Raw genomic sequence first — 230686 nt, 5'->3', positions numbered from 1 at the left:
ATTGAGCGCATCGTAGTCGAAGAAGTTTTCCGGATCGAAAGGCACAATCAGCGGCGCGAAGATCGCCAGCAACACCAGGAACAACACGAAGCCGCCGGCATACATCGCCAGGTGCTGCTTCTTGAACTTGCGCCAGAACTCGCGCCACGGCGTGCGGATCTTCTGGCCGGAGGCAGCGGCTACCGCCGACGGATCGGGCGGCGGCAGCGGCGTGCCGGTCTCGGAAATGGGAGCATTGGACAGAGACACGGCTTACCTCACTTGAAACGGATGCTGGGGTTGATCACGGCATACAGCACGTCCACCACCAGGTTGATGAAAATGAATTCGAGCGAGAACAGCAGGATCTCGGCCTGGATCACCGGGTAGTCGCGCATCTCGACGGCATCCACCAGCAGGCGTCCCATGCCCGGCCAGTTGAACACCACCTCGACCAGGATCGAACCGCCCAGCAGGAAGCCGAACTGCAGGCCCATCATCGTGACCACCGGGATCAGCGCATTGCGCAGGCAGTGCTTGATGACCACCACCCGCTCGGACAAACCCTTGGCGCGGGCGGTGCGCACGAAATCTTCCTGCAAGATCTCGATGAAGGAGGAGCGCGTAAAGCGCGCCATCACCGCCGCCACCGCTGCCCCCAGGGTGATCGAAGGCAGGATGTAATGGCGCCAGGTGTCGTCGCCCACCGTCGGCAGCCAGCCCAGTTGAACCGAAAAAATCTGCATCAGCAGGATTCCCAGCGAAAAAGCCGGGAAGGAAATGCCGGATACGGCCAGCGTCATCCCCACCCGGTCGGGCCACCGGTTGCGCCACACCGCCGAAGAAATGCCGATAACCAGGCCGAACAGCACCGCCCAGACCATGGCAACCAGCGTCAGCCACAAGGTCGGCCAGAAGCGCGCGCCGATCTCTTCGGAGACCGGACGCTTGGTGCGGATCGATTTGCCAAAGTCGCCCTGGGCGGCGTTGACGAAGAAATTGATGAATTGCTCAGGCAGCGGCTTGTCCAGGCCGAGGTCGGCGCGCACCAGCGCCACCGTTTGCTCGTCAGCCTCAGGGCCGGCCGCCAGCCGTGCCGGGTCGCCCGGCAGCAAGTGAATGAACAGAAATACCAATACCGCCACCAGCAGCAGCGTGGGTATGAGGCCTAAGAGGCGCTTGATGACATAGGAAAACATGATGCTCTCGCCGGTGGATCGAAACCTTGGATGTTGCTTGCGGGGGCGGCACATGGCCGCCCCCGCACGTCTCACACAACTAGCGCATTACTTGGTCAGCTCGATGTTTTCGAACTCGTAAGCCTGGTCAGGCATGACATACATGCCCTTCAGGTTCTTGCTGCGCGCGTACAGCAGCTTTTCCGTCGCCAGGAAAATCCACGGCGCATCGCTCCAGATCTGCTTCTGTACGTCCTGGTACAGCGCGCTCTTTTCTGCGCGGTCGGTCACGGTGAGTGCCTTGGCGATGCCGGTATCCACCATGTCATTCTTGTAGTAGGCGGCGTTGTACAGGCGCGGCGGGAAGGATTCGGAAGCCAGCAGCGGACGCAGCCCCCAATCGGCCTCGCCGGTGGAAGACGACCAGCCCATGTAATACAGGCGCACCGGCGCGGTGTCCGGGTTCTGCGCGCTTTCCACGCGTTCGACGCGCTGGCCGGCTTCCAGGGCCTGGATCTTGAGCTTCACGCCTACCTGCGCCAGCTGTTGCTGTACGAACTGGATGACCTTGAGCGAGGTGGTGTTGGTGAAGGCCGACCACAATTCTGACTCGAAACCGTTGGGATAGCCGGCTTCGGCCAGCAAGGCCTTGGCCTTTTTCACGTCATACGGCCACGGCCCGGTCTTGAAAGAATAGTCCACGCCCTGCGGCAGCACGCCTTCCATCGGGGTTGCATAGCCGCCGAACGCTACCTTGACCAAGGCCTGCTTGTTGATTGCGTAGTTCAGCGCCTCGCGCACCTTGGGATTGTCGAAGGGCTTCTGCCTGGTGTTGATCGTGATGTAGCGCTGGACGATGGAAGGGCTGGAGAGGATATCCAGCGAACCATTTTTCTTGAGCAGGTCGGCTTGTTCATACGGCACCGGATAGGTAAATTGCGCCTCGCCGGTCTGCATCATGGCCGCGCGCGAATTATTGTCGACTACCGGTTTCCACAGGATCTCGTCGACCTTGGGATAACCCGGCTTCCAATAACCATCGAACTTGACTACCTTCACATAGTCGGTCTGCTTCCACTCGACAAACTTGAACGGACCGGTGCCGACCGGATGGAAAGCGATGTCCTTGTTGCCATATTGCTTCAGCGCAGCCGGAGAAATCATGACCGCCGACGGGTGCGCCAGCACGTTGATGAAGGCCGAGAACGGTTCCTTCAGCACAATCTTCACGGTGTAGTCGTTCAGCACTTCGGTCTTGGCGATGCGGTTGAACAGGTTGTAGCGCTTGAGTTTGTTGTCCGGGTTGGTCACGCGGTCAAATGCGATCTTGACGGCGTCGGCCTTGAAGGGCGTGCCATCATGGAACTTCACGCCTTGCTTGAGGCGGATGGTGTACTCCAGGCCATCCTTGCTGACCAGATAGCCTTCGGCCAGCACGTTGATCAACTTCATGTCCTTGTCGAAACCGAACAGCCCCTGGTAGAAGGACTTGGCCACTGCCAGCGACACTGTATCGTTGGCGTCGTACGGATCCATGGTGGTGAAGGTGGTATACAGCGCCATCGTTACGGTCTTGGCGGCGAACGCATGGGCGGCGGCGAACTGCAGGCTAGCGCCCAATGTGCCGACCACCAGCCATTTGGCGACGGACATGCCCTTCTTTGCGGTTGTAGTCATTTTTTCTCTCCTGATCGGTAACTGCGTGGATTGACTGCGTGATTAAAACTGCATTGACAACACAAAAAGCAATGAAACCAACCGGCCTTGTGCCCGGCTTCATCGGCAAATTCAGAAAGCGCCGGAAATCCTGTGCATCGCGACGAAATGGCCCGGCGCCACTTCCTTCAGCGGCAACACCTTCGGCTCGTCGCCCACCAGCCGGATCGGGCTGGGGATTTCGTCCGTCATCAGCTTCTTGCCCGGCTGGCGCAGGGTCGGGTCGGCCACCGGCACCGCCGCCATCAGCTTGCGGGTATACGGATGCTGCGGGTTCTCGAAGATGTCGCGGCGCGGGCCGATCTCGACGATCTGCCCCAGGTACATCACCGCCACGCGATGGCTGATACGCTCCACCACGGCCATGTCGTGCGAGATGAAGATGAACGAAATGCCCAGCTCGGCCTGCAGGTCTAGCATCAGGTTGACGATCTGTGCCTGGATCGACACGTCCAGCGCCGACACCGACTCGTCGGCGATCACGATCTTGGGGTTCAGCGCCAGGGCGCGCGCGATGCAGATGCGCTGGCGCTGGCCGCCGGAGAATTCGTGCGGATAGCGCTGGCCGTGTTCCGGCGTCAGGCCCACGCGGGTGAGCAAGGCATCGACACGCTCACGCGCCCCCTCTTTCATGCCATGCACCAGCAGCGGCTCCATGATGGAGTAGCCGACCGTCACGCGCGGGTCGAGCGAGGCGAACGGGTCCTGGAAGATGAACTGGATATCGCGGCGCAGGTGGCGCAGTTCCGAGCGCGGCAATTGCGCCAGGTCGCGCCCGCCGAATTCGACGCGGCCGCCGGCGATGTCGACCAGCCGCAGCAGCGAACGCCCGGTAGTCGACTTGCCGCAACCCGATTCGCCGACGATGGCCAGCGTTTCGCCCGCATACAAGTCGAAATTGACCTTTTCCACTGCATGCACACGCTGCCTGACGCGGCCGAAGATGCCGCTCTTGACGTCGAAACGGGTAGTCAGGTCGCGCACCTTCAAGATGGGCTGGCGCTGCCCGGCGATCTCTTGCTGGCCTTGCAGTTCGGTGGCGACGGCTTCCGGTTGCACCTCCGCGCCGGCGGCGATGCCGAAGCGGCGCGGACGGTCGGTGCCGCGCATGGAACCGAGCCGGGGCACGGCCGCCAGCAAGGCTTGGGTATAAGGGTGGCTGGGCGCGGCGAAGATGCTTTTCACATCGTTTTCCTCGACCTTCTCGCCGCGGCACATCACCACCACGCGATCGGCCACTTCGGCCACCACGCCCATGTCGTGGGTGATGAAGATCACTCCCATCTGCATTTCTTCCTGCAGCGAACGGATCAGTTGCAGGATCTGCGCCTGGATGGTCACGTCCAGCGCGGTGGTCGGCTCATCGGCGATCAGCAGCGACGGCTTGCACGACAAGGCCATGGCGATCATCACGCGCTGGCGCATGCCGCCCGAAAGCTGGTGCGGATGGCGGCCCAGCACGCGTTTGGCTTCCGGGATGCGCACAATCTCCAGCATGCGCAGCGCCTCGGCCCGCGCTGCCGCATGGTCTTTCCCCTGGTGCAGGCGGATCGATTCGGCGATCTGTTCGCCAACAGTGAATACCGGGTTGAGCGACGTCATCGGCTCCTGGAAGATCATCGCGATCTCGGCGCCGCGAATGCTGCGCATGGTGGCGTTGTCGGCACTGGCAAGGTCGAGCGACTGGCCGTTGCGGCGCAGGAACTTCATGCCGCCCTGGATGATCTTGCCGCCGCCATGTTCGATCAGGCGCATGATCGCCAGCGACGACACCGACTTGCCGGAACCCGATTCGCCGACAATGGCCAAGGTCTCGCCGCGGCCGACATGGAATGAAAGGCCGCGTACCGCGTCCACCGTCCGCTCGGAGGTGGAAAAACGTACGCTCAGGTTGCTGACATCGAGCACGTGTTGTGGCTGTTGCATTTCTCGTTTCTCCGGCTCAGCCTGCTTGGTGTTCAACCTGCTCAGGCTGATATATCGCTGTCACCGGCGCAAGTTCCCCACGCCCATAAGCACGATACATGCCCTCGGTATTGAAGGGCAACGCCAGGTTGCCCTGCGCGTCCAGCGCGATCAAACCGCCGCGCCCGCCAATCATCGGCAGCAATTGGAACACCACTTTGTCAGCGGCCTGTTGCAATGTGTCGCCGGCATAAGCCATGCGCGCGGCCACGTCGTAACAGGCTGCAGTGCGCATGAAGGCCTCGCCGGTGCCGGTGGCCGACACTGCCGCGGTCGAATTGGATGCATAGCAGCCGGCGCCGATCAGCGGCGAGTCGCCCACGCGGCCGGGCTGCTTGTTGGTAATGCCGCCGGTCGAGGTAGCGGCGGCCAGGTTGCCGAACTTGTCCAGCGCCACGGCGCCCACGGTGCCGAACTTGTTGTCGGGGTCGATCGGCGCTTTTTCTTCACTGTCGCCATCGCCATGTTTCCGGGCGAAAGCGAAAGAAGCCGCGTCATGGTCGAGCATGGCTTTGGTCTGCCCACGCACGCGCTGCCACTGCTGATGGCGGGCATCGGTATGGAAATAGCCGGGCTCGACAATCTCCACGCCATGCCTGGCCGCAAAGGATTCCGCTCCCTGGCCGACCAGCAGCACATGCTCGCTCTTTTCCATCACGGCGCGCGCGGCCAGCACCGGATTGCGGATAGTGGTGACACAGGCCACCGCACCGGCAGCCAGGTCGATGCCGCTCATCACGCTGGCGTCCAGCTCATGCTTGCCCTCGCTGGTATACACCGCGCCATGCCCGGCGTTGAACAGCGGGCAATCCTCCAGCAGGCGCACCGCCTCGGTGACCGCTTCCAGCGCAGAACCACCGGCGTTGAGCACGGCCTGGCCGGCGGCAATGATGCCGGCCAGCGCCTGGTGGTAGCCTGCTTCTTCTTCCGCGCTGAGCGAATGGCGGGAAATCGTGCCCGCGCCGCCGTGGATGGCGATGACCGGAGTGTTCATGCTTTCGTCTTTCCTTTGGATTTGGCGGCGGTTCTGCCTGCCGGCCTGGCGGGCTTGCCCACTGGAGTCGTCCCCGGGCGCTGCTGTTGCGGCAGGTACAGCCACGGCAGCACGAATTCAGCCATCTGCGATGCCGCCTGTACCGAGCGGCTGGCGCGATGCGCGACCGCATCGCACAGTGCCTGGATCAGGATCAGCGCCGCCGCATCGGAAGTCGGGGAAAGTTTGCGGTCGGTCTGCGCGAAAATCGTCACATCGGCCAGCGGCGCCAGCGGCGAACCCGGCACGTCGGTAATGGCGAGGACTTTCGCGCCCTTCTCCACCGCGCGCTGGGTCAGCCAGACGGTATCGGCGGCATAGCGCGGAAACACCATCGGGATCACCAGGTCGCGGCTGTCGAGCTTGAAGAACTGGCGGCCGGCCTGCGACGGCCCGCCGGCCAGCGCCACCGACGACACGGTGCGCACATAGGGCTCCAGCGCATGCGCCATCAGCCCGGCCAGGTAGGCGGAAGCGCCGAACCCGGTGATGAAGATGCGCTCGGCGGCCAGGATCATGTCCACCGCCTGCTCGCACTGCTCGGGCGAGAGCATGCGGCGGGTCGCCTCGATGTTATGGATGTCGTTCTCGAACGCGGCGGCCATGATCTCGGCGCTGGTGGCCGAACGCTGCACTTCGTTGCGCAGCTTTTCCACCGGCGCCAGCGTGGTCGCGAAATCGGACACCAGCGCGGCGCGGAACGAGGCGTAGCCGTCGAAGCCCAGTGCATGGGAGAAACGATTGGCGGTGGCGACCGAGATACCGGCCGCTTCCGACAATTCGTCAATGGTCATGGTGGCGGCGCGGAAGGGATTGCCCAGCACGTAGTCGGCCGTCTTGCGATGCGACTTGGACAATTGCGGATACAGCTTGCCCACGATCTGCGCCACGGCGCCCGCGCCTTGCAGCATGATATTTTTCGGCTGTTGCGTCACAGTCCGCCTGTCCCATGAGAATGTTTTTATCGATGCCTTGCGGTGCCTGCCGGCCACTTGCTTACAGACAGATGGCCATCTCCGGCGCGCAAGAAAAATGTAAATATATTTTCATTTTATTTGCGAGTAAAGAAAAAATACTTTCAAAAACCAAATATCCATATTTGCACCAGGAATACACGCGAAAGCCTTCGAGATGCACTGTTATAGATGCTTTTTTTATCGCATCGCACCAAAACGAGAATCTCCCGAAGCCGGCGACAGTGGATAAAATACGCTCCTTTGCAGGTACATGGGGGCAAAACGATTTAGCCTTCCCCGCATCCTCCTCCCAGTCACCCAGCCAACTCCTGCGCCATGAATATCCGCTTCCTAGAAACCTTCGTCTGGCTGGCCAAGCTGCGCAATTTCCGGCTTACCGCCGAACGCCTGCACACCACGCAAGCCGCCGTCTCCAGCCGTATCGCATCGCTCGAACAGGACTTCGGCGTACGCCTGTTCGACCGCAGCGCGCGCGAGGTGGCGCTGACCGCCGACGGCAGCAAGGCGCTGGTGTATGCCGAACGCATGGTCAAGCTCATGCGCGAGATGAAGGACGACATGTCCGACAAGCAGGTCTACGCCGGCGTAATCCGTATCGGCGTCATCGAATCCATCGTCCATAGCTGGTTTCCCGATTTCCTCGGCCGCCTGCACAAGACGTTCCCGCGCCTGCAGATCGAAATCGCCAGCGACACCACCATCCACCTGCACGAGCAGTTCAGCAAGGGCAACCTCGACCTGGTGCTGCAGGCCGAACCGGTGATCGGCCCGCAGGTCAGCAACATCGCGCTGTGCGAGTTTCCGATGCGCTGGGTCGGCAGTCCCAAGCTCGACATCGGCAGCGAGACATTGACGCTGTCCGACCTGGCAGCCTTCCCGGTGGTCAGCTTCGCGCGCAACTCCGGCCCGCATGCGGTGATCGAGCGCATGTTTTCCAGCAGCGAACGCGGCAACCTGCATATCAACTGCATCGCCTCGGTCGCCACCATGATCCGGCTGGTGACCGACGGCTTCGGCATCGCGGCGGTGCCGCCGGCCATCATCCAGCGCGAACTCAATGAAGAGATATTGCACCTGCTACGGGTCGATACCGAGTTCCCGGCACTGGCCCTGATCGCCTGCTTCCGCTCAGACCATGAGAATCCGCTGACCGAGACCGTGGCCCGCATCGCACAAGAAACGGCTTCCGACTTCGCACTCAATTGGGGACACGAGATCGCCCGCCTGCCCTCGCCGCCGGCTGCCGGCAAACCCACCGGCGCCGACGGCAGCACTGCCTGACCCGGCTGAAAGCGCCGCCGGTCCGTCTGCGGAAATGATTTACGCGGCACGCTCCGGGGCTTTGCCGCACAGCACCATCATGGCGCATCGCGTGGCCCACTTTTGCTCATAAGATTTTTCAATCACTCCTGTTCAGATTTTCTTGTTGGACAGCGTCTGCATCGACTCCCCATACTGAATTAAGACCGGCACCCTGCCATGCCTCATCGCATGCGCTAGGCAACAACAACAGCAGCGCCGGGCAGCCAGCAATAGTCCAGACAGTTTTATCCAGACACTTACGCGGCCGCCGCAAGCCGGCCGGGGCTCAACACTTAGGGAGGTAGTTCATGTCTTATTCCACATCCGCCGCGCTCGATCCGGGCGCCCAGGCCGGCGGCAACGTATCGGCGATGGATGCCACCTATCGCAAGATCGCCTGGCGCCTGATCCCGTTTTTGGTCTTCCTGTTCGTGCTGGCCTGGATCGACCGCGTCAACGTCGGCTTCGCCAAGCTGTCGATGCTGCAGGACCTGCAATTCTCCGAAGCCGTCTACGGCCTGGGCGCGGGCATCTTCTTCATCGGCTACTTCCTGTTCGAAGTGCCCAGCAACCTGCTGCTGGAAAAGATCGGCGCGCGCAAGACGCTGGCGCGCATCACCATCCTGTGGGGCCTGGCCTCGATGGCGATGGCCTATGTCACCACCCCGGCCAGCTTCTACATCCTGCGCTTCCTGCTGGGCGTGTTCGAAGCAGGCTTCTTCCCCGGCGTGGTGCTGTACCTGACCTACTGGTTCCCGGCCCAGCGCCGCGCCCGCGTCAACGGCCTGTTCATGACCTCGTTCGCCATCGCCGGCGCCGTCGGCGGCCCGATCGCCGGCCTGATCATGAGCGGCATGGAAGGCGTCGGCCACCTGGCCAACTGGCAGTGGCTGTTCATCATCGAAGGCATTCCCTCGCTGCTGGCAGGCTTCGCGGTACTGGCCTGGCTGCCGGAAAAGCCGGCCAACGCCAAGTGGCTGACGGATGCCGAGAAGACCGCCGTAACGCAAACCCTGGCCGCTGAAAACAGCGCCCCCGGCAAGCACTTCTCGTTCAAGGATGCCTGTGCCAACTACCGCGTATGGATCTGCGCCGCCGTGTACTTCTGCGTGGTCAGCGGCAACGCCACCATCGCCTTCTGGGCGCCGTCGATCATCAAGGAGATCGGCATCAAGGGCAACCTGCAGATCGGCCTGATCTCGGCCATCCCGTTCATCGCCGGCACGCTGGCCATGGTGTGGAACGGCATCCACTCCGACAAGACCGGCGAGCGCCGCATGCATAGCGCCATCGCCACGCTGATCGCCTGTATCGGCCTTATCGCCACCGGCCTGACACTGGGCAACGCCACCATCGCCCTGTGCTCGCTGACGGTCGCCGCGATCGGCATCCTGGCCGCGTTCCCGGTGTTCTGGTCGATCCCCGGAGCGTTTCTGGCCGGCACCGCAGCCGCCGGCGGCATCGCGCTGATCAACTCGATCGGCAACCTGGCCGGCTTCGTCGCGCCGTACATGATCGGCGCGCTCAAGACCAGCACCGGCTCCTTGTCCTCCGGACTGTACTTCGTGGCCGCGCTCGAATTCCTCGCCAGCTTCCTGGTGGTGGTGTTCGTCAAGAAGCACTAAGCCGCATTCCGCTTTTCCCCCCGCCGGAGCCGAACGGTTCCGGCGTTTGATTCACGCAATCGTTTTTGAAGTGACCGCCATGAAGCTCTCTTTCTCCCTCCCCGACAACAGCGCCGTGAGCGCCGACATCCACACCCTGGTCATCGCCGGCTGGGCCGGCCGCGACATGGCCGCCATCGAACACCACATCGAAGAACTGGAAGCCCTTGGCATCTCGCGCCCCAGCGCGGTGCCGCTGTTCTACCGCGTCTCGGCCAACCAGCTGACGCAAGCCAAAGACGTGCAGGTGCTGGGCGCCGAATCGTCCGGCGAAATCGAAACCTTCGTCTTCAACGCCGGCGGCGAGCTGTATGTCTCGATCGCCTCCGACCACACCGACCGCAAGCTGGAAGCGCACAGCGTGGCCTTCTCCAAGCAGGCCTGCGTCAAGCCGGTCGGCACCGGCGCCTGGAAGCTGGCCGACGTGGCCGAGTACTGGGATGAGCTGGTGATCCGCTCCTGGATCGAAGAAAACGGTTCCACCGTGCTGTATCAGGAAGGGCCGTTGTCCTCGCTGCGCACGCCGGCCGACCTGATCGCCCGCTTCACCGACGGCAGCGCCGTGCTGCCCGAAGGCTGCGGCATGACCTGCGGCACGGTCGGCGCCATCGGCGGCATCCGCCCGGCGGCTTCCTTCACCATGGAATTGTTCGATCCGCGCCGTGGCCGCTCGCTGCGCCACAGCTATGTGGCGGAGTCACTGGCTGAAGTGGCCTGATTCATCTCCATGTCGTTCCTGCTTTCGCAGGGACGACAGTCCGATTGGTGCGCTACACTCTTCCCCTCCATCGACTGCACGACAATGCCGACCATGTTCCCCAAACTCTCCCAACTCGCCGCCGACCTCGATGCTGGCCGCACCACTTCCGTTGAACTGACCGAACAGGCGCTGGCAAAAATCGCCGACGCCAACGGCGAAGGCGCACGCGTGTTCACCAGCGTCTACGCCGACCAGGCGCGCGCCGCCGCAAAGGCGTCCGACACCCTGCGCGCAGCCGGCCTCGCCCGCTCGCCCATCGATGGCCTGCCGGTCTCGGTCAAGGACCTGTTCGACGTGGCCGGCGAAACCACGCTGGCCGGTTCGGTGGTGCTGCGCGGCAAACCGGCTGCCGCCGCCAACTCGGTGGTGGTGCAGAACCTGATCAACGCCGGCGCCATCGTGATCGGCAAGACCAACATGACCGAGTTCGCCTATTCCGGCCTCGGCATCAACCCGCACTACGGCACCCCGAAGAATGCCTGGCAGCGTGATGTGGATGGTGGCCGCATCCCGGGCGGCTCATCCTCGGGCGCCGCGATCTCGGTCACCGATGGCATGGCGTTTGCCGCCATCGGTTCGGACACCGGCGGCTCGGTGCGTATCCCCTCGGCCCTCAACGGCCTGACCGGCTTCAAGCCGACAGCGTCGCGCGTATCGATGAAGGGCGTGCTGCCGCTGTCGGAATACCTGGATTCGATCGGCCCGCTGGCCGCCTCGGTCGAGTGCTGCGCCATCATGGACGCGGTGCTGTCCGGCGAAGACTACGCCGCGCCCATCCCCCATCCGCTGCGCGGCCTGCGCCTCCTGGCGCCGACCAATGTGGTGCTGGATGGCATGGATGATCAGGTTGCCGCCGCTTACAAGGCAGCATTGTCGAAGCTATCCGCCGCCGGCGCCGTCATCGTCGAGCAGCCGGTGCCGGCCTTAGGCGAACTGGCCGCGATCAACGCCAAGGGCGGCTTCACCGCTGCCGAAGCCTATGCCTGGCACCGCGACCTGATCGCCGAAAACAAGGCAGGCTACGACCAGCGCGTAGTCTCGCGCATCCTGCGCGGCAAGGACATGGGCGCGGCCGACCTGCTGGACGTGATCCACGCCCGCCGCCGCTGGATCGCCAACACCGAAGCGCAACTGGATGGGTTCGATGCGCTGGTAATGCCGACCGTACCGGTAGTGGCGCCGAAGATCGCCGACCTGCAAGCCAGCGACGATGCCTACTACGCCGCCAACGGCCTGATCCTGCGCAACCCGACGCTGATCAACTTCCTCGACGGCTGCGCCATCTCCCTGCCTTGCCAGCCACCGGGCAATGCGCCGGTCGGCCTGTCGCTGGCGATGCCCGGCGGACATGACCGCCGCTTGCTGTCGATTGCACTTGCCGTCGAAGGCTTGCTGGCGGCCTGACACTGAGTTTTACCTCCCCTTGCGCCGCCGTCATCGGACGGCGGCGCCCCTCTCCCGCAACCGCACGCCGGCTGCCCAAAACACTGCTTTCCCACAAGCAATTTTCTGCTTTGCGCAATTTTCATTAGAATGCGCAGTTGGCACCGCATGTCGCAGCCCCTCAGGGTCGGCATTTGCTGTCATTTTGGCTACACATTGATTTGCGGCCGCTCCCCGACCAGACCCAATCTCACCTGCATGGCAACCAAGAAAACATCCCCGTCCGATTACAGTGAATCATCGATCCGCGTCCTCAAGGGCCTGGAGCCGGTCAAGCAGCGCCCGGGCATGTACACCCGCACCGAGAATCCGCTGCACATCATCCAGGAGGTCATCGACAACGCTTCCGACGAAGCGCTGGGTGGCTACGGCAAGAGCATCATCGTCATCCTGAACGCCGACGGCAGCGTCTCCGTCGAGGACGACGGCCGCGGTATCCCGGTCGGCCTGCACCCGGAAGAAAAAGTGCCCACCGTCGAGATCGTGTTCACCCGCCTGCACGCCGGCGGCAAGTTCGACAAGGGATCGGGCGGCGCCTACGCGTTCTCGGGCGGCTTGCACGGCGTGGGCGTGTCGGTCACCAACGCACTGTCCACGCGCCTGGAAATCACCGTCTGGCGCAAGGATGAGCAAGGCAATGGCGTACACACGCTGACCTTCTCCGGCGGCGACGTGATCGAGAAACTCAAGTCGCGCCCGGCAGGCCGCGACGACAAGAAATCCGGCACCCGCGTTACCGTCTGGCCGGACACCAAATACTTCGACTCGCCCACCATCCCGCTGGGCGAGCTGCAGCGCCTGCTGCGCTCCAAGGCGGTGCTGCTGCCGGGTGTGAAAGTCACGCTGGTCAACGCCAAGAGCGGCGATACGCAGACCTGGCAATACGACCAGGGCCTGCGCGGCTACCTGATGGAGCAACTGGCCCAGTCCAGCAACAGCGAACCGCTGATCCCGCTGTTTGAAGGCGAACAGTACGCAGGCAAGGATGCCGAAGGCTTCGCCGAGGGCGAAGGCGCGGCCTGGGTGGTGGCCTGGACCGAAGAAGGCGCCGTGGTGCGCGAGTCCTACGTCAACCTGATTCCCACCTCCAACGGCGGCACCCACGAATCCGGCCTGCGCGAAGGCTTGTTCTCGGCGGTCAAGAGCTTCGCCGAGATGCATTCGCTGCTGCCCAAGGGCGTCAAGCTGCTGGCCGAGGACGTGTTCGCGCGCGTGTCCTTCGTGCTGTCGGCCAAGGTGCTCGACCCGCAATTCCAGGGCCAGATCAAGGAGCGCCTGAACTCGCGCGACGCCGTGCGCCTGGTGGCCGGCTATTCGCGCCCGGCGCTGGAACTGTGGCTGAACCATCACGTCGACTACGGCAAGAAACTGGCCGAGCTGGTGATCAAGCAGGCGCAAAGCCGCCTGCGCTCGGCCCAGAAGGTCGAGAAGAAGAAGTCGTCCGGCGTGGCCGTCTTGCCGGGCAAGCTGACCGACTGCGAATCCTCCGACGTGTCGCGCAATGAACTGTTCCTGGTCGAGGGCGACTCCGCCGGCGGCTCGGCCAAGATGGGCCGCGACAAGGAATTCCAGGCCATCCTGCCGCTGCGCGGCAAGGTCCTGAACGCTTGGGAAACCGAACGCGACCGCCTGTTCGCCAACAACGAAATCCACGACATCGCAGTGGCCATCGGCGTCGACCCGCACGGCATCAACGACACGCCCGATTTGTCCGGCCTGCGCTACGGCAAGATCTGCATCCTGTCGGACGCGGACGTGGACGGCTCGCACATCCAGGTACTGCTGCTGACGCTGTTCTTCAAGCACTTCCCCAAGCTGATCGAAAACGGCAACATCTGCGTGGCGCGCCCGCCGCTGTACCGCGTGGACGCCCCCGCGCGCGGCAAGAAGCCGGTGCAGAAACTGTACGCGCTGGACGACGGCGAGCTGGAAGCCATCGAAGACAAGCTGCGCAAGGATGGCCTGAAAGAAGGCGCCTGGGGCATCTCGCGCTTCAAGGGCCTGGGCGAGATGAACGCCGAACAGTTGTGGGAAACCACGATGAACCCCGACACCCGCCGCCTGCTGCCGATCGGCTTCGGCGAACCCGGCGTGCAGAGTACCGAAGAGCGCTTCACCATGCTGATGGGCAAAGGCGAAGCCGCCTCCCGCCGCGCCTGGATCGAAGAACACGGCAACGAGGCCGAAGCCGATATCTGACCGCACAGCCGCTCCATTGATAGAACGAACACGCCACGAATTCAAGCTCCATGACCGAACAAGCCAATCTGTTTGACCAAACCCCGCCTCCGCCGGACGGCGACTCGCTGACGCTGTCGACCTTCGCCGAGCGCGCCTACCTCGACTATGCGATCTCGGTAGTCAAGGGCCGCGCCCTACCCGATGTCGCCGACGGCCAGAAGCCGGTGCAACGCCGCATCCTGTACGCGATGAGCGAACTCGGGCTGAACTCCGCCGCCAAGCCGCGCAAGTCTGCTGCGGTGGTGGGTGACGTGCTGGGCAAGCTGCACCCGCACGGCGACCAATCCGTGTACGACGCGCTGGTGCGCATGGCGCAGGACTTCTCGCTGCGCTACCCGCTCATCGACGGCCAGGGCAACTTCGGCTCGCGCGACGGCGACGGCGCTGCGGCGATGCGTTACACCGAAGCGCGCCTGACGCCCATCAGCAAACTGCTGCTCGACGAGATCGACATGGGCACGGTGGAATTCCAGCCCAACTACGACGGCTCCACCGAAGAGCCCAAGTTGCTGCCGGCGCGCCTGCCCTTCCTGCTGTTGAATGGCGCCTCCGGCATCGCGGTCGGCATGGCCACCGAAATCCCCTCGCACAATCTGACCGAAGTGGCCAGGGCCGCCGTGGCAATGATCCGCAACCCCAAGATCAGCCACGCCGAACTGATAGAACTGATTCCCGGCCCCGACTTTCCGGGCGGCGGCCAGATCATCACACCGCAATCCACCATCGCCGAGATGTACCAGAGCGGCCGCGGCAGCCTCAAGGTGCGCGCGCGCTGGAAGATCGAAGACCTGGCGCGCGGCCAGTGGCAGGCGGTGATCACCGAACTGCCGCCGGGCGTCTCCTCCCAGCGGGTGCTGGAAGAGATTGAAGAACTGACCAACCCCAAGGTCAAGCTGGGCAAGAAAACGCTCACGCCGGAACAGCAGTCGCAGAAGGCCGCCATCCTCGGCCTGCTCGACGCCGTACGCGATGAATCCGGCCGCGAAGCCCCGGTGCGCCTGGTATTCGAACCCAAGTCCAAGAACCAGGACCAGACCGAGTTCATGAACACGCTGCTGGCCCAGACCTCGCTGGAAACCAGCGCGTCGCTCAACCTGGTGATGATCGGCGGCGACGGCCGCCCACGCCAGAAGGGCCTGGCCGACATCCTTGGCGAATGGATCAGCTTCCGCTTCGAGACCGTCACCCGCCGCACGCAATTCCGCATGCAAAAGGTGAACGACCGCATCCACATCCTGGAAGGCCGGGAAGCGGTGCTGTTGAACATCGACAAGGTCATCAAGATCATCCGCGAATCGGATGAACCGAAGCCGGCACTGATCGCCGCCTTCAAGCTCTCCGACCGCCAGGCCGAAGACATCCTGGAAATCCGCCTGCGCCAATTGGCGCGCCTGGAAGCCATCAAGATCCAGCAGGAGCTGGCCGAGCTGCGCGGCGAAAAGAGCACGCTGCAAGACCTGCTCGACAACCCGGCCTCGATGAAGAAGCTGGTGATCAAGGAAATCGAAGGCGACGCCAAGCAATACGGCGACGCCCGCCGCACCATCATCGAAGAAGCCGAACGCGCCACCTTCGAACAGAAGGTGATCGACGAGCCGGTCACGGTGATCATCTCGCAAAAGGGCTGGGTGCGCGCGCGCACCGGCCACGGCCACGACGCCGCGCAGTTCACCTTCAAGGCCGGCGACGGTCTGTACGGCGCCTTCGAATGCCGCACGGTCGACAACCTGCTGGCCTTCGGCTCAAACGGCCGGGTCTACACAATCGCAGTGAATGGCCTGCCCAACGCGCGCGGCGACGGCGTGCCCGTTACCACGCTGGTCGAGCTGGCCAGCGGCAGCAACATCCTGCACTACTACGCCGGCCCGGCCGATGCCACGCTGCTGCTGGCCTCCGACGCAGGCGCAGGCTTTGTCGCCAAGGCCTCCGACATGTTCGGCCGCGTCAAGGGCGGCAAGGCCTTCTTCACGCTGGACGAAGGCGCCCTGCCCCTGGCCCCGCGCACGGTAGCAGCCGACGCCGGCGCCGTGGCCTGCCTCTCCGGCAACGGCCGCCTGCTGGTGTTCGGCCTGGATGAGCTGAAGACCCTCTCCTCCGGCGGACGCGGCGTGAACCTGATGGAACTGGAGAAGAACGAAAAGCTCCTGGGTGCGCAGGCGATCAGCCAGAAGGGTGTCGTCGTCTACGGTATCGGCCGTGGCGGCAAGGCGCAGGAAGTGTCGTTGTCGGCGGCCGCGCTGGGTGTGCATATTGGCAAGCGGGCGCGTAAGGGGAAGGCGCTGGAGTCTAAATTGAAGCCGGCGGGGTTGCGCGCCGAGGGTTGAATTCTGACGATGTTTGGAGAAACGCCCCCTGATTGGATAGTCAGGGGGCGTTTTTTATTGTCGGACCGACGCCCTCTAATTCGAGGTATCGCTGTCGCTGAAATCCGCATTCACTTAAGACTGGGCAAGTTTATATATGTTGTCCAAATAATCGTATGCCTGCCTCAAAACGTCATCGAACTCTCCCTGTCGTAACATCACTACTGGTTCGATATCGCCTGCTCCCAACCGTCGACAAATTAACTTAGCATCAAACTCACCCTCAACTAGAAATATCTTCCAGTCGTCAAAAACATCAACAGGGATACGGATATCAAACCTCGCAGGCTGAAAGTCCTCAGGGAGATATTGATATATGGTCTCATCCTCGTCATCAAGTGCATTACAAATAAGAGAGAAAGTTTTCTCGTTCGAAAACTCCAAGAGTTTAGGGCAAATGCGATGACTACCATCTGCAACAATGGTAGTCATCATGAAAAGAACATCTCGTAACGAAGTCCCTTCATCAAAGTTACCAACCTCAACCCCGTTAACCCAATAACATATTTTCCCAAATAACCAATCTCCTCCGGAAACTCTGTCCAGAACGATTTCTATAGAAAATCTATCGGTAATTCCAAATCTCATAATTATTTCCCCAGCAACTTCAAAACACTATTTGGTACCTGAGATGAAGATACGGTCCCGCTAAAATGCACGGTACCTGCATTGTCTGAAAAATACCGATAGTATCCCCCTTGTCCTTGTGCATACCATGTTCCAAGCCCGCCTCGAATCGCAGAATTTTCATACGCAGACTGCGCGTCAATAGGTTCAGGCGTTTTCCTAGGATTAAATAATGGACTTGATATGTCATGTGCGGGATTTTTTTGATAAGGTGGCTTAATACGATTCTCAACGCTCTCTGGACTATAAGGGCTATCAGGTAATGCTGGGCTAGCTGGAGAGCCCCCGTTTTGGCGTTCATCACTAGTACCACCACTAGTCGAAGCATAAACATTAGTTGGTATCGGAATCGATGGCGTTAAAACACATACCCCAGCTGGTGAACATACCAGAACAGGAGGTGTAATGACGGCTCCCGCCGTACCAGACGGCCCACCAAAATCAGTCGGGTCACCAAGAGAAAGATCCGGTGGCAATGCATTCGGCCCGTTCTTGGCGAGCAAAATTGCCAGATTCGCTGCATCTTTCCCCTTCTGCACAATCGAATTAGCAATCCATTTCCCAAAATCCTTTGCCACATCGCTGTTCGTATAACTGAACAAATCTTTTTGCTGCGCGATGATGTCTCGTTCCGCCGCCAATCCCGGTGAATTTCCGCAATCTGCCATCGCTTTGTAGTAATTGAAGGCTGCACTGTCGGTCGCATATTCCCTCCAACACATAACGGCCGCACATGCCGCTGCTGTCAACCTCTCCTCTGCTTTAATATCACCATTGGCTAGTTTCTTGATGCGGTCAGTTTCAGTATGCGTTAACTGTCGATTATTTAAATCGACGTTAAATCCACTGGCAGCACCTTCAGCTCCTCCAACGATTGCACCAATCCCTGCTACAGCGGCAAGTGACACGGCACTTTCGACAACCGATGGCAATCCCATTTTCTTAATCTCATCGGCCAGAGTCGGCATCAATTGAGCGCTAGCTGCCGCGCCCAATGCTCCACCAAGACCACCGCCCAGCGCCCCCGCTGCAGCGTGAGCAGCTACTCGGTACGCACCGCCCTCAGCCCAATTAGCAGCCTCGGCATACAGCTCGTCCGCCTTTTCTTGATTGCCATTGAGTGCGGCGGCATTTGCCTCTTTTTTCAGGCTTTCTTCTCTTTTTCCAGCATAGTCACCAATCGCCTTGGCCGCCTGCTGCCCAAACGCCTGCGTGATCTTGGCCTGCGCCTCCACATCCTGACGCAGTTCCTCACCGTTCCAGTTCTTGTTCAGACTGTTGCTGCTGTCCTTACCGGTACGTACGCCCTGATCCAACGACGCAATAGTCTGCTCCGCACTCTGGCCTGTCTTCTCTTGCTGTCCCTGCGCATCCGTGATCGTCACCGCGCCGCCCGAGATACCACTTCTGGTCGTGCTGCTATCGCTACCCGAAGTACCGCCAATGCCGATGCCGCCGCCCGGTTTTCCTTGCGATGGATCTGCCCAATTACCACCACCTGCGCTGACACTCTGGCTTTCCGCCTTGTACTGGCTACGATTCTCGATCTCGCTTACCGTCAGCGTGCCGGTGGTCAAGCTGTTCTTGCCCTCTTCCACGGCCTTATCCGTACTAGCGATCTTGCCGCCTTTGAGATCGGTATTGCCTTTGACGTTGATCTGGAACCCACCGTCGCCCGCGTTGATGCCTGCCTGCTCTCCCACACTGGCGTAATCGGCGTCGACCTTGCTCTGGCTGGCACTGATGCTGCCTGAGAAACCCAGGCCCACCGTCATGCTGCCGCCCAAACTCTGATCCTTGCTCTTGAAGGTACTGGTGTCTTGCACGCTGGCGATGTTCAAGTCACGGCCGACGTTGGCTACAACCTGATTGCCGGCGATTGTCGCGCCAATCAGATTGGTATCTTGCCCTGAATCGAGACTGACCTGGTTGCCGGCTTTCAGATGCGTAAGAGTATTAACGACATCTTTGCCATCACTACTGCCACGACTTCCCGCAGCGTTGGCAGTAAAGCCGAAAGCAGGACTACCCGCGCCAAACTGCACCGCCAGCCCAACGCCATAAGAAGAGGAGGAGCGATTGCTATGCTGCTCGTCGACATTCTGTGCGGCCAGCAGATTGATGTCGTTGTCGGCCTTGAGCGCAAGATTGCCACCTGCCGTTACATCGCTGCCCTGAATCGTAATGTTGCTGTTGGCGCCATCGCCAGTGGCCCGGATACTGGTGTTGCCGCCCGAGGCTACGGTGGAGCCTTTTTGCATCACGCTGTTCTGCTCGGTGGTCGTACTGTTCTCGCTCCCGCCTACAGTAATGCTCAGACCAAAACCGGCAGACTTTGGATCGGCCGCGGCGGATTGCGCTGCCTGCCCGGCGCTGTACAGCGACATGCCTGCCGTTGCTGCCGCCAGCGCCTGCATGCGCCCGTCCTTGGTCTTGCCCGCCGCCTCTCCCATCTGCTGTACGGTTTGTAATGCGGAAATGATGGGACTAGTCACCGCCACTGTCAGGCCGCTTTGCTTGTACTTGTCCTCGGTGACGGTCTTGCTGGCTTCAGCCGCTGCGCCGATGTCCACTGCCTTGGCCGCAATATCGATATTTCCTTTAGCTGCGATCACATCGCTGCCGACCTAGGTGTAGCGGTTGTCGGCGGCAATGCTGACGTTGCCGTCGGTGCTTCCGACTGTCGATCCAGAAGCGGTCTCGCGCTGGCTGTTGGCGTCATGGCTCTGTTCGCGCGTACCGATGGACACGCCAGCGCCGGCGCCCATCACGCCGCTGGTGGTTTCATTGCGGTAGTTGTGCTGGGTGCCGCTATCGATGGCGACAACGATGTTGACGTTGTTGCCGGCCGCCAGCGCCGTTCCCTGGGTCGACACTACGTTGCTGCCGATAACGTTGATGTCGCTACCAGCCTGTACCACCACCATATTTCCAGAGAAGGTGCTGCCGATCTGGTTGCTGTAGCTGCCGGCATTGTCCGTCTGCGTGGTGGAGCCGGAGAGGGTGCCGGAATATCTGCATCCCCTGGCCGGGGACCTGCACGTTGGCGGCACGCAGGTAGACCTGCGGAACCAGTACTTGGTGCGCCCCGCCCCCCCAGTCGTCGTTGATCCTCCGGGCCTCCCCTCTCAGCGCCAGGCGCTGCGCATCGGCCAGATATTTCATCTGAGAAGTACGAGTATTGTCGTTGTCATCTGGTACAGCGTGTAAACCCTTCTCGGAGTGCTGCGCCAAGCTCTTCATCGGCTGCCGACTTGGGAACATATAAAGAAAATGGTCCTTCATCCCTCTTCACTGTCCACCCATCCAGCGATTTTTTATGAGTCGGTTGAATTTCGATCTGGTGCTCGAAAAGACTCACACTACAAAAATCCATCTTCTCGTATAGAGCACGCTTGGTTTTGTAGCCATAAGTTTTCATAGCTTCCACATCCCGTTTTTTTTCAAGTTCTTGAACAATTCCAGAATGGAAAATCTTCTGAAACTCCTCGGCACTAACTAGCCGACTTTCTGAAAGAGCATTGCGCAAGGCATTACCTAATGCCTCGTTATCCACGAATGGGGCAAGAAAGCAAGGTGATACGCTTGGCTCGGCATAGCCGAGCATTCCACGAGACATCGTGGTGAATCTGTAAAAATCCCCATTAAAACCTACATTAGCCGAAGCACTCGGTTTTTCCATTGTCATCTCACCTTTGTCACAATGATGGTTATTCCCTTACTAGCGGCATATTGCATTGACTGGGCAATAGCTGTCATCTGTTCCGCTGACGTTCCGTAAGGAATTGCAAGCTGCATCTGTTTCGCGCTGATATCTGAAGCAAGAAGCTCAAATGCTCCTTTTCCATCTTTTTCAAAGTTCACCATATTATCGACATACTTATTCAAGGTACTGGTAATGCTGGCAGGCTGTTCAGCATAAGTTTTTGCCATTGTATTCAACGTCTTGTCGCTCACCGCCATCCCATCGGGCGTCAGATGATCAAACGTCGAGAAGTTGCTCTTGATCGTGTTCAGATCGAGCGTCCCTGCCGGAAGCTTAGATTGTACATAAGCCTCAAACGGCTTGCCCTGCTTGACAATGCTGGCACCAAACTCCATCCCTGTTTCTGCCAAGGTAGCTATGCCGCCCAGACCTCGGCCTTGCGTCTTCATCAGATCGGCAGCCAGCTTCAGGACTTCGGCACCTGCCGCGCTCAAGCGAATGCCGGCGCTCGCCAGTTGGACGGTACCTTTTGCAATGCCTCCCGCGCCTGTCACAACACTACCAACCTGCCACAACAAACTACCCATATCCTTGCCCAACTGCTCTGCATTGGCATCGCCGCCTTCATTGATGGCGAGGTTCATGCGATCGATCTTGGCATCCAGCTCCTTGAACACGGCGTCACCAAGCTGCTGTCGCGCCTCAGGGCTGCTGATCAGTTGCTTCAATCCATTCAGGCCATCGATCGGATGCGCCAGGAACTCAGCAATGCCCTTGACGTCGTTCCAACCGGATTCCGCCAAGCCCTTGCCGATCCCCGTCGAAGTCAACACATCCTGCTTGGTCGAGATATAGGCCCATTTGCTCGCAACCCTCAGCTGTTCCAGCGTCGACTTGGCCGCGGACAACTCCTTCTTCATCTGCACGATCTGTTGTGTGGCCAGCCAGTTATTGTCCACGGCGGCCACCGCACTATTCGTGGCGCTGATCGCATCGGCCCCGCTCATAACTGCAATTCCCGTCACCAGGCTAGTGATGAGATTGCGCTTACCTTCGCGCTGCGAAGCGGTCTCATCGGGACTCGTGTCGCTGAACAAACCGGTCAGTAGACTACTGGCTGCCGCACCGAGGGCCCCGGACGAACAACCCTGGCTGCTAGCTGCCGCCCCCGCACAGGCCATGATCGCATGCAGCGCGGCGTGGACAGGACTGCCTTCGACCAGCGTACCGTCGGCCACTAGTTTGCCGATATAGGTCGCCCCCTGTTGCTGCACGTAGTTGACGACCATGTTCTGCGCGAACTGCGCGGTGCTGCCTGTCACATTACCGCCGATGCCGGCCATCAAGGCCGTGGTAATCTGGCGATACGTACCGCCTGCCCCCCAGTCGTCGTTGATCGTCCTGGCTTCCTCTCTCAACGTCACGGCTTGGTCTCGGAGCGCGAGCCTCTGCTCATCAGTCAAGCCATTGCCCGGATCAGCAGCTTGAGCGTCAGCCTCCTTGGCTTGCGCGTTCTTCTGATCGGCTTCCTTGGCGCGATTCGCCAAAAACGTCCCCGTTTCCCGCTGTAGCGCACCGACGATCTCGAAACCGGCCTTGATCTCTTGCTCATTGAAGATTGGTTTCAATGCATTACTGCGATCCTGATCGCTGGATACATCGCGATTGATACTCGCCACCGTCTGTTCTGCATCCTTGCCAGTCAGTGCCTGTTGCTTGGCGCTGTCCGTGATAGAGATCGCCCCTCCGCTGATACCGCTGCCGGTAACGCTGCTGGCGCTATCGGACGCGCTCATCACAATAGGCGGCGTGGCACTGACACCGTTGTAGCTTAAAAGACTACTGCCCGGAACCTTATCTCCACCCGTAGTGGTTTGACCTTGCTGATTTACGCCTACTCCACCTGTCCCTGTGTTGCCACCCTTGCCGAACGGCGTCATTCCTCCATCCCCAATGCTATATCCCACACCGATTCCCATACTGCTGGCCTTGTAGTCCGCCTTGTTCTGGATTTCGCTTTGAGTAAGCGTTGCGGTCTTCAAGCTATTCAGATTGTCTTGTACGGCCTTATCCGTACTGGCGATCACGGCTCCCCTCAGATCGGTATTGCCCGCCACCATGACTTGGAAACCTCCATCACCGGCCTTGATAGCTGATTGCTCCACGACACTGGCAAAGTCGCTGTTCATCTTCTGTTGGCTGGCATTGATACCGCCAGAGAAGCCCCCAAGACCTATCGTCATACTGCCGCCAATCGATTGATCTTTGCTTTGGTATGTGCTTGTATCTTGCAAACTTTCGATGTTCAAATCGCCACCGATGTTGGCAATGACTTGCTTGCCGCTCGCAATCGCGCCTTTGATGTTGGTGTCGCCCCCGGAAGTCAACACGAGTGTGTTGCCGGCTGACACGTGAGTATTCGTCCAGGTCACATCGCTACCATCCGCATTGCCGCGCGCAGCGCTGGCATTCGCTGTAATACCAAAGGCCGCTCCATTGGATCCGACATTGATTGCGATGCCTACACCTGCACTTTGGCTACTGCTATCACGTTGCAGCTGATTAGTGTTCTTGGCAGCTTGCAGGTTGATATAGCCATCAGCTTGCAACATGACATCATTGCCGGCTTTGATCTGGCTACCTTGTACAGTCAGTGTCGATTCCTTTCCCGCACCCGTCGCCCGAATGTTGATGTCTCCCCCTGCAGCCACATTGGATCCAGCTGCAGTTACTGCATCCTGCGTCGTCTTGCTCTGGCTCTTGGAACTATTCAACGTAATGGAAATCCCGACCCCGCCCGCTGCTTTCGGATCCGCCGCAACAGCATCCGCCGCATTCTTTCCGGCTAGCGCCGTCACGGCGCCGGCCAGGACTTTCATCCGTGAATCCGAAGTACTTTCCGCAGCCTGCCCCATTTGCTGTGCCGTTTGCAAAGCGGCGATAACAGGAGTGGTGATTGCGACAGTCACGCCTGACTGTTTGAACTTAGTCTCTTGCGTGCTGTGGCGGATCTCTTGTGCCTCCTGAATATCGACCTTCTTGGCCTGTATTTCGATATTTCCCTGCGGGGCCAGTACATTGCTACCTGTCTGCTGATAGTGATTGCCCGCGCTCATGATGACATTGCCACTAATGGCACCCACCGTTGAGGCTGTCGCGCTGGTGCTCACATCTTGGTTGTCTTGACTCTGCATCCTGCTACCCACCGTCACACCCAACCCTCCCCCGCTGAAGATGCCCGAGGTCGTCTCCTTGCGGTAATGCGACTCGCTGCTGGTGTCAGTAGCGGCGACGATGTTGATGTCGTTGCCTGCAGTAATCTGCGTGCCCTGGGTAGACACCACATCGCTGCCGATGATGTTGGCGTCGCGTCCTGCCGCCAACACTGTGGTATTGCCGGAGAAGGTGCTGCCGATCTGGTTGCTATAGCTGCTGGCGTCGTCCGTCTGGATGGTGGAGCCGGAAAGAATTCCGCTGGAGCTGTGCTGGTGCTGGTCGCGCGCGCTGGCCGATTCGTTGGCGGTGCTGATATTGATGTCGCGACCGGCAATAGCGGCCAGGGCCGCTTCAGCCACTACCTGCGTACCTTGGGCATTCAGGTCGCGTCCGGCGCTGATGGTGACGTTGTTGCCAGTGATCTGCGTGGCCACATCCTGGCTGGCGCTCAGGGTGGCCCGATTGACTCCGGCCTCGCTCGTGCCGTGGGCGCCGTTGGATTGGTCGACCAGATTCGGGCCGGTCAGAGCACCGACCCAATTCGAAGCACCGCTGTCGCTGGCCCAGTTGATCTCCTGGCGGTAGTACTGGTTGACCGTGCCGAGATTGACGTCGCGCCCGGCGGACAACGCCGCATCGCCGGTGGCGCCGATCACGGCGGCATTGGCGACAAGATCGCGCCCAGCCGAGATTGTCAGGTTCTGACCAGTAACACTGGCCAACTGGCTGATGTTGGCGCCGGTCGTGACGGCATTGGCGGTTTCGACGCGTGTGCTGTTGATGTTGATGTCGCCATTGGCGGCCAATACCACGCGATCGCTGCCGTCAATGGCGCCACCCAGGTTGTTGATATCGCTCGCTGCCGACAACACCACATTCGTCCCCGAAATACGCCCGCCCAGATTCTGGATATTGTCGGCCGCCAGCGAGACGGTCTGGCGCGCCGCAATGGTGCCGCCACTGTTGACGATGTCCTGTGCAGTCTGGAAGGCCACATCGTTACCGGCGATCAACGTCCCTTGGCCGGTGACCTGGACATTGGAAGCACGCAGGTAAACCTGCGGCACCAGCACTTCCTGCGTGCTGCCGTCGGCCAGCGTCACGGTCTGCTTGACCATCCAGACGATGTCGGAGGTGAGCTGCGCAATCTGGGCGTCGGTCAGCGCCACGCCGATGGTGTAGTTGAAGGCCTGGGCCTGCTGCACACCGGCGTTCATCAGTGCCATGTACTGCGATTCATTGCTGGCGTAGCCGGCAAGGTAGCGCTGGCCGATGGCTTGCTGGATCTGCTGCTGCACCAGTTGCTGCTCATAAAAGCCATCGCCGAGTTTCTTGATGGTACTGTCCGGCGTGCTTTGCAGCTGGTTGAGCATGAAGTCGGACGACAGCCAGCTACGGTAATTGGTGAATTGCGGATCGGTCTCGACCAGATAGCGGTTGCCCGGTGCGGTGTCGATGCGGTAGAGCACGTTGTTGGGCAACGCCAGGTTCAAGTTGGCGGTGCGGATACTCATCGCCGAAGCGGCCTGGCCCGATGCGCCGGAGACGGCGGCGGCGACTGCCTTGACGGTGTTGTTGCGGTTGGGCCCGGCTCCGCTGGTAGGCGTGATGTCTAACTGGAAGTTCGTGACGATGGTCTGGGACTGGTACGGCGCATCGTCGTAACGGCGGTCATCCGCGCTGAAGGTGTGGCTCTTGATGTAGGTATAGCTGGCCGACCCGGTCGAGGTCACGCTCTGCACGCCCAGCGGGCCGGTGTTGTTGATGGCGGTGCCGTTGACGCTGTTGCCGGCCACCGTGCCGCCGGCGATGATCTGGCTGGCATAGTTGTGCACTGCGCCGGCTGCCAGCGTCATGTTGCCGCCGGAGGTAATCATGCCTGGGTCGCTCTTGGTGACGACCGTGCGTGTTATCTGTTCGGTGCCGTCGTAGATGGTCCATTCACGGGCTGAGCGACTGCGCACGTTGCTATTGAATGCATTAATTCTGTCGTTTAGAACCTGCAGGGCGGCAATATACGCATCATATTTGGGTTTCCAAACGTTATATGCAGATTGCCATGCTGCATATTCCACAGGATCAGGCGGGATGGTGTTGCAGGATTCCCAGCACATTTGAGTTGGCTGCGGAGGCCCGCCAGGTCCAGCTCCCGGATCCGCCGGCGGCGTCACGCCCATTACCGACCAGATACGATCAGCGCTGCCGTAGTTGATGATGGCCGGATGATCGACGATTACCGATTCACCACCGTTGCTACCCTCCTGCCACCCGGGGACATAGGCCGGTGCGATGGCATCGTCACCGTATTTCCAGCCGCGCGAGTAGTCGAATGGTGGGCCATAACGCTCAACGGGGTAGGCGTCCGACGGCAAGACCAATCGGAAGTTGTCTTCATCGCCCATGTCGCGCCAGTCATACGGGCCGACTACCTGGCCGGAACCGATATTCACCAGCCGCGCCGAATTGCCGTCGATCAGGTTGGAAGACCCGTTCAGCCGATACGTGATGATGCGGTTACCCGGCCCGACCCGGTCGGTCGTTTCCAGATGCGCATTGGTGTTGTTGATGGTATTGGCCGCAATCGTCAGATTGCCATCGGCATTGATGGTGGCGCTGCTGTTGTTGATCTCACGCGCCATGCCGGTGGCCTTCTTCGACGTGTCAAGCGCACCGCCGATCACCATATCCCCAACCGAATAAATCAGCGCATGTTCACTGTTGTTGATGACTCCTGCGCCGATGTCGAGCCGGTTGCGGGCGGCGATCACCGCAGCAGTGGTCACGCCGCCGACCGTTTCGGCCATGTTGTTGAGTACGTCTGCGCCGATGGCCACGTTGTCGCCATAGATGCGGCCGGTGCCGATATTGTTGACGGTGCTGCTTTCGATGACGGTAGTAGCTCCATCAATCAGGCCGCGATTGGTAAAGGTGTGGACGTCGGTCGCTTTCAGGTTCAGCGTGCTGGCAACCAGGGAGCCGGTCGCCTGGTTGTCGATGGTGGCCGCAGTCAGTGTCAGCTTGCCGCCGGCTGCGACCGCCCCTGCATTTGCGAAGGTACCTGCGGTGGAGACGATGGCGTTTCCGGTAGCCGCGATCTGCCCTGTGTTGGTGACCGAATCCTTGAGATCGATAGCAAGATCTTTCTGGCTCAAGACTTTGCCGTTGCCAGCCAGCGAACGCGCTATGACGGTCACCTGGTTCCCGGCAACGATGGTGCCGTTGGTGTTTTCCACCGCCAAGGTGCGTACCGACTGGCCATCAACCACAGATACCGTACCGGATGACGACATCAGGCCTGATGTGTTGTCGATACTGCCGTTCGCATTCAGATCAAGCGAGAGGTCGGTGCGCATGGCGCCTTGGCGATTGGATACGTCCCGCGCCGTGATGGCGATGGAGGTCCCCTCCATGCCCAGGTCCTGCCCCGATGTGCTGTCGTTGCGCAGCGTGGCGGCCTGCACCGTCACCGTTCCGTCCGAGCGCATCAGGCCGCCGCTATTGTCTGCAACGCCGTCAGCGGCATTGACATTCAGGCCGTTCTTGGCCTGCAGCTTGCCGCCTGCATTGGTGAGGCTGGAAGTGATGACGCTGGCGGTACCGGTGGTACCGATATTGCCCGCCGCATTGTCGATTGCGCCAGCAGTCAGTGCGAGATCGCCGGCGGCGCTCAGATAACCGTTTTGATTGACCAACGCCCCCGCCGTCAGCGCCAGCGTCCCTTGCGAAACGATCCCCTGCGAAGCGCCGGAGTTGGTATTGGTGACGGTCTGTCCGTTGGCGTCGATCTTGATGCCATCCAGCGCCTGCAACAGGCCGCGTTCGTTATCCAGGCTGCCGCCGGCAATCGACAAGCGGTTCTGGGCCACGATGCTGCCCTGGACATTCTTGATGGATTGCGCGCGGGTGTCGATGGCAATGTCGGCGGCGGCAACCGAGCCCCCGGTGTTGTCGAATCCAGAAGCCGTGAGCGACACTGCCTGGGCCGATTCGATGCGTCCGCGATTGAGCGCCAGGCCATCGGCCGTGATGGCGACTGAACCTTGGGCCGAATTCAGGTTTCCGTGGTTCGCCAGCGAACCGGCATTGAGCGTCACCTCACCGCTGGCGGCAAGGATGCCGGTGTTGGTGACGGCGCCGCTGGCCCGCACGGTGAGCGCCTGCATGGCCGTCAAGGCGCCGCTGTTTTCCAGGCGGCCGTCGGCGGTGACGATAGCTTCGCCCGCCGCCGCGCCGATTGTTCCGGCGTTGCGCACACCCACGCCTTGCTCGGTGGACGCCAGGTAGATGTGGCGCGCATACATGCCGCCCAGTTGCGCCACATCGATGGCGACGCCCGGCGCCACATCGGCAGGCGCCACACCTGTTACAGCCCGGCTGTTGTCAGCGCTCACGGTATTGAGGCCGGTCGTCACTTTCAGGTCTTGTCCCCATACGCCGGCATTGATGCGTACCGCGCGCGCGATGATCTCGGTATAGTCGCTGGCGCTGGCATCCAGCCCCGCGCCGTCTACCGTCACCATGCCGCCGGCTACACGATAAGCCTCCAGACTGCCGCCAGAGATCATTGGCGTGCCCGTGGTCAGCGTGGCGCGGCTGGCATTGATGAAACCGCAGCCGGAACAGGTGATGCCAGCAGGGTTGGCGATTACCACCTGGGCACGGTCGCCGGCTACCTCCACATATCCGCGCAGGTAACTGGGATTGGCCGAATTGACCTGGTTGACGATTACGCGAGCCGTACCCGTGGCCAACCAGGGATTGCCCTGCACATAGCCGCCCAGTTGGGTCTGCACGGCGCCGCGGGAATTATTGAGAATGGCCCCGTTGGCGTTCACATCGAACTGGCGATAGGAGTTGACCGACACGCCGGCCGTACTGGGCGTCTGGATGTTGACCACCGGTACGCCATTGCCGCTGGAGAGCACGGTCGGCTGCTGGTTGCGCGGTGCGTTGCGGTCGCTGTAGATCTGGGCATGCGCCACCGTGCCCAGCGACATGGCCAGTGCCACGGCAAGCAGCGAAAAGCGCAGCGCCTGCGGCAATATGGATTCAGTGCCTGCATTGCCCGCAGGACTGGTAGATGACGTGCCGCTGATGATGGATGCGTTTTCTGCAACGGCCATGAACTGGCCCCGACGCCGGTTAAAGACGACCTTGTAGCGCTGACTGTTCAAACTGATACCCCTTGGATTCTTCTTTTTTGATCTCGGAGCCGTCCTCCTCAGCCCCACGCTGAGTCATGACGCGATTGCTGTATCGCAACAAACGGCTTTTCAAGGGATGAGATGTTAATTTACGTTAAGATTAATGTGTATACTTTCTTGAGGAATGAGAATTTTTTATTGCTAAAAAGTAAAATTAAAGAATGTATTTCGCAACATTGTTTGTCTTAAGCAATCTTTTTTCAGCTACGTCACTGTATTTTTCTTACATAAAAATTAAAAAATGTTTTCCCGCTTTCCCCTCAAGCACCTTGCGCTTTTAGTCTCACTGATCTTGCATGCCACATCAGCCCTCGCGCAAACCGCCGCCAATCAAGAGCAATTGCAACGCGAACGTGAGCGCGTGCTGCGGCAGCAACAGGAAACACGTCCTGATGTAAAACCCATTACCCCGCCTGAAGCGGTAAGCACAACGCCTGTGTTCCCGGAACATGAGCAGCCATGCCAGCAGGTATCGTCAGTCACGCTGGATGGCGCCGACGCCAGCCGATTCGAATTTGCGCTCGAAAGCGTGGCCGGTCCGGACGGTGCATCCGGCCGCTGCCTCGGCAGCAAGGGCGTCAATACCGTGCTGGCGCGCGTACAAAACGCGGTGATCGCCCGCGGCTACACCACTACGCGCATTGTTGCGATGCCACAGGATTTGCGTAGCGGGCAGCTTGTGCTGAGCGTCATTCCAGGAAAGGTACATGCGATACGGTTCGCATCCGATGCCGATCCACGCGGTACCGCACGCAATGCCTTGCCCGTCCAGGTCGGCGACATCCTTAACCTGCGCGATATAGAACAAGGCCTGGAGAATTTCAAACGCGTGCCGACCGCTCAGGCCGACATCCAGATCACACCGTCCGAAGGCAAGGATGCGCAGCCTGGAGACAGCGACCTGGTGATCCAGTACCAGCAAGCCTTCCCCTTCCGGCTTTCCGCCTCGCTGGACGATGGCGGCTCGCGTGCGACGGGCAAATACCAGGCGGGGCTGACGCTGGCTTATGACAACTGGTGGACGCTCAACGATTTGTTCTACGTGAGCGTCAATCGCAGCCTGGGGCATTATGGAGAGGAAGGCAGCAATGGATACACATTGCATTACTCGCTGCCATTCGGTTACTGGCTTTTTTCGGCGACCATGTCGGGCAGCAAATATCACCAGACCGTAGCCGGCGCATTTGAGAATTTCATTTACAGCGGCCGTTCCGAAACCAGCGAATTGAAACTCTCCCGCCTGATCTACCGCGATGGCGTGCGCAAAACCACGTCCTACCTGAAAGGCCTGCTGCGCACTTCCTACAATGCCATCGACGATACCGAGATCGGCCCGCAGCAACGCCGCACCACTTCCTGGGAAGCCGGCATCAATCATCGTGAATTCATTGGCGACGCCACGGCCGATGCAACCCTTGCCTATCGGCGCTCCCTCGACCGGCAAGGTGCAGAACCCATCAGCGAATTCGACCTGCCGCAGATCGGCACCCGCTATGGATTATTCCTTGCCGATGCTTCGCTGAATGTACCGTTCGGACTAGGTGAGGCAGCCTTGCGCTACTCGGGTACGGCACGCGCCCAATGGAACCGGGGAGCGCTGCCGCCGCAAGACCAGTTCTCCATCGGCGGACGGTATACGGTACGGGGCTTCGATGGCGACCTGACCTTGCAGGCTGAGCGCGGCTGGTTCCTGCGCAATGAAATCGCCCTGGGCCTGGGACAAAGCGGCCAAGAGTTATACCTTGGCGTGGATACCGGCGCAGTCTCAGGGCCTTCCGCACAATTCCTGACCGGGCAGCGCCTGACCGGCTCGGCGATTGGACTGCGCGGAGCCGCCTACAAGCTGTCGTACGATATTTTTCTTGCCACGCCATTGGTCAGGCCGAAAGGATTCACCACTGCCAACGTAACCGGGGGCTTCAGCCTGCTGTGGACGTTCTGATTGCACGGTAATGCGGGACACCCCGCTTGTCGCTCTGCGCCGATACCGCTTATCGGCCATCGGATCTTGACCATGCCGAAAAAAAGAAAGCCCGCGCAAGCGGGCTTTCCATTACTGCGGTTACTTCTCTGCTGCAACTTCTACTTCTACAGCCACTTCTACTGCACCACTACTTCTGAAGCACTAGTACTGTTACTGCAGTGCTGCGACAACAACTGATGCATCAGCTCAGGCGGCAGCGCGCTCCAGGCGCTGGACGTTGTCTTCGGTGGCGCCGATCTCGATCTTGCGCGGCTTCAGCGCTTCCGGGATCTCGCGCACCAGTTCGATGTTGAGCAGGCCGTTTTCCAGGCTGGCGCCGACTACCTTGATGTGGTTGGCCAGTTGGAAGCGCTGCTCGAAATCGCGGGCGGCGATGCCGCGATGGAGGAAGTTCACTTGCTGGTCTTCCTTCTGCTTGCGGCCCACGATTTTCAGGGTTTCATTTTCGGTTTCGATCTCGATTTCGCTGCGGGCAAAGCCGGCGACAGCCATCGTGATCCGGTATTTGTCTTCGGCCACCAGCTCGATGTTGTACGGCGGGTAACTGGGCTGATCGGCGCGCTGGGCGTTGTCGAACATCTGGGCCAGGCGATCGAAGCCGATTGCGGTACGGTACAGGGGGGAGAAGTCAAAAGTACGCATAAAACTATCCTTTCAAAGTAAGCGATGTTTTCGTTGCAGACCTCACGCTTGAGCATCTGCTGGTACCGATCTAGGGACGCGCTTTTTGCTTTTCAAGGAATTTTTTGCCAATATTTTTATCGCCTCAGGCCCTTGAAAACGCCGCTCCCAGCACCAGTTCCATCCGTTCCCGTTCGGCGGCGACAATATCCGGCCCCTGGGCCAGGCCTTCCATGCTGTAGAAACGCAAGTCGTGCAAGCCAATGGTGGCGAGTACCGCTTTCAGATAAGGCGTGAGGAAATCCGCCTGGCGCGCCGTTGGTCCGGAAAACCGGCCGCCGGAGGCAATGCCGACATACACCGGCTTGTCGCGCAGCAAGCCGGCCTTGCCGTCGGGCGTAATGGCGAAAGTGCGGCGCACGCGCACCACGTGGTCGATCCACGCTTTCAAGGTGGAGGGCACGGTGTAGTTATGCATGGGCGTACCGATCACTACACTGTCGGCAGCCTCCAGCTCCCGGATCAGCTGCTCCGATATCCCCAGCGCGCCACCGGCAACGCCTTCATCTGCGCGGCCAGTGGGCGAACCAAGCGCTTCGGCGTAGGCATCGTCGACGTGGGCGATAGGATCTGCGTACAGGTCGCGCACGGTAACAGCTGCATGGCCGGCACGCTGCGCCAGGCGACCGACAATCTGCTGCGACAGCCACCAGCTATTGGACTCATCCCTCTTCGGGCTGGCCGAGATATGCAGTATCTTCATGCCGCGCCTCCGATGGCCTTGCCGAAACGCATGGATCCCGTCAGCAGTCCCTGGCGAAAATAGAAGCGTTGCGCCAGCGCGTTGGCCATGCCGGTATCCAGTACCAGACGCACACAGCCGGCCTCCGCCGCGACTGCATCCAGCGCCTTGAGCAAGCGTTCTCCCCAGTGCTTGCCGCGCGCGTGCTCGGCACTCACCAGGTCGTCGACATAGAGGAACTTGCCGTACACCAGGTTTTCCTGGAAACGGTATCCCGCCAGTGCCACGACCTTGCCGTCTTCCCAGGCGGCCAATATCCGATAGCTCTCGTCGGCGGCGCGGCCTGTGCGTTCCATGAATTCGTCTTCGCTGTTGAGATGCGGGCGCAGCTCGCGCATGACGGCATAGCAGGCGCGCCGCTCATCGCCGGTATCCGCATGGCGCAACGCGGGATCGGCGATGCGCCATTGTTTCTTCGTCAGTTCCAGCAGGCGGTTGCTCATGGTTCCTCTCTGTGATTTCTGTGTATGGATGGATGCGTGCATTTGCAATGGCGCCATCTTAATTTTCAGATGGCATAATCGGCAGAGCCAAGAAATAACATTTCAACTGGGCCATGAAATCCACCTCGACGCATGACTTCCTCCAGCTCAACCCGGCTGCCGGCGAACCCTATTACCGCCAGATCTACACGCGCCTGCGCTCGGCCGTGGCTGACGGCCTGCTGAAACCGGGCGCCCGCATCCCTTCGGCACGGGCGCTGGCAGCCGAGCTGGGACTGGCGCGCGGCACGGTGGAAAGCGCCTATTCGCTGCTGGCGGCGGAAGGCTACATCGAGGCGCGCGGCCAGGCCGGCACCGTAGTGGCAACCGGACTGAAGGCGATATCGGTGACCGCCGGCGAAGCGCCTGCCCTTCCCGCCTCCGCCGTCCCTTATGACTTCGCGCCATCCGCGCACGGCACCTCTCCAACGCCGGTGCTGCGTCCCTTCCAGATGGGCGTGCCGGCGCTGGATGCCTTCCCGCGCAAAATCTGGGCGCGCCTGGCGGCGCGCGCGGTGCGTTCCACCCAGCCGGCCGACATGCTGTATCCGCCGCCAGCCGGCCTGGACGCGCTGCGGGTGGAGATCGCACGCTACCTGCAACTGTCGCGCGGCATTGCGTGCGCGCCGGCTCAGGTCTTCGTCACCGCCGGCTACCGCGATTCGCTCGACCTCGCCGCGCGCGCCCTGCTCCAGCCCGGCGACAAAGTATGGGTGGAAGACCCCGGCTATCCACCCGCCGGCGCCTTGTTGCGCGAAGCCGGCATGACGCTGGTGGGCGTGCCGGTCGACCATGAAGGATTGCAAGTAAACGCCGGAGTGCAATTGGCGCCGCGTGCGCGGGCCGCTGTCGTGACGCCGGCCCATCACAGCCCACTATGCGTGACGCTGTCGCTGCAGCGGCGCATCGAACTGCTGGGCTGGGCTTCGCGCCACAAGGCCTGGATCGTGGAGGATGATTACGATGGCGAATACCGCTACGTCAGCCGGCCGCTGCCGGCCTTGAAGAGCCTGGACCGCGACGACCGCGTGCTGTATGCCGGCACCTTCAGCAAGGTGCTGTTTCCGTCGATACGGCTGGCTTACCTGGTGGTGCCGGTGTCGCAGGTGACGCGCTTCGAACAGACCGCGCGCTGCTTCTCCGGCGGCAGCCCGGCGCTGACGCAAGGCATCGTCGCCGCTTTCATGGCCGAGGGGCATTTCGCCCGCCACATCCAGCGCATGCGGCGCCTCTACAGCGAGCGGCGCGAACTGGCGGCAGCCGGAATGGATGCGGTGCTGGGCAAGTACATGCAGGTCGAGGCCCAGCCCGGCGGCATGCACCTGCTGCTGCGCCTGCGCGGCCGCCGCTCCGACCGTGCCCTGGCCGAACGCATGCGCTCAGACGGCATGTTCAGCCGCGCGCTGTCTGAATGTGTACTGGAGGCCCGACCGGGACTGCCGCCGATGCTGATGCTGAGCTTCACCAATATCGAATCGCACCGGCAAGCGCAGAACCTGGCCAGGCGCATTCTTGCATTGCTCTAACAAGCCATCATGGCCTATATGGAATAGTCATTCTTGGCACTTCCCGACTAGGCCATGCGCCAGCATCATGGCAGTTCATCATCACCCCAAGGAAAAGGCCCCGCCATGAGCAAACGCATCGACATGTACAAGAATGCCACCGAACCCTATAACCACTTGCTGGCCGTCAACAACTACCTGAAGCATTGCAGCCTGCCGGCCGAACTGGTCGAACTGGTGTTCCTGCGCGTGTCGCTGATCAACGGCTGCGCCTATTGCATCGACAAGCATTCGCGCGACCTGCTCAATAGCGGCATGGCAGTCGACAAACTGGTGCTGGTGCCGGTCTGGCATGAAGCCGGCCAGTTGTTCTCGCAGCGCGAACAGGCAGCGCTGGCCTGGGCCGAAGTAGTCACCCGCATCAGCGAAACCGCCGCGCCGGACGCGGACTACCAGGCTGCCGCCGCGCATTTCAACGAGAAAGAGTTCTCCGAACTGACCATCGCCATCGCGCTGATGAATGCGATGAACCGCATGGCCATTTCCGGCCGCATGGCGCCGCAAGCGGCCAAGGCCTGAGGCATACTCAGGCCGCTTTCAATGCGGCCACCAGGGTGCGCAGCGCCTCGCGCGTGCGCGCCTGCTTCAGCCGCGAATGCAGCATCACCTGCGCCAGCGGCAGCGGCGGCAAGCCCAACTGGGCGCCGACATCGATAGCGCCGGCCGGCGCCGTGCGGTACAGCAGTGCCGACACCGCCAGCCCGGCGGTGACCGCGGCCCCCACTGCCTGAATGCCGCCGCCCACGAACACTTCCACCCACGGGATACCTGCGTCGTCCAGCCGGGAAATCGAAAGCTCGCGGATGCGGCATGACGACGAGAACGTGGCCACCCGCAAGGTATCGCCCGACCAGCAATTGCTCTGCGGGGCGGCGAACCAGCCCAGGCGCTCTTCCATCAGCAGTTCCCCGCCCACGTCCTGCGGCTCGCGCCGCACGATGGCCGCGTCCAGTTCGCCGCGCTCGTATTGCTGCATGACGTCGCGCGAGGACGCGATCCTGGCCTCGATCACCACGCCCGGGTCGTAGCCGTTGACCTGGGCCAGTACCTTGGCGAAGCCGCTGCCGGTCACGTGGTCGCTGATGCCCACCGAAAAGCGCGCCGCGCCCTGCGCCAGCTTGCCCAGCGCGCGCTCATGCGCTGCCAGCAGTTCGCGCGCGGCCGGCAGGAACTCCTGGCCGTCGATCGACAGCCGCACCAGGCGCGGAGTGCGCTCCATCAAGCGGCGCGCCAGCCGTTGTTCCAGCTTCTTGAGTTTGAGGCTGATGGCCGACTGCGTGCTGTCCAGCGCCTCCGCAGCGCGCGTAAAGCTTTGCAGGTCAGCCACCAGGACGAAGGCCTGTACGGCGTCGAGGTCTAGTGGGCGTTCCATGGGCTCTTTCCTTTCAATGATTTAAAATTCGAATCATTGAAATACTCAATCAGTTATTTTATCAATGACAAACGGAGCGTAGCATGCTTCTCATCGGCCTGCAGACGGCATCCATGTCCGCCAGCCGCCACTTGCCATCCTGTCATCTGAACATCCGAGGAGATCATCATGCCCCTGGTCCGAGTATCCCTGCTGCGCGGCAAGCCGCGCGCCTACCGCGCCGCCATCCTGGAAAACATCTACCAGGCGCTGCGCGAAACCTTCAACGTGCCGGAAGAAGACCGCTTCATGGTGCTGACCGAGCACGATCCAGAAGAATTGGTATTCAGCCGCAATTACATGGGCATAGACCGTTCGGACGGTTTCGTGCTGATCCAGCTGACGGTCAGCAATACCCGCACGCAGGAACAGAAAAACGCGCTGTTCGCGCGCATCGCGGAAAGGCTGGGGAAAGATCCCGGAGTACGGCCTGAGGACGTGATGATCAGCCTGGTCGAAGGCGACAAGGGCAACTGGTCCTTCGGCCACGGCCTGGCGCAGTATGTGATGTGAGCCGCCGGCCGCGTCCGGGTGGGGCCGAACTGATAGGATGTCGACCATTGATATCGATCGCGCCGGCCCACCCGCGCTTTTTTCATGCCGCCAATTTCGCTGCAACAAGACCGTTCCTCCAAACCGGCGCGCTGGCCGCGCCTGGCCATCATCGCAGCCCTGGCACTGGCAACCGCGCTCGCCGGCTGTTCCTCCTCCAGCAAGTATTACGACCCCAACAAATCCAACCGCACCGAAACCGGTTTTCGCAACAACTATCCGGAACCTCCGCGTGCCTCGTTCTGGAAGTGGCAATGGGAACGCCTCACCGAAGGCGTGCCCAAGCCGCCGGCCAACGATTACAAGTTCCCGCTGGCCAAACCGGACCTGGCCTGGCTCAAGGCCAACCGCAAGGCCCCCAGCGTGACCTGGATCGGCCACGCGACGGCGCTGCTGCAGATCGGCGGCAAGAACGTGCTGACCGACCCGATGTTTTCCGAGCGCGCCTCGCCCTTCTCTTTCATCGGCCCCAAGCGCAAGGTGCCGCTGCCGGTGCAGATCGCCGAGTTGCCGCATATTGACGTAGTGGTGATCTCGCACAACCACTATGACCATCTCGACCGCGCCAGCGTCGAGCAATTGAACCTGCAACCGGGCGGCCCGCCGCTGTTCCTGGTGCCGCTGGGCGTGCGTGAATGGATGAACGGCATCGGCATCACCAATGTGCGCGAGATGGATTGGTGGGACCGGTTATCACTGGGCAGCCTGGACATCTATTTCGTCCCGGCCGCGCACTGGTCGGCGCGCGGCCTGTTCGACCGTTCGGAAACGCTATGGGGCGGCTGGGTGTTCCAGAACCTGAAGGTGCCGGCCACCAGCGACGCGCCGGCGGCCGAACAAAGCGAGCCGTATTCGATGTACTTCGCCGGCGACACCGGCTACTCCAAGGATTTCCGCGACATCGGCGAACGCTTCGGCCGCTTCGACCTGGCGCTCATTCCCATCGGCGCCTACGCGCCGCGCTGGTTCATGCAGAACCAGCACGTCGATCCGGCGCAGGCGGTGCTGATCCATGAGGATGTGCGCGCCAAGCGCTCCATCGGCATTCATTGGGGGACGTTCGAGCTGGCCGACGAGCCGCTGGATGAACCGCCGCAGAAGTTGGCGGAGGCGTTGAAGGAAGCGCATCTCCCGGCGGACCAGTTCATCACGCTCAAGCATGGGGAAACGCTGAAGCTGGAGCCTTGACGAAAAAAAACCGCGTCGAACGACGCGGTTTTTCCGAATGCGGCAAGCACATTCAATCGACGATGAACAGCTTGGCGCCAACCTCAGTAGACGACCGGTGCGGCTCGGCATTGTCCGCCACCTGGTAGCTCATGCCGGGCTTGAGAACGAAAGTGCGGCCATCCTCCAGCTCGGTATGCAATTCACCCTCCAGGCACAGCAACACGTGGCCCTTGACGCACCAGTGATCAGCCAGGTAGCCGGGCGTGTACTCCACCATGCGTACCCGGATGTCACCGAACTTGCAGGTGCGCCAGAATGCCTTGCCAGTGACGCCGGGATGCTCGGTGGCGTCGATCTTGCTCCAGTCGGTGGTGCCGAAAGGCAGGTTCTCGATCTTCATCGATGTGCCGCTTACAGCTTGGAGGCGATCAGCTTGCCCAGGCGTTCCACGCCGGCGCGGATCTGCTCCGGCGGCACGGTGACGAAGGACAGGCGCATGGTGTTCTTCTCCGGGGTGTTGGCGAAGAACGGTGCGCCAGGCACGAAGGCGACCTTCTCTTGCTCGACTGCTTCGTTGAGCAACGCGCCGGTGTCGATGTGCTTGGGCAGCGTGACCCAGACGAACATGCCGCCTTCCGGCTGGCTCCACGAGCAACCGGCCGGGAAGTACTGCTGCAGTGCGTCCAGCATGGCCTGGCACTGGTCGCCGTAGAGCTTGCGGATGGTCGGCACGTGCTGGTCCAGGAAGCCGTCCTTGATCGCCTCGTACACCACCATCTGGGTCAGTTGCGCGGTGTGCAGGTCAGTGGCTTGCTTGGCCTGTTCCATCTTCAGGATCAGCGGACGCGGGGCGACCACATAACCCAGGCGGATGCCGGGGGTCAGCACCTTGGAGAAGGAACCCATGTAGATCACGCCCGACGGGTTCATCGACAGCATCTTGGGCAGCGGCGCATTGCGGTAGCTCAGGGCGCCGTACGGATCATCCTCGATCAGCGGCAGGCCCAGGCGTGCACAGGTCTCGACCAGCTTGATGCGGCGCTCGGTCGGCAGCGTGCGGCCGGTGGGGTTCTGGAAGTTGGGCAGTGAATACAGCATGCGGGCGCCGCCGGCGATCGCTTCGATGGATTCGGGCTTGAGGCCGTTCTCATCGCTGGGGACCGATTCGAACTTGGCGCCATACAGCGCAAAGGCTTGCAGCGCGCCCAGGTAGCTGGGGGTCTCGACCAGCACCTTGCTGCCTTCGTCGACCAGCACCTTGCCCAGCAAGTCCAGGCCCTGCTGCGAGCCGGACACCATCAGCACCTGCTCCGGCAGGATCTGGGCGCCATCGGAAGACAGCGAGCCGGCGATCCATTCGCGCAGCGGCAGGTAGCCGTCGGTGGGGCCGTATTGCAGGGCCATCTTGCCCTGTTGCGTCAGCACGCGGTCGAACGCGGCCTTCATGTGCTCTACCGGGAAAGTCAGCGGCGACGGCAAGCCGCCGGCGAAGGAGGTGATGTCCGGACGCATCGTCACCTTCAGGATTTCGCGGATGGCCGAGCTTTGCATCTTGGTAGCGCGGTCGGAAAACTGCCATTGCAGCGGAGCGGGATTTTCGAGTTTCATGATGTTTCTGCTGTGATGTGATGGCGACCGGCCGCAACAAAAAATGATGGGCCGATAGAGGGCCCGGCTGCGGCAAAAAAGTCCCGGTCGCTTGTTCTGTCTAGGGTTCCACGAGGTGGGTCAACGGCCTGTCCGGATTCTCATGCCCGGAGCAAGTTGCTGCATGAACGATCGTTGCACGCCGGATCAGGCGATCTCGGCGATCATTTCGATCTCGACGCAGGCGCCCATGGGCAGTTGTGCCACGCCGAAGGCGGAACGGGCATGCTTGCCGGTTTCGCCGAAGACCTCGCCGATCAGTTCGGAGGCGCCGTTGGTCACCAGGTGGTGTTCGATGAATTCGCCGGTCGAATTGACCAGGCTCATCAGTTTGACAATGCGCTTGACCCGGGTGAGGTCGCCGCCGCAAGCCGCCTGCAGGGTGGCGATCAGATCGATCGCCACTGCGCGTGCCGCCTGTTTCGCATCTTCGGTGCCGATATCGCGTCCCAGCTGTCCGACCCACACCTTGCCGTCCTTCTTGGCCAGGTGGCCCGAGAGGAAAACGGTATTGCCGGTTTGCGCATACATCACATAAGCCGCCGCCGGGGTCGCCACGGCGGGCAGTTCGATGTTCAATGCTTTCAGCTTTTCATAAACGGACATGCGGCACTCCTTGTTTTGCATCGCATCATGCCTGCCGGTAGGCGGCACGCGCTCTGCACGTTAAGAAAAAATAAGACGACGATTATCTCAAATATCCGGGGTTTTAGCCCGACAATTGCGCGCCACGGCGACTCGCAATGCACATTCCGGGTGTTCGGCCAAGGCCGCGCTATCGCTTAACCGCCATGCGCCGCCCGACGGCCACTACGGCAATCACGGCCAGCGCGAACAGCATATTGCTCGCATCCAGCGCCTCTCCGGCGATGGCGGCGGCGCCCAGCAAGGTCATGACGGGTTGCAACAATTGCACTTGCCCGACGCGGGCGATACCGCCCAAGGCCAGGCCCTTGTACCAGAAGAAAAATCCGATGAACATCGAGAACAGCGAGACATAGGCGAACGCAACCCACGACGCCGGCGACGCCGCCACGCCGTATTTCCATCCTAGCCACAGCGAGACCGGTGTCATCACCGGCAGCGAGATCACCAGCGCCCAGGCAATTACCTGCTGCCCGCCCATTGTTTGGGAAAGGCGTCCGCCTTCGGCATAGCCCATGGCCGCCGTCACCACCGCCGCGAACAACGCGAAATCGGCCAGGTGGAAACTGCCCCCGCCCGCCCGCAGCGCGAAGGCGATAACGATGCCCGAACCGGCCAGCGCCGCCAGCCAGAAACCGGCCGAGGGACGCTCGCCGAAACGCAGCGCACCGAACAAGGCGGTAGCCAGCGGCAGCAGCCCCACCACCACGGCGCCATGCGAAGCCGGCACATAGCGCATCGCTATCGAAGAAAACAACGGGAAGCCCACCACCACACCCAGCGCCGTGATGATCAGCCCGCGCACCTGCTGCGCATTCGGGCGCGGCGCCTTCATCCATGCCAGCAGCGCCAGCGAGCACAGTCCCGCCACCACCGCGCGCCCAAAAGCGATGAAGGCCGGATTGAGTTCAGCCACCGCGATGCGCGTAAACGGCAGCGTAAGGCTGAAAATAGCCACGCCGATCAGCCCCAGCCACATGCCCCTGGATTCGTTTCCTGTTGCCAATGGCGCCGCCGGCTTCGCGCCGCCGCCACGGTTACTCTGCGCTTGCATGTATTTGCCTCTTCTCCAATGGGTGTGCCGTCAGAACCAGATCGCCAGCGCCGAATACAGCGTCAGCAGCACCATCGTCGCCGCGAACACGGTGCGCCACAGCGGCTGGTCGAGATAGCGCCGCAGCACCGCACCCGCACCGGCCCATACCGAAACGCACGGCAGGTTGATGGCGCAAAAGATGAAGCAGTAAAGCAGGATCGCCAGCCACACGGGACGGTTATGCAACATCGGCATGAAGGCCGATGCGCCGGTAATGGCCATCACCCAGGCCTTCGGATTGGCGAACTGGAACGCGGCCGCGCCCCAGAACGACATCGGCCGAGCCGCCGCGCCCGCACCGCCGGCCACATGCATGTCGCGCAACTGCCAGGCGAGGTACAGCAGGTAGGCCGAGCCCAGCAGCTTGAGAATGAAGGTCAATCCCGGCACGGCGATGACCAGGGCGCCTATACCGAATGCGCATAAAGCCAGCAGCACGCCGAAACCGAACGTGATGCCGAGCATGTGCGGCACCGAACGCTGGAAACCGAACCAGATGCCCGACGACGTCAGCATGATGTTGTTGGGTCCCGGCGTGATCGACGAGACGAAAGCGAACGACATCAGCGGCAGGAACATGTCCATGTCAGCGCCCTTCCCCATTGCCCAGCAAGGTCGAAGCGTTTTGCCTGAACTTGCCGCCCAGGGCCGCCGCCAGTCCGCGCGCGCCGGCACAGCACAGGTGCAGCCAGGCGCGCACGGTTTGCATCATCACCGGCTCGATACGCAGGCTGGACAAATGGTCGGCCTCGATCACCACCAGCGCGCCCGGCAGCAGCACCATGCTGTCGCCGGACTCCAGCCAGAAATCGTCGGCGCGGCCTTCCTGCGTCACCCACACGCGGCCGTGGCGAACCTCCAGCGTGCACACCTGCCCCACGCGTGTGGCGCGCACCTGGCGGCGCTGCAAAAACAATTGGAAGGGAGTGCGATTGGTGTACGGATTCATGCCGTTCTCCTCTGCTGCAATGGCAGCACCTGCGCCATCGCATCCATATCGGATGCGCTTTCCCGCATCAGCACACGGGCGAACACGTCGTGGTCGACATTGCCGCCCGACAGCGTCACGCCGACCTTGCGCCCCTGCAGCCGCGTACGGATCTGCAGCGCGGCCGCCAGCGCACAGGCGCCGGCGCCTTCGGCCACGTTGTGGGTGGCGATGAAGAACATCTTCATGGCATCCATCACTTCGTCGTCGGTGACGGCAATCACTTCATCGACTTCAGCCCGCAGCACCGCCAGCGAAGCCTCGTCGGGCACGCGGCAGGCGACGCCGTCGGCGATCCGGGTCGACACCGGCGACTCGATCTTTTGGCCCTGTTCGAACGACAGCTTGTACGCCAGCGCATGCGCCGACACCACGCCGATCACACGCGTCTTCAACCCCAGCGCATTGCGCGCGGCCACCGCGCCGCACATGCCCGAGCCCTGGCCGACCGGCACCAGCACCACATCCAGATCCGGCTGGGCGGCCATCAGCTCCATCCAGTAGGTCGATACGCCGGCCACCAGGTCGCGGTGGAACGACGGGATCATGTGCAATTGCTGCTCCCGCGCCAGTTGCTGGGCATGTTCGCGGCTTTCCTGGAACTCGCTGCCGTACTCGACCAGCGAGACGCCCAAGGCGCGCATGGCCGCATTCTTTTCGCGGCTGTTGCCCTGCGGGACGACAATGGTGGCCTGCAGGCCGAAACGGCCCGCCGCCAACCCGACCGACTGCCCATGGTTGCCACGTGTGGCGGAAATCACGCCGCGCACTTGCGGCTGCTCGCGCGCCAGCTTGTCGAGATAGACCATGCCGCCGCGCACCTTGAAGGCGCCGGTCGGCGCATGGTTCTCATGCTTGACCCACACCTGGGCGCCCAGCGCCTGGTTCAGCAGCGGCCACGACAATTGCGGCGTCGGCGCCATCGCGCCATAGACGACCTTGGCGGCCTGCTCGATATCGGCGCGGCTGGGCAGCAGTTCGTTGGCGGCGTAGGTCATGGCGTGTCTCCTTGGGAATGGCGTATTGCATGGTTGGACAAGGCTGCCATGTTGCTTTCGATCAGCCTTGCATTGCAAGCCATCGTAATCGACAATACCGGTACAGTACCTATACACTTAGGTAAATAACCCTGAACATTGTCACGGCAAAATGACCAATACAGTGAAACGCTCCAGCTTGCTCCCCCCGCCGTCCCCGGCCGCCAATGCCGTCAGCAATGAAGGCGCGCTCGCCCCTGGCTGGCCCCTGCTGTCGCGTGAAAGCGGAGACTCGCTGGTGGAGCAGATCGTGCGCGGCATCCGCTCGCGCATCGACGACAAGCTGTTGCGCACCGGCGCCCGCATGCCCTCGATCCGCCAGTTCGCCGAAACCCATGAGGTCTCGCGCTTTACCGTCGTGGAGGCCTACGACCGGCTGGTGGCGCAGGGCTTCCTGGAGTCGCGCCGCGGCTCTGGGTTCTACGTGCGGGAGCGCTCGCCGGTCGGCCCGATGGGCGGCAATTTCAGCGCCGCTGCGCCACGCGCAGCAGCGGTTCAGGAAGATGCGGAAGGCGCGCTGGATGTGGTTTGGCTGGTGCGCAACATGTTCCGCCAGATGCCGCCGCAAAAGATGCCCGGCGGCGGCCTGCTGCCGGCGGACTGGCTGGATGGCGAACTGATCGCCAACGCCCTGCGCGCCATCAGCCGAGAGAACCAGTCGCTGCTGCTGGGCTACGGCACGCCGCAAGGATTCCTGCCGCTGCGCCAGCAACTGCAATTGAAACTGGCGGAACATGAAATCGCCGCCGCCCCCGAGCAAATCGTGATGACCGCCGGCGTGACACAGGCGCTGGATACCGTCGCGCGCCATTTCCTGCGCCCGGGCGATGTGATCTTTGTCGACGATCCGGCCTGGTTCCTGATGTTCGGCTCGTTCGCCGCGCTCGGCGCCAAAGTGGTCGGCATCCCGCGCCTGGCCGATGGGCCTGACATCGCCAAGCTGTCCGAGCTGGCGGCGCTGCATAAGCCCAAGCTGTACGTGATCAATTCGGTGCTGCACAACCCCACTTCGACCTCGATGTCGGCTGCCAAGGCCTTCCAGGTCTTGCGCATCGCCGAGGAGCACGACTTCACCATCATTGAAGACGACATCTACTGCGACATGCACCCCGGCTCGGCGGTCCAGCCGGCCACGCGCATCGCCGCGCTGGACCAGTTGCACCGGGTGATCTACCTGGGAGGATTTTCAAAGACGCTGTCGGCCAACCTGCGGGTCGGCTTTATCGCTACGTCAACCGAACTGGCGCGGCACCTGGCCGACCGCAAGATGCTGTCGACCCTGACCACCAGCGAGATCGGCGAGCGCGTGGCCTACAAGATCCTGTCCGAGGGGCATTACCGCAAGCATGCCGAACGCCTGCGCGCGCGCCTGAACAGCACCCGCGACAAGGTCGTGCGCCAGCTGGAAAAGCTGGGAATGGATGTAGGCGAACCGCCGCCTTGCGGCATGTTCCTCTGGGTGGAAACGCACTGCGACACCAACGTGCTGACCGAGAAGGCAATGGAACAAGGCTTTCTGCTGGCGCCGGGCAGCCTGTTCTCTCCCAGCCAGCTGCCGTCCACGCGCATGCGCATCAATGTCGCCAGCATGGCCGATCCCGGGATCTGGCGCTTCCTGGAGGAGCACATGCGCAAGCGCGGCTGACGCCGCCGGCCGCTATCCTGCATGCAAAAAAACGGGACACATCGTGTCCCGTTTTGCATGCTGTCAGCCGTCCGGTCAGGCCAGCACCACGTGGATGCGGGCAACCTCCGTGGAATGGTTGGCGTCGTTGTAGAACACATAATCGCCGTTACCGAAGATCAGGTAATACTGGGGTGTCGCCGTATTGATCTGGATACTTTCAGTGGCAGTCATCTTGATCGTCAGGATGTTGTTCACGCCCATGTGCTGCACATCGTCGTAAGACACCAGCAAATTGGCGTTGGTGCTGGTGGACACATCCAGCGTGTTGATGTTGGATGTGCGATGCGAAAACGTGCTCAGATCCAGCTTGCTGCCCAGGCCTTCGAAGTGCAGCGTGGTGCTGATGCCATGCCCTTCGGCCAGGGCCAGGTTGGACACCCCCGAGGTGCCATTGGCGCTGACATTGAAGATGTTGGCACCGCTGCCTCCGACCAGGTAATTGCTGCCCCCGGCCTGGGCATTGAAGGTGTCGGTCTGGTTGGTGGTCGCGGCAGTGTTGCCGTCGCCGTAGAAATAATTGGTGGTATTGCTGCCCGTGGCCGTCAGGATGTTGCTGCCGTTATCCCCGGTCAAGGTATTGGTCACGCCGGCGGCGCCGCTGCCGACCAGGTTGGCGATGCCGTAGTACTGGTCGCCGTTGGAATCGATGCCGCCGCTGCCCATGTGGCTGACCAGGTTGGCGATGATATTGCCGCCGCCCGATTTGGCGTAGCTCACCGTATCGTTGCCGCCGCCGCCGGTAAAGATGTTGGCGTCGCTATTGGCATAGAACAGGTCATTGCTGGCGGAACCGACGACGTTCTGGATCCTGGTGTAGGTGTCGCCGTTCGCCAGCGACTGGTGGCTGCTATCCATGTCGCCGCCGACGTTGTTGACCAGGTCCACCACCACGCCGTAGGTCGAATGGGAATAGTTGACGGTATTGTTGCCGCCGCCGCCATCGAAATTATTGCTATCCGCACTGGCGTAGAAGACGTCATTGCCGGAACCGCCGATGACGTTCTCGATACTCAGGTAAGTATCGCCCGCGGCCCAGCCGCCGCTGCCCTTGCCGGTATAAAGATCGACGGTCACCCCCACGGTATCGAAGGCATAGCTCACCGTATCGGAACCCAGCCCGCCTTCGATCTTGTTGGCGGCACTGCTGGCAATGAAGAGGTCGTTGCCGTTGCTGCCGATGGCATTGACGATATTGTTCAGCATATCGCCCTCGGCGTCGCCGCCATGGCCGACCTTGTTGATGAAATCGATGGTAACGGGCGAAGACGACGTGGCATAGCTGGCGTAGGTATTGGCCACGTTGCTGCCGGCGGCGAACAGGTTGTCGGCGCCTGCGCCCCCGGTCACTTCAGAGCGGCTGGCGGTGGCCGAGCCGATCAAGGTGTCATTGCCGCTGGAGCCGATCACGTTGGCGATGTTGATGTACTTGTCGCCGGCGGCATAGCCGTTCAGGCCGGTCGCATAGGTTTGGCCGGACAGGTCCACGGTCACCGCCACGTCGGATTTCGCGTAGCTGACGGTATCGAGGCCACCGCCGCCGCCATCGAAAATATTGACCTTGCTGTTGGCGATGAAAATGTCCGAGAAACTGCTGCCGACCAGATTGTCGATGTTGCTCAGGGTGTCGCCAGCGGCATCGCCGACGCCGCTGCCGCCGCCGTTGCTGTTGGTGCTGCCAGCGCCGGTAACCAGGTCGATCACCACGCCCTGCGATGAGCCGGCATAACTGGCCCAGGTATAGGCACTGTTGGCAGCGACACCGGTCAGGGTATCGCCGCCGGCGCCGCCGGTGAGCACCGACTTCACACCGACAACGCCGTAGCCGGTCAGGATGTCCGCCGCGCTGGTGCCGATCACGTTCTGGATATTGGCATAGGTGTCTCCCGCGGCGCTTCCGCCCCCGACCGCACCTGCGGTGGAAAGGTCAACCGTCACCGAACCGGTAGTGCTGGCATAACTGACGGTGTTGGAACCGGCTCCGCCATCGAAGGCATTCGCAGCACTGCTTGCGAAGAACAAGTCGTCGCCGGCGCCGCCGATGGCGTTCTGGATATTGACGTAGGTATCGCCGGCGGCGTCGCCCTGGGTGCCCTTCCCGGTGGCGAGGTTGACTGTCACGGCGGCAGTCGAGTTCTCGTAGCTCACCGTGTTGATGCCGCCCCCGCCATCGAACTTGTTGACCACGCCATTGCCGACGAAGATATCGTTGCCGCCGCCGCCGGTGGCGTTCTGTATATTCAGGTAAGTATCGGCTTCGGCGTCGCCCCCGGTCCCTTTCCCGGTCGCCAGGTTGATCTTCACGCCAGCCGTGGAGTTCTGGTAGCTGACGGTATTGTTGCCGGCGCCGCCATCGATGACGTTGATGTCCGCGCTGGCAACGATCAAATCGTCGCCGGCGCCGCCGATGACATTCTGGATGCGCACGTAAGTATCGCCCGCGGCATCTCCCACGGTGCCTTTTCCGGTCGCCAGGTTGACCGTGACGGCGCCGGTCGAATTCTCATAGCTGACGGTATTGGTGCCGCCCCCTCCATCGAATGCATTGCTGGCGCTGTTGCCGACAAAGATGTCGTCCCCGGCGCCGCCGATCGCGTTCTGGATGTTCGTATAGGTATCGCCCTGTGCATCACCCAGCGTGCCCTTCCCGGTTGCCAGGTTGACCTTGACGCCGGCCGCCGAGTTCTCGTAGCTGACGGTATTGTTGCCGGCCCCGCCATCAAACTTGTTGGCTACGTTGCTCGCCACGAATATGTCGTCGCCGGCGCCGCCGGTGACATTCTGGATATTGATATAGGTGTCGCCCGCCGCATCGCCCAGCGTGCCCACCCGGTTGCCCAGGTCCACCCGCACTGCGCCGGTGGAACTTTCATAGCTCACGGTATTGTTGCTGCCGCCGCCGCCGTTGATGATGTTGATGTCGCCGTTGCCGACCAGGATATCGTCGCCGGCGCCGCCGATCACGTTCTGGATGCGCACATACGTGTCGCCGGCGGCGTCGCCCAGCGTGCCTTGGCCGGTTGCCAGGTTGACCTTGACGGCGGCGGCCGAGTTCTCGTAGCTGACCGTATTGCTGCCGGCGCCGCCATCAAACTTGTTGGCCACATTGTTCGCCACGAATATGTCGTCGCCGGCGCCGCCGGTGACATTCTGGATATTGATATAGGTGTCGCCCGCCGCATCGCCCAGCGTACCCACCCGGTTGCCCAGGTCCACCCGCACTGCGCCGGTAGAACTTTCATAGCTCACGGTATTGTTGCCGCCGCCGCCGCCGTTGATGATGTTGATGTCGCCGTTGCCGACCAGGATATCGTCGCCGGCGCCGCCGATCACGTTCTGGATATTGACGTAGGTGTCGCCCAAGGCATCGCCCAGCAAGCCCTTGCCGGTCGCCAGGTTGACCTTCACCGAGCCGGCCGAATTGGCGTAGCTGACCGTGTTGTTGCCCAGGCCGCCGTCGATGGCATTGATGGCGGCGCTGGCGATAATGGTGTCGTTGCCGGCGCCGCCGATGGCGTTCTGGATATTGTAGTAACGGTCGCCCTGGGCATCGCCGCCGCTGCCGGCTCCGGTTGCGAGATTGATCGTCACGTCGCCGGTCGAGTGCTCATAGCTGACCGTGTTGTTGCCGCTCCCGCCGTCGAAGCTGTTGGCCACCCCATTGCCGACGAAGATATCGTCGCCCGAACCCCCGGTGGCATTCTGGATGTTCGTATAGGTGTCGCCTTGGGCATCGTTGTTGAAACCCTTGCCCAGGAACAGGTCCACCTTCACGCCCGCCGTGGAGTTCTCGTAGCTGACGGTATTGTTGCCGGCCCCGCCATCGATGGCGTTGACGGCCGCACTGGCGACGATGGTGTCGTCGGCGCTGCCGCCGATGGCGTTCTGGATGTTGACGTAGGTGTCGCCCTCGGCATCGCCCTGGCTGCCTTGCCCGGTCGCCAGGTTGATCTTCACCGAGCTGCTGGAATGCTCATAGCTGACCGTGTTGCTGCCGGCGCCGCCATCAAACCTGTTGGCCACATTGCTCGCCACGAATATGTCGTCCCCGGCGCCGCCGATGGCATTCTGGATACGCACATAGGTATCGCCGGCGGCATCGCCCAGGCTGCCTCGGCCGGTTGCCAGGTCGATCTTGACCGCACCGGTCGATTGCTCGTAGCTGACCGTGTTGTTGCCCAGGCCGCCGTCGATGGCGTTGACCTGGGAGGTGGCCACGATCAGGTCGTCATACACGCTGCCCACCACGTTCTGGATGTTGGTGAAGGTGTCGCCGGTGGCGTAGTTCTGGGCCAGCGTATTGTCGCGCGAGTTGGTCAGGTCGATTACCACGCCGCCGGTGGCGTGCGAGTAGTTGACCGTGTTGCCGCTGGTGCTGTTGCCGTCGAAATGGTTGGCGTCGGCGCTGGCGTAGAAGGTATTGCCGCCCGCGCTGCTGCCGATCACGTTCTGGATATGGATCAGGGTGTCGCCCTGGGCGTTGCCGCCGCTGCCGGTGCCGTTGTAAAGATCGACCGTCACCGAGCCTCCGGCCGAATAATCGACCGTGTCGGAACCGGCCAGGCCGCCATCGAAGATATCCGCGCCGGTGCCGCCGATGAAGGTATCCGAATATGAGCTGCCGACGATTTTCTGGATGTTGGTCAACTGGTTGACCGGCTCGAAGGACCGCGTGACCGTATTGGTCAGCATATTGGTCGTGATCGCCGAGGACGAACCGCTGTAGTCGACCGTATTGAGGGTACCGCCGCCGCCATCGAAGTTCTTGCTATCCAGGCCGACCACGAAGACGTCGTTGCCGTTGCCGCCGATTACATTCTGGATGCGGGTATAGGTGTCGCCTGCGGCGTCGCCGTTGGAACCGCGCCCGGTGACCAGGTTGACCACCACGCCGGCGCTGGAACCGGCATAGCTGACCGTGTCGTTGCCGCCGGCGCCGCCGTCGAAATTGTTGATGTCGGCATTGCCGATGAAGACATCGTCGTAGGCGCTGCCGATGAAATTCTGGATGCCGGTGTAGATATCGCCGGCCGCATAGCCGTTCTGGCCCACCCCGAGCTTGAGGTTGACGGTCACGCCGGTGGTCGAGGCGGCATACGAGACCGTGTCCGAACCGCCATTGCCGGTGAAATGGTTGGCTGCGGCATTGGCGATGAACGTGTCGTTGCCGGTGCTGCCGATGACGTTCTGGATATTCGTATAGGTATCGCCCTCGGCGTCGCCGCCGGTCCCCTTGTTGTTGACCAGGTCGACCGTCACGCCGCTGGCCGAATGCTCATACGAGACCGTATTCGAACCGCCGCTGCCGCCGTCGAACTTGTTGGCCTGGCTGTTGGCCACAAAGATATCGTCATGCGAACTGCCGACCAGATTCTGGATGTTGGTCAGGCGGTCGCCCTCCGCATCGCCGCCGGTACCTATGCCGGTGGTCAGGTCCACTTTCACGCCGGTAGAGGAACCGGCATAGCTGGCGGTATTGTTGCCGGTGGCGCTGCCCACGATGATATCGGCGCCGCCGTTGCCCTGGAAAAAGCTGCTGCTGCCGGCGCCGCCGTAAAGGGTGTCATTACCGGCGCCGCCATACAGCGCATCGTTGGCGTTGCTGCCGTAGATCGTCACGCCGCCATCGCCGGCATGCACTTCGTGCGGCACGCCTTGCGCCGGCAGAATCAGCACGTTGTTGCCCGTGGTCGGATCGAGATAGGTCAAATCGGCCGACGAGGTCGCGTCCTTGATCGCCACATAGCGGTTCTCGGTCAGGGTCAGGACTCCATCCGATGTTGCCAGTGTGGTGACAAAGGAGAGCTGGAAACTCTCATGCACCGCAGGCGTATTGGGGTCCGCGACAACCGTGCCGTACTGGAACTGCAGATTGAATACCTTTTGGCTCGGGTCGACCGAAATCTGATAGACCCCGCCGCCCAGGTTGGTGCCGTTGAGGATGGTGACATCGGCCGGTACGCCGGAAACCGTCAGCTTGGTAACAGTGACATCGCCGCTGACCGTGACATTGAACACCTTGACGAAGGTGTTGCTGTTATTGCCCGAGGCATAGATGGTGTGCACGTCATTGCCGGCGGTGATCACCTGTGGCGCAAACTGCACCGCGTTGGACCCGTCGGTGGCCGACAATGGCGTGCCGCCGCTGCCGTACAGGACATCGCCGACCTGGACCTGGGTCGTCAGGTTGACCAGGTTGACCGACAGCGACGGTGCATTGGGGCCGGTTACGTGGGTTGACGGGACAGTGCCCGGACGCTCCGGCGGCAACTGCGTTTCGGACGGCTTTGATGCGGCATCGTTGCTGCTCTGGCTAGCGACCAGGGCGGCAGCCACGTTCGTGCTGGAGGCATCGCCGGCGGTCGGCTGGGTCGGCACGGACAAGTTCTGCGCGCCATTGGTCACCGAATGCGAATTGTCCGAAATGATCTTTGCCAACTGGCTGACCGGATCGGAGACTGCCGCCGAGCTGCGGTCGGTGGCCACGTGGGTCTGCCCCGGGCCGATGGCATCAGTGGTGGCGGTATGGTCGGCCGATGCGATCGGGTCGGAATTGAGTACGCGAGACTGGTCGTTGGGCTGCAGCGGGATCTTGCCCACGGTATCGAGCAGGCGGCCGGTATCGGCGCTGGTGTCGGAAAACCGGACCTTGGACTTGTCGTCCATCGCCTCCATGGCGCCGCCGGCCAGCACGACCTTGGAGCCGTCGGCCATGTGCAGCACCATGTCGACGTCGACCACCTGCACCTTCTGCACCGCGCCGCGCGGCGTATTGATCTGAAAACTGCCGGTCTGGTCGGGCATCACCACCCGGACCGGGCCGGTGATTTTTTCCGCGGAGTTCGCTGCTGATGAGTTTGCGGTTGCCATAGTTCCTCGCTGTCGAAGATCGTGATCGGTTGTCGTTACATCAAATCAATCCGGAACTGCCGTACTGAAATGCCTCTGCCCTCACTGCAACACCTGTGCGGTCGGCCCGTCGGCGACGATACGCCCGCCATCGATGACGATGATGCGGTCCATGCGGCGCAGCAGCGCCGGGCTATGGGTCGCCACCAGCAGCGTGCGCTGGGCCGAGAAAGCCATCAGCCGCTCGATGATGCGGGCCTCGGTGGCCTGGTCGATGCCGGTGGTGGGCTCGTCGAGCAACAGGATGCGCGGGTTGGTCGCCACCGTGCGCGCCAGCGCCACCATCTGGCGCTGGCCGCCGGAAAGGTTGCCGGGCGCCTTGAGCATCTGGTCCAGCCGCAGCTCGCCGCGCGCGATCAATTCATCCAGTCCGGACACGCCCAGCGCGGCCTCATAGAGGCTGCCGAGCACGCGGTCGCCGACGAAGATGTTGGCCGCCAGCGTGCCGTCGAAGACGAACGGCTCCTGCGGCTTGAATCCCAGATTGCGCATGCGCACTTGCGGGGCGTAGGCGGTCACGGCCACGCCGTCGATCAGCACATGCCCTGCTTCTGCGTGGTGCAATCCGGCCAGCGCGCGCAGCAGGGTCGACTTGCCCGAGCCGGAACGGCCGACGATGCCGACTTTCTCGCCCGGCTGTACCGTCAACGCGACCTGCATCAAGGCCGGCTTTTCCTTCTTGTCCAGATGCAGGGTCAGGTTGCCGACCTGGATCAGGCCGCGCATTTCCTGGCGCAGCACATCGGCACCGCCCTGTTCTTGCGTTTCGTCGAACAAGGCGTCGAACTCGGCGCGCGCGCGGCGGAACATTTCGATGCGTCCCAGGAAGGTCGACAGCGACGACAGCACCGAGGTGGAACGGCTGATCAGCAACGATGCCGCGATCAGGGCGCCCACGGTCAGGGCGTTGTCTTCCACCAGGTAAACGCCGACCACCAGCGTGGCCACCGACATCGCGGTATAGCCCACGGTCGCCACCGCGTAGCCGGTGTTCATCCAGAAACGGCTCTTGGCCTGCGCCACGGCATTGTCGGCAGCGTCGGCCAGGAAGGCGTTGACCAGCCGGTCCTGCAACTGCGAAGTCTTCAGCGTATCCATGCCATAGACCAGGCTGGCCATCTTGTCGATCTTGCCGATGCCGGCTTTCATGGCGGCGACCGCATAGTCGTTGGCCGGTACCTTGAACAACAATTGCCCTCCCACCAGCATGGCGCCGCCGACCAGCATCACCCACACCAGATGGCCGCCAACCAAGCCGATCGCCACCAGGTACAACAGCAGGAACGGCAAGTCCACCAGCAACAGCATGTAGTTCGACGACAGCAGGTCGCGGGCGCCGGACAAGTCGCGGTAGCGCGCCAGCACCACGCCCACCGGCGCCGACACCTTGGCGCTGAGCAGGCGGCGCGCCGACACTTCGTCGAATTCGGCATCGAGGCGCCCCGCCAGTTGCTCGGTGTAATACACCCGGATGATGCGCAGCACCAGTTCCAGCGCGATGAACAGCAGCATGCCCAGGGTCAGCGCCCAGAGCGTTTCCGGGATGTGGTTGCCGATCACCTTGTCGTAGACCAGCCGCGAATACAGCGGCATCAGGAGACCCAGCACGTTGACCAGGATCCCGGCCACGATGATTTCGACGAAGCGGCTGCCATAGGCCCGCAGCAGCGACAGGTAAGCCGGGTCCTTGCGCAAGTCCTGCAACAGGGCTTGCGGCTGGTCGACGTGAATCTGGTCGCTTTCGTTCATTGCCTTCGTCTCCTTGATGCCCACTCAGGCGGACCGGGCGGTCAGGATGCCCGGTTGTTGGCCGCGGACATCTCGCGGATGGCTTCGCGCAACTCCAGGCGCAGGTCCTTGACCATGGTCTGGCGGCCCGAGCGCATTTCGTCGATCACGGTCTGCCAGTTGATGTTCTGGCGCATCAGGGCCTCGGTGATCGAGGTCAGCGATTGCGGAATGTTGCCCAGGTTCTTGACGCGGTCGTTCTGCATCGCCATGTGCTTGGCCAGGTCGATCTGCAACTGGCGCGCCGACAGCGCGTCGCGCGCCATGTTGCTGGAGTTCTCGCCGATGGTGGTGCCCAGTTCGCCCAGGCGCGACGCCACGGTGGAGTGGATTTCGGCCTGGTACTGGATGGCGCCCATCTCGTCGGCCAAGCGGATCGAAATCTGGTTCAGCAGGGCCGGCAACTGCGCGATGTTCTGCGCACTCTTTTCGTTCATGCTGGAAATTTCGCTTTGCTGCGTCTGCAGCGAAGTCAGCGCGGTCGACAGCGCGATCTGGCCGGACTGGATGGTGGAGACGATCTGCGGCAGCACTTCGAAGGTGCGGTTGGCGATATCGCCGTTGACCGAGAGGCGTTCTTCCAGCGACGACAAGCTGTCCGTGAGGTCGCGCGCCGAAGTCACCTTCTGGTTGATGATCTGGCCGACGTTGCGGATTTCTTCCAGCGTCTGCTGCCCCACTTCGTGCATGCGCGGGCCGAAGGCCACCAGTTGGCGCAGGCTGCGCGATTCTTCCATGCTGTCGTTGAACAGCTGGACGATATTGTTGAGGCGCTCGTTCAAGCCTTCCAGCTTGATGCCTGCCTGCAGCGAGGCTTCCGAACTGTTGCGCGCGGCCATGATCGATTCGCGCTGCAGCACCATCAGGTCTTGCAGGAACTCCGCCAGGAAGGTTTCGGACACGCCCTGGCGTTGTGTTGCCGCAGGCCCGGACATGTCATGGATCACGTGCTGCACCATATCGGTGATGCATTCGCGCGCGCGCGCCACCAGCTTCTTGCCGGCGCCGCGCAGCGGAGTCAGCGTCAGGCCCAGCGCCAGCGAACCGATCAGGCCGAACATCGAGGCCGAGAACGCGGTGCCCATGGAAGCCAGCGGCTTCTGCAGGTCGGCCACCAGATGCATGAAAGAGGCATCCATGTCGCCGCCGGCCGATGCCTTGCCGAAACCGTCGATCAGCGCCGCGGTACCGACCAGGGTTTCAAGCAAACCGATAAAGGTACCCAGGAGGCCCAGCGCGATCATGAAGCCGGTCAGGAACTGCGGGAATTCGGTTTTCGCCTCCAGGTGCGCGCGCAGGTCGTGCAGCGAACGTTCGATGGTTTCCTGCTCGATACGCGAAGTCAGGCGGCCCTTGGTATTGGCCACGCTGATCAGCACCTGGCCGATCTCGGTGCCGGCGAATTCAGGCGCCTTGACCAGTTCATCCATCGACTCGCCGGCCTTGGTGCGCTCATAAAAGCGCATCAGCTTGTCGTACTCCCAGTTGACGCGCCACAGGTTATACAAAATCAGGCCCACGCCGAACACGGCCACCGAGATGATGAACAGGTTCAGGAACGGGTTGATCTGGACCGCATGGATGACAAAAGCCCGAAACAGGAAAGCGCCGAGCAGCAACAGCAACGTCGGGATGGCGGCGAGTGCATAGAAATGGCGTAGGTTTTTCATACGTACGAGGTTCCAGGGAAATGAACGCGATGGAGGCTGGCGACACAAACAATGCAAGAAGCGAAAACGCGCACCGCCCGGACAGTCCGGGCGGCAGTAAAAACGGCAGGGAGGAAACGGTTCATCGCGGCTCCCTCAACGCGGTCTGCGAGAAGCGCGACAACGGCGACATCAGGTACTGCCAGACCGTGCGGCGGCCGACGATCATGTCGGCGGTGGCGGTCATGCCGGGCATCAGCGACAGCTTGCGCTGCAGCTCGTCGGCGCCGCGCGCCACTTCGATCTTGACGCGGTAGTAGCGCTCGCCCTTCTCTTCCGGCACGGTGTCGGCGCTCACTTCGGTGACCACGCCGTCCATGGCGCCGTAGACGCCGTAGTCATACGCCGAGACCTTCACGCGGGCACGCGCACCGACCATCAGTTGGGCGCGGTCGGATGGCGAAATCCTGGCTTCGATCACCAGCTTGTCGTCGCTCGGGGTCATTTCGACGATGGCGTCGCCCGGCTTGACCACGCCGCCGATGGTGTTGATCAGCACGCGGTTGACCACGCCATCCATCGGCGCCTTCACTTCGGAACGCGAGACGCGGTCGTTGCGCGACTTGATTTCTTCCTGCAGGCGCGCCAGTTCGGTTTCGGCCGCGGTCATGTCGGTGCGGGCATCGGAACGGAAACGCGAGGAGGCCTCACCCATCTTGGCCTGCGATTCGGCAATCGCCGCGTTCAGGCGCGGGATCATGGCATTGGTGGCGGCCAGCTTGCTTTGCGCATCCTGCACGCGCGCGGCGGACTGGATGTCTTCCAGTTGCGAGGCGGCGTTACGCTCCAGCATGTTGTGGACCAGCTTGTACTGGCGCTGCGCCAGGTCGAGCTCGCTGGCCAGGCTCTTCTGGCGGCTGACGGCTTCGCCCAGCTCCCCCTGGCGCTGCGCCGACTGTTCGCGCAATACCGACAGTTCTTGCGCCAGCTTGGCGGTACGCGCGGCGAAAGCAGCCTGCTCGCTCTGCACGGCGGGATCGTCGCGCGCCAGGTCGGCCGGCATCTGCAGCGAGGAGGCGCCGCTGGCTTCCGAGTTGAGGCGGGCGATCCTGGCGCGCAAGCCGAGGATTTTCACGCGGCCTTCGCCCAGGTCGGCATTGGCGCGCACGTCGGCAATCGAGATCAGGGTCTGCCCCTTCTTCACCGCCGCGCCTTCGCGCACCAGGATGGAAGAGACGATGCCGCCTTCCAGATGCTGGATCACCTGGTTGTGTTCGGAGGCCACGATGCGGCCGGTGCCGCGCACCACCATATCGATCGGCGCGAATATCGACCACACCAGCAACAGCAGCAGCAGCGCTGCGCAAGCCAGCACCGCCAGGCGCGGACGCGGCATGGCGCCCAATTGGCCCAGGCGGCGGTCCAGGCGCGGTGCAATGCGGCGCATGAAGCCCTTGCCGCGGGAGGCGATCCCAAGGCCTGTGCCGGGCTTGAAGGAGCCGATCATTTTGTGCCCGCCAGATACTGGACGACGACCCGCGAAGCATTCTCGACGGCGTTCTCGGCGGTCGCCACGCGGCTCACCACGCGTTCCTTGTCCACGCCCGAATCGATGAGGTAGTTGCGCACCGCCACGGTGCGGTAATAGGCACGGCGGCGGCTGTCGCTATAGCCGGCCGAGCTGATCACGCCGGTCACGACGATCTTGCCCTGGTTGGATTTGGCCCGGCGCACCCAGTCGGCCAGGTTCTTGTCCAGGGCCTTGGTGCCGTCCTCGGTCAGTTGGGTCGAGTCGGAATCGAAATGGAGCACCACCGCCTTTTCATTGGCATCGGTACGCACGCCCGGAGCAATCTCGTTCTTGAGCGGTTCGGTCTTGACCTGGATCGCATTGGGGCTGGACGGCGCCGCGGCACTGCGCATGCTGCCCGTATCCGACTGCAGCGGCGGCGCGGCCAATTTGGCTTTCAAGGTTGCCACTTCACGCTTGAGCTGTTCGATTTCCTGCGCACGATCCTTGTCGGCGCGTACCTGCGAGGCATTGGAATCGTTCGCTTCCGGCGTTTCGACCTTGTCGGCCTTGCTGCGCACGGTGCCCTGCACCTCCTGGCTCTGGCTTTGCGCGACCAGCTTGCTGACCTTCATCTGGGCCAGCTTCTGCGAGTAATAGAACAAGGTGACGACAAACACCACGACCACGAAAATCATGACCAGCACGACGTTGGACAACGCATCCACGAAGCCCGGCCAGAAATTCTGTTCCTTTCCCCCCTCCATGCTTCCCCCCGGAATGCTATTTGACTGCCTGCGCCGGCGCGGCCCTTGGCGGCGACGCCCGGCCGGTGTTGCGCAAGATCTGGTAACTGATATCGGCCTGCTGGAACAGCAGCGTCGCAAAATCCATGCGTGCCTGATACGCCTGCTGGTAAGCGTCGAGCACATCCAGCAATTGCTTGCTGCCGGTGGAGAGCTGCTCCAGGAACACATCGGCGACGTTGGCGGTGGTCAGGTAAGCCTGGCGCGAAATCTCCATGCGCTTTCTCACCGCGCCCAGCGTGCGGTAGTTGATCTCGACCTGTTCGCGCAGCTTGCGCTCCAGGTCCAGCACGGTATTGCTCTTTTCCACATACTTGGCGCCGATCTGCTTCTGGTAATACATGTCGCTGCCGCCGTTGAGCAGGTTCATCGTCATCACCAGCATCAGGCGGCGGTCGGTCGCCAGTTGCAGGCCGCCATCGGTGGTGTCGATGGCGCCGCCTGCGCCGCGCGTCTTTTGCTGCGTCCATTCGACGGCGAAGGTCGGCGAAAACTTGGAGCGGGCCGACTTCAGTTCTTCGCTGGCGGCATCGACATCGCGCCGCGCCGCGCGTACGCCGGGGTTGGTTTCGTAGATGTCCTTCAGGGCCAGCCTGGAGCTGTCGGGGACCGGCGGCATCATGCGGTCGGGGACTTCGACCTGCTCGATCTTGCGGCCGGTGATCTGGTTGAGCGTGACCATCGCACTTTCCAGCGCGCCTTCCGCCTCGGCCACGGCGGCTTGCGCCGTCAGCGAACGGCCGCGTACGCGTTCAAAGTCGATGCGGCTGGCGCCGCCGCCTTCAAGGCGCTTGCGCATGTAATCCAGCAAGGCGTTCATGCGCTGCGAATAGCTGCGTGCGAACGAGAGCGATGCGTAGGCGCGTATGACGTCGTAGTAGGCCTTGATGGCGTTGTAATAGAGGGTCTCGCGCGCATCGTCGCGGCGCAGGTCGGCTGCCTGCGAGAGTGCGCGGGATTTCTGGAAATCGAAGTAAGAGCCCGGTGCGAACACCGGCTGGCGACCGATCAGGGTGACATCCCAGCGCTTGTGGTCGGACGCGCGCAGGATCTGGCCGGTATTGGGATCGATCACCGAGGATGGCGACGAATATTCCTTGCCCTTCTGCGCCCGCAGGTCCAGGGTCGGCCCCATCTGGCCGGCGGCGGCATTGGCGGCGTAGGAGGCCTGGTCGGCCTGGGCGGCAGTGGCGGCGTAGCTGTAACTGTTATTGAGCGCCAGGTCGAGCACCTGGTGCAAGGTCAGATTGGGCACCGTCTCGCCCTCGGCGGCGATGGGCACCTCTGGCAGGGCAATGGCGTTGCCGGTAAATCCTGAATCGGCCTGGCGCAGCAGTATCAGGATCTCGTCGTCGGGGCTGGGCGCAACTTGGGCATCCAGCGGCAATAGCGCCGGCAGCCGGGCATCGGCAGCGGCCGGGCCGGCAGGATCGGCGCCAAGGCGGATCTGCGGCGGCGCTTCCAGCTTTTCAGGTACGGCCTGTACCGGCGTAACGAGGCGAGCAGGTGGCTCCGACATGGGAGCCATGCTTTGTGCGGCACAAATGGAATGCTGTGCAATCAGGCCAACTAAGACACCGAATGAAAAACGCTTGCTTTTGAAAACTATCATCAACGCGACAAACCGGTATCCCGACCGGCCCCCCTGCCCCATCACTGCAAATAAGAAAAATCGGCAGCCATTGGCGCCGATCCAGATTTACATGCCCCAACCTTCCCTTCTTGTTTCTTATTCTTAGCTGGTCAAAAAATACTGATTGTATGTCAACAAAAATTTCATCCTTGACATTGGCTGACCAGCGAAATACTGATATCCGCGCCAACAAAACTTTCTTTTTTGACAAAACTTATTTTAACATCCGCCCATTGCAGGAGAATTACAGTAAATCTTTAAAAAATCACTTAACTTCCATTGACTTGATTGATTTCAATGGCTGTTGATTATCTTTAGCCCGATGTCATTCCGCTATCAGGGGATTCCGCAGAATTGAAGAAAACTCAAAAAACTCACGGAAAATGCGGTTGAAAAACCACACATCTCTCCCTATATCTGGCTCAATCACGATTGTCTTTTTCTATCCACTCGATTTGTTTTAATTAATCACAAGGAATAAACATGGCATCCGAAAAACAGACCATGGGCTTTCAGGCTGAAGTCAAACAGTTGCTTCAGCTGATGATCCACTCGCTGTACTCCAACAAAGAAATTTTCCTGCGCGAGCTGATCTCCAACGCTTCCGACGCCGCCGACAAGCTGCGCTTCGAAGCCATCAACAACGACACCCTCTTTGAAAACGATCCCGAACTGAAGATCACGGTCGGCTTCGACAAGGCCGCACGCACCATCACGATCTCCGACAACGGCATCGGCATGAACCGTGACGAGGCGATCTCGCACCTGGGCACCATTGCCAAGTCCGGCACCAAGGAATTCTTCTCCCGGCTCTCCGGCGACCAGCAGAAGGACGCAGCCCTGATCGGCCAGTTCGGCGTCGGCTTCTACTCCGGCTTCATCATCGCCGACCGCATCACGGTCGAGACGCGCCGTGCCGGCACGCCGGCCGATGAAGGCGTGCGCTGGGAATCCGAAGGCGCCGGTGACTTCTCGGTAGAAGCAATAAACAAGCCTGACCGCGGCACCGACATCATCCTGCACTTGCGTGAAGGCGAAGACGAGTTCCTTTCTGCATGGCAATTGAAGTCCATCATCCGCAAGTACTCCGACCATATCTCGCTGCCCATCCTGATGAACAAGGAAGAATGGGACGAGGAAAAGAAGGAAACCGTCCAGAAGGACGAACTGGAAACCGTCAACCAGGCCAGCGCCCTGTGGACCCGCAGCAAGTCCGACATCACGCCCGAGCAGTACGAAGAGTTCTACAAGCACATCTCGCACGACTTCGGCGCCCCGCTGGCCTACACCCACAATCGCGTGGAAGGCCGCAGCGAATATACCCAGTTGCTGTACATCCCGGCCCGCGCGCCCTTCGACATGTGGGATCGCAACAAGCGCGGCGGCATCAAGCTGTACGTCAAGCGCGTGTTCATCATGGACGACGCCGAGCAGCTGATGCCGGTCTACCTGCGCTTCGTCAAGGGCGTGATCGATTCGGCCGACCTTCCCCTCAACGTTTCGCGCGAGATCCTGCAAGAGTCGCGCGACGTGCGCGCCATCCGCGAAGGTTCGACCAAGCGCGTGCTGAGCCTGCTGGAAGAATTGGCCAACAGCGACGAGCAGGCGCAGAAGGATAAGTACGCAGGCTTCTGGACCGAGTTCGGCCAGGCGCTCAAGGAAGGTATCGGCGAGGATGCCGCCAACAAGGAGCGCATCGCAAAGCTGCTGCGTTTCGCCTCTACCCACCATGAGGGCGATGCCCAGAGCACTTCGTTGGCCGACTACGTCAGCCGCATGAAGGAAGGCCAGGACAAGATCTACTACGTCACCGCCGAGAACCACCAGTCCGCCAGGAACAGCCCGCACCTGGAAATCTTCCGCAAGAAGGGGGTGGAAGTGCTGCTGCTGACCGACCGCGTGGACGAATGGATGCTGTCCTTCCTGACGGAGTTCGAGGGCCGTGAACTGGCCTCGGTAGCCAAGGGCGGCCTCGACCTCGGCAAGCTGGAAAACGAAGCGGAAAAGAAACAGCACGAAGAAACTGAAACCGAGTTCAAGGATCTGGTCGAGAAAATGAAGGTTTCGCTGGCCGACAAGGCCAAGGACGTGCGCGTGAGCTTGCGCCTGACCGATTCGCCGACCTGCCTGGTGGCCGACGAGAACGAACTTTCCGGCAACCTGATGCGTATGCTCAAGGCGGCCGGCCAAAATGCGCCGGAGTCCAAGCCGACCCTGGAAATCAACCCGGACCACCCGCTGGTGCAGCGCCTGAAGTATGAAGAGGCCAAGTTCGACGACTGGTCGCATATCCTGTTCGACCAGGCCTTGTTGGCCGAAGGCGGCGCGCTGGGCGACCCGGCCGGGTTCGTCAAGCGGCTGAACGATATGCTGCTGGGGATGGCCTCAAAGTAACTCCCTCCAACATCCATCAGTACCGAAACGGCGGCCCTTGGGCCGCCGTTTTTTCATCCTCGACGCTTTTTCCCGCACAAATTCCAGCTTTCGCCGGCATTGGATACATCGATGGCAGGACGTCATTCGCTTTTCATTTCTCACCTGCGCCCCAGCATCTAAAGGCAAGAAGCTCATCCTTCCTTGCCATCTTACTTGTAAATTGTTGTAAATATAAAAGTCTCACTTAATGAGAAAAAATTATAAAAGAACAACTACATATTGTTGTTTAATCAATAAGTTTCGAAAAAAGAATAACGCTGCGTCGAAAAAAATAAAGAGGGATATGCGACGAGAAACGCCATCCGCAGTCGCCAAACTGCAAGTGCAAGTCATACATCGCTTCGAAGAGCTGGCCGCATTGTCCGACGAATGGGATACGTTGGAACGAAAGCTGTATTTGCGCACGCCATTCACTTCGTCAGCCTGGAATATCTTGTGGTGGAACCATCATCGGCAAGCCAAGATGATGATCCAGGACGAGTTGTATTCCTTCGCCTTGCGTAACGCCCAGGGCGAGCTGATTGCAATCGCCCCGATGATGGTCAGCATGCGGCCGGGCATCAAGGCATTTGGCATCCGGGTGCTGCAGTTCTTTGGCGCCGATCCCAACGTCACCGAAATCCGCGGCCTCATCTGCGATCCGAACTACCGCGAACTGGCCGTGGCCACCCTGAAAAACCACCTGCACACCTGCAAGCGCAAATGGGACTGGATCGAATGGCAGGGATTGTCGCTGCCGCAGGCGCTCATCCTGGCAACGCCTTCGGCCGAACAACCGATGCCGCGCGTGGTCTGCTACCTGGCGCTGCCGCCGACCTGGGAAGAACTCAAGACCAGCCTGTCGCGCAACATGAAGGAAGCGATCCGCAAGTGCTTCAATTCGCTCAAGCGCGATGAGCACCACCATGAGGTGCATGTCGTCAGCAAGCCCGAGGAGGTGCCCGATGCCATGCAAACCCTCTTCAACCTGCATACGCTGCGCTCGGAAGCCGACCACACGGTCGAACATGCCAACGTATTCCAGCGCGAGAAAAGCCGCCGCTTCCTGACGGCGTTCGTCCACAAGATGGCGGAGCAGGACCGCCTGCGCCTGTTCCAGGTCAAGATCAAAGGCCAGGTGGTCGCCACCCGCATCGGCTTTGTCTGCGACCGCCACCTGTACCTGTATTACTCCGGCTATGACATCGAATGGGGCAAATACAGCATCATGACCACCGTCGTGGTGCATGCGGTGCAATGGGCGATTGCGAACGGCTTCGAATACCTCAACCTCTCGACCGGGCGCGACTATTCCAAAATGCGCTGGCAGCCGACCGAATACCTGCTGCACAACGCCATCCAGATCTCGCCCCGGCTGCGCTCCGCGCACCTGTTCCACGGCTACACCCGGATTCGCACGGGCGCCTTGTCGCGCTTTCTGTCGCGCCGCCGATAACGCAGCGCGCGCGATCCCTGCCATCGCCTGCCGCGTCAGAAATGACCGGCCGCATTGTCGTGCCCAAAATACGGGTATCGCTGCCCGAAACATCCGACCTATCCGCTTCCCTCCCCCGTAGCGTGAGCTACGCGCGGCCTTCTGGTTGCCTCGGCAACGCATGCGCTATACAGTAGGACGGCATTTCCCTTTTTCCTTTCACCTGGAGCCTCGCAATGCAAAAACCCTTCGCTTTGTCGCTTTTCCTGGCCGTCGGTTTGATTTGTGCCGGCCATGTATCGGCGCAAGCCTTGACCGGCTGTGCCGCCAAAAAGGCCGATGTGCAGGCCCAGCTCGAACAGGCGCGTGCGCATGGCAACAAGGCGCAGGAAGCAAAACTGAAGATCGCCCAGAAGCAGCTGGAAACGAACTGCACCGACGAAGGCTTGCGCCGCGAACGCGAAGCCGACGTGAAGAAGAAGGAAGAAAAAGTCGCTGCCCGCCAGGCCGACCTGGACAAGGCCAACGCCAAGGGCAAACCAAAGAAAATCGCCCAGCAGGAAAAGAAGCTGCACGATGCCGAGGCGGAACTGAAAGACGCGCGCGACAAACTCGCTCAATAAAACCGAAAACAGCTGAACTACGCGTAGCCGCGCACGCCATCGCCACATGGCGGCGCGCCTTGCGCCTGGCAACTGCACATGGAATTCAACTTCATCAATCCGCGCAAGAACGCCCTGGTCTATCTGGTCAAGATCCTATCGGGCTGCCTGATCCTGTGGTACGGATTACGCGCACTCGGTATCCAGGAACCCTACTGGGCGATGATTTCGCTGATCATCGTCACCGAGCCCGATATGACGGTGGCCAAGGCCAACTTCCGTGCACGGCTGATCAACACCATTTCCGGCTGCGTGGTCTCCTGCATCTCGCTCATCATTTTCGGCCCGACCTTCCTGGCCATGCTGGTGGCGCTGACGGCCGCCGTGGTGGTGGCGATGCTGCTGCAAAACTATCCCAGCAACTGGCGCCTGGGGCCGGCAACGGTGGTGATCCTGCTGTCGGCCGCCTTCTCCGGCAGCGGCTTGCACCAGGAACTGCACCTGGCCTTCATGCGCGTGGGGGAAGTGATCGTCGGCAGCACGATGGCGCTGCTGCAAACCGTACTGTATATCTGGCTGGTCAAGCGCCGGCAACCACATGACGAGCAACAGCCCACAGCCTGATGCTGCACTGCTGCGGGGTGCGCGGGTGCTGCTGCGCCCCTGGCGCACTGCCGACCGCGAGCCCTTTGCCGCCATCAATGCCGATCCGTTGGTCATGAAGCACTTCCCCACCCCACTCTCGCGGTATGACAGCGATGCGCTGGCCGACCGCATCCAAACGCATTTCGACCAATACGGCTTCGGGCCGTGGGTGCTGGACATTCCTGGCGTCAGCGAATGCGCGGGCTTTGTCGGCCTGCTCAACGTTTCTTTTGATGCCCACTTCACGCCGGCAGTGGAGATAGGCTGGCGCCTGGCATCGTCGGCGTGGGGGCAAGGCTACGCCACCGAAGCGGCTGCCTGCGCCTTGCGTTACGGTTTCCATGCGCTGGCGCTGCCGGAAATCGTCTCGTTTACCGCCCCCGCCAATCTCAACTCCCTGGCAGTCATGCGAAGGCTGGGCATGCAGTGCGACATCCGCGAAGACTTCCTGCATCCGCGCCTGCCCGCGGGACATCCGCTGTGCTTGCATCACCTGTACCGAATCCGACGCGAGCAATGGATCGAACGCGAAAAGCGTTGACGCGATCGGCGGGCAATACCGGGAAATGGACGAAAGGACGAAAAAAAGCAGGACCGAAGTCCTGCTTTCAGGCAGAGCGGGTAAAGCTCAGTGCATCAATGCGTTACGCGGGTAGTGCGGCCGTTGGACAGCAAGCGCACGCGTTCGCCAACACGGAAAGCCTCGTCCGCATCCTGGGTGATGGCGCGCAGTTCGCCGTTATCCAGGCGCACGGTGATTTCCAGGCCGGCCTGATTGGCCATGCGCGATTCGATCTGGTTACCGGCGATGCCGCCGGCCAGGGCGCCGATAATGCCAGCTGCCAGCGCGCCGTTGCCGCCGCCGATGTTGGAACCGGCCGCGATGCCGCCCAGTGCGCCGCCAGCAAGGGTGCCCACGCCGGAAGCGCCCTTGTCGATGGTCACGTTGCGGATCGACTCCACCACGCCCATGCGAACGGTTTGTTCACCCTGCGCCTGGCGAGTGTTATAGACACTGGCCGAATTCGGCGTGTAGGCACAGCCTGCCGCCAGCGAGCTCAGTGCAACGATTAAAAGCAATTTCTTCATACAGACACTCCGACTGAAAATTCGCCCGGTCATCGGGCCGTTTTTTGTTTGCTGATTGAGGGTAGACATGCTTGCGCCATTTCCCGTAGGGCAAACAACTCTTGACATATTAATACAAACCAACTGTTGACCGGACTTCCAGCGCTTCGTTCCTGCCTGTTTTCTTCATCATTTCTTGCATTTCGCCCGGATTTCGACAAAATGCCGCGCTCCGCCATACAAATCGATGCCAACGGGCCTAGTACCGGATATTCCAGCGCCGGTACAGCACCCCCAGCACAAACAGCGGCCCGATCAGCAGGAAACGGAGATCCTCGAAAAAGGAAGGCTTCTTGCCCTCGATCTTATGGCCGATGAACTGCCCTATCCACGCGATCACGAAGACCGCCACCGACAGCGGCAACACCGCGCCCGCCGGCAAACGGGCCAGGATCACCAGCATCACGGCCGTCATGGCCAGCATGCCGGCGGCAAGCGGCGGCGACAAACTGAGGTAATACGCCAGCGCAGCGGCCGCCACCACCAGCGACACGGCTGGCGATACCGTCCAGCACAGGCCCAGCAGCGACAGCACGATGGCCGGAACGCAAACGCAGTGGATCTGCTCGTTGACCGGATGCCGATGGCTCTCGGCATAACGCGACAGCAACTGGTCGATACGGCGCTGGGTAACGATACTCATGCCTGCCTCCGGCGAGGTAGATGCTGCAGATGCAGCGGGGATCAACGCCCTCCGGACACGTCGATAAAAGTGCCGGTGGCATAGGACGATTCATCCGACAGCAGCCACAGGATGGCGTTGGCGACCTCTTCGGCGGTGCCGCCGCGTTTCATCGGCACGGCATCCTTCAAGCGATCGACGCGGCCGGCTTCCCCGCCGCTGGCGTGGATATCAGTATAGATCAGGCCCGGGCGCACGGCGTTGACGCGAATACCCTCGGCCGCCACTTCCTTGGCCAGGCCGATGGTGAAGGCGTCGATCGCGCCCTTGGAAGCGGCGTAATCGACATATTCGCCCGGCCCGCCCAACTTGGCCGCCATCGACGACAGGTTGACGATGGCGCCGCCGCGGCCGCCATGCCTGGTCGACATGCGCTTGACCGCCTCGCGTGCACACAAGAGGCTGCCGGTGATGTTGGCGATCAGTACACGGTTGATGCGCTCGGCGCTCATGCCGTCCAGGCGCGACTGGTGGTCCAGGATGCCGGCATTGTTGACCAGCGCGGTCACCGGCCCCAGTTCCTTGTCCACGGTGGCGAACAGGCGCAGGATGTCTTCCTCCTTGGCGACATCACCCGCTACCGTGATGGCACGGCCGCCAGCCTTGCGGATCTCGTCGGCCACGGCCTCGGCCGCATCGCGGTTGGACACATAGTTGACGCAGACCGCATACCCTTGCCGCGCCGCCAATTTGGCCGTAGCCGCGCCGATACCGCGGCTGCCGCCGGTCACTACGATGACTTTCCCTGCCATGTCTTCCTCCGTGAATGTGTGCTTGAAGTTGGGGCAATTGCGCCTGCGGCAATTACGCTAAGATCGCTGTTTTGCCGCGTCATTGTGCCTCGCCCTGCCGCCTGTGGCGCACCGTCAAATTATTTTCATCTCCAGCCAAAGAAACCATGCCGACCGGGAACCCTGGGCGCCAAACGCTCGAATTCACTGCTGCCGATCCGCTGCTGGCCAGCTTTCCGCCGGTAGTGGCGCGCGATACCCGCACACTGATCCTGGGCAGCCTGCCTGGCGCTGCCTCGCTGGCTGTCAGCCAGTACTACGGCCATCCGCGCAACGGGTTCTGGCGCTTGCTCTCGGCAATCACCGGAGACGACCTGGTGGCGATGCCCTATCAGGATCGCCTGCAGGCGCTGCTGGCACATCGCATCGGATTGTGGGACGTGGTCGGCACCGCCAATCGCCGCGGCAGCCTGGACAGCAATATGCGCAACATCGTGCATAACGATCTGGTGGACTTGCTCAAGCAATTGCCGACGCTGGAAACCATCGCCTTCAACGGCGGCACGGCCGAACGCATCGGCAGGAAAGCATTGGGAGAAATGGCTACAGGCTACCGGATACTAGCGCTGCCTTCGAGCAGCCCGGCCTTTACCCTGCCTTATGCAGACAAGCTGGAACAATGGATGGAACTGGAAGCGGAAAAGAAATGAGGCACCGGAGCCTACATGCAGGTATGCAGGCAAGACATTCAGCGCATTACGTCTTGCGGAAAAATACATAGTCGAAGAACTCGCCTGAAAAGCCGCCGTTGAAAATAAGGTACTGCACCGCCTTGCCGAAGAAGACGATGGCGGCAAAAACGATGGCCAGCTTGATGCAGAAAATGAAATGTTTGAGCATGGCCGAAGTGTATATGAGCGGCTGCTCGCCGGATCAACATTTCCATGGACGCAACCACCGGCCTGCCGAATCGAAATGAAAAATGCCGCCCGGGTTTCAACCGGACGGCATTTTTCATTCACCTCGTTCAAATCTTCGTCGGAATTCCGGGCAACGTTCCCAAGAACTCAGAATGCAGGGACCAGCGATCCCTTGAATTCGCTTTCGATGAATTTACGCACATCTTCCGACTGGTAGGCCTGCACCAGCTTCTTCACCCAGGGCTTGTCCTTGTCTTCGGCACGGGTGGCGATGACGTTGGCATAACGGCCGCGCGGGTCTTCCACGGCGATAGTGTCCTTCTGCAGCGACAGGCCGGCCTTGAAGGCGTAGTCGTTGTTGATCGAGGCCGCGGCCAGGTCGTCCAGCGAACGCGGCAATTGCGCGGCATCGAGTTCGACCAGCTTGAGCTTCTTCGGATTGTCCACCACGTCCAGCGGGGTGGCGTTGACGCCGTTTTCACCCGCGCCGGGCTTGAGCTTGATCAGGCCCGCCTTTTGCAACAGCAGCAGTGCGCGGTTGCCGTTGGAGGGGTCGTTCTGGATGCCGATGGTGGCGCCGTTGGGCAATTGGTCGATCGACTTGTATTTTTTGGAGTAAATGCCCAACGGCGCGGTGAGGGTCAGCCCCACCGGCACGATCTTGTAGCCGCGCGCCTTGATCTGGCTTTCCAGATAAGGCACGTGCTGGAAGGCATTGGCATCCAGGTCGCCGGCGGCCAGCGCCGCGTTGGGCTGCAGGTAGTCGCTGAAGACCACGAGCTGGATCTCCAGCCCTTCACACGCGGCGACTTTCTTGACCACCTCGAAGGTGCTCTCAGCATTGCCCACCGAGATGCCGACCTTGATCTTCGTTTTGTCCTGCGCCGATGCCGCGTGCGGCGCCAACGCCAGGGTCAGCGCCGCCAGCGCGCCTGCCAGTTTTGCCATTGAAGCGAATTGCATGATGTCCCCGATAAGAATAAGGACAGCATCGTCACATACGCTCTGCATGGAAAGAAGGAATGAATCCGCATGTCGATATGCAGGAAGCGCAGCAAAACTCCGTCGCGGATGCCCGGCAAGGTATCATTTCGCATCTCAGGCGGCTGCGCTGCCTTCACCCGATTCCATACCATGCTGATCAGAAGAAAATCCATCGAAGCCCAGGCCAACACCAAGGCCGGCCCCAACCGCCGCCGCCTCGGCGCCGACGCCGTCAAACCCCGCAAGCCCAAGTTCGCGCCGGTGACGCTGTCCGAACTGGATGGCGTGCGCTACCTGCACTTCGGCACCGAATGGGTACAAGGCGCCATGCGCATCCGCAAGCCGGACTGGATCGAGCTGGAATATGCCCAGCAGATGATGGCCTGGATGCTGTTCAACCCGTCGCCGCGACATATCGTGCAGCTGGGGCTGGGCACGGGCGCGCTGACCAAGTTCGCCTACCGTGAATTCCCGCAGGCACAGGTAACTGCGGTGGAACTGAACCCGGCGGTGGTCGCCATCTGCCACAGCATGTTCAAGCTGCCCGAACCCGACGAGCGCCTGATGCTCATCGAAAGCGATGCCATGGACTTCATCGTCCATGCGGCCGGACACGGCATCATCGATGCCTTGCAGGTCGACCTCTACGATGCCACCGCTCGCGGCCCGGTACTCGACACGCCGGAGTTCTACCAGGCCTGCTACGACAGCCTGGCGCCCGGCGGCATCATGACGGTGAACCTGTTCGGCGACCATCCCAGCTACGCCAAGAACCTGAGGGCGATGGAATTCGCTTTCGATACGGTGGTTTCGCTGCCGGAAGTCCATGACGGCAACGTCGTCGCAATCGCCTTCAAGGGACAACGGCAGTTCGATTTTCCTGGCCTGTATGAACGCGCCGCGCAGATCGAGTCGCAGACGAAGCTGCCGGCGAAATCCTGGGTCAACGGAATCAAGAGCGGGATCTGAGGAGCGATTGGACGGCACCTGCACGCAAAGCCTGGGCGAAGATCGGCTGAGCACATTGCATACGCAACAATCGCCCAAAATATTTTCAGATTTCTTGAAAAAGTCTTGCGTAGCACTGAAAGCCCACCTATAACGCGTCCTTTCTTGCAGCACAGAGCCACAACGTGCAACACGGGAGTTAGCTCAGTTGATAGAGCAGCGGGCTCTTAATCGTAGAGTTCATCGACAAAACGCCCTGCATCAAGCCCCCTCTCAGCAGTACATTCCCCTCAGAAAAAGTCAGCGCCATCAACGCTCTCTGCGTCATTGACTTTGCAATCTTGCAGTCAATATGGAACAAAAATATTCTACCCATCCACTTATGGGCTCTTTCAATATTTTCTTCATGGAGCCAAGCATGTCCAATCTACTCGCAATTCCTTTCTCATCATCGCCGCTGGAGTGGGAGATAACCAAGCGGAGCCGTGGCCAAGACATGCAAAGTGTACCCGCCGACAAGCTATTGAATGATGCGATGAGTGCCGATGCAAGCCCTGATGGAAAAAGAATAGCCGGGACGGAACTGCAACGCCGTCTGGACAGTGGCGAGATCGGGCAGAACCTGTCGGCGGCCGATAAAGAAGAGGTACAGAAGCTGCTTGACAGCATGAAAAACGGCGAACTCTCGCCGGATGGCGCACAACGCCTGAAACAACTGCTGCAACCGAGCCCGCTGTCATCGGGTAACGATAACGATATTCGCTGATAGCAGACACCCACATCAACGTTTGAAGCGAGCCAGCCTGCTCAACGCAGGCTGGCTGCATTCTTAATAAGTCATCTTTTCTCTTAATCGAAGAGTTCGCCGATACAGCGCCTCTCAAAAATCCCCTCCCCCCTCAAATTACACTTCGTATGGAATTCGCTTTCGATACAGTGGTTTCGTTACCGGAAGTCCATGACGGCAACGTCGTCGCGATCGCCTTCAAGGGACAACGGCAGTTCGACTTTCCTGCCCTGTATGAACGCGCCGCGCAGATCGCGTCGCAGACGAAGCTGCCGACGAAATCCTGGGTCAACGGAATCAAGAGCGGGATCTGAGGAACGATTGGACGGCACCTGCACGCAAAGCCTGCGCCAAGATCGGCTGGACACATTGCACATGCAACAATCGCCCAAAATTATTTTCAGATTTGTTGAAAAAGGCTTGCGTAGCACTGAAAGCCCACCTATAATGCGTCCTTTCTTGCAGCACAGAGCAACAACGTGCAGCACGGGGCGTTAGCTCAGTTGGTAGAGCAGCGGACTCTTAATCCGTAGGTCCACAGTTCGAATCTGTGACGCCCCACCAGAATTTCAAAGCCTTTCAAAGCATGCCTTTGGAAGGCTTTTCTGTTTTGGCCACTCCACCTCCCCTTTCGCGCGCCGACCATGAAACTCAGTGCTGACGATTTTGCCCTGGTGATCCAATCCACCCCGCTGGTATCGATCGACTTGCTGGTTTGCAATGCGCGCAACGAGATCCTGCTCGGCTATCGGCGCAACCAGCCTGCCAGTGATTGCTGGTTCGTTCCCGGCGGGCGTATCCGCAAGAACGAAATGCTCAAGGATGCCGTGCGGCGCGTCGCGCAGGTGGAACTCGGTGTGGAGCCGGCAAGCTGGGAATTATTGGGTGCATTCGACCATATCTATGCCGACAATGCACTGGGCCGCGAAGGTTTCGGCACGCATTACGTGGCACTGGGATGCCGTTGCAGCCTGCCGCCCGGAAGCGACATCGTCCCCGACGCGCAGCATTCAGAACTGCGCTGGTGGGCGCTGGATGAACTGATGCAAAGTCCGCTGGTGCATATCAACACCAAGCGTTATTTCGAAGACGCGCCGGCCAACAAATTGTAAGCCCCCTTAGCGGCCAGAAAAATCCGAAATGGCCAGCGCGGCCTTGATTGCCAGCATCACATCCCTCCATTGCCCGGCCTGCTGCTGCCGGAACAGCTTCGCAGTTGGATACCACGGCGAATCGTGGCGATTCAGGAACCAGCGCCAGTCAGGCGCGAACGGCAGTGCGATCCAGACTGGCAGGCCCAGTGCGCCGGCCAGGTGGGCAGCGGCGGTGTCTACCGTGATCAGCAGATCCATGCAGGACAACACGGCAGCGGTTTCATTGAAATTGCCTATCCCTTGCCCCAGCCAGTGCCAGCCTGCTTGCGTGCGCAGCCAGGCAGCGTCTGCTTCGCGCAGATCGGGCTGGACGGCGAAGAAATCGATATCCGCGCGTGCCTGCGCCAGTGGCGCGAACTGTTGCAGCGGGATGGAGCGGCGATAGTCGTTGGTATTGCCCGGGTTGCCTGAGCAGACGATGCCTACGCGGACACGTCCCGACGTGCGCGGCGCCAGTGCGTCGATGCGCGCCATCCATGCCTGCTTGCGTACGTCGTCTGCATACAGGTAGGGAATGGCGGCGGGAATCTCTCTGTATTGCGTATTGCATACCAGAGGCAGGCTCATCATCGGCAATTGGCAATCCACCGCCGGCACGGGTTCACCGATCGCAATCATTTCCAATGGCGAGGAAGACGGCAAGCTCGCCAGCAGCGGCAACTGGTTGGCGGGCACTTCGAGTACGACTTGCGCGCCGGCATCGGCGATCAGTTGCGCATAGCGGATGAATTGGATGATGTCGCCGTAGCCCTGCTCCGCCCATAGCAGGATGCGTTTGCCACGCAGCGGTGTGGCGCCATTCCATGCGGGAATCGCTTCGTGGCGGTAGGGGTCCGCGCTGCGCCCTTCCCAGCGCCATTCGTAGAGCGGCAAGGCCTCCTGGAAGCGGCCCAGCACCAGCAGCGAAAGCGCCAGGTTGAGCTTGGCCTCGGGATCGTCCTGTTTCAGCTTGAGCGCACGCTGGTAGCTGTCGATGGCGTCGTCGTATTGCCGCAGCCGCGCAAGGCTGGTGCCGCGGCTGACATGGGCATCGACGTAATCGGGATCGAGGATGAGCGCCTGGTCGTAAAACTTGAGGGCCGTTTCGAAGTCGCCCAGTGCGTGCTCCGCCGCACCGGCATCGTGCCAATAGACGGCGCGCTGGTCGTTCAGCCGCAGCGCCTGCTGCAAGCTGGCGCGTGCAGATTCCCAATCTTTGACACGCTCGTGCAGCATGGCCTTGCGGTGCCAGGTATCGGGGACATCGGCTTGCAGTTGCAAGGCGTCATCCAATAACGCAATGGCTTGCGTATCGTTCTTGCCCGAGGGCGACATCGCTTGCAGCGCGGCGGATGCGGCGACAAAGAGTTCGGGCATCCGGTGGCCCGCTTCTATCAGCGCGCGATACAACAGGAAGGCATCTTCCACCCGGCCCAGCTCGTAGAAGGCGCGCCCCAGCTTGTAGCGGATGGGCAATGCCTCTTGCGCGCTTTCCGGCAGAAGGCGCAGGGCGCGTTGCAACACGATGGTCGCTTCCTCGAAGTGCGTTTGCGCCATCGCCACGCTGCCCAGCAGATGCAGCGCCTGTACATTGGCCGGCTCGCTCTCCAGCAGGTCAAACAGTATCTGCTCGGCGGCAGCGTAATGTTCTTGTTCGAAGAGCTGGAAGGCTTGTCTCAGTGTTTCGGTCGGGTTCATGACGGGGCGGGCTATGCGGACCGCCGTATTGTCTCATCCTTCCCCCCGGACATGAACGGCGTCAGCGTTTGAGCACCAGAACCGGATCGGCCCGGTAGATGGCCGGATACATCTTCTGCAGGTTGGCGATCTTGGGCAGGTCGTTATAGGCGATATAGGGCTGGTTGGGATGCAGGGTGGCGTAGTCCTGGTGGTAATCCTCGGCCGGGTAGAAACCCTGCAGCGCCGTCACCTGCGTCACGATGGGCGAGGAAAACACCTTGGCAGCGTTGATCTGGGCGATATAGGCCTCGGCCGCCTGCTTCTGTTGCTCGCTGGCGGTGAAGATGGCCGAACGGTATTGCGTACCCTGGTCCGGCCCCTGCCGGTTCAGCTGGGTCGGATCGTGCGCCACCGAGAAATAGATCTGCAGGATCTGGCCGAAGGAGATCTTGCGCGGGTCGTAGGTCACTTGCACCGATTCGGCATGGCCGGTGCTGCCGCTGCTGACCATCTCGTAGGTCGCCGCCGCGCGCTTGCCGCCGGCATAGCCGGACACCGCGCGCAGCACGCCCTGGGTATGCTGGAACACGCCCTGCACGCCCCAGAAGCAGCCGCCGGCCAGTACGACTGTTTCGCTTTGCGCAGTCGAGGAAAGCTGCGCCTTACCCGCTGCAGCGGGCACGGCAACGGCAGGTTCGGCGGCATTGACGCGCGCCAGGGATGCCAGCGCCAGGCACAGCGCGGCGGCCACCGAGACGATGGCGACGGGTTTCAGGATGGACATGGTTTTCTCCGGAACGGAAGTGACGACAACATCAAATCAAAACGAACTGCTTGTCAGGAGCGTGTAGCAGAAGCCGGCTCCTGTGTCGCCGGGGCCTTCTCCCGCCCTTTCTTCGCCTGGCGCCACAGCAGGCGCAGCGCCAGCATCGTGCCCACCAGTACGGCGAACAGCAGCGGCTGCGCGATCAGGTTCTTGCCGGCCTTGTCCCACCAATAATGCAGCACGCCCAGCGGCACGATGAGATAGATCAGGCGATGCAGGACCTGCCAGCGCTTGCCCCCCAAGCGGCGCACCATGCCGTTGGTGCTGGTGACGGCTAGCGGTATCGACAGCAGCAGCGCGGTCACGCCGACCGTGATGAAAGGCCGCTTGACGATGTCCTTCCAGATCTCGCCCAGGTCGAAGAAATGGTCGAACCAGACGAACGTGGTGAAGTGCAGGCTCAGGTAAAGAAAGGCCATCAGTCCCAGCATGCGGCGCATCTTCACCAGCCAGTTCATGCCGGTGATCTTGCGCAGCGGCGTCACCGCCAGCGTGATGCAAAAGAAATAGAGCGTCCAGTCGCCGGTGCTGTGGGTGATGAATTCCAGCGGATTGGCGCCCAGCCCGCTGCCGGAGTCGACTACGCCCAACACCACCAACCGCGCCAGCGGCACGAAGGCCAGCGTCAGGAAAAGCCACCACAGCACGTTGACCGTGCGCGGCGTGAGGTTGCGGAGGGTGGCGGGAGCGAGCTGCATGGAGACTGTTCCGCTCAAAAGTACTTGCGCAAATCCATGCCCGAGTACAAGCCGGCCACGTCGTTGTAGCCGTTGAACATCAGCGTCTTGCGCTTTGGCGTGAAGAAACCGTCTTCGCCGATGCGGCGCTCGGTGGCCTGCGACCAGCGCGGGTGGTCCACGTTCGGGTTGACGTTGGAATAGAAGCCGTATTCCTGCGGCGCATACATATCCCACGCTGTCTTCGGCTCATCCTTGACGAAGCGGATCTTGACGATGGACTTGGCCGACTTGAAGCCATACTTCCACGGCACGATGATGCGCACCGGCGCACCGTTCTGGTTGGGCAGCACTTCGCCGTACATGCCGAAGGTCAGCAGCGCCAGCGGATGGTTGGCCTCGTCCATGCGCAGGCCTTCGCGGTAGGGCCAGTTGAGGATGGGGTCATAGATGCCGGGCATCTGCTTCTTGTCGGCCAGGGTGACGAACTCCACATATTTGGCGTTGCCGGTGGGTTCGGCCTTCTTGATCAGCGCCGACAGCGAATAGCCGATCCAGGGGATCACCATCGACCAGCCCTCGACACAGCGCAGGCGGTAGACCCGCTCTTCCAGCGGCGCCAGTTTCATCAGCGCCTCCAGGTCCAGCGTAAAGGGCTTCTTGACCTCGCCTTCGATATCCACCGTCCACGGGCTGGTCTTCAGGGTGCCGGCGTTCTTGGCCGGGTCGGCCTTGTCGGTGCCGAATTCGTAGAAGTTGTTGTAGGTGGTGGCGTCCTTGTAGGCGGTCTGCTTGTCCATTACCGCGTAGGCGTTATTGAGCTTGGCCGGCAGCTTCCGCCCCTGCTGTGCGAATGCTTCCGGGAAAGCGCCCCAGCCGCCGGCCAGTGCCATACCACCAGCAGCGGCCGCGGCCTTGGCCATGAAGCTGCGGCGCGAGAGATAGATCTCCTTGGGCGTGATTTCCGAGGCGGTGGGTATCTCGATCTGGTCGGGGCGGATCTTGATCAGCATGGGGCTCTCGCTAAAAAATGGGTTGGCGCCGGGCAATGCGGCAATCGGGCAATGCTTTGCTACGTGTGGCCATGCTAAGTGCGATGCGGTGACATCCGGGTGGCAATTTGATGACAATTTTGTCATGAAGAAAATCCACGCCGTTTCATCAAATGCGCTCTAAAATCTGCTGCATTTTCCCGCATCTGACAAGCTTTCGCGCATGGCCATCCTTGTAATCGAAGACGACCCCAAAACCGGCGACTACCTCAGGAAGGGCCTGCGCGAGTCCGGCTATGCGGTCGACCTCGCCCGCAACGGCACCGACGGCCTGCACATGGCGCTGGAGCAGGACTACGACCTGGTGGTGCTGGACGTGATGCTGCCCGGCATCGACGGCTGGCAGATAATGAGCGCCCTGCGCGCCAAGCGCGACCTGCCGGTGCTGTTCCTGACCGCCAAGGACCATGTCGACGACCGCATCCGCGGCCTGCAACTGGGCGCCGACGACTACCTGGTCAAACCCTTTTCCTTCACTGAACTGGTGCTGCGCATCCGTACTTTACTGCGGCGCGGCGTAGTGCGCGAGGCCGAGGTTGTCGAGATCGCCGATCTGCAGCTGGACCACGTGCGCCACAAGGTCACGCGCCAGGGCGTCAACATCGCGCTGACCAACAAGGAATTCATGCTGCTGCATTTGCTGGTGAAACGCCAGGGCGAAGCTCTGTCGCGCAGCGTGATCGCTTCGCAGATCTGGGACATGAACTTCGATAGCGATACTAACGTGGTCGACGTCGCCATCAAGCGCCTGCGCGCCAAGATCGACGCCCCTTTCGAGAAAAAGTTGATCCACACCGTGCGCAGCGTAGGCTACATGTTCTCGGAAAACCCATGAACGGCCCTGCCTCCACCATGCGCGGCTGGACGCTGACGCTGCGCGTATCGGCCCTGTTCGCGCTGATCGCTTGCCTGGTGGTGACCGGGCTCGGCTGGTACCTGTACGGTTCGGTGCGCGAGGCATTGGAACTGCGCGCCGACCAGGCGCTGACCGGCCGCGTCGAGCACTTCCGCAACCTGATGCACGACCTCTACAACGTCGAGCAAATGGAGCAGCGCCCGGCCCTGTTCGAAAGCATGATGGGCAACGAGCAGGACGTGCGCATCTTCCGCCGCCGCGGCGAAGCGCCTTTCATCCAGAGCAATCCCGATCACCTGGTGCCGCCGGAGATGGAACCTATCCCGGTAGGCACGCCGCTCTCGGCCGCCGACCTGTTCACCACCGTCCGCGCCGATGGCGTGCGCATCCGCTGGGTGTCGGCGCTGGCCGAAGTCGGCAACGGGCAAGGCCATGCCGATACGGTCGAAATCGTCGCCGCGTATGTCATGGTGCAGGAAGCGGACATGCTGCGCAGCTACCGCTGGCGCATCGCCGGCGCCGCCGCCGGCGCGGTGCTGCTGACCGCCCTGCTCGGCTTCCTGCTGCTGCGCCGCGGCTTGCGTCCGCTGCTGGAGATGAGCCGCCGCGCCGCGCAGATCACGCCCGATCGTCTGTCGATGCGGCTGGAGCAAGATGGCATGCCGCAAGAACTGCGGCGCGTGGCGGTATCGTTCAATGCCATGCTGGATCGGCTGGAGGCCGGCTACGAACACCTGTCGCAATTCTCCGGCGACCTGGCGCATGAGATCCGCACACCGATCAATGTGCTGATGGGCCAGAGCCAGGTAGCGCTAGGCCAGCGCCGCACACCGGAAGAGTATGAGCAGTTGCTGGAATCGAATGTGGAAGAATTGCAGCGCATCTCACGCATCGTCGAGAACATCATGTTCCTGGCGCAAGCCGATCACGCCACGCTGGCAGTCGATTGCGCCGCACTGGACCTGCACGAAGAGCTGGGCAAGATCGCCGATTACTTCGAAGGCATTGCCGACGAACGCGGCATGCGCTTCGCGCTGGAGGTGGGTGGAAGCTGCCACGCCAACCTGGTGATGTGGCGGCGCGCAGTCAGCAACCTGGTAATCAATGCGGTGCGTTATGGCAAGGCCGACAGCACGGTGCGCATCATCGCGCGCAGCGACGGAAACGGCAGCAGCATCATCGTCGAAAACCGCAGCGACGATGCCACGCCACACACCATGGCGCGCATGTTCGACCGTTTCTACCGCGGAGACCGCTCACGCAGTGCCTATACCGAATCCAACGGGCTGGGACTGGCAATCGTGAAAGCCATCATGGCGCTGCATCGGGGCACGGCGACGGTGGAATGCCCGCAGCCGGGGTGGATACGCTTCACGCTGCACTTCCCGCCAGCATAAGAACCGCCCGAACCGGTTACGTCTTTTCCCCGATATTGACCTGCACCACCGTCTGCGGCGCCTGCGATGCATTCTGCCGCTCTTGCGCTTCAGCCGCGAGCTGGGCTTCGCGCGCTTCGGCGGCGCGGCGCGCTTTCTGCGCCGCCGAGGCACGGGTAAAGATGATCTTCAGCGCCGCCATCGCCGGCACCGAAAGGAAGATACCGACCACGCCACCCAGCTGGTCGCCCGCCAGCAAACCCAGGATCACCATCAGCGGGCTGACCTCCACGCCTTCGCTCATCAGGTAAGGATTAAGCACGTAGTCCTGGAACAGCCGATATCCGATGATGAAGCCGAACAGCCACAGCAGATGGTCATACCCGCTGAAGCCGGCCACCACCAGCGCCGCCACGCTGGCTGCCAGCGGCCCGGCAAAGGGAATGAATTCCAGCACCGCCGCCAGGCCCGCCAGCAGCATCGAATACGGCACGCCCATGACCGAGAAGGCGATGCTGTAAGCCACCAGCGTGGCAATGGAGAGGAACAGCAAGGCGCGCACATAGCGCGAGAGCAGCACGTCGAGGTCCTTGATGATGTTGTCCCACAGGCGACGGTTGGCGCTGTTCATCCACGACAGCATCTCATCACGCATGGCCGGTGCTTCCTTGATCAGCAGGAAACTGATGATCGGCACCAGTACCAGATAGATCAGGTTGCTGGCGGCATGCATCACGCCCACGCCGAACTGCTTGGCCAGGGGCATGGCCTGGTCGGTGCCGGCGGCAAGCTGGTCGCGCACGAAACCCAGGATGCGCCCGCGCAACGGTTCGGCAAAGCCAGGCAACGGCAGGCGCGAGACCATGTCGTTGGAGCGCAGCAGCGCCGGTAGTTGCTCGCTCAGGTGCAATGCTTCTTCCTGGATGCGGGATCCGAACACGGCGGCCACCGCCGCCACGATGGCGATCACCAGCACGAACACGGCGGCGATCGATACCGTGCGCGGCACACGGCGCGGACGTACGCGCTCGACCTGCTCCACCAGCGGATAGACCAGATAACTGAAGAAGACCGCGAACACCAGCACCAGCAGCGTGGAAGAGATGGTGTAGGTAATGTAGAGCAGTAGTGCCACCAAAAACACGGTCCAGGCGATCCTGGCGATACGGAAGTCGAAACCCAGCATAAATTTTCCTTGGACAGATACGCCTGCTTTTTCCAATGACGCGCACGGGACAAAGCGCCACGACGGGCCACAGCGCTGATGAGCTGGTTTATGGAGCTTATTTGATCGGCATCAAACCCGGCATCAGTCGACACCTTCTGCCGGTGTAGGAAAGCGCGAAAATGCTGCCATGCAACGCGAATCGGGCGGCCTGCGGATACCGGGAAATCCGCAAGCATGCCTCGCACGGCAGAAAACATGGCAAGACACGCAGCACCTTTGCCTGTGTGGCGCAACGACATCGCTTCCGGCCAGACGGTCACGGCATGCCAGTTCGCGCCCAAGGACAGTCATTTACAAACCGTATAACTGTTATCAGAAAAATCATAGCCAAGTGTTATTGAGCTGGCGCAACAATTGTTTTAAATTTCAGTAATTACTGAAAATTCAAAATAATTGGAAGACTAACGAGCCATGGAAACCAATACCCTTACTCCCCTGATGCAACGCTTCATCATGCACTTCGGTGAAATGGGCAGCCGCTGGGGCATCAACCGCACGGTGGGCCAGATCTATGCGCTGCTCTACATCAGCGGGCGCGCCCTCAACGCCGACGAGATCGCCGATTACCTCAGCTTCTCGCGCTCCAACGTCAGCATGGGCTTGAAGGAATTGCAATCCTGGCGACTGGTGAAGTTGCTGCACCGCCCTAACGATCGCCGCGAGTATTTCGAGCCGCCGGGAGATATTTGGGATATTTTTAAGGCCTTGCTGGAAGAACGCCGCCGCCGCGAGATCGAGCCCACCCTGTCGATGTTGCGCGACGCGCTGCTGGAGCCGCCTGCCAGCGCCGACGACAAAGCCGCGCAAAAACGCATGCGCGAGATGTATGATCTGATCGAGCTGTCCAGCTCCTGGTTCGACGACGTGCAGCGCCTGCAGCCCGAGACCCTGGTATCGCTGATGAAGATGGGCTCCAAGGTCAAGAAGCTGCTGGATGTACGCGACAAGTTCCGCTTCGGTAGCAAGGACGGCGCAGCCGACGGGCGCGCCGCCTCGCAGGAAAAAAACGATAAGACCGACAAGATCGACAGGGAGTAGCCATGCGCCAGCCTGTTCCATCCGTCTCCAACCAGCAGCGCCCGCCGGGCCTGCGCCGCCTTCGAATTCCACGCCTGACCCAGCTGCCGCTGGGGGTGGAGATCACGCTGCTGCTCATCGTCAAGATCGCGCTGATCACCATCCTGGCCAAGACCTTCTTCGCCCATCCCGAAGCCAAGCACATGCGCATGCCCACCGCCAGCGTCGAGGCGCGCATGCTGTCGCCGGCCGCGCCGAACGTCCAGATTCCCGCAACACCCTCTGCAACGCCCAAAACCTCCGAGGTAAAAAATGGTTCCGATTGATGAAGTCGTTTCGCTGTCGCGGCTGCAGTTTGCCGTGACCGCGCTGTATCACTTTCTGTTCGTCCCGCTGACGCTGGGCCTGTCCTGGATCCTGGTGATCATGGAGTCGGTCTATGTCATGACCGGCAGCCCGATCTATAAGGACATGACCCGTTTCTGGGGCAAGCTGTTCGGGATCAACTTCGCCATGGGCGTGGCCACCGGCATTACGCTTGAGTTCCAGTTCGGCACCAACTGGTCCTACTACTCGCACTATGTCGGCGACATCTTCGGCACGCCGCTGGCCATCGAGGGCCTGGCCGCGTTCTTCCTGGAATCAACCTTCGTCGGCCTGTTCTTCTTCGGCTGGGACAAGCTCTCGCGCAAGCAGCACTTGCTGGTGACCTTCCTGGTGGCGCTGGGTTCGAGCCTGTCGGCGCTGTGGATCCTGATCGCCAACGGCTGGATGAACAATCCGGTCGGCGCCGAATTCAACTTCGAGACCATGCGCATGGAACTGGTCAGCATGACCGAGGTGATCTTCAACCCGGTGGCGCAGGTCAAGTTCGTGCACACCGTGGCCGCCGGCTACGTGACGGCTTCGATGTTCGTGCTGGGCGTGTCGGCCTGGTACCTGCTCAAGGCGCGCGATACCGCCTTCGCGCTGCGCTCGTTCGCGGTGGCGGCCGGTTTCGGCCTGGCGTCCACGCTCTCGGTGATCGTGCTGGGCGACGAATCCGGCTATACCGCTGGCGAAGTCAACAAGGTCAAGCTGGCGGCCATCGAAGCGGAATGGGACACCCACCCCGCGCCAGCCGGCCTGACGCTGTTCGGCCTGCCCAACGACAAGGAACAACGCACCGATTACGCGGTGAAGATCCCTTATGTACTGGGCCTGATCGCTACCCGCTCGACCGACCAGCCGGTAGCCGGCATCAAGGACCTGAAGAAGGAACACGAGGCGCGTGTCCGCAACGGCATGCTGGCCTATGCTGCGCTGACGCGCCTGAAATCCGGCGACAAGTCGGACGCCGCGCGCGCCGCCTTCGATGAGCACAAGAAGGATCTCGGCTACGGCCTGCTGCTCAAGAAGTACACCAACAATGTGGTCGACGCCACACCCGAGCAGATCGCCATGGCCGTGGACGACACCATCCCCAAGGTGGCGCCGCTGTTCTGGTCCTTCCGCGGCATGGTGGCGATCGGCTTCCTGATGCTGTTCATCTTCGCCTCCTCGGTCTGGTTCCTGGCCAAGAAGCAACTGGCGCCGCAACGCTGGCTGCTGAAGCTGGCAGTGTTCGCCATCCCGCTGCCCTGGATCGCCGCCGAGCTGGGCTGGATCGTGGCAGAATACGGCCGCCAGCCGTGGACCATCGCCGGCATCCTGCCTACGCACCTGTCGGCGTCCTCGCTGCAGCCGAGCAGCCTGTACTTCAGCCTGGCGGGCTTCATCCTGTTCTACACCTTCCTGCTGGTGGTGGAAATGATCCTGATGGTGAAGTACGCGCGCATGGGGCCGAGCAGCCTGCACACCGGCAAATACTTCTGGGAGACCAAGGGCCGCAACGACGATGACGGCGCCGTACTGCCGCCGCCGATCAACCCCAGTGCCAATTCCGGCAGTGCCGCCTGACGCATCCGATCAAGAAATGAGGAAAGCAAGATGATCTTCGATTACGAAACACTCAAGCTGATCTGGTGGGCCTTCGTCGGCGTGCTGCTCATCGGCTTCGCGCTGACCGACGGCTTCGACTTCGGGGTGGGCATGATGCTGCCCTTCGCCGGCAAGACCGATGCCGAACGGCGCGTGCTGATCAACTCGATCGGCCCCACCTGGGAAGGCAACCAGACCTGGTTCATCACCGCCGGCGGCGCCACCTTCGCAGCCTGGCCGCTGGTCTACGCGACTGCCTTCTCGGGCTTCTACATCGCGCTGATGGTGCTGCTGTTCTCGCTGTTCTTCCGCCCGGTCGGCTTCGACTACCGCAGCAAGGTGGCCGACCCGCGCTGGCGCAACGCCTGGGACTGGGGCTTGTTCGTCGGCGGCTTCGTGCCTCCGCTGATCTGCGGCGTGGCGTTCGGCAACCTGCTGCTGGGCGTGCCCTTCCACTACGACGACACCATGCGGGTGGAATACACCGGCAGCTTCTTCGCCCTGCTCAACCCGTTCGGCTTGCTGGCCGGCCTGCTGTCGGTTGCCATGCTGCTGATGCATGGCGCCACCTTCGCCTTCGTCAAGACCGATGCCGCCGTCGGCGAGCGCGCGCGCAAGACCGCCATCGTGGCCGCCGTCGCCACCGTGCTGCTGTTCATCGCCGGCGGCTTCTGGGTGGCGCAGTTGCCGGGCTACCGCATCACCTCCATGCCGGACGCCAACAGCGCCTTCACGCCGCTGGCCAAGACGGTGGAAATCACCGCCGGCGCCTGGTTCGACAACTACGCGCGCTGGCCGCTGACCAAGCTGTTCCCGGCACTGGGCGTGGCCGGCGCGGTATTGGCCGCACTGTTGGCGCTGGTGCGCCGCCCACGCCTGGCCTTCATCGCCAGCGGCCTGTCGGTGGCCGGCATCATCCTGACCGCCGGCATCTCGCTGTTCCCGTTCGTGATGCCGTCCTCGCTGGATCCCAAGAGCAGCCTGACCATGTGGGACGCGGTCGCCAGCCACAAGAGCCTGGGCCTGATGTTCTGGATGGTGGTGATCTTCCTGCCGATCATCGTCATCTACACCGGCTGGGTGTACCGCGTGGTCAAGGGCAAGGTCACGCTCAAGGACATCCACGACAACGAACACACGGCGTACTGAACGCGCCGCAACCTGGAACAAGGAGAACACTATGTGGTATTTCGCCTGGATACTTGGCATCGGCCTGGCGCTGGCCTTCGGCATCATCAACGTGATGTGGCTGGAAGCGAACTATGCCTTCGGCCGCCGCAAGGCTGAAGAGACGCACGAGCGCTTCGCCAGCGCCGCCGATAGCGAGCGGCGCGACAAGGAGTAAGGCCAGCGCCAGGCCGGACGGCCTTTTCCGTCGCAACCCTTCGTCAGGAGGCAAGATGAACTCAGCACCTACAAGCAAGGCCGATGAAATCGTCCCTGAAGCGCGCCACTGGCAACTGCTGCCCGGGGCCGACTTCGCCGACAGCTATCGCATTCCCCTGGCCGCCTCACTGGCACAGAAACAGGTAGCCGACATCGCCGCGCGCATGATGGCCGGCAGGCCGGCCTGGGTCGCGGCGCTTTTGGACCTGCGCAACCGCCTGGTGGCTCCGTTCGGGCTCAAGGGCGCCAAACTGGCCGTCGGCGAAGTGCAGCCGGATGGCCGCATGCCGGGATTCCCGGTGCTGGACGGCGATGCGTCGCACCTGCTGCTGGGCCTGGACGACCGCCACCTGGATTTCCGCCTGTGCATAGAAAAATCGCCATCCGGCCATGCGGACGAGGCGCCGCAATGGCTGACCGCGACCACGGTGGTGCGCACCAAGGGCTTGCCCGGCAAAGCCTATCTGGCCGTCATCATGCCTTTCCACCGGCGCATCGTGCGTACGCTGCTGGAAAAGATGCCGGGATAAGGTGCGCCCATTCCGGGCAGTTCCCGGCGCCATGCAAAAAGCCCCGCGAATGACTTCGCGGGGCTTTTTGTTACGTGCTGCGGCTGGAGCAACCGGTACTCAGACCAGGTTCAGCGTCACGTTGATGTTGCCGCGGGTAGCGTTCGAGTACGGGCAAACTTGGTGAGCCTTCTCAACCAGGTCTTGCGCCACGGCGCGGTCGATGCCCGGCAGCGAGATGTTCAGTTCGGCTTCGATGCCGAAACCGGCCGGGATCTGGCCGATGCCGACCTTGCCGGTGATGCTGGCGTCGGCAGGAATGGCGACCTTCGCCTGGCCGGCAACGAACTTCAGTGCGCCCAGGAAGCAAGCCGAGTAGCCGGCTGCGAACAGTTGCTCGGGGTTAGTGCCGGGACCGCCGGCGCCGCCCAGTTCCTTGGGGGTCGACAGCTTGACGTCCAGCACGCCGTCGGAGGACTTGGCGGAACCTTCACGGCCACCGGTTGCGGTTGCGGTTGCGGTGTACAGGGCTTTTTCGATCTTGGAGGACATTTTCTTTCCTTTCAGTTTTTCAGGTTAAAACCAACAATTGGAGATAAGGGGTGGCGAAAGATTCGCCGGGTTACCGCTGCTTCAAGTCTTGCTCTTGCTGCTTCAACAAATCGGACAGGATACAGGCCCACAAACGAATAAATTATTTACAATATAATTGTGAGCAACTTAATTTGCACAACAAAAAAGACACTGCCGCACTTTCCCGTGCCGATGCTCACTCTTCTGCATCCAGCAAATTCTTGCGCACATCCTTGAGTTCGCCAACCAGCTTCTTCACTTCATCCAGCGGCGGCAGCATGCAGCTCATCCGAATCGGCACCGCCTTGGCCTTCTCACGCAATGCACGGCCGGCATCGCTCAAGCTCACTACGACGCGGCGCTCGTCGCCGGCGTCGCGGGCCCGGTGCAGCAGGCCCATGGTTTCCATACGCTTCAACAGCGGGGTCAGCGTGCCGGAATCGAGATACAGGCGGCTGCCCAATTCGGAGACGGTGATCTGATCCTTCTCCCACAGTACCATCATCACCAGATACTGCGGATATGTGATGTCCAGCGTGCCGAGGAGTTTCTTGTATGCCTTGGTCATCGCCAGGGACGCCGAATACATGGCGAAACACAGCTGGTTGTCGAGAAGCAAGGCTTCGTCGATCAGCGCGTCCGGCAGCTTCGGTGTGTTTGCGTTGTCCATGTAGCGCATATTAAACAGCTCAAAATTAAATTGCAAGCAATTTAAATAAAAATTTTTAAAGTTGTTGCTCGGCTCCGCTTTGGCACACAGCGGCGCGCACCGCGCAACTTGGGTATCATTCGCGCTTTCCGGCACTTCTCTGCCCTTCCCTGCCATGCATCAAGACATTTCTGTTCCCGCCAACCCGCTCAAGACCCTTGACCTGTTCTGCCGGGTGGTCGACAACTACGGCGACATTGGCATTTGCTGGCGCCTGGCCCGCCAGCTCGTGCGCGAGCATGGCATCGCGGTCCGGCTGTGGGTGGATGACCTGGCCAGTTTCAAACGCATCTGGCCGGAAGTCGACCCCACGGCTGAAGTGCAGCAACTGGCCGGCGTCACCGTGCAGCACTGGCGCGACCAGGACGGCGCGTTTACGGCCGCCGACATCCCCGACATCGTGATCGAGTTCTTTGGCTGCGAGATCCCGCCGGCCTATGTCGAAGCGATGGCGCAGCGCGCCGTCAAGCCGGTCTGGTTCAACCTGGAAGGCTTGTCGGCCGAGCAGTGGGTGGAAGGCTGCCATACCTTGCCCTCGCCGCACCGCTCGCTGAAGCTGACCAAGTATTTCTTCTTCCCCGGATTCAATGAACGCACCGGCGGCCTGAGCTTTGAGGCCGATCTGGAAGCTCGGCGGGAAACCTTCCTGCGAGAAAACCGGGCCACCGCCTTCCTTTCCGGCTTGGGCGTGACGCCGCAAGAGCAAGAAAACCTGAAGGTGTCATTGTTCTGCTACGACGACGCCCCGTTACCGGCATTGTTCGACGCTTGGCAACACGCGCCGCGCGCCATCACCTGCCTGGTGCCGGAAGGCGTGGCGCGCGGCGCCGTCGAGGCTTTTCTCGGCACGCCGGTGCAACCTGGCGCGGCCGCCACCCGCGGCGCCCTCACCGTACGCGTGCTGCCATTCCTGCCACAGACGGACTACGACAAGCTGTTGTGGAGCTGCGACTTCAACTTCGTCCGCGGCGAGGACTCCTTCGTGCGCGCGCAATGGGCCGGCAAGCCCTTCATCTGGAATATCTACAGGCAAGACAAGAACCTGCACCACACCAAACTCAACGCTTTCCTGAAGATCTACGAACCGGCCACGCCCGCCCTGTCCGACGCCGCGCGCGCCTGGAACGGCGCCAATCACACCGAAGTTGACTGGCAAACAAGCTGGCAAGCCTTGCAAAACGAGTTGCCGGCCCTCACTACAGCGGCCGAAGACTGGCTGCGCAAGTTGTTGGCAAATGGCGACTTCCTCGCCAATTTGCTCAAGTTTGCCGCCAGGCTGGTGTCCTGAGCGGTAGAAGCCTCCAGAAAATAGGTTAAAATGCTGGGCTAACTTTTTAACGCTGTTTGGAATTCAATCGTACGTGGGCTTGCGGTGCAGTTTGTGCCAGTGGGCTACTGACAGTTTGAAGAAACCTACTTTTCACGACACTCCGCTATGAAATTTGCAAAAGAAATCCGCGTCGGCAACATCATCATGGTCGACAGCAAGCCCATGATCGTCCTGCGCTCCGACGTCAACGGCTCTTCCCGTACCGGCTTCACCTACAAGTGGAAGATGAAGAACCTGCTGACCAACAGCCCGCAGGAAAGCGTGTTCCGCGGCGACGACAAGTTCGACGTCGTGGTGCTGGACAAGAAGCCGGTCACCTACTCGTACTTCGCCGACCCGCTGTTCGTCTTCATGGACGAAGAGTACAACCAGTACGAAATCGAAGGCGAGAACATGGGCGACGCCATCGGCTACCTGAAGGACGGCATGCAGTGCGAAGCCGTGTTCTACGACGGCAAGGCGATCTCGGTTGAAATGCCGACCACCATCGTGCGCAAGGTTGCCTACTCGGAGCCGGCGGTCAAGGGCAACACGTCGGGCAACGTCCTGAAGGAAGCCAAGATCGAAAATGCGATCGAAGCCAACCAGATCGTCGTGATGGTCCCGCTGTTCGTCAGCCAGGACGACGACATCGAAATCGACACCCGTACCAACGAGTACAAGAAGGTTGTCCGCGGTTAATCCTCCGCCGATGCCATAAAAAACGCTGCCTTGCGCAGCGTTTTTTTTCGTCCCTACCTCGCCAAACGGCGAACTCCGCCTACTCCTGCGGCTTAACCTGCGCCAGATGGCGCGCCGCCTTGCCGCCTTCGCTGGCCCAGAATTCGCTGTCGGCTGCCTGGATACGGCGCGCCGAATTTTCCATATGCTGCAAGGCCGCCGCACGCGCCGCCGCGGCATCGCCATCGGCGATTGCCTGGGCAATGGCCGCGTGTTCGTTGCGCACCTGCTCGCTGAAATCGCTGCTGCGCGCCTCATTCATGCGCGCCACCCGGATGGCGGCATGCAGGAACTGGCTGAGGAATTGCACCAGCGAGGTATAGAGCGGATTGTGGGCGGCGTTGGAGATCGCGGCATGGAAGGCGAAGTCCTCCGGCACGCCATCCCTGCCCTCTTGTGCAGCCTTGTCGATGTCTTTCAATGCCTGCAGGATCGCCAGGTTTTGCTCACGCGTGCGGCGTTGCGCCGCCAGCGCCGCCATCTCGCCTTCCACTCCGCGCCGCAGCTCGATCACCCGCAGCACTGCCCGGATCGAATCGCGCACGTCCTCCACCTGCATGTCCAGCCGGAACGGCGTGGCCGGGTTGGCGCCCAGCACCACCGTACCGCTGCCCCGGCGCGCCCCCACCAGGCCTTCCGACTTCAGGCGCGAGATCGCCTCGCGGATCACCGTGCGGCTGACCGCAAAGCGCTCGGTCAGCTCCATCTCCGAAGGCAACCGCGCGTCGGGCGCGAATTCGCCTTCGCGGATCTGCTGCGCCAGCACGCTGGTGACATGGTCGGCCAGGGTCGCCTTGCCCCGCCCTGCAGCAGTTGCAGCCGGGCGGTCGGGAGGGGCCGGAACGGGAGGATTGGCAGTCGTCTTGGCGTCGGTGTTTATCATGGCGCCGCCATGATACCGCTTTTGGACGGCCTGTCCTGATGTGGAAATCCGCAGTCTTCCTGGCTTGATTTCAAAAATTGTATGACAACTTTCTGCTATAATCGCTGCCGCAAGTCCGCCGGCAGGCCATGCGAAGCCGCCGCGGCGCTGCACAGGTTTTCGCCACAGACCATCCCTATCAGATATCGAGGAGAACACATGCATATCGTCATCACCGGCGGCGCCGGCTTTTTGGGCAGCCGCCTGGCGCGCCAGCTCCTGCAACGCGGCACACTGACCGGCCGCGACGGCAAGCCGCAGGAAATCAAGCGCATCACCCTGCTCGACGTGGTGCCGGCACAAGGCTTCACCGACCCGCGCATTGAAGCCGTGACCGGCGACATCGCCGACGCTTCCGTGATCGAGCGCGTGATCACTGCCGATACGCAATCGATCTTCCACCTGGCCGCCATCGTCAGCGGCCACGCCGAAGCCGACTTCGAACTGGGCATGAAGATCAACTTCGACGCCACCCGCGTCATCCTGGAACGCGCCCGCGCGCTGGGCACCAAGCCGCGCGTGGTGTTCACCAGCTCGGTCGCCGTGTTCGGCGGCGAACTGCCGGCCGTGGTGCCGGACAACACCCTGCTGATGCCGCAAAGCTCCTACGGCGCGCAAAAAGTGATGGGCGAACTGCTGGTCAACGACTACAGCCGCAAAGGCTTCATCGACGGCCGCGCACTGCGCATGCCGACCATCTCGGTGCGCCCCGGCGCGCCCAACAAGGCGGCCTCCAGCTTCGCCTCGGGCATCATCCGCGAACCGCTCAACGGCCAAGCTACGGTATGCCCGGTCACGCCCGACACCCGCATGTGGCTGATGTCGCCGCGCCAAGCCATCGCCAACCTGATCCACGGCCATGAGATCAACGGCGCCGACCTCGGCCTGGCCCGCTTCCTTTCCATCGACGGCCTGTGCGTGACCGTCAAGGAAATGGTCGACGCGCTGGAACAGGTCGCCGGCCGCGAAGTCGTCAAGCTGATCGAATGGAAGGAAGACGAAGCCATCAAGCGCATCGTGAACTCCTGGCCGGGCGCCTTCGAAGCCAAGCGCGCCAAGGCGCTGGGCTTTACCGCCGATGCCAATTTCGCCGACATCATCAAGGCGCACATTGAAGATGAAGTGAAGAAGTAATCCGGTTGACCTTATCGGTCTTCAGGCAACGGCGCTCCGAGGAGCGCCGTTGTGCTTTTGGCCGCATGCCCGGCAAAAGGTGCGGCCACGGCGCATAATGAAGCACCCATCATCGCAAGACGCCAGGAGACCGCCATGGATAAAGCCACTCTCGCCGCCTATGACGGCAATGCCGCCGGCTTCGCGCAGGACTGGCACGAACAGCCTGCACCGGACGACCTGCACTCTATCGTGCGCCAATATTTCGTCCCCGGTGCCTGTGCCGACATCGGCTGCGGCAGCGGCCGCGAGGTCGGCTGGCTGGATGCCAACGGTTTTACCTCACATGGCTACGACGCCTCCGAAGGCTTGCTGGCGGAGGCCCGCCGGCGCTATCCGCAATCCCGCTTCACGCATGCGGCCCTGCCCGAGCTTGCCGGGATCGCCGATGCCAGCTTCGACAACGTGCTGTGCGAAACGGTGATCATGCACCTGCCCGCAGAAGACATCGCGCCATCGGTATCGCGCCTGCAATCCATCCTCAAACCTGGTGGCGTACTCTATCTCAGCTGGCGCGTCACCAACGACGGCGACCAGCGCGACAAGCACGAACGGCTGTACGCCTCCTTCGATACCGGCCTGGTGCGCGGCGCATTGCAGGGTTGCGCGCTGCTGCTGGATGAGGAAGTGGTCAGCGCTTCCTCGGGCAAGGTAATTCACCGCCTGGTTGCGAAGAAGGCGGCCTGACGTCCGCCGTCGCCGGCAAAAAAAAAAGCGCGGCCGTAGCCGCGCTGAAAATAACGCCTCGGAGATCAAACAGACTTCGTGTACATCCTTACTTCACCTTCCCCAACAAGTTGTAGATACTGGAAAAATCCAGCTTGCCCGCACCGTTCTTGCTATGGATGTCGTACAGGTTGCGCGCTGCCGCGCCCAGCGGAATTGCGCTGCCGGTCGCCAATGCGTTTTCCTCCGCCAGGCCCAGGTCCTTCAACATCAGGTCGACGCCGAAACCACCGGCATAATCCTTCGAGGCCGGCGCAGTGTCCATGACGCCCGGGCACGGGTTGTAGACTTCCAGCGTCCAGTTGCGGCCCGAGCTCTTGGACATGATCTCGGACAGCACCTTGGGATCCATGCCGTTGGCCACGCCCAGGCGGATCGCCTCGGAGGTGCCGATCATCAGAATCCCCAGCAGCATGTTGTTGCACACCTTGACGGTCTGGCCGCTGCCGCTCTCGCCTGCGTGGTAGATCGCCTTGCCCATTTTCTGCAGGTAAGGCTGCGCCGCTTCGAAAGCCTTCTTGCCGCCCCCGACCATGAAGGTCAGCGTGCCGGCAGCGGCGCCGTTGGTGCCGCCCGATACCGGCGCATCCAGCATCTCGAAGCCGCGGGCGGCGGCCGCTGCCGCCACCTTGCGCGCCGCTTCCGGCGCGATGGTGGAGCAGTCGATCAGCAAGGCGCCTGGGCGGGCAGCGGCCAGCAAGCCCTTGTCGCCCAGATACAGCGACTCCACGTGCTTGCTGGCTGGCAGCATGGTGATGACCACATCGGCCTTGGCCACCGCCGCCATGGAATCGGCTTCGGTCTTGCCGCCGGCTTCCACCAGCTTGTCGACGCTGGCCTTGACCAGGTCGTGGCCGCTGACCGAGAAGCCGGCCTTGACCAGGTTCTGCGCCATCGGCAAGCCCATGTTGCCCAGGCCGATGAATACGATGTTGGCGCTCATGGCTGCCTCCTTACTTCAGCGAGATGGTGGTGTTGACCTGGCCGGCTGCCTCGTCCGGCGCATACCAGCGCGAGGTGACGGTCTTGGTCTGGGTCCAGAAAGTCACGGCCTGCTTGCCGTTGGGGCCGAGGTCGCCCAGCTTGGAAGCGCGCGAACCGGTGAAGCTGAAGTAGGCCACCGGCACGGGAATAGGCACGTTGATGCCGACCTGGCCGACGTCGATCTCGTTCTGGAACTTGCGCGCGGCATAGCCCGAGCTGGTGAAGATCGAGGTGCCGTTGCCGTTGGGGTTGGCGTTGATGAAAGCGATCGCCTCGTCCAGCGTGTCGACTTCGACAATGCACATTGCCGGGCCGAAGATTTCCTGGGTGTAGATGTCCATGCCGGGCTTGACGCCGGTAAACACGGTGGGGCCGACGAAGTTGCCGTTCTCGCTGCCGGCCACCTTGAAGTTGCGGCCGTCCAGCAGCAGCTTGGCGCCCTGCTCCACGCCGCGGCCGATCAGGCGCTCGACGCGCTCCTTGGCAGCCTTGGAAACCAGCGGGCCGACATCGGCCTTGCGGTCGCTGCCCGGGCCGACCTTCATGGCCTTGGAGCGCTCGACGATCTCGGGGATCCATTCGCGGCTCTTGCCCACCAGCACCACCACCGAATTGGCCATGCAGCGCTGGCCGGCGGCGCCGAAGGCCGCACCCAGCAGGTTGTTGATGGCATGGTCCTTGGGGGCATCGGGCAGCACGATGCAGTGGTTCTTGGCGCCCATCATGCACTGCGCGCGCTTGCCGGCTTCGCTGGAGCGGCGATAGATATGGGTGCCGACATGGGTCGAACCGATGAAGGAGACCGCCTTGATGTCGGGATGGTCGCAGATCATGTTGGCCACATCCGGGCCGCCATGCACCACGTTCAACACGCCCGGCGGCAGGCCGGCCTGGTTGGCCAGCTCGACCAGGAACAGCGAAGAGGTCGGGTCCTGTTCGGAGGGCTTGAGCACGAAGGTGTTGCCGCAGGCGACTGCGATGGGGAACATGAAGCAAGGCAGCATCACCGGAAAGTTGAACGCGGTGATGCCCGCGCCCACGCCCAGCGGCTGGTAGAGGGTGTAGACGTCGACGCCGCCGGCCACGTTCTCGGCCATCTCGCCCAACTGCAGCGAGGTGATCGAGCAGGCGTGTTCCACCACTTCCAGGCCGCGCATGACTTCGCCTTCGGCATCCGGCAGGGTCTTGCCGTGCTCGCGGGTGATCAGTTCGGCCAGCGGGGCAATGTTTTCGCGCAGCAGTTGCTGGAACTTGAGCATGATGCGCATGCGCTGCGCCAGCGAGGTGTTGCGCCAAGTCTTGAAGGCTTCCTTGGCGTTGGCAACGGCGCGGTCGACTTCTTCCTTGGTGGCGAACGGCACGCGCGCCACCACTTCCTGCGTCGCAGGGTTGAGCACGTCGCGCCACTCCTTGGAAGTCGACTGCACCTTCTCGCCGTTGAGATAAAGGGGAACGTTGGGGATGTTGGCTTGGCTCATGATGCGGTTTCCATTAGTAAGGCTGAGAAGAAAAGCCGGGGCGGCGTGGAGATGAAGGGCCGCACAGCCCCGGAATAAACGTAAGGCTTATTGCTTGACCAGCGGGCAGGCGGCGTCCATCGGGCGGAACGCCTGCTGGGCCGGGATCACCGACAGCAGTTTCAGGTAATCCCACGGCGCCTTGGATTCAGCCGGCGATTTCACCTGGTACAGGTACATATCGTGGATCACACGGCCGTCGGGACGGATCGAGGCATTGCGCATGACCACGTCGGAGATCGGGATCTCGCGCATCTTTTGCGACACCACTTTCCAGTCGGAAGTCTTGGCGGCGGCGCGCGCCTTCAGGAAGTGATAGACGCTGGAATACACGCCGGCCTGCACCATGGTCGGCTTGTTGTTCTTGAACTGGGTTTCGAAGCGCTTGGAGAACGCGCGCGTCTGCTCGTCGTAATCCCAGTAGAAACCATCGGTATAAACCAGGCCCTGCGCCGCATCCAGGCCCAGCGCGTGGACATCGGACAGGAACACCAGCAATGCCACCAGGCGCTGGTCCTTGCCGCCCACCGAGAAAGAGCGCGCCTGCTTGATGGCGTTGACCACGTCGGTGCCGCCGTCGGCCAGGCCGATGACCTGCGCCTTGGAAGCCTGCGCCTGCAACAGGAAGGAAGAGAAATCAGAAGCATTGAGCGGATGGCGCACCGAACCCACCACGGTGCCGCCATTGGCCTTGACCACGTCGGAGGCGTCCTTCTCCAGCGAATGGCCGAAGGCGTAGTCCACCGTGACGAAGTACCAGGACTTGTTGCCCAGCTTGGTCAGCGCAGCCGCTGCGCCGGCCGCTTGCGAGTAGGTGTCGAACATCCAGTGGAAACCGTTGGTCGCGCATTCCGCTGTGGTCAGGGCGCCGGTGGCCGGGCCGCTGTACATGGCGATGCCGCCCTTTTCCTTGATCAGCTTCTGCACCGCCAGCGCCACCGAGGAGTTGGTCAGGTCGGCGATGGCCTCGACCTTGTCGCGGTCCAGCCATTCGCGGGCGCGGGTCACGCCCACGTCCGGCTTGTTCTGGTTGTCGGCCGACAGGATGTCGATCTTCATGCCCTTGCATTCGGCCTTGAGGCAGTCTTCCACCGCCATCTTGGCGGCTACCACCGAGCCCTGGCCGCCCATGGCGGAATACGGGCCGGACATGTCGGTCAGGATGCCGATCTTGACGGTGTTGGCGTCTTGCGCCGCGGCCGGGACAGACATGCCGAACAGGGAAATCGCACAGGTAACTGCTGCAGCCATGACAGAACGGCCGAATACGCTCTTACGCATTTTGTCTCCTTGATGTTGTCGTTTTTATCGGCTGCGCCTGGCGTTGCATGGACGCCAGGTCGTGCCGCATTCCTCCTTGCCGATGGAAAGCCTGCTTCCTCATCAGCAAGCCTTATTTTGCATGTGCGTTAATATCGATACAATAAACATAAATCCAAAATGCTTTTGCATCAGCGCACAACAGCAATAGCGAAACAATTATCAGGAGACCACATGCTGGACTGGGACAACCTCAGGATCTTCCTCGAACTCACGCGCAGCCAGGGGCTGGTGGATGCCGCCAAGAAGCTGGGCATCGACCACTCGACCGTGTCGCGCCGCATGAAGCGCTTCGAGGAACAGGTCGGCAGCCAACTGTTCGACCGCAACAACCACGGCTACAAACTGACTGCCGAAGGCTATCGGCTGGTGGAATATGCCGAAAAGATAGAAAGCACCGTCTATGCCGCCGCCGAAGAGCTGGGCGGGCACAACAGCAAGCTCTCCGGCCAGGTGCGGCTGGGCGCCACCGAAGGCTTCGGCACCTTTGTGCTGGCACCGCATATCGCCCACTTCTGCGCGCGCAACCCGCACATCACGGTGGACATGCTGCCGATGCCGCGCTTCGTCAACCTGTCCAAGCATGAGGCGGACATCAGCGTCTCCATCGAGCGCCCGCTGTCCGGTAATTACGTGGTCACAAAACTGTCGGACTATGTGCTGAAGCTCTACGCCACCCGCGATTACCTGCAGCGGCATGCGCCGATCGCCAGCGTCGCCGACCTGGAACGGCACAACTTCATCGGTTACATTGATGATCTGGTGTTCAGCGAGGAATTGCGCTACAAGGACACGGTCGCCCCCGACTCCTTCCGCGCCTTCCGCAGCACCAGCGTGGTGGCGCAATACACCGCCGCCTGCAGCGGCAACGCGCTGGCCATCCTGCCCTGCTTCCTGGCCCAGCAGTCGGAACAGCTGGTGCCGGTGCTGGAGCACGAGATTGCCATCACCCGCACCTTCTGGCTGGTCGCCTCCAGCGAACAGCGGCATGTGGCCCGCGTCTCGGCCTTATGGCGCTACCTGCGCGAATGCGTGGAGATGAACCGCGATTATTTGATGGGCGACTCGCGTCAGATGCAGTGGTTATCCTGACGGCAGCGCCCCTAATTGGTTTTCACACCGGACTGAGAGCCGGCCCTTACCCTCCTAGGAGATGAAAATGGCAGCGAAGAAAATCCTGTTGTTGACCGGCGATTTTGCCGAGGACTACGAGACCATGGTGCCTTTCCAGGCACTGCAGATGGTCGGCCACACCGTGCATGCGGTATGCCCCGGCAAGAAGGCCGGCGACAAGGTCAAGACCGCCATCCACGATTTCGAAGGCGACCAGACCTATAGCGAAAAACCGGGCCACAACTTTGCCCTCAACGCCAGCTTCGACGAAGTCAGCGCGGCCGGCTACGACGCCCTGGTGGTGGCCGGCGGCCGCGCGCCGGAATACCTGCGGCTGAACCCGAAGGTGATCGAACTGGTGCAAGCATTTGCCAAGGCCGACAAACCCATCGCCGCCGTCTGCCACGGCCCGCAGGTGCTGGCCGCAGCGGGCGTGCTGGAAGGCAAGAAGGTGTCGGCCTACCCGGCTTGCGCGCCGGAAGTGAAGCTGGCCGGCGGCCAGTACGCCGATATCGCGGTGGATGCCGCAGTGACCGATGGCAACCTGGTGACCGCCCCTGCCTGGCCGGCACACCCGGCATGGCTGGCGCAGTTCCTTAAGGTGCTGGGTACCAGGATCGAACTCTGATCCAGCCGTCCCTGACCTGAAAAGCGCATCCAGCCGGATGCGCTTTTTGTTTGCACGTGCTGCCTTGAAGGCAATTTCCCCGCTCCCGCCTTAGAATCCTGTGACCGGGCGCAAAAAACATCGCGCCGGCCACAATATTCCCGCCGCCGATCCGTCTTCCCGGCATGCAGTCGATTTCCAACCACCAAGCGATGAACGACAAAGACAGCGAGATCACCGCCACCGTACTGCGCGAGCGCACGCGGCTGGGCGGGTTCATCCGCCGTCGGGTCGCCGACGCCGGCGAAGCCGAGGACATCCTCCAGGATGTGTTCCACGAGTTCGTCCAGGCCTATCGTTTGCCCGAACCGATCGAGCAGGTCAGCGCATGGCTGTTCCGGGTGGCGCGCAACCGCATCATCGACCGCTTCCGCAAGAAGAAGGAAGAGCCGCTGGCCGATCCCGGCGACGCGGAGGATTTCGATGCCGCTGAAAGCGTGTGGCGGCTGGACCTGGCCTTGCCGGCCACCAGCGATGGCCCGGAAGCGGCGTATGCCCGCTCGGTGCTGCTGGACACCCTGCAACAGGCGCTCGACGAGCTGCCCGAAAAACAACGCGAGGTGTTCGTCGCGCATGAACTCGACGGCATCAGCTTCAAGGAAATGGCGGCCGAAAGCGGCGCCAGCCTCAACACTTTGCTGGCGCGCAAGCGCTATGCGGTCTTGCATCTGCGCAAGCGGCTGCAGGCGATTTATGACGAATTGGAGATGTGATGGATCAAATCAGACCCCCGCGCCGTTTCAGGATGGGTTGGCTGTTCAAGCTTTGCGGCCTGGCGCTATGCGTTGTCGTATTGGGCGGCGCCGTGATGCTGCTGTGGAACCTTGTGGTGCCGCCCATCTTCCCCGGCGCCGCCGAAATCGGCTTCTGGCGCGCACTGGGCTTGCTGGTGTTATGCCGCATCCTGTTCGGCGGTTTTCGCGGCCGCCACGGCTGGCATGAAAAGAAACGCCGCATGCGCGCACGCTGGCAGGCCATGACGCCGGAAGAACGCGAACGGCTGGAGTCGCGCTTCTGCATGTTCGGCCGCAACCGCAAGGGCGAATGAGCATGGGCGCCGCATTCCCGATGCAGGCGGCCAATTGCAAGCAGCCGCCTGGCATCATCGTGCCGCAAGTCAACCTGAAGCGTTGCGAAGGCCGTGCCGACTGCGTGCCGGTATGCCCGGAGAACGTGTTCGAGGTACGCCGCATCGATGACCAGGATTTCAGCGCACTCGGCTTCCTCAATCGCATGAAGCTGCGCGTACACGGCATGCAAGTGGCCTACACGCCCAATGCCGACGCCTGCCGCGCCTGCGGTTTGTGCGTCAAGGCTTGCCCGGAACATGCCATCACGCTGATACGGCGCTAGGCGGCATCCAAAGACGGCCGCAATGGCCAACCCCAGTTCTTCTCCCTCATCCAGACAGGAGGAACCATGCTTGAGCTTCAACCTGCGCGCCGTCCGCGCATTGTCGTCGCCGGCGCCAACAGCCCGACCGGCCGCCTGCTGCTTTTGCTGCTGCGCGACTCGGGCGTCCACGCTACCGCGCTGGTGCGCACGCCGGCCACGCTGGTAGCCGATGAGGTCATTTCCAACTGGACCGGCAATCCGCGCAGCGCCGACGCCATCGCCAATGCCGATGCGGTGGTGCTGCTCACCGGGGTAGTTGGGGCCGACGATTGGAGCGCTTATGAAAGCGGCATGGTAGGCACCGCACGACGGATCGCACAAGCGGTCGGCGCGCGCGGCACCCGGGTAGTGTATTTTTCGTCGCTGCTGGCCGATGCCGCATCCGACAACTGGTACCTCAAGGCCAAAGGCATGGCCGAACAGGTACTCCGGCAATTATCCGGCAGCGTGATCTTCCGTTTGGGTCCGGTGGTGCGCGGCAGCCCGCAGCCGCTGCCCTTCGAACAGGCCTTGCTGCAACAGGCGCCCGATGCGCCGGTAGTGCTGTACGGTGACGAGGGACGCACCAGCCGACCGATCAACCTGGGCGATGTCGCCACGGTAGCCGAATCGGCGGCGCTGGGCGTGGGAAGGCCTGGCATCTATGAATTGGGTGGCCCGGAAGAACACAGCCTGGCGCAATTGGTGAAGCTGGCCAACGGCGCCGAAGTGACCATCCGTACGGCGTCGTTACAGGCACTGGCCAGCCCCACCTTGCAACGCACCGTGCGCGACCTGCTGGCACGCATCTCCGCGCCGCGCGACGCGCAGGCGATGACTGCCACTGCTGCCGAGTTCGGCCTGCGGCTCACGCCGCTGTCGCTGGCCTGGCCGCTGGATGCGGTCGAAGCCTAGGGCCTGTTTTTCTCAGTTCTTGACGATCCACGCCGGACTGCTCTTTTCAAGGAAAGCCCGCAAGCCTTCCTTTCCTTCGTCGGAAGCCCGCAAGTCGGCAATCACGCCGGCGGTGTATTGCGCCAGCTCAGGCGAGACTTTCAGCGGATTGGCCACCTGCACCAGCTGCTTGGCCGCACGCATGGCTTGCGGGCCGTTGCCCAGCAACACATCGAGGGTGTGGTCGACCTTGGCATCGAGCTCCGCGGCCAGCACAACCTCATGCACCAGTCCGATGGCAGCCGCGCGGATGGCCGAGAAGCGTTCGCCCGAAACAAAGTAGCGGCGCGCCTGCGACACGCCCATCTTGGCGACCACATACGGGCTGATGGCCGCCGGTGCGAGTCCGAGCTTGACTTCGGACAGCGCGAAGAAGGCCGCCTCGGATGCGATCGCAATATCGCAGCACGACACCAGGCCCACGCCCCCGCCCATCACCGCACCTTGCACCTTGGCCACCGTGGGCGCGGGAAAGCTGTTGAGCGTTTCCATCAGCAGCGCCAGGTTGCGCGCGTCGCGCAGGTTGTCCTCGCGCGAGGCGTCGGCCATGCGCCGCATCCATGCCAGGTCGGCGCCGGCGGAAAAAGACTTGCCGGTCGAGGCCAGCAACAGTACCCGCGTGCGCGCATCTTCCTTCGCTTGCGTGATCAAGGCGATCAGGTGTGCGATCAGCTTGTCGTCGAAGGCGTTATGCACATCGGGACGGTTCAATGTGATGGTGGCGATGCCGCGCCCATCGATGTCGAGATTTGCTGCCGCTGTCATGTGCGCTCCTGGTTTGTCTCTTGATGTGCCGCCTTGCCGGCGGTCGTCCCGGGCACGCATCCTGGGACCTGTTCAGGATCTCAGGGCGGCCGCTGGGCTGCCGTGCAGGATAGCGCAAAAACAATCAAGCCCGCGATGGCGGGCTCGGCTCTGTCGCTTGAATGTCGATGATGGGCATGCGCGCGGACATGGCGCCTGCGGAAGACATGCCAGAAACAAAAAAGCCCGCTGATGCGGGCTTTTTGTATATTCCTGGCGTCCCCAGGGGGATTCGAACCCCCGTACTCACCGTGAAAGGGTGATGTCCTAGGCCTCTAGACGATGGGGACACGTATCTTGCTTTTATACCTGCGTTGCCTGCTGGGTCACAACGCCGATATTGAAATCTGGCGTCCCCAGGGGGATTCGAACCCCCGTACTCACCGTGAAAGGGTGATGTCCTAGGCCTCTAGACGATGGGGACATACAGGTACTGCTTTTTTCTTCAATCAAGCTTCGCTTGAAATCACCGCCAAACTACTGCGGGTCGCTGGTGGAGGTAAGCGGGATCGAACCGCTGACCTCTTGCATGCCATGCAAGCGCTCTCCCAGCTGAGCTATACCCCCTTGCGAAGAAGCGAGATTATGCAATACCTACTTTCAAAAGACAACACCTTTTTTGAAAAACCCTCATTTATTTTTTAAAGAGTATTTTTCAGGCGCGCCAACACCACATCGCGGCCAAACAATTGCAGCACGGCGTCGATCGCAGGCGTCTGTAATTGCCCTGCCACGATCAGGCGCAGCGGCATGGCCAGCTGCGGCATCTTCAGTTTGTGCGCGGCCAGCACTTCCTTGATCATCGGCGCGATCGCTTCCTTGGTCCATTCGACGGTGGCGCAACGCTGCGCGAATTCGGCCAGCGCCGGCTTGATGGCTTCGGTGATGTGCTGCTCGACCAGCGCCGCTTCCGGCGCCGGCTGGCGGTAGAACATCAGGGCCGCGGCCGCAATCTCGTTGATGGTGTTGGCACGGTCCTTCAACAATCCAATCACCGCATCCAGATCGGGCGCGCCCTCGAAGGAAGCCCCGTCCTTTTCCAGCAGCGGACGCACCAGCGTCGCCAGGCGCGCGTTGTCGGCCAGCTTGATGTAGTGGTTGTTGAGCCAGTTCAGTTTTTCGGGATTGAACTGCGCCGGCGCCTTGGTCAAGTGATCCAGGTCGAACCATTCGCAGAACTGCTGCATCGAGAAGATCTCGTCGTCGCCGTGGCTCCAGCCCAGGCGGGCGAGATAGTTCAGCATCGCTTCCGGCAGGTAGCCTTGCGCCGGATAGTCCATCACGCTCACCGCACCGTGGCGCTTGGACAGCTTCTCGCCATCGGCCCCAAGGATCATCGGCACGTGGCCGTATTCAGGCAGCGTGCCGCCCAGCGCCTTGAGGATGTTGATCTGGCGCGGCGTGTTGTTGACGTGGTCGTCGCCGCGAATGACGTGGGTGATCTTCATGTCCCAGTCGTCCACCACCACGCAGAAGTTATAGGTCGGCGTGCCGTCCGGGCGGGCGATGACCAGGTCGTCCATTTCGCGATTGGAAATCGTGATCGGTCCCTTGACCACGTCGTTCCAGGTGACCTCGCCATCGAGCGGATTCTTGAAGCGCACCACCGGCTTGCGGCCTTCAGGAATGGCCGGCAGGGTCTTGCCCGGCTCCGGACGCCAGGTACCGTCGTAGCGCGGCTTGTCGCCGGCAGCGCGCTGGCGCTCGCGCATGGCTTCGACTTCTTCCGGCGAGCAATAGCAGTAGTAAGCAGTGCCCTGCTCCAGCATCTGCGCCACTACCTCGCGGTAGCGGTCCATGCGCTTCATCTGGTAGAACGGGCCTTCGTCATGCTCCAGGCCGAGCCATTGCATGCCTTCGATGATGGCTTGCACCGCTTCCGGGGTCGAACGCTCCAGGTCGGTGTCTTCGATGCGCAGCACGAAAGTGCCGCCGAAACGGCGGGCATAGGCCCACGAGAACAGCGCGGTGCGGGCGCCGCCCAGGTGCAGGTAGCCGGTGGGACTGGGAGCGAAGCGAGTACGGACAGTGGTTGCGGTCATGGTCGGGGCAGGTAAAAACCAAAACGGCCTTGGCACGCCAAAGCCGTCGAACGGTGAAGGGTCGTCAATCGGAAAACCGGTATTTTACTGCCTTTGAGGGCCGCCACGCCATGCCGGCGCGGCGCCCGGATGCATCGGAACCTGTCTACGCTCACTTCACAGTGATATTGATGGTCTTGGCCATGGCCGGCCCATAGGACTGGTGCGCGCCATTGGCGAACTGGGCGGTCAGCTTGTACTGACCGGGCGGCAGCGTCACTTCGGCCTCGGTCTGTCCCTTGCCGTAGTGCAAATGGGTAGCATCCATGGGGATGACCTCGCCTTCCTTGATCGGCCCCATGTTGATCAGCAAATGATGGTGGCCGGTGCCTTCGATGATTTCAGTGGCGGGATGCACGGTCATTCCGGTGACGCCAAACTTCACCTTGAACGGACTGGAAACGGTGGCGCCATCCTTGGGCTCAAGGATGGAAACCGATTTGTCGGCGGCATACGCTGCCGACGACACCAGGCCGGCCATCAGCAGCGACGCCGCGAACACGCTGTTGAGCAGGCGCGGATAGCGATGGGTAATCATGGGCAATCTCCTTTTATTTAAATGGATGGAACAACGTTCCCCTGCTCATGACCCACATCGTCATCAGTCGTTCTGGATCACGATGCTGGGGAATTTACTGGTCATGTCACGGGCCTTCTCGGCCACTTTGACCGCGACACGGCGCGCAATGTTCTTGTAAATTTCCGCCACCTTGCCATCCGGGTCGGCCACCACGGTGGGGGTGCCGGAATCGGTCTGCTGGCGGATCTCCATGGTCAGCGGCAAGGCGCCCAGGAAATCCACGCCGAAGTCGGCGCACATCCTCTCGCCACCGCCCACGCCGAAGATCGGCTCGGCATGGCCGCAGTTGGAGCACACGTGCATGCTCATGTTCTCGACGATGCCCAGGATCGGGATGCCGACCTTCTCGAACATGCGCAAGCCCTTGCGCGCGTCCAGCAGCGCGATGTCCTGCGGCGTGGTGACGATCACCGCGCCGGTCACCGGCACCTTCTGCGACAGGGTCAGCTGCACGTCGCCGGTGCCGGGCGGCATGTCGACCACGAGGTAGTCCAGGTCGCGCCAGTTGGTCTGGTCCAGCAACTGCTGCAGGGCCTGGGTGACGATGGGGCCGCGCCAGACCATCGGCTCGTCGGGGTCGATCATGAAACCGATCGAGGAAACCTGCAGGCCGTGGTTCTCCAGCGGCTCCATGGTCTTGCCGTCCTTGGTTTCCGGCTGGCCGGAAATGCCCATCATCATCGGCTGCGAAGGGCCGTAGATATCGGCATCCAGGATGCCGACCTGCGCGCCCTCGGCCGCCAGCGCCAGCGCCAGGTTGACCGCGGTGGTGGATTTGCCCACGCCGCCCTTGCCGGAGGCCACGGCGATGATGTTCTTGACGTTGCTCTTCAACTTGATGCCGCGCTGCACCGCATGCGCGACGATCTTGAAATACACGTTGGCCTCGACGCCGGCGACACCCGGCAGCTTGCCCAGCGCATCGGCCACCAGCCGGCGGATCGGTTCGACCTGGCTCCTGGCCGGATAGCCCAGCTCCACGTCCAGCAGCACGCGGCCACCCTCGACGCGGATGTTCTTGGCTTCCTTGCCGCTGATGAGATCGCGGCCGGTATTGGGATCGATCACCTGCAACAGGGCCGCCTTGACTTCTTCCACGGTGATGCTCATTGACTCTCCTTCATGAATGCCGCAAGTCTAAACCAATCGGCCTTTGGCCGCCTCGCGCCCGGCCCTGGAAACCGGCAATTCCCATTTCCAAAGGAGCAACTTCTGCGCTCATTGCGCCGTGGCTGATAGAATGATCGTTTTTCCCTTTCACCTCCGCACAGCCAGCATTGCCAATGAGCACTTCAGCACCCCGCCAACTCTTCGTCACGACCGCACTCCCCTACGCCAACGGCGCGTTCCACATCGGCCACATCATGGAGTACATCCAGGCCGACATCTGGGTCCGGTTCCAGCGAATGCAGGGCAATGAAGTCCATTTCGTCGGCGCCGACGACGCGCACGGGGCGCCGATCATGATCGCGGCCGAAAAGGCCGGCGTGACGCCGCAGCAGTTCGTGGCCAACATCGCTGCCGGACGCAAGCAATACCTGGACGGCTTCCACATCGCCTTCGACAACTGGAGCTCTACCGACAGCCCCGAGAACCACGAACTGTCGCAAGAGATCTACCGCGCCCTGCGCGACGAAGCCAAGCTGATCTCGACCAAGACCATCGACCAGTTCTTCGACCCGGTCAAGAACATGTTCCTGCCGGACCGCTACATCAAGGGCGAGTGCCCCAAGTGCGGCACCAAGGACCAGTACGGCGACTCCTGCGAGAACTGCAGCGCGGTCTATTCGCCGACCGACCTGAAGAATCCGTACTCGACCCTGTCGGGCGCGACGCCGGTGATGAAGTCGTCCGAGCACTTCTTCTTCAAGCTGTCGGACCCAAAGTGCGTGGCCTTCCTGCGCGAATGGGCGCTGGACAACAATCGCCTGCAGCCGGAAGTGGCCAACAAGTGCCGCGAATGGCTGGACGGCGAAGGCGGCCTGGGCGACTGGGACATTTCCCGCGACGCCCCCTACTTCGGCATCGAGATCCCGGACGCGCCGGGCAAGTACTTCTACGTCTGGCTGGACGCGCCGATCGGCTACCTGGCCTCGCTGAAGAACTACTTCAGCAAGACCGGCCGCGACTTCGACGCCTTCATGGCCGATGACAAGACCGAGCAGTTCCACTTCATCGGCAAGGACATCACCTACTTCCACACGCTGTTCTGGCCCGCCATGCTCAAGTTCGCCGGCCGCAAGACGCCGACCAACGTGTTCGCCCACGGCTTCATCACCGTCTCCGGCGAAAAGATGTCGAAGTCGCGCGGCACCGGCATCTCGCCGCTGCGCTACCTCGATATCGGCATGAACCCGGAATGGCTGCGCTATTACATCGCCGCCAAGCTCAACGCCAAGGTGGAAGACGTCGACTTCAACCCGGACGACTTCGTCGCCCGCGTCAATGCCGACCTGATCGGCAAGTACGTCAACATCGCCAGCCGCGCGGCCGGCTTCATCGCCAAGCGCTTCGACGGCCGTGTCTCCACCCAGTGGGCGACCGGCGACGACGCTTTCCTCGCCAAGCTACGCGGCGTGGCCGGCGACATCCGCTCGCTGTACGAGCAGCGCGAATACGGCAAGGCCCTGCGCCTGGTGATGGAACAAGCCGACGCCATCAACGCCTACGTCGACGCCAACAAGCCGTGGGAACTGGCCAAGGACACCGCCCGCGACGCGCAACTGCACGAAGTCTGCAGCCGCCTGCTGGAAGCCTTCCGCATCCTGACCGTCTATCTGAAACCGGTGCTGCCGCAACTGGCTGCGCAAGTGGAATCCTTCCTCAACGTGCAGCCCTTCCAGTGGAGCGACGTCAGTGCGCCGCTGGCCGACGGCCACGTGATCAACGCCTACGCGCACCTGATGCAACGCGTCGACCCGAAGATGCTGGATGCGTTGTTCGACGCCCCTGAACCTGCTGCCGCCGCACCTGCTGCAGCAGAGAGCGGCATCGAAGAGCTGGCGCCGGAAATCTCCATCGACGACTTCGCCAAGGTCGACCTGCGCATCGCCAAGATCGTCAACTGCGAAGCAGTGGAAGGCTCGACCAAGCTGCTGCGCCTGACGCTGGACGCCGGCGAAGGCAAAACCCGCAACGTGTTCTCCGGCATCGCCTCGGCCTACAAGCCGGAAGAGCTGGTCGGCAAGCTGACCGTGATGGTGGCCAACCTGGCGCCGCGCAAGATGAAGTTCGGCATCTCCGAAGGCATGGTGCTGGCGGCGTCGGCCAAGGATGAGAAGGCCAATCCGGGCATCTATGTACTCACCCCGTGGCCCGGCGCGGAACCGGGCATGCGCGTGCGCTGATCGGCAAGTGCCTGCAATACGGGAAGACCAGACGACGCCATGGAACTGCTGATACGCGAAGCCACCTCTGAAGATGCCCTGCTGATTGCGGAACTGACCCGCACCAGCTGGGCCAACAAGGTGGCTCCGAATTCGTCCGGCCACCGCGAGGAGCCGGACCACGTCATCGAAGACCTGCAGCATGGCGGCGCCTTCATCCTGCTACGCGGGGAAATTCCCGCCGGCTCGGTGCGCTGGCTGCCGCTGGATACCGAACGGGATGTCTGGGAAATCCGCCGCATGGGCATCTCGCCCGCCTTCCGCGGCGAACGCCTCTCGCAGCACCTGATGGAAGCGCTAATCCACCGCGCCCAGGCCGCCGATGTGCGCGAGCTGCGGCTGGCCGTGCGTACCGACCAGGCGCAACTGGTCGACCTGTATGCCGCCTTCGGCTTCGAAATCGCCCCCGAACTCGAATACACCCGCGCCAACCCGAACGAAGCGCCGCCTATCGTGATGCGCCGGGTAATGCGGTACTGAGCCGGACGGCTCTCCCTCGATCAAAAGCGACGCCTGGCGTCGCTTTTTTTCTGGCGCAATGCATGCAGCCCGGCGCATGGCAGCAGGCGTCAAGCCCCACCCTGTGCGGGATGAATCCTGCCGCTTCCCTCCCTCAAAAATCCTCAGAACATTCGTTCATCAAGCCGTAACAAAAGCTCATTACTATCCCCAACTGCTGCAGAGCCACATCGATAAGCCTTTACTTATCGCATCAATTTCATTATTGTTACAAACGTTCAATATTAATGATCATTCGTTCAAGCGAGAAAAATGGCTAACGGGGAACGCCAGGAAACAGCGTACATGGCCGTGCGCGTAGCGCGCCTGTATTACTTCCAGAACATGACCACTGCCGCGATCGCCGAGGAAATCGGCACTTCGCGCGCTACGGTGTCGCGCCTGCTGTCCTATGCACTGGACCGCGGCCTGGTGGAAATCCGCGTGCACGATCCGCAGGAAGTCTCCGGCAACCTCGAAACCGCCATCGCCGAACGCTACCAGTTGCGCTCGATCCAGGTGGTGCCGGTCTCGGCCGCCGCCACCGAGAAGGAAACCCTGCAGCGCGTGGCCGGACATGCCGCCGCCTATGTCAGTTCGCTGGTGGCGCCGTCCACCGTGATCGGCCTGGCCTGGGGCACCACCGTGGCCGAAATCGCCGACAGGCTGCTGCCCAAGCACGTCCATGATGTCGACGTGGTGCAGTTGAACGGCTCCGGCACCGGCCTCAATTTCGTCAATACCATCGGCGAATCCATCGTCTCGCGCTTCGCGCAGAACTACGGCGCGCGCGCCCACCATTTCCCGGTGCCGGCCTTTTTCGACTACGCCGACACCCGCACCGCGCTGTGGCGCGAAAGAAGCATCAAATCCATCCGCGCGCTGCAGGACAGCGCTTCCATCCTGCTGTTCTCCATCGGCGCCGAAGCCACCGGCAGCCACGTCCATACCGGCGGCTATTTATCCGACGAAGAGCGCAAGCTGATCCGGGAAGAAGGCCTGGTAGGCGATATCGCCACCGTGTTCTTCCGCGAAGACGGCAGCTGGCGCGACGTCGCACTCAACGCGCGCAGCAGCGGCCCCGACATGGATTGCTTCCAGCGCGCCGCGCATTCGATCTGCGTGGTGTCGGGCCGCGGCAAGATCCCGGGCCTGCGCGCAGCGCTGCAAGGCGGCTTCATCAATGAACTGGTGATCGACGAGCCGAGCGCACGCCTGCTGGTGGAACAGATCCGCGCAGCCGACGGCAAGGAAAGCACGACATGAATACCAACCACCTTTACGACATCCTGGTGATCGGCGGCGGCATCAATGGCGCCGGCGTGGCGCGCGATGCCGCCGGACGCGGCCTGTCGGTGGCCTTGTGCGAACAGGCCGACTTCGCCGGCGCGACCTCCTCGGCCAGCACCAAGCTGATCCATGGCGGCCTGCGCTATCTCGAATACTACGAATTCCGGCTGGTGGCCGAAGCGCTGTCCGAACGCGAACACCTGCTCGACATCGCCCCGCACATCGCCTGGCCGCTGCGCTTCGTCATGCCGCACGTGGCCGGCCTGCGCCCGCGCTGGATGATCCGCCTGGGCCTCTGGCTGTACGACCACATCGGCGGCCGCATCAGCCTGCCCAAATCGAGGGGCGTGCATCTGAACCGCATGGTGCATCCCAGCGGCCTGAAAAAGAGCATCACGCGCGGCTTCGCCTATTCCGATGCCTGGGTCGACGATGCCCGGCTGGTCATCTTCAACCTGCTCTCCGCACAGGAGTACGGCGCCGAAATCATGGCGCGCACCCGCCTGGTCGATGCGCAGCGCAGCGAATCCCAGGACGGCGGCGACAACCGCTGGGTCTGCACGCTGGAAAACACCCGCACCGGCGAACGCAGCACCGTGCAGGCGCGCGCCATCGTCAATACGGCCGGTCCCTGGGTGGCCAAAATGGATCATCTGCTCAATGCAAGCCCCGGCGACCAGGCCAAGCACGCCGCCGTCAAGCTGGTGCGCGGCAGCCATATCGTGGTGCCGCGCCTGTTCGACGGTGAACACGCCTACATCCTGCAGAACGATGACAAGCGCATCGTCTTCATGATTCCTTATGAAGAACGCTACACCCTGATCGGCACCACCGACGTCCCGCAAGAAAACATGGACCACGGCGCGCAGATCAGCGCCGAGGAAGAGGCCTACCTGCTGCGCGCGGTCAACCAATACCTGGCACACCCGATCAACGAACGGGACATCGCCTGGCGCTACGCCGGCGTGCGTCCGCTGTTCGACGACGAATCCGACAATCCGTCGGCCGTCACCCGCGACTACACGCTGGTGCTGCAGTCCGAACGCGAACTGCCCTGCGTCTCGGTCTACGGCGGCAAGATCACTACCTACCGCCGCCTGGCCGAGTCGGTCATGGACAAGCTGGCGCCCTGGATGGAAAGCCGCGCGCACCGCGCCTCCTGGACCGCGACCGAGGCCCTGCCCGGCGCCAAGTTCAAGCGCGCCGACCGGGCCGACGAAGTGGCACGGTTGCAAAAGAAGTATGCGCAGCTCGATGCCGCCTATCTGGCGCGCCTGTTTTCCCGCCACGGCTTGAAGAGCCACAGCATCCTGCGGGAAGCACAAACCTCCGCCGAACTGGGACGCGATTTCGGCGGCGGACTGCGGCAGCGCGAAGTGGAATACCTGGCCGTGCATGAATGGGCCTGCGAAGCCGACGATGTGTTGTGGCGCCGCACCAAGTGCGGCCTGCACATGACCGAACAGCAGCGGCAGGAGTTCAAGGCCTGGTTTACCGAATTCAGCGTCAACCGCTTTTGCCCGAGCCGCATGCAGGCCAAGAACGATTGAGCAGGATTTCACGCCGCGCGTGAAAACGATTACAGCCGTTCAGCGCAGTCCTGCTGCAATGAACGGATCAGCACCAAGAGACACCGACCGAATAGCAAGGGGAACGCGGGATGGCAGCAATTTCGTTGCAAGGCATTACCAAGAGCTGGGGCGAAGCCCAGGCCGTCAAGGGCATCGACTTCGAAGTGAAGTCGGGCGATTTCACCGTCTTGCTGGGGCCGTCCGGCTGCGGCAAGTCGACCACCCTGCGCCTGATCGCCGGGCTGGACATTCCCACTACCGGCACCATCCGCATCGGCGAGCGCGACGTCACCAACCTGCCGCCGGCGCAGCGCAAGATCGCCATGGTGTTCCAGTCATACGCGCTGTTCCCGCATCTGAACGTGCGCGACAACATCCTGTTCGGCGTGCGCGTGCGCAAGGAACCCAAGCAGGATTTTGAACCGCGCCTCAAACGCGTGGCCGACATCCTCGGCCTGTCGCACCTGCTGGATCGCCGCCCGGGCCAATTGTCCGGCGGCCAGCAGCAGCGCGTGGCGCTGGGCCGGGCGATCATCGCCGACGCACCGGTGTGCCTGATGGACGAGCCGCTGTCCAACCTCGACGCCCAGCTGCGGCAAGAGATGCGGCGCGAGATCCGCGCCCTGCAGCAGCAACTCAACATGACCATGATCTACGTCACCCACGACCAGACCGAGGCGATGAGCATGGCCGACCAGGTAATCCTGCTGCGCGACGGCAAGATCGAACAGAACGCGCCGCCGGCCGAACTGTACGCACAGCCGGCCACGGTCTTTGCAGCACGCTTCATCGGCACGCCGCCGATGAACATCCTGCCGCTGGTGCAGAGTGCTGGCGGCCTGGTCATCGAAGGCAGCGATGGCCCGGCGGTGACGACCGGCAGCGGCGGCGAACAATGGCAACTGGGCCTGCGCCCGGAGCACATCACCCTGAATGAGGCGGGCGTGGCGGCGGTAGTAGAGACGGTCGAATATTTCGGCGCCGACACCATCATCGGCGCCAAGGTCGGCGACGCGGCATTGCTGGTGCGCGTACCCGGCCAGTTGTCGCTGCGCGCAGGCGACCGCGTCCGGCTCAACTGGGACGCAAAGGATCAGTATTTCTTCGACAGGCAGACCGGGATGCGACGTCATCCCAACTAAACCGGCCCATGCCGGCAGAGTGAGACCCAACAATAGCAACCGCCAAGTTGCAACCAACTTTTCAACCTTATGGGAGAGACGCAATCATGCGTAGAGCAATTCTGAAATCCGTGGCCGCCCTGGCCGTCAGCGCCGTTTTCGGCGCCAGCGCCTTCGCCGCCAACCCGGTCGAAATCAGCTTCTACTACCCGGTCGCCGTCGGCGGCGCCGTTACCAAGACCATCGACAGCATGGTGGCCGACTTCGAAAAGGCCAACCCGGACATCAAGGTCAAGGCAGTCTATGCCGGCACCTACCAGGAAAGCATCGTCAAGGCGCTGACCGCATTCAAGAGCGGCACTCCGCCGACGCTGGCGGTGCTGCTGTCCACCGACCTGTTCACCCTGATCGATGAAAACGCCATCGTACCCATCGATGGCCTGGCCAACGACAAGCCCTGGATTGACGGCTTCTACAAGGGCTTCATGGAGAACAGCCAGACCGGCGGCAAGACCTGGGGCGTGCCGTTCCAGCGTTCGACCATCGTCATGTACTACAACAAGAACCTGTTCAAGGAAGCCGGCCTGAACCCGGACAAGGCGCCCGCCACCTGGACCGACATGGTTGAAGCCGCCAAGAAGCTGACCAAGCGCGACGCATCGGGCAACGTCAGCCAGTGGGGCGTGAAGATCCCCTCGACCGGCTTCGGCTACTGGATGTTCCAGGCCATGACCGCGTCCAACGACACCATCCTGATGAACAGTGCCGGCACCAAGACCTACTTCGACAAGCCGGGCGCGGTTCAGGCGCTGCAGCATTGGGTCGACCTGGCCGCCAAGGACAAGGTAATGCCATCCGGCACGATCGAGTGGGGCACCACGCCCAAGGACTTCCTGGAGCAGAAGGCCGCCATGGTGTGGACCACCACCGGCAACCTGACCAACATCCGCAGCAACGCGAGCTTCCCGTTCGGCGTGGCCATGCTGCCGGGTAACAAGCATCCGGGCAGCCCGACCGGCGGCGGTAACTTCTACGTCTTCAACAAGACCTCGCCGGAGCAGCAAAAGGCGGCGATGAAGTTCATCCGCTTCGCCACCGAACCGGCGCGCGCGGCGCAATGGTCGATCGCCACCGGCTACGTGGCCCCGCGCCAGGATGCTTGGGATACGCCAGAAATGAAGAAGTACCTGCAGGAAGTACCAGCCGCCGATGTGGCGCGCGAGCAGATGAAGTACGGCGTGGCCGAGCTGTCGACGCATGACAACCAGCGTGTGACCAAGGCGCTGAACGACAACCTGCAAGCCGCCCTGTCCGGTACCAAGACGCCGGAAGCGGCGTTGAAGGACGCCCAGCGCGAATCGGACCGCATCCTGCGTTCCTACGGCCGTTAAGCCTGTGCGGCACCCGCTGTAAAACCGGCCCGCCGCAGCCCCTCGTCCTTGCGGCCGGGGCTGCCTCGCGGGCCGGGGTTTCAAACTTGAATTTTTCGGCGCACGCTGCTGCGCCCTTGCCGTCCGGACAAGGCATAAAGGTCACCGATGAACCGTACCCATTCTTCCGTCACACCCTGGCTGCTGCTGTTGCCGGCCATGGTGCTGCTGGTCGCCTTCACCCACTACCCGGCCGTAGCCACCATCTGGCACAGCTTCTTCTCCACGCCCAAGGGTGCCAACCCGTCGGTGTTCGTCGGCCTGGAGAACTATGCGCTGATGGCCGACGACCCGGTATTCTGGCGCGCCTTCTTCAACAACCTGTGGTTCGCGCTGGGCACCATCCCGGTCTCGATCGCGCTGGCCATCATGATGGCGCTGTGGGTCAACGACCGCCTGTTCGGCCGCAGCCTGCTGCGCCTGGCCTATTTCACGCCGACCGTGCTGCCGATGATCGCGGTAGCCAATATCTGGCTGTTCTTCTACACGCCGCAATACGGCCTGCTGGAACAGATCACCGCCGCGCTCGGCCTGCCCTCGCATAACTGGCTGGGCAATCCGGACACCGTGCTGGGCGCGATGATGGTGGTGGCGATCTGGAAGGAAGCCGGCTTCTTCATGATCTTCTACCTGGCCGCGCTGCAGCAGATTTCACCGGTACTGGCCGAGGCCGCCGGCCTGGAAGGCGCAACGCGCTGGCAGTACTTCTGGAAGGTGCAGTTCCCGCTCCTGATGCCGACTACGCTGTTCGTGCTGATCAATGCGCTGATCAACTCCTTCCGCCTGGTCGACCATATCGTGGTGATGACCAAGGGCGGGCCGGACAACGCCAGCTCGCTCCTGCTGTACTACATCTATGAAGTCGGCTTCGCCTTCTGGGACTCGTCCTATGCCGCCGCGCTGACCGTGGTGCTGCTGGCCATGCTGGGCATCATTGCCTTCATTAAATTCCGTATCCTCGACCGCAGGACCCATTACCAATGATCTCGCAGACTTCCAATCCCTTTGGCGAGCGCAACCAGGCGCTGGAAACGATTTCGGCCTGGGTGCTGGGCTTCCTGTGGTTGCTGCCGCTGCTGTATGCGGTGTGGACCGCCTTCCATCCGTCCGAATTCGCCACGCGCTTTTCGCTCTCGGCCCCGCTGACGCTGCAGAACTTCGCCAATGCCTGGGATGCCGCGCCTTTCCCGCGCTACTTCCTGAACACCTTCCTGCTGGTGACCATGATCCTGGCGGCGCAGATGCTGCTGGCCACGCTGGCGGCCTATGCCTTCGCCCGCTTCGAGTTCCGCGGCAGCAATGTGATGTTCATGCTGGTGCTGATGCAACTGATGGTGATGCCCGACATCCTGATCGTCGAGAACTACAACACCATGAACCTGCTCGGCCTGCGCGACACCATCCTGTCGATCGGCCTGCCCTACTTCGCCTCGGCCTTCGGCATCTTCCTCCTGCGCCAGACCTTCAAGACCGTGCCGCGCGAGCTGGACGAGGCCGCCACGGTGGAAGGCGCCTCGGCGCTGCAGGTGCTGATGCAGGTCTACGTGCCGCTGGCCAAGCCGATCTACATCGCCTTCGGGCTGGTCTCGATCAGCACCCACTGGAACAACTTCCTGTGGCCGCTGATCGTCACCAACTCGGTCGAGTCGCGCCCGCTCACCGTTGGCCTGCAGGTGTTCTCCTCTACCGACCAGGGCGTGGACTGGTCCATCATCACCGCCGCCACCCTGATGACCTCGGCGCCGCTGCTGCTGGCTTTCCTGCTGTTCCAGCGCCAGTTTGTACAGTCCTTCATGCGCGCCGGCATCCGCTGAAACAATTATCTAAACAATGACGGGCCCGCAGAGGCCCGCTTCGCAAGACCATAAAACGGCATCACCTACATCGCGCGACATCGCAACATCGCAGTCGGCAACAGAGCAAGGAAGACAAATGAAACTCATCAGCTGGAACATCCAGTGGGCCCGCGGCATTGACGGCCACGTGGATCCGGCCCGCATCGTGCGCGACGCACGCGCCATGGGCGACTTCGACGTGCTGTGCCTGCAGGAAGTGGGCGCCAATTATCCGGCGCCGGGCCTGGCCGGCAGCGCCGGCGAAAATCAGTTCGAGCAGTTCGCGCAATTGCTGCCCGGCTTCACGCCGGTACCCATCGCCGGCGTCGACGTGATCGCCGCCGACGGCGGGCGCCGCTGCTTCGGCAACATGGTGCTGTCGCGCTATCCGGTGCAGCGCGTGTTGCGCCACCAGTTGCCGTGGCCGGTCGACCCGAACGTGATCAGCATGCCGCGTACGCTGCTGGAAGTGACGCTGGACACGCCGCTGGGCCCGGTGCGGGTGATGAATACCCACCTCGAATATTATTCCGCGCTGCAGCGCCGTGCGCAGGTGGAGGCCATCCGCCGCTGCCACGAAGAGACCTGCGGCCGGGCCGCCGGCGAGATGGCGGTGGACCGCCGCGGCTCGCCCTATCACGTCTTCCCGCACGCCACCAAGACCATCCTTACCGGCGATTTCAACTTCCGCCCGGAAGATCCGATGCATGCGCGCCTGCAGGAGCCGTTCGCCGGCCGCGACGGCAATGCGTCGCAACATGTGCCGCGCCTGGTGGACGCCTGGCAGCACCTGCACGGGAACCAAGCGCATCCGATCAATGTCGGTCAATATGACCGAGACCAATGGCCCGAAGCGTTCACCTGCGACTTCATCTTCGCCAGCGAAGACCTGCTGCCGCATCTACGCGCCTTTGAAGTCGACGGCCATACGCAGTCCTCCGACCATCAGCCGCAATTGCTGGAGTTGCGATGAGACCTCTGGAGCAAATGCCGCATGCGCGGGTCGCCACCGTGTTCACCGATATCGACGATACGCTGACCACCGGCGGAAAACTGAGCGCCCTGGCGTATGAAGCCCTGGAAGAATTGCAGCGGGCGGGACTGCGGGTGATCCCCGTGACCGGTCGTCCGGCCGGATGGTGCGACCAGATCGCACGCCTGTGGCCGGTGGACGGTATCATTGGGGAAAACGGGGCTCTTTATATGTGGCACGACGCGCACACGGGCAAGCTGCGCACACGCCATCTTCTTGATGAAGAAAGCCGCGCCGGCAATGCCGAGCGCCTGGCGGCGGTATGCGAACGCATCCTGCATGAAGTGCCCGGATGCGCGGTCGCTTCCGACCAGTTCTGCCGCCAGTACGATCTGGCGATCGATTTCTGCGAGGACGTGCCGCCGCTGCCGCGCGATGCAATCGACCGCATCGTGCAAATCATGGAGGAATCGGGTATGACCGCGAAAATCAGTTCCATCCACGTCAATGGCTGGTTCGGCGATTACGACAAACTGAGCATGGCGCGACTGATGATGCGCGAACGCTATGGCGTCGATCTGGCCGACAAGGCAGAACGCAACCGCTGCGTGTTCGCCGGCGATTCGCCCAACGATGCGCCGATGTTCGCCTATTTCCCGCTGTCGGTGGGCGTGGCCAACGTGCTCGAATTCACCGACCGCCTGGCGCATGCGCCGCATTTCATTACCCGCGAGCCCTGCGGCGCGGGTTTCGCAGAGCTGACCCGGCATCTGCTGGCGCACTCATGATTACCCTGCTGCACCTGATGTCCGCGCTGGCCCTGCTGGTGTGGGGCACGCACATCGTGCGCACGGATGTCCTGCGGGTCTATGGGGCGCAGTTGCGCCGCATCCTCTCGACCAGCATCACCCGCCGCTGGATGGCCTTCACCGCCGGCGTGGGCGTGACCAGCCTGGTCCAGAGCAGCAACGCCACCGCCGTCATCGTGTGCTCCTTCGTGGCCCAGGGCCTGGTCGGCCTGACGCCGGCGCTGGCCATCATGCTGGGCGCGGATGTCGGCACCGCGCTGATGACGGGCGTGCTCAGTTTCGACCTGTCGTGGGTATCGCCGCTGCTGATCTTCGGCGGCGTAGTGGTCTACCTGTCGCGCCGCCACACCTCCGTGGGCCGCCTGGGACGCGCGGTGATCGGCCTCGGCCTGATCCTGCTGGCATTGGAACTGATCGGATCGGCCACCCAGCCGATGATGCACACGGCCGGCATCAAGGTGCTGTTCTCTTCGCTGACCGGGGATGTACTGCTCGATGCACTGATCGGCGCGCTGTTCGCCATGCTGACCTATTCCAGCCTGGCGGCGGTGCTGCTGTCGGCCACGCTGGCCACGTCCGGCATCATCTCGCTGAAGGTGGCGCTGTGCCTGGTGATCGGCGCCAACCTGGGCAGCGGCGTCACCGCCCTGCTCTCGGCGGCCAGCCAGAATGTAGCCGGGCGCCGCGTGGCGCTGGGCAGCATGCTGTTCCGCCTGTCGGGCGCCATCGTGGTGCTGCCCTTCATCAACCAGCTTGAGCTGGTGATCGCGCAGTTCAGCAATGACCTGCGCTTCGGCGTAGTGGCATTCCATGTGATATACAACAGTGTGCGCTGCGGCCTGCTATTGCCGCTGGTGGAACCCATGGCGCGCCTGTGCATACGCCTGCTGCCCGAGAATCCGCTGGATGACGATGCCATCCACTCGCGCCACCTCGACCCGGCCGCCATCGATACGCCCACCCTGGCGCTGGCCAATGCCTCGCGCGAGGTGCTGCGCATCGGGGATTTGATCGAAAGAATGCTGCACTGCCTTTTGCCGGTCATTCGTGAAAACGATACCATCCGCGCCCAGCAGATCCGCCGCATCGATGATGACGTGGACAAGCTCTATACCGAAGTGAAAATGTATATGGCGCGCGTCTCGCGCGAGGAGCTGTCGGCCCGCGAAGTGCGGCGCTGGACCGATGTCATCACCCTCACCATCAACCTGGAACAGGCCGGCGACATCATCGTGCGCATCGTCAAGGGCCTGGAAAACAAGAAGATCGCGCCGCAGCGCACCTTCTCCGAAGCCGGCATGCAAGAACTCTGCGAGTTGCACGCGCGCCTGCTGGCCAGCCTGCAACTGGGGCTGTCGGTGTTCCTCGAAGGCGACCTGCGCAGCGCCCAGAAACTGCTGGCCGAGAAAGAATCCTTCCGCGACCTCGAGCGCGCCTACGCCAAGAGCCACCTGATCCGCCTGGCCGGCCAGACCCAGCAAAGCATCGAAACCAGCTCGCTGCACCTGGACCTGATCAGCGATATGAAACGCATGCACTCGCTGTTCTGCTCGACGGCCTATTCGGTACTGGACGAGGCTGGACTGCTACGCCACAGCCGCATGGAAAACAGCCATGAAGATGAAGAACGGCTTCGCATGATGGAAAGGCCGGAAGGCGATTATTCGCATCCGCCCTGACGGCGACGGACGAATCCAGCACGCAAAAGACAAGGCCGGCATTGGATGCCGGCCTTTTTTATGCCTTGCATGCTCAATGGCCGGATATCTCGGAGAAGGAAGTGCGCACCACCTGCTTCGTGCCGATATCGAAATGCACGTTGAAAAGGCGGTCCTCATGCACATAGCGGTACTTCCAGTCCCACACTTCTTCGTTCTTGCGGACGAACTGCACCACGCTGCGCGGCCGGCCCAGCATGCGCCGCACCTCATCGGCCGACATGCCGGGGCGGATGGTGTCGAAGTTCTCTTGAGTCAGGACTTGCCTGTAGTCAATCAACGTGCCGGAGGCGCCAATGGCGAACATCCAGGTACGGATACCTTCCGGCCCCTTGGGATACTCCAGGGTGCGGGCGCCGTTGCCGTCCTCCCAGACGGTGTCGGGCTGGCCCATCACGCCGCGCACGTCGGCCTCGGTGGAAACGCCCTTTTGCAGCTTGTCCAAGCCGAACTCCTCGATCGGATTGCCGTTGCTGTCGCAACCGAACATTGCTACAGCGGCAACAAGAGCACCCGCGGTAGCGGCGCAACGGCGGGCAAATTGGAAAAATCGCTTATTCATCCTTTTGATTATCCCTGATAAAGACAGGGTAAAATAACCCTCTTTGCATCAACCTGGCCGAAATTACTATGTTCTCCAAGAAAACCGCCTACGTATCGGAAATCACCCAGTTCATCGAGGAACTGAAGACCAAGAATCCGGCACTGGAAGAACAGCAACGCGCCGGCCGCGCCCTGCTGTGGGACAAAGAGCCCGTCGACCTGGACAAGACTGCCCGCGACAAGGCTTCGCGCGTTGCGCAACAGCCTTACGTCTACCAGTCGCACTAATTAAGGCGGCATGACGGCAAACGCAGGCGGCGGCGATCCGTCCGGCAGCGCCGGCGAGCAACAGCGCAACGCCGACGCCCTGGAAATCACCCCCGCAGGACAACCGGACACCACGCCCGATGTGATCGACGGCGTGGCATTGGCGCGCCTGTACGGCGAGCCGCTGTTCCAGCTGCCCAACGACCTGTACATCCCGCCGGACGCGCTGGAGGTCTTCCTCGATGCGTTCCAGGGTCCGCTGGATCTGCTGCTCTATCTGATCCGCAAGCAAAACTTCAACATCCTGGACATCCCGATGGCCCAGGTCACCCGCCAGTACCTGGAATACGTCGAGCAAATCCGCAAGCAGAACCTGGAACTGGCGGCCGAATACCTGCTGATGGCGGCCATGCTCATCGAGATCAAATCGCGCATGCTGCTGCCGGCCAAAAAGGCCGACACCGGCGAGGAACCGGAAGATCCGCGTGCCGAGCTGGTGCGGCGCCTGCTGGAATACGAACAGATCAAGCTGGCCGCGCAGGAGCTGGATGCGCTGCCGCAGGTCGGCCGCGATTACGTGCGCACCCAGGTCTACATCGAGCAGACCGTGGTCACGCGCTGGCCGGACGTCGACATGAACGACCTCAAGGCAGCCTGGGCCGATGTGATCAAGCGCGCCAAGCTGACCGCGCACCACCATATCAGCCGCGAAGAACTGTCGGTGCGCGAGCACATGACCGGCATCCTGCGCCGGCTGCAATCGGCGCGGTTCGTCGAATTCTCCGACCTGTTCGAACCATCGCGCGGCGTGCCGGTGGTGGTGGTGAACTTCATCGCCTTGCTGGAGCTGGCCAAGGAGACGCTGATCGAAATCACCCAGGCCGAAGCCTTCGCCCCCATCTATGTCAGACTCTCGTACTCGCCGAGTTGAGCGCGACGAGTACGATCCCCCTCGCTGATACCGGCGGCGCACTGCGCCACCTTCCAACCCGAGAACCCGCATGAAAATCATTTCCTCCATCGAAGAACTCCGCGACCACCTGCGCGGCCAGTTGCGCACCGCCTTCGTCGCCACCATGGGCAACCTGCACGAAGGGCACCTTTCGCTGATGCGCCTGGCGCGTACCCACGGCGACCCGGTAGTGGCCTCGATCTTCGTCAACCGCCTGCAGTTCGGCCCCAACGAGGATTTCGACAAATACCCGCGCACCTTCCAAAACGACGTCGAGAAACTGGAAAAGGAAGGCGTCTACGTGCTGTTCGCGCCGACCGAAAAGGACATGTACCCCGAGCCGCAGGAATACCGCGTGCAACCGCCCGATGACCTGGGCAACATCCTGGAGGGCGAATTCCGCCCCGGCTTTTTCACCGGCGTCTCGACCGTGGTGATGAAGCTGTTCTCCTGTGTGCAGCCGCGCGTGGCAGTGTTCGGCAAGAAGGATTACCAGCAGCTGATGATCGTGCGCAACATGGCGCGCCAATTTGCGTTGCCCACCGAAATCATCGGCGCCGAAACTTACCGCGCCGAAGACGGCCTGGCCCTGTCTTCCCGCAATGGCTACCTGTCGGCCGACGAACGGGCCGAGGCGCCGCTGCTGTATCGCGTATTGAACGATGTGGCCGATGAAATCCGTGGCGGCCAGTTGAATACCGCAGAAGCCGAAAAGAAAGCCATGTCGCTCCTGGCGGATCGCGGCTGGAACCCGGACTACGTGGCCGTGCGCAAACGCATCGACCTGCAGCCGCCATCGGCCGGCGACATGGCGCAAGGCACACCGCTGGTGGTGCTGGCCGCCGCCAAGCTGGGCACGACCCGCCTGATCGACAACCTGGAAATCTGAACGTGGGCGCCGCCGAGGCAGGCGTATTCCTGTTCGGCGCTGCGCTCTCTTTGAGCGCGGCTTCTGCGGCCATCACCGTCAAAGATGATCTCGGCAACGAGGTCACGCTGGCGCAACCCGCCCGGCGCATCGTCAGCCTGGCGCCGCACGTCACCGAACTGCTGTATGCCGCCGGCGCCGGCGACAGACTGATCGGCGCCAGCAACTTCAGCGACTTCCCTGCCGCAGCCGCCAAACTGCCTTCGGTCGGCAGCTTCGCCGCCCTCGACCTGGAGCGCGTGCTCAGCCTCAAGCCGGATCTCGTCGTCGCCTGGCACAGCGGCAACAAACCCTCGCAACTGGCGCGCCTGCGCGAGTTCGGCATCCCCATCTACGAAAGCCAGCCGGCGGATTTCGGCATGATCGCCGATTCGCTGGAAAAACTATCGCGCCTGGCCGGCAGCGAAAGTATCGGCAATACTGCCGCCAAGGATTTCCGCGCGCGGTGGCAAGCGCTGCAAACCCAATATCGCGGCCGCACCGAAGTCAGCGTGTTCTACCAGATCTGGAGCCAGCCGCCGATGACGCTCAACGGCCGCCACATGGTGTCCTCGGTGCTGAAACTATGCGGAGGCCGCAATATTTTCGCCGACCTGCCGCAGTTGGCCCCCACCGTCAGCGTGGAAGCGGTGCTGGCGGCCGATCCGCAGGTCATCCTCACGCCCGGCGATGCCAAAGACCAGCCGCTGGAACGCTGGCGCCAGTTCCCGCGCCTGCGCGCGGTGCGTGATGGGCATCTGTACGCGGTCAATGCCGACTGGCTCAACCGTGCCGGACCGCGTGTGCTGGATGCGGCAGAACAAGTGTGCGATTTGCTAGATCGTGCTCGGAAATAACGCAACCTGATCGCCGAAATAAAAATCCCTCCGAATCTCGGAGGGATTTTTTTATAGTACAGCCTGATGCGATGATCAGAACTTGTACTTCACGCCCAGCGAAAACATGTTGGCCTTGTTGCTGCTTTCACCGCCCAACTTTTCGTAGCGGGTATAGCCCAGGCGCGCACCAAAATTTTGCGATACGGCGAACTCGTAACCCAGACCAAACAGGTAACCGGCGCCAGACACGGAATCGCTGGCCGAGGCACTGGCGGTGCCGCTACGCGCGGTAACCGAAGAGGAAACCTTGGAGTGGGTCGCACCGGCCTTCAGATACAGGCCAGGCACGAACTCTGTGAACTTGTAGAGCAGGGCCAGATCGACGCCCTTGGCGTCAATCTTGGTTTCATAGGTGGCGGTACCAGCCAAATTGGTGCCCGACTGCTTGAAATCGTCGGTGGCGAAGTAACCCAGTTCCAGCGCCAGGTTCTTGTTCAACTGGTAGCCAATCAGGGCGCGCAGGGCACCGACGTCGGTGGTTTCGGAGGTCTTGCGAGCGCCACTAGGCGTCTCGATAGAGTTGACGGAGACATAAGCGCCCTCCACGCCCACATACACACCGCTGTCTGCGGTTTGGGCAGCGGCCGAACCGGCGACCATCATTGCTGCGACGAACAAAACGTTTTTCTTCATTCTTATTGATCCCTTAGGTTTGTCAGATTTTTATAGGGAATACCCCCGGCCGGCATTATATCGTCGGCGGAGAAAACGTAAATAAAGGTAAAGTTTTGTGTGTGATTTTTTTCACAGCCGCCCACGAGATCCTGTACAAGTGATACACCAGCGGGACAATTTTCGCCGACCTCCTACAGCTAGCAGTCGCGGAAGCATGCAAGCAGTTGGACGAAGCAAGAACACTGCATCAGCAGCGCCAGAACGAAAAAATCCCTCCACACGGGAGGGATCTCTCTTGTCGTCGGGACGGATTAGAAACGATATTTCAGGCCGGCACTCAACACGTTGGCATTCACGTCGGTGGCGCTGCCCACGCGCTGATAGCGGGTGTAGTTAGCCGAGGCGCTCCAGTTCTTGGTGATGTCATATTCGTAGCCCAGGCCCAACAGATAACCCGTACCCGATGTCGACGCCGACCCGCTGCCAGTCTTGACGCCGGCGGTGGTTCTGACGCGGTCGCCCGATACTTCCGCATAGCTCAAGCCTGCCTTCAGGTACAAACCGGGAACACCTTCCGTGAATTTGTAGACGCCGGCAAAATCGGCGCCGGATGCCTTGTATTTGTCATGATAGCGGTTCACGCCATCGGTACCGTTACGCTTGAAGTCGCCGGTGCCGAAGTAGCCGAGTTCCAGCGCCCAGTTGGGCGTGAACTGATAGCCCAGCGCAGCGCGGACGAAGCCGGCATTCCTGGTTTCGGAGGTAGTGCGTTCACCGCGGACGGAACTCAGGGAAGTCGCATTGGCATAGCCTCCTTCAAGGCCGACATAGACGCCTTGATTGGACTTGACGGCTTGCGCGGAAGCAGAGACGGCAGCCATTGCCAGCATGGCGCCGGCGGTCATCAGTACGTGTTTTTTCATGGATGGTGACAGGAAATCTACGGAGGGTTTCGACAAGGCCGACATCGCCATGGAAGACAGCGCTGTGACCCAGAGCTTCATCGCATGCCATGACGGACGCTTCGATGAAGTCCGGTGCAGATCATAAGAAGGTATCTGCCGCCAGCCCCCGCGGGCCCTGCAATTTCGTGGATTTCTCCATACTTTCAAAAGAGCGCCCCAAAGTCGGATGAAGCGAACGTCAAAACCCTTTTGATTTCCTTTCCATGCCGCAATTACGGCCTAGCGCCCTGCTTCCGACACGAACAATTCACTGCCGCCGACATCCACGCTGCGAAAGCGACAACCGAAGGCTTCCTCCAACATATCGGTGCGCATGACCTCGGCGACCGTGCCCTGGCTGGTCCGCTCTCCCAGCAACAGCACATGACTGGCAAAACGGCGCGCAAGGTTGATGTCGTGGCAACTGGCCACCACCGCATTGCCTTCTTCAGCAAGAGAACGCAGCAACGCCATCACCTCCAACTGGGCGGCAATGTCCTGGTGCGAGGTCGGCTCGTCCAGCAGGTAAAGCCGCGGCGCCTGCACCAGCAAGGTCGCCAGGCCCACACGCTGGCGTTCGCCGCCGGACAGTTTGAGCAAATCGGCCTGTGACAGGTGCGCCAACCCGACGCGTGCAAGTGCCTGCAATGCCGCGCCGCGCTTCTCCGCTTCATCGGCCCAGCCGCCGCTGGAGAACCGCCCTGCCATCACGGCCTCGACCACCGCCATTGAAAACGCATCATGCTGCTGTTGCAGCAACAAGCCGCGACGCTGCGCCATTTGCATGGCAGACAGCGAAGTCAACGGCGAACCGCATAAGATGAAATCGCCCTGGGCCGGCCGCAGCAAACCTGCCGCAGCATGAAGCAGGCTGCTCTTGCCGATGCCGTTACGGCCCAGTACGCACCAGAATTCGCCCGCGCGCACCTGCCAGTCGAAACCTTCCAGCAAGTTCCGCCCCGGCACGCGCAAGGACAACTGCCGCGCCTGCAGCACGATGTCGCCGGCGCTCACATCCGGCTCCGCGCCAGCAGCCACAAAAACACCGGCACCCCGACCAGCGCCGTGATGACACCCACCGGCAATTGCGTCGGGGCGACCACGGTACGCGCAGCCAGGTCGGCCAGCGTCAACATCGCACCGCCGGCCAGCACCGATGCCGGCAACAACAGGCGCTGGTCGTTACCGACCAGAAGGCGCAAAGTATGCGGCACCACCAAGCCGACGAAACCGATGGTGCCTGCCATGGCGACAGCTGCCGCCGTGGCCGCCGACGCCGCGCAGAGCGTCATCACGCGCAGGCGCAAGACCGGCACGCCCAACAGCTGGGCGAAACTGTCCCCGCGCGCCAGCAGGTTCAGCGCCGGCGCATGGCGCACCGCCCACAGCAGCGCCAGCAGCAGTACGCCCGCCGCCAGCGGCAGCAGGCGCGCATCATCCAGATCGCCGATCAGCCAGAACACCATACCGCGCAACTGCGAATCGGGAGCGATCGATAAAGAAAGGGAAATGATGGCGCCGAAGCCTGCAGCCAGCATCACTCCCGTCAGCAACAGGCGCTGGCTCGACAACAGCGGCGACAAGGCCAGATGCCGCAGCGACTGGCGCACCAGCCCGAACAGCAGCAGCACCGCCAGCGCCGCCCCCAGCAACGCGCCGGGTGCGGTGACCAGGCTCGGCGGCAAGCCGAAGTACAACGCCGCCAGCATGGACAGCAAGGCACCGGCAGCCGCCCCGCCCGACAATCCCAGTACATAAGGGTCGGCCAGCGGGTTTCGCAACAGCACCTGCATCAGCGCGCCGGCCAGGGCCAGCAGCGCGCCCACCGCGAAGGCGGTCAGCGCGCGCGGCACACGCAGCGATAGCAGCAAGGACACCGTATCGGCCGATGCCGATGGACGCAGGCAGCCGCTGCTGCCGCACAAGGCGGCGGCAGCCAGCGCCAGTAGCGCCAGCAGCAGCAAGGCAGATAACGGCCAGAGGTAACGTCGCATCGGCGATAGCGGTCAGGAGTGCATCATCAGAAGTCGTAACGGGCGGTGAATTTTACCGCCCGGCCATTTTCCGGATAGATGCTGCCCTGGCACGAGAAGGCTTGCGAGTAGTAATCGCGGCCGGCCAGGTTGGTGCCGGTCAGCGCGAACTCCCAGGCATTCACTCGGATCGCATAACGGGCATCCAGTGTGGTGTAGGACGGTATGCGCGCCGCGCAGGTATTGGAGAAATCACTGCCATAGCGCTGGCTGTCGACCCACCTTATGCCGGCGTCGGCACTCTGGTTGCCTGATTTCCAATTGACCCGGGTGGACAGCATGTTGCGTGGGACCAGCGCCAATTCCTTGCCCGCATTCACGCCTTCGGTGAACTTGGCTTCGACGTGCTGGTAAGTGGCGCTGACGGTAACAGCCTCGGTCACGCGCAACTTGCCTTCGAGTTCCACACCCTGATGCTTGGTCGGATCAAGATTGGAGTTGGCGCCGAAGCCGAAAGCACCACCGGTTGGATCGTAGTAGATTTCGTCGCGCACACGGTGGCGGAACCATTTGGCCGTCAGTTGGCGATCCGCCGAGCCCCAGGTCGCACCGATCTCCAGGTCATGCGATACCTGCGGCTTGAGGATCTGGCCGGTCGGCAAGCCATTGAAGCCGTTCTCATCGGCCGTCGCCAGGCGGTAGCTTTGCCCGGTCTTGGCGAACGCGCGCAACGAAGGCACCAATGCGTAGCTAGCCTGCAGGTCCCAGGCATTGACGCCGCTGTTCATCCCGTAGACGCTCGATACGCTGCTTTGCGTGAAGATCTCGCGGCGCACGCCAGCGGCGATGCGGGCGTTCTTGTCGAACTCGATCTCGTCGCGCAGGTAAAACGCCTTGGAGCGCTGGGCAGCATCGCTATTGCCATAAGAAGCGACAGTATTGAGGTTCCATTCGGCAAGGTCGATCCCGGCAATCAGCTCGTTCTTGATCCGCCCGGCTTCCAGCACGTGGCGAATGCGCGGCGAGAATTGCGTATTGCGCACATTGGTCTGTAGCGTGGTGGCCGAACTGACGTAATTGGCGCGCGCGATCTTTTCACGGTGCGACAGTTCAGCCGCGACGTCGAAAGCGCCGAAACGGCGTTCCAGGAAGGCCGTGATGCTGTCGTTGTCATACGAACCGTAGTCGAGCGGCGTTTTCGCCTGGCGCGGATTGGCGTTGAACTGTGCCAGCGAAAGCCCGCCAGCCAAACCGTAATCGGCGCGCGCGATATTGGCGCGCAAACCGAAGCGCCAGTCGCTGGCGAACCATTGCACCGTGGTGCTGAAATTTTCCTGGTTGGACTTGGTATTGTCGCGGTAATTATCGTTATGCGCCTTGGCGTAGCTGGCGTCGATCGACATGTTGTCCCAGCCGCGGGCGACAAAGGCGCGCCCAGCGCGCTGGCCGTCGGTGCCGACTTCGGCGACGACGGAACCGTGACCGGCATTGGCTTGCGGACGCTTGGTGATGATCTGGATGGTGCCGCCGGTAGCGCCGCTGCCGTACAGTACGCTACTGCCGCCGCGCACGATTTCGATACGTTCGATGGTCTCGATCGGGATCGAGGACAGCAGCGGCGTCGTCAATTCATTTTCGGAAATGCGCACGCCGTCCACCAGCACCACCATGTTCAGGTCGCCGTTGGTGCCGAAGCCGCGCAAGTCCAGCGGAAAGTCGTTGGGGCCGGCCGAGCTTTGGCGGCCATAGACGCCACCCAGCTTGCGGATCGCCTCATTGGCATTGTCGATCCCGGCCTCGCGGATCTGCTCGGCGGTGATGACAGTAGCAGCTATCGGCGGAAATGCCGGATCGTTCGGAAAACGCGAGGCCGACACTACCACCGGTGCCAATGTGCTGTCGGCAACGGCATTGCCGCTGGTCTGGGCATGCGCCGGGGTGTAGCCCCATGCGGCCAACGCGGACAAGGTGAACGAAACGGCGGCACGGATGGCGGCCGGCTTACCGGCCTTGCGGCGCGGATGGAATTGGTATTGCGTCATGAGGGATCTATCAATATGAATTCTCCGGCCTGCCTCCCCGCAAGCCGAATTCCACGGAAACCGTGACGAACCTGTCCACGATCGCCTCCTGTCTTGGCCGGTATCCGGGCTTCAGGCGGCACCATCGGCCTTCCCATGCTGCAGCTCGCGCTGTGAGCACAGTGGCTTGGAGATGGATGGCCGGCCCTGTGTTGCCTGATGCATGAGCATCCGGGGGCCGGCGCCTGATTACCGTTGCGGGGGCAGCACACGTTACATTTTCGACAATACGGATGCAGGCATCCGGCATGCGCCAATGTGTGTTTCCCGTTTAACTGCCGGCGCGGACGCGCCAGCGGGCACCAAAACCGCGCAATTGTAAGCGCGACAAACCCTGGGCAACAAGGTTATGCACGATCTATGATGAAAATCATGGCAAACGAAGGCCAAGGATTGCTTTTAGGAAAAAGCTCGTTAAAATCTGACGCGACGTCGCAAAAGAATGGAAAAATGTCGCTGACATGGCCGGGTCAAGGGGACCCGAAACGCCGGAGAAACGGGAACAAATGGGGGATTTCACTCGCTGTTTAGCCGATGGCATGGCTGGCACGCGTCCTATACTCAGCCATCTGGTAACGTGGGTCGGTCCGGCGACAGCCTGTACCGCCCGACGCTGCTGCCGAATCGCTGTCGTGGCCTGTGCGGCCTTCAGACTCCGATGGCTTGCGCCGATAAGCATTGAATACCCTGCCGGAAAACCGGGCCAGGCGGTTCAGGCATGAAGCGCAGCTTCAAAGGACGACCCGTTTGATCTGCCGGAGCGGGCAACATGGAAGTGCACCAAATTTGTAGGGAGAACCAGAAATCATGAGCGACGACGTTGATTTGGAAGCATTGTTCGACGAAATTTCCGCACAGGCGCTGCCGACCTCGGTTACCAGCGCGGCCCCTGCCGCTGCCGCAAGCAATGCGCAACCGGCCGTGGCGGAAGACCAGTCCGACAAGCCGATGTACGAACGTCTGGGCGGCATTGTCCGCCTGCTGCACGACTCCATGCGTGAGTTGGGCTACGACCGCTCGCTCACCGATGTGGCCGCCCAGATCGGCGATGCGCAAGGCCGCCTGGAGCACGTCGCCACCCTCACCGAGCAGGCCGCCAACAAGGTGCTCAATGCGCTGGACTCCGGCATGCCCGCGCAAGACCGCCTGCAGGAACATGCCAAGAACATCAACGAGCGCTGGGCCAGGCTGTATGCAGGCCAGATGAGCATCGACGAATTCAAGCAGTTGGCCGGCGACTCGCAGAAGTTCTCCACTGCGGTGCTGGAATCGACCGAAGCGGAAAAGGCCCGCATGCTGGAAATCATGATGGCCCAGGATTTCCAGGACATCACCGGCCAGTTGATCAAGAAGATCGTGGGCATCACCGCCGTCGCCGAACGCGAACTGGCGCAGTTGCTGCGCGACAACGCGCCGCCTGAAGTGCGTGCGCAGATCGAAGCGGAAAAACCGGTTTCCCTGCTCAATGGCCCCGCCGCTCCTGGCGCCGCCATGGTTCAAAATGACGTGGACGATTTACTCGATAGCCTGGGGTTCTAATGGATGACGAAATGCTCAAGGACTTTGTCGTTGAAGCGTTGGAGCTCGCCTCCAACGTGGAAGAGCATCTGCTGACGCTCGAACGGCATCCTGACGATCTGGAAATCCTCAACGCGGTTTTCCGCGCATTCCACACCATCAAAGGCGGCGCCGGGTTCGTGAACCTGCCCGCCATGGTGTCGGCCTGCCACCTCACGGAAAACCTGTTCGACGCGCTGCGCACCGGCAAGGCGCCGGTCACGCCGCTGGCGATCGAAGCCGCACTGCAAGCCAGCGGCTTTGTGGCCGACCAATTGAACGAGCTCTCCAACGGCGCCGCGCCCGACAGCCTGGCGTCGATGCCGTCGGACCTCGAAGGCATCCTGACCCAAGCCATCGAAGGCAAGGGCGAGGCGCCTGTCGCTGCTGCCGCGCCTGCCGCAGCGCCGGCTCTTGCTGCTGCCCCTGCCGGTAGTGCCGAGGCCAACGGCGCCAGCGTCATGAAAGACGGCCAGCTGGATTGGGAATCGATGTACCAGGCAGTGACCGGCACCGCTACCGGCGCGCCTGCAACCAGCGCACCGGCTGCAACCGCCGTCTCGGAAGTCCCGGCTGCTGCGCCTGTCGCAGAAGCCGGCGGCGAAGCCAAGCCTGCCGCGGCAGCCCCGGCTCAACAGCAGAACCGCCGCGCCTCGGACAACGCCAAGGAAGAAAGCATCCGTATCGATGCCGGCAAGCTGGATGCCCTGCTGGAAGTGGCTGGCGAATCGGTGCAGGCAGCCAACCAGGCCGCTGTGCTGCTGGAAAAACTGCAGCAATTCAAATTCGAAGGCACTGCCGGTGCGCTGATGTCGACTCTGGCCGAGACGCTGGGTCGTGCCTCGCGCTATTCCAGCGAACTGCAGCGCGCCACGCTGTCAACCCGCATGCAGCCGGTCGGCCGCCTGTTCCAGAAATTCCCCCGCCTGGTGCGCGAACTGGCCAAGGACCTCGGCAAGGATGTCGACCTGGTCATTACCGGCGCCGAAACCGAAGTGGACCGCGTGGTGGTGGACAGCCTCTACGACCCGCTGGTGCACATGCTGCGCAACTCGCTGGACCACGGTATCGAAGTCGACCGTGCCGCCGCCGGCAAGCCGAGCAAGTCGACCATCTCACTGCACGCCTGGCAAGCCGGCAGCAGCGTCATGATCGAAGTGTTCGACGACGGCAAGGGCATGGACCCCGATATGCTGCGCAACAAGGCGCTGGCCAAGGGCCTGATCACCGAGCATCAGGCGCTGACCACCGACGAGGCGCTGCAACTGGTGTTCCTGCCCGGCTTCTCGACCAAGGAAGTGGCTTCCAGCGTGTCCGGACGCGGCGTCGGCATGGACGTGGTCAAGACCGCCGTGGAAAAGCATCGCGGCACCATCCGCATCGACTCGACCATCGGCAAGGGCACCAAGTTCTCGATCCGCCTGCCGATCGAACTGTCGATCATCCCGACCATGCTGGTGCGCTGCGCCGGCGCGCCGCTGGCACTGCCGATGGCGGTGGTGGAGCGCGTGGTCGAACTGCCGGAAACCTTCGACGAAGTCGGCGGTGCACCGGTGCTGCGCGACCAGGGCCGCCCGCTGCCGGTGCATTCGCTGGCCGGCGTGCTGGGCTACGAACCGGGCAATGAACGCGTGGGCGTCGTCATGGCAGTGCCCCATCCCTACATCCTCGGTGTGGAATCGGTGGAAGGCACGGCCGACCTGGTGATCAAGCCGCTGACGGCCATCCATACCAACGGCATCACCGGCACGGCCCGCTCGGCCGAAGGCGAACTGGTGCTGGTGGTGGGCCTGTCCTTCCTGCTGGATGGCTGCAACGACACCGAGCGTTCGGCGGTGGCGCAAGTCTGACAGGCCAATACGCGTCTTCAGCACCAAACAAAACGGCCGGGTCTTCACAGACCCGGCCGTTTTTTATTGGATGGCTGCCGCTGGCGGTTCCTGTCACATCTCGTCGAACAGGTCGCCTTGGCGATAGACCTTCCTGGCTTGCCTGGGCGACTGCGGCCTGGCTTCCGCTGGAGGCGCAACATCTGCACGGGCCGGCGGAGCTGCCTGCACAACTGCCGCAGACGGTTGCTCTGTTCTTGCCTCCTGCCGCTTGCGCTTTTGCTTCGGCTTGCCGGGCGCTACCTTTTCATCGGCGCTTGAGGACGACTCAGGAACGCTGGCAACCGGCGCTTGCGGTGGGATCTGCACTTGCGGTTCGGCCTGTGCTGCCACTGCCAATTGCACGTCCGGTTCTTCGCTTTGCAGTACACCGGGCACTGAATCTGCAGCTTGCGGCGTAGGCACCTCTACTTCCGGCACAACTGCCGGAGCAGATGCAGATGCCGGTTCGACTGCGGGTGTTGGTGGTGTTGGCGCCGGCGTCGGCACAACGTTGTGGGGCTTGTGCGAGTAACGCTCCGACAGCGCTTCATACAGCGGCGGTGCGAAGAAGCGCGACACGCGGCTGGCCAGCAAAGCGGTGGCCATCAAGGAGATCACCAGCGCATGGCCGTTGATCATTTCCATCACGATCACGAAGGAAGTGATCGGCGACTGCGTCACCGCCGCCAGATAGCCGACCATGGCCAGCGCGATCAGCACCGGCAACGAGATGTCGCCAAACAGCATGTGCAGCAAATTGCCGAAACCGGCGCCAATGGACAACGATGGCGCGAAAATGCCGCCGGGGGTGCCCGGCAGGTAGGAACCCACCATCGACGCCATCTTGGCCAGCGGATAAATGCCCGACAACTCCTGCTGCCCGGTGAGCAAGCCCTTGGCTTCAACATAGCCGCTGCCAAAGGTAGCGCCGCCCGCGACCACGCCGATGACTGCCACCAACAGGCCGCACAGCGCGCCGAAAACGACCGGACGCTCCGTGCGCAGGCGCAACAGCGATGCCGGAATCCATTTCTGCGTATTGAGCAGCAGCCAGCAGAAGCAACCACCGGCCGCGCCCATCAGCAGACCGCACAGGATCACCGCCACGATCACCTCGCGCGCGCTGTCGACGCCCGCAGTGATGGTGCCGAAATAGGTGTAGTTGCCGGTCAGGCCCAGGGCCACCACGCCGGCAAAGATGATGGTGGTGATCACCACGCCGCTGGCGCGCTGCTCGAAACTGCGCGAGAGCTCCTCGATGGCGAACACGATACCGGCCAGCGGGGTATTGAAGGCGGCCGCCAACCCCGCGGCGGCGCCCGCCAGGATCAGGCGTTTCTCCAGGATGGCGCTCGGGCGCGGGTAAAAGCGGCGCATGTTGTACATCAGCGCCGCGCCCACCTGCACCGTCGGGCCTTCGCGACCGATAGTGAAACCGGAGAAAATGCCGAGGAAAGAAATGCCGATCTTGCCCACCACGATGCGCACGGTCAGCAGCTTGCGCGCCAGTTTGGAAGTGTGCTCGCCCTGCTCAGCCAGGGAAGCGATCACCTGCGGGATGCCGCTGCCTTCCGAGCCGGGAAAATACTTGCGCGTCAGCCAGACGCACAGCGCGCCCATGGCCGGCGTGAGCAACAGCGGCAACCAGTGGTGGCGGCTTTGCATGCCCTGGAACAGTTCGAAGCCGAAATCGATCAGGCGCGCATACATCACCGCCACCAGGCCGGTGACCACCGCCCCCGTCCACAGGATTCCATATTGCAGCCACAAACGGCGCAAATGGCGCTGCGGCCGTGATGCCGCTGCCCATACTTTCCTCATTGGTCAATTTCCCTCTTCTTGCCGCCGCCATGCCCACAGGCACGGCGACTTACAGCGCTGTATCAACTGATGGCCGCTAAGCCTTGATGCTGTGTTTATTTAGTGACGGCCCAACGCCGGGCCCCAGCGTCTTTCATTACACATGGATGGCCGCTGAACAGGCTCTTACAGCTCGTACATGGCCTTCTCGCCTTCCATTACCTGCGAGATCAGCTTGCGGTTCAGGGTGGGCGTGAGCAATTCGATGAACGTGTAGACATAGCCGCGCAGGTAAGCCCCCTGCTTCAGGGCCACGCGCGAGACGTTGGTGCCGAACAGATGGCCGACCGGGATCGAACGCAAGCCGCGGTCGCGTTCGGCATCGAAGGCGATGCCGGCGATGATGCCCACGCCCATACCCAGCTCGACATACGTCTTGATGACGTCGGCATCGATTGCCTCCAGCACCACATCGGGCTTGAGATCCCGCAGCGAAAAAGCGTGATCGATCTTGCTGCGGCCGCTGAAGGCCGAATCGTAAGTAATCAGCGGATAGGCCGCGATCTCTTCCAGCGTCAGGTTCTTGGATTGCAGCAGCGGATGCTCTGGCGGTACCACCACCACGTGCTCCCACTGGTAGCACGGCAACGAAACCAGCCCTTCACCCGAAGCCAGCGCTTCGGTGGCGATGGCGATGTCGGCCTGGTCGTTGCGGACCATCTCGGTGATCTGCTTGGGATTTCCCTGTAGCAACGACAGGCGCACCTTCGGGTATTTCTGGGTAAAGGCCTGCACCACCTTGGGTAGCGTATAGCGCGCCTGGGTGTGGGTAGTGGCGATGGTGAAACTGCCGCTGTCGTGGGCGGCGAATTCCTTGCCGATGCGTTTCAAGCCATCGACTTCCTGCATAATCAGCTCCACCGAACGCAGCACGGCGCGGCCGGGCTCGGTCAGGCCGCGGATGCGCTTGCCGTGGCGGGTGAAGATATCCACGCCAAGTTCCTCTTCCAGCTCGATGATGGCCTTGGAGACGCCCGGCTGCGAGGTATACAAGGCCTTGGCCGCCTCGGTCAGATTGAAATTCTGGCGTACCGCTTCGCGCACGAAACGGAATTGATGAAGATTCATGAAATGCCCTCGCTGACTACCTGGCGGCCATCACCGCTTATTTGCCGGGCGACGCGCGCTCATGCGCTCAGCCGCCTCATTTGCATATGCCAAAGGCGTATATAAGCAAATAAATACTATGTAGTTTGGTTTGAAACATAAGTTTATTACGATTCGCAGACTAATGGGCGAGGTGTTATGACTGTTTCTTATGTAGTGAGCGGATTTGCTGTGGGACTGCTGGTCGGGCTGACCGGCGTCGGCGGCGGCTCGCTCATGACCCCGCTCCTGACCTTGCTGTTTGGCATCCATCCCAGTGTCGCAGTCGGCACTGACCTGGCCTTTGCCTCGGCCACCAAGACCGCCGGCACCCTGGCCCACCGCTTCAAGGGCACGGTACGCTGGGACATCGTGCGCCGCCTGTCCTACGGCGCCCTGCCTGCCGCGCTGGCAACCACGCTGCTGCTGAAACATTTCGGCGCCGTCAGCGACGGCATCAGCCTGGTCATCCGTTATTCGATCGCCATCTCGGTATTCCTCACCGTGATCGCCCTGCTGTTCAAGGGTAAACTGCAAGGGTGGCTCAATGCCCATCCGGAGCGCCAGTTGCAAGGCGCCGACTTGTGCAATGCGACCATCATCGCCGGCGCCGTACTCGGTACGCTGGTGACGATCTCCTCGATCGGCGCCGGTGCCGTCGGCGCGACCCTGCTGGTCTTGCTCTACCCCCGCCTGTCGCCGGCGGAAATCGCGGGCACCGACATCGCCTACGCGGTGCCGCTGACCGCGATCGCTGCCCTGGGCCACTGGTGGTTGGGTTCGATCAACTGGGAATTGTTGGCAACACTGCTCTTGGGCTCGCTCCCGGGCATCACACTCGGTTCGCTCGCGGCGCGCGCGGTGCCGGAGAAATTCTTGCGTGGCCTGCTGGCGATTACGCTGACGAGCGTCGCCGTGAAGCTGATTTGGTAGGCTGGTTTTTCAATGCGGGGCGGCGCCGGACGTGAAGGCGCAGCCTCAATAAGACGTTAACAGGGACTTATACAAGATGTACCGCTATGACCAATACGATCACCAGATCGTCAAAGAGCGAGTTGCACAATATCGAGACCAGGTGCGCCGGCGCCTGTCGGACGAGCTGGTAGAAGACGAGTTCCGTATCCTGCGCCTGCAGAACGGCCTCTACCTGCAACGCCATGCCTACATGCTGCGCATTGCCATTCCCTACGGCATGCTGGCCTCCAAGCAGTTGCGCAAGTTCGCCGAGATCGCCGTCAAGAACGACCGCGGCTACGGCCACTTCACCACCCGCCAGAACATCCAGTTCAACTGGATCAAGCTGGAAGAGTCCCCCGACATCCTGGCCGAACTGGCCAGCGTCGAGATGCATGCCATCCAGACTTCCGGCAACTGCATCCGCAACACCACTTCCGACGAGCTGGCCGGCGTGGCCGCCGACGAAATCGTCGATCCGCGCCCGTACGCTGAACTGATCCGCGAGTGGAGCACCTTCCACCCCGAGTTCGCCTACCTGCCGCGCAAGTTCAAGATCGCCATCAGCGGCGCCAAGGAAGACCGCGCCGCCACCGCCGTGCACGACATCGGCCTGCACGTGGTCAAGAACGAGGCCGGCGAAGTGGGCTTCCGCGTGCTGGTGGGCGGCGGCATGGGCCGCACGCCTATCCTCGGCAGCGTGATCCGCGAGTTCCTGCCCTGGCACCACGCGATGTCCTACCTGGAAGCGATCCTGCGCGTGTACAACCAGTACGGCCGCCGCGACAACATCTACAAGGCGCGCATCAAGATCCTGGTCAAGGCCATCGGCCCTGAAGAGTTCGCGCGCCAGGTGGAAGCGGAATGGGCCGAAATCAAGGACGGCCCGTCGACCCTGACCGAGGAAGAACTGCAGCGCGTGGCGCAATACTTCGTGCCGCCCGCCTACGAAACCCTGCCGGCAGTGGACGCCGAATTCGAACGCCTAAAAGCGGAAGACCGCGGCTTCGCCAACTGGCTGCTGCGCAACGTCAAGGCGCACAAGGTCCCCGGCTACGCCGCCGTGATCCTGTCGCTGAAGAAGCCGGGCGTGCCGCCGGGCGACATCACCGCCGACCAGATGAATTTCGCGGCCGACCTGGCCGACCAGTACAGCTTCGGCGAACTGCGCGTGACGCACGAGCAAAACCTGGTGCTGGCCGACGTCAAGCAGTCCGAGCTGTACACGCTGTGGAAACTGGCCAAGTCGCACGGCCTGGCCACGCCCAACATCGGCCTGCTGACCGACATCATCTGCTGCCCCGGCGGCGACTTCTGCTCGCTGGCCAACGCCAAGTCGATCCCGATCGCCCAGGCGATTGCCGAGAAGTTCGAAGACATCGACTACCAGCACGACATCGGCGACATCGAACTGAACATCTCGGGCTGCATCAACGCCTGCGGCCACCACCACGTCGGCAACATCGGCATCCTGGGCGTCGACAAGGACGGCTCCGAGTGGTACCAGGTCTCGCTGGGCGGCGCACAGGGCAACACCTCGTCGATCGGCAAAATCATCGGCCCTTCGTTCTCGGCGCAGCAGATGCCCACCGTGATCGATCGGCTGCTGCAGGTGTACGTGAAGCAGCGCACCGAAGATGAACTCTTCATCGATACCGTGCGCCGCATCGGCGTCGCCCCATTCAAGGAATTCGTTTACGCAACGCCGATCGCAACGTCGGCCGACTATCTCGCAGGAGAAGACGCCAATGCCTGACATCATCAAGAACAAGACCGTCGTCGCCGACGACTGGAACATCCTGCGCCTGGCTGAAGGTGAAGCTGCGGAAACCGTGACCGTCCCGGAAGGGAAAGTCATCGTCCCGCTCAAGACCTGGCAGGCGCAGCGCGACACGCTCAAGAACCGCCCCGACATCGGTGTCTGGTTCGCCAGCGACGAACGCGCCGAAGAGCTCAAGGGCGAACTGGCCCAGTTCAAGGTGGTGGCGGTGGACTTCCCCAAGTTTGCCGACGGCCGCGGCTACTCGATCGCCTACAACCTGCGTGCGCGCCTGGGCTATACCGGCGAGCTGCGCGCGGTCGGCGACGTGCTGCGCGACCAGTTGTTCTACATGCAGCGCGTGGGCTTCGATGCCTTCGCCGTGCGTGCCGACAAGAACATCCACGACGCCGTCAAGGGCCTGACCGACTTCTCCGAGAAGTACCAGACCTCGTGGGACGAGAAGAACCCGCTGTTTCGCCGCGTCAAACGCGAAGCGGTGCAAACCGCGGACTGAAGCAAACCGCCGGTGACACCAGTCACCGGCAGCATTGAAGAAAAAGGCAACATCATGTCGAACCAGGCTTTGCAGGATCTCATCGCAAAAACCCAAGCGACGCTGGACACCATCGCCGCGCAATATGCCCCGGCCGTATTCGCCTCCAGCCTCGCGGCCGAAGACATGGTGCTGACCGACCTGATCCTGCGCGGCAAGCTGCAGGACAAGATCGGCATCTTCACGCTGGAAACCGGCCGCCTGCACAAGGAAACCCTGGGCATGCTGGACCGCATCCGCGAAACCTACGATTACGACGTCACGCCTTATCGCCCGCAACCTGAAGCGATCGAAGCCTACGTCAAGAACCACGGCCTGAACGCCTTCTACGACAGCGTCGAGCTGCGCAAGGAATGCTGCCGCATCCGCAAGATGGAACCGCTGAACCGCGCCCTGGCCGGCAAGGCTTCCTGGATCACCGGCCAGCGCCGCGCGCAGTCGGTCACCCGTGCCGAACTGCACGTGCAGGAGCGCGATGAATCACATGGGGCGCACGGCATGGAGAAATTCAACCCGCTGGCCGACTGGTCCGAGCAGGACGTGTGGGACTACATCCGTGCCAACGACGTGCCCTACAACCCGCTGCACGACCAGGGCTACCCGTCGATCGGCTGCGAACCCTGTACTCGTGCCATCCAGCCCGGCGAAGACATCCGCGCCGGCCGCTGGTGGTGGGAAAATCCGGATTCCAAGGAATGCGGCCTGCACGTGGTGGACGGCAAGCTGGTGCGCATCAAGGCGCACGCGCCGGCATGAGCTCCTGAATCCGGCAACACAATCAAACAACGCAACAACAAGCAAGCATCGGAAGGCCCGGCATGAACACTGCGGTAGACAAACTCTTTTTGGACAACGCCAGCAACCGCCACCTGGACTGGCTGGAATCGGAAGCGATCCACATCATGCGCGAGGTCGCGGCCGAGTGCAGCAACCCTGCCCTGCTGTTCTCCGGCGGCAAGGATTCGGTAGTGCTGCTGCGCATCGCCGAAAAGGCCTTCCGCCCCGGCAAGTTCCCGTTCCCGCTGGTGCACATCGATACCGGCCACAATTTCCAGGAAGTGATCGAATTCCGCGACCGCCGTGCTGCCGAACTGGGCGAGCGCCTGGTGGTGCGTTCGGTGGAAGACTCGATCAGGCGCGGCACCGTGCGCCTGCGCAACCCGCAAACCGATTCGCGCAACGCCGCGCAAGCGGTGACGCTGCTGGAAACCATCGAGGAATTCAAGTTCGACGCCTGTATCGGCGGCGCGCGGCGCGACGAGGAAAAGGCGCGCGCCAAGGAACGCATCTTCTCCTTCCGCGACGAATTCGGCCAATGGAACCCCAAGGCCCAGCGCCCCGAACTGTGGGACCTGTATAACACCCGCGTGCATCCGGGCGAGAACATGCGCGTGTTCCCGATCTCCAACTGGACCGAGCTGGACGTATGGCAATACATCGCCCGCGAGAAGCTGGCGCTGCCGCCGATCTACTTCGCGCACGAACGCGAAGTGATCCCGCGCAACGGCCTGCTGGTACCGCTGACCGACCTGACGCCGGCGCGCGAAGGCGAGACCGTGGAAAAACAGGTCGTGCGCTTCCGCACCGTGGGCGACATCTCCTGCACCTGCCCGGTGGCGTCCGATGCCGCAACGGTTGCAGCCATCATCGCCGAAACAGCGGTGACCCAGATTACCGAGCGCGGCGCCACCCGCATGGACGACCAGACGTCCGAAGCCTCGATGGAAAAACGCAAGAAGGAAGGATATTTCTGATGAACGCCGCAGTGACACAAGAACAATTGAACAATGCCTCTGCCGTGCAGCCGCATGAGCGCGGCCTGCTGCGTTTCATCACCGCCGGTTCCGTGGACGACGGCAAGAGCACGCTGATCGGCCGCCTGCTGTTCGACAGCAAGGGCATCTTCGCCGACCAGCTGGATGCCATCTCGCGCGCCAAGCACAAGCGCACCGTGGGCGACACGGTCGACCTATCGCTGCTGACCGACGGCCTGGAAGCCGAGCGCGAGCAAGGCATCACCATCGACGTTGCCTACCGCTACTTCGCCACGCCCAAGCGCAAGTTCATCATCGCCGACACCCCGGGCCACGAGCAGTACACCCGCAACATGGTGACCGGCGCCTCGACCGCCGATGCCGTGATCATCCTGGTGGACGTTTCCAAGGTAAAGCTGGGCGACGACGGCAGCGTGGAACTGCTGACCCAGACCAAGCGCCACTCGACCATCGCCCACCTGCTGCAGATCGAGCACGTGATCGTGGCGATCAACAAGATGGACCTGGTCGACTATGACGAAACCGTCTACAACCGCATCGTCGGCGCTTACCAGCAGTTCGCGCAGCAACTGGGCCTGAAAGACGTGCACGCCATCCCGCTGTCGGCGCTGGTGGGCGACAACGTCGTGGCCGAGAGCGCGAAGATGCCGTGGTACAAGGGCCCGACGCTGATCGAGCTGCTTGAGTCGCTGTCGGTGTACGAAGATGCGCACGCAGAACCATTCCGCTTCCCGGTGCAACTGGTGGCGCGCCACAACGGCCATGAGGCCAATGACTTCCGCGGCTACATGGGCCGCATCGAAGCCGGCCGAGTCAGCCGCGGCGACAAGCTGGTGGTGCTGCCCGGCGGCCAGAGCGCCACCGTGAAGGAAATCCAGACACTGGACGGCTCGCTGGAAACCGCTTCGGCCGGCCAGTCGGTCACCATCCTGCTGGACGAATACCTGGACATCTCGCGCGGCGACCTGCTGGCTGCGGCCGACCAGGCACCAGTCGCGCTGAAGTCGGTCACCGCCGACGTCTGCTGGCTGTCCGAAGACCCGCTGGACCTGCGCCGCAAGTACTGGCTCAAGCACACCACCAAGCAGGTGGCGGCACGCGTGTCCAAGGTCGATACCTTGCTGGACATCAACACCCAGGAACGCCGCCCGGCCGACACCTTGAAGCTCAACGACATCGCCCGCGTGACGGTGAACGTACAGCAACCCATCGCCGCCGACAGCTACGAAGCCATCCGCGCCACCGGCGCCTTCATCCTGATCGACGAAGTGACGCACCAGACAGTTGCCGCTGGTATGATTCGAATCGACTGATTTCTCATCGATTCAAATTCATTACCAGGCCATGGCCACCGATCCGGCAGCATCTTCACACTCCTCCGACGCCCCTCCCCCCAGCCCGAAACATCCGGGTCGGGTGTGGCTGATCGGTTCCGGCCCCGGCGCCGCCGACCTGCTGACTGTGCGCGGTGCACGCCTGCTGGCGCAAGCCGACGTCGTGCTGCACGACGCGCTGGTGACGGAAGACATCCTTGAGCTATGCCCGCAGGCCGTGAAGATTTCGGTCGGCAAACGCAGTGGCCAGCGCTCCACCGCGCAGGTGGAGATCAACGCAAAGCTGGTGGCTGCGGCGCAGCAGTACCGCCGCGTGGTGCGCCTCAAAGGCGGCGACCCCATGCTGTTCGGCCGCGCCGACGAGGAAATGCGCGCGCTGGAAGCGCACGGCATCCCCTACGAAGTCGTCCCCGGCATCACCGCCGCCCTGGCGGCCGCGGCTTCTGCCAAACGCCCGCTGACCCGGCGCGGCATCGCCCGCAGCGTGTCACTGTTCACCTCCAGCACCGCTCCCGACCAGCCCAACGAAGTGATCATGCCCAACGGCGACACGCTGGTGCAGTACATGGGCGGACGCGAAGCCACCGCCACCGCGCGCCGGCTGCTCGAGCTGGGCTATGCACCAAGCACTCCGGTGGTGGTGGTGGAAAATTGCAGCCGTCCGGATGAACATATCTACAACCTGCAGTTGGCAGGCCTGGAAGCCGGGCTGCAAGTCTGCAGCGGGCCGGTGCTGGTGATGATAGGGCCGGCACTGGCTGATCGCGATTGATGCGGCTTCACTTTGGGCAGCAATTGCCCTCGCCAAAAACGCCACAGCCATCGTCCTGACGAAAGTCAGGACCCAGCGGCTTTCGTAGCTCTCCCACCTATAGAAACTGTCGCACTTGCCCGGCTGCCAGCAATGATTGCTATCATCGCGGCTTCACCGTTATGAGGTCCAGCCATGCACCTGCTGCACGACACCAACGCCCCCGCCGCCGATCCCATCGATTTCGATGCTTTCCTCAAGGTCGACATCCGCATCGGCACCATTATCTCGGCTGAAGCATTTCCCGAAGCGCGCAAGCCTGCCTACAAACTGAAGATCGATTTCGGCTCCGGCATCGGCGTGCGCCAGAGCAGCGCGCAGATCACGGCACATTACCGGCTTGAGCAGTTGGTGGGTCGCCAGGTGGCGGCAGTGGTGAACTTCCCGCCGCGCCAGATCGGCAAGTTCATGTCGGAAGTGTTGACGCTGGGCTTTCCGGATGCCGCAGGCGAGGTGGTGCTGTTCAATCCCGACCAGGCCGTACCCAATGGAGCCCGGCTGTTCTAAGCGGGCGGGGAACCCGCTTTGACGCAATAAGCGGCAATCGCCTGCAGCACGGCGTCATCTTCGCCGGCGGCGGCGACCGCGTCGATATGCACGGCCGGATGGGCTTGCCGCAGTTGCTCTATCAGTTGCGGCAAATCGCGCCGCACGTGCCCGCCCTGCCCAAGGAAAACCGGAACGATCGTCATCCGGTTTACGCCCTTGGCCACTTCTTGCGCCGCCAGCGCAGGCAAGTCAGGCTGCATCAGTTCAAGAAAAGCCAATTGCACGCTGGCCTCCGGCAAGGCCGCTTGCGTCAGCGCCCGAAGGCGTTCGAACGGCGCCGCCCAGGCAGGATCGCGCGCGCCGTGCGCGAACAGGATCAGGCTGTGGGCAATGGAGGCAGGCATGGGCGGCTTGGGCGTATCGCCTAGTTGCGTTCAACCCACCACAACGCGCCGACGGCCAGCGCCATGAACAGCAGGCTGGGCAGTGCCGCCGTCACAAAGGCCGGCCAGGTATTGAGCAGGCCAAGGTGCGAAAACAGGCTGTTGATGAGCTGGAAGCACACACCGATCATGATCCCGGTGAAAATCTTCAGGCTCACGCCGCCGGCACGGAAATGCAGGTAGGCGAACGGCAGCGCCAGCGCCATCATCACGAAGATGGACAAGGGATAGACGATCTTCTTCCAGAACGCGATCTCGTAACGGTCGGTACGCTGGTTATTGGCTTCCAGGTGCTTGGTGTAAGCGAGCAGGTCGTAGGCCGACATGCGGTCCGGATCGGCGAACAGCACCGACAGGATTTCCGGCGTCACTTCCGACACCAGTTGCATGCTGTCCAGCTTGATGGTCTTGATCGGTTCGGTGATCTTGCGGTCCTTGTTACCGTCGGCGAAGTCCGATTGCACCACGCCGGAGAGTTTCCAGACATGGTTTCCCTCATAGTCGCCTGACGTTGCCGTGATCATGCGCGCCATGTGGAAATCCGTGTCCAGCTCGTAAAGCTTGACGCCTTCGATGCGGCCGTCCGGCTGGATGGCCTGGATGTTGATGAAGCGGCTACCGGTGACGTTGCCTTCCAGGCCGTTGTCCTTGATCACATCCTTGGCCCACATGCCCGAACGAAACTGCGACGACAGCGAGGCGCCCTGGGCCTGCAGCTTGAGCTTCTCGGCCCATTCCGAGGCCTTGGGGGCGACGATTTCGCCGAACACGATCGTCAGCACCGCGAAGCCGATGCCGATGCGCGCCAGCACGCGCGCAGCCATGCCGGTGGACATGCTGGACACGCGCATGATGGTGAACTCGGAGCGCGCCGCCAATTGCGACAGCGTGTAGATGGTACCGATCAGCACCGCCGTGGGCATCAGTTCATAGACGTTGCCCGGCAGCCCCATCACCACATACAGCACCGCCTGCTGCAGTTGGTAGCCGTTGCGGCCGACCTGGTCCAGCTGGCCCATCATCTCGAAGAAGGCGAACAGCGCCAGGAAGGCCGCCAGTGCGAACAGCACCGAGCGGGTGATCTCGGTTCTGAAATAACGTTGGATGACTCTCATGTCAGGCCTCGCGCTTGAAGATCAGGGCGCGGCGCACGGCCGACCAGATGACCGCCGGATGATAGCGGCTGTTGATGTTGAGGCGTAGTGCGAACATGCCCACGATCAGCAGCGCCACGATCGCATGCACCGGCCACCAGGCCAGTATGAAGGACATGCGCCCCTGCGCCACCGACGCCTGGAATACGCTGACCGTGTTGCTGTAGACCACGAACAGCAAGAGCGCCACCAGCAGGCCCAGCGAGCGGCCCGCACGCGGATTGACGAAGGACAGCGGAATCGCCAGTAGCATCAGGGAAAGCCCCATCAGCGGCAGCGCGATGCGCCACAGCAATTCGCCGCGGGCGAAGCCGTCGTTCTTGGCGAGCAGCTCGTTCATCTGCATCGCCCGCGCCGAGCGGTCGCCGGCGGCAGCCTGCGACTGGTTGCCGATCAGGAGACCATAACGCTCGAAGTCGACGATCTGGAAATCCGGCAGGCCGGGGGCGCCGTCATAACGGCGGCCCTTGTTCATGACCACGAACTTCTCGCCGTCCTTGTCGGTCACGGTCTCGCCTTCCTTGGCCACCACCACGCTGTTCTTTCCGCCAGCGTTGATGGTATTGACGAACACGTTGCGCACCTTGGCGGCATCGCCGGAAATGCCTTCGACAAAGAAGATGCGGTTGGCGCTGGCCGACTCCTGGAACTTGCCGGGAGAGACCCGCGCGATATCCTCGCGTTTTTCAAAACGTTCGCGGTATGCGCTGCTCTGCTGGTTGGCCCAGGGAGTGACGACAAAGGAAAGCACGGCCACCAGCACCACGATGGGCCAGCCGAACAGCAGCACCGGCTTGACCCAGCGCGTCAGGGAAAGCCCTGCGGAAAACCAGACCACGATTTCGGAATCCTGGTAGCTGCGGGTCATGACCAGCAGCACCGAAATGAAACCGGTCAGGACCAGGATCACCGGCATGTAGTTGAGCGACTGGAAACCGATCAGGGCGATCACGTCCTGCGACGCGACCTGGCCGCCTGCGGCCTGGCCGAGGATCTTGATCAGCATCACGGTCAGCGTGATGGTGAAGAGCGTGGTGAAGACGGCACCTGCGGTGCTCGTCAATTCGCGTCGAAGTGCGCGCTGGAAAATCATGCGAAACCAGGAACTTGTTGAATAGGTGGGCGTAAATGCAGAAAGATCCTGTCCGACCCGGCATGCTACGTATCCGAGAGGCATCTCCACCGCACGTGGCAGCGAAATGGGCTCTATAATCGCCGGGTAAATCAAACAAAGGACGAACGATGGACTTTAGCACAAAAACATTGGACGCAAAAAACGCTGTAACCACTGTCAAGACTGGCGCATTGGTGGTCGGCATCCATGAAAACCGCAAGCTGACCAAGGCGGCCTCCGCGCTGGACAAGCTGGGTGCGATCAGCGCCGCGCTGAAGTCCGGCGACATTTCCGGCAAACCCGGCTCGACCCTGCTGCTGCGCGGCGTGACCGGCATCGCCGCCGAACGCATCGTGCTGCTGGGCCTGGGCGCCGAAGAAGAGATCTCCGACAAGAACTTCGCCGCCGCCGCGCAAGCATTGGTGCGCACGCTGGCGACGCTGGGCTGCGACGACGCGGCGCTGGCGCTGCCGTTTTCCGGCGTCAAGGGCCGCGACCTGGCCTGGGCCGTGCGCAACGTCGTGCTGGCCGGCCGCGATTTCGTCTACCGCTCCGACACCCTGAAAAGCAAGAAGGACCCCGCCCCCACCGGCGTGAAGAAAATTACCTTTTTGACATCACTGGCCGACACGCCGGCCGCCAAGACCGCCGTGGCCGAAGCCGTGGCACTGGCCAACGGCATGGCGCTGACCAAGGAACTGGGCAACCTGCCCGGCAACGTCTGCACCCCGACTTACCTGGCCAACACGGCCAAGAAGCTGGCCAAGGAATTCAAGCTGGGCGTGGAAGTGCTGGACCGCAAGCAGCTCGAAGCGCTGAAGATGGGCAGTTTCCTGTCTGTCACCAACGGCAGCGACGAGCCGCCCAAGTTCATCGTCTTGAAGCACATGGGCGGCAAAAGCAAGGATGCGCCGATCGTGCTGGTGGGCAAGGGCATCACCTTCGACACCGGCGGCATTTCGCTGAAGCCCGGCCTGAACATGGATGAAATGAAGTACGACATGTGCGGCGCCGCTTCCGTGCTGGGTACCTTCCGCGCGATCGCCGAACTGGGCCTCAAGCTCAACGTGGTCGGCGTCATCCCGACCTGCGAAAACATGCCGTCCGGCCGCGCCACCAAGCCGGGCGATATCGTCACCTCGATGTCGGGCCAGACCATCGAAGTGCTCAATACCGATGCCGAAGGCCGCCTGATCCTGTGCGACGCGCTGACCTACGTCGAGCGCTTCAAGCCGGCTGCCGTGATCGACATCGCTACCCTGACCGGCGCCTGCATCGTGGCCTTGGGCCACCACAACTCCGGCCTGTTCACGCGCGAGGACGACGCCCACGACCAACTGGCCAACGACCTGCTGGCAGCCGGCCGAGCCACCGGCGACACCGCATGGCGCATGCCGGTGCAGGATGTCTACCAGGAACAGCTGAAGTCCAACTTCGCCGACATCGCCAACATCGGCGGCCAGCCGGGCGGCAGCGTCACCGCCGCCTGCTTCCTGGAGCGCTTCACCCGCAAGTACACCTGGGCTCACCTGGATATCGCCGGCACTGCCTGGAAGAGCGGCGCCGCCAAGGGCGCCAGCGGCCGTCCGGTGCCCCTGCTGACCACGTACCTGCTCAACCAGGCACGCAGCAAGTCGTCGCGCGCCTGATGAACGGCGGCGCGCCTCGCATGAGCCATGCCCTGTTCCTCGCATGCGATGGCGTCGCCTGACAACCGGCAGCACTGCAAGCCACCGCCTCGCCGGTGGCTTTTTTTCTTGTCCGCTTCAGCGGCGCTGGTACTGGGCTTGGCGCTACTGCCGGCAACGCCGTCGCATGCCGCCGAGGCGGCGTTGCCGCAGACTGTCTACTTTCCCTCCGCCAACGGCCGGACCGAGCTGACCGGCTATCTCTTTGAACCTGCCGGCCCCGGCCCGCATCCCGCCATCGTGATGCTGCACGGGCGCAGCGGCCCCTACTCCACCAACGTCAATGCCCAATGCACGCTGGTCGGCCGCGGCATCGCCTCGCCTTGCGATGCCGGCGCGCTGACGCTGCGCCATCGTGCATGGGCACGCTACTGGACCGGGCGCGGCTACCTTGCCCTGCACGTCGACAGCTTCGGCCCGCGCGGCGTGGCCCATGGCTTCGGCCGCCACACCCACGGTGCCCCCGAACGCGCCGCCGTCAATGAGCTGGATGTGCGCCCGCTGGATGCGGAAGGCGCACTGGCCTATCTGGCCGGGCGCGCCGATGTCGCGCCTGCGCGCATCATGCTGCAAGGCTGGTCCAACGGCGCCAGCACGGTACTGAACGTGATGCATCGCCAGGCCTTGCGGCATGGCGACGGCAAGCCCGCGTTTGCGGCGGCGCTTGCCTTCTATCCCGGCTGCGGCCCACGCGCCCTGCTCTCGCAAGCGCCGCACATCGATCGCCCGATGCAAGTGCTGCTGGGCGCCGACGACGAGGAAGTCTCGGCGGCAAATTGCGAACGCGTGCTGGCCCGTGCCCGCATCGCTGCCGATACGCCGCCTCCGCTTGTCACCACCTATCCCGGCGCCACGCATGACTTCGACGATCCTGGCCGCAAGCGCCAAAGCCTGGACGCCAATCGCGCGGCGCGCCAGGATACCCTGGAACGCCTCGGCCCCTGGATGGACCAGGTGCCATCGCGATAATGCCCTGCGCATTTCCGGGCGAAACAAACCTCAGCAACCGGAATTGCGCACAAACCCGCCGGGTTCAATCCAGATACAATGACGCGCTATACAGCCATGTTCCAGACTCATGCAGTCTCTTCAACCGGAAAAATAATGAAGACGTCTATCGCGATCACCCTGGCCTTGTTATGCGCCGCACCCGCCATGGCGCAACAAACCGCCCCCGACGGCATCGACAGCGCCGCGCTGCCTGATCGCATCGTCGGCGACCTGGGCGCCGGCGTCTATCACCTCGAGCGCAATGTGCTCGACAAGAACGGCCACAACACCCTGCTGCCTTATGCCTATTTCGATTACAGACGCTTCTTCGCCCGCCTGGATACGTTCGGCATCAAGACCGCCAGGATCGGCGCCGGCTACCTGGAGTTCGCCACACGCGTCAGTTTCGACGGCTTCAATGCGGAGCGCGGCTTGCGGCGCCGTTCCAATCCCATCCCCTTGGGCATCGGCACCTTCCAGGAGACGCCTTACGGCGCTTTTTTCCTGAACGCCTTCTATGACTTCAACCAATCGCACGGCACCCTGGCAGAAGCGATCTATGCCGCCCAGGTCGATGTCGGGCCGGTCAGCATCTATCCCCAGATCGGCGTGGAACGCCGCAGCGCCAACTACAACAATTATTTCCTGGGCGTAAGCGCGGCAGAGTCGGCTGCCAGCGGCTACCGCGAATACCACGCCGGCGCTTCCAACAACGCCATTGTCGGCCTGAGTGCCGATATTCCCGTGAATGCCGATTGGCGAGTCAATATCACCTGGCGCCGCAAATGGCTTGGCAGCGGCTCATCCGATAGCCCGATCCTCAACCACAAGATCGAAGACATGGGGCTGGTCGCCTTGAATTACCACTTCAAATAGTCCTCGATGAATACGGTAAGATGGCGGCCTTCGCCCGCATGGGTGAAACCGCCTGTTCATCATCTGCCATCCCTATCATGAAAATCGCCACCTGGAACGTCAACTCCCTCAAGGTCCGCCTGCCGCAAGTGCTCAAATGGCTGGAAGAAAATCCGGTCGATGTGCTGTGCCTGCAGGAAACCAAACTGACTGACGACAAGTTCCCCGTGGCGGAAATCGCTGCGGCCGGTTACATGGTGGAATTCAGCGGGCAGAAAACCTACAACGGCGTGGCCATCCTGTCGCGCCATCCGATGAGCGACATCGTCAAGAACAACCCGCTGTTCCCGGATGAGCAGCAGCGCATCATCGCCGCCACCATCGAAGGCGTGCGCTATGTGTGCGCCTACATCCCCAACGGCCAGTCGCTGGAGTCGGAAAAATATCCGTACAAGCTTAGCTGGCTATCGGCGCTGCATGCGTGGCTGCAGCAGGAGCTGGCACAGCATCCGCGCCTGGCGCTCCTGGGCGACTACAACATTGCGCCGGAAGACCGCGACGTGCACGATCCGGCCGCCTGGCAAGGGCAGGTGCTGGTGTCGGAACCGGAGCGCGAGGCTTTCCGCAAGCTGCAGGCGATGGGCCTGACAGACTCGTTCCGCCTGTTCGAACAACCGGAAAAAATATACAGCTGGTGGGATTATCGCCAGATGGGCTTCCGCCTCAACCGCGGCTTGCGCATCGACCACATCCTGCTCACGCAGGAATTGAAAGAACGCTGCACTGCCTGCGTGGTCGACAAGGTTCCGCGTAAATGGGAGCAGCCGTCCGACCATGCGCCGGTGATTGCAACGCTGGCGGATTAGGGCCCGTTTATTCACGTACGCAGAAAGCAGGCCATATGAACGATTCACGTCCTGTCGCCCTGGTGACCGGATCAACCTCAGGAATTGGTGCTGCAATAGCGCGCCGGCTCTCAAACGACGGCTATTCCATTGTGCTGCATTCGCGCAGCTCGGCCGACACGGGCCGCGCACTGGCCGGCGAACTCGGGTCAGCCGCTTATGTGCAAGCCGATCTCGCGATCGATGCCGACCGCATCAGGCTCGTTCGTGAAGCCATTGCAATATGGGGCCGGCTCGACGTTCTCATCAACAATGCCGGGATCAGCCGCGTCATCCCTCACACCGATCTGGCTGCGGCCACACCCGATGTGTGGCAAGAATTGCATGAAGTGAATGTGGTGGCGCCGTTTCGCCTCGTCGCCGAAGCATCGGCTGCGCTGCGTGAGGCGGCCGCGCGAGGCCGGCCAGGCTGTGTCGTCAATGTGAGTTCACATGCCGGTGTGCGCCCCAAGGGAGCGTCCATCCCCTATGCGGCGACCAAGGCGGCACTCAATCATGTGACTCGCCTGCTGGCGTTATCGCTGGCCCCGGAGATCAGGGTCAATGCTGTTGCCCCTGGCCTGGTCGACACGCCCCTTACTGCCGAGTGGACACAGGCGCAGCAACTCTGGAAGGAACGCGCTCCCATGCGACGGTCCGCCAAGCCGGAAGACATTGCACAAGTTGTTTCAATGCTGGTGGCATCGAACTACCTGACCGGGGAAATCCTGCTATCCGATGGTGGCCTGAACCTGACCTGAGAGCGGCGCAAGAACCCGCAACAGGCTCTTGCGATGCATCGTCTTTCTTGAACGGCCAGTAGCCGGCATCCAGCCACTAGTTGCCAGCAGCTGCTCCAATTTGAGCCGCGTGCCCAGCCACGACCCGCCAGAGCTCGCCGGACCGCCGCCATACTCGGGTATATGCGAATATGCCGTCGAATGGCGTCGCCCCGAAGTGGCCGGCAAGCATCGCTTTTGTGGTCGTCAGAATCATATCCCCAATGGGGTGGGCTTTCATCTCGTACAGCTCCAGGCGCTCCAGACGTAATGTCCTGCTTCGGTGGATGGAAAGATCATCATCCTTGGACAGAATTTTTCCATCTGGTCCAGTGAAGACAAGTGCATCGTCCAGCAACTGGGCAAGCGCCTCGACGTCGCCTGCCAGCATGGCTGCCTGCAACGCTGTTTCATACTTTTCTATGATCGCCAGATCCATATTTGTCCTCATGTAACAGTTGTGCAGGAACCCGCAACAGGGTTCTTATGATGCGTCGTCTTTCTTGTTGCGCATGTTTTTCTCGAACTGCACGTCCAGCTTGCTCACCCGCCTGGGCGTCTGCGGTCCATAGGCATTGACGAAGGCAACAAAGTCGTCCAGCTCCAGCGCCTCGCTCAGCTTCTCCATCGGCTTGCCTGCCACGCGCTGGACCAGCTGAAAACGTTCATCCGACGTGCGCAGCATCGAATACTGCTTGGTCTCGGCACGCCGGTTGAGGCGTTCAATGGCGCTGGCGGCCCGGGTCGATCTCATTGGAGCGGTTCCTCCAGGTTGAGCTGCCAGTAGCCGACATCCAGCCAGCGGTCGAATTTGCGGCCGACCTGGCTGAAATGCGCACATTTCACGAATCCCATGCGTTCATGCAAGGCCACGCTGGCGGGATTGGGCTGGGTAATGCCGCCAAGCACCAGATGCACGCCCAGCGGCTTCAGCGCGTCGAACAGGTGCGCATACAGCCGCTTGCCCGCACCGCGTCCGGCAGCATCCTGGTGCAAGTAAACCGAACACTCGACGGAATGGCGATAAGCCGCGCGCGGCTTCCATTTGCTGGCATAGGCATAGCCCAGCACGACGCCGTCCTCCTCGTACACCAGCCAGGGAAACTGCGACTGCACTTCGGCAATGCGCGCCTGCATGGTTTCCACGCCGACCGGTTCGGTCTCGAAGCTGATGGTGGTATTTTCAACGTAATAGTTGTAGATGCCGCAGATGGCTGCGGCATCGGAAGCAAGGGCGTGGCGGATGGGATCGGACATGGCGGTCGTGAGCGTGGCCGGGAATCGGCAAAGCCTACAGTTTAACCAAAAGCCGCGGCCCATGCCGGCCGCGCTTCGCCCCTCAGAAGCGATGCCGCATGCCGACATTGAGGCCAGTCTGGCGGCCATTCTCGGCATACAGCTGGGGCGAATTGCCGACGCCGATCGGGTCGCCGCAGGGAACCCAGGCATAAGCCAGCGTCGTATACAAGTCGGTGCGCGCGGACATCGTGTGCGTCAAGCGCATCGCCAGCAGGTTGGGATTGCCGCTGAGGCCCATCGCCGCATTACGGACATCGACGTGGTAATAGCCGAACGCCAAGGCATTGCGCTCACTCAACGGCATCGCCAATCCCAGCCAGACAAAGTCGCTGCGCCGGTCAGGGCGATCGCCGATGCCGTGTTTGACATGGCGGCGATAACCCGCATAGGTCTTCACCTTGCCGATCGGAAGCACACCGGACAAAGACACATTGCCTGCGCGGCTGTAGCCGGGCTCCAGGGTATCGCTGTTGTCCCTGTCGTAGGTCAGCGTCCATCCGAAGCCGTCGTTGCGGTAATCCAGCGCCGCCGAGTATTTGGCCCCGGCTGAGACCTGGCCGGCCACTTCGCCCAGGCCATAGCTGGCGCCGAACTTGTAGCGGCCGGCGCTTCCCTGGTACTTGATCAAATTGGAGATGCGCCCCAGCGTACCGTCGCGCCGGCCTCCGCGCAGATGGGTACTGACGCCTGACCACGAATAGTTGTTGGCGAGCGCATCATTGAGAAAGAAGTCTCCGGTGGTGCTTTCACTGCGCCCCACAAGCAAGCGTCCGTACGCCCCCTCGATGCCGACATTGGCCTGGCGGTTAAAAAATGAGGCAGGAACCGCCAGGCCTCCGGTGTCGGGATGGAAACCGGTTTCCAGATGCACGAAGGCCTTGTTGCCTCCGCCCAGATCCTCCTCGGTGCGCATGCCGATGTGCGAAGTGGATCTGCCGCCCGAATGCATGCGCAAGATCGCACCGCCCCTGGGGCCGGCGTTGTTGATATATTCCATGCCCACATCGATCAAGCCATACAGCGTCACCCCTTGGGATACGGGCGCTGCCGCAGCCGGCGCTGGCATCGAGAAGAAAGCAGCGCACGGCAAAGCCACGCCCAGAAAGAGAGTATTTCGCATCAGATTCATCCATTAGTTAAAAAAAACGTCCAGCGCTGCAAATGCAGGGCTGGACGTGAATTGATGCTAAGAAGGCTATATGACCACTCGGTTACCACCCGAGCTGCCATCTGCAATCTCTATACAACTCTCAAATCTTTTCCAATACGTGTATTACCCGCGCCACGCCACCTTCACCTGATCCAGGGCCGCGGGATCTTCAATCGTCGGCAGATCGCCAGGATCGCGTCCTTCGCAGATGGCCTGGATCGCCCGGCGCAGCAGCTTGCCCGAGCGCGTCTTGGGCAGCAGGCCGACGAAGAGCACGCGGGAAGGCCGCCCGACGGCGCCGATCTGCTTGTCCACCACGCCCATGATCTCGGCCTCCAGCGCCTGCTTCTGCTGCGGCGTGGCAGCGGCATCGGCATTCTTCAGGATGACAAAGGCGTAGGCCGCCTGCCCCTTGAGCTTGTCTTCCACGCCGACCACCGCCACTTCCGAGACATTGGGATGGCTGGAAATGCTCTCCTCGATCTCGCGCGTGCCCAGCCGGTGGCCGGCCACGTTAATCACGTCGTCGGTGCGCCCGAGGATGAAGTAATAGCCGTCCGCATCGCGGATGCCCCAGTCGAACGTGGAGTAAGTCTCGCGCGCGAAATTGCGCCAGTAGGTATTGACGAAGCGCTGGTCGTCGCCGTACACGGTCTGCATGCAGCCCGGCGGCAAGGGGCCGTCGATCACCACCACGCCCTTCTCATTGGCGCCGCATTGCTCGCCGGTAGCCTCGTTGATGATGGCCATCTTGTAGCCGGGCATCGGCACGCCCGGGCTGCCCAGGCGGGTGGGCTTGTCGTCCACGCCGCGGGCGATGGAGATGATGGGCCAGCCGCTCTCGGTCTGCCAATAATTGTCGATCACCGGCACACCCAGCTCGCCGGCGATCCAGCTCGATGTCGTTTCGTCCAGCGGTTCGCCGGCCAGGTACAGCGCCTTGAGCGACGAGGTGTCGTACTTCCTCATGAATTCCGGCGGCTGCTTCTTCAGCACGCGGATGGCGGTCGGCGCCGAGAACATGCGCGTGACCTTGTATTTTTCGACGATGCTCCACCAGATGCCGGCATCTGGCCGGATCGGCAAGCCTTCATAGAGCACCGTCGCCATGCCCTGGATCAGCGGGCCGTAGACGATGTAGGAATGCCCGACCACCCAGCCGATGTCGGAGGTGCAGAAGTAAGTCTCGCCGGGATTGCCGCAGAAGATATGCTGCATCGACGATGCCAGCGCCACCGCATAGCCGCCGACATCGCGCTGCACGCCCTTGGGCTTGCCGGTGGTACCCGAGGTGTAGAGGATGTAGCTGGTCTCGTTCGATTCCAGCCAGGCGACCGGCACTTGCGTCCCCAGATGCTGCTCGCGCAGCAGCGCGTAATCGACGTCACGCTCAAGCGTGCGCGGCATTTCCGCCAGGCCGCGGTCGACCAGCAGCACACGCGCCGGCTTGTGCTCCGCCAGCCGGATTGCTTCATCCAGCAGGCCCTTGTACGGGATTACCTTGCCGCCGCGCGAACCGGCATCGGCCGAGACGATCAGGCGCGGCTTGGCATCGTCGATGCGCGACGCCAGGCTATTGGAGGCGAAACCGCCGAACACCACCGAATGCACGGCGCCGATGCGCGCGCAAGCTAGCATAGCGAAGACCGCTTCGGCGATCATCGGCATGTAGATCAGCACGCGGTCGCCGCGCGCCACGCCCAGCGACTGCATGGCGGCGGCCATGGCCATGACCTCCTGCTGCAGCTCGGCATAGGTATAGGTGCGCTCGCTGCCGGTCTCGGTGGAAATGGCGATCAGCGCGGGCTGCTGCGCCCGCTGCGGCAGATGGCGGTCGACCGCGTTGTAGCAGAGATTGGTCCGGCCGCCGATGAACCAGCGCGCAAACGGCGGCCGCGAATCATCCAGCGTTTGGGAGAACGGCTGCTCCCAGTGGATGCGTTCAGCTTCCTTGGCCCAGAAGACTTGCGGCTGTTCGATGGACTGCTTATAGAATTCCTCGTATTGCATGACGTCTCCTCATGTCTTTCGAATTGGAATCTGGAATGTGAATTGCCCGCTATTGCTTGTTGGTGTTGCAGGCATCGCGTCTTTGCGCGACAGGCCGGATGCATTTCATCGCGACGATGCGAAAGTGTGGCATCCCAAACTTACTTGCTGCTGAATGTCGACTGAATTGCGTGCTGCGGAACCGGTCGGCATGCCGCTCGCGCGGAGCGCACATCCGTCGCTCGCAAAGGCATGGAGATCAGGCGGCGAACGCCACCCGGGAAGGGAAAACGCGCATCCGCTCTCCCGCGAATGCGCCCATCGGAGGCGGACTTACCCGGCCTTGCATTCGTTGGCGAGTTGCTGCCCGATCTTGGAATTGAGCAGCATCGACTTGGCCGGAATCTGGATCCACACCAGTCCTTCACTCTTGTTCTCCAACCGTACGGCGCCAGTCGATGTGCCGACCGGACTCATCATGTACGAACTGCCCTTCCACACCAGCGTGACGCCATCGGTAACGCGGCCGTCCATGCGCAGCTCCACCTTGTTGCCCAGTTCGCACTTGAAGTTGCCGGTGACCAATTGCGTGGCCCAGGTAGGCTGGCTGGCGGCCGGCGCCTTGGCGATCTGGGGCAGCACCGGCTTGGTGTCGCTCACGGGCATTTTGTCCGAAGCGCAGGAGGCCAGCACAGCCGTGGCGGCGAATACGGAACAAGACTTGAAGACGGAGGAAAGGCGCGAAGCGTTGAATGCGGTCATCGGAGTATCCAGAAGAGGTGTCAGCCCCGGATACCGCAATGCAGTGAACCGGATCGACGATGGCAAAACTGATCCGACCGCATCTTAGCAATTAATTGCAATTCCCTCGACTTCTCCACGCTCTTGTTACAAATCTTCACGATTGCCGGCGGCGGATAAGCACCGCCGGCAAACCGGCTTACTTGCGCTTGGAGATGGGGACGAACTTCAAGTCTTCCGGGCCGACATAGTTGGCCGACGGGCGGATGATCTTGTTGTCGACGCGCTGCTCGATAATGTGCGCGGCCCAGCCCGAGGTACGGGCGATCACGAACAGCGGCGTGAACATCGCGGTCGGCACGCCCATCATGTGGTAGGACACGGCCGAGAACCAGTCAAGGTTGGGGAACATCTTCTTGATATCCCACATCACCGTTTCCAGGCGTTCTGCGATGTCGAACATCTTGGTCGAGCCGGCCTCCTTGGACAGCTTGCGCGCCACTTCCTTGATCACCTTGTTGCGCGGGTCGGAGATGGTATAGACCGGGTGGCCGAAACCGATCACCACTTCCTTGTTCTCGACGCGGCGGCGGATGTCGGCTTCGGCTTCGTCCGGGTTGTCGTAGCGCTTCTGGATCTCGAACGCCACCTCGTTGGCGCCGCCATGCTTGGGACCGCGCAGCGCGCCGATGGCGCCGGTGATGGCCGAGTACATGTCGGAACCGGTGCCGGCGATGACGCGGCCGGTGAAGGTGGAGGCGTTGAATTCGTGTTCCGCGTACAGGATCAGCGAAGTGTGCATTGCCTTTTCCCATTGCTCGGACGGCTTTTCGCCGTGCAGCAGGTGCAGGAAGTGGGCGCCGATCGACTCATCGTCGGTCTCGACTTCGATGCGCTTGCCGTTGTGGCTGTAGTGGTACCAGTACAGCAGCATGGAACCCAGCGACGCCATCAGACGGTCGGCGATGTCGCGTGCGCCCGGCGTGTTGTGGTCGTCCTTCTCGGGCAGCACACAGCCCAGCGCGGAGACGCCGGTGCGCATCACGTCCATCGGGTGCGAAGCGGCAGGCAGCCATTCCAGCGCCGCCTTCACATTGGCCGGCAGGCCGCGCAGCTCCTTGAGCTTGGCCTTGTAGGCGCGCAGTTCGGCCGCGGTGGGCAGCTTGCCGTGCACCAGCAGGTGGGCGATCTCTTCGAATTCGCAGCTATCGGCCACGTCCAGGATGTCGTAGCCGCGGTAATGCAGGTCATTGCCGGTCTTGCCGACGGTGCACAGCGCGGTGTTGCCGGCGGTCACGCCGGACAGCGCCACGGATTTCTTGGGCTTGAAGCCGCCTGCTGCCGGATTTGTCTGCTGCTCGCTCATCGTGTTCTCCTCAAAGGTGTCGGTTATGCGTTGATGACGTTGCTTACTTGTTCTTCTGCTGCGCGAACAGCGCATCCAGTTTCTGCTCGTAGGTGTGGTAGTCGATGCGGTCGTAGAGCTCCATGCGCGTTTGCATGGTGTCGACCACGTTCTTCTGCGTGCCGTCGCGGCGGATCGCGTTGTAGACATTCTCGGCCGCCTTGTTCATCGCGCGGAAGGCCGACAGCGGATACAGCACGAGGCCGACATCGGCGCCCTTGAGCTCATCCACGGTGAACAGCGGGGTCGAGCCGAACTCGGTGATGTTGGCCAGGATCGGCACCTTCACCGCATTGGCGAATTTCTTGTACATCTGCAGGTCGGTGATGGCTTCCGGGAAGATCATGTCGGCGCCGGCTTCGACACAGGCCACCGCGCGCTCGATTGCCGCGTCCAGGCCTTCGACGGCCAATGCATCGGTACGCGCCATGATCACGAAGTTGTCGTCGGTACGGGCATCGACGGCGGCCTTGATGCGGTCCACCATTTCCTGCTTGCCGACGATCTCCTTGCCGGGACGGTGGCCGCAACGCTTGGCACCGACCTGGTCTTCGATGTGGATGGCGGCGGCGCCGAACTTGATCATCGACTTGACGGTGCGGGCGACGTTGAAGGCCGAGGCGCCGAAGCCGGTATCGACGTCCACCAGCAGCGGCAGATCGCAGACGTCGGTGATGCGGCGCACGTCGGTCAACACATCGTCGAGGTTGGAGATGCCCAGGTCGGGCAAGCCCAACGAGCCTGCCGCCACGCCGCCGCCGGACAGGTAGATTGCGCGAAAACCGGCGCGCTTGGCCAGCAATGCGTGGTTGGCGTTGATCGCGCCGATGACCTGCAGCGGGGATTCTTCCTGGACGGCCTTGCGGAATGCTGCGCCTGCGGAGTGGAGAGCCATGGTGACACCTTCTGAATGGGTTGCTGGATACGCTGAAGCGAGGCAACAGCCGCGACGTTTCAGCGGACAAACTGGCAGACTGCATTGCAACGCCCGTGCCACACCCCGAATCGAAAAGCGAATCTTGCTGCCGGCAGTGCCCCGCCCTTGTCTCAAAGCGAAGCAAAATCAATGACTTAAAGGAACCCTCCTTCCATCGGCAATGCGACAGAGGCGTGTTCTTCCATGTGCCTATCGGACAGCAAAAGCGTTTCATATGTGTTACATTTTTGTTTCACGAAACATCAAATGAAACATTTTTCTCTTCGATGAAACGTCCTGCCTATCGCGACACCGACCGCCCTGCCGACAAACCCGTCATCTGGACGGTATCGGTGTCCCGCCTGTCCGAGCTATTTCGCGACATCACGCTGGAGTTCGACGACATGGCCGACATCGAACCCATCCAGCTGGGTTTCGACGACGCGGTGCGCCACATCCGCGAACGGCTGGCGACCGAGCGCTGCGACGCGGTCATCTCGGCCGGCTCCAACGGCGCCTACCTCAAGAGCCGCCTGCCGGTACCGGTGATCGTGGCCCGTGCCAGCGGCTTCGACGTGATGCAGGCGCTGGCGCGTGCACGCAAGCTCACGCCGCGCATCGGCCTGGTCACCTATCAGGAAACCGTGCCGGCGCTGGCCGAATTCCAGCAGATGTTCGGCCTGGACATCGTGCAGCGTACCTACGGCACCGAGGAAGACGCGCGCGCCCAGATCAACGATCTCAAGGCTGCCGGCATCGAAGCCGTGGTAGGCGCCGGGCTGATCACCGACCTGGCCGAGGAGGCTGGCCTGCAAGGTGTATTCATCTATTCCTCGGCCTCGGTGCGCCAGGCGTTCGAGGATGCGCTGGAACTGGCGCGCCTGACCCAGCTGGAATCCACCCGCGGGCGCAGCCTGCCGGTGGCCGATACGCTGCGCGCACGCCATCACATCAACGACCTGCGCGGCGAGTCACCGGCGATGGAAGCGGTACGCCATTCGATCACGCTGTTCGCGCGCTCGCCGGCCACCGTGCTGATCCAGGGCGAAACCGGCACCGGCAAGGAACTGGCGGCCCAGGCGATCCACCGCGCCCATCCGCTGATGCAAGGCAAGGTGCAGGCTGCACATCCCTTCGTGGCGGTGAATTGCGGCGCGCTGGCCGAGTCGCTGCTGGAATCCGAACTGTTCGGCTATGAGGAAGGCGCCTTCACCGGCTCGCGCCGCGGCGGCCGCGCCGGCCTGTTCGAAGCGGCCAACCGCGGCACGCTGTTCCTCGACGAGATCGGCGAAATGCCGCTGCCGTTGCAGACACGCTTGCTGCGCGTGCTGGAAGAACGTGAGGTGGTGCGAGTGGGCGGCACACGCCCTATTCCCGTGAATGTGCGCATCATCAGCGCCACCCATTGTGACCTCGATGCGCGCGTGCGGGAGGGACGTTTCCGTGCCGACCTGTATTACCGGCTGGGCGTGCTGCGCCTGCAACTGCCGCCGCTGCGCGAACGCCGCGAAGACATCGCGGCACTGGCGGAATGGCACCTCAAGCACGCGCTGGCAGCGGTCGATGTGCGCCCGCACGCCAACCTGCATGCCGAGATCGCGCACTGTGCACCGCTGCTGGCCGCGTACGCATGGCCGGGCAATGTGCGCGAACTGCGCAACATGATGGAAAGGCTGGCGCTGTTTCTCGCCGCCGAGCCCCTGCAGGCATTGACGCCGGCACTGATACAAGGCATCGCGCCTGAAATCGTCACGGCAGGCGCCCACCTGCCGGTGCCGCCTTCATTGCCCGCCGCATTGCCGGAACATGCGCTGCCCGACATCCGGGCAATCCTGCAGCGCTGCGGCGGCAACCGGGCGGCGGCGGCACGCCAACTCGGGATCAGCCGGACTACGTTGTGGCGCAAGCTGAAGGAAGCCGGCGAACCCGACGTGCAGTGAAGGCGCCTCAACGGCGCCTCGCCGGCAAACCCGGCCATCGCATGACTGTAAATTGTTTGCACCACATGAAATTCCCGATACCTTCCCATTAGCTGATAATCAGGCAATTCTGCTTCTTGACAGCATGTCCGCCCGCCACCTATGCTCGGCCGCTGTACCGGCTATATCGCGGCTATATCGGCATCGACATACAAACTCAAGCGGCGGCTGTTCGCCCTCTCAGACGAGGCCATCGAACTCCGCACTTTCATCCGCAGGCGTCATTCAAAAAGGGGAAGAACCATGACCAGCACAACCGCCTCACCGACGGCCGGACATACGCATCCGCAGGCCCGGCGAGCCATCATCTCCTCGTCCATCGGCAATGCGCTCGAATGGTTCGACATCCTGATCTACGGCGCCTTCGCAGTCGTCATCGCCAAACAGTTCTTCCCGACCGGGAACGACACCGTATCGCTGCTGCTGACCTTCGGCACCTTCGGGGTCTCTTTCTTCATGCGCCCGCTGGGCGCGATCGTGCTCGGCGCGTATTCCGACCGTGTTGGCCGCAAGGCGGCGCTGATGCTGTCGATCATGCTCATGACCATCGGCACCGCGCTGATCGCGTTCATGCCCAACTATGAAAGCATCGGCCTCCTGGCCCCGGCCGGCATCGCGCTGGGCAAGATGATCCAGGGCTTTTCCGCCGGCGGCGAATTCGGCAGCTCGACCGCCTTCCTGGTAGAGCACGCGCCGCACCGCCGCGGCTTCTTCTCCAGCTGGCAGGTCGCCAGCCAGGGCGTGAGCCTGCTGCTGGCGGCCATCTTCGGCGCCGTGCTCAACAACATGCTCACAGCCGACCAGTTGGCCTCGTGGGGCTGGCGCGTGCCGTTCGTGTTCGGCCTGCTGATCGCGCCGGCCGGTATCTACATCCGCCGCCACCTGGACGAGTCGCCCGAGTTCAAGGATTCCAACGAAAAGACCGACGCCCCGCTGCGCGACACCTTCTCCAGCCAGAAGCTGCGCCTCCTGATCGGTTCGGGCAGCGTGATCATGGCCACCGTCTCGGTCTACCTGTCGCTGTACATCCCGACATATGCAGTCAAGCAGCTCGGCCTGCCGGCATGGTCCTCGTTCGCCGCCATGTCGGTGGCCGGCATCATCATGGCGCTGGGTTCGCCGCTGGTCGGCGCCTGGTCCGACAAGATCGGCCGCACCCCGTTCATGATCGCCAGCAGCGCGCTGTACATCGTGCTGACCTACCCGATGTTCGTGTTCCTGACCAACTCGCCGGGCTTCATGCAGCTGCTGTTGCTGCAGACCGTGATCGGCGTGCTGATGACCATGTACTTCGCCGCGATGCCGGCGCTGCTGGCCGACATCTTCCCGGTCGCCACCCGTGGCACCGGCATGTCGCTGGCCTATAACATCGCCGTGACCATCTTCGGCGGCTTCGCCGGCCTGATCATCACCTGGCTGATCGACTTCACCGGCGACAAGCTGTCGGTGAGCTACTTCGTGATCTTCGGCGCCGTGCTGAGCCTGTTGGCCAGCCTGTCCGCACGCCTGGTGCTGCGCCTGCGATGACAGCTACGCCGGGCAGGCCTGCAAACGGCGTGCCCGACGCATCGATGACCGCAAGTCAGTGCAAAAAAAATGGCCCGCATCGTTAAACGATGCGGGCCATTTCTCTTTTTCTTTCCGTGGCGTTCCCTTCCCGGCAACGCCGCACAGCTCAATCGTCTTCGGCGCCGCCGATGCCCAGCTCCTGGATCTTGCGGGTGATGGTATTGCGCCCGATCCCAAGACGTACCGCCGCGTCGTTCTTGCGACCATGCGTGTGCTTGAGTGCGATCTTGATCAGCGCCGCCTCGAACTGACGGCCCAGAATGTCCATCACTTCCGGCTGTTCCTGCGCCAGCATGTGCGCGGCTTCCACTTCCAGCAGGGAGATCCAGTTGGCGTTGCTGGCTTCCGCAGGCGCTGCGGTATAGCCGGCATCGCTGCCCGCCGGCAGCGGCATGGCCGCCGAGGCCGGAGCCGACAATGTCTGTGCCGGCTGCGGCGCATGGGTGCGCTCTTCCACCAGATCCTGCGGCAGGTCCTTGATCTCGACCGTCTGGCCGGGTGCCATCACGGTGATCCAGTTGCACAGGTTTTCCAGCTGGCGCACGTTCCCGGCGAACTCCAGCTGCGACAGGAACTGCATCGCCTGCGGCGACAGGCGCTTGGCCTCCACGCCCAGTTGCCGCCCGCTCTGCGTAAGGAAATGGCGCGCCAGGATGGGGATGTCTTCGCTGCGCTCGCGCAGGCTCGGCAAGCGCAGGCGGATCACGTTAAGACGATGGTACAAGTCTTCCCGGAACAAACCTTCGCGTACACGGTGTTCCAAATTCTGGTGCGTGGCTGCGATCACGCGCACATTGGCCTTCAAGGACTGATGGCCGCCGACACGGTAGAAATGGCCATCCGACAGCACGCGCAACAAGCGCGTCTGCAGGTCCAGCGGCATGTCGCCGATTTCATCGAGGAACAGCGTGCCGCCCTCGGCCTGCTCGAAGCGGCCGCGGCGCATCGCTTGCGCACCGGTGAAGGCGCCGCGTTCGTGACCGAACAGTTCGGACTCCAGCAGGTCCTTGGGAATCGCCGCAGTATTGAGCGCGACGAAAGGCTGGCTGGCGCGCGGGCTGTGCTTGTGCAATGCACGCGCCACCAGCTCCTTGCCGGAACCGGACTCGCCGGTGATCAGCACCGTCACATTGGACTGCGACAGGCGGCCGATGGCGCGGAACACGTCCTGCATCGCCGGCGCCTGGCCGAGGATTTCCGGAGTCTGCGCGGCGGACTGTTCGACATCGATTTCGCGCAGGCTTTCATCGAGCGCGCGGCGGATCAGTTCGACCGCCTTGTCGACATCGAAAGGCTTGGCCAGGTATTCGAAGGCGCCGCCCTGGAAAGCCGAGACGGCCGAGTCCAGGTCGGAGAATGCGGTGATGATGATGACAGGAATACCGGGATGCTTGGCCTTGACGGTTTGCAGCAATTCAAGCCCGGACGCGCCCGGCATGCGGATATCGGAAACCAGGACCTGCGGGGTGCCGCTCTGCAGGGCTTGTATGGCATCGCGCGCGCTGGAAAAGCTTTGCGTGGCGAGATTTTCTCGGGCCAGGGCCTTTTCGAGAACCCAGCGTATCGATTCGTCGTCGTCAACAATCCAGATTGGCTTCATAAATAACTTTTCCTGCGTTGGTCATGCTGTTAATGCTTCTGTAGCGCAGCGTAGCGGCACACCGCAACGACAGCCCCCGATGGCGAAATGCTTCCATCACACTGGTTTGGCGCGCCGCCTGCGGCCATTGGCTCACGGCAGCGGTATTAGTATTCTGAAATCGGTACATCCCGGCCGGCTCTCGCATTCGATCACGCCCATGTGCTGGTGAACGAAAGTCTGCGCCAGCGTCAATCCGAGCCCGCTGCCTCCCTCGCGTCCCGACACCAGCGGATAGAAAATCCTTTCCTGGATGTCGGGAGGGATGCCCGGACCGTTATCGATGATATGCAAGTCTAGTGCCAGCCGGTATCGCACCTTGGATAGCGTCACTTGCCGGCTCACGCGCGTGCGCAGAATCAGCTCGCCGTCGCCGGCGCGGATGCGGTCGACCAAGGCTTGCGCTGCGTTGTGGACGATGTTGAGCAGCGCCTGGATGAGCTGCTCCTTGTCGCCGCGGAATTCGGGAATGGAAAGGTCATAGTCGCGCTTGATGGTCAGGCCCTGCGGGAACTCGGCCATGATCAGGCTGCGCACGCGTTCGCACACTTCGTGGATGTTGACGTCGCCGACGATGTGCGGATGGCGGTGCGGCGCCAGCAGGCGATCGACCAGCGTCTGCAGCCGGTCGGCTTCCTTGATGATGACCTGGGTGTATTCGCGCAGCTCCTTCAGGTGGCGCTCGGGCAACTCCAGTTCCAGCAATTGCGCCGCGCCGCGGATGCCGCCCAGCGGGTTCTTGATCTCGTGCGCCAGGTTGCGGATCAGTTCCTTGTTGGCCTGGCTCTGGTCGAACATGCGCTCTTCGCGGTCCAGCTTCAGTTGCTGCACGTTCTCCCGCAACTCGAGCAGCACCGGCATGTCCGGGTTGTCCAGCGGCGTGACGATGGTATGCACCTGCAAGGGCTCGCGGTTGGCGCGTTCCAGCACCAGGTCCAGGCGCTTGTCGGCAAACTGGTGTTCGATGGCCTGGGAGAACAGCGCGGATAGCTCCGTGCCGTTGAGGAACAGCTCCGAGAGCTTCTGCTGCGACAGGACCTTGAATGAACTTTCCAGCAGGTTCTCTGCCGCAGCGTTGGCGTACACGATGCCGCCCCGGGCATCCAGAATGATCACCGCCGAAGCCAACAGGTCGAGGCCGTCAAGCGAAGGGAAATTTGTCTTCATTCGGATAATCGTTGACCCTGAAATCGTTGGTTATTGATCCTGCTCTAGCAAGTTTCGGGCGAGCCCGCATCCCACGGCACTTTATGCGTCAATCTTGCAGCGCCTGCTCCAATACGGCGATTGCCGCCTCGCTTTGGCTGATCGCATCCTTCAAGGCCGCGGTGCGCGACTGGTATCGGGCGTAATTGCGCTCGCCGCCGCGGCGCTCCGGTTCGCCGCCGTTGTATTCGCGCCGGAGCTCGCCGAGTTTTTTGCGTTCGGCCGCCAGGCGTTCGCGCACATCCGTGTTCGAACGCTCTTCGGCAATTGGCACTGCCGGCGGCACATCCTGCCGCCCTTTGCCGACGCCATCTCCACTGACCGCGCCTACCGGCGCCAGTACACCCTTGCGGCAGTTCGCCGCACGCGCGTCATCGCGGTATTCGACGCCGCCGCTGCCGGTGCAGACATACATGTCGGCAGCATGGCCCGCCGCCGCGCCGGCCAGCAGTGCCGCCGCCCATCCCAAACTACACCAGTGCCTCATCGCATCCTCCGGAAAACATCCACCGCCTTATGACAAGACGGCAAGCGCTCCGGCTGCGTACAAACAAAAAGGGGAAGCAAGCTTCCCCTTTTTTTGAGTACCCGTCTTCGATTACAGCGAGTAGTACATATCGAATTCGATCGGATGAGTGGTCATGCGGTAGCGTTGAACTTCCTGACCCTTCAGTTCCAGATAGGCATCGATCATGCTGTCGGTAAAGACGCCACCGCGGGTCAGGAACTCGCGATCCTTGTCCAGGTGGTCCAGCGCTTCTTCCAGCGACGCACAGACGGTCGGGATCAGCTTGTCTTCTTCCGGCGGCAGGTGGTACAGGTCCTTGGTCGCGGCTTCGCCCGGATGGATCTTGTTTTGCACGCCGTCCAGGCCTGCCATCAGCAATGCAGCGAAGCACAGGTACGGGTTGGCCAGCGGATCCGGGAAACGGGTTTCGATACGGCGGCCCTTAGGATTGGCCACGTGCGGAATACGGATCGATGCCGAACGGTTGCGTGCCGAGTAGGCCAGCTTGACCGGTGCTTCAAAGCCTGGAACCAGACGCTTGTACGAGTTGGTGCCGGGGTTGGTGATCGCGTTGAGCGCCTTGGCGTGCTTGATGATGCCGCCGATGTAGAACAGCGCTGTTTCGGACAGACCGGCATAGCCGTCGCCTGCGAACAGGTTCTTGCCATCTTTCCAGATCGACTGGTGAACGTGCATGCCGGAGCCGTTGTCGCCGACCAGCGGCTTAGGCATGAAGGTCGCGGTCTTGCCGTAGGTGTGCGCAACATTCCAGACCACGTACTTCAGGTTCTGGGTCCAGTCGGCGCGCTCGACCAGCGTCGAGAACTTGGTGCCGATTTCGTTTTGGCCGGCGCCGGCGACTTCGTGGTGATGCACTTCAACAGGGATGCCCAGGGATTCCAGGATCAGGCACATTTCCGAACGCATGTCCTGGAAGCTGTCGACCGGGGGAACCGGGAAGTAGCCGCCCTTGACGGTCGGACGGTGGCCGGAGTTGCCGCCTTCGATCTTGGCGCCGGTGCTCCAGGAAGCTTCTTCGGAATCGATCTTGACGAAGGAACCGGACATGTCTGCGCCCCAGCGCACGCCGTCGAAGATGAAGAATTCTGGTTCCGGACCGAAGTAGGCGGTGTCGCCCAGGCCGGAGGACTTCAGGTAGGCTTCAGCGCGCTTGGCGATGGAACGCGGGTCGCGGTCGTAGCCCTTGCCGTCGGACGGCTCGATCACGTCACACTGCATGAACAGTGTGGTTTCTTCCATGAACGGGTCGATGTTGGCGGTGTTCGGGTCCGGAATCAGCAGCATGTCGGAGGCTTCGATACCCTTCCAGCCTGCGATCGACGAACCGTCGAAGGCGTGACCGGATTCGAACTTGTCGATGTCGAAATGCGAAACAGGCACGGAAACGTGCTGTTCCTTGCCACGGGTGTCCGCGAAACGGAAGTCAACAAACTTGACTTCGTTGTCCTTCACCATCTTCAAAACCTCTGCGGCCGTCCTTGCCATGCGAATCTCCTAAAACGAGGAAGTAGTATAAATTTGGGGGGTGAGCCGTTTTCTGCGACTGGATCTTTGCATTTGATACAACGGTCTTGCGCCGGAACTCAGGCGTGGATGATAGCAGATTCCATGCCACCGCCCTTTCAGGGGCCGCAATAATGGAATATTTTAGGGAGTACAGGCTGGACGGCCGTTCCCTTCAGTGCATGGAGGTCGAATTTATGCATTATTTTAGTGCACTTTGGAGAAATTGCACCAACAAATACCATTTTGGTGCACCAGATTCAGAATGCGCACTTTAAAAGTGCATTCGCGCAAATTATCGATGCATTCCCTGCTCCAAAAGAATTAATCGTTCCAATTTATTTATAATTTTTAGCAATTTCCAACCAAAGCAGCCCCTGCGAGACATCGATGACTCAAGAACTGATCCTCACCACTGCAAGCCAGCGTGCCCAGGATGGCCAACTTCCCTACCGCGGGGCCGTCACTCCCCAGGAAGCCTTTGCCCTGATTCAGGGCAATCCTGCTATCAAGCTGGTGGATGTGCGGACCAAGGCCGAACGTGACTGGGTCGGGGTAGTGCACATTCCCGCTGAGCAACACTTGTTCGTTCAATGGAATTTGTACCCTGAAGGCAAACCCAATCCGCAATTCCTCGAGCAGTTGAAGGAAGCCGCCGGTCCGGACGAGGTACTGCTGTTCCTGTGCCGCTCCGGGGTTCGTTCCAGGCATGCCGCCAAACTGGCAACAGAAAACGGCTATCGCAATTGCTTCGACATCGTCGAAGGATTCGAAGGCAACAAAGATGCGGCCGGGCACCGCAAGACGGTGGAAGGATGGTGCAAGGCCGGCCTGCCCTGGACAGGTGCCTGAAGCGCCCATCGGCGGCCTGCGGCACGATCGCGGCCCGCATATGAAAAAGCCCGGGTCATGCCGGGCTTTTTTGCGTGCTTCACATTTTATTTATAAGATTTCCCGACGCGGCAATATCGGCCTTGCCGATCAGGCTCCCAAAGGAGCATCCAGCTCCGCCATCAGCGCAACGATGGCGGCAAAGCCGGCAGCGCCGTTGCGCGTTGCATCTTCAATGCGCTCGAGCGTCACGACAATCCCCTCCCGGTTCATCGTCAGCGCCGCGCCTTTCATCCGATGCGCGAGGCACTTGACGGCTTCGATGTCGGACGCAGCATGGGCCACACGCATTGCCGCCAGATCCTGTAGCGAGGTTGTCCGGAACAAAGCCTCCAGGTCGACCGACTGGGCATCCACCGGCGGCGCGCCGGGGGCCTGTTCGTCCACATCGTAATCGCACCACAGCGACAGCATTTTCTTGAACTCTTCGATCGGCAACGGCTTGCCCAGAATGCCGTCCATGCCGCTTTCCAGGCACAGTTGCACATGGGCTGCGTCGGCCTCGGCCGAGATGCCGATCAGCGGGGTATAACCCGCATCCGGATTGCTCTCTTCCGCCGCGCGCACCCGGCGCGCCACTTCGTAGCCGTTCATGTCCGGCATGTAGCAATCGAGCAGCACCAGGTCATAACGCTGCGCCTGTATGGCAGCCAGCGCGGACCTGCCGTCTTCGGCGCCGGCCACGCTGCAGCCGAACTTGCGCAACTGCTTTTCGATCACCATGCGGCTGGTCGCCGAATCGTCGACCACCAGAATCGAAGGTCCTTTTTCGCTCATTTGTCGATCCGTCCTTATCTCAGTCTCTCGGTCTCAAAGGTCTTCCAACTGATGCTGAATCTTGAACAGCTCGCTATCGTTGCGAACGCCAAGCTTGCGAAATGCCGATTGCTTCTGGCCACTGATGGTCTTGACGCTGCGCGCGAATTTTTCCGCTATCTGGGTCACGGTCATGCCATCCAGGCAACAGCGCAGCACTTCGCGTTCACGCGGCGACAATTCCGAATTCTCGGAGAGTGAATCCGACATCACCTCGCCTTCCCGGGCGCCCGTCCCCGGTTCGGCGGAAAGCATCGATGACAATTCGGCGGCCATGTTGTTATTCAGATGGACACGGCCAAGAGAAACGGTACGTATCGCCTGGATCAGCTCCGAGAGTTCCTGCGACTTACCGACAAAACCACGGGCGCCGGCCTTCATGGCCAAGGCGACCGTGGCCGGGTTGTAATGTGAGGAAGAGACCAGGATCTTGCTGTCGGGAAAACGCACCCGCAATGCACGAATCAGGTTCAGGCCGTCAATATCATTGGCCCCCAGCGAATAATCGATGACCAGCAGATCGGCCGGCGCAGTGCGCAAGGCCACCATCATTTCCTTGCTGGTCGCAAACGTCCCCACGATCTGAAAATCCGGCTCTTCGGACAAACGTCCCGCCAGTCCGTAGCGGACCACTGCGTGATCGTCCAGCAAGGCAATGCGGACCGTCGATGCAGATGACCATGTCATCATGGATTCCTTTTTTGGCTGATGGCCCCAAGGGCCGCGGCGTCCCGGCCTCGCCTCTCCCCATGATGGCGAACGCCGTCCCATGTGCCGAAAACCGAATGGTCGCGGCCAGTCTTTTTTCCAAGTGTATCAATAGCGCCTCGTGTCAAACGAACGAATAGGGCCATGATTTCCTCCGCTTCAGGCAGGCACTTGCGCCGAATCGCAAGACGGTGCTTCCGTGCCGCGGCGCACGGCATGCAGGAACTCGGATGCCTTCAGCGGCGGCGCAACACCGCCCTGCATCAACTGGCATCCCATTTCACGCAAGGCCTCGGATGTTTCCAGATCGTCCACACCGCAGGCCACGACATCCATCCCCAGGCGCCGCCCCATGTCGAAGATGCTGTCGACCATGCTGCGTGAAGGCTCATGGCGCAACAGTTGCCCGATAAGTCCGCCATCGATATGGATGCCGGTGAACGGCATCTCGGAAAGCATGTTGATATTGGCGCTGCCCGCGCCAAAGCCGTTGAGCGCCAAACCGAACCCCTTGATGCGCAAACGGTTGAGCGAAGCCGACAGATGCACCGACCGCACCGGCGCGCCGTTTTCCGTGAGAACGATGGAGACTTGTTCCGGGCTCAATTGATGCTGCCTCACCCGGTCGGCGAGATAGTCCACAATTTCCGGTGTCTGCAGCGTCTGGGCGGAGGCCTTGATGCTGAACGGCAAACAATGGCCGTAGGCCTTCAGTTTTTGCTGCACCCGCAGCACGTGATTGACGGTGCGGTAAAACAATACCAATCCCAGCCCCTGCTGTTCGATCAGCGCCATGAATTGCTCCGGGCGCAATTTGCGGAACCTGGGATGGTTCCAGCGCACCTCGGCCGCGGCCGCAACCGTACGCAAGCTTTCAGGAGAAACCTGCGGGCAATACCACACATCGAATTCATCGACATCGCAAATGGCCCTGAGCAAATCGTCATCGGTGATGTTGCGCAATGCGTCATCCGCGCCTGGACGCCGCTGGCGGCGCGGCTTGCTCAAGGCAAGCGCCAATTCGATCACATAGCACAGGGAAATATTGGATAACGGCTTGGGCAAGGCTTCAACGACCGTAAAACCGGCGCTCTTGGCCAGCCTGATATGTGAGTCCAGCATGCCCGCGCCAAGCACGCTCACCCATACCAGCATCGGAAACTGCCGCTGCGTCCCTTGCTCGCTACGAGCCTGTTCCACATGCTGGACGATGAACTGCGGACCATCCATGTTGGGCATGCCGATGTCGCAGAAAATCAGGTCCACGCCATGCATTCCCATGAGCTGGATTGCCTCCTGGCCGTCGGCTGCTTCCAGCACCTTTTGCGCCCCCATGCGCTTGAGATTGCCGGCCAGAACCGCCCTTTGCAGCGGCTCATCCTCGACAATCAGAATGGATAAATCCGAGATCGATTTCATGATATTTCAGGTTGTTTCAATGCCGTTTTTCGGTATTTTCCAACCTGTGATTTTGTGCCTGCGGCTCATCGCCTCCAATAAGAATCGTCTGGAATGCCCCCCGAATAAATTAAAGAAATTGTGAAAATACAATGAAATCCAGATCACTCCCCTCTTGAGGCGAAACGCATGAAGGCACCGATATTCCCTCACCTCCGGCGACGGACTGAATTAGAATCGAACGGACCAACCTTTACGTATCGCATCGATCATGGACAGGCGGATCTTCTACACACTCTGGGCACTCGCCGTTCCCGCTGCGGTCCTTGCCGGGCCGACGGCGGAATTGCGCGTCACCGGCCGCATCGTGCCCAATGCCTGTGTACCGAATTTCATCGGGGGCGGCGTGATCGACTACGGTGCCATCCCGTCCAGCACGCTCTCGGCGCATGCCCTGACTTTGCTGCCTGCCAAATCGGTCGGCCTGCAAGTGTCTTGCGGCATTCCTGCCAGCGTGGCGTTCCGCCTGGTCGATAACCGCCCGCTGGCGACAGGCGATGGCATGGTCAAGACTTCGGCCCGACCCAGCATGCTGCGCGACGAACGTTATTTCGGATTAAAGAACGGACAAGGCCTGCGGGTCGGCGGGTATGTACTGCGCTTCGAACCACGCGACAACGCTGCCGCGCCCAACCTGCAAATGAGTGAATCGGGCAACGCCGCAAGCGGCACCTGGACTGCACGCACCGATGGCATGCTGCTGCAGAACACGCTCTACACCTGGGCCGCAGGCGAGCATGGCATCCCGGCAAAAATGCAGCAGATGGGCGCCACGCTGAGCATCCAGCCTGTCATCGACAGCCGCAGCGAAGGTCTGGGTGATGAAATCCCCCTGAATGGATCGGCCACTTTCGAGTTGGTCTACCTCTGAAACCGGCCTATTCCTGCCACACCGCTCCCGACATAGCCATGCCAGCCATCCGCCCTTCCTGCCATTCACTGCTTCGCCTGATGCTGCTTTGCGCGGGAGTTGCCTATGCCGGCAGCGGCGGCGCGGCCAGCATGGTGCCGATGGAAGTCGTGGTCACGCTCACACCCGCAGCCTGCACGCCGACGCTGTCCAATGGCGGCGTGGCCGACTATGGAACGATGAACGCCAATATCCTGCGCCAGGGCCAGGTCACAGCATTGCCGGCCATGAATATGACCTTTTCCATCAATTGCGACGCCGCTGCCAAATTCAGCGTCAGGGTCATCGACAACCGCAGCGCCTCGCTGGTGCCCGGCATCGTTGCCGCCGGGTCCGGCAACAGCGCGCTGGGGGACGACTACAACTTCGGCCTGGGCATCGCCTCCGGCCGCAATGTCGGAGGCTATACCATCCGCTTCATGCCCAATACCTATACCGGCGACTATCGGCCGGTGAAGCTGATGTCCTCAACCGATGGCAATACATGGAGCGATGCCGGCAATGGCGCTGCCTCCAAACGGCTACGCTTTTCATGGGGAGCGGGCAACGGCACGGTCGACGCCTACAAAGCGGTATCGGGAAGCCTGTCCGTACAACCCTATGTCAACAAAGCGGAAAACCTGCCCTTGAGCCAGGACATCCCGCTTGATGGTTCGGCTACGCTGGAGCTGCATTACCTGTAAAAAAAATCGGATCGGCGCGAAATGGCTAAAACAGCCATAAACCACCTGTTGTTCCATCGCTTGCAGATGGCCTGGATGGGCGATGATCAAAAATAGAGTTTCGTTCCTGGGGGAAACAAGATGTCCGCTTTCGTCATGCAACAAAAAATGCGCGGCCTGGCATGCCTGTCGCTTTTCGCATTGGCCTGCGCCGCCGCACCCATCGCCCACGCCAGCGGCATGCTGCCGGAAACGTCGGTCGTCATCGTCAACGAAGCCGATGGCGAAGCCAGCATGAACGTCAAGAACACCGACGCTGCCGCTACCCTGCTTTACACCTCCATCCAGAACCTGCCTGAAGACAAGGAGCAGTTGCTGGTGGTCTCCCCGCCGGTGGCGCGCGTGGAACCCGACCAGACGCAACTGGTGCGCTTCATCCTGCAATTGAAGGAACCGCTCAAGACGCAGCGCCTCAAGCGCGTGATTTTCGAAGGCATTCCGCAAAAAGGCGCCGAAGGCGGCGTCAAGGTGACGATGAACGTGCGCCAGAACCTGCCGCTGATCATCCATCCCAAGAACCTGCCCATGAACCGTGAGCCCTGGAAGCTGCTGACCTGGTCCATCAACGGCGATTCGCTGGTAATGCGCAACGACAGCGCCTATGTAGTGCGCTTTGCCCAGTCGGTGTCGCTGCTGCCGTCCATGGCCGAAGTCGACATGAGCCGCACCTATATCTTGCCGGGAGAAAAACTGACCGGACAGATCAAGGGCAACGCGTCCGGCACGACTACGGTTCGCCTGTCTCCGGCCACGGTGTACGGTTTCTCGGTCGACAATTTCGACGCGCCGCTGGGCAAACCCTGAGCCCTGACGGGTGGCGACCGCGGACAACGGCCTGCCTTCTTCCGGTACGCAGCAACGGCATACCGGCGGGACAGTTGCGCCGCGCCTCTCGCCATGCTGCAGCCGCCTCCTGCTTGCGCTCGGTGGCCTGGCCGCGGCGCTCCCCGCATGGGCGCAACTGCCGGCGGGGTTCGACCTGGACATGCTGCGCGAGCGCGGCATCGATCCGCAAATCGCCGAATACTTCAAGGATGCCGCCCGCTTCCGCCCCGGCATCAACATCGTCACCTTGTTCGTCAACGGACAGATGCGCGGACGCGTCGATGCACGCTTCGACGACAAGGGCGAACTCTGCTTCGACAAGAACCTGCTCAACAAAGGCGGCCTGAAGACGCCCGAGAAAACCCTGCCCGCCGGCGGGCCGGCCCCGGCATCGGCAGCCGCTGCAGCGGCCGGGCAATGCTACGATTTCAAGGATGCCTATCCGCAAACCGGGATCGAACTCAGGCCGGGCAAGGAAGAAGTCGCGCTGGTCGTGCCGACCGATGCGATGCGGCCCAATGAAAGCGATTTTTCCGGCTTCACGACCGGCGGCACCGCTGCCCTGGTCAACTATGACATCGTGACCTCGCGCAGCCAGTTCGGCAGCAGTTCCAGCAACTTCCTCAGCGCCAACCTGGAATACGGATTCAACACGCGCGACTGGATCGTACGCGGACGCACCATGTATGCGCGGCAAGACCAGTCCTCGCAGCGCCAGCACTTGTATGCCTATGCGCAGCACACGCTGGTCGACTACAAATCCATCTTCCAGGGCGGCCAGATCAACATCCTCAATACCGCCTTCGCCGCCGGGCCGATCACCGGGCTGCAGATCGTGCCGGAGACCGCACTGTCATCCAGCTCTCTCAACAACGTGATGGTGGAAGGCATCGCGCAGACCCAGGCGCGGGTCGAAGTGCGCCAGAACAATGCCTTGATCTACTCGACGGTGGTGCCCAGCGGCCCCTTCGCGCTGACCGACCTGCCGCTGCTCAATGGCACCAGCGACCTCGATGTCACCGTGACCGAAGCCAATGGTTCGCAACGCCGCTTCACCGTGCCGGCCGCGTCGCTGCACGGCGGCAACCTTGGCATGCAGCGCGGCTATTCCTTCGCGCTCGGCAAATTGCGCTCGCTGGGCAACTCCACCGGCAGGCAGCCCTGGGTCGCCACCGCCGGCGGCGGCTGGCCACTGGGCAAGAACAGTACGCTCAGCGCCGGCCTGATGGGCGCCACCGGCTACCAGGCGGCAAGCTGGGGGGCGGACACCCGCATCGGCGACAACAACCTGAGCGTTCAACAAAGGCTCTCCCGTGCCCCACGCGAGGGCGAACACGGCACGCAGTTCACGCTTGCCAGCAGCAGCATCCTGGCGGCCAACACTTCGCTGGGCCTGTCGACCACGCAGCAGACCCTGGGCTATCGCGACCTCAGCGACACCACCATTGACCAGCGCAACGAGCTGACCGAACAGTTGCTGCTCGCGCCGGGCCAAACACCCACTACGCAATACGCGCGCTACCGAGGCCAATACACGGCCTCGCTCAGCTGGAGCAATACGCTCTTGGGCGGCTTCAATGTCTCCTACTCCAGATCAACCCAGTTCTACGGACAAAGCACCCAGCGCGTCATGGCCTCATGGGGACGCAGCTTCGATACCGTCAGCGTCAACCTGAATATCGAGCACCAGATGGGCGGCACCGGCGCGCTGACGGGAGCCGCCAATACCTTCTACCTCACCGTCAGCATCCCGCTGGGCAAGCGCAGCGTGCGCACTTACGTCAACAACAGCAGCGGCTACCAGCGCCTGGGCGCGTCGTATAACGAGCAGCTCAATGACTATGTCAACTACACCGTCGCAGCCGAACGCAACCAGCAAACAAAAGACAGCGACCTGAGCACCCAGGTCTCGATGCTGCCGCGCTATGCGCAAGTCAACCTCGGCTACGCGCGCTACGGATCGGGCAGCACTGCCTACAACGGCGGACTGCGCGGTGCGATGGTGCTGCACCAGGCTGGATTGACGCTGTCTCCCTACGCGGTACAGGACACCTTCGGCATCCTGCAGGTAGGCGATGTCTCCGGCGTCAAGGTCAGCACGCCCTACGGCCCCGTCTGGACCGACTGGAAAGGCCAGGCCGTGGTTTCCCAATTGCCGCCCTACGCCAGCACCCGGCTGGAAATCGCCACCAAGAGCCTGCCCCGCAACGTCGACATCAAGAATGGACTGAAATTGCTCGACCCGGGCCGGGGCTCGGTCAGCCACATCGACTTCGATGTGCTCAAGGTCAGGCGCATCCTGCTCAACACCAAATCACCGGACGGGCAACCATTGCCCAAGGGCGCTTTCGTACTCGATGCTGACAACCGGTTCGTGACTACCGTGGTCGACGACGGCCAGGTGTTCCTGCTTAACGGCACGCCAACCGGGCCGCTGCGCGTCACCCTGCCGGACGAGAAAAACTGCGTGCTCCAATACAGCTTGCCATCCGCCCCCGATCCCAATATGTTCTACGAGACGGCCGATGCGGTGTGCCGGCCGGACATGCACGCGCAACCGAAAGGAATTCCCCATGCCCCGGTCTGATCCTGTCCTTGCGCTGGCCACGCTGGCGGCCGTCCTGCTGGCCACGCCTGCCGCCCACGCGGCCGGCCCCGACAACTGTCAGATGCAAATCAGCAACCCCAGCGTGGACTATGGCGACACCACGCGCGCGGAGCTGCTGAAAAAGCAAGTCTCGCCGCTGATGATGAGCCTGGGGCGGCAAAGCGTGACGCTCACCGTCACCTGCCGGGTGCCGACGCTGATGACGCTGTTCTACCGCGGCAGCGCCGCCGACGCCAACACCTACCGGCTCGGCAATGGCGGCTCATTCACCCTGAACGTGCTCAATGCCAGGCTGGACGGCCGCGCGGTCGGGCTGGGCAGCGTCCTGGTGCCGGAGCAACCGCCCGAAATCAAGGCCGACAGCGTAACGCTGCGGCCCAACACCGGCGCGGTACCCATCATCAACGACGTGCCGGTCAGGGGCAGCTCGCTGCAACTGCAAGTCGACATCGATGCCGTGATCCTGACTACCGGCAGCCGTATCAACGACCGCACGGTATTTCGCGGCGCCGGGAGTTTCGAGCTGGTCGAAGATTGACCCGGCTCCCCCTATTCCTGACAACTGCAACACTCTTTGTAACGCCGTGTAACGCTCTCAAATCCTGCCAACCCTAATCGGGCAAGCGGCGTTATAGAACGTGTCATGCGCCATCCCGGTTCGTCGGGCTCGCACTCATCCCCCCTGAAAGTTACCGGCAGACAACCATCCATTATCGAGGCCCATTCATGCGCCCGTTTCGCCAAGCCATCCGCCCGGCCATGCTGCCGGCCACCCTGCGCCAGCGATGCTTGCTGGTATTGCTCGCATGCTGTGCCGCATCGGCCACCGGCGCTGACCTGTCGCCGCAAGAACGCGCCCTGCATGTACTCGACCGCCTGGCCTACGGACCGCGTCCGGGCGATCTGGAGCAGGTCGAGAAAATGGGCGCCAAACGCTATATCGAACTGCAACTGCACCCCGAACGCATCCCGCTGCCGCAAGACCTGCAGGCCCAGCTGGCCGCGCTGCCGGGGCTGCAGATGACGCCGGCGCAATTGTTCGTCGACTATGGCCCGCCCTCATTCGACAAGAACGCATCGAAAGAAGAAAAACAGGCCGCGCGCCAGCGCGCCGGGAGCGAACTGACGCCGCAATTCCATCTGGCGCGCCTGCTGCAAGCCACCGAAAGCCCACGCCAGCTGCAAGAGGTGATGACCGAATTCTGGGCCAACCACTTCAACGTCTTCGAAGGCAAGGAATGGGTGCGCTACTGGGTCGGCGATTATGAAAAAAATGCCATCCGCCCTTATGCACTCGGCAATTTCCGCGATCTGCTGGGCGCTGTCGCGCACCATCCGGCGATGCTGTACTACCTCGACAACTGGCTCTCCAGCGGCGTCGGCACGCCGGGTGCACGCGGCAACTTCAAGGGGCTCAATGAGAACTACGCACGCGAACTCATGGAGCTGCATACGCTGGGCGTGGATGGCGGCTACCGGCAGGCCGACGTCATCACGCTGGCGCGCATCCTGTCCGGCTGGACCATTGACGTCAACGCCATGAAAGGCGGCGCCGCGCCCTTCTCCTTCAACGCCGCCCGCCATGATGCCGCACCCAAGGTCTTTCTCGGCAAGCCGCTCGCGGCCCGTGGCTACCAGGAGGGTGAAGCCGCACTCGACATTCTGGCCAGCCATCCGTCGACGGCGCGCTTCATTGCCACCCAACTGGCGCAGTATTTCGTCGCCGACAAACCCGATCCGGCACTGGTGCAGAAACTGTCGCAAACCTTCCTGGCCACGCATGGCGATATTCGCGCGGTGCTGCAAACCTTGTTCGACAGCCCGCAGTTCTGGTCGCGCGCCAATTACCAGACGCAGTTCAAGACGCCCTACCAGTTCGTGGTCTCCGCACTGCGCGCCACCGCCACGCCGGTGGTAAACCCCAGGCCGGTCAACGGCGCGTTGGGCCAGTTCGGCATGCCGCTGTACGGCTGGCTCACGCCGGAGGGCTACAAGTATTCCGAAGAGGCCTGGCTCAATCCTGACGCACTGCTGCGCCGGATCAATTTCGCCGGCGGCCTGGTGAACGGCAAATCGCCCATCGCCCGCGCCGATGGTGCGCCACCGCCATCCAATGCCGATGCGCGCCCTGCCGATCCTCAGCAGTTGCTGGCTACGCTGGGGCCGGCCATCGCACCGGACAGCGTACAGAAGATCAATGCCGCACCACCCAACCTGCAGGCCGGCCTGATTCTGGGCGGCCCGGATTTCATGAAACGCTGACGCTAAGGATCGACATGAACCGCCGCGACTTCATCCGCTATCTCGGCGCCGCAGGCAGCGGCGCCATCCTGGTGCCGGTCGGCCTGTCCGGCTGCGCCGTAGTGCCTACCGGCGACAAGAGCATCAGCCGGGCCGGGCCGGCCAAACTCGCCTACGGTTCGCCCAAGCCGCGTGCGCACGCCAATGGCGATGGCGCCCCACGCACGGTGGTGGTGTTCCTGCGCGGCGCTGTCGACGGCCTGAACGTGGTAGTGCCGCATGGCGATCCCGAGTACTACCGGGCGCGCCCGACCATCGCCGTGGCGCGCCCCGGCCAGGCCAACGGCGCCATCGACCTGACCGGCTACTTTGGTTTGCATCCGGCGCTACAGCCGCTGATGCCCTACTGGGAAAGCGGCCAACTGGCCTTCGTCCACGCCTCCGGCTCGCCAGACGCTTCGCGTTCGCACTTCGAGGCACAGGACTACATGGAAACCGGCACGCCCGGCCAGCACAATACGCGCGATGGCTGGATGAACCGCCTGATGGGCTACCTGCCGCCGTCGGAGTCGCCGCTGCAGGCACTCTCCGTGGGCGACGCCACGCCGCGCATCATGAGCGGCAGGAACGTCGTGGCCAACCTGCAGACCGGCCGCGCCGCCGCCCGTCCCAGCCTGATCGACCAGCCGCGCATGATGCAGGCCTTCGCGCCGCTGTACGGCGGCGACGATCCGCTAGGCAAGGCCTATCGCGACGGCATCGCGGCGCGCAAGGAACTGATGGCCGAAATCAACAGCGATGAGCAGCAGATGGCCAACAACGGCGCACCGCTGCCCAACGGCCTGTCGATCGACACCGCGCGCCTGGGCCGCCTGATGCGCAACGATCCGCGCATCCGGCTGTCTTTCCTCGCCGTGGGCGGGTGGGACACGCACATCAACCAGGGCAACGGCACCGGCCAACTGGCGGGACGGCTGACGCCGCTGGCCACCGGCCTGGCGACGCTGGCGCGCGAGCTGGGGCCCGCATTCAATGACACCGTGGTCGTGGTGGTATCGGAATTCGGCCGCACCTTCCGCGAGAATGGCAACGGCGGCACCGACCACGGTCATGGCAACGCCATGTGGCTGCTGGGTGGCAACCTGCGCGGCGGCAAGATCTACGGGCAATGGCCGGGGCTGAACCAGGCCGCCTTGAACGAAGGCCGGGACCTGGCGATCACTACCGATTTCCGCGCGGTGCTGTCGTCGGTGGCGGAGCGCCATATGCGTATCGGCGACCAGGCGCTGGAGAAAATCTTCCCGCAATATGCTGCCGGGGGGCGCGGTGTGCCGAATCTGTTTGTCTGAATACGGAAAGATTGACGCAAAAAAATGCCGTTCAGGTTTCGCACTGAACGGCATTTTTTCTGCAACCTCCGGAGACTTACTCAGTCTCTTCGATCCACGCAGCCTGAATCGCCTCCAGGATGCGCTCGCCCACGTGCTTGGGATCGTCATCGAAACCATCGAGCTCCATCACCCAGCGATACAGGTCGGTGAATCGGATGGTCTTGGGATCGATCTCGGGGAACTTGTCATACAGTTCCTCGGCGATCTGCTGGGTATCTGTCCATTTCATGTTGGGTTCCCCCGGATCAATGGTTTTCGGAAGCGTGGTTGATCGTGTACTTCGGGATTTCGACAGTCAGGTCGTCCTCGCCCAGCACCACCTGGCACGACAGGCGGGAAGTCGCTTCCAGGCCCCAGGCCATATCCAGCAGATCCTCTTCCTTGTCGGAAGGCTCATTGAGGGTATTGAAGCCTTCGCGGATCACCACGTGGCAAGTGGTACAGGCGCAGGACTTTTCGCAGGCGTGCTCGATGTCGATGTCGCTGTCGAGCAGCGCGTCGCACAGGGTCTTGCCGGCCGGCGCGTCGATCACCGAGCCTTCGGGGCACAGTACCGGATGGGGGAGGATGACGATCTGAGGCATAGGATGACTTTCAGCTATTCAATGGATTACGACACTTCGTCGAGCTTCTTGCCGGCCAGCGCGGCATGCACGCTGCGGTCCATGCGGCGTGCCGCGAATTCTTCGGTGCCATGCGCCAGCGCTTCCACTGCGGCCTTGATGGCGAGGTGGTCGCTGCCTTGGGCCGTTGCGGATACTGCAGCCAGTTGCTGCTCGATGGCGACACGCTCTTGTTCGCTCAGCAAGGCGCTGTCGACATTGAGCGCCGATTGCGTGGCCAGCACGATACGTTCGGCTTCGACCTGCTCTTCGCGCAGGGCGCGGCGCTGCATGTCCTCATCGGCCGAGCTGAAGGATTCCTGCAGCATGCGGGCGATCTCGTCGTCGGCCAGGCCGTAGGACGGCTTGACGCTGATGGACGCTTCCACGCCCGAGGTGATTTCACGCGCCGACACCGCCAGCAGGCCATCGGCATCGACCTGATAGGTCACCCGGATACGTGCGGCGCCTGCCGCCATCGGCGGGATGCCGCGCAGCTCGAAGCGCGCCAGCGAACGGCAATCGGCCACCAGTTCGCGCTCACCCTGCACCACGTGGATCGCCATCGCGGTCTGGCCATCCTTGAAGGTGGTGAACTCCTGCGCGCGTGCGCAAGGAATGGTGGAGTTGCGGGGAATGACCTTCTCGGCCAGGCCGCCCATGGTTTCGATGCCCAGCGACAGCGGGATCACGTCCAGCAGCAGCCAGTCATCGCCCGGCGCACGGTTGCCGGCCAGCAGGTTGGCCTGCACGGCCGCGCCCAGCGCGACTACCTTGTCGGGGTCGATGTTGGACAGCGGATTGGTCTTGAAGAATTCACCCACCGCGCGGCGGATGGTCGGCATGCGGGTGGCGCCGCCGACCAGCACCACGCCGTCGACGTCTTCCACGGAAAGGCCGGCGTCGCGCAGCGCCTTGCGCATCGGCGTGATGGTCTTGCCGACCAGATGCTGGGTCATTGCCGCGAATTCATCGGCGGTGATGGACAGGTGCACTTCCTCACCCGACTTCAGCGCGGCATCGATATGCACTTCGGCCTTGGTCGAGAGCAGCTCCTTCACTTCGCGCGCCTTGACCATCAACAGCCTGGTGTCTTCATCCGACAGCGGCTGCAGTTGCGCTTCCTGGCTGATCCAGCAGAACAGGCGATGGTCGAAGTCGTCGCCGCCCAGGGCCGAGTCGCCGCCGGTAGCCAGCACTTCGAACACGCCCTTGGTCAGCTTGAGGATGGAGATGTCGAAGGTGCCGCCGCCCAGGTCGTAGACCGCGAAGGTGCCTTCGGAATTATTGTCCAGGCCATAGGCGATGGCTGCCGCGGTCGGTTCGTTCAACAGTCGCAGTACGTTGATGCCGGCCAGTTGCGCAGCATCCTTGGTGGCCTGGCGCTGGGCGTCGTCGAAGTAGGCCGGCACGGTGATCACGGCGCCGACCAGGTCGTCGCCGAGCGCATCTTCAGCGGTCTGGCGCAAGGTGGCCAGGATCTGCGCCGAAACTTCCACCGGGCTCTTCACGCCGGCCACGGTCTTCAGTTGCACCATGCCCGGCGCGTCCTGGAAGTCGTAAGGCATGTTCTCGGCGTGGGCGATGTCTTTCAGGCCGCGGCCCATGAAACGCTTGACCGACACGATGGTGTTGCGCGGGTCGGTAGTCTGCGCGGCTTGCGCCTTGTAGCCGATGTTGGCGTGGCCGTTGGGGAGGTAGCGCACTACCGAGGGCAGCAGCACGCGGCCCTCGTCGTCGGCCAGCACTTCGGGAATGCTGTTGCGTACGGTGGCCACCAGCGAATTGGTGGTGCCGAGGTCGATCCCCACGGCGAGCCGCCGCTGGTGCGGCGCGGTGGACATGCCCGGTTCTGAGATTTGGAGTAAAGCCATGAAGTTATCGTCGAGCGGTTAGGCGTTATTCACGCTGTTATTCTGGAAGAGCCATCCGGATGCCGAGGCCGATGAAGGCGCAGCCTGCAAGGCGGTTCAGGTGGACGGAAGCGGAAGCGCGGCGGCGGAAATACGCGCCGACCGCGCCGGAAAACAGCGCGATGGTGCTGAAGATGGCAAAGGCCTGGACGATGAACACCAGCGCCAGCAGCAGCATCTGCAGCGGCACGTGGCCGGCGTCGGCATGCACGAACTGCGGCAGGAAGGCGATGAAGAACAGCGTGACCTTGGGGTTGAGCATGTTGGCCAGCACGCTTTGCCAGTAGATGCGCGTGAGCGGCACGCCCGGCGCGCCCTCTTCGGATGCCAGCGCGATGCCGGCCGAGGCCGAACGCAGCGTACGGTAACCGAGGTACGCCAGGTAGCCCGCACCCGCGTATTGCAGCGCGTGATACGCCGGCGGATACGCCTTGATCACGGCAGCGAAACCCAGCACCGCCAGCAAGGTATGGAAAATCAGCCCGGAAGAGAAACCGGCCGCCGCCACCAGCCCTGCCTTCTTTCCTTGCGCGATGCCGCGCGTGAGCACGTAGATGTTGTCCGGCCCCGGCGCCAGGGTCAGCGTCATGGCGGCCAGCAGGAACAGGAAGATATCGGGCATATCGTCTCCTCTGCCTCGCTTCAGCCTTCGATCAGGGCGAACGCGTCGCCGATCTCGTTACCGAACTTGTCGAGGAACATCAACTGGCGTACCAGTTGTGCGGCCTGGATGTAGTCGTCTGCATTCAGCAGCTTTTCGATGCGCGCCACCTCGGCCTTCTTTTCAGACGTCAGCTCGCTGTTGAGCCGCTCCAGCGCATCGATGTCCTTGCCGGCCTTGGCGTCATCCAGGGTCTCGCGCCATTCCATCTGCTGCATCAGGAACGTCGGCGCCATAGAGGTATTCGATTCGGTCTGCAAGTCCACGCCGTGGAGTTCGCACAGGTAGCGTGCGCGGCGCAGCGGGTTCTTCAGGGTCTGGTAGGCTTCGTTGGCGCGGGTGGCCCATTGCATCGCCACGCGCTTCTCGGCGTCGCTGGCGTGCGCAAACTTGTCGGGATGCGCCTGGCCCTGCACCTGGTGATACGCCTGCTCCAGCGCCTTCATGTCGATGGCGAAGCGCTGCGGCAGCTGGAACAGGGCAAAGTGATTTTTCATGGCTGGAAAAATTCGGGGCCTAAAATATAAAAGCCTGTCGGACTTCAACAGGCTTGGCACATCCATACCGCTGCGATACTAATGTATCGTCCACCGCACCTGGCGGGTTACTGGCGGGACGATCGGTGCGCTGTCACAGGATTCGGCTAAGCACTGGCCGCAGGCGATATGACAGGCACTGCGGCGGAAAATCGGATTACAGCGGATGACGCCGGCGACGGCTCAGATGCGGAAACTTTCGCCGCAGCCGCACTCGTCCTTGACGTTGGGGTTCTGGAACTTGAATCCCTCGTTCAGGCCTTCGCGGGCGAAGTCCAGTTCGGTGCCGTCAATATAGGGCAGGCTCTTGGGATCGACAAAAACGCGGATGCCATGCGACTCGAACACTGCGTCTTCCGCAATCTGTTCGTCCACATATTCCAGCTTGTACGCCAAACCGGAACAGCCGGTGGTGCGCACGCCCAGGCGCAGGCCGATGCCTTTGCCGCGGCGCTCCATGTACCGGCTGATGTGTTTTGCTGCCTTCTCTGTCAATGTGATTGCCATGATGCCTGCCTTGCTGCTGTCAAATGGTGCTGCCCGGACCGAACCAATCAGGCCGCGGCTTTCTGCTCGGCGCCGTGCTTGGCCTTGTAGTCCTGCACAGCGGCCTTGATTGCGTCTTCAGCCAGGATCGAGCAGTGGATCTTCACCGGCGGCAACGCCAGTTCTTCAGCGATCTGGGTGTTCTTGATCGACAACGCCTGATCCAGCGTCTTGCCCTTGACCCATTCGGTCACCAGCGACGAGGAAGCGATCGCCGAGCCGCAGCCGTAGGTCTTGAACTTGGCGTCCTGGATCACGCCATCGGCGCCCACCTTGATCTGCAGCTTCATCACGTCGCCGCAGGCCGGCGCGCCGACCATGCCGGTGCCAACTGTCTCGTCGCCCTTTTCAAAGGCGCCGACGTTGCGCGGGTTCTCGTAGTGGTCGAGTACTTTTTCGGAATAAGACATGTTGTTGCTCCTTGAAGATGTATCCACCGCAACCAGCTTTCCAACTCCTGATGCGTGCTAGCGGCGGCTGGCAGAATTCTGGTTTAGTGTGCAGCCCACTGGATCGTGGAGATGTCGATGCCGTCCTTGTACATGTCCCACAGCGGGGACAGTTCACGCAGCTTGCCGACCTTGCTCTTGATCAGGTTGACGGTGAAATCGATATCTTCCTCGGTCGTGAAACGGCCGATGGTGAAACGGATGGAGCTGTGCGCCAGCTCGTCGCTGCGGCCCAGTGCCCGCAGCACGTACGACGGCTCCAGGCTGGCCGACGTGCAGGCCGAGCCGGACGACACCGCAATATCCTTGATCGCCATGATCAGCGACTCGCCTTCGACGTAGTTGAAGCTCACGTTCAGGTTGTGCGGCACGCGGTGTTCCATGTCGCCGTTGATGTAGGTTTCTTCGATCTCTTTCAAGCCACGGGCCAGGCGGTCGCGCAGCGCGCGGACGCGTTGCAGTTCGCTGTCCATCTCTTCGCGGGCGATGCGGAAGGCTTCGCCCATGCCGACGATCTGGTGCGTGGCCAGCGTACCCGAACGCAGGCCGCGCTCATGGCCGCCGCCGTGGATCTGCGCTTCGATGCGCACGCGCGGCTTGCGGCGCACGTACAGCGCGCCGATGCCCTTGGGACCATAGGTCTTGTGGGCCGAGAAGCTCATCAGGTCGACCTTCCAGTTTTCCAGGTCGATCTTGACCTTGCCGGTCGCCTGCGCGGCGTCGCAATGGAAGATGATGCCCTTGGAGCGGCAGAATTCGCCGATTTCCGGGACCGGCTGGATCACGCCGATTTCGTTGTTGACCAGCATGACCGAGACCAGGATGGTGTCGGGCCGCACGGCGGCGGCGATCTGCTCGACCGTCACCAGGCCGTTGTCCTGCGGCTGCAGGTAGGTCGCTTCGAAGCCCTGGCGCTCCAGCTCGCGGAAGGTATCCAGCACCGCCTTGTGCTCGGTCTTGATGGTGATGAGGTGCTTGCCCTTGGTCTTGTAGAACTGCGCCGCGCCCTTGATCGCCAGGTTGTTGCTCTCGGTGGCGCCGGAGGTCCAGATGATTTCGCGCGAGTCGGCATTGACCAGCTTGGCCACTTCTTCACGCGCCTCTTCGACAGCCTTTTCCGCCGACCAGCCATACATATGGCTGCGCGAAGCCGGATTGCCGAACTGCTCGCGCAGGTAGGGAATCATCTTGTCGGCCACGCGCGGATCGACCGGGGTGGTCGCCGAGTAGTCCATGTAGATCGGGAAGTGGGGAGCCTTGATGGTCTCCAACAGGCTCTTTTCCAAAGGTGCGTTCATGAGTTAAAGCTCCAAATCAGGCTGCTGCTTGCGGGCGGTGCATCACCACCACACTTTGCTTTTCGGCGGAGCGGGTCTCCGCCAACTTGTGTTCCTTCTGCTGGTCGACCAGGTCCTGCAAGGATACCGAGTCCAGGTATTCGACCATCTTCTCGTTCAGGGTCGACCACAGGTCGTGCGTCATACAGCGCGGGCCGCCCGGATGGGTGGCGCTGTGGCAATTTTCCTTGCCGCCGCACTGCGTCGCATCCAGGGGCTCGTCCACCGCGATGATGATGTCGGCGACCGACACGTCGGCCGCCTTGCGGGCGAGGTTGTAGCCGCCGCCGGGGCCGCGCACGGACTCCACGATCTGGTGGCGGCGCAACTTGCCGAACAGCTGTTCCAGATATGATAAGGAAATTTCCTGCCGCTCGCTGATCGCGGACAGCGTGACCGGGCCGTTGCCCTGGCGCAAGGCCAGGTCAATCATCGCGGTCACGGCAAAACGGCCTTTGGTGGTTAGACGCATGAAATTCCTGCTCCAGAAACAATTGAATCCCGGTTCCCTGAATTCCCGAATATTTGAGTCAAGTATATCAAACCCGAGTAATCCTGTCAGGTACTAATTGCTGCAGGGAAGCCGGTTGCCGGAAGAGCGCAAAGCCCCAAACATGCGAATGCCCGCCAAGTTCACGCTTCCGGCGGGCATTTTCCTGCTATCGAGCATTAACGATCTGGTAAGATGTCCCAACTCTTTTTTCATCTGGCACCAGCGGAACTGACAATCCGCGACAACGGTTCGGCCAGACATCCCCCACCGGCATTCAACATAACGACATGGATGTAAGCGATACCCCCAACCCGCTGCTGCGCCCGCGTCGCAGGCCCCAAAGCCTGTCGCAGGAGGTGGTGGCTGCGCTCTCGCAGATGATGGAAAACGGCAGCCTCAAGCCGGGAGACAAGCTGCCCACCGAATCCGAAATCATGCAGAGTCAGGGCGTGTCCCGCACCGTGGTGCGCGAAGCCATCTCGCGCCTGCAGGCCGCCGGCGCGGTCGAGACCCGCCACGGTATCGGCACCTTTGTACTGGAGCCCAAGAAGGGTTCCAACATCAATATCGATCCGGCCACCATCACCACCATGCGCGACCTGATGGCCCTGCTGGAGCTGCGCATCAGCCTGGAAACCGAAACCGCCGGCCTGGCGGCGACGCGCCGCACCGATGAACAGCTGGGCGAGATCCGCGCAGCGCTGGACGCCTTCCGCGAAAACCAGTTGTCCGGCGGCGACACCGTCGGCCCCGACTTCCGCTTTCACTTCGCCATCGCCAACGCCACCGGCAACCGCTACTTCATCGAGATCATCAACCACCTCGGCATGGGCGTGATCCCCCGCAAGCGCATCAACACCGCCGAACTGGCGCACGACCAGCAAGCCAGCTACCTCGACCGGGTGCAGCGCGAACACGAAGATATCTATGAGGCAATCGCCCGCGGCGATACCGAAGCGGCGCGCGCAGCCATGCGCAACCACCTGACCAACAGCCGCGAGCGCCTGCGCCGCGCGCAAATGGAAGCCGAATCCGGCGCCGCCGGCTCCCCTGCCGCCTGAACGTCCCGGCCTGCACGGCCGATTTCACCGCCGCAACACCCAACAGCCAGCACCTAAAAAATGCTGGCTTTCTTAAAATCCATGTTATACGATGACTGATATCCTATTGGGATACGTAGCGAAAACAAGAATAGGAACCTGTTCGGGATCTCGCCGGGAGTTGGGCCGATGTCATTTCAGGATGGGCTGCAAGGCGCAAAACGCAGCCGGGCCGGTGGCCCGGCGAGGCTTTGCAACGCCGCAGACCGCCTGAAAGGGCATTGGAACGACCCCGGCGAGATCCCGAACAGGTTCTAAGCAACACAACCATCCAATTCTTAACGGCGTAGCGAAATCATGTACACACCCCAAGACCTGAAAACGATCCTCTCCTCCGGCCTGCTGTCGTTCCCGCTGACCGACTTCGACGAGCAAGGCGACTTCCGCCCGAAGACCTATATCGAACGCCTGGAATGGCTGGCCCCATACGGCGCCAGCGCGCTGTTCGCCGCCGGCGGCACCGGTGAGTTCTTCTCGCTGGTACCGGGCGAGTACAGCGACATCATCCGCACCGCGGTCGATACCTGCCGCGGCAAGGTCCCCATCATCGCCGGCGCCGGCGGCTCCACCCGCGCTGCCATCGCTTATGCGCAAGAAGCCGAACGCCTGGGCGCGCACGGCATCCTGCTGATGCCGCATTACCTGACCGAAGCCAGCCAGGACGGCATCGCCGCCCACGTCGAAGCCGTCTGCAAATCGGTCAAGTTCGGCGTCATCATCTATAACCGCGCCGTCTGCAAGCTCAATGCCGAGACCCTGCAAAAGCTGGCCGACCGCTGCCCCAACCTGATCGGCTTCAAGGACGGCGTCGGCGAGATCGAACCGATGGTGCACATCCGCCGCAAGCTGGGCGACCGCTTCACCTACCTGGGCGGCCTGCCGACCGCGGAAGTCTATGCTGCGGCCTACAAGGCGCTGGGCGTGCCGGTGTACTCGTCGGCAGTGTTCAACTTCATCCCCAGGACCGCCGTGCAGTTCTACGAAGCGATCGCCAAGGAAGACCATGACACCGTCGGCAAGCTGATCGATGACTTCTTCCTGCCTTACCTGGCAATTCGCAACCGCAAGGCTGGCTACGCCGTCTCCATCGTCAAGGCAGGCGCCAGGATCGTGGGCCACGATGCCGGTCCGGTGCGTACTCCGCTGACCGACTGCACGCCGGAAGAGCACGAAGAACTGGCCGCGCTGATCAAGAAGCTCGGCCCGCAGTAATCGCAAGCCTCTGCAAGAGCAGCAACGAAAAAAAACCTTCGCTTTGGCGAAGGTTTTTTTATTCCAGCCGGATCGGTACCAGATCAGAACTCTTCCCAATCCTGGCTCTCATCCTTGGCACGGCTGCTGCCTGCGGCAGGTTTCGGCACCGGTGTAGCCAGCTTAGGTGCGCTTGCCGGCGCAGCGGGCGCCGGCTTCGCTGCGGGCGCTTTCGATACAAGCGGCGTCACCGAGACAGGTTTACTCGCCACTTTCTGATGCGCAGCCACCGCATTCGCATCAATCTTGAAAATGCTCACCGCGCCCACCAGGTTGGTCGCCTGCGACTGCAGCGATTGCGCGGCGGCGGCAGCTTGCTCCACCAGCGCGGCATTCTGCTGGGTCACTTCATCCATCTGCGCGATGGCCTGGTTGACCTGCTCGATGCCGGTACTTTGCTCGCGGCTGGCTTCGGCGATCTCGCCGACGATGTCGGTCACGCGCCGCACGCTGTCGACCACATCGCTCATGGTCATGCCGGCCTGCTCCACCAACTGGCTGCCGGCGTCCACCTTGGACACCGAGTTGTCGATCAGGGTCTTGATCTCCTTGGCCGCCGCCGCCGAACGCTGCGCCAGCGAGCGCACCTCGGAAGCCACCACGGCAAAACCGCGCCCCTGCTCACCCGCGCGGGCCGCTTCCACTGCGGCATTGAGCGCCAGGATATTGGTCTGGAAGGCGATGCCGTCGATCACGCTGATGATGTCGACGATCTTGCGGGAAGACTCATTGATGGCCTGCATCGTGTCGACCACCTGCGCCACCACCTCGCCCCCTTTGCTGGCAGTGGAAGAAGCCGAATGCGCCAGCTGGTTGGCCTGCATGGCGTTCTCGGCATTCTGGCGCACGGTGCCGGTCAGCTGCTCCATCGATGCGGCAGTCTCTTCCAGCGAGCTGGCCTGCTGTTCGGTGCGCGAAGACAGATCCAGATTGCCGGCAGCGATTTCCTTGGAACTGGTATCGATGCTTTCCGAACTGCCGCGCACGCGCGAGACGGTATTGAGCAGGCTTTGCTGCATGCTGCGGATGGCCGAGAACAGGCGGCCGATTTCATTGTTGCTATTGACATCCACCTTGGCGGTGAGGTCGCCGTTGGCAACCAGGTCAAGCAGGTTCACGGCACGATTGAGCGGTGTGAGCACGATATTGCGCAGCATGAAATGCACCGCAAGCACCAGCGCCATCGCACCGGCCAGGCCCGCCACCACCAGCCATACGACCAGGCTGTACTCCTTGTCGCGCTGGTCGGCGGTCTTGTCGTTCAATTGCATCGCCAGCGCCTGGTACTTCTCCAGCGCCGCCGAGAAGCGTCCGCCGCCCGGATTGATCTGCTTGTCGTTGAGTTCGGAATAAGCAGCGGCGTCATCCGCCTTGAGCAGGTCGCCGGCCTTCTTCAGCAGATCCGACAAGGCCCTGGCCGAGTCGATCAGTTCGGTCTTGAGCGCCGGATCCTGCCCCGGCAGGTCAGGCAGCCTGGCAAAGTTGTCCATGGTCTTCAAGCCGCGCTCATACGTGGTTTGCGCACTCTTGAAAGCGGACTCCTTGACGCTGGCCTCGTTCTTTTCCTTCAGGTTGGCGTAGGCGCGCGTCAACGCCGAACGCGTGCGCGTGGTGTCCTTATAGGCATCGTTCACAAGCAGGGTGCGCTCGGTGATCTGATGCACGAACTCGGTCGACTGGTTGGCCCGGCCCAAGGCAAAAATGCCGACGCCGGCGCCGACCACGATCATGCATGAAAACAGCGCCAGCGCGCCCATCAAGCTGAAGCGAACCGTTAAATTCCGCATTCCCACTCTCCACTTAATTTTTTCGCAACAAAATTTATCAAGAACGTTGCAACAGAAGATACCGCAAGCTTTCTCGCCCCAATATCCCGGTAAACAGGTGAAAACGCCCTTGTTTCCCCATTAGGGCGCGTTGCGGCCCCGCCCGTTGCAGGCGAACTTTCCCCGTATCGATTTTGCAATGCGAATCCGCGCCCCGACCTGTTCTGGATCAAAGCGCATGCAGATCGCGCCACAAATAGTTGCAGCAGCAACACTCCGAACGGGAGGTTGCCGTGCAACAGAGGGCCGGTTCAAGGCAAGTCGATGATTTCGACCCAGTTCGGGTTGCGCCCCAGCGTATAGCGGAACAATGGCTTCAAGGCGCCGCTGGTGCGGTCGATGGCATAGCTGGTCAGCGCATTGGACTTCTGCCCCACTGCCAACAGGAAGCGCCCTTGCGGATCGATGTTGAAACCGCGCGGCTGGGCTTCGGTCGGGAGGTTGGCAAGACGGGTCAGTTTGCCGCTGGCGGTGTCGACGCGATAGCTCGTCAGCGTGCTGGAAGTGCGCTCGCTGGCATAGAGGAAGCGGCCGTCGGGCGTGAGGTGAAGGTCGGCCGTGGCCAGTTGCTCGCTGCTCTTGAAACCGTCGGGCAAAGCCGAGTCGGTCGCCTCCAGCTTGAGTGTGCCGGCCTTGGCATCGTAGGCGTAAGTATTGACGGTGCCGTCCAATTCATTGGTGGAATAGACGAAACGCTTGTCGTTGGCGAACACAAAATGGCGCGGGCCGGCGCCGGCCTTGGTGGCCACCGATGGCGGGTCATTCGGCACCACCTTGCCGGTCGCGGCATCGAAACGGAACTGCAGGATCACATCGCTGCCAAGATTGGAGGCGAACAGGAAACGGTTGTCGGGATCGACCTGGACGGAGTGCGCATTCTTCCCGGTCGGGATCACCGCCAGCGCCGGTGCTTGCACCGTACCATCGGCGCCGATGGTGTTGACCGAAATCCTGTGGCCGGTGTACGAGGCCGCGAACAGGTACTTGCCGTTCTTGTCGGTAGCAATGTTCGCCATGTTGTCGGCCAGCGGCACCGTGGCCAGCGATGTCAGCTTGCCGCTGGCCTGGTCGATTGCATAGCTGGTCACCGAATATGGCTGCCCGCGCAAGGAAGCGTACAGGAAGCGGTGGTCCGGGCTGATCGCCAGCGGCATCACGGTACTGCCGGTATCGACCTTGTCGACCAGGTTGACGCTGCCGTCGCCGTTAAGCTGCAGCACGTAGATATCCTGGCTGTCGGCATTGGAAACGTAGGCGATGGTAGCCGCACCGGCCGGAATGGCCGCCAGCGTCAACGCCGACGCTGCGATGGCGGCGGCAAGGCGGCCGGGTGTGGATGAGATTTGCTTGGACATGGCGTCTCCTTGAAGGATGCTTGTTGTTGGTACTGCATTGGCGTGCGCAAGCCCCTGCACACAATGGCCGTGCATGGCTTGCTTCTTTCCCGTTTGCTGCTGGAACAAATAAAGAAAAAGGGATCTGCAAGCAGATCCCTTTTCTGGAACATCAAGTCACCGGCGCCGGGTTGAACAAGGTCAATGCATTGTGCAGCTTCCACTGTTCGGCCCAGGTCTTCTTCTTGCCGCTGGCCACGTCCAGCATCAGCTGAAACAGCTCCCAGCCGACGTCCTCGATCGTGGCCTCGCCGCTGGCGATACGGCCGGCATTGACGTCCATCAGGTCATGCCAGCGACGCGCCAGGTCGTTGCGGGTGGCGACCTTGATCACCGGCACCGCAGCCAGGCCATAGGGCGTGCCGCGGCCGGTGGTGAAGATGTGCAGGTTCATGCCGGCGGCCAGTTGCAACGTACCGCAGATGAAGTCCGATGCCGGCGTGGCGGCGTAGATCAGGCCCTTCTGCCGCAGCTTGTCGCCCGGCGCCAGTACGCCCGAGATCGGGCTGCTGCCCGACTTGACGATGGAACCCATGGCCTTCTCGACGATGTTGGCCAGGCCGCCCTTCTTGTTGCCGGGCGTGGTGTTGGCGCTGCGGTCGACGCCGCCTTGCTTCAAGTAATTGTCGTACCAGTCCATCTCCCGGATCATGGCCTGCGCCACTTCCTCGTTGACCGCGCGCGAGGTCAACTGGTCGATGCCGTCGCGCACTTCGGTCACTTCCGAGAACATTACCGAGGCGCCGGCCCGCACCAGCAGGTCGGTGGCGAAACCCACGGCCGGGTTGGCGGTCACGCCGGAGAAAGCGTCGCTGCCGCCGCACTGCACGCCGACCACCAGGTCGGATGCCGGGCAGGTCTGGCGGCGGCGCTTGTCCAGTTCGACCAGGCGCGCTTCGGCCATGTGCATGATCGAATCGATCATGGAGTTGAAGCCGACGTGTTCCGCATCCTGCAGGCAGACCACGTAGGGCTCGCCCTCCTTGTGGATCGGGATCATGTTTTCCGGCAGCAGGCGGTTGGGCTGCAGCTTTTCGCAACCGAGGCTGACCACCATCGCCTGGCCGCCGAAGTTCGGATTGAGGCTGATGTTGCGCAAGGTACGGATCGGGATGCCGGCATTGGGCGCATCGATCGCCACACCGCAGCCGTAGGTATGCTCCAGCGCCACCACGTCTTCCACATTCGGGTACTTGGGCAGCAGCTCGGCGCGGATACGCTTGACCGCATGCTCGACCACGCCGGCCACGCACTGCACGGTGGTGGTGATGGCCAGCAGGTTGCGCGTGCCGACCGAACCGTCGGCGTTGCGGTAGCCCTCGAAGGTATGGCCTTCCAGCGGCGGCTGCGGCGCGGGCTTTTTGGTGGCGATGGGCAGGTTGTCCAGCTCGCGCGCCGGCGGCATCCGCACCAGCGACTCTTCGATCCAGCTGCCTTTGGGGATATCGCGCACGGCATAGCCGATGGCCACGTCGTAACGCACGATGGGCTCGCCCTCGGCGATGTCGCGCAAGGCGATCTTGTGGCCCTGCGGCACGCGGTCGACCAGGGTCAGGCCGTCCGGAAAGACGGTGCCGGCCGGCAGGCCGCCGTCATTGACGACGATGGCGACATTGTCGGTGTCGTTCATCATGATGTAACGCGGGCTGGCGGCTGCGCTGGCGATGGTATCGGTTGTCATGCTGTTTCCCAATGCGACGATGCTTGCTTTGAATATGGAACCGCTGCCGGCATGCTGCCCGGCCGCTTGCTGCGGATCAGGCGTCTTTCAGTTCGACGCGCTTGATCTCCTTGACGATGACAAGATAGCTGATCACGGTGACCAGCGCGTTCACGCCGACAAACACCAGGGCGCCGGCGAAGGAGCCGGTTTCCTTGAGGATGTAGCCGATCACGATCGGGGTGGTGATGCCGGCCACATTGCCGAACATGTTGAACAGCCCGCCCGACAGGCCGACGATCTGCTTGGGCGCGGTGTCCGCCACCACGGCCCAGCCCAGCGCGCCCACGCCCTTGCCGAAGAAGGCCAGCGCCATGATGCCCACCACCATCCACTGCGCTTCCACGTAATTGCACAGGATCATGGTCATCGACAACAGCATACCGCCGACGATGGGGATCTTGCGGGCCCAGGTCACCGAGAAGCCGCGCTTGATCAGGCGGTCCGAAATGATGCCGCCGACCACGCCGCCGATGAAGCCGCACACCGCCGGAATCGAGGCCACGAAACCGGCCTTGAGGATCGACATGCCGCGCTCCTGCACCAGGTACACCGGGAACCAGGTCAGGAAGAAATAGGTGATCACGTTGATGCAGTACTGGCCGATGTACACGCCCAGCAGCATGCGGTTGGACAGCAACTGCTTGATGTAGCCCTTGCCCTTGGTCGATGCCGCTGCCACCTTCCTGTTATCCATGTCGACCAGGCCGCCGCCCTGCTCGATATGTGCGAGCTCGGCCTTGTTGATCATCGGATGGTCCTTGGGGCTGTAGATGATCTTGCTCCAGATCCCCGCCAGCACCAGGCCGAAAATGCCCATCACGGTAAACACATGGTGCCAGCTGAACGCATGGACGATCCACGCCATCAGCGGCGTAAACAGCACCGCCGCGAAATACTGCGCCGAATTGAAGATGGCCGAAGCGGTGCCGCGCTCATTGGTCGGGAACCAGGCGGCGACGATACGACCGTTGGCCGGGAAAGACGGCGACTCCGCCAACCCCACCATGAAACGCAACAGGAACAGCGACACCACGGCGGCAGCGGTACCCATCCAGGTCACACCTGCCTGCAGGATCGTGAACACCGACCACAGGGCGATGCTCCACATGTAGATCTTTTTGGAACCGAAGCGGTCCAGCAGCCAACCGCCCGGCAATTGCGCCAGCACGTAAGCCCAGCTGAAGGCTGAAAAGATATAGCCCATGGTGACCGGGTCGAGGCTCAACTCGGTCTTCATCGCCGAACCGGCGATCGATAGCGTGGCGCGGTCGGCATAATTGACCGTGGTCACGATGAACAGCATAAACAGAATCAGATAACGAACATGGCTGGCCTTGACCGCTCCCGCGGCAGCCGCCGTGATATTGCTTTGCGCCACTTTTTTCTCCAGATCTCGTCTCGCCTTCAAGGATTCGTTACGCCAAGTCCCGTGGCTGCGCCTCATAGTATTTCGCGCCGGATCATACCGGGCAAACAAGGCAAGGCAGCAGACAAGGATGGGCGGGCGTCTCTCTTTAGCGTTTTGTTTTAATGAAGGAATATTAATTGTTATAAGACATCGTACAACAATCAGGGCGAGTATATCAGGAGTCCATGCTTTGGCAATAGTCTTGCGGAAACGACTCGACAAAATGATGGAATGGCCCGAATGGGCATGCTGGACAGGCTTTACAGCTCGCCTCACTCCCCGTTTACAAGGGGGAGCGAGGCAACAGAACACACACGCAGCAAGCAGTAACCTCCGACCGCAAAGCGTCACTTGGCCACGTCATTCCATGAAGTTGTATGACATGATCGTAAAACGCCCGTCCGCCTGTTCATTTGGCGGACATGCGGGCCAGGCCACATATCTGAGGGAAATAAAAAAGGGGAAAAGGCAAACGCCCTTCCCCCAACCAAACGTTGCAGCCACAAGGGCCGCAACCAGTTTTCTTGCCTCCCGGCTTCAGCCGTGCGCGTATTCCTTCTTGGGCAGGCCGGCGTCAAGGTGCTCGATATCGCGATCCGGGCGCATGGCCAGCGTGGATACCGCCCCGATCAGCAGGAACACGCCGGAACCCACGAAAGGCAGGCTCCAGTTGCCGGTCATGTCGACCACCGCGCCAAACACCAGCGGCGAGATGATGGTCGCCAGCGCGGCGCCGGTATTGAGCATGCCGCTGGCAGTGCCGGCGAATTTCGGCGCCACATCCATCGGCACCGCCCAGATCGGCCCAATGGTCAGTTCCAGCATGAAGAATGCGCCCGACAGGCACCACACGACCACGTTCACGTCATGGCTGATCATCACCGGGATCAGGAAACCGAAGGTGCCCAACAGGCTCACCGCGATCACGCCCTGGCGCGCCAGGCGCAAGTTGCCGGACTTCTTCAGCACGCGGTCGCTGATCAGGCCACCGGTGACGTCGCCCACCACGCCGGCGAAAAACACGCCGGAGGCGAAGATGGCGGATTTCTTCAGGTCCAGGTGATAGGCGTTCATGAAGAAGATCGGTACCCAGCTGAAGAACAGCGTATTGGTCCAGACCTGGCAGAAGTACACGAAGATGGTCGGCGACATGCGGCGCAGGATCTTCTTCCACGGCGTCGCCTCGCCGTTGGCAGCGGCCGTCTTGGTGTGCTCCGGCAGCTTGGCCAGTTCGGCCTCATTGATGGACCGGTGCTCGCGCGGATTGTCCTTGTAATAGAAGGCCCAGATGAAGATCCACAACGCGGTCAGCACGCCGACGATGACGAAGGCAGCGCGCCATGAATGCAGCGCGATCAGCACCGCCACGATCGGCGGCGCCACCGCATTGCCCAGGCGCGAGAATGAATGCGTGATGCCCTGCACGAAACCGCGATCCTTGCGCGTGAACCAGTTGGCAATGGCGCGTGCCTGGGCCGGCAGCGCCGCGCCCTCGCCGATGCCCAGCAGCAGGCGCGCCAGTACCAGCGAGACCAGTCCGCTGACAAAACCGGTGGCGATCGTCGCCACCACCCAGATCGAGCCGCAGAAGATCAGTGTCTTCTTGGCGCCCAGCTTGTCGGCGAACCAGCCGCCGATGATCTGGAAGATCGCATAGGTATAGCCGAAGGCCGAGAACGCCAGCCCCAGCGTGGTATTCGACAGGCCCAGCTCATCCTTGATCGGCCCGGCGGCGGCGGCCAGGTTGACGCGGTCGAGATACAGGATGAATGACATGGCGCAAAAGATCGCCAGCATGATCTTCTGTACATGGGTCGCCTGCCCGTGGTTGATATTGGTTTGCATGGTCTCCTCGCCTCTGTGGACGTTGTTGAAGCGCCGGCCCGTTTATCGGTGCTCGGCGCCAGTTATTGATTGTGATGTCAGGCGTGGCTTGCGGCGCGCGTACTCCCCATCCTGCAAGCCAGCTCGAAGGCATTGGCCATCGCCGTGGGCTTGGCGATGCCCTGCCCCACGATGTCGTAGGCGGTGCCGTGCGCCGGTGTCGTAATGGGAATCGGCAAGCCGCCTTCTACCGTCACGCCGACGTCGAAGCCCAGCAGCTTGGTCGCGATCTGCCCCTGGTCGTGGTACATGGTGACGATGCCGTCCAGCTTGCCGGCCTTGGCGCGCAGAAAGATGGTGTCGGCTGGATACGGGCCTTCCGACGGGCAGCCGGTGTCGGCCGCCAGCTTGATGCCGGGTTCGATGACATCGATCTCTTCGCGGCCGTAGTTGCCGTTGTCGCCGTTGTGCGGGTTGAAGCCGCATACGCCGATGCGCGGATTCGGATTGCCCGCAGCGCGGAAGGATTCGGTCAGCATGCGGATGGCGGCGGCCACGCCCTGGGGCGTGAGATGCGAGGACACATCCTTCAAGGGCATGTGCGAAGTCACGCGGCCGGTCCACAGGTCGTCCAGGATATTCAACTCTCCGCACAGGCCGTTGTAGTCGAGCAGCTTGGCGAACCAACGCATCTCGTCTTCCTCGTGCATGCCGCCTTTGCGCATGGCGCCCTTGTTCAGCGGCGCGAAGCATAGCGCGTCGGCGCGGCCCTCTGCCACCATGCGCGCGCCCAGCGTGAGCGATTCGAGGATGAACTTGCCATTGGCTTCGGTAGCGACGGCAGGCTCGTACTGCGTGTCCTGCTGCGCCCAGTCGACGATCTGCAGCCAATCGGCTGCTTGCGGCAGCGGCAGGCCTGTCGCCTTGGCCGCGCGCTCCAGCGCCGGCGTGTTGCCGATCAGGCTGATGTCGGCACGGGCAGCGGTGGCCGGGTCGGCCAGCAGGCGCAACACCAGCTCGGGGCCGATGCCGGCCGGGTCGCCGATGGTCAGTGCAATACGCGGCTTGTGTGGTGTGGAAGATGGGGATGCTGCGATGGACATGCCTGCTCCTGTGTCTCGTGGTTCTCGTATCTGGTCGGGCCGCCGGCTGCGAGAGTGCATGGCGCACTCTCGCTGGACGTTGGCCGAACTATACGAGCGGCAGGCGCCGCGATTCCATCGCTATTTCGCTGAAGCTGGTTTCGCGTTTTGCGAAACCGGACGGGAAGCCTTGCCAGGCTTGGCTGCCTTCGCCGCAGAGGTGGCCAGCATGGCAGCCACCGCCATGCCCGACCCCGACATCGCATGCACCGGCTGATGGCACAGCACGAAACGGCGCGTGGCCCATTCCCCGTCCACGGGCACGGTCTTGAAACGGTTTTCCCCGACCAGCAGATCGGCCACCTTGTCCGGCATCAGGCCGATACCGATGCCTTGCGCGATCATCGCCGCCATGCTGTGGAAGCTGCGCACCATGATACGCATGTGCAGCACCTGGCTGCTCTGTGCCGCCAGGCGTCCCAGCGACAGCGACAAGGCCGCGCCTTCGGACAGGCCGATCACCTCGTGCGGCAAGATGTCTTCGAGCGTGGCGCGCCTCTTCTTGGCCAGCGGATGGCCATGCGGCACCGCCAGCACCAGGCGATCTTCGCGGTAAGCCTGGGTCGGCAGCATGGTGCCGCCCAAGGTGCTTTCGTAGATGCCGATATCGGCCACGCCACGCGTGACCGCTTCCACCACGCCCTGGCTATTGGCTTCCAGCAGGTCGATCTTGATGCCTGGATATTGGTCCTGGCACAGCCGGATATCCTGCGCCAGAAATTGCAGCACGGCCGAGGTACACGCCGCCAGCCGCACCACGCCCATATTCCCCTGGCGGAAAGCGGTGGCATCGTCCTGCATGCGCGCCACCGAATGCATCATGCTGCGCACATGCGCCAGCAGCGCACGGCCGGCGTCGGTCAGCGCCATGCCATGCGGCAGGCGCTCGAACAACGGGATGCCGAACTGCGCCTCGAACTCCTGGATGCGGCGCGACGCTGCCGCCGGCGCCAGGAAGATCCGCTCTGCCGCTTTGGTCACGGCGCCCAGTTCAGCGGTGGCCTCGAACAGGCGTAGCGTGGTCAGGTCGAAATGGAGGCGGTCGAGCGTGGGGATGATTGCAGCGGAAGCGGCATTGGGGGGGGCCGGGCGGGAAGACATGGCTGAGAACGGTGGCGATGGCGAACGGGAATGCCCTATTCTACGCGTCACCGCAAACAAAGAGCCTGCGGGGATTTGCGGAAGCATCGCGACAGGGCCTATGCCCATCGCATCGAAACAGCAGCAAACGCAACTACTCCGGAATGGCAAAAGAAAAAGCCCCCAATCTTGCGATTGAGGGCTTTGCATTCTGTGGCTCCCCGACCTGGACTCGAACCAGGGACCTGCGGATTAACAGTCCGTCGCTCTACCGACTGAGCTATCAGGGAACAGCTGAGGGCGCGATTATGAACGAATTTTTCTTTCGCCGCCAGAGTGTGCGAAAGAAATTTTTTACATCATTCAACAACCGCCGTTGCGTCGAAGTTCGGGCTTCGTCCCATCCGCAACTTATGGCGTCATCCCACCCGAAAACGTCGCCGCTCCGGTACAAATGGAAGATGAATTGAAAAAGCCCCGCAGAAAACTGCGAGGCTTTTGAATTTTTTGGCTCCCCGACCTGGACTCGAACCAGGGACCTGCGGATTAACAGTCCGTCGCTCTACCGACTGAGCTATCAGGGAACAGCTGAGAAAAAGATTATGACCGGATTTTTACTTCCTGTCAAAAACTTTTTTCAGCCGGCCCGCTTTTCCCCTATGAAACCGGGGAAGCGGCGCCGGCAATCCCTTGCCTGCCAAACGGCTTAGAGCACCTTGGCGATGGCATCCACCACCGCGTCGATGTTCTTGGTGTTGAGCGCGGCCACGCAGATGCGGCCGGTGTCGACGGCATAGATCGAGAATTCGTTGCGCAGGCGGTCGACTTGCGCCTTGGTCAGGCCCGAGTACGAGAACATGCCGCGTTGCTTGTTAACGAAGTCGAAGTCATGGCCGGGGGCCTTTTCCTTCAGCTTGGCCACCAGCAGCTGGCGCATTTCACGGATGCGCACGCGCATTTCCGACAGTTCGTCTTCCCACAGCTTGCGCAGTTCCGGCGAAGCCAGCGCAGTTGCCACGACCTGGCCGCCGTGGATCGGCGGGTTGGAGTAGTTGGTGCGCACCACGCGCTTCAATTGCGATAGCACGCGGGCAGCCTCTTCGGCGCTGGCGGCGGCAATCGACAACGCGCCGACGCGCTCGCCGTATAGCGAGAACGACTTCGAGAACGAGTTGGAAACGAACAGCGGGCCGCCGGCTTCGGCGAAGCGGCGCACCACCTTGCCGTCTTCTTCGATACCGTCGCCAAAGCCCTGGTAGGCCATGTCCAGGAACGGCACCAGGCCGCGCGAGGTCACGACTTCGATGACCTGGGTCCACTGGTCTGCGGTCAGGTCGGCGCCGGTCGGGTTGTGGCAGCAGGCGTGCAGCAGCACGACCGAGCCGGACTTCATGGTCTTGAGCGCATCCAGCATGCCGGCGAAGTTCACGCCGCGGGTGGCTGGGTCATAGTAAGGATAGGCATTGACCTTGAAACCGGCCATTTCGAACAGCGCGCGGTGGTTTTCCCAGCTCGGGTCGCTGATCCAGACTTCGGTGCCGGCCGGCGAGAAGTGCTTCAGGAAATCGGCGCCCAGCTTCAGCGCACCGGTGCCGCCCACGGCCTGCACGGTGATCGCGCGCTTTTCGGTAATCACTGCGCTGCCGACGCCGAACACCAGTTCCTGCACGGCGCGGTCATAAGTCGCCAGGCCGTCGATCGGCAGGTAGGTACGCGGGGACAGTTTGGCGATCAGTTCCGCTTCCGCCTTTTTCACGCATTCCAGCAGCGGCACCTTGCCGTTGTCGTCGTAGTAGACGCCCACGCCCAGGTTGGTCTTGGCCGGGTTCTTGTCGGCGTTGTAGGCTTCGGTAACGCCCAGGATGGGGTCGCGCGGCGCCATTTCGATGGCGGAAAACAGGGAGGCGGAGACAGGTGCGTTCATCGTGATAACATGAAAAGTTAGCTGCAACGGAGCGCTGCAGGAGTGGATGGATGCATGGCCGAGGTTGCCAGCCCTGCACCGTTTTGCAACACCACATTCTAGCAAATCCCGGTGCCTAATCACAGATACAGGCAGGTGTAAAACCAGGCTGAATCTGCATGCTTCCATGCAGAAATGACATATCCGCCGCCTTTTCGCCTTGAAGACGGCGTCTCCGCCTGCATCTATGACGCATTCGCGCGTCCGGCATTTCCGGCCTGCAACGCCCTCTTTTCAGGCATGCGGCCGCACCGGAAGCAGGCAAACCTCAACCGAAGCGGGTTACCGACCACCATGGCTGAACTGACAACGATTACCCCCGAGCTCGACGACAGCAAGTTCGTCACCTTCCCCGATTCGCCCTACAAGCTCAACCAGATCTTCCCGCCGGCCGGCGACCAGCCCGCCGCGATCGAGAAACTGGTGGAAGGCGTCAACGACGGCCTGTTCTTCCAGACCTTGCTGGGCGTGACCGGCTCCGGCAAGACCTACACCATGGCCAACACCATTGCCCGCCTGGGCCGGCCGGCCATCGTGTTCGCTCCCAACAAGACGCTGGCGGCGCAGCTCTATAGCGAGTTCCGCGAGTTCTTCCCGCACAATGCGGTGGAATACTTCGTCAGCTACTACGATTACTACCAGCCTGAAGCCTATGTGCCGCAGCGCGACCTGTTCATCGAGAAGGACTCGTCGATCAACGAGCACATCGAGCAGATGCGCCTGTCCTGCACCAAGTCGCTGATGGAGCGGCGCGACGTGGTGATCGTGGCCACCGTCTCTGCCATCTACGGTATCGGTAACCCCAACGAATACCACCAGATGATCCTGACCCTGCGCGCCAAGGACAAGGTGGCCCAGCGCGACGTCATCGCGCGCCTGATCCAGATGCAGTACAAGCGCAACGAGACCGACTTCGGCCGCGGCACCTTCCGCGTGCGCGGCGACACCATCGACGTGTTCCCGGCCGAGCACGCCGAGCTGGCGGTGCGCATCGAGATGTTCGACGACGAGATCGACAGCCTGCAGCTGTTCGATCCGCTGACCGGCCGCGTGCGCCAGAAGATCCCGCGCTTCACCATCTACCCCGGCTCGCACTACGTGACGCCGCGCTCGACCGTGCTGCGCGCGATCGAGACCATCAAGGACGAGCTGCGCGAACGTCTGGAATTCTTCCGTAAGGAAAACAAGCTGATCGAAGAACAGCGGCTGGAGCAGCGCACCCGCTTCGACATCGAGATGATGACCGAGATCGGCTTCACCAAGGGCATCGAGAACTACTCGCGCCACCTCTCGGGCGGCAAGCCGGGCGACCCGCCGCCGACGCTGGTGGATTACCTGCCGCCGGACGCGGTGATGTTCCTGGACGAGTCGCACGTGCTGATCGGCCAGTTGAACGGCATGTACAACGGCGACCGTGCGCGCAAGGTCAACCTGGTGGACTACGGTTTCCGCCTGCCTTCGGCGCTGGATAACCGGCCGCTGAAGTTCGACGAGTTCGAAAAGAAAATGCGCCAGACCGTATTCGTCTCCGCCACCCCGGCCGACTACGAGAACAGCCATGCCGACCAGGTGGTCGAGCAAGTGGTGCGCCCGACCGGACTGGTCGACCCGATCATCACCGTGCGCCCCGCCACCACCCAGGTCGACGACCTGATGCAGGAAATCACCGACCGCGTCGCCAAGGACGAGCGCGTGCTGGTGACCACGCTGACCAAGCGCATGGCCGAGCAGCTGACCGAGTTCCTGTCCGACAACGGCATCAAGGTGCGCTACCTGCACAGCGATATCGACACCGTGGAACGCGTGGAAATCATCCGCGACCTGCGCCTGGGCACTTTCGACGTGCTGGTCGGCATCAACCTGCTGCGCGAGGGGCTGGATATTCCGGAAGTTTCGCTGGTGGCGATCCTGGATGCCGACAAGGAAGGCTTCCTGCGCTCCGAGCGCAGCCTGATCCAGACCATCGGCCGCGCCGCCCGTAACCTGAACGGGATGGCCATCCTGTACGGCGACAAGGTCACCGACTCCATGCACAAGGCCATCGGCGAAACCGAACGCCGCCGCGCCAAGCAGATGGCCTTCAACGAAGCCAACGGCATCACGCCGACCGGCATCAAGAAGGAAATCCGCGAACTGATCGACGGCGTGTTCAACCCGTCGGAAGCGCGCGCCGAACTGATGGTGGCGCAGGAGCAGAAGAACTACGAAGCCATGAGCGAGAAGCAGATCAGCAAGGAGATCAAGCGCCTCGAGAAACAGATGCAGGACCACGCCAAGAACCTCGAGTTCGAAAAGGCGGCAGCGGCACGCGACCAGTTGCATGTACTGAAGCAGCAGCTGTTCGGTGCGCCGGGGAGCGATACGGCGGCGGCCTGATCGTCCGGCGCCTGCAACCATCCTCGGTCGTCCCTGCGAAAGCAGGGACCCGCATCGTTCACCGCGCTGCGCACCGATCCCCCAAACCCGCCGTTATACAATGCCGCCATTTCCCACGACGGCCACGCCGCAAGCTTCCCCATGACCACGCATTCCGCCTCTCTCCCCGCCGACCTGCTGGGCCTGATCCAGACCGCCGATCCCTCCTGGCACGCCGCGCTGCGCGAGGGGCTTGAGGCGATCGCCAAGGCCGACCCGGCCTACCTGGGCGCGCTGGCGCAAGACAACTACCTGCCCACCGAAGGCCGCATCTTCGCCGCATTCAAGCAGCCCATGGATGCCGTGCGCTATGTGCTGGTCGGCGAAGGTCCCTACCCGCGCGCCGCCAGTGCCACCGGGGTGTGCTTCATGGATGGCGCGGTGGGTTCGCTCTGGTCGGACAAGGGCTTGTCCAAGCAGGTCAACCGCGCTACTTCCCTGCGCAATTTCATGAAAATGCTGCTGGTGGCCGATGGCGCGCTGCAGGCCGGCAATACCAGCGGCGACGCACTGGCGGGCATTGCGGCCAAGGCGCAAGCCGATACGCAAGGTACGATCCAGACCCTGGCCGACCTGCAATCCAACCTGGAAGCGCAAGGTTTCCTGCTGCTCAACGCCAGCCTGGTGTTTCGCTCACACGTGGCGCCTGTCAAGGATGCCAAGGCCTGGAAGCCGTTCTTCGACACCGTGCTGCGCGCCATGGCAGAACATGCAGCGGCGCGCGGCAGCGCGCTGCCGACACTGGTGCTATGGGGCAAGATCGCCGAACAGTTGCACAGCCTGCCGCTGGTCGAAGCCTTCCCGCGCGCGGTGGCGGAACACCCCTACAACCTGAGCTTCATCGAGCACAGCGGCATGCAGCAATTGTTTGGCCGCATGCGCCTGCTGGCGCGGCACAGCTGACCGGCACTTGCATCAGGAAGGTTTCAGGCCCGCGCCATGCTCCGTGGCCGGCGAAGCCTTGAAGAACTGCACCAGTTCCAGCAAGCCGTAGGCCTGCACCCGCATCTCTTGCGCGGTGACAGACAATCGGTTCGACGTGTCGGCGTTGTATTGCAACGAACCGGAAAATTGCTCGACGGCGACATTGATCTGCGCCAGGTCGCGCGCCTGCTGCTGCGACGTGCTGCTGATGCGCGCCACCAGTTCAGCCGTATGGCGGATCGACGGCACCAGCTGGTTCAATAATTCGCCGGCTTCTTCCGCGGTCTGCAGGCTATCCCCCGTGATGGTGGACACATCCTGCGCAGCCCCCTGCGAATGTTCGGCCAGCTTGCGCACTTCCGCTGCGATCACGGCGAACCCCTTGCCTTCGATCCCTGCACGCCCGGCCTCGATCCCCGCATTCAGCGCCAGCAGATTGGTGCGATAGGCGATATCGTCGATATAGCGCACCGATGCCGCGACATCGCGCATGGCCGCAACCGTGGACGATACCGCACGGCATCCCTCCAGCGCCTCCGTACTGGATTTCTCGGCGATCCTGGCCGTTTGCGCCGAATGCTCATTGTTTTGGTAGATCGCCTCGCTGACGGTGCGCATGGCAGTGGAGGTTTCCTCGATGCTGGCCGCCTGTTCGTGGGTGGCATTCGCGATCGCCAGGGAAGCGTCGTGCAATTGCCCGGCGACCGCGCTCAAGGCGCCGGCCCGGGCCTGCAATTCGCCAACGACATGCGACAACGTGCCAGCCATATGATGCATGGCCGCCAGGATGCTGCTGCGGTCGCCCTTGCGCACGCTACCGGCCGGCGCCAGTTCCCCGCGCGCCACCCGCTTGGCGATCTCGGCAACCTGGTCGAGGTCGCCGCCGACCCTGCGCAAGATACGCAGGCTGATCGCCAGCAGCAGTCCCGCCGTCAACAGCATGGCGCCGCCGGCGCCTGCCGCCAGCATCCACATCGTGCGTTCGGCAGCATGCAGCAGCGCGCCGGCTTCCGCGCTGATCGTATCGAGTTGGGCGCCCTGCAGCTTTTGCAGGGCATCGATGTGCTGGCTCGCGATATCGAACCACACTTGCGCTTCCAGGCCGCCGAACTCGCCGCGCAATGCGGCCTCACGCAATTGCAGCAGGCGGCGTGCCGGCGCTGCCTGCTGCACCGACTGGTACCGCTTGCGCATCTCGGGCGTCGCGAACATCAACAGCTGCCGCTCGTCCCTGGCCTGGTTGCTGCCGGCAGCGATCACCTGGTCGCGCTCGCCATCGGCATAGCGGCCAGCGCTGATGACGCCGTTGAGCAAGCCTCGCTCGCGCGCCGCTTCTTCGCTCAGGCTGGTCAAGGCCTGCGACGCCAGCACCGCATCGGTCAGTTCAGGCACCCGGATGCCGCGCATGAGGTTGCCAGTACGGTCCATGACATCCTGGACCAGGCCGCTGTAGCGCTCGAACAGCGATCCGGCCGCCAATGCACGCCCATCGATATCTCGGCGCAGTTGCAGCAACCGTTGCCTGAACGACGATGCCTCGTCCGCGCCGGCCCGTTCCAGAACCTGCCCGGTCTGTTGCCGGGCAACGGCCAGCGCACGCTGCGCTTCGCCGGCTCCCGTGCTGCCGTCCTGGGCCATGCCCAGCCAGCCATTGCTGCGGCCGCGTTCGACTTGCAATACCCCGATCAAGGCATCATACGAACGGATCTGCCGCACCTCGGCGCCGACCGCCTGCATATGCCCAACGGTCTTCACCGCATCGTGCACGGCATGCGCGCACAGCAACAGGAATCCCAGCATCGGCACTGCAGCCAACACCAGCAACTGCGTCTGTAGTCTGAGCTTGAACGCCATTACTCCCCCCGTATAAAAATATGCTCCCCCTGCGGTGCCGGCATCAGGCCTGCAAAAGCCATGACAGCACCCGGTCCGATACGCCAGTTGCCGCAGCCGCCTCAGGCCCAATCATATGGCTCATGAAGAATCCCCGCCAATAAAATAAAACCCGGCGCGAGGCCGGGTTGCAGGCATGCAGCCGCGCCCGTCAGGCGCGGCGCCAGGATGTCAGAACTCTTCCCAATCGTTGCCCTCCTCCGCCTTGGGCTTGGCGGGCGCCGCTGCGGGAGCGGCTCGGGGAGTGGCCGCTTTGCCCGGAGGTAACGCAGCAGCAGCCGGTTTGGCGATGGCAGGCTTCTTCGGCCCTGCAGCCGGAACCGTCGCATGGGCCACGGCGGGACGCACCGGCGCTGCCGGACGCGACGGCGGAATGGCGGCCGGCGACAGATGCCCCTCGTCCAGCTTGAATCCGGCGACCACCCCGGCCAGATGCGCCGCCTGCTCCTGCAACGACTGGGCGGCGGCGGCGGCCTGTTCTACCAGCGCGGCATTTTGCTGGGTGGCCTCGTCCATCTGCGTGACGGCACGGCCTATCTCGCTAATCCCCGAACTCTGCTCCTGGCTGGCGGCGCTGATTTCGCCGACGATATCGGTCACCCGGCGCACGCTGGATACCACCTCGGTCATGGTGCTGCCGGCCTGGTGCACCAGGTTGCTGCCGACTTCCACCTTGTGCACGGAATCGTCGATCAGCCCCTTGATTTCCTTGGCAGCGGTGGCGCTGCGCTGGGCCAGCGAGCGCACTTCGGATGCCACCACCGCGAAGCCGCGGCCCTGCTCACCGGCGCGCGCCGCTTCCACCGCGGCGTTGAGCGCCAGGATATTGGTCTGGAAAGCAATGCCGTCGATCACGCTGATAATGTCCACGATCTTGCGCGAGGAGTCATTGATCGAGCTCATGGTTTCGACCACTTGCCCCACCACTTCTCCACCCTGCACCGCCACCTCTGACGCCGACACCGCCAGCTGGTTGGCCTGGCGCGCATTATCGGCATTTTGCTTGACGGTGGAGGTCAGCTCCTCCATCGCCGAGGCGGTCTCCTCCAGCGAACTGGCCTGTTGCTCGGTGCGGCCGGAAAGATCGAGGTTGCCGGAAGCAATCTCGCCAGAAGACGTTTTCACCGATTCGCTCGCGCGGCGAATTTCCAGCAGGGTTTTCGAGATCTTGTCGGCAAAGCGATTGAAGGCGCCCGAGATCTGCGACAGCTCGTCGCGCCCTTGCGTATCCAGGCGGCGCGTCAGGTCGCCTTCACCGGAAGCGATGTCTTCCATCACATCCCGTACCACGCCCAGCCGGCGCAACATGCCGGTGATGGTCAGCGTCAGCAGCACCGCGGCCACCACGATAGCCAGCACCGCAAGCACCGCCGACAAGGCCATCAGCGCGCGGATCGAGTGGGTTGCCTCGGCGTAGTCGAGCGCCACTGCCAGCGACCAGTCGGTGCCCTCGATGGGCTGCACGAACAGCATGTAGTGGGCGCCGCCGATATTGACTTCATCTCCCTGGCGCATGGATGCCAGCGATTGCGCGCTCAGGCTCTGGTCGAGCGCGGATACCGGCTTCAAGGCCAGTTCCTTGTTGGGATGCGTGACGATCACGCCGTCCTTGCCGACGATGAAAGCGAAACTGCCCGGCGTAGGCTTGATGCCGGCAACGTTGCGCACCACGTTATCGAGCTGCACGTCCGAACCGACCACGGCCTGCAGGTTGTCCTTGCCGCCCACGGCTTCAGCAAAGGTCACCACCAGCTTGCCGGTGGTCGCGTCCACATACGGTGCGGTCAGCACCGGCTTGCCCACGTTCACCGCCTGCTGGTACCAGGGCCGGGAGGTCGGGTCGTAGCCTTCCGGCATGGGATGCAGCGCCAGCATGCGCTTGTCGGGATAGCCGATATAGGCATCGTCGAAGGCGCCCGCTTCCATCGCCGCGGCGACGATGGGCAGCACGTCGCTCTGCTTGAGCGCCTGTTTCATGGAAGCGGTGATGGTGCGCTTGCTGCGTACCCACTCGGCGATGTTGGCCGCGTGGCTGTCGGTCAGTTGGGCGGTCTGGGCCTGCAACGCCGCCAGGGTATCGCGCCGCACGGTAAAGATGTTGGCGGCGGAAAGGACGATCATGGCGACCGCCACGATCAGGACACAGATCACGATCAAACGTGCGCGTAACGACGACAGCATGGCTTTCCCCTTGAATGATGACGCAAGACAATGGAACATCTGATGTTGTTGTCGACGCCTGTGCGTGGCTGTCGCGGTCATGGCTGGCGAACCATGCGGCAACGTTGCGCGATTCCCCTCGGCAACATTGGCCGCGCACGGCAATCCATCCCTGCGAATCAATATAGCAGCGGCTTATTTCAAAGTCATTTCGAACAGAGGATGCGCCGCAACAACGGCGGCGGGCAATGCGGGGAGCAGAAACAACAAACCCCGCGTCAGCGGGGTCATGGCGGGAATTTGCAATACAGCCCAAGGGCTGCTTGCGCCTGGCATCTGCAGGTCTGGACGGGACATCGACCTTGTCCGTCCGCGGCTCCGACCATCGGAAGATCTGGAGCCGGTCTCTTTTCTATGGTGTCGCGACTCGCCGAGTCCGACAGCTTGCTTCAATGGCTTGCGACTTCATGCCTGGCTTGCCGGCCTCGATGGCGCGGCGGTAGTTGCTTGCCCTGCGGGCTTGCATCAGATCTGCGATTGCAGCTTCCATACGGCTTGCAGGTGGCCGCTTTCCAGTTGGCGCAGGCGGTTTTCCAGCTCAACGTGGTCTGCCACGCCTTCGAAATAAGCCGCGTCGTGCAGTTCGGAGGCATCGTTGCGCACCGGTTGCAGGGCGTGGGCGGCGATGACGCGTTGGGCCGCAAACTTGGCCAGCTCGACCAGGGCGCGCAAATTGTTAGAAAAACCGGCATCTTTTACAAATATACTAACGGTAGACATGATCTTCACTCACTGTTAAACGTTTCGGTGATTGAAGAATAAGGTCGCCCCCGGCTTTTGCAAAGCAACATTTTCCGACACCAATATAAGTTTTTCTAACATCATGGCCTCCTCCCTGCCCCCACTGAAAACCCTCAAAGTGTTCGAAGCGGCAGTCCGGACGCGGAGTCTGACGCTGGCGGCCCAGGAGTTATTCATCACCCACAGCGCGGTCAGCCAGCAGATCAAGACCCTGGAGGAATACTTCGGCCAGCCGTTGTTTTTGCGCCAGTCGCGTGGTGTGGAGCCAACAGAGGCAGCGCTGGCCTTCTATGGCGAGGTCAAGGCCAGCTTGGACCGTATCGCGCTGGCGGCCGAACAGCTGACGCTGGCCGGCAAGAGCCGGGTGGTACGCCTGATCGCCGCGCCCTCGGTGGCGATGCGCTGGCTGATCCCGCGCCTGTCGCAGTTCCAGATAGACAACCCGCGCATCGAAGTGCGCGTGACCACCACCATGTCGGAGCACTTCGAAGATGTGAAGGACCCGTTCGACGTGATCCTGTGGCGCAGCCCGCTGGAACGCAGCGGCTACGAATGCGTGCGCTTCCTGGACGACGTCTCGGCGCCGCTGGCTTCCCCGCATTTCCTTGAGCTGCATCCGGTCAAGACGCCGCGCGACCTGGTGGAAATGCCGCTGATCCACCTCTCCATCCGTTCACTGGCCTGGTCGCAATGGCTGAGCAAGGCCGGCGTGGCGGTCCGCAAGAAAATGCCGGGCACCGTCTACGAACACTTCTTCCTCAGCCTGCAGGCCGCCGCCACCGACCTTGGCGTGGCCATGGGCACGCTGGCCCTGGTCGACGACGACCTGGCGCATGGACGCCTGGTGCAATTGTTTCCGGAAGTGGTGCTGCATGGGGAGGGGTTCCACATGATGTACCGCAGCGCCGCCGATGCCAACCCGGCGCTCAAGACGTTCATCACATGGCTGATGCAGATGGGGCAGGCTTCCGCCTACGATCCGCAGCGTACGCATCCGGCGGACTTCCCCGGGGAGCATTGAGGTGGGTGGGACAGGAGAATTGCAGCGGCGTTCGTTGCGCCTTCGGCGGCACTTTAACGACGCTGGGCCCTGACTTTCGTCAGGGCGACGGCAGGATCAGTCGGCCGATTTCAGCACATGCACCGCACGCTCGGCGATCAGGTCCTTGGACTTCTCGCGGTAATCGATCATGTGCGGCAGCGTAAAGTGCAGGCGCAGCGCATCTTCGCTGGTCCATTTCTCGATGAAGGCAAAGGTGTCAGGGCCCATCGGCGCCTGGTTGGGACCGAAACCGTCCACATCGACCGCCAGGCTGTATTCGATGCAGCCCTCTTCGGCACGCACGGCGGCGAGGTTGGCGCGGCCGAGTTTCAGCAACTCTTCGCGCTTGCCGGGCTTGGCAGTGATGATGGCCACGACGGTGATGGTGCTCATGCTTGTCTTCTCCTTATTGGATATGAATGGAACGCCGGAACCTCTCCGGCGCAGAGGCGACAAGCATACGCGATTTGGCAATTGGCTGTTACAGGACCCGCTCCCGGAGAAATCGGGCACAGGTGCTTAATTCAAACGAATCTTCTCCAGCAATTGGCCGACGTTGTAACGCATCAATGCCAGATAATCCGGCGCCGGCCCGCCTGCCCTGGAGAGCGCATCGGCATACAGCTTGCCGCCAGGCGTGACGCCTGCTTCGCGCGCGATCTGCTGCAGCAGTTTCGGGTTGCTCATGTTCTCGAAAAAGAGAGCCTTGATCTTCTCGGTGCGGATCTGGCGAATCAATGCCGCCACTTGCTTGGCGCTGGGTTCACTGTCGGTGGACACGCCCTGCGCGGCCAGGAAGCGCACCTTGTAGCGTGCACCGAAATATTCGAAGGCATCATGCGAGGTGATCACGCGGCGCCTGGCATCCGGGATCTGCGCGAATTGCTGGCTGGCCCAGCGGTCCAGTTCCTGCAACTTGCCGACATACGCCTCGCCGTTCTTGCGATAAGCATCGGCGCCGGCAGGGTCCAGCTTGGCCAGCGCGGCGGCGATGTTGCGCGTGTAGACGATCACGTTCTGCGGGTTCTGCCAGGCGTGCGGGTCGTCCTTGCCATGATGATGGTGATCGTCGTGGTCATGGTCGCCGTGGTCATCATCGCCCACCCGCTCGCGTGCATTGATGCCGGCCGAGGCGATGACGATGTCGCCGCGGTAATTGGCCGACTGCGCCAGGCGTTCCATCCAGCCCTCGAAACCCAGGCCGTTGACCACCACCAGCCTGGCGCGCGACACCGCCTTGATGTCGTCCGGCGCCGGCTGGAACACGTGGGCGTCCTCATCCGGACCGACCAGCGTGGTGACGGCAATACGGTCACCGCCGACATTGGCGACAATATCGCCCAGGATGCTGAAACTGGCCACCACGGGGATACGCTCGGCGGCGCTTGCCGGCAGGCTCGCGGCCAACGCCAGCGCGGCCAGCAAAAGGGAAAAAGGACGAAGCAAGCTCATACGGACTCCGGGAAGAAGCGAAGGAAAAATTCAGCCACGCAGGTGCGGGCGCTTCAGCAGGCGCGGCAGCCAGCCGCGCGGCGCAAACAGCAGCGAGAGCGCGTACAAGGCGCCGGCGCAAACGATGATCACCGGGCCGGATGGCACCGAGGCGTAATACGAAATCAGCAGTCCCGCATAGCCGGCCACGGCCGCCTGCAGCACGCTGTTGCACAGCTGGGCCGGCAAGGTGTCGTGCCACAGCCGCGCGGACACTGCCGGCAGCATCATCAGGCCGACCGCCATCAGCGTGCCCAAAGTCTGGAACGAGGCCACCAGGTTCATCACCACCAGCATCAGGAAAGCCTGCTGGTACACCTCCCCGCCACGGCCGTTGCCGCGCCCGACCGACATGTAGCCGGGGTCGAAACTCTCCAGCAGCAGGCCGCGGTAGAGCGCGGCGATCGCCAGTACGCTGGCGCTGGCAACGCCGGCGATCAGCAGCAGGCCTTCGCTGTCCACGCCCAGCACGTTGCCGAACAGGATATGCAACAGGTCGAGCTGGGTGCCGTGGCGCGAGATCAGGATCACGCCCAACGCCAGCGCCACCACGTAGATGGCGGCCATGCTGGCATCTTCCTTGATCTCGGTATGGCGGCTGATCCAGCCGGCCACCGCCACCACCAGCACACCGGCGGCAAAGCCGCCGATCGACAGCGCCGGCAGCGACAAGCCGAAGAAGATGAAGCCCACCGCCACGCCCGGCAACACCGCGTGGCTCAGCGCCTCGCCGAACAGGCTCATGCGGCGCAGCGTCAGCAGCACGCCCAGCGGCGCGCTGCCCAGCGCCAACGCGAAAGCCGCCACCAGCGCGCGGCGCATGAAGGAGAATTCCTGGAAAGGTTCGATGGCGAATTGATGAAAAGCCGACCACAGCGTCATTGCAGGCCGCCCTTCTCTTCGGTGCCATGATGATGGCCGGGATGGCTGCCGTGCTCGTGCACATGCGCGCGCGAAGAGGACAAGGACAGGGCCAGCAGGTCGTCTTCCCTCACTTCGCATACCGGCGCGTACTCATCCACCGCCTCGGCCATGGCGCGGGCGCGCATCAGATTGTCGTCGCACAGCACCTCGGCGGTATCGCCCCAGGCCACCACGTTGCGCGCCAGCAGCAGCGTCTGCGGGAAGGAACGCCGCACCTGGTCGTAGTCGTGCAGCACCGCGATCACCGTACGCTGCTCCGCATGCCAGGCGGCAATGATGCGCAGCAAGTCACTGGTGGTGCGGGTGTCGATGGCGTTGAACGGTTCGTCCAACAGGATCACCTCGGCGTCCTGCAACAGGATGCGGGCGAACAGCACACGCTGGAATTGCCCGACCGACAAGCTGGAGACGGCGCGGGATGCAAAACCGTCCAGCCCCACCGCCGCCAGCGCCTGGCGCGCGCGCGCCGCCATACCGGCGTCGATGCCGCGCCAGTTGCCCTTGCCCGGCCAATAGCCCAGCAGCACGCAATCCAGCACCGAAATCGGAAAGCTGCGGTCGATTTCGGCCTGCTGCGGCAGGTAGGCGATGCGGCGTGTGTCCACATGCGTGACCACCCGGCCGCCGTTGCAGCGAACCAGACCCAGCATGCTTTTGAGCAAAGTGCTTTTGCCAGCGCCGTTGGGGCCGACCACCGCGGTCAGCGAACCACGCACGAAAGCGCCGCTGATGTGATGCAAGGCAGGATGCCGCCGGTAACTGACGGTCAGGTTTTCCAATGAAATGACGGCAGACATATCAACCCTCCCCCAGCGCCCACAGCACGCCCAGCCACAGCAGCAGGCAGATGGGCAGCACCGCCAGCACGCGCTGCCACCAAGGGCTGGCGAGCACGCCTTGCTTCATCAACAAACGAGAAAGAACCGACACGGCAGATAACCTGACTAAGAAGGATGCAAGCGGCGGCATCGCCGGAAGACATAGCTTCCGAACCGATCGCAACCTAGTTGCAAAAAATGGGAAAGCACGAATTATAATGCAACCCTGTTGCAGAATGTAACAAGACTGAATTTTTCTGCCAGGCAGGCCCAAAATGCTGGGTTCAACCGACGCCCAGGCGCCCACACCAACGAAAGACTATCCATGTCCCGTCTGCCCCTCGCCTTTTCTGCCTTTTCCGTTATTGCAGCCTCACTGTTGAGCTTGCCGGCCTTTGCCGCCGACGACCACCACGGCAACCATCCGGCCCACGAGCATGGCGTGGGCAAGCTGGATGTGGCGCTGGAAGGCAATACCCTGACGCTGCACCTGGATACGCCGCTGATCAACCTGGTCGGCTTCGAACACGCCGCCACCTCTGCCCGCGACAAGGAAACCGTACAGGCAATGGCCAAGGTGCTGCGCGACGCCGGCCGCATGTTCGCCACCGATGCCGCCGCACAATGCAAACCGGCCGAAATCCAGCTTGAATCCGCCGTGCTGCCGCCCGCCTTGCTGGGTGAAAAATCGCCGTCCAGCGCCGCCCCGGCCGCCGCCAGCGATGGCCATGCCGACCTCGACGGCGACTTCACGCTGGTCTGCGCCAGCCCCGGCGCGCTCAACACGGTGGATGCCAGCGCCCTGTTCCGCGCCTTCCCCGGCTTCCAGCGCATCGACGTCCAGCTGGCCACGCCCAAGAAGCAAGCCGCTTTCCAACTGGCGCCGGACAACGGGATCATTCCCCTCAACTGATCCGAGCTACCAGAGGAAGTCAGGCCGTTGACAGCAGGCAGGCGTATCATCGCGCCAGCCCCTTCGGCCCTTATCCCATCCCGCCTCCCCGATGCACCGTTGACATGAACCAGCCGCAGCCTGCCACGCCCGCCATCCACTTGCGCAACCTGAGCTTCACCTGGCCCGGCCAGCCGCATCCCGCACTGGCGCTAGACGAATTGCGGGTGGAGGCACGCGAGCACATCTTCGTCAGCGGCCCCAGCGGCAGCGGCAAGAGCACCTTGCTGGCGACCATCGGCGGCATCATCGCGCCGCAGGCGGGCAGCGTGGAAGTGCTGGGACAAGCGTTGCAGGGCTTGCCCGCCGCACGGCGCGACCGTTTCCGGGTGGACCATATCGGCTTCATCTTCCAGCAATTCAACCTGCTGCCTTATCTGTCCGTCACCGACAACGTGCTGCTGCCCTGCCAGTTCTCGTCCTATCGCAAGGGCCGCACCTTGCAGCAAGGCGGCAACTTGCAGGAAGCGGCCCACTCATTGCTAACATCGCTGGACCTGGCGCCCGCACTGTGGGCGCGCCCGGTCACCCAGTTGTCGATCGGCCAGCAGCAGCGCGTGGCGGCGGCGCGCGCACTGATCGGCCGGCCCGAGATCATCGTCGCCGACGAGCCGACCTCGGCGCTGGACAGCGACCGCCAGCAAGCCTTCCTCGACCTGTTGCAACGCGAATGCGCCCACGGCGGCGCGGCGCTGGTGTTCGTCAGCCACGACCAGCGCCTGGCCGAACGCTTCCACCGGCGCATTGCGCTGGAACAGGTCAACCGCGCCGCCAGCATCGAGGAGGCCGCATGAGGACACTGCTGCGCCTGGCCACGAAAAGCGCATGGAACCGCCGTTTCACGCTGGGCCTGATGCTACTGGCCATCGCCCTTTCCACCACCATGCTGCTGGGCATCGAGCGCGTGCGCCATGACGTGCGCGCCGGCTTCTCGCAATCGGTATCGGGCACCGACCTGGTGGTGGGCGCGCGCACCAGCCCGATCCAGCTGATGCTGTACGCGATCTTCCGCATCGGCGGCGCCACCAACAACATGGGCTGGGACAGCGCCCAGGCGCTGGCGCGCAACCCGGCCGTGGCCTGGACCATCCCGATCTCGCTGGGCGACTCGCACCGCGGTTTCCCGGTGCTGGCCACCAACGGCGACTACTTCCGGCATTTCCATTACGGCGACGGAAAGGCACTGCAACTGGTGCAGGGCCGTCCTTTCGCCGACGTGTTCGAGACCGTGCTCGGCGCCGAAGTCGCCGACAAGCTGCATTACAAACCGGGCGACCGCATCGTGCTGGCGCACGGCATGGGCAGCGCCCACCTGGCCCAGCACGCCGACAAACCCTTCGTGGTCACCGGCATCCTGGCGCGCACCGGCACGCCGGTGGACCGTACGGTGCACATCGGCCTGGACGCGATGGAAGCCATCCATCTCGACTGGGAAGGCGGCGCCCCGCTGCCCGGACTTCACATCGCGCCGGCGCTGGTCAAGAAATTCGACCTCACGCCCAAGAGCATCACCGCCGTGCTGGTCGGCCTGAAGAGCCGTGCGCGGGTGTTCGCCGTGCAACGCGACATCGCCGATGGCGAAGGCTTCAAGGAACCGCTGATGGCGGTGCTGCCCGGCGTCGCGCTGGACCAGTTGTGGGACGTGGTCGGCATCGGCGAAAACGCGCTGCTGGTGGTGTCCGGCATGGTGGTGGTGGTCGGCCTGGCCGGACTGGTGGCGGCCATCCTCGCCAGCCTGGGCGAGCGCCGGCGCGAACTGGCCATCCTGCGTTCGGTCGGCGCGCGTCCTTGGGATGTCTTCATCCTGCTGTCCATCGAAGGCCTGGGTGTGATGCTGGCCGGCGTGGTGTCGGGCGTGCTGCTTCTCACCGTCCTGCTGCTGGCGCTGGGGCCGACGCTGGCGGCGCAGTTCGGCATCGCGCTGCAGCCTGCATGGCCGTCCGCAGGCGAATTACAATTGCTGCTCTGGACCGTTGCCGCCGGTTTCGCCGCCAGCCTGCTGCCGGGCCTGCGCGCCTACAGGCTCAGCCTGTCCGACGGCCTGACGCCAAGAATTTGAACCTGCAATCGACATGAAAACTCTCTACTGGATAGGCGGCATCGCCGCCGCCGGCCTGCTGATCGGCACCGGTGTACGCCTGGCCGCGCATTCCGGCGACGAAGCGGCCGCGACGCCCGCCGCCGCGGCCATACCGCAAACCGCAGGCGCCCCGCTGGCCGGAGCAGTGCCCGCCGTCACGGCGCGCGCCGATGCCGGCAGCACGGTCACCGGCGTTGCCGCCGCATCGGATGGGCAATATCAGGTCGGCGACCACCTCAAGCAAAGCGCCACCGTCACCGACCAGCCTTACAAAGCCTCCGGCAAGATGGTCGGCGGCTACCGCGAAATCGCCTGGGAAAGCCTGATCCCCAAGGACTGGGACGCCATGGCGCCATTCAAGGGCCTCAAGCTGGACCAGTTGGACGACAACGACCCGCGCGCCGACGCCGCGCTGTGGAAAGCCAAGAAGTACTGGAAGGATGCGCCGGTCGACCCATCAATGGAAGGTGCGGCTGTGCGCCTGCCCGGCTTCGTCGTGTCGCTCGACCGCGAAGGCGAGGCGCTCAAGGAATTCCTGCTGGTGCCCTACTTCGGCGCCTGCATCCACGTGCCGCCGCCGCCGGCCAACCAGATCATCCACGTCAAGAGCAGCAAGGCCATCAAGAACGTGCGCACCATGGATGCGGTCTGGATCAGCGGCGTGGTCAAGGTCGAGCGTTCCGACTCGTCCATGGGCGCCGCCGGCTACAGCATGACGGCAGTGAAGGTCGAACCTTATACCGAGCCGGACAACAGCTGAGTCAAGACGCTCCGGGATCCCCGGCCTTTCATCGCCACTTATTCACAGATTTTGGGTACAAGCCTGTGGATATGGTTTTGAAAAGCCGCCTAAGCCATTGAAATAAAAGACAATCCCACTATCGTTGCATTGTGGAGCATTGAACGGCAGCCCCGCTGTCGAACACATCCGCTGCGCATTGCATGCATCGGCCGCAATCACACACCAGGCAAGGTTTTTGACTGGCTGGTGGTAACTGGCGGCAATACTGCCGCCCGGCAAACATCCTCGTTGCAAAACGACTTATCCCCACTGCCTGACCGAAACAGGGAGCTTGTGCACAAGCTCCCTGCTTATCCACACATTTTGGTAGCAAGCCTGTGGAAAACCCTTGAGCAAGCAGGCTAAGCCATTGATCGAAAAGGGATTTCCGTTTCCGTAGCAAAGTGCGTCAAAACGAAGGCCATCCCGGCCATCCGGATGGGGCCGGGTCAGAATGGTCAGCATCCATCCGCCAGAGGCAAAGATATCCACACTTTTTGGGAGTAAGCCTGTGGAAAAGATTTTGACAAGTAGCCCAAGCCATTGAAAAGAAAAGGGATTCCATTTCCCGCGCAATGTTGTGCAGGAACGGGCCATACGAAACAGGGGAGAGAAAACGGAGGGAGAAATACTGCGGGACGTCACCCGTTCACGACCCACGACAAGATCGTGAACAGGTGTGGACGCACCCCGCGCCGCGTGACCGGATCAAGCTTTCGCCTGCCGGGAAGGGAGGATCGCAGCTTCCAACACGTGTGCGTACTGCCGGGTTACAACGCCACTTCCGGCCTTGGCGTGAAGCTCTACAGCAGAAATCGGATTCGATGGCGGGGATAAGGCCCGCAGAAAAAATAGCCTGCGATGCGCTCGCATCGCAGGCGAAACATCTGCAACAGGTACAGAGGAGACAGACAGGATAGTAACGGCGGCTTATGACACCGGAATGACATCGCGCCATGGGGAAACCGGATTCGATTATTTTTATCGCCGCCCCGGCATGTCACGCTGCCGTAACACATGACGGTTATCTTGCTGGTTCTAGTGCGGTACATGCAACCGATATGCATGATCGCATGGTGTGTTGGACACTCGTCCAGCACACCCTCCTCCGGAGGCTCGGCCTTCTACCTTCAGCACTCCCCCTCTGTACCCGGATTCCGGGCAATACCTACCAGACGCCGTCGACCGCCACGGGATTGAGCCTGATGCGCGCGACTTCGCCATCGCCGCCCTGCAGCGCGAGGTCGTCCGGCATCGCCTTGGGCGGCTTGCGGTACCACTCCACGCACACTTGCGACAGGTTGGTCAGCGCTTTCTTGGCCATGAACTGCTGCAGCAACTCACGCGTCAGCTCAAGATTGGGATTGAGGAAAAAGTCGCCCGGCGCCGCCAACGCCGTGGCCGACGCGCTCATGCGCCCGAGATCCTTCTGGAACATACGGCGCGGCACCGGTACCGCATGGCCCGCCGCAGCGAGCAATTCCTGAAATACCGGCGCCATGAAATCGATTGCGTAACCATCGCATTGGACCCAGGCGTGGAATGCATCATGGTTGCTCGAGACGGCCTGGGCATCGTCGCCCAGCACGCCAAAGGACAGCGCGCCGCCGCCCTCCTGGTTGATCAGGTAGAACGCAGCGCCTGCAACGGGAAACGCATTGCGTTTGTAAAATTTCTTCAGCATCTGTGCTGCGGTGACGCTGAAGAAAAAACTTGCGGCCGGAATATCTGCCTCGACACTTTGAAGCACGGAATGCACGACGCGGAAGATACGCTGATAGTCGGCCAACGGGATCAGCGGGCGCAGGTTCTGCGCAGATGGATGTGAATTTTGCATGCTGCTATTTTCTCATGGAAAAGAACGGGCAAGCCGCTGGCTGCCCCCGTGAGTGCAGCTACGCACCCACGCTGCGTGACGCGCCTTGGTACTGCCATGCAGCTTCACGACCTGCCGTTCCATCCTCAAGACACTGCTTTACTGCCACTACCTTTTACTCACCCTTGCTACTTACTGCTGGCACTGCCACTACACGCACTGCTACTGCCCCTGCAAACCTCTTTACCGAGAACACACCCCGTTACTGCATACCGCGATTGCCCCGCTTCCACTCCCCCAACTTCCCCCGCAATTCTCTTCACCGGCACGTTCAAGCCTCTTCCTTAGGCTGCCCTTGCAAAAAGCAGGAGCAATTCAGGGGATGGTGTTGCGCGCAATGGCGCAGCGACCGGCCAACATCCACCTCGGCAAATGCCCACTCGGGATCGATGCCGGCTTCGTGGGATGAAAAAGTCGAAGCCGCCGCCTGTTCCGGCCCACGCTTGCCGGCGTCGTCCAACGACACTTCCAGACGGCCCCATTCGCGGTCGGTCATCACAAACAGGTATATCAAGACGGTGCAAAACAGCAGATAGCTGATAAACATCAAGGTAATTTCACCGGGTACGGATTCGGCGACGATCGTCATGACGGCCTCCCATCAACATTCATTCGCAAGAGGTCTATATTGCAATTCGGCATTCCCATCTCGAAATCCGGAGCTACAGACCGCGTTTCATTGATGCTCATGGTAGGCATTTACCCTACCGGCAACCATCGGGGAATTCCTGACGTTGGGCAGAGGTATGGCATGCGCGCCACATCAGGAAAAACCTGAAAACCGGGCGCGCAAAAAGAAAACCCGCCAGGCTTGCGCGTGGCGGGTTCAAACTCAATGTCCAAGTCCAAGAGGTTATTGAGGAGACGGATTCACTATATCGAAGCCCCCTTGCATACGGAACAAAGCATTCGTCATGCGCTTATTCGCCGGCGGAATAAGCAGTGCCGGCGCAGCTTTCCAGCCGTTCAACCCGGCTGGATTGCCAGCCAGCGCTCCACCAGGCGGGTCCAATAGGCGGCGCCGACCGGGATGTTCTCGTCGTTGAAATCATAGTGTGCGTTATGCAGCATCAGCTGGCCCTGGCCGTTCCCCACCCGCAAGAAGCAACCGGGACGCTGCTGCAGGAAATAGGCGAAATCCTCGCTGCCGGCGATCGGGCCGAACGGCGCGATCACGTGCTCCTCGCCCACCAGCTCAACGGCCACGCTGCGCGCGAACTCGGTCTCGGCATCGCTGTTGACCAGTACCGGATAACCGCGCAGGTAATCGATCTCGGCGCGTGCGCCGTAGCTGGCGGCATGCGTCTCGGCCAGCGCGCGGATGCGCACTTCCAGCAGCTCGCGCACTTCGGGCTTGAAGGAGCGCACGCTGAGCTCCATGGTCGCAAACTCCGGGATCACGTTGGAGGCATTCCCGGCATGCAGCGAGCCGACCGTGATCACCGCCGTTTCCATCGGATCGACATTGCGCGCAACCACCGTCTGCAGCGCCATCACCAGGCTGGCCGCCGTCACCACCGGATCGACCGACAGGTGCGGGCGCGCCGCATGGCTGCCCTTGCCGACGATCCTGATCTTGACCGTATCGCACGCCGCCATGAAAGGCCCGCTGCGGAACATGAAGGTGCCGGCCGCCACGCCCGGATGGTTGTGGATGCCGAACACCGCGTCGCAGGGGAAACGTTCGAACAGGCGGTCTTCCAGCATCTTCTGGGCGCCGCTGTTGAAACCCGCTTCCTCGGCCGGCTGGAAAATCAGGTTCAGCGTGCCGTCGAAATTGCGCGTGCGCGCCAGGTGGCGTGCCGCCCCCAGCAGCATGGCGGTATGGCCGTCATGGCCGCAGGCATGCATGGTGCCGTGGTTGCGGCTGGCATATGGCAGTCCCGTCTGCTCGGCAATGGGCAAGGCATCCATGTCGGCCCGCAAGCCGATGCTGCGCGTGCTGCTGCCGGCGCGCAGCGTGCCCACCAGGCCGTTGCCGCCAATATCGCGCGTGACCGCGTAACCCCACTCTTCCAATCGCGCAGCCACCAGCGTCGCCGTATCCGCCTCCTGGAAGGAAAGCTCGGGATGCTGGTGGAGATGGCGGCGGATGCCGACGATGTCTTCCCGGATATCGTCCAGGTCGTCGACCCGGCAATAGGCCTTGGCGGCATTGGCGTCAATCAATCTTGTTCTCCGGTGAATTCAGGAATGCAGTCATGCAACCGCACGGCGCGCCATGACTTGCGTGCCTTGCTCTGCCAGATCCCAGAACAGCCCCGCCATCACCTGCAGCGACTCGCGCGATACGCTGGCCAGTATATGCTCGTTAGGCGCGTGCTGTGAGCAAGCCGGATACGAGTGCGGCACCCACAGCGTCGGCAGCCCCAGCGTTTCGGAAAACACATCGTTGGGCAGCGAGCCGCCCAGGTTGGGCAGCAGCGTGGGCTTCTTGCCGCTGGTCTCCTGCATCGAAGCCAGCCCCCAGCGCACCCATTCGTCATCCGGATCGAGGCGGGTGGCGGCGAACTGCACGCCCGACAGCGCCACGCCCACGTCGCTGTAGCCATGCGCGTCGAGATGGGCGCGGATGTTGGCGATGAAGTTGCGGTCATCGCTGCCGACCACGAAACGGATCTGGCAATGCGCGCTGGCGTGGCCGGGGATGGCGTTGACCGGCGCCTCCGGATTGCCGGTCTTGAAGGCCAGCACCTCCAGCGTATTCCAGCCGAACACGCGCTCGGCCGGCGTCATGCCGGGCTCGCCCCATTCGGCATCGACCTCGGGATCGGTGGGGCCGCCGCCAACCTTGACCTCGGCCAGCGCATTGCGCACGCTCTGCGGGAACGCATCCGGCAACAGGCTGGGTACACGGATGCGGCCGCGTCCATCCACCAGGCACGCGATCGCATTGGCCAGGCGCACGCCCGGATTGCGCAGCAAACCGCCCCAATTGCCGGAATGGTGGCCGCCGTCGCGCAGGTTGACCGTGAGGTCGAAATTGCAGCCGCCGCGCGAGCCGAGGAACATGGTCGGCGTAGGCGCGTTCACGCGCGGCCCATCGGAAGCGATGAAGACATCCGCCTTGAGGCGCCCGGCATATGCCTGGCAAACCGCATTCAGGCCGGGCGAGCCGGTCTCCTCGCCCATTTCCAGAATCACCTTGACGTTGTAGCCCAGCTTGCCGCCGCGCGCCTTGATGACCTCTTCCAGCGCAGCCAGGTTGATCGTGTGCTGCGCCTTGTTATCGGCGGTGCCGCGGCCATACCAACGGTCGCCGTCGACCACGATTTCCCAAGGCGACAGGCCGGTGCGCCATTGCTTGTCGTAACCGCGCACGACATCGCCGTGGCCATAGGTCAGGAGCGTGAATGACGCTGCTGCTTCCATCCGTTCGGCGATGAGGAACGGGCTGCCGCCAGGCAGCGGACTGTCCACCACCTCGCAGGTAAAGCCCAGGCTCTCCAGGTAGGGCGCCATCTCCAGATGGAGATAGTCGTACAGGATGGGGCGACTGGCCGGCTCCTGGCTCTCGGTGCGGATGGCGACGCGCTTTTTCATCGTTTCCATGAAACGGCCGTCATCGAAATACGCTTCCACGCCGGCGATGGCTTGTGCTCTGCTCATGCTGATTCTCCTCTGGGTCTGGTTCAATTCATTCATCGGCGACGGCGGCAGATCTCCCTGCCCGCTTCGGCGTCGTGCATTTCGTTCGGTTGCGATGGCGTCGTTCAGGCGGCCGCGGCGAGTTCGGGGATACCCCGGCCCGGCTCCGGCGTGAGCGCCGAAGCCAGCAGCATGCGGGTATAGGGATGCTGGGCATCGCTGAAAATTTTCTCGCGCGTCTGCAGCTCGACAATGCAGCCCTTGTTCATCACCGCCACCCGGTCCACCAGATGCTCCACCACACCCAGGTCATGGCTGATGAACAGGTAGGTCAGCCCGAACTCGGCCTTCAGGTCCAGCAGCAGGTTCAGGATCTGCGCCTGTACCGACACATCCAGCGCCGAGGTCGGCTCGTCGCAGATCAGGATGTCGGGCCGCAGGATCAGCGCACGCGCAATCGCCACGCGCTGGCGCTGGCCGCCGGACAGCTGGTTCGGATACTGCCCATAGGTGCGCTCGGGCATGCCCACCAGGTCGAGAATCCGGCGCACCGCCTTCTCTTGCTCGGCAGCCTTGCCGATGCCATGCAGCTTCAGCGGCAGGCCGACGATCTGCGCCACGGTCTTGCGCGGGTTGAGCGACGAATACGGATCCTGGAAAATCGGCTGGATATGGCGCGCATTGTCGCGGCGCCTGGTCGGGTCGACCTCCTGGCCGTTGACCAGCACATTGCCCGAGGTCGGCTCCAGCAGGCCCAGCAGCATCTTGGCCAGCGTGCTCTTGCCGCAACCGGACTCGCCCACCAGTCCCAGCGTCTCGCCGCGGTACAAGCGCAGCGACACGTCATCGACCGCCTTCAGCGCCACCGGCGCCTTGAACAGGCCGCGCTTCAATTGGTACACCTTGGACAGCGCGCACAACTCCAGCGCAATGTCGCCAGTGGGGGCCGGCGGTTCGGCCGGCAAAAATTTTCCCAGATCGCCCATGTTCATGCCAGCACCTCCATCTCTTCGGTTTGCGTCAGCGCGTCCGGCTTGTGGCAGCGCGCATAGTGCGGATGCCCGTCGCTGCCGCACGCCGCCATCGGCGGCTCGGCCTCGCAGCCGGCATCGGCCAGCGTACAGCGGTTGCGAAAGGTACAGCCGGCGACGTTGCCCACCAGGCTGGGCACCACGCCGGGGATGGCTTGCAGGCGGCTGCCCGGCGGCGTCTTGCCGCGCACCGGAATGCAGTTGAGCAGGCCGCGCGTGTACGGATGGCGCGGCTGCTCGAACAATTGGCCGACATCGGAAGTCTCGACCACCTGCCCCGCATACATCACCGCCACGCGGTCGGCGATGCGCGAGACCACGCCGAGATCGTGTGTAATGAAGACTACGGCCGTGCCGAACTCTTGCTGCAGCTCGCGGATCATGCGCAGGATCTGCGCCTGGATGGTCACGTCCAGCGCGGTGGTCGGCTCGTCGGCGATGATCAGGTCGGGACCGCACATGAGCGACATGGCGATCATCACGCGCTGGCGCAGGCCGCCGGACAACTGGTGCGGATACTGGCGCAACCGGTCTTCGGCGTTGGCGATGCCGGTGCGGTGCAACAGGTAGATCGCCCGCTCGCGCGCCTCGGCGCGGGTGACGTGCGGCTGCTGCAGCATTGCCTCGCACAGCTGGTTTCCCAGCGTGTAGGCGGGATTGAGCGAGGTCATCGGCTCCTGGAAGATCATCGCCATGCGCTTGCCGCGCAGCTGCATCAGCTGCTTCTCGGACATGCCGTTCAGGTCGGCGCCGTCGAACAGGATATGGTCGGCGCTGCACTGCGCCTTGCGCGGCAACAGGCCCATCAGCGCCAGCGAAGTCATCGACTTGCCACAGCCGGATTCGCCGACCAGGCACAGCATCTCGCCGCGCCGCACCTGGAAGTCGATGCCGCGCACCGCATGCAGCATGCCGTTTTCGGTGGGCAGGTCGACCTTCAGGTTTTTCACATCCAGCAATACGCTCATGGCTTTCTCCTTGACTGCAATCGGTTGCGGCTCAGTTGCGGCCGTCGGGCGCATTGATGTCGCGGATGCCGTCGCCCACCAGGTTGATGGCCAGCACCAGCACCGCCAGCGCCAGGCCGGGGATGACGATCACCCACGGCTTGAAGAACATGTAGGACTTGCCTTCCGACACCATCAGCCCCCACGACGGAGTGGGCGGCTGCACACCCAGGCCAAGGAAGGACAGCGTGGCTTCCAGCAGGATCGCGTGGGCCATCTCCAGCGTCACCACCACGATCAGCACCCCCATGATGTTGGGCAGGATCTCACGCACCAGGATGTAGGGCGTGGAAGCGCCGATGGCCTTGGCCGCGGCGATGAATTCGGCGTCGCGGATCTGCTGCGTGGCCGAGCGCGTGACCACCGCGAAACGGTCCCACAGCAACAGGCCCAGCAGGATGATCACCACCTTGAGCGAACCGCCCACCAGCGATGCCATCGCCAGCGCCACCAGCACCACCGGCATGGCCAGGCGGGTGGTGATCAGGTAGCTGATGACGGCGTCGGTGCGGCCGCCGAAGTAACCGGCCAGTACGCCCAGCGTGGTGCCGATCAAGCCCGAAATGAGTGCCGCCGCAATACCGATCATCAGCGACACGCGGGCGCCGTAGATCAGCCGCGACAGGTAATCGCGGCCCAGCTTGTCGGTGCCGAGAATGTGCTCCCAGCTGCCCTGCGCGTTCCAGACCGGCGGGATCAGCCGCGCCGACACATCCTGATTGAACGGGTCATGCGGCGCCAGGAGCGGCGCAAAGACTGCCGCCAGCACGATCAGGAGCAGCACGGCCGCGCCCAGCGTCAAGCCGCGATGGCCCAGGAAGCGGTTGAGCTTGCGGCGCCAGGCCGGCGCCGGCTTCAATGCGCCTTGCAGCAGCGCGCCCGGTTGCAGGGCGGAGGATGTGGTGGTCATGTCGGCTCCTTCAGCGGGTGCGGATGCGCGGATCGAGCAGCGCATTGATGATGTCGGCCAGGAAGGTCAGGCCGATGTAGAACATGGCGATGATCAGCACCACCGCCTGCACCACCGGATAGTCGTTGCGCGAGATGGCGTCCCAGGCCAGCTGGCCCAGGCCCTGCATCGAGTAGACCGATTCGATCACCACCGAGCCGCCCAGCATGAAGCCCAGCTCCACCGCCGCCAGCGCCACCACCGGGATCACAGCATTGCGCAACGCATGCTTGAACACCACCTTTGACTTGGACAGCCCCTTGGCGCGGGCAGTGCGGATGTAGTCCGAACCCAGCACTTCCAGCATGCCGGAACGGGTCAGGCGCATCATCGCCGGCATGGCGTAGTAGCCCAATGCCACCGCCGGCAGGATGAAGTGCTGCCAGCTTTCATTGCCGGCCACCGGCAGCCAGTGCAGCGTGACGGCGAAAATCAGGATCAGCGTGAGGCCGAACCAGAAACTGGGCATGGCCTGGCCGACCACGGCGATCATCAGTGCAATGCGGTCAAGCCAGGTGTCGCGGTAGATGGCCGCCAGCACGCCCAGCGGAATGGCCACCAGGATCGCCAGCAGCAAGGCGCTGCCGCCCAGCTTGAAGGTGATCGGCAAGCGCTCGGCGATCATTTCCATCACCGGGCCGTTGAAGTAGAACGAATTGCCGAAGTCCAGGTGCACCGCCTTGGCAAGCCAGTCCACGTACTGCGTGGTCATCGGCCGGTCCAGGCCGAACTGCACGCGGATCTGCTCGACCTGGGCGGCGCTGGATTCAGGCCCGGCAATGGCGGTGGCCAGGTCGCCCGACATGTGCAGCAGCGAGAAACTGACGATGGACACCGTCAGCGCCACGCACAGGGCGATGGCCAGACGGCGCAGGATGAATATCAACATGGCGGCGTTCCCTGTGATGGGTGAGCGGAGCTGCGCGGGATGCGCCGGACAGTGCTTGCAAATTGCAGGCCTGCCCGGCCGCAACCTTATTTCCAGCTGGCCTCGTAGAAACGGGGCAGTTCATCCGGATAGCCCTGGAACTTCAACTGCGCGTTGTAGGCATAGAACGTCGAATACGAAAACATCGGCGCCACATAGGCTTGCTTGGAGATCAACTCCTGCGCCTTGGTGTAGTTGGCCTTGCGCACCGCCGGGTCGATCGAGGAGTCGGCGATCTGCAGGTATTGCTGCAATTGCGGGTCCTTGGTGATGTCGTCGGCACTGCCCTTGAAGTAGACGCCAGCGAAGGCCGAGGTATCGTTCATCGAGAACGAGCCCCAGGAATAGAAACTCATCGGGGTCTTGCCGCTGCGGTATTCGTTTTGCAGGGCTGCGAACTTCATGTAATGCAGGCGTGCGCGGATGCCGATCTTATGCAGGTCGCCAATGATGGCTTCGGCCACCTCGCGTTCGCGGTAGGCGTAGATGTCGGTGTCGAAGCCGTTGGGATAGCCGGCCGCCGCCAGCAGTTCCTTGGCCTTGGCCGGGTTGTAGTCGAACTTGATGGCGGCGTTGCTATCGCAGCCGAACTGGGTGCGGAAGCAGGCGGTGTAGACCGGCTGGCTGCCGCCGCGCATCAGGTTGTCGGCGTAACCCTTGCGGTTGATCGCATGGTTGACCGCCTGGCGCACGCGCAGGTCCTTGAACGGCGAATTGGGCGAGGATGAACCGGTGGTATCCAGCGTAAGGAAGCCCACGCGCATGGTCTCGCCGCTTTGCACCGCCAGCTTGGGATTGGTCTTGAGCGAATCGGCCTGGTCGGGCGGCACGCGCCAGATCCAGTCGATGGCGCCGGTCATCAGTTGCGCCGCACGGGTTTCCGGATCGGGGATCACCACGAACTTGATATTGCCGATGCTGGGCTGCCCCTGTGGGCTGTCCTTGAAGTAGCCGGCGTTCTTCACCAGGGTCACGCCCTGCCCCGGCGTCACACTGGTCACCTTGTAAGGGCCGGTGCCGATCGGCGCCTTGGCGAAACCGTCCAGCCCGACCTTCTTGAAGTAAGCCGCCGGATAGACCGGCAGCGGGCCGGCCAGGTATTCGAGCGCTGCCGGGAACGGCGCCTTCAGGTTGATGCGTACCTTGTAGTCGCCCAGCTTGTCGGCGCTCTTGATCCAGTCGGTGTTCTGGCGCGTGACCGCCTTCGACTCGGGCGACACCACATAGTTGAAGGTAAACACCACGTCGTCGGCGCTGAACTTGTCGCCGTTCTGGAATTGCACGCCCTGGCGCAAATCCAGCACCAGCGCCGTGGGCGACTCCCACTTCCAGGCAGTGGCCAGTTGCGGCTTGTACTCGTTGGTCTTGGGGTCGCGGTAGATCAGGGTGTCCCAGATCAGGTGGGCCAGGATCACGCCTTCACGCAGGTTGTTGTGGTACTGGCTGATGTTTTCGACTTCGCTGTCGGACGCATACACCAGTGTGTCGTTGGCCTTGTTGGCCATCGCGGAAAACGATGCGGCGGCGCCTGCCACCAGCAATGCACATCGCGACCAGGCCAATAAAGATGTCTTCATTGCGTTCATCCCAACCCCTTCGTGAAAGAGAAATGTTTGAAAAAACAGCGACGTCGAGGGCATACTAGGCCGGTCTTTATCGATGCCGCAATAATCAAATTTCTATGCCTTCGTTGCCAAAAAGAGATGGCTCGATTTGTGCACCACAATGTATGGATACCTTGAAAGCCAGCATCGCAGCAGGGCCACGGCTTGCCACGCAGATGCAGCATTTTCGGCCCCGACGTTTTGTCTGGCGACGCACCAAAGCCGTGAAGACTGCACCAAATAAACCATGCAAATCTTTTTGCAGCACCCTGAATGCACTTCATCAATCGGCATAAAAGAGGTCCACGATGAAATCGCAGCACCTGCAAGACACTGCCCTGCGCTACTTCCTGGAAGTCGTGCGTTGCGGCTCGATCAGCGAGGCTTCACAACGGCTCAATGTGGCCAGCTCGGCCATCAGCCGCCAGATCAGCAGCCTGGAAGATGCCCTCGATACCGTGTTGTTCGAACGCAAGCCGCGCGGCATGGAGCTCTCGGCCGGCGGTGAAATGCTGGCTGCGCACGCGCGCAAGGTGGCGCTGGAGGCCGACCGCGTGGTAGCCGACCTGCAGGCCCTGAAAGGGTTGCGCAGCGGCCGCGTAAGGCTGGCATCGTCGGAAGGTTTCGCCATCGATTTCCTGCCGCGCCTGATCAATGCTTTCCAGAAAAAGTATCCCGGCTTCGTATTCCAGCTCTTCGTCGGCGCCCCGGCCGCGGTATCGCGCCAGGTGCGCGAGGGCAACGCCGACATCGGCCTGACGTTCGCGCGCCTGCCGGAGCCGGAAATCAAGGTGGTGCACCGCCAGCCGGGACCGATCTCGCTGGTGATGCGGCACGACCATCCGCTGGCGCGCTTCCGCCAGGTTTCGGTGTCGCAGATCCGCGCCTATCCGATGGCGCTGCCTGACCCCACCACCACGCTGCGCCAGTTGTTCGATATCGCCTGCAGCCGCCAGCATGTGGCGATCGAACCGGTGATGACCAGCAACTACATCCAGTCCCTGCACAATTACCTGCTCGATAATGATGCCCTGTCCATCACCGGTGAAGTGACGGTACGCTATCGCATCGCCAGCGGTGAACTGACCATCCGCCCGATCCGCGATTGCCCCAGCGACGGCCGTTTCGTCGAAGTGCAGACGCTGGCCGGACGCACCCTGCCGCGCAGCGTGGAAATCTTCCTCGATTATCTGGTGGCTGACCTTGCCAAGGATCTGTAAGAATCTTTGTCCGGTTCAATGAAAAAAGCCGTGACGGAATTTTCCGTCACGGCTTTTTCTATGGTGCGCATACTGGGCAATGCCAGTCGAGAGTTCCCGGATTAGCCCTCGTCCGACCACCCCAGCCCCAGCGCTTTCTGGATACCGACGAAACTGCGCGTCAACGCCGCCTCGGCCTGCAGCAGGTTCTGCTGTGCGGTGATCTGCTGGCGCGTGGTATCCAGCACGTCGATCAGGGTACCGGTGCCTGCCGCATAGCGCTGGCGCGCCAGTTCCAGCGCGCGGTCGGCCGACACCTTGGTGCGCGCCACGGTGGCCACGGTCACGCGTCCATAGCGGAAGCGCGAGAGCGAATCCTCGGCATCGCGCAATGCGTCGAGCACGGTCTGGCGATACTTCATTTCGGCTTCATCGCGCACACGCTCGGCCTGGGTGACGCGCGACCTGGCGCGGCCGAAGTCGAGGAAGTTCCAGCTCAGCATGGGCGCACCGATGGCGGCGAAGTCATCCAGCCTGGTCAGGTCGGAAGGATGCGTTCCCCCCAGGCCGATGATGCCCAACAGCTTTAGGCTGGGATACTTCGCCGCCTCGGCCTGCCCGATCTTGGCAGTGTCGGCGGCCAGCGTACGCTCGGCGGCCCGGATATCGGGACGGCGGCGCAAGAGCGAGGTCGGATCGCCCACCGCCACTTCGGCCGGCGGCAAGGGTACCGGCGCGGCCAATGCCAGTTCGGCATCCAGTGCGCCAGGTTCCTGGCCCGCCAGCGTGGCGAGCTGGTTCAGGTAAGCCTCTTTATCCGCCTGCAGCGGCACCAGGTCGGCGCGGGTGCCGTCAAGCTGGTTCTGCATGCGGATCAGGTCCAGGCTGGAGGCGGTGCCGCGTTCCACGCGCTGGCTGGTCAACCCCAGCATCTGCTCCTGCGCGCGGATCGATTCATCGCCCAATGCCAGCCGCTGCTGACGGTCGCGCAGGTTGATATAGGCATTGGCCACTTCAGCCGCCAGGCTGACCTGCACATCGGCCAGCGTGGCCTGGGCGGCTTCGGCGCTGGCGCCCGCGGCCTGTATCGAACGCTTGTGGGCGCCGAACAGATCCACTTCCCAGGTGGCGTCAAACCCCAGGCTATACAGGTTGGCGCTGGTGGATGAACCGGAAGAGCTGGACAAACCGCCAAGGTTCAGCGGCGGCAGGCGCGCATGCGCCGCCAGGGCCGATGCACCCACGCTGGGGAGTGCATTAGCCTGTTCCAGGTTGAGCGCGGCGCGCGACTGCTGCAGCCGCGCACGCGCCGCACCCAGGTTGGGGTTGGCCTCCAGCGCGCGCTGCACCAGGCTGTTGAGGATCGGATCGTTGAGACCCTCCCACCAGCGGTTGGACGGCATGGCCGCCGTGGATGACGCGTCGCCGCGCACGAAATGCCCGTTCTGCGCGGCATGCGGCGCAGCGTCCGGCGGGCCGGCGTAGTCGGGCCCCAGGGCGCAGCCGGCCAATAAGGCGGCAGCCGCCAGCGCAACCAGGCGCGGAATGCAGTGAGTGTGAAGTGTTGTCGTTTGCATGATGTTCATCAATGAGTAGTCACCGGAGCCGCATGGGTCGGCAAGGGGCGCAGAAACAGCACCAGCGGCGTCACACACAGGATCGCCACGCCCAGCAGCCAGAACAGGTCGGCGTACGTCATGGTCAATGCCTGCACCTGGATGGTGGAGCCCAGCAGGCGGATCGCGGTGTCCTGCCCGCCCAGCAAGTGGCCTTGGGCGGCGATGGTCGATTGCACCAGCTCGGAGTTGGCCGACAGACTCTCTTCCAGCCGCCGGCTGTGCAGCCACAGGCGCTGGTCCTGGATCACGGCGATGCTGGCCAGCGCCAGCGAACCGCCCAAATTGCGCGCCGCGCTGTACAGGCCGGAAGCATCGCCCGCCTGCGAAGGCGGTACCGAGCGGATCGCCGCCTGGTTCAGGAACAGCATGGCCAGCACCGTGCCGACGCCGCGCATCAGCTGCGAGGCGATGAAGGAGCCGCCATATGACAATGGGCTCAGGTCGGTCTCGATGAAAGCCGACAGCGCCAGCAGCAAGAAGCCGGTGCCGACTGCCAGGCGGATATCGACGCGCCGCATCAGCATCGGCGTGAACGGCATCATCAGGATCATCGGCACGCCCGAGAGCAGCACGATCACGCCCGACTGCAGCGAGTTGTAGCCGGCGATGCCCGCCAGGAACTGCGGGATCACATAGGCCGTGCCATACAGCGCCACGCCGACGATCATGGCCATCATCACCACCGAACCGAACTGGCGGTCGCGCAGCAGGCGCAACTGGATCACCGGATGCTTCGCCCGCACCTGGCCGATGCCCAGCAGGATGAAGCCGACCACCGAGGTCAGCGCCAGCCAGCGGATATCCGGCGAGGAGAACCACTGCTCGCGCTCGCCCTCTTCCAGCACCACGGTCAGCCCACCCAGGCCCAGCGCCAGGCCGAGGATGCCGAGCCAGTCGGCCTCGGCCAGTTGTTCGAACTTGGGGCGCTCATAAGGAATCGCCACCAGCAGCAAGGTGATCAGCGCTGCGCCCACCGGCAGGTTGATGAAGAAGGCGTAGTGCCAGCTGACGTTCTCGGTCAGCCAGCCGCCCAGCACCGGCCCCAGCACCGGCCCGAGGATGGCGGTGGCACCGAACATGGCATTGCCCACCGGCTGCTGCGAACGCGGCAGGCGCGTAGCGATGATGGTCATGGCGGTAGGGATCAGCGCGCCGCCGGTGAAGCCCTGGCCGATCCGGCCGACGATCATCATCGGCAAGGTGGTCGACAGGCCGCACAGCACCGAGAACAGCGTGAACAGGCTGGCCGCCGACAGCAGCAGGATGCGCAGCCCGAACAGGCGCTCCAGCCAGGCCGACATCGGGATGATCACGATCTCCGCCACCAGGTAGGCGGTGGCAATCCAGGTGCCTTCGGTGCCGGAAGCGCCGATCTCGCCCTGGATGGTGGGCAGCGAGGAGTTGACGATGGAAATGTCCAGCGTCGCCATCAGCGCGCCCAGCGTGCCGGCCGCCACCGCCAGCCAGGCGGCGGCATCGGCCTTCTCGCCGCTCGCTCCCGCAGATGGTTTGGCAGCGGCGTTCAACGTACCTCCCTGGCCGGCTTCTGGTCGACGCCGGCATTGGCTTCGCTGTTGCGCTCACGGTGTTCGCGCAGCTCGTCCTTGGCGGCGATAGTGTTGACCTCCACCGTCACCGACAAGCCGGCCACGAACACCTTGCGATCCTGCGCCGAGGCATCGACAGCGATGCGCACCGGCACGCGCTGGACGATCTTGGTGAAGTTGCCGGTAGCGTTCTGCGGCGGCAGCAGCGAGAACTGCGCGCCGGTACCCGGCGAGATGCTTTCCACATGGCCCTGGAATTCGATGCCGGGCAAGGCGTCGATCTTGATCACGGCAGGCTGGCCGATGCGCATCAGGCCGATCTGGGTTTCCTTGTAGTTGGCGGTGACGTAGAAGTTGGTCGGCACCACCGTCATCATGCGCGTGCCGGCCGAGACGAACTGGCCGACGCGTACCTGCTTGTCGCCAATGCGGCCGTCGACGCTGGCGCGGATTTCGGTCGCCCCGAGGTTGACGCTGGCGGCGTCATATTGGGCCTTGGCGGTCTCGCCCTGGGCCTGGGCCTGGCGCACCTGGGCCTGGAGCGAATGCACGCGCAGCCGGGCCGCATCCAGCGCGGCACGGCGGGTGGCGACGCTGGCCTTGGCCTGCGCCATCTGGTTGCGCAGCGTGGTCAGGCGCTCGCGGGTTTCAGCGCCCGATGCCGCCAGCGGCGTGTAACGCTCGACTTCCGAGGTGGCGAAACGGGCATCCTCTTCGGCCGACGCCAGCTGTGCCTTGGCCTGGTCGATTGCCGCGTTCTGCTCGGCCAGTTGCGCCTTGGCGGCATCTTCACTGGCGGCGGCGGCATCGATCTGCGCCTTGGACTGGGCGGCCTGCGCCGAATAGTCGCGCGGGTCGATGCGCACCAGCGGCTGGTCGGCCTTCACATCCTGGTTGTCGGCCACGAACACCTGCTCGACGTAGCCCGATACCTTGGGCGCCACCGTCACGCTGTCGGCGTAGACGAAGGCATCGTTGGTGCTCTCCAGATATTTGCCGCGGAACTGGTAGTAAATGATCCAGGCCGCAATGATGACCAGCGCGACCGCCATCAACGAGCGCAAGATGAACCTGGCGCGGGGACTCATGCGTTTCTTGGCCTTGCCGTTGCTTCCATTGTTGCCGTTGTCCTGCCCTGCTCCGGCTGTGCTTGTTGTGGCGTCTGTCATTTTTTATCCTGATATCGGGGGCCCCGGCGTTGCCGGGATTACTTACAAATCGAGTGGAAACAGGCTATTGAGTGAATTAATGAGGTACCATATGATATGGCATCCGAGAAAATTATGTCCACCACCTTTACAAACGACTACACCGAAGCCGCCGAAGCGCTGCGCGACTTCTACCTGCGCTCGCACCGCACCCTCGACAAACTGATGGCGGCGCAGGGCGCATCGTTCGCGCGCACCAAGATCATGGCCGTCATCCAGCGCAGCGGAAAAGTCCGCTCCACCGACCTGGCCGGCGCCTTCGGCTTCGCCCCGCGCACCATCACCGAGGCAGTCGATGGCCTGGAACGTGACGGCCTGGTCGAACGCGTGGTCGATCCCGCCGACCGCCGGGTCAAGCAAATCTCATTGACGCCATTGGGAGAGGAAGTGTTGTGCGCATCCGAACCGGCGCGCAAACGCTTTGGGCAGCAGTTGTTCGAGGTTCTGGACAAGAAGGAA

202 protein-coding genes, 6 tRNA genes, 1 pseudogene and 1 riboswitch (2 of these 210 cut by a window edge) are annotated in these 230686 nt (G+C 62.3%); of the genes and pseudogenes, 92 read left to right on the top strand and 117 right to left on the bottom strand.

The window, feature by feature from the left end; translation table 11 throughout:
- From gsiD to AKL28_RS01275, 6 genes are all read right to left on the bottom strand, one after another.
- Nucleotides 1-207, bottom strand: partial view of a glutathione ABC transporter permease GsiD gene (gene gsiD, locus AKL28_RS01300; protein ID WP_050466302.1) — the 5' portion only. 690 nt of this gene lie to the left of the window's left edge; 207 of the gene's 897 nt are visible here — the first part of the coding sequence; it begins with the start codon at nt 205-207; its stop codon lies off the left edge, out of view.
- A gap of 50 nt (nt 208-257) precedes the next feature.
- Nucleotides 258-1178: a glutathione ABC transporter permease GsiC gene (gene gsiC / locus AKL28_RS01295; protein WP_050466235.1), complete on the bottom strand. Its 921-nt coding sequence runs from the start codon at nt 1176-1178 to the stop codon at nt 258-260.
- Between the two features lie 87 nt (nt 1179-1265).
- Complete coding sequence (gsiB, locus tag AKL28_RS01290; RefSeq protein ID WP_050466234.1) at nt 1266-2834, bottom strand: glutathione ABC transporter substrate-binding protein GsiB; 1569 nt, start codon at nt 2832-2834, stop codon at nt 1266-1268.
- A 111-nt stretch (nt 2835-2945) separates the two neighbouring features.
- A complete protein-coding gene (locus AKL28_RS01285; protein WP_050466233.1) occupies nt 2946-4799 on the bottom strand; it encodes a dipeptide ABC transporter ATP-binding protein in 1854 nt (617 codons plus the stop codon).
- A gap of 16 nt (nt 4800-4815) precedes the next feature.
- A complete protein-coding gene (locus AKL28_RS01280) occupies nt 4816-5832 on the bottom strand; it encodes an isoaspartyl peptidase/L-asparaginase family protein (protein ID WP_050466232.1) in 1017 nt (338 codons plus the stop codon).
- Nucleotides 5829-6782, bottom strand: a complete 954-nt coding sequence (locus tag AKL28_RS01275) for a MurR/RpiR family transcriptional regulator (protein WP_231602296.1) — start codon at nt 6780-6782, stop codon at nt 5829-5831. The genes AKL28_RS01280 and AKL28_RS01275 overlap by 4 nt, the downstream gene beginning before the upstream one ends.
- 381 nt (nt 6783-7163) lie before the next feature.
- Here AKL28_RS01275 and AKL28_RS01270 point away from each other — a divergent pair, with 381 nt between their 5' ends.
- From AKL28_RS01270 to parC, 6 genes are all read left to right on the top strand, one after another.
- Complete coding sequence (locus AKL28_RS01270; protein ID WP_050466230.1) at nt 7164-8129, top strand: LysR family transcriptional regulator; 966 nt, start codon at nt 7164-7166, stop codon at nt 8127-8129.
- A 329-nt stretch (nt 8130-8458) separates the two neighbouring features.
- Nucleotides 8459-9775, top strand: coding sequence for an MFS transporter (locus tag AKL28_RS01265; RefSeq protein ID WP_050466229.1), 1317 nt, complete (start codon nt 8459-8461; stop codon nt 9773-9775).
- A gap of 79 nt (nt 9776-9854) precedes the next feature.
- The gene (locus AKL28_RS01260; protein WP_050466228.1) at nt 9855-10532 is read left to right on the top strand and encodes a DUF2848 domain-containing protein; all 678 of its coding nucleotides are present in this window, start codon (nt 9855-9857) and stop codon (nt 10530-10532) included.
- 93 nt (nt 10533-10625) lie between these two features.
- Nucleotides 10626-11978: an amidase gene (locus tag AKL28_RS01255; RefSeq protein ID WP_050466301.1), complete on the top strand. Its 1353-nt coding sequence runs from the start codon at nt 10626-10628 to the stop codon at nt 11976-11978.
- A 237-nt stretch (nt 11979-12215) separates the two neighbouring features.
- Entirely contained in the window at nt 12216-14216 is a 2001-nt protein-coding gene (locus AKL28_RS01250) for a DNA topoisomerase IV subunit B (RefSeq protein WP_050466227.1), read from the top strand.
- Nucleotides 14217-14266: 50 nt separating this feature from the next.
- The gene (parC, locus tag AKL28_RS01245) at nt 14267-16582 is read left to right on the top strand and encodes a DNA topoisomerase IV subunit A (RefSeq protein ID WP_050466226.1); all 2316 of its coding nucleotides are present in this window, start codon (nt 14267-14269) and stop codon (nt 16580-16582) included.
- 114 nt (nt 16583-16696) lie between these two features.
- Here the strand turns inward: parC and AKL28_RS01240 are convergent, their stop codons facing one another.
- From AKL28_RS01240 to AKL28_RS01220, 5 genes are all read right to left on the bottom strand, one after another.
- The gene (locus AKL28_RS01240; protein WP_050466225.1) at nt 16697-17209 is read right to left on the bottom strand and encodes an Imm42 family immunity protein; all 513 of its coding nucleotides are present in this window, start codon (nt 17207-17209) and stop codon (nt 16697-16699) included.
- A gap of 2 nt (nt 17210-17211) precedes the next feature.
- Nucleotides 17212-19863 (bottom strand): hemagglutinin repeat-containing protein, encoded by a 2652-nt coding sequence (locus AKL28_RS01235; RefSeq protein ID WP_050466224.1) that lies wholly within the window; start codon nt 19861-19863, stop codon nt 17212-17214.
- 12 nt (nt 19864-19875) lie between these two features.
- Nucleotides 19876-20301 carry a hemagglutinin repeat-containing protein gene (locus tag AKL28_RS24985; protein WP_231602295.1) on the bottom strand — a complete coding sequence of 142 codons (426 nt, stop codon included), beginning with the start codon at nt 20299-20301 and terminating at the stop codon, nt 19876-19878.
- Between the two features lie 137 nt (nt 20302-20438).
- Entirely contained in the window at nt 20439-20930 is a 492-nt protein-coding gene (locus tag AKL28_RS23785) for a contact-dependent growth inhibition system immunity protein (protein WP_082221316.1), read from the bottom strand.
- 2 nt (nt 20931-20932) lie between these two features.
- Complete coding sequence (locus AKL28_RS01220) at nt 20933-29344, bottom strand: hemagglutinin repeat-containing protein (RefSeq protein ID WP_169801796.1); 8412 nt, start codon at nt 29342-29344, stop codon at nt 20933-20935.
- A 271-nt stretch (nt 29345-29615) separates the two neighbouring features.
- Here AKL28_RS01220 and AKL28_RS01215 point away from each other — a divergent pair, with 271 nt between their 5' ends.
- Nucleotides 29616-31316 carry a ShlB/FhaC/HecB family hemolysin secretion/activation protein gene (locus AKL28_RS01215; protein WP_082221315.1) on the top strand — a complete coding sequence of 567 codons (1701 nt, stop codon included), beginning with the start codon at nt 29616-29618 and terminating at the stop codon, nt 31314-31316.
- Nucleotides 31317-31544: 228 nt separating this feature from the next.
- On the opposite strand, the gene AKL28_RS01210 is transcribed toward AKL28_RS01215, so the two are convergent.
- The 3 genes from AKL28_RS01210 to AKL28_RS01200 form a co-directional block, all read right to left on the bottom strand.
- Nucleotides 31545-32000, bottom strand: a complete 456-nt coding sequence (locus AKL28_RS01210) for an Hsp20 family protein (protein WP_050466219.1) — start codon at nt 31998-32000, stop codon at nt 31545-31547.
- A gap of 124 nt (nt 32001-32124) precedes the next feature.
- Nucleotides 32125-32742 carry an FMN-dependent NADH-azoreductase gene (locus tag AKL28_RS01205; RefSeq protein ID WP_050466218.1) on the bottom strand — a complete coding sequence of 206 codons (618 nt, stop codon included), beginning with the start codon at nt 32740-32742 and terminating at the stop codon, nt 32125-32127.
- Nucleotides 32739-33224, bottom strand: a complete 486-nt coding sequence (locus tag AKL28_RS01200) for a GNAT family N-acetyltransferase (protein WP_050466217.1) — start codon at nt 33222-33224, stop codon at nt 32739-32741. Before AKL28_RS01200 ends, AKL28_RS01205 begins: the two co-directional genes overlap by 4 nt.
- Nucleotides 33225-33337: 113 nt before the next feature.
- Between AKL28_RS01200 and pdxR the strand changes: the two genes are divergently transcribed.
- Nucleotides 33338-34789, top strand: a complete 1452-nt coding sequence (gene pdxR, locus AKL28_RS01195; protein WP_050466216.1) for a MocR-like pyridoxine biosynthesis transcription factor PdxR — start codon at nt 33338-33340, stop codon at nt 34787-34789.
- Between the two features lie 105 nt (nt 34790-34894).
- Nucleotides 34895-35347 carry a carboxymuconolactone decarboxylase family protein gene (locus AKL28_RS01190; protein WP_050466215.1) on the top strand — a complete coding sequence of 151 codons (453 nt, stop codon included), beginning with the start codon at nt 34895-34897 and terminating at the stop codon, nt 35345-35347.
- Between the two features lie 7 nt (nt 35348-35354).
- On the opposite strand, the gene AKL28_RS01185 is transcribed toward AKL28_RS01190, so the two are convergent.
- Entirely contained in the window at nt 35355-36200 is an 846-nt protein-coding gene (locus tag AKL28_RS01185; protein ID WP_050466214.1) for a LysR family transcriptional regulator, read from the bottom strand.
- A gap of 168 nt (nt 36201-36368) precedes the next feature.
- On the opposite strand from AKL28_RS01185, the gene AKL28_RS01180 reads away from it, so the two are divergent.
- Both AKL28_RS01180 and AKL28_RS01175 read left to right on the top strand, forming a co-directional pair.
- Nucleotides 36369-36752 carry a tautomerase family protein gene (locus AKL28_RS01180; protein ID WP_050466213.1) on the top strand — a complete coding sequence of 128 codons (384 nt, stop codon included), beginning with the start codon at nt 36369-36371 and terminating at the stop codon, nt 36750-36752.
- 84 nt (nt 36753-36836) lie between these two features.
- Nucleotides 36837-37979 carry an MBL fold metallo-hydrolase gene (locus tag AKL28_RS01175; RefSeq protein ID WP_082221314.1) on the top strand — a complete coding sequence of 381 codons (1143 nt, stop codon included), beginning with the start codon at nt 36837-36839 and terminating at the stop codon, nt 37977-37979.
- 52 nt (nt 37980-38031) lie between these two features.
- On the opposite strand, the gene AKL28_RS01170 is transcribed toward AKL28_RS01175, so the two are convergent.
- The 7 genes from AKL28_RS01170 to AKL28_RS01140 form a co-directional block, all read right to left on the bottom strand.
- The gene (locus AKL28_RS01170; RefSeq protein WP_050466212.1) at nt 38032-38361 is read right to left on the bottom strand and encodes a DHCW motif cupin fold protein; all 330 of its coding nucleotides are present in this window, start codon (nt 38359-38361) and stop codon (nt 38032-38034) included.
- Between the two features lie 11 nt (nt 38362-38372).
- Nucleotides 38373-39569, bottom strand: a complete 1197-nt coding sequence (locus tag AKL28_RS01165) for an aminotransferase-like domain-containing protein (RefSeq protein ID WP_050466211.1) — start codon at nt 39567-39569, stop codon at nt 38373-38375.
- A gap of 186 nt (nt 39570-39755) precedes the next feature.
- The gene (locus AKL28_RS01160) at nt 39756-40214 is read right to left on the bottom strand and encodes a RidA family protein (RefSeq protein WP_050466299.1); all 459 of its coding nucleotides are present in this window, start codon (nt 40212-40214) and stop codon (nt 39756-39758) included.
- A 169-nt stretch (nt 40215-40383) separates the two neighbouring features.
- On the bottom strand, nt 40384-41307 hold the full coding sequence (locus AKL28_RS01155; protein WP_050466210.1) for a DMT family transporter: 924 nt from the start codon (nt 41305-41307) through the stop codon (nt 40384-40386).
- A 30-nt stretch (nt 41308-41337) separates the two neighbouring features.
- Nucleotides 41338-41934, bottom strand: a complete 597-nt coding sequence (locus tag AKL28_RS01150) for a LysE family translocator (RefSeq protein ID WP_050466298.1) — start codon at nt 41932-41934, stop codon at nt 41338-41340.
- Nucleotide 41935: 1 nt separating this feature from the next.
- Nucleotides 41936-42298, bottom strand: a complete 363-nt coding sequence (locus AKL28_RS01145) for a DUF2917 domain-containing protein (RefSeq protein ID WP_050466209.1) — start codon at nt 42296-42298, stop codon at nt 41936-41938.
- Complete coding sequence (locus AKL28_RS01140) at nt 42295-43335, bottom strand: threonine dehydratase (protein ID WP_050466208.1); 1041 nt, start codon at nt 43333-43335, stop codon at nt 42295-42297. Before AKL28_RS01140 ends, AKL28_RS01145 begins: the two co-directional genes overlap by 4 nt.
- Nucleotides 43336-43486: 151 nt before the next feature.
- On the opposite strand from AKL28_RS01140, the gene AKL28_RS01135 reads away from it, so the two are divergent.
- Nucleotides 43487-45019: an aminotransferase-like domain-containing protein gene (locus AKL28_RS01135; protein WP_050466207.1), complete on the top strand. Its 1533-nt coding sequence runs from the start codon at nt 43487-43489 to the stop codon at nt 45017-45019.
- A gap of 75 nt (nt 45020-45094) precedes the next feature.
- Here the strand turns inward: AKL28_RS01135 and AKL28_RS01130 are convergent, their stop codons facing one another.
- The 6 genes from AKL28_RS01130 to AKL28_RS01105 form a co-directional block, all read right to left on the bottom strand.
- Nucleotides 45095-51928: a calcium-binding protein gene (locus AKL28_RS01130; RefSeq protein ID WP_050466206.1), complete on the bottom strand. Its 6834-nt coding sequence runs from the start codon at nt 51926-51928 to the stop codon at nt 45095-45097.
- Between the two features lie 81 nt (nt 51929-52009).
- Nucleotides 52010-53716 (bottom strand): peptidase domain-containing ABC transporter, encoded by a 1707-nt coding sequence (locus AKL28_RS01125; protein WP_050466205.1) that lies wholly within the window; start codon nt 53714-53716, stop codon nt 52010-52012.
- A 41-nt stretch (nt 53717-53757) separates the two neighbouring features.
- Nucleotides 53758-55425 (bottom strand): coiled-coil domain-containing protein, encoded by a 1668-nt coding sequence (locus AKL28_RS01120; protein WP_050466204.1) that lies wholly within the window; start codon nt 55423-55425, stop codon nt 53758-53760.
- A 121-nt stretch (nt 55426-55546) separates the two neighbouring features.
- Nucleotides 55547-56911 (bottom strand): HlyD family type I secretion periplasmic adaptor subunit, encoded by a 1365-nt coding sequence (locus AKL28_RS01115; RefSeq protein WP_050466203.1) that lies wholly within the window; start codon nt 56909-56911, stop codon nt 55547-55549.
- The gene (locus AKL28_RS01110) at nt 56908-57681 is read right to left on the bottom strand and encodes an OmpA family protein (RefSeq protein ID WP_050466202.1); all 774 of its coding nucleotides are present in this window, start codon (nt 57679-57681) and stop codon (nt 56908-56910) included. Before AKL28_RS01110 ends, AKL28_RS01115 begins: the two co-directional genes overlap by 4 nt.
- 16 nt (nt 57682-57697) lie before the next feature.
- A complete protein-coding gene (locus tag AKL28_RS01105) occupies nt 57698-59239 on the bottom strand; it encodes a TolC family protein (RefSeq protein ID WP_231602294.1) in 1542 nt (513 codons plus the stop codon).
- Between the two features lie 597 nt (nt 59240-59836).
- On the opposite strand from AKL28_RS01105, the gene htpG reads away from it, so the two are divergent.
- The 5 genes from htpG (at nt 59837) to AKL28_RS01080 (ending at nt 64991) form a co-directional block, all read left to right on the top strand.
- On the top strand, nt 59837-61747 hold the full coding sequence (gene htpG, locus AKL28_RS01100) for a molecular chaperone HtpG (protein ID WP_050466200.1): 1911 nt from the start codon (nt 59837-59839) through the stop codon (nt 61745-61747).
- 364 nt (nt 61748-62111) lie between these two features.
- Entirely contained in the window at nt 62112-63224 is a 1113-nt protein-coding gene (locus AKL28_RS01095) for a GNAT family N-acetyltransferase (RefSeq protein ID WP_050466199.1), read from the top strand.
- 215 nt (nt 63225-63439) lie between these two features.
- A complete protein-coding gene (locus tag AKL28_RS01090; protein WP_050466198.1) occupies nt 63440-63826 on the top strand; it encodes a DUF1090 domain-containing protein in 387 nt (128 codons plus the stop codon).
- Nucleotides 63827-63904: 78 nt separating this feature from the next.
- Entirely contained in the window at nt 63905-64429 is a 525-nt protein-coding gene (locus AKL28_RS01085) for an FUSC family protein (RefSeq protein ID WP_050466197.1), read from the top strand.
- Entirely contained in the window at nt 64404-64991 is a 588-nt protein-coding gene (locus AKL28_RS01080; protein ID WP_050466196.1) for a GNAT family N-acetyltransferase, read from the top strand. Before AKL28_RS01085 ends, AKL28_RS01080 begins: the two co-directional genes overlap by 26 nt.
- A 95-nt stretch (nt 64992-65086) precedes the next feature.
- Here AKL28_RS01080 and AKL28_RS01075 read toward each other — a convergent pair whose 3' ends face one another.
- The 3 genes from AKL28_RS01075 to AKL28_RS01065 all read right to left on the bottom strand — a co-directional run bounded on the left by AKL28_RS01075 (nt 65087) and on the right by AKL28_RS01065 (nt 67012).
- Complete coding sequence (locus tag AKL28_RS01075; protein ID WP_050466195.1) at nt 65087-65539, bottom strand: outer membrane lipoprotein; 453 nt, start codon at nt 65537-65539, stop codon at nt 65087-65089.
- Between the two features lie 238 nt (nt 65540-65777).
- Nucleotides 65778-66221, bottom strand: a complete 444-nt coding sequence (locus AKL28_RS01070; protein WP_050466194.1) for an Mpo1 family 2-hydroxy fatty acid dioxygenase — start codon at nt 66219-66221, stop codon at nt 65778-65780.
- A 41-nt stretch (nt 66222-66262) separates the two neighbouring features.
- Nucleotides 66263-67012, bottom strand: a complete 750-nt coding sequence (locus AKL28_RS01065; protein WP_050466193.1) for an SDR family oxidoreductase — start codon at nt 67010-67012, stop codon at nt 66263-66265.
- Nucleotides 67013-67158: 146 nt separating this feature from the next.
- On the opposite strand from AKL28_RS01065, the gene AKL28_RS01060 reads away from it, so the two are divergent.
- Nucleotides 67159-67701: a DNA-deoxyinosine glycosylase gene (locus AKL28_RS01060; protein WP_082221310.1), complete on the top strand. Its 543-nt coding sequence runs from the start codon at nt 67159-67161 to the stop codon at nt 67699-67701.
- A 46-nt stretch (nt 67702-67747) separates the two neighbouring features.
- Here the strand turns inward: AKL28_RS01060 and AKL28_RS24780 are convergent, their stop codons facing one another.
- A complete protein-coding gene (locus tag AKL28_RS24780; RefSeq protein WP_169801859.1) occupies nt 67748-67891 on the bottom strand; it encodes a hypothetical protein in 144 nt (47 codons plus the stop codon).
- Nucleotides 67892-68058: 167 nt separating this feature from the next.
- A complete protein-coding gene (locus tag AKL28_RS01055; RefSeq protein WP_050466192.1) occupies nt 68059-68874 on the bottom strand; it encodes a MetQ/NlpA family ABC transporter substrate-binding protein in 816 nt (271 codons plus the stop codon).
- A 171-nt stretch (nt 68875-69045) separates the two neighbouring features.
- On the opposite strand from AKL28_RS01055, the gene AKL28_RS01050 reads away from it, so the two are divergent.
- The 5 genes and pseudogenes from AKL28_RS01050 (at nt 69046) to AKL28_RS01030 (ending at nt 71742) form a co-directional block, all read left to right on the top strand.
- Nucleotides 69046-69864, top strand: coding sequence for a class I SAM-dependent methyltransferase (locus AKL28_RS01050; RefSeq protein ID WP_050466296.1), 819 nt, complete (start codon nt 69046-69048; stop codon nt 69862-69864).
- A 397-nt stretch (nt 69865-70261) separates the two neighbouring features.
- Nucleotides 70262-70609, top strand: coding sequence for a hypothetical protein (locus AKL28_RS01045; protein ID WP_169801858.1), 348 nt, complete (start codon nt 70262-70264; stop codon nt 70607-70609).
- Between the two features lie 149 nt (nt 70610-70758).
- A pseudogene (locus tag AKL28_RS01040) lies at nt 70759-70944 on the top strand (spermidine synthase); the annotation flags it as partial.
- Nucleotides 70945-71118: 174 nt separating this feature from the next.
- Nucleotides 71119-71194 (top strand) — tRNA-Lys (locus AKL28_RS01035).
- 80 nt (nt 71195-71274) lie between these two features.
- The gene (locus AKL28_RS01030; RefSeq protein WP_050466189.1) at nt 71275-71742 is read left to right on the top strand and encodes a GDP-mannose mannosyl hydrolase; all 468 of its coding nucleotides are present in this window, start codon (nt 71275-71277) and stop codon (nt 71740-71742) included.
- A gap of 6 nt (nt 71743-71748) precedes the next feature.
- Here AKL28_RS01030 and AKL28_RS01025 read toward each other — a convergent pair whose 3' ends face one another.
- From AKL28_RS01025 to msrP, 4 genes are all read right to left on the bottom strand, one after another.
- Nucleotides 71749-73461: a tetratricopeptide repeat protein gene (locus AKL28_RS01025; RefSeq protein WP_050466188.1), complete on the bottom strand. Its 1713-nt coding sequence runs from the start codon at nt 73459-73461 to the stop codon at nt 71749-71751.
- 61 nt (nt 73462-73522) lie between these two features.
- A complete protein-coding gene (msrA, locus tag AKL28_RS01020; RefSeq protein WP_156226198.1) occupies nt 73523-74227 on the bottom strand; it encodes a peptide-methionine (S)-S-oxide reductase MsrA in 705 nt (234 codons plus the stop codon).
- Nucleotides 74228-74280: 53 nt separating this feature from the next.
- A complete protein-coding gene (locus AKL28_RS01015; protein ID WP_050466187.1) occupies nt 74281-74967 on the bottom strand; it encodes a protein-methionine-sulfoxide reductase heme-binding subunit MsrQ in 687 nt (228 codons plus the stop codon).
- Nucleotides 74968-74981: 14 nt separating this feature from the next.
- Nucleotides 74982-75959, bottom strand: a complete 978-nt coding sequence (msrP, locus tag AKL28_RS01010; RefSeq protein WP_050466186.1) for a protein-methionine-sulfoxide reductase catalytic subunit MsrP — start codon at nt 75957-75959, stop codon at nt 74982-74984.
- A gap of 202 nt (nt 75960-76161) precedes the next feature.
- Here msrP and AKL28_RS01005 point away from each other — a divergent pair, with 202 nt between their 5' ends.
- Together AKL28_RS01005 and AKL28_RS01000 are read left to right on the top strand one after the other, a co-directional pair.
- Nucleotides 76162-76833 (top strand): heavy metal response regulator transcription factor, encoded by a 672-nt coding sequence (locus AKL28_RS01005; protein ID WP_050466185.1) that lies wholly within the window; start codon nt 76162-76164, stop codon nt 76831-76833.
- The gene (locus tag AKL28_RS01000) at nt 76830-78251 is read left to right on the top strand and encodes a heavy metal sensor histidine kinase (RefSeq protein WP_050466184.1); all 1422 of its coding nucleotides are present in this window, start codon (nt 76830-76832) and stop codon (nt 78249-78251) included. Before AKL28_RS01005 ends, AKL28_RS01000 begins: the two co-directional genes overlap by 4 nt.
- 16 nt (nt 78252-78267) lie before the next feature.
- Here AKL28_RS01000 and AKL28_RS00995 read toward each other — a convergent pair whose 3' ends face one another.
- Nucleotides 78268-79416, bottom strand: coding sequence for an AI-2E family transporter (locus tag AKL28_RS00995; RefSeq protein ID WP_050466183.1), 1149 nt, complete (start codon nt 79414-79416; stop codon nt 78268-78270).
- 453 nt (nt 79417-79869) lie between these two features.
- Here AKL28_RS00995 and AKL28_RS00990 point away from each other — a divergent pair, with 453 nt between their 5' ends.
- From AKL28_RS00990 to AKL28_RS00970, 6 genes are read left to right on the top strand one after another with little or no spacing between them, the layout of a single operon-like run.
- Nucleotides 79870-80496 carry a GbsR/MarR family transcriptional regulator gene (locus tag AKL28_RS00990; protein ID WP_050466182.1) on the top strand — a complete coding sequence of 209 codons (627 nt, stop codon included), beginning with the start codon at nt 79870-79872 and terminating at the stop codon, nt 80494-80496.
- 2 nt (nt 80497-80498) lie between these two features.
- Nucleotides 80499-80801 carry a cytochrome oxidase putative small subunit CydP gene (gene cydP / locus AKL28_RS00985; protein WP_050466181.1) on the top strand — a complete coding sequence of 101 codons (303 nt, stop codon included), beginning with the start codon at nt 80499-80501 and terminating at the stop codon, nt 80799-80801.
- Entirely contained in the window at nt 80788-82413 is a 1626-nt protein-coding gene (locus tag AKL28_RS00980; protein WP_050466180.1) for a cytochrome ubiquinol oxidase subunit I, read from the top strand. Before cydP ends, AKL28_RS00980 begins: the two co-directional genes overlap by 14 nt.
- A gap of 30 nt (nt 82414-82443) precedes the next feature.
- A complete protein-coding gene (gene cydB / locus AKL28_RS00975; protein ID WP_050466179.1) occupies nt 82444-83583 on the top strand; it encodes a cytochrome d ubiquinol oxidase subunit II in 1140 nt (379 codons plus the stop codon).
- A gap of 31 nt (nt 83584-83614) precedes the next feature.
- Nucleotides 83615-83779 (top strand): cytochrome bd-I oxidase subunit CydX, encoded by a 165-nt coding sequence (cydX, locus tag AKL28_RS23780; RefSeq protein WP_061286738.1) that lies wholly within the window; start codon nt 83615-83617, stop codon nt 83777-83779.
- A gap of 55 nt (nt 83780-83834) precedes the next feature.
- Nucleotides 83835-84350, top strand: a complete 516-nt coding sequence (locus AKL28_RS00970) for a DUF2867 domain-containing protein (RefSeq protein WP_050466178.1) — start codon at nt 83835-83837, stop codon at nt 84348-84350.
- A 99-nt stretch (nt 84351-84449) separates the two neighbouring features.
- On the opposite strand, the gene AKL28_RS00965 is transcribed toward AKL28_RS00970, so the two are convergent.
- Nucleotides 84450-84881, bottom strand: a complete 432-nt coding sequence (locus AKL28_RS00965; protein WP_050466177.1) for an organic hydroperoxide resistance protein — start codon at nt 84879-84881, stop codon at nt 84450-84452.
- Nucleotides 84882-85098: 217 nt separating this feature from the next.
- A complete protein-coding gene (locus AKL28_RS00960) occupies nt 85099-85572 on the bottom strand; it encodes a MarR family winged helix-turn-helix transcriptional regulator (RefSeq protein WP_414735677.1) in 474 nt (157 codons plus the stop codon).
- 154 nt (nt 85573-85726) lie between these two features.
- On the opposite strand from AKL28_RS00960, the gene earP reads away from it, so the two are divergent.
- Entirely contained in the window at nt 85727-86899 is a 1173-nt protein-coding gene (gene earP / locus AKL28_RS00955; RefSeq protein ID WP_174525376.1) for an elongation factor P maturation arginine rhamnosyltransferase EarP, read from the top strand.
- A 147-nt stretch (nt 86900-87046) separates the two neighbouring features.
- Nucleotides 87047-87622 (top strand): elongation factor P, encoded by a 576-nt coding sequence (locus AKL28_RS00950; protein WP_050466175.1) that lies wholly within the window; start codon nt 87047-87049, stop codon nt 87620-87622.
- A 79-nt stretch (nt 87623-87701) separates the two neighbouring features.
- Here AKL28_RS00950 and AKL28_RS00945 read toward each other — a convergent pair whose 3' ends face one another.
- Nucleotides 87702-88544, bottom strand: a complete 843-nt coding sequence (locus tag AKL28_RS00945) for a FadR/GntR family transcriptional regulator (protein WP_050466174.1) — start codon at nt 88542-88544, stop codon at nt 87702-87704.
- Nucleotides 88545-88742: 198 nt separating this feature from the next.
- Between AKL28_RS00945 and denD the strand changes: the two genes are divergently transcribed.
- Both denD and AKL28_RS00935 read left to right on the top strand, forming a co-directional pair.
- Entirely contained in the window at nt 88743-89717 is a 975-nt protein-coding gene (gene denD, locus AKL28_RS00940) for a D-erythronate dehydrogenase (RefSeq protein ID WP_050466173.1), read from the top strand.
- A 135-nt stretch (nt 89718-89852) separates the two neighbouring features.
- Nucleotides 89853-90443 (top strand): class I SAM-dependent methyltransferase, encoded by a 591-nt coding sequence (locus tag AKL28_RS00935; protein WP_050466172.1) that lies wholly within the window; start codon nt 89853-89855, stop codon nt 90441-90443.
- A gap of 88 nt (nt 90444-90531) precedes the next feature.
- On the opposite strand, the gene mmsB is transcribed toward AKL28_RS00935, so the two are convergent.
- The 3 genes from mmsB to AKL28_RS00920 form a co-directional block, all read right to left on the bottom strand.
- Nucleotides 90532-91425 carry a 3-hydroxyisobutyrate dehydrogenase gene (gene mmsB, locus AKL28_RS00930; protein ID WP_050466171.1) on the bottom strand — a complete coding sequence of 298 codons (894 nt, stop codon included), beginning with the start codon at nt 91423-91425 and terminating at the stop codon, nt 90532-90534.
- Between the two features lie 10 nt (nt 91426-91435).
- Nucleotides 91436-92944: a CoA-acylating methylmalonate-semialdehyde dehydrogenase gene (locus AKL28_RS00925; RefSeq protein ID WP_050466170.1), complete on the bottom strand. Its 1509-nt coding sequence runs from the start codon at nt 92942-92944 to the stop codon at nt 91436-91438.
- Between the two features lie 87 nt (nt 92945-93031).
- The gene (locus AKL28_RS00920; protein WP_050466169.1) at nt 93032-94264 is read right to left on the bottom strand and encodes an ABC transporter substrate-binding protein; all 1233 of its coding nucleotides are present in this window, start codon (nt 94262-94264) and stop codon (nt 93032-93034) included.
- Nucleotides 94265-94477: 213 nt separating this feature from the next.
- Here AKL28_RS00920 and AKL28_RS00915 point away from each other — a divergent pair, with 213 nt between their 5' ends.
- The 6 genes from AKL28_RS00915 (at nt 94478) to AKL28_RS00890 (ending at nt 98372) form a co-directional block, all read left to right on the top strand.
- A complete protein-coding gene (locus AKL28_RS00915) occupies nt 94478-95395 on the top strand; it encodes a LysR family transcriptional regulator (RefSeq protein WP_050466168.1) in 918 nt (305 codons plus the stop codon).
- Between the two features lie 67 nt (nt 95396-95462).
- Nucleotides 95463-96044 (top strand): DJ-1/PfpI family protein, encoded by a 582-nt coding sequence (locus AKL28_RS00910; RefSeq protein ID WP_050466167.1) that lies wholly within the window; start codon nt 95463-95465, stop codon nt 96042-96044.
- Between the two features lie 191 nt (nt 96045-96235).
- Nucleotides 96236-96796, top strand: coding sequence for an RNA polymerase sigma factor (locus tag AKL28_RS00905; protein WP_156226197.1), 561 nt, complete (start codon nt 96236-96238; stop codon nt 96794-96796).
- Nucleotides 96796-97131, top strand: coding sequence for a hypothetical protein (locus AKL28_RS00900; RefSeq protein ID WP_050466165.1), 336 nt, complete (start codon nt 96796-96798; stop codon nt 97129-97131). Before AKL28_RS00905 ends, AKL28_RS00900 begins: the two co-directional genes overlap by 1 nt.
- A 2-nt stretch (nt 97132-97133) precedes the next feature.
- Entirely contained in the window at nt 97134-97436 is a 303-nt protein-coding gene (locus tag AKL28_RS00895) for a 4Fe-4S binding protein (protein WP_231602293.1), read from the top strand.
- A 66-nt stretch (nt 97437-97502) separates the two neighbouring features.
- Complete coding sequence (locus tag AKL28_RS00890) at nt 97503-98372, top strand: SDR family oxidoreductase (RefSeq protein WP_050466163.1); 870 nt, start codon at nt 97503-97505, stop codon at nt 98370-98372.
- 12 nt (nt 98373-98384) lie between these two features.
- Here AKL28_RS00890 and AKL28_RS00885 read toward each other — a convergent pair whose 3' ends face one another.
- The 7 genes from AKL28_RS00885 to apbC all read right to left on the bottom strand — a co-directional run bounded on the left by AKL28_RS00885 (nt 98385) and on the right by apbC (nt 102986).
- Nucleotides 98385-99176, bottom strand: coding sequence for an enoyl-CoA hydratase-related protein (locus AKL28_RS00885; protein ID WP_050466162.1), 792 nt, complete (start codon nt 99174-99176; stop codon nt 98385-98387).
- Nucleotides 99177-99429: 253 nt separating this feature from the next.
- Nucleotides 99430-99505, bottom strand: a tRNA-Glu gene (locus tag AKL28_RS00880).
- A 58-nt stretch (nt 99506-99563) separates the two neighbouring features.
- Nucleotides 99564-99639 (bottom strand) — tRNA-Glu (locus tag AKL28_RS00875).
- Between the two features lie 67 nt (nt 99640-99706).
- Nucleotides 99707-99782, bottom strand: a tRNA-Ala gene (locus AKL28_RS00870).
- Nucleotides 99783-99856: 74 nt separating this feature from the next.
- Nucleotides 99857-101257: a glutamate--tRNA ligase gene (gltX, locus tag AKL28_RS00865; RefSeq protein ID WP_050466161.1), complete on the bottom strand. Its 1401-nt coding sequence runs from the start codon at nt 101255-101257 to the stop codon at nt 99857-99859.
- Nucleotides 101258-101408: 151 nt separating this feature from the next.
- Nucleotides 101409-101834 carry a DUF4399 domain-containing protein gene (locus AKL28_RS00860; protein WP_050466160.1) on the bottom strand — a complete coding sequence of 142 codons (426 nt, stop codon included), beginning with the start codon at nt 101832-101834 and terminating at the stop codon, nt 101409-101411.
- A gap of 63 nt (nt 101835-101897) precedes the next feature.
- On the bottom strand, nt 101898-102986 hold the full coding sequence (apbC, locus tag AKL28_RS00855; protein WP_050466159.1) for an iron-sulfur cluster carrier protein ApbC: 1089 nt from the start codon (nt 102984-102986) through the stop codon (nt 101898-101900).
- A 173-nt stretch (nt 102987-103159) separates the two neighbouring features.
- On the opposite strand from apbC, the gene metG reads away from it, so the two are divergent.
- The 11 genes from metG to AKL28_RS00800 all read left to right on the top strand — a co-directional run bounded on the left by metG (nt 103160) and on the right by AKL28_RS00800 (nt 116468).
- Nucleotides 103160-105223 (top strand): methionine--tRNA ligase, encoded by a 2064-nt coding sequence (gene metG / locus AKL28_RS00850; RefSeq protein ID WP_050466158.1) that lies wholly within the window; start codon nt 103160-103162, stop codon nt 105221-105223.
- A gap of 39 nt (nt 105224-105262) precedes the next feature.
- The gene (locus AKL28_RS00845; protein WP_050466157.1) at nt 105263-105742 is read left to right on the top strand and encodes a GNAT family N-acetyltransferase; all 480 of its coding nucleotides are present in this window, start codon (nt 105263-105265) and stop codon (nt 105740-105742) included.
- 291 nt (nt 105743-106033) lie between these two features.
- Complete coding sequence (locus AKL28_RS00840; RefSeq protein WP_050466156.1) at nt 106034-107026, top strand: sugar-binding transcriptional regulator; 993 nt, start codon at nt 106034-106036, stop codon at nt 107024-107026.
- A complete protein-coding gene (gene glpD, locus AKL28_RS00835; RefSeq protein ID WP_050466155.1) occupies nt 107023-108600 on the top strand; it encodes a glycerol-3-phosphate dehydrogenase in 1578 nt (525 codons plus the stop codon). Before AKL28_RS00840 ends, glpD begins: the two co-directional genes overlap by 4 nt.
- Before the next feature lie 110 nt (nt 108601-108710).
- Nucleotides 108711-109763: an ABC transporter ATP-binding protein gene (locus AKL28_RS00830; RefSeq protein WP_050466154.1), complete on the top strand. Its 1053-nt coding sequence runs from the start codon at nt 108711-108713 to the stop codon at nt 109761-109763.
- Between the two features lie 86 nt (nt 109764-109849).
- Nucleotides 109850-111133, top strand: a complete 1284-nt coding sequence (locus tag AKL28_RS00825; protein ID WP_050466153.1) for an ABC transporter substrate-binding protein — start codon at nt 109850-109852, stop codon at nt 111131-111133.
- 147 nt (nt 111134-111280) lie between these two features.
- Nucleotides 111281-112156: a carbohydrate ABC transporter permease gene (locus tag AKL28_RS00820; RefSeq protein ID WP_050466152.1), complete on the top strand. Its 876-nt coding sequence runs from the start codon at nt 111281-111283 to the stop codon at nt 112154-112156.
- Nucleotides 112153-112986 (top strand): carbohydrate ABC transporter permease, encoded by an 834-nt coding sequence (locus AKL28_RS00815; RefSeq protein WP_050466151.1) that lies wholly within the window; start codon nt 112153-112155, stop codon nt 112984-112986. The genes AKL28_RS00820 and AKL28_RS00815 overlap by 4 nt, the downstream gene beginning before the upstream one ends.
- 118 nt (nt 112987-113104) lie before the next feature.
- Nucleotides 113105-113980 (top strand): endonuclease/exonuclease/phosphatase family protein, encoded by an 876-nt coding sequence (locus AKL28_RS00810; protein ID WP_050466150.1) that lies wholly within the window; start codon nt 113105-113107, stop codon nt 113978-113980.
- Nucleotides 113977-114768, top strand: a complete 792-nt coding sequence (locus AKL28_RS00805; RefSeq protein WP_050466149.1) for an HAD-IIB family hydrolase — start codon at nt 113977-113979, stop codon at nt 114766-114768. The genes AKL28_RS00810 and AKL28_RS00805 overlap by 4 nt, the downstream gene beginning before the upstream one ends.
- A complete protein-coding gene (locus AKL28_RS00800) occupies nt 114765-116468 on the top strand; it encodes a Na/Pi cotransporter family protein (protein WP_050466148.1) in 1704 nt (567 codons plus the stop codon). The genes AKL28_RS00805 and AKL28_RS00800 overlap by 4 nt, the downstream gene beginning before the upstream one ends.
- Nucleotides 116469-116541: 73 nt before the next feature.
- Here AKL28_RS00800 and bamE read toward each other — a convergent pair whose 3' ends face one another.
- On the bottom strand, nt 116542-117069 hold the full coding sequence (bamE, locus tag AKL28_RS00795) for an outer membrane protein assembly factor BamE domain-containing protein (RefSeq protein ID WP_050466147.1): 528 nt from the start codon (nt 117067-117069) through the stop codon (nt 116542-116544).
- Nucleotides 117070-117137: 68 nt separating this feature from the next.
- On the opposite strand from bamE, the gene AKL28_RS00790 reads away from it, so the two are divergent.
- The 4 genes from AKL28_RS00790 to AKL28_RS00775 all read left to right on the top strand — a co-directional run bounded on the left by AKL28_RS00790 (nt 117138) and on the right by AKL28_RS00775 (nt 120033).
- Nucleotides 117138-117338: a DUF3460 family protein gene (locus AKL28_RS00790; RefSeq protein WP_050466146.1), complete on the top strand. Its 201-nt coding sequence runs from the start codon at nt 117138-117140 to the stop codon at nt 117336-117338.
- A gap of 10 nt (nt 117339-117348) precedes the next feature.
- Complete coding sequence (locus AKL28_RS00785; protein ID WP_050466145.1) at nt 117349-118248, top strand: segregation and condensation protein A; 900 nt, start codon at nt 117349-117351, stop codon at nt 118246-118248.
- 70 nt (nt 118249-118318) lie between these two features.
- The gene (gene panC / locus AKL28_RS00780; protein ID WP_050466144.1) at nt 118319-119158 is read left to right on the top strand and encodes a pantoate--beta-alanine ligase; all 840 of its coding nucleotides are present in this window, start codon (nt 118319-118321) and stop codon (nt 119156-119158) included.
- Nucleotides 119155-120033, top strand: coding sequence for a cobalamin-binding protein (locus tag AKL28_RS00775; RefSeq protein ID WP_050466143.1), 879 nt, complete (start codon nt 119155-119157; stop codon nt 120031-120033). The genes panC and AKL28_RS00775 overlap by 4 nt, the downstream gene beginning before the upstream one ends.
- Before the next feature lie 75 nt (nt 120034-120108).
- On the opposite strand, the gene AKL28_RS00770 is transcribed toward AKL28_RS00775, so the two are convergent.
- The 5 genes from AKL28_RS00770 to AKL28_RS00750 all read right to left on the bottom strand — a co-directional run bounded on the left by AKL28_RS00770 (nt 120109) and on the right by AKL28_RS00750 (nt 125649).
- Nucleotides 120109-120708, bottom strand: a complete 600-nt coding sequence (locus tag AKL28_RS00770; RefSeq protein ID WP_050466142.1) for a porin family protein — start codon at nt 120706-120708, stop codon at nt 120109-120111.
- 293 nt (nt 120709-121001) lie between these two features.
- On the bottom strand, nt 121002-121613 hold the full coding sequence (locus AKL28_RS00765; protein WP_169801844.1) for an outer membrane protein: 612 nt from the start codon (nt 121611-121613) through the stop codon (nt 121002-121004).
- A gap of 261 nt (nt 121614-121874) precedes the next feature.
- Complete coding sequence (locus AKL28_RS00760) at nt 121875-122648, bottom strand: ABC transporter ATP-binding protein (protein ID WP_050466140.1); 774 nt, start codon at nt 122646-122648, stop codon at nt 121875-121877.
- Complete coding sequence (locus AKL28_RS00755; protein WP_050466139.1) at nt 122645-123628, bottom strand: FecCD family ABC transporter permease; 984 nt, start codon at nt 123626-123628, stop codon at nt 122645-122647. Before AKL28_RS00755 ends, AKL28_RS00760 begins: the two co-directional genes overlap by 4 nt.
- Before the next feature lie 26 nt (nt 123629-123654).
- A complete protein-coding gene (locus AKL28_RS00750; RefSeq protein ID WP_050466138.1) occupies nt 123655-125649 on the bottom strand; it encodes a TonB-dependent receptor in 1995 nt (664 codons plus the stop codon).
- Between the two features lie 78 nt (nt 125650-125727).
- Nucleotides 125728-126010, bottom strand: a riboswitch (cobalamin riboswitch).
- Between the two features lie 485 nt (nt 126011-126495).
- On the opposite strand from AKL28_RS00750, the gene AKL28_RS00745 reads away from it, so the two are divergent.
- Together AKL28_RS00745 and AKL28_RS00740 are read left to right on the top strand one after the other, a co-directional pair.
- Nucleotides 126496-127227: a protein phosphatase CheZ gene (locus tag AKL28_RS00745; RefSeq protein ID WP_050466137.1), complete on the top strand. Its 732-nt coding sequence runs from the start codon at nt 126496-126498 to the stop codon at nt 127225-127227.
- On the top strand, nt 127227-129095 hold the full coding sequence (locus AKL28_RS00740) for a chemotaxis protein CheA (protein ID WP_050466136.1): 1869 nt from the start codon (nt 127227-127229) through the stop codon (nt 129093-129095). The genes AKL28_RS00745 and AKL28_RS00740 overlap by 1 nt, the downstream gene beginning before the upstream one ends.
- Nucleotides 129096-129188: 93 nt before the next feature.
- On the opposite strand, the gene AKL28_RS00735 is transcribed toward AKL28_RS00740, so the two are convergent.
- Nucleotides 129189-130937: a chloride channel protein gene (locus AKL28_RS00735; protein ID WP_231602291.1), complete on the bottom strand. Its 1749-nt coding sequence runs from the start codon at nt 130935-130937 to the stop codon at nt 129189-129191.
- Nucleotides 130938-131102: 165 nt separating this feature from the next.
- Nucleotides 131103-132044: a CysB family HTH-type transcriptional regulator gene (locus AKL28_RS00730; protein ID WP_050466135.1), complete on the bottom strand. Its 942-nt coding sequence runs from the start codon at nt 132042-132044 to the stop codon at nt 131103-131105.
- Between the two features lie 177 nt (nt 132045-132221).
- On the opposite strand from AKL28_RS00730, the gene AKL28_RS00725 reads away from it, so the two are divergent.
- The 8 genes from AKL28_RS00725 (at nt 132222) to AKL28_RS00690 (ending at nt 139758) form a co-directional block, all read left to right on the top strand.
- Nucleotides 132222-132995 carry a sulfite exporter TauE/SafE family protein gene (locus AKL28_RS00725; protein ID WP_050466134.1) on the top strand — a complete coding sequence of 258 codons (774 nt, stop codon included), beginning with the start codon at nt 132222-132224 and terminating at the stop codon, nt 132993-132995.
- A 76-nt stretch (nt 132996-133071) separates the two neighbouring features.
- On the top strand, nt 133072-134772 hold the full coding sequence (locus tag AKL28_RS00720; protein ID WP_050466133.1) for a nitrite/sulfite reductase: 1701 nt from the start codon (nt 133072-133074) through the stop codon (nt 134770-134772).
- Nucleotides 134765-135292 carry a DUF934 domain-containing protein gene (locus AKL28_RS00715; RefSeq protein WP_050466132.1) on the top strand — a complete coding sequence of 176 codons (528 nt, stop codon included), beginning with the start codon at nt 134765-134767 and terminating at the stop codon, nt 135290-135292. The genes AKL28_RS00720 and AKL28_RS00715 overlap by 8 nt, the downstream gene beginning before the upstream one ends.
- A gap of 54 nt (nt 135293-135346) precedes the next feature.
- Nucleotides 135347-136087 carry a phosphoadenylyl-sulfate reductase gene (locus AKL28_RS00710; RefSeq protein WP_050466293.1) on the top strand — a complete coding sequence of 247 codons (741 nt, stop codon included), beginning with the start codon at nt 135347-135349 and terminating at the stop codon, nt 136085-136087.
- Nucleotides 136088-136149: 62 nt separating this feature from the next.
- Nucleotides 136150-137085 (top strand): sulfate adenylyltransferase subunit CysD, encoded by a 936-nt coding sequence (gene cysD, locus AKL28_RS00705; RefSeq protein WP_050466131.1) that lies wholly within the window; start codon nt 136150-136152, stop codon nt 137083-137085.
- Nucleotides 137085-138419 (top strand): sulfate adenylyltransferase subunit 1, encoded by a 1335-nt coding sequence (locus AKL28_RS00700; RefSeq protein ID WP_050466130.1) that lies wholly within the window; start codon nt 137085-137087, stop codon nt 138417-138419. Before cysD ends, AKL28_RS00700 begins: the two co-directional genes overlap by 1 nt.
- A gap of 31 nt (nt 138420-138450) precedes the next feature.
- Nucleotides 138451-139212, top strand: a complete 762-nt coding sequence (gene cobA, locus AKL28_RS00695; protein ID WP_050466129.1) for a uroporphyrinogen-III C-methyltransferase — start codon at nt 138451-138453, stop codon at nt 139210-139212.
- Nucleotides 139213-139386: 174 nt separating this feature from the next.
- Nucleotides 139387-139758: a tRNA-binding protein gene (locus tag AKL28_RS00690; RefSeq protein ID WP_050466128.1), complete on the top strand. Its 372-nt coding sequence runs from the start codon at nt 139387-139389 to the stop codon at nt 139756-139758.
- Here the strand turns inward: AKL28_RS00690 and AKL28_RS00685 are convergent.
- The 3 genes from AKL28_RS00685 to lptF are packed head-to-tail and all read right to left on the bottom strand — an operon-like array spanning nt 139755 to nt 142430.
- Nucleotides 139755-140144, bottom strand: coding sequence for a sirohydrochlorin chelatase (locus AKL28_RS00685; protein WP_050466127.1), 390 nt, complete (start codon nt 140142-140144; stop codon nt 139755-139757). The two genes, AKL28_RS00690 and AKL28_RS00685, sit on opposite strands and share 4 nt — an antisense overlap.
- 20 nt (nt 140145-140164) lie before the next feature.
- Complete coding sequence (gene lptG, locus AKL28_RS00680) at nt 140165-141298, bottom strand: LPS export ABC transporter permease LptG (protein WP_050466126.1); 1134 nt, start codon at nt 141296-141298, stop codon at nt 140165-140167.
- Between the two features lies 1 nt (nt 141299).
- Entirely contained in the window at nt 141300-142430 is a 1131-nt protein-coding gene (lptF, locus tag AKL28_RS00675) for an LPS export ABC transporter permease LptF (protein ID WP_050466125.1), read from the bottom strand.
- 149 nt (nt 142431-142579) lie between these two features.
- Between lptF and AKL28_RS00670 the strand changes: the two genes are divergently transcribed.
- From AKL28_RS00670 to AKL28_RS00650, 5 genes are all read left to right on the top strand, one after another.
- A complete protein-coding gene (locus AKL28_RS00670) occupies nt 142580-144100 on the top strand; it encodes a leucyl aminopeptidase (RefSeq protein WP_050466124.1) in 1521 nt (506 codons plus the stop codon).
- Nucleotides 144101-144208: 108 nt separating this feature from the next.
- Nucleotides 144209-145108, top strand: a complete 900-nt coding sequence (locus AKL28_RS00665) for a dienelactone hydrolase family protein (RefSeq protein ID WP_231602290.1) — start codon at nt 144209-144211, stop codon at nt 145106-145108.
- Nucleotides 145109-145243: 135 nt separating this feature from the next.
- A complete protein-coding gene (locus AKL28_RS00660; RefSeq protein ID WP_050466123.1) occupies nt 145244-146005 on the top strand; it encodes a MipA/OmpV family protein in 762 nt (253 codons plus the stop codon).
- 77 nt (nt 146006-146082) lie between these two features.
- Nucleotides 146083-146850 carry an exodeoxyribonuclease III gene (xth, locus tag AKL28_RS00655; protein ID WP_050466291.1) on the top strand — a complete coding sequence of 256 codons (768 nt, stop codon included), beginning with the start codon at nt 146083-146085 and terminating at the stop codon, nt 146848-146850.
- Between the two features lie 35 nt (nt 146851-146885).
- The gene (locus tag AKL28_RS00650) at nt 146886-147629 is read left to right on the top strand and encodes an SDR family NAD(P)-dependent oxidoreductase (protein WP_050466122.1); all 744 of its coding nucleotides are present in this window, start codon (nt 146886-146888) and stop codon (nt 147627-147629) included.
- Nucleotides 147630-147705: 76 nt separating this feature from the next.
- On the opposite strand, the gene AKL28_RS00645 is transcribed toward AKL28_RS00650, so the two are convergent.
- From AKL28_RS00645 to prpB, 8 genes are all read right to left on the bottom strand, one after another.
- The gene (locus AKL28_RS00645) at nt 147706-148086 is read right to left on the bottom strand and encodes a nuclear transport factor 2 family protein (protein WP_050466121.1); all 381 of its coding nucleotides are present in this window, start codon (nt 148084-148086) and stop codon (nt 147706-147708) included.
- Between the two features lie 45 nt (nt 148087-148131).
- Nucleotides 148132-148401, bottom strand: coding sequence for a hypothetical protein (locus AKL28_RS00640; RefSeq protein ID WP_050466120.1), 270 nt, complete (start codon nt 148399-148401; stop codon nt 148132-148134).
- Complete coding sequence (locus AKL28_RS00635; RefSeq protein ID WP_050466119.1) at nt 148398-148904, bottom strand: arsinothricin resistance N-acetyltransferase ArsN1 family B; 507 nt, start codon at nt 148902-148904, stop codon at nt 148398-148400. Before AKL28_RS00635 ends, AKL28_RS00640 begins: the two co-directional genes overlap by 4 nt.
- A gap of 82 nt (nt 148905-148986) precedes the next feature.
- Nucleotides 148987-150066: a porin gene (locus AKL28_RS00630; protein ID WP_169801843.1), complete on the bottom strand. Its 1080-nt coding sequence runs from the start codon at nt 150064-150066 to the stop codon at nt 148987-148989.
- A 153-nt stretch (nt 150067-150219) separates the two neighbouring features.
- On the bottom strand, nt 150220-152106 hold the full coding sequence (locus AKL28_RS00625) for a propionate--CoA ligase (RefSeq protein WP_050466117.1): 1887 nt from the start codon (nt 152104-152106) through the stop codon (nt 150220-150222).
- A 312-nt stretch (nt 152107-152418) separates the two neighbouring features.
- Nucleotides 152419-152847, bottom strand: coding sequence for a hypothetical protein (locus AKL28_RS00620; RefSeq protein WP_050466116.1), 429 nt, complete (start codon nt 152845-152847; stop codon nt 152419-152421).
- A 178-nt stretch (nt 152848-153025) separates the two neighbouring features.
- Nucleotides 153026-154192 (bottom strand): bifunctional 2-methylcitrate synthase/citrate synthase, encoded by a 1167-nt coding sequence (gene prpC / locus AKL28_RS00615; protein WP_050466115.1) that lies wholly within the window; start codon nt 154190-154192, stop codon nt 153026-153028.
- Nucleotides 154193-154235: 43 nt separating this feature from the next.
- A complete protein-coding gene (gene prpB / locus AKL28_RS00610) occupies nt 154236-155126 on the bottom strand; it encodes a methylisocitrate lyase (RefSeq protein ID WP_050466114.1) in 891 nt (296 codons plus the stop codon).
- Nucleotides 155127-155434: 308 nt separating this feature from the next.
- On the opposite strand from prpB, the gene prpR reads away from it, so the two are divergent.
- Together prpR and AKL28_RS00600 are read left to right on the top strand one after the other, a co-directional pair.
- Nucleotides 155435-157087 (top strand): propionate catabolism operon regulatory protein PrpR, encoded by a 1653-nt coding sequence (gene prpR / locus AKL28_RS00605; protein WP_050466113.1) that lies wholly within the window; start codon nt 155435-155437, stop codon nt 157085-157087.
- 282 nt (nt 157088-157369) lie between these two features.
- Nucleotides 157370-158653: an MFS transporter gene (locus AKL28_RS00600; protein ID WP_050466112.1), complete on the top strand. Its 1284-nt coding sequence runs from the start codon at nt 157370-157372 to the stop codon at nt 158651-158653.
- A gap of 148 nt (nt 158654-158801) precedes the next feature.
- Here AKL28_RS00600 and ntrC read toward each other — a convergent pair whose 3' ends face one another.
- The 4 genes from ntrC to glnA form a co-directional block, all read right to left on the bottom strand.
- Nucleotides 158802-160295, bottom strand: coding sequence for a nitrogen regulation protein NR(I) (ntrC, locus tag AKL28_RS00595; protein ID WP_050466111.1), 1494 nt, complete (start codon nt 160293-160295; stop codon nt 158802-158804).
- A gap of 132 nt (nt 160296-160427) precedes the next feature.
- The gene (glnL, locus tag AKL28_RS00590) at nt 160428-161501 is read right to left on the bottom strand and encodes a nitrogen regulation protein NR(II) (protein WP_050466110.1); all 1074 of its coding nucleotides are present in this window, start codon (nt 161499-161501) and stop codon (nt 160428-160430) included.
- Nucleotides 161502-161589: 88 nt separating this feature from the next.
- Nucleotides 161590-162027, bottom strand: a complete 438-nt coding sequence (locus tag AKL28_RS00585) for a hypothetical protein (RefSeq protein ID WP_050466109.1) — start codon at nt 162025-162027, stop codon at nt 161590-161592.
- A 111-nt stretch (nt 162028-162138) separates the two neighbouring features.
- Nucleotides 162139-163554, bottom strand: coding sequence for a type I glutamate--ammonia ligase (glnA, locus tag AKL28_RS00580; protein WP_050466108.1), 1416 nt, complete (start codon nt 163552-163554; stop codon nt 162139-162141).
- Nucleotides 163555-163962: 408 nt separating this feature from the next.
- Here glnA and AKL28_RS00575 point away from each other — a divergent pair, with 408 nt between their 5' ends.
- Nucleotides 163963-164424 carry a rhodanese-like domain-containing protein gene (locus tag AKL28_RS00575; RefSeq protein WP_050466107.1) on the top strand — a complete coding sequence of 154 codons (462 nt, stop codon included), beginning with the start codon at nt 163963-163965 and terminating at the stop codon, nt 164422-164424.
- Nucleotides 164425-164553: 129 nt separating this feature from the next.
- On the opposite strand, the gene AKL28_RS00570 is transcribed toward AKL28_RS00575, so the two are convergent.
- From AKL28_RS00570 to AKL28_RS00560, 3 genes are all read right to left on the bottom strand, one after another.
- Nucleotides 164554-165240 carry a response regulator gene (locus AKL28_RS00570; RefSeq protein WP_050466106.1) on the bottom strand — a complete coding sequence of 229 codons (687 nt, stop codon included), beginning with the start codon at nt 165238-165240 and terminating at the stop codon, nt 164554-164556.
- Nucleotides 165241-165273: 33 nt separating this feature from the next.
- Nucleotides 165274-165966, bottom strand: a complete 693-nt coding sequence (locus AKL28_RS00565) for a response regulator transcription factor (RefSeq protein ID WP_050466105.1) — start codon at nt 165964-165966, stop codon at nt 165274-165276.
- A 180-nt stretch (nt 165967-166146) separates the two neighbouring features.
- Nucleotides 166147-167406 carry an EAL domain-containing response regulator gene (locus AKL28_RS00560; RefSeq protein ID WP_050466104.1) on the bottom strand — a complete coding sequence of 420 codons (1260 nt, stop codon included), beginning with the start codon at nt 167404-167406 and terminating at the stop codon, nt 166147-166149.
- Nucleotides 167407-167656: 250 nt separating this feature from the next.
- Between AKL28_RS00560 and AKL28_RS00555 the strand changes: the two genes are divergently transcribed.
- The 7 genes from AKL28_RS00555 (at nt 167657) to AKL28_RS00525 (ending at nt 176100) form a co-directional block, all read left to right on the top strand.
- Nucleotides 167657-168316, top strand: coding sequence for a DUF1120 domain-containing protein (locus tag AKL28_RS00555; RefSeq protein WP_082221305.1), 660 nt, complete (start codon nt 167657-167659; stop codon nt 168314-168316).
- 38 nt (nt 168317-168354) lie between these two features.
- Nucleotides 168355-169038 carry a DUF1120 domain-containing protein gene (locus AKL28_RS00550; RefSeq protein ID WP_082221304.1) on the top strand — a complete coding sequence of 228 codons (684 nt, stop codon included), beginning with the start codon at nt 168355-168357 and terminating at the stop codon, nt 169036-169038.
- 120 nt (nt 169039-169158) lie between these two features.
- The gene (locus tag AKL28_RS00545) at nt 169159-169881 is read left to right on the top strand and encodes a fimbria/pilus chaperone family protein (protein ID WP_061286703.1); all 723 of its coding nucleotides are present in this window, start codon (nt 169159-169161) and stop codon (nt 169879-169881) included.
- Nucleotides 169882-169891: 10 nt separating this feature from the next.
- Nucleotides 169892-172489 (top strand): fimbria/pilus outer membrane usher protein, encoded by a 2598-nt coding sequence (locus AKL28_RS00540; protein WP_231602289.1) that lies wholly within the window; start codon nt 169892-169894, stop codon nt 172487-172489.
- Nucleotides 172476-173048, top strand: a complete 573-nt coding sequence (locus AKL28_RS00535; RefSeq protein WP_050466101.1) for a DUF1120 domain-containing protein — start codon at nt 172476-172478, stop codon at nt 173046-173048. Before AKL28_RS00540 ends, AKL28_RS00535 begins: the two co-directional genes overlap by 14 nt.
- 188 nt (nt 173049-173236) lie before the next feature.
- Nucleotides 173237-174772, top strand: coding sequence for a DUF1800 domain-containing protein (locus AKL28_RS00530; protein WP_050466100.1), 1536 nt, complete (start codon nt 173237-173239; stop codon nt 174770-174772).
- A gap of 14 nt (nt 174773-174786) precedes the next feature.
- Complete coding sequence (locus tag AKL28_RS00525) at nt 174787-176100, top strand: DUF1501 domain-containing protein (RefSeq protein WP_050466099.1); 1314 nt, start codon at nt 174787-174789, stop codon at nt 176098-176100.
- A gap of 76 nt (nt 176101-176176) precedes the next feature.
- Here AKL28_RS00525 and iscX read toward each other — a convergent pair whose 3' ends face one another.
- From iscX to iscR, 9 genes are all read right to left on the bottom strand, one after another.
- Nucleotides 176177-176371: a Fe-S cluster assembly protein IscX gene (gene iscX, locus AKL28_RS00520; RefSeq protein WP_050466098.1), complete on the bottom strand. Its 195-nt coding sequence runs from the start codon at nt 176369-176371 to the stop codon at nt 176177-176179.
- Between the two features lie 16 nt (nt 176372-176387).
- Nucleotides 176388-176726, bottom strand: a complete 339-nt coding sequence (gene fdx, locus AKL28_RS00515; RefSeq protein ID WP_050466097.1) for an ISC system 2Fe-2S type ferredoxin — start codon at nt 176724-176726, stop codon at nt 176388-176390.
- 26 nt (nt 176727-176752) lie between these two features.
- Nucleotides 176753-178618 (bottom strand): Fe-S protein assembly chaperone HscA, encoded by a 1866-nt coding sequence (gene hscA / locus AKL28_RS00510; protein ID WP_050466096.1) that lies wholly within the window; start codon nt 178616-178618, stop codon nt 176753-176755.
- A gap of 37 nt (nt 178619-178655) precedes the next feature.
- Complete coding sequence (locus AKL28_RS00505) at nt 178656-179279, bottom strand: LysE family translocator (protein WP_050466095.1); 624 nt, start codon at nt 179277-179279, stop codon at nt 178656-178658.
- Between the two features lie 20 nt (nt 179280-179299).
- A complete protein-coding gene (hscB, locus tag AKL28_RS00500) occupies nt 179300-179815 on the bottom strand; it encodes a Fe-S protein assembly co-chaperone HscB (protein ID WP_050466093.1) in 516 nt (171 codons plus the stop codon).
- A gap of 222 nt (nt 179816-180037) precedes the next feature.
- A complete protein-coding gene (gene iscA, locus AKL28_RS00495) occupies nt 180038-180361 on the bottom strand; it encodes an iron-sulfur cluster assembly protein IscA (protein ID WP_050466092.1) in 324 nt (107 codons plus the stop codon).
- Between the two features lie 47 nt (nt 180362-180408).
- Entirely contained in the window at nt 180409-180810 is a 402-nt protein-coding gene (iscU, locus tag AKL28_RS00490) for a Fe-S cluster assembly scaffold IscU (RefSeq protein ID WP_050466091.1), read from the bottom strand.
- Nucleotides 180811-180893: 83 nt separating this feature from the next.
- Nucleotides 180894-182147: an IscS subfamily cysteine desulfurase gene (locus AKL28_RS00485; RefSeq protein ID WP_050466090.1), complete on the bottom strand. Its 1254-nt coding sequence runs from the start codon at nt 182145-182147 to the stop codon at nt 180894-180896.
- Nucleotides 182148-182163: 16 nt separating this feature from the next.
- Nucleotides 182164-182658: a Fe-S cluster assembly transcriptional regulator IscR gene (gene iscR, locus AKL28_RS00480; protein WP_050466089.1), complete on the bottom strand. Its 495-nt coding sequence runs from the start codon at nt 182656-182658 to the stop codon at nt 182164-182166.
- 308 nt (nt 182659-182966) lie between these two features.
- Between iscR and AKL28_RS00475 the strand changes: the two genes are divergently transcribed.
- Nucleotides 182967-183740 carry a FadR/GntR family transcriptional regulator gene (locus tag AKL28_RS00475; protein WP_050466088.1) on the top strand — a complete coding sequence of 258 codons (774 nt, stop codon included), beginning with the start codon at nt 182967-182969 and terminating at the stop codon, nt 183738-183740.
- 336 nt (nt 183741-184076) lie between these two features.
- Entirely contained in the window at nt 184077-184991 is a 915-nt protein-coding gene (gene kdgD, locus AKL28_RS00470) for a 5-dehydro-4-deoxyglucarate dehydratase (RefSeq protein WP_050466087.1), read from the top strand.
- Between the two features lie 83 nt (nt 184992-185074).
- Here kdgD and AKL28_RS00465 read toward each other — a convergent pair whose 3' ends face one another.
- The 10 genes from AKL28_RS00465 to AKL28_RS00420 all read right to left on the bottom strand — a co-directional run bounded on the left by AKL28_RS00465 (nt 185075) and on the right by AKL28_RS00420 (nt 197351).
- Nucleotides 185075-186817 carry a methyl-accepting chemotaxis protein gene (locus AKL28_RS00465; protein WP_050466086.1) on the bottom strand — a complete coding sequence of 581 codons (1743 nt, stop codon included), beginning with the start codon at nt 186815-186817 and terminating at the stop codon, nt 185075-185077.
- 290 nt (nt 186818-187107) lie between these two features.
- Nucleotides 187108-188211: a lactonase family protein gene (locus AKL28_RS00460; protein WP_082221303.1), complete on the bottom strand. Its 1104-nt coding sequence runs from the start codon at nt 188209-188211 to the stop codon at nt 187108-187110.
- A 151-nt stretch (nt 188212-188362) separates the two neighbouring features.
- Complete coding sequence (gene garD / locus AKL28_RS00455; RefSeq protein ID WP_050466085.1) at nt 188363-189931, bottom strand: galactarate dehydratase; 1569 nt, start codon at nt 189929-189931, stop codon at nt 188363-188365.
- A 76-nt stretch (nt 189932-190007) separates the two neighbouring features.
- Nucleotides 190008-191351: an MFS transporter gene (locus AKL28_RS00450; RefSeq protein ID WP_050466084.1), complete on the bottom strand. Its 1344-nt coding sequence runs from the start codon at nt 191349-191351 to the stop codon at nt 190008-190010.
- A 567-nt stretch (nt 191352-191918) separates the two neighbouring features.
- On the bottom strand, nt 191919-193226 hold the full coding sequence (locus AKL28_RS00445) for an MFS transporter (RefSeq protein WP_050466083.1): 1308 nt from the start codon (nt 193224-193226) through the stop codon (nt 191919-191921).
- 77 nt (nt 193227-193303) lie between these two features.
- Nucleotides 193304-194308, bottom strand: coding sequence for a 4-hydroxythreonine-4-phosphate dehydrogenase PdxA (locus tag AKL28_RS00440; protein WP_050466082.1), 1005 nt, complete (start codon nt 194306-194308; stop codon nt 193304-193306).
- A gap of 120 nt (nt 194309-194428) precedes the next feature.
- Nucleotides 194429-195448, bottom strand: coding sequence for a LysR family transcriptional regulator (locus AKL28_RS00435; protein ID WP_082221302.1), 1020 nt, complete (start codon nt 195446-195448; stop codon nt 194429-194431).
- A 193-nt stretch (nt 195449-195641) separates the two neighbouring features.
- A tRNA-Asn gene (locus AKL28_RS00430) sits at nt 195642-195717 on the bottom strand.
- A 218-nt stretch (nt 195718-195935) separates the two neighbouring features.
- A tRNA-Asn gene (locus AKL28_RS00425) sits at nt 195936-196011 on the bottom strand.
- 122 nt (nt 196012-196133) lie between these two features.
- Nucleotides 196134-197351, bottom strand: coding sequence for an amino acid aminotransferase (locus tag AKL28_RS00420; RefSeq protein WP_050466081.1), 1218 nt, complete (start codon nt 197349-197351; stop codon nt 196134-196136).
- 333 nt (nt 197352-197684) lie between these two features.
- On the opposite strand from AKL28_RS00420, the gene uvrB reads away from it, so the two are divergent.
- Nucleotides 197685-199766, top strand: a complete 2082-nt coding sequence (uvrB, locus tag AKL28_RS00415; RefSeq protein WP_050466287.1) for an excinuclease ABC subunit UvrB — start codon at nt 197685-197687, stop codon at nt 199764-199766.
- A 141-nt stretch (nt 199767-199907) separates the two neighbouring features.
- Complete coding sequence (locus AKL28_RS00410; RefSeq protein ID WP_050466080.1) at nt 199908-200708, top strand: uracil-DNA glycosylase family protein; 801 nt, start codon at nt 199908-199910, stop codon at nt 200706-200708.
- A 12-nt stretch (nt 200709-200720) separates the two neighbouring features.
- Here AKL28_RS00410 and AKL28_RS00405 read toward each other — a convergent pair whose 3' ends face one another.
- The 4 genes from AKL28_RS00405 to AKL28_RS00395 form a co-directional block, all read right to left on the bottom strand.
- Nucleotides 200721-202583 carry a methyl-accepting chemotaxis protein gene (locus AKL28_RS00405; RefSeq protein WP_050466079.1) on the bottom strand — a complete coding sequence of 621 codons (1863 nt, stop codon included), beginning with the start codon at nt 202581-202583 and terminating at the stop codon, nt 200721-200723.
- Between the two features lie 210 nt (nt 202584-202793).
- Entirely contained in the window at nt 202794-204803 is a 2010-nt protein-coding gene (locus tag AKL28_RS00400; RefSeq protein ID WP_050466078.1) for a methyl-accepting chemotaxis protein, read from the bottom strand.
- A gap of 174 nt (nt 204804-204977) precedes the next feature.
- Nucleotides 204978-205139 (bottom strand): hypothetical protein, encoded by a 162-nt coding sequence (locus AKL28_RS24280; RefSeq protein WP_156226196.1) that lies wholly within the window; start codon nt 205137-205139, stop codon nt 204978-204980.
- A 168-nt stretch (nt 205140-205307) separates the two neighbouring features.
- A complete protein-coding gene (locus AKL28_RS00395) occupies nt 205308-205562 on the bottom strand; it encodes a hypothetical protein (protein ID WP_050466286.1) in 255 nt (84 codons plus the stop codon).
- A gap of 103 nt (nt 205563-205665) precedes the next feature.
- Here AKL28_RS00395 and AKL28_RS00390 point away from each other — a divergent pair, with 103 nt between their 5' ends.
- Nucleotides 205666-206604 (top strand): LysR substrate-binding domain-containing protein, encoded by a 939-nt coding sequence (locus AKL28_RS00390; protein WP_050466077.1) that lies wholly within the window; start codon nt 205666-205668, stop codon nt 206602-206604.
- A 96-nt stretch (nt 206605-206700) separates the two neighbouring features.
- Here the strand turns inward: AKL28_RS00390 and AKL28_RS00385 are convergent, their stop codons facing one another.
- The 5 genes from AKL28_RS00385 to AKL28_RS25270 all read right to left on the bottom strand — a co-directional run bounded on the left by AKL28_RS00385 (nt 206701) and on the right by AKL28_RS25270 (nt 209970).
- Nucleotides 206701-207018, bottom strand: coding sequence for a putative quinol monooxygenase (locus AKL28_RS00385; protein WP_050466076.1), 318 nt, complete (start codon nt 207016-207018; stop codon nt 206701-206703).
- Nucleotides 207019-207144: 126 nt separating this feature from the next.
- Nucleotides 207145-208077, bottom strand: coding sequence for a metal ABC transporter solute-binding protein, Zn/Mn family (locus AKL28_RS00380; RefSeq protein ID WP_050466075.1), 933 nt, complete (start codon nt 208075-208077; stop codon nt 207145-207147).
- Nucleotides 208078-208107: 30 nt separating this feature from the next.
- The gene (locus tag AKL28_RS00375) at nt 208108-208998 is read right to left on the bottom strand and encodes a metal ABC transporter permease (RefSeq protein ID WP_050466074.1); all 891 of its coding nucleotides are present in this window, start codon (nt 208996-208998) and stop codon (nt 208108-208110) included.
- Nucleotides 208995-209837 (bottom strand): metal ABC transporter ATP-binding protein, encoded by an 843-nt coding sequence (locus tag AKL28_RS00370; RefSeq protein ID WP_050466073.1) that lies wholly within the window; start codon nt 209835-209837, stop codon nt 208995-208997. The genes AKL28_RS00375 and AKL28_RS00370 overlap by 4 nt, the downstream gene beginning before the upstream one ends.
- 1 nt (nt 209838) lies before the next feature.
- The gene (locus AKL28_RS25270; RefSeq protein ID WP_255463971.1) at nt 209839-209970 is read right to left on the bottom strand and encodes a hypothetical protein; all 132 of its coding nucleotides are present in this window, start codon (nt 209968-209970) and stop codon (nt 209839-209841) included.
- Between the two features lie 213 nt (nt 209971-210183).
- Between AKL28_RS25270 and AKL28_RS00365 the strand changes: the two genes are divergently transcribed.
- The 4 genes from AKL28_RS00365 (at nt 210184) to AKL28_RS00350 (ending at nt 213650) form a co-directional block, all read left to right on the top strand.
- Nucleotides 210184-210771 (top strand): DUF2796 domain-containing protein, encoded by a 588-nt coding sequence (locus AKL28_RS00365; protein ID WP_050466072.1) that lies wholly within the window; start codon nt 210184-210186, stop codon nt 210769-210771.
- A gap of 104 nt (nt 210772-210875) precedes the next feature.
- On the top strand, nt 210876-211604 hold the full coding sequence (locus AKL28_RS00360; RefSeq protein ID WP_050466071.1) for an ABC transporter ATP-binding protein: 729 nt from the start codon (nt 210876-210878) through the stop codon (nt 211602-211604).
- Complete coding sequence (locus tag AKL28_RS00355) at nt 211601-212869, top strand: ABC transporter permease (RefSeq protein ID WP_050466070.1); 1269 nt, start codon at nt 211601-211603, stop codon at nt 212867-212869. Before AKL28_RS00360 ends, AKL28_RS00355 begins: the two co-directional genes overlap by 4 nt.
- A gap of 13 nt (nt 212870-212882) precedes the next feature.
- Entirely contained in the window at nt 212883-213650 is a 768-nt protein-coding gene (locus AKL28_RS00350) for a DUF3299 domain-containing protein (RefSeq protein WP_050466069.1), read from the top strand.
- 1189 nt (nt 213651-214839) lie between these two features.
- On the opposite strand, the gene AKL28_RS00345 is transcribed toward AKL28_RS00350, so the two are convergent.
- The 9 genes from AKL28_RS00345 to AKL28_RS00305 form a co-directional block, all read right to left on the bottom strand.
- Complete coding sequence (locus tag AKL28_RS00345; RefSeq protein ID WP_050466068.1) at nt 214840-215508, bottom strand: DUF2026 family protein; 669 nt, start codon at nt 215506-215508, stop codon at nt 214840-214842.
- Between the two features lie 310 nt (nt 215509-215818).
- Nucleotides 215819-216136: a hypothetical protein gene (locus tag AKL28_RS00340; protein ID WP_050466067.1), complete on the bottom strand. Its 318-nt coding sequence runs from the start codon at nt 216134-216136 to the stop codon at nt 215819-215821.
- Between the two features lie 377 nt (nt 216137-216513).
- Nucleotides 216514-217713, bottom strand: coding sequence for a M20 aminoacylase family protein (locus AKL28_RS00335; protein ID WP_050466285.1), 1200 nt, complete (start codon nt 217711-217713; stop codon nt 216514-216516).
- 33 nt (nt 217714-217746) lie between these two features.
- Nucleotides 217747-219156 (bottom strand): M20 family metallopeptidase, encoded by a 1410-nt coding sequence (locus AKL28_RS00330; RefSeq protein WP_050466066.1) that lies wholly within the window; start codon nt 219154-219156, stop codon nt 217747-217749.
- Between the two features lie 104 nt (nt 219157-219260).
- Nucleotides 219261-220127, bottom strand: coding sequence for an ATP-binding cassette domain-containing protein (locus tag AKL28_RS00325; RefSeq protein ID WP_050466065.1), 867 nt, complete (start codon nt 220125-220127; stop codon nt 219261-219263).
- Nucleotides 220124-221134: an ABC transporter ATP-binding protein gene (locus AKL28_RS00320; protein WP_050466064.1), complete on the bottom strand. Its 1011-nt coding sequence runs from the start codon at nt 221132-221134 to the stop codon at nt 220124-220126. The genes AKL28_RS00325 and AKL28_RS00320 overlap by 4 nt, the downstream gene beginning before the upstream one ends.
- Nucleotides 221135-221165: 31 nt before the next feature.
- Nucleotides 221166-222083 (bottom strand): ABC transporter permease, encoded by a 918-nt coding sequence (locus AKL28_RS00315; RefSeq protein WP_156226195.1) that lies wholly within the window; start codon nt 222081-222083, stop codon nt 221166-221168.
- A gap of 10 nt (nt 222084-222093) precedes the next feature.
- A complete protein-coding gene (locus AKL28_RS00310) occupies nt 222094-223011 on the bottom strand; it encodes an ABC transporter permease (RefSeq protein ID WP_050466063.1) in 918 nt (305 codons plus the stop codon).
- An 86-nt stretch (nt 223012-223097) separates the two neighbouring features.
- Nucleotides 223098-224636, bottom strand: a complete 1539-nt coding sequence (locus tag AKL28_RS00305) for an ABC transporter substrate-binding protein (RefSeq protein WP_050466062.1) — start codon at nt 224634-224636, stop codon at nt 223098-223100.
- Between the two features lie 326 nt (nt 224637-224962).
- Between AKL28_RS00305 and AKL28_RS00300 the strand changes: the two genes are divergently transcribed.
- Nucleotides 224963-225874 (top strand): LysR family transcriptional regulator, encoded by a 912-nt coding sequence (locus AKL28_RS00300; protein ID WP_050466061.1) that lies wholly within the window; start codon nt 224963-224965, stop codon nt 225872-225874.
- 101 nt (nt 225875-225975) lie between these two features.
- Here AKL28_RS00300 and AKL28_RS00295 read toward each other — a convergent pair whose 3' ends face one another.
- Genes AKL28_RS00295 through AKL28_RS00285 form a run of 3 tightly spaced genes read right to left on the bottom strand, consistent with a single transcriptional unit; the run spans nt 225976 to nt 230188 of the window.
- Entirely contained in the window at nt 225976-227430 is a 1455-nt protein-coding gene (locus tag AKL28_RS00295) for an efflux transporter outer membrane subunit (RefSeq protein WP_050466283.1), read from the bottom strand.
- An 8-nt stretch (nt 227431-227438) separates the two neighbouring features.
- Complete coding sequence (locus AKL28_RS00290; RefSeq protein ID WP_050466060.1) at nt 227439-228998, bottom strand: MDR family MFS transporter; 1560 nt, start codon at nt 228996-228998, stop codon at nt 227439-227441.
- Nucleotides 228995-230188, bottom strand: coding sequence for an HlyD family secretion protein (locus AKL28_RS00285; RefSeq protein WP_050466059.1), 1194 nt, complete (start codon nt 230186-230188; stop codon nt 228995-228997). The genes AKL28_RS00290 and AKL28_RS00285 overlap by 4 nt, the downstream gene beginning before the upstream one ends.
- Before the next feature lie 114 nt (nt 230189-230302).
- Here AKL28_RS00285 and AKL28_RS00280 point away from each other — a divergent pair, with 114 nt between their 5' ends.
- A protein-coding gene (locus AKL28_RS00280) for a MarR family winged helix-turn-helix transcriptional regulator (RefSeq protein ID WP_050466058.1) crosses the window boundary here: on the top strand, nt 230303-230686 show its 5' portion. Its footprint extends 123 nt past the window's final position; 384 of the gene's 507 nt are visible here — the first part of the coding sequence; its start codon is at nt 230303-230305; its stop codon lies off the right edge, out of view.

Origin of the sequence: Herbaspirillum chlorophenolicum (assembly GCF_001189955.1) — a bacterium.
Lineage (GTDB): Bacteria > Pseudomonadota > Gammaproteobacteria > Burkholderiales > Burkholderiaceae_D > Herbaspirillum > Herbaspirillum chlorophenolicum.
Note: the sequence above shows the minus strand (reverse complement) of the source record. Positions and strands in the feature narration are given on the sequence as shown.

Excerpts from the sequence above, each read along its gene's own strand:
- gsiC (WP_050466235.1), bottom strand. The coding sequence starts at position 1,178 with ATGTTTTCCTATGTCATCAAGCGCCTCTTAGGCCTCATACCCACGCTG.
- gsiB (WP_050466234.1), bottom strand. The coding sequence starts at position 2,834 with ATGACTACAACCGCAAAGAAGGGCATGTCCGTCGCCAAATGGCTGGTG.
- AKL28_RS01285 (WP_050466233.1), bottom strand. The coding sequence starts at position 4,799 with ATGCAACAGCCACAACACGTGCTCGATGTCAGCAACCTGAGCGTACGT.
- AKL28_RS01280 (WP_050466232.1), bottom strand. The coding sequence starts at position 5,832 with ATGAACACTCCGGTCATCGCCATCCACGGCGGCGCGGGCACGATTTCC.
- AKL28_RS01275 (WP_231602296.1), bottom strand. The coding sequence starts at position 6,782 with ATGCTGCAAGGCGCGGGCGCCGTGGCGCAGATCGTGGGCAAGCTGTAT.
- AKL28_RS01270 (WP_050466230.1), top strand. The coding sequence starts at position 7,164 with ATGAATATCCGCTTCCTAGAAACCTTCGTCTGGCTGGCCAAGCTGCGC.
- AKL28_RS01265 (WP_050466229.1), top strand. The coding sequence starts at position 8,459 with ATGTCTTATTCCACATCCGCCGCGCTCGATCCGGGCGCCCAGGCCGGC.
- AKL28_RS01260 (WP_050466228.1), top strand. The coding sequence starts at position 9,855 with ATGAAGCTCTCTTTCTCCCTCCCCGACAACAGCGCCGTGAGCGCCGAC.
- AKL28_RS01255 (WP_050466301.1), top strand. The coding sequence starts at position 10,626 with ATGTTCCCCAAACTCTCCCAACTCGCCGCCGACCTCGATGCTGGCCGC.
- AKL28_RS01250 (WP_050466227.1), top strand. The coding sequence starts at position 12,216 with ATGGCAACCAAGAAAACATCCCCGTCCGATTACAGTGAATCATCGATC.
- parC (WP_050466226.1), top strand. The coding sequence starts at position 14,267 with ATGACCGAACAAGCCAATCTGTTTGACCAAACCCCGCCTCCGCCGGAC.
- AKL28_RS01240 (WP_050466225.1), bottom strand. The coding sequence starts at position 17,209 with ATGAGATTTGGAATTACCGATAGATTTTCTATAGAAATCGTTCTGGAC.
- AKL28_RS23785 (WP_082221316.1), bottom strand. The coding sequence starts at position 20,930 with ATGGAAAAACCGAGTGCTTCGGCTAATGTAGGTTTTAATGGGGATTTT.
- AKL28_RS01215 (WP_082221315.1), top strand. The coding sequence starts at position 29,616 with ATGTTTTCCCGCTTTCCCCTCAAGCACCTTGCGCTTTTAGTCTCACTG.
- AKL28_RS01210 (WP_050466219.1), bottom strand. The coding sequence starts at position 32,000 with ATGCGTACTTTTGACTTCTCCCCCCTGTACCGTACCGCAATCGGCTTC.
- AKL28_RS01205 (WP_050466218.1), bottom strand. The coding sequence starts at position 32,742 with ATGAAGATACTGCATATCTCGGCCAGCCCGAAGAGGGATGAGTCCAAT.
- AKL28_RS01200 (WP_050466217.1), bottom strand. The coding sequence starts at position 33,224 with ATGAGCAACCGCCTGCTGGAACTGACGAAGAAACAATGGCGCATCGCC.
- pdxR (WP_050466216.1), top strand. The coding sequence starts at position 33,338 with ATGAAATCCACCTCGACGCATGACTTCCTCCAGCTCAACCCGGCTGCC.
- AKL28_RS01190 (WP_050466215.1), top strand. The coding sequence starts at position 34,895 with ATGAGCAAACGCATCGACATGTACAAGAATGCCACCGAACCCTATAAC.
- AKL28_RS01185 (WP_050466214.1), bottom strand. The coding sequence starts at position 36,200 with ATGGAACGCCCACTAGACCTCGACGCCGTACAGGCCTTCGTCCTGGTG.
- AKL28_RS01180 (WP_050466213.1), top strand. The coding sequence starts at position 36,369 with ATGCCCCTGGTCCGAGTATCCCTGCTGCGCGGCAAGCCGCGCGCCTAC.
- AKL28_RS01175 (WP_082221314.1), top strand. The coding sequence starts at position 36,837 with ATGCCGCCAATTTCGCTGCAACAAGACCGTTCCTCCAAACCGGCGCGC.
- AKL28_RS01170 (WP_050466212.1), bottom strand. The coding sequence starts at position 38,361 with ATGAAGATCGAGAACCTGCCTTTCGGCACCACCGACTGGAGCAAGATC.
- AKL28_RS01165 (WP_050466211.1), bottom strand. The coding sequence starts at position 39,569 with ATGAAACTCGAAAATCCCGCTCCGCTGCAATGGCAGTTTTCCGACCGC.
- AKL28_RS01160 (WP_050466299.1), bottom strand. The coding sequence starts at position 40,214 with ATGTCCGTTTATGAAAAGCTGAAAGCATTGAACATCGAACTGCCCGCC.
- AKL28_RS01155 (WP_050466210.1), bottom strand. The coding sequence starts at position 41,307 with ATGCAAGCGCAGAGTAACCGTGGCGGCGGCGCGAAGCCGGCGGCGCCA.
- AKL28_RS01150 (WP_050466298.1), bottom strand. The coding sequence starts at position 41,934 with ATGGACATGTTCCTGCCGCTGATGTCGTTCGCTTTCGTCTCGTCGATC.
- AKL28_RS01145 (WP_050466209.1), bottom strand. The coding sequence starts at position 42,298 with ATGAATCCGTACACCAATCGCACTCCCTTCCAATTGTTTTTGCAGCGC.
- AKL28_RS01140 (WP_050466208.1), bottom strand. The coding sequence starts at position 43,335 with ATGACCTACGCCGCCAACGAACTGCTGCCCAGCCGCGCCGATATCGAG.
- AKL28_RS01135 (WP_050466207.1), top strand. The coding sequence starts at position 43,487 with ATGACCAATACAGTGAAACGCTCCAGCTTGCTCCCCCCGCCGTCCCCG.
- AKL28_RS01130 (WP_050466206.1), bottom strand. The coding sequence starts at position 51,928 with ATGGCAACCGCAAACTCATCAGCAGCGAACTCCGCGGAAAAAATCACC.
- AKL28_RS01125 (WP_050466205.1), bottom strand. The coding sequence starts at position 53,716 with ATGAACGAAAGCGACCAGATTCACGTCGACCAGCCGCAAGCCCTGTTG.
- AKL28_RS01120 (WP_050466204.1), bottom strand. The coding sequence starts at position 55,425 with ATGAAAAACCTACGCCATTTCTATGCACTCGCCGCCATCCCGACGTTG.
- AKL28_RS01115 (WP_050466203.1), bottom strand. The coding sequence starts at position 56,911 with ATGATCGGCTCCTTCAAGCCCGGCACAGGCCTTGGGATCGCCTCCCGC.
- AKL28_RS01110 (WP_050466202.1), bottom strand. The coding sequence starts at position 57,681 with ATGGAGGGGGGAAAGGAACAGAATTTCTGGCCGGGCTTCGTGGATGCG.
- AKL28_RS01105 (WP_231602294.1), bottom strand. The coding sequence starts at position 59,239 with ATGTCGGAGCCACCTGCTCGCCTCGTTACGCCGGTACAGGCCGTACCT.
- htpG (WP_050466200.1), top strand. The coding sequence starts at position 59,837 with ATGGCATCCGAAAAACAGACCATGGGCTTTCAGGCTGAAGTCAAACAG.
- AKL28_RS01090 (WP_050466198.1), top strand. The coding sequence starts at position 63,440 with ATGCAAAAACCCTTCGCTTTGTCGCTTTTCCTGGCCGTCGGTTTGATT.
- AKL28_RS01085 (WP_050466197.1), top strand. The coding sequence starts at position 63,905 with ATGGAATTCAACTTCATCAATCCGCGCAAGAACGCCCTGGTCTATCTG.
- AKL28_RS01080 (WP_050466196.1), top strand. The coding sequence starts at position 64,404 with ATGACGAGCAACAGCCCACAGCCTGATGCTGCACTGCTGCGGGGTGCG.
- AKL28_RS01075 (WP_050466195.1), bottom strand. The coding sequence starts at position 65,539 with ATGAAGAAATTGCTTTTAATCGTTGCACTGAGCTCGCTGGCGGCAGGC.
- AKL28_RS01070 (WP_050466194.1), bottom strand. The coding sequence starts at position 66,221 with ATGAGTATCGTTACCCAGCGCCGTATCGACCAGTTGCTGTCGCGTTAT.
- AKL28_RS01065 (WP_050466193.1), bottom strand. The coding sequence starts at position 67,012 with ATGGCAGGGAAAGTCATCGTAGTGACCGGCGGCAGCCGCGGTATCGGC.
- AKL28_RS01060 (WP_082221310.1), top strand. The coding sequence starts at position 67,159 with ATGCCGACCGGGAACCCTGGGCGCCAAACGCTCGAATTCACTGCTGCC.
- AKL28_RS24780 (WP_169801859.1), bottom strand. The coding sequence starts at position 67,891 with ATGCTCAAACATTTCATTTTCTGCATCAAGCTGGCCATCGTTTTTGCC.
- AKL28_RS01055 (WP_050466192.1), bottom strand. The coding sequence starts at position 68,874 with ATGCAATTCGCTTCAATGGCAAAACTGGCAGGCGCGCTGGCGGCGCTG.
- AKL28_RS01050 (WP_050466296.1), top strand. The coding sequence starts at position 69,046 with ATGCTGATCAGAAGAAAATCCATCGAAGCCCAGGCCAACACCAAGGCC.
- AKL28_RS01045 (WP_169801858.1), top strand. The coding sequence starts at position 70,262 with ATGTCCAATCTACTCGCAATTCCTTTCTCATCATCGCCGCTGGAGTGG.
- AKL28_RS01030 (WP_050466189.1), top strand. The coding sequence starts at position 71,275 with ATGAAACTCAGTGCTGACGATTTTGCCCTGGTGATCCAATCCACCCCG.
- AKL28_RS01025 (WP_050466188.1), bottom strand. The coding sequence starts at position 73,461 with ATGAACCCGACCGAAACACTGAGACAAGCCTTCCAGCTCTTCGAACAA.
- msrA (WP_156226198.1), bottom strand. The coding sequence starts at position 74,227 with ATGTCCATCCTGAAACCCGTCGCCATCGTCTCGGTGGCCGCCGCGCTG.
- AKL28_RS01015 (WP_050466187.1), bottom strand. The coding sequence starts at position 74,967 with ATGCAGCTCGCTCCCGCCACCCTCCGCAACCTCACGCCGCGCACGGTC.
- msrP (WP_050466186.1), bottom strand. The coding sequence starts at position 75,959 with ATGCTGATCAAGATCCGCCCCGACCAGATCGAGATACCCACCGCCTCG.
- AKL28_RS01005 (WP_050466185.1), top strand. The coding sequence starts at position 76,162 with ATGGCCATCCTTGTAATCGAAGACGACCCCAAAACCGGCGACTACCTC.
- AKL28_RS01000 (WP_050466184.1), top strand. The coding sequence starts at position 76,830 with ATGAACGGCCCTGCCTCCACCATGCGCGGCTGGACGCTGACGCTGCGC.
- AKL28_RS00995 (WP_050466183.1), bottom strand. The coding sequence starts at position 79,416 with ATGCTGGGTTTCGACTTCCGTATCGCCAGGATCGCCTGGACCGTGTTT.
- AKL28_RS00990 (WP_050466182.1), top strand. The coding sequence starts at position 79,870 with ATGGAAACCAATACCCTTACTCCCCTGATGCAACGCTTCATCATGCAC.
- cydP (WP_050466181.1), top strand. The coding sequence starts at position 80,499 with ATGCGCCAGCCTGTTCCATCCGTCTCCAACCAGCAGCGCCCGCCGGGC.
- AKL28_RS00980 (WP_050466180.1), top strand. The coding sequence starts at position 80,788 with ATGGTTCCGATTGATGAAGTCGTTTCGCTGTCGCGGCTGCAGTTTGCC.
- cydB (WP_050466179.1), top strand. The coding sequence starts at position 82,444 with ATGATCTTCGATTACGAAACACTCAAGCTGATCTGGTGGGCCTTCGTC.
- cydX (WP_061286738.1), top strand. The coding sequence starts at position 83,615 with ATGTGGTATTTCGCCTGGATACTTGGCATCGGCCTGGCGCTGGCCTTC.
- AKL28_RS00970 (WP_050466178.1), top strand. The coding sequence starts at position 83,835 with ATGAACTCAGCACCTACAAGCAAGGCCGATGAAATCGTCCCTGAAGCG.
- AKL28_RS00965 (WP_050466177.1), bottom strand. The coding sequence starts at position 84,881 with ATGTCCTCCAAGATCGAAAAAGCCCTGTACACCGCAACCGCAACCGCA.
- AKL28_RS00960 (WP_414735677.1), bottom strand. The coding sequence starts at position 85,572 with ATGGACAACGCAAACACACCGAAGCTGCCGGACGCGCTGATCGACGAA.
- earP (WP_174525376.1), top strand. The coding sequence starts at position 85,727 with ATGCATCAAGACATTTCTGTTCCCGCCAACCCGCTCAAGACCCTTGAC.
- AKL28_RS00950 (WP_050466175.1), top strand. The coding sequence starts at position 87,047 with ATGAAATTTGCAAAAGAAATCCGCGTCGGCAACATCATCATGGTCGAC.
- AKL28_RS00945 (WP_050466174.1), bottom strand. The coding sequence starts at position 88,544 with ATGATAAACACCGACGCCAAGACGACTGCCAATCCTCCCGTTCCGGCC.
- denD (WP_050466173.1), top strand. The coding sequence starts at position 88,743 with ATGCATATCGTCATCACCGGCGGCGCCGGCTTTTTGGGCAGCCGCCTG.
- AKL28_RS00935 (WP_050466172.1), top strand. The coding sequence starts at position 89,853 with ATGGATAAAGCCACTCTCGCCGCCTATGACGGCAATGCCGCCGGCTTC.
- mmsB (WP_050466171.1), bottom strand. The coding sequence starts at position 91,425 with ATGAGCGCCAACATCGTATTCATCGGCCTGGGCAACATGGGCTTGCCG.
- AKL28_RS00925 (WP_050466170.1), bottom strand. The coding sequence starts at position 92,944 with ATGAGCCAAGCCAACATCCCCAACGTTCCCCTTTATCTCAACGGCGAG.
- AKL28_RS00920 (WP_050466169.1), bottom strand. The coding sequence starts at position 94,264 with ATGCGTAAGAGCGTATTCGGCCGTTCTGTCATGGCTGCAGCAGTTACC.
- AKL28_RS00915 (WP_050466168.1), top strand. The coding sequence starts at position 94,478 with ATGCTGGACTGGGACAACCTCAGGATCTTCCTCGAACTCACGCGCAGC.
- AKL28_RS00910 (WP_050466167.1), top strand. The coding sequence starts at position 95,463 with ATGGCAGCGAAGAAAATCCTGTTGTTGACCGGCGATTTTGCCGAGGAC.
- AKL28_RS00905 (WP_156226197.1), top strand. The coding sequence starts at position 96,236 with ATGAACGACAAAGACAGCGAGATCACCGCCACCGTACTGCGCGAGCGC.
- AKL28_RS00900 (WP_050466165.1), top strand. The coding sequence starts at position 96,796 with ATGGATCAAATCAGACCCCCGCGCCGTTTCAGGATGGGTTGGCTGTTC.
- AKL28_RS00895 (WP_231602293.1), top strand. The coding sequence starts at position 97,134 with ATGGGCGCCGCATTCCCGATGCAGGCGGCCAATTGCAAGCAGCCGCCT.
- AKL28_RS00890 (WP_050466163.1), top strand. The coding sequence starts at position 97,503 with ATGCTTGAGCTTCAACCTGCGCGCCGTCCGCGCATTGTCGTCGCCGGC.
- AKL28_RS00885 (WP_050466162.1), bottom strand. The coding sequence starts at position 99,176 with ATGACAGCGGCAGCAAATCTCGACATCGATGGGCGCGGCATCGCCACC.
- gltX (WP_050466161.1), bottom strand. The coding sequence starts at position 101,257 with ATGACCGCAACCACTGTCCGTACTCGCTTCGCTCCCAGTCCCACCGGC.
- AKL28_RS00860 (WP_050466160.1), bottom strand. The coding sequence starts at position 101,834 with ATGATTACCCATCGCTATCCGCGCCTGCTCAACAGCGTGTTCGCGGCG.
- apbC (WP_050466159.1), bottom strand. The coding sequence starts at position 102,986 with ATGAGCATCACCGTGGAAGAAGTCAAGGCGGCCCTGTTGCAGGTGATC.
- metG (WP_050466158.1), top strand. The coding sequence starts at position 103,160 with ATGAGCACTTCAGCACCCCGCCAACTCTTCGTCACGACCGCACTCCCC.
- AKL28_RS00845 (WP_050466157.1), top strand. The coding sequence starts at position 105,263 with ATGGAACTGCTGATACGCGAAGCCACCTCTGAAGATGCCCTGCTGATT.
- AKL28_RS00840 (WP_050466156.1), top strand. The coding sequence starts at position 106,034 with ATGGCTAACGGGGAACGCCAGGAAACAGCGTACATGGCCGTGCGCGTA.
- glpD (WP_050466155.1), top strand. The coding sequence starts at position 107,023 with ATGAATACCAACCACCTTTACGACATCCTGGTGATCGGCGGCGGCATC.
- AKL28_RS00830 (WP_050466154.1), top strand. The coding sequence starts at position 108,711 with ATGGCAGCAATTTCGTTGCAAGGCATTACCAAGAGCTGGGGCGAAGCC.
- AKL28_RS00825 (WP_050466153.1), top strand. The coding sequence starts at position 109,850 with ATGCGTAGAGCAATTCTGAAATCCGTGGCCGCCCTGGCCGTCAGCGCC.
- AKL28_RS00820 (WP_050466152.1), top strand. The coding sequence starts at position 111,281 with ATGAACCGTACCCATTCTTCCGTCACACCCTGGCTGCTGCTGTTGCCG.
- AKL28_RS00815 (WP_050466151.1), top strand. The coding sequence starts at position 112,153 with ATGATCTCGCAGACTTCCAATCCCTTTGGCGAGCGCAACCAGGCGCTG.
- AKL28_RS00810 (WP_050466150.1), top strand. The coding sequence starts at position 113,105 with ATGAAACTCATCAGCTGGAACATCCAGTGGGCCCGCGGCATTGACGGC.
- AKL28_RS00805 (WP_050466149.1), top strand. The coding sequence starts at position 113,977 with ATGAGACCTCTGGAGCAAATGCCGCATGCGCGGGTCGCCACCGTGTTC.
- AKL28_RS00800 (WP_050466148.1), top strand. The coding sequence starts at position 114,765 with ATGATTACCCTGCTGCACCTGATGTCCGCGCTGGCCCTGCTGGTGTGG.
- bamE (WP_050466147.1), bottom strand. The coding sequence starts at position 117,069 with ATGAATAAGCGATTTTTCCAATTTGCCCGCCGTTGCGCCGCTACCGCG.
- AKL28_RS00790 (WP_050466146.1), top strand. The coding sequence starts at position 117,138 with ATGTTCTCCAAGAAAACCGCCTACGTATCGGAAATCACCCAGTTCATC.
- AKL28_RS00785 (WP_050466145.1), top strand. The coding sequence starts at position 117,349 with ATGACGGCAAACGCAGGCGGCGGCGATCCGTCCGGCAGCGCCGGCGAG.
- panC (WP_050466144.1), top strand. The coding sequence starts at position 118,319 with ATGAAAATCATTTCCTCCATCGAAGAACTCCGCGACCACCTGCGCGGC.
- AKL28_RS00770 (WP_050466142.1), bottom strand. The coding sequence starts at position 120,708 with ATGAAGAAAAACGTTTTGTTCGTCGCAGCAATGATGGTCGCCGGTTCG.
- AKL28_RS00765 (WP_169801844.1), bottom strand. The coding sequence starts at position 121,613 with ATGAAAAAACACGTACTGATGACCGCCGGCGCCATGCTGGCAATGGCT.
- AKL28_RS00755 (WP_050466139.1), bottom strand. The coding sequence starts at position 123,628 with ATGCGACGTTACCTCTGGCCGTTATCTGCCTTGCTGCTGCTGGCGCTA.
- AKL28_RS00750 (WP_050466138.1), bottom strand. The coding sequence starts at position 125,649 with ATGACGCAATACCAATTCCATCCGCGCCGCAAGGCCGGTAAGCCGGCC.
- AKL28_RS00745 (WP_050466137.1), top strand. The coding sequence starts at position 126,496 with ATGAGCGACGACGTTGATTTGGAAGCATTGTTCGACGAAATTTCCGCA.
- AKL28_RS00740 (WP_050466136.1), top strand. The coding sequence starts at position 127,227 with ATGGATGACGAAATGCTCAAGGACTTTGTCGTTGAAGCGTTGGAGCTC.
- AKL28_RS00735 (WP_231602291.1), bottom strand. The coding sequence starts at position 130,937 with ATGAGGAAAGTATGGGCAGCGGCATCACGGCCGCAGCGCCATTTGCGC.
- AKL28_RS00730 (WP_050466135.1), bottom strand. The coding sequence starts at position 132,044 with ATGAATCTTCATCAATTCCGTTTCGTGCGCGAAGCGGTACGCCAGAAT.
- AKL28_RS00725 (WP_050466134.1), top strand. The coding sequence starts at position 132,222 with ATGACTGTTTCTTATGTAGTGAGCGGATTTGCTGTGGGACTGCTGGTC.
- AKL28_RS00720 (WP_050466133.1), top strand. The coding sequence starts at position 133,072 with ATGTACCGCTATGACCAATACGATCACCAGATCGTCAAAGAGCGAGTT.
- AKL28_RS00715 (WP_050466132.1), top strand. The coding sequence starts at position 134,765 with ATGCCTGACATCATCAAGAACAAGACCGTCGTCGCCGACGACTGGAAC.
- AKL28_RS00710 (WP_050466293.1), top strand. The coding sequence starts at position 135,347 with ATGTCGAACCAGGCTTTGCAGGATCTCATCGCAAAAACCCAAGCGACG.
- cysD (WP_050466131.1), top strand. The coding sequence starts at position 136,150 with ATGAACACTGCGGTAGACAAACTCTTTTTGGACAACGCCAGCAACCGC.
- AKL28_RS00700 (WP_050466130.1), top strand. The coding sequence starts at position 137,085 with ATGAACGCCGCAGTGACACAAGAACAATTGAACAATGCCTCTGCCGTG.
- cobA (WP_050466129.1), top strand. The coding sequence starts at position 138,451 with ATGGCCACCGATCCGGCAGCATCTTCACACTCCTCCGACGCCCCTCCC.
- AKL28_RS00690 (WP_050466128.1), top strand. The coding sequence starts at position 139,387 with ATGCACCTGCTGCACGACACCAACGCCCCCGCCGCCGATCCCATCGAT.
- AKL28_RS00685 (WP_050466127.1), bottom strand. The coding sequence starts at position 140,144 with ATGCCTGCCTCCATTGCCCACAGCCTGATCCTGTTCGCGCACGGCGCG.
- lptG (WP_050466126.1), bottom strand. The coding sequence starts at position 141,298 with ATGAGAGTCATCCAACGTTATTTCAGAACCGAGATCACCCGCTCGGTG.
- lptF (WP_050466125.1), bottom strand. The coding sequence starts at position 142,430 with ATGATTTTCCAGCGCGCACTTCGACGCGAATTGACGAGCACCGCAGGT.
- AKL28_RS00670 (WP_050466124.1), top strand. The coding sequence starts at position 142,580 with ATGGACTTTAGCACAAAAACATTGGACGCAAAAAACGCTGTAACCACT.
- AKL28_RS00660 (WP_050466123.1), top strand. The coding sequence starts at position 145,244 with ATGAAGACGTCTATCGCGATCACCCTGGCCTTGTTATGCGCCGCACCC.
- xth (WP_050466291.1), top strand. The coding sequence starts at position 146,083 with ATGAAAATCGCCACCTGGAACGTCAACTCCCTCAAGGTCCGCCTGCCG.
- AKL28_RS00650 (WP_050466122.1), top strand. The coding sequence starts at position 146,886 with ATGAACGATTCACGTCCTGTCGCCCTGGTGACCGGATCAACCTCAGGA.
- AKL28_RS00645 (WP_050466121.1), bottom strand. The coding sequence starts at position 148,086 with ATGGATCTGGCGATCATAGAAAAGTATGAAACAGCGTTGCAGGCAGCC.
- AKL28_RS00640 (WP_050466120.1), bottom strand. The coding sequence starts at position 148,401 with ATGAGATCGACCCGGGCCGCCAGCGCCATTGAACGCCTCAACCGGCGT.
- AKL28_RS00635 (WP_050466119.1), bottom strand. The coding sequence starts at position 148,904 with ATGTCCGATCCCATCCGCCACGCCCTTGCTTCCGATGCCGCAGCCATC.
- AKL28_RS00630 (WP_169801843.1), bottom strand. The coding sequence starts at position 150,066 with ATGCGAAATACTCTCTTTCTGGGCGTGGCTTTGCCGTGCGCTGCTTTC.
- AKL28_RS00625 (WP_050466117.1), bottom strand. The coding sequence starts at position 152,106 with ATGCAATACGAGGAATTCTATAAGCAGTCCATCGAACAGCCGCAAGTC.
- AKL28_RS00620 (WP_050466116.1), bottom strand. The coding sequence starts at position 152,847 with ATGACCGCATTCAACGCTTCGCGCCTTTCCTCCGTCTTCAAGTCTTGT.
- prpC (WP_050466115.1), bottom strand. The coding sequence starts at position 154,192 with ATGAGCGAGCAGCAGACAAATCCGGCAGCAGGCGGCTTCAAGCCCAAG.
- prpB (WP_050466114.1), bottom strand. The coding sequence starts at position 155,126 with ATGGCTCTCCACTCCGCAGGCGCAGCATTCCGCAAGGCCGTCCAGGAA.
- prpR (WP_050466113.1), top strand. The coding sequence starts at position 155,435 with ATGAAACGTCCTGCCTATCGCGACACCGACCGCCCTGCCGACAAACCC.
- AKL28_RS00600 (WP_050466112.1), top strand. The coding sequence starts at position 157,370 with ATGACCAGCACAACCGCCTCACCGACGGCCGGACATACGCATCCGCAG.
- ntrC (WP_050466111.1), bottom strand. The coding sequence starts at position 160,295 with ATGAAGCCAATCTGGATTGTTGACGACGACGAATCGATACGCTGGGTT.
- glnL (WP_050466110.1), bottom strand. The coding sequence starts at position 161,501 with ATGAAGACAAATTTCCCTTCGCTTGACGGCCTCGACCTGTTGGCTTCG.
- AKL28_RS00585 (WP_050466109.1), bottom strand. The coding sequence starts at position 162,027 with ATGAGGCACTGGTGTAGTTTGGGATGGGCGGCGGCACTGCTGGCCGGC.
- glnA (WP_050466108.1), bottom strand. The coding sequence starts at position 163,554 with ATGGCAAGGACGGCCGCAGAGGTTTTGAAGATGGTGAAGGACAACGAA.
- AKL28_RS00575 (WP_050466107.1), top strand. The coding sequence starts at position 163,963 with ATGACTCAAGAACTGATCCTCACCACTGCAAGCCAGCGTGCCCAGGAT.
- AKL28_RS00570 (WP_050466106.1), bottom strand. The coding sequence starts at position 165,240 with ATGAGCGAAAAAGGACCTTCGATTCTGGTGGTCGACGATTCGGCGACC.
- AKL28_RS00565 (WP_050466105.1), bottom strand. The coding sequence starts at position 165,966 with ATGACATGGTCATCTGCATCGACGGTCCGCATTGCCTTGCTGGACGAT.
- AKL28_RS00560 (WP_050466104.1), bottom strand. The coding sequence starts at position 167,406 with ATGAAATCGATCTCGGATTTATCCATTCTGATTGTCGAGGATGAGCCG.
- AKL28_RS00555 (WP_082221305.1), top strand. The coding sequence starts at position 167,657 with ATGGACAGGCGGATCTTCTACACACTCTGGGCACTCGCCGTTCCCGCT.
- AKL28_RS00550 (WP_082221304.1), top strand. The coding sequence starts at position 168,355 with ATGCCAGCCATCCGCCCTTCCTGCCATTCACTGCTTCGCCTGATGCTG.
- AKL28_RS00545 (WP_061286703.1), top strand. The coding sequence starts at position 169,159 with ATGTCCGCTTTCGTCATGCAACAAAAAATGCGCGGCCTGGCATGCCTG.
- AKL28_RS00535 (WP_050466101.1), top strand. The coding sequence starts at position 172,476 with ATGCCCCGGTCTGATCCTGTCCTTGCGCTGGCCACGCTGGCGGCCGTC.
- AKL28_RS00530 (WP_050466100.1), top strand. The coding sequence starts at position 173,237 with ATGCGCCCGTTTCGCCAAGCCATCCGCCCGGCCATGCTGCCGGCCACC.
- AKL28_RS00525 (WP_050466099.1), top strand. The coding sequence starts at position 174,787 with ATGAACCGCCGCGACTTCATCCGCTATCTCGGCGCCGCAGGCAGCGGC.
- iscX (WP_050466098.1), bottom strand. The coding sequence starts at position 176,371 with ATGAAATGGACAGATACCCAGCAGATCGCCGAGGAACTGTATGACAAG.
- fdx (WP_050466097.1), bottom strand. The coding sequence starts at position 176,726 with ATGCCTCAGATCGTCATCCTCCCCCATCCGGTACTGTGCCCCGAAGGC.
- hscA (WP_050466096.1), bottom strand. The coding sequence starts at position 178,618 with ATGGCTTTACTCCAAATCTCAGAACCGGGCATGTCCACCGCGCCGCAC.
- AKL28_RS00505 (WP_050466095.1), bottom strand. The coding sequence starts at position 179,279 with ATGCCCGATATCTTCCTGTTCCTGCTGGCCGCCATGACGCTGACCCTG.
- hscB (WP_050466093.1), bottom strand. The coding sequence starts at position 179,815 with ATGAAAAATCACTTTGCCCTGTTCCAGCTGCCGCAGCGCTTCGCCATC.
- iscA (WP_050466092.1), bottom strand. The coding sequence starts at position 180,361 with ATGGCAATCACATTGACAGAGAAGGCAGCAAAACACATCAGCCGGTAC.
- iscU (WP_050466091.1), bottom strand. The coding sequence starts at position 180,810 with ATGTCTTATTCCGAAAAAGTACTCGACCACTACGAGAACCCGCGCAAC.
- AKL28_RS00485 (WP_050466090.1), bottom strand. The coding sequence starts at position 182,147 with ATGAACGCACCTTTGGAAAAGAGCCTGTTGGAGACCATCAAGGCTCCC.
- iscR (WP_050466089.1), bottom strand. The coding sequence starts at position 182,658 with ATGCGTCTAACCACCAAAGGCCGTTTTGCCGTGACCGCGATGATTGAC.
- AKL28_RS00475 (WP_050466088.1), top strand. The coding sequence starts at position 182,967 with ATGGATGTAAGCGATACCCCCAACCCGCTGCTGCGCCCGCGTCGCAGG.
- kdgD (WP_050466087.1), top strand. The coding sequence starts at position 184,077 with ATGTACACACCCCAAGACCTGAAAACGATCCTCTCCTCCGGCCTGCTG.
- AKL28_RS00465 (WP_050466086.1), bottom strand. The coding sequence starts at position 186,817 with ATGCGGAATTTAACGGTTCGCTTCAGCTTGATGGGCGCGCTGGCGCTG.
- AKL28_RS00460 (WP_082221303.1), bottom strand. The coding sequence starts at position 188,211 with ATGTCCAAGCAAATCTCATCCACACCCGGCCGCCTTGCCGCCGCCATC.
- garD (WP_050466085.1), bottom strand. The coding sequence starts at position 189,931 with ATGACAACCGATACCATCGCCAGCGCAGCCGCCAGCCCGCGTTACATC.
- AKL28_RS00445 (WP_050466083.1), bottom strand. The coding sequence starts at position 193,226 with ATGCAAACCAATATCAACCACGGGCAGGCGACCCATGTACAGAAGATC.
- AKL28_RS00440 (WP_050466082.1), bottom strand. The coding sequence starts at position 194,308 with ATGTCCATCGCAGCATCCCCATCTTCCACACCACACAAGCCGCGTATT.
- AKL28_RS00435 (WP_082221302.1), bottom strand. The coding sequence starts at position 195,448 with ATGTCTTCCCGCCCGGCCCCCCCCAATGCCGCTTCCGCTGCAATCATC.
- AKL28_RS00420 (WP_050466081.1), bottom strand. The coding sequence starts at position 197,351 with ATGAACGCACCTGTCTCCGCCTCCCTGTTTTCCGCCATCGAAATGGCG.
- uvrB (WP_050466287.1), top strand. The coding sequence starts at position 197,685 with ATGGCTGAACTGACAACGATTACCCCCGAGCTCGACGACAGCAAGTTC.
- AKL28_RS00410 (WP_050466080.1), top strand. The coding sequence starts at position 199,908 with ATGACCACGCATTCCGCCTCTCTCCCCGCCGACCTGCTGGGCCTGATC.
- AKL28_RS00405 (WP_050466079.1), bottom strand. The coding sequence starts at position 202,583 with ATGGCGTTCAAGCTCAGACTACAGACGCAGTTGCTGGTGTTGGCTGCA.
- AKL28_RS00400 (WP_050466078.1), bottom strand. The coding sequence starts at position 204,803 with ATGCTGTCGTCGTTACGCGCACGTTTGATCGTGATCTGTGTCCTGATC.
- AKL28_RS24280 (WP_156226196.1), bottom strand. The coding sequence starts at position 205,139 with ATGTCCCGTCCAGACCTGCAGATGCCAGGCGCAAGCAGCCCTTGGGCT.
- AKL28_RS00395 (WP_050466286.1), bottom strand. The coding sequence starts at position 205,562 with ATGTCTACCGTTAGTATATTTGTAAAAGATGCCGGTTTTTCTAACAAT.
- AKL28_RS00390 (WP_050466077.1), top strand. The coding sequence starts at position 205,666 with ATGGCCTCCTCCCTGCCCCCACTGAAAACCCTCAAAGTGTTCGAAGCG.
- AKL28_RS00385 (WP_050466076.1), bottom strand. The coding sequence starts at position 207,018 with ATGAGCACCATCACCGTCGTGGCCATCATCACTGCCAAGCCCGGCAAG.
- AKL28_RS00380 (WP_050466075.1), bottom strand. The coding sequence starts at position 208,077 with ATGAGCTTGCTTCGTCCTTTTTCCCTTTTGCTGGCCGCGCTGGCGTTG.
- AKL28_RS00375 (WP_050466074.1), bottom strand. The coding sequence starts at position 208,998 with ATGACGCTGTGGTCGGCTTTTCATCAATTCGCCATCGAACCTTTCCAG.
- AKL28_RS00370 (WP_050466073.1), bottom strand. The coding sequence starts at position 209,837 with ATGTCTGCCGTCATTTCATTGGAAAACCTGACCGTCAGTTACCGGCGG.
- AKL28_RS00365 (WP_050466072.1), top strand. The coding sequence starts at position 210,184 with ATGTCCCGTCTGCCCCTCGCCTTTTCTGCCTTTTCCGTTATTGCAGCC.
- AKL28_RS00360 (WP_050466071.1), top strand. The coding sequence starts at position 210,876 with ATGAACCAGCCGCAGCCTGCCACGCCCGCCATCCACTTGCGCAACCTG.
- AKL28_RS00355 (WP_050466070.1), top strand. The coding sequence starts at position 211,601 with ATGAGGACACTGCTGCGCCTGGCCACGAAAAGCGCATGGAACCGCCGT.
- AKL28_RS00350 (WP_050466069.1), top strand. The coding sequence starts at position 212,883 with ATGAAAACTCTCTACTGGATAGGCGGCATCGCCGCCGCCGGCCTGCTG.
- AKL28_RS00345 (WP_050466068.1), bottom strand. The coding sequence starts at position 215,508 with ATGCAAAATTCACATCCATCTGCGCAGAACCTGCGCCCGCTGATCCCG.
- AKL28_RS00340 (WP_050466067.1), bottom strand. The coding sequence starts at position 216,136 with ATGACGATCGTCGCCGAATCCGTACCCGGTGAAATTACCTTGATGTTT.
- AKL28_RS00330 (WP_050466066.1), bottom strand. The coding sequence starts at position 219,156 with ATGAGCAGAGCACAAGCCATCGCCGGCGTGGAAGCGTATTTCGATGAC.
- AKL28_RS00325 (WP_050466065.1), bottom strand. The coding sequence starts at position 220,127 with ATGAACATGGGCGATCTGGGAAAATTTTTGCCGGCCGAACCGCCGGCC.
- AKL28_RS00320 (WP_050466064.1), bottom strand. The coding sequence starts at position 221,134 with ATGAGCGTATTGCTGGATGTGAAAAACCTGAAGGTCGACCTGCCCACC.
- AKL28_RS00315 (WP_156226195.1), bottom strand. The coding sequence starts at position 222,083 with ATGACCACCACATCCTCCGCCCTGCAACCGGGCGCGCTGCTGCAAGGC.
- AKL28_RS00310 (WP_050466063.1), bottom strand. The coding sequence starts at position 223,011 with ATGTTGATATTCATCCTGCGCCGTCTGGCCATCGCCCTGTGCGTGGCG.
- AKL28_RS00305 (WP_050466062.1), bottom strand. The coding sequence starts at position 224,636 with ATGAACGCAATGAAGACATCTTTATTGGCCTGGTCGCGATGTGCATTG.
- AKL28_RS00300 (WP_050466061.1), top strand. The coding sequence starts at position 224,963 with ATGAAATCGCAGCACCTGCAAGACACTGCCCTGCGCTACTTCCTGGAA.
- AKL28_RS00295 (WP_050466283.1), bottom strand. The coding sequence starts at position 227,430 with ATGCAAACGACAACACTTCACACTCACTGCATTCCGCGCCTGGTTGCG.
- AKL28_RS00285 (WP_050466059.1), bottom strand. The coding sequence starts at position 230,188 with ATGACAGACGCCACAACAAGCACAGCCGGAGCAGGGCAGGACAACGGC.